Annotated in this window: 219 protein-coding genes, 1 other RNA gene, 1 riboswitch and 1 other annotated feature (1 of these 222 cut by a window edge); of the genes, 111 read left to right on the plus strand and 109 right to left on the minus strand. The window is 67.7% G+C overall.

Annotated elements, in window-relative coordinates; genetic code table 11:
* Window positions 1–440: 440 nt before the first annotated feature.
* A complete protein-coding gene (locus RNZ50_16580) occupies window positions 441–1,454 on the plus strand; it encodes a diguanylate cyclase (GenBank protein MDT8856608.1) in 1,014 nt (337 codons plus the stop codon).
* Between the two features lie 264 nt (window positions 1,455–1,718).
* Here RNZ50_16580 and RNZ50_16585 read toward each other — a convergent pair whose 3' ends face one another.
* A complete protein-coding gene (locus RNZ50_16585; GenBank protein ID MDT8856609.1) occupies window positions 1,719–2,762 on the minus strand; it encodes an IS5 family transposase in 1,044 nt (347 codons plus the stop codon).
* A gap of 230 nt (window positions 2,763–2,992) precedes the next feature.
* Between RNZ50_16585 and RNZ50_16590 the strand changes: the two genes are divergently transcribed.
* From RNZ50_16590 to RNZ50_16660, 15 genes are all read left to right on the plus strand, one after another.
* Entirely contained in the window at window positions 2,993–3,307 is a 315-nt protein-coding gene (locus RNZ50_16590) for a hypothetical protein (protein ID MDT8856610.1), read from the plus strand.
* A gap of 129 nt (window positions 3,308–3,436) precedes the next feature.
* Window positions 3,437–3,733, plus strand: a complete 297-nt coding sequence (locus RNZ50_16595) for a hypothetical protein (protein MDT8856611.1) — start codon at window positions 3,437–3,439, stop codon at window positions 3,731–3,733.
* A gap of 256 nt (window positions 3,734–3,989) precedes the next feature.
* On the plus strand, window positions 3,990–4,337 hold the full coding sequence (locus RNZ50_16600) for an ATP-binding cassette domain-containing protein (GenBank protein ID MDT8856612.1): 348 nt from the start codon (window positions 3,990–3,992) through the stop codon (window positions 4,335–4,337).
* 9 nt (window positions 4,338–4,346) lie between these two features.
* Window positions 4,347–5,126, plus strand: coding sequence for a 23S rRNA (adenine(2030)-N(6))-methyltransferase RlmJ (rlmJ, locus tag RNZ50_16605; protein ID MDT8856613.1), 780 nt, complete (start codon window positions 4,347–4,349; stop codon window positions 5,124–5,126).
* 123 nt (window positions 5,127–5,249) lie between these two features.
* Window positions 5,250–5,690, plus strand: coding sequence for a TerB family tellurite resistance protein (locus tag RNZ50_16610; protein ID MDT8856614.1), 441 nt, complete (start codon window positions 5,250–5,252; stop codon window positions 5,688–5,690).
* Window positions 5,687–6,460 (plus strand): PhnD/SsuA/transferrin family substrate-binding protein, encoded by a 774-nt coding sequence (locus RNZ50_16615; protein MDT8856615.1) that lies wholly within the window; start codon window positions 5,687–5,689, stop codon window positions 6,458–6,460. The genes RNZ50_16610 and RNZ50_16615 overlap by 4 nt, the downstream gene beginning before the upstream one ends.
* Before the next feature lie 114 nt (window positions 6,461–6,574).
* Window positions 6,575–7,381, plus strand: coding sequence for an amino acid ABC transporter ATP-binding protein (locus RNZ50_16620; GenBank protein ID MDT8856616.1), 807 nt, complete (start codon window positions 6,575–6,577; stop codon window positions 7,379–7,381).
* A 33-nt stretch (window positions 7,382–7,414) separates the two neighbouring features.
* Complete coding sequence (locus RNZ50_16625) at window positions 7,415–8,137, plus strand: transporter substrate-binding domain-containing protein (GenBank protein ID MDT8856617.1); 723 nt, start codon at window positions 7,415–7,417, stop codon at window positions 8,135–8,137.
* A gap of 43 nt (window positions 8,138–8,180) precedes the next feature.
* A complete protein-coding gene (locus tag RNZ50_16630) occupies window positions 8,181–9,062 on the plus strand; it encodes an ABC transporter permease subunit (protein MDT8856618.1) in 882 nt (293 codons plus the stop codon).
* Window positions 9,059–9,886, plus strand: a complete 828-nt coding sequence (locus tag RNZ50_16635) for an ABC transporter permease subunit (GenBank protein ID MDT8856619.1) — start codon at window positions 9,059–9,061, stop codon at window positions 9,884–9,886. The genes RNZ50_16630 and RNZ50_16635 overlap by 4 nt, the downstream gene beginning before the upstream one ends.
* A 4-nt stretch (window positions 9,887–9,890) precedes the next feature.
* Window positions 9,891–11,228: a glutamine synthetase family protein gene (locus RNZ50_16640; protein ID MDT8856620.1), complete on the plus strand. Its 1,338-nt coding sequence runs from the start codon at window positions 9,891–9,893 to the stop codon at window positions 11,226–11,228.
* Between the two features lie 71 nt (window positions 11,229–11,299).
* Entirely contained in the window at window positions 11,300–12,007 is a 708-nt protein-coding gene (locus tag RNZ50_16645; GenBank protein ID MDT8856621.1) for a type 1 glutamine amidotransferase, read from the plus strand.
* A gap of 4 nt (window positions 12,008–12,011) precedes the next feature.
* Window positions 12,012–13,367, plus strand: coding sequence for a glutamine synthetase family protein (locus tag RNZ50_16650; protein MDT8856622.1), 1,356 nt, complete (start codon window positions 12,012–12,014; stop codon window positions 13,365–13,367).
* The gene (locus RNZ50_16655) at window positions 13,364–14,665 is read left to right on the plus strand and encodes an FAD-binding oxidoreductase (GenBank protein MDT8856623.1); all 1,302 of its coding nucleotides are present in this window, start codon (window positions 13,364–13,366) and stop codon (window positions 14,663–14,665) included. The genes RNZ50_16650 and RNZ50_16655 overlap by 4 nt, the downstream gene beginning before the upstream one ends.
* Before the next feature lie 158 nt (window positions 14,666–14,823).
* Window positions 14,824–16,014 (plus strand): aminotransferase class I/II-fold pyridoxal phosphate-dependent enzyme, encoded by a 1,191-nt coding sequence (locus tag RNZ50_16660; protein MDT8856624.1) that lies wholly within the window; start codon window positions 14,824–14,826, stop codon window positions 16,012–16,014.
* A 67-nt stretch (window positions 16,015–16,081) separates the two neighbouring features.
* On the opposite strand, the gene RNZ50_16665 is transcribed toward RNZ50_16660, so the two are convergent.
* The gene (locus RNZ50_16665; GenBank protein ID MDT8856625.1) at window positions 16,082–17,065 is read right to left on the minus strand and encodes a LysR family transcriptional regulator; all 984 of its coding nucleotides are present in this window, start codon (window positions 17,063–17,065) and stop codon (window positions 16,082–16,084) included.
* Between the two features lie 217 nt (window positions 17,066–17,282).
* On the opposite strand from RNZ50_16665, the gene RNZ50_16670 reads away from it, so the two are divergent.
* Window positions 17,283–18,656 carry an aminotransferase gene (locus tag RNZ50_16670; GenBank protein MDT8856626.1) on the plus strand — a complete coding sequence of 458 codons (1,374 nt, stop codon included), beginning with the start codon at window positions 17,283–17,285 and terminating at the stop codon, window positions 18,654–18,656.
* Window positions 18,657–18,695: 39 nt separating this feature from the next.
* Here the strand turns inward: RNZ50_16670 and phaR are convergent, their stop codons facing one another.
* From phaR to phaC, 3 genes are all read right to left on the minus strand, one after another.
* Window positions 18,696–19,271, minus strand: coding sequence for a polyhydroxyalkanoate synthesis repressor PhaR (gene phaR / locus RNZ50_16675; protein MDT8856627.1), 576 nt, complete (start codon window positions 19,269–19,271; stop codon window positions 18,696–18,698).
* 130 nt (window positions 19,272–19,401) lie between these two features.
* Complete coding sequence (locus RNZ50_16680) at window positions 19,402–19,854, minus strand: Phasin (protein MDT8856628.1); 453 nt, start codon at window positions 19,852–19,854, stop codon at window positions 19,402–19,404.
* A gap of 140 nt (window positions 19,855–19,994) precedes the next feature.
* The gene (gene phaC / locus RNZ50_16685) at window positions 19,995–21,797 is read right to left on the minus strand and encodes a class I poly(R)-hydroxyalkanoic acid synthase (protein MDT8856629.1); all 1,803 of its coding nucleotides are present in this window, start codon (window positions 21,795–21,797) and stop codon (window positions 19,995–19,997) included.
* 101 nt (window positions 21,798–21,898) lie between these two features.
* Here phaC and phaZ point away from each other — a divergent pair, with 101 nt between their 5' ends.
* Window positions 21,899–23,176 carry a polyhydroxyalkanoate depolymerase gene (gene phaZ / locus RNZ50_16690; protein ID MDT8856630.1) on the plus strand — a complete coding sequence of 426 codons (1,278 nt, stop codon included), beginning with the start codon at window positions 21,899–21,901 and terminating at the stop codon, window positions 23,174–23,176.
* Here the strand turns inward: phaZ and RNZ50_16695 are convergent.
* From RNZ50_16695 to RNZ50_16710, 4 genes are read right to left on the minus strand one after another with little or no spacing between them, the layout of a single operon-like run.
* A complete protein-coding gene (locus RNZ50_16695; GenBank protein ID MDT8856631.1) occupies window positions 23,165–23,875 on the minus strand; it encodes an alpha/beta hydrolase in 711 nt (236 codons plus the stop codon). The two genes, phaZ and RNZ50_16695, sit on opposite strands and share 12 nt — an antisense overlap.
* Window positions 23,872–24,171 (minus strand): hypothetical protein, encoded by a 300-nt coding sequence (locus RNZ50_16700; GenBank protein ID MDT8856632.1) that lies wholly within the window; start codon window positions 24,169–24,171, stop codon window positions 23,872–23,874. The genes RNZ50_16695 and RNZ50_16700 overlap by 4 nt, the downstream gene beginning before the upstream one ends.
* A 6-nt stretch (window positions 24,172–24,177) precedes the next feature.
* Entirely contained in the window at window positions 24,178–24,852 is a 675-nt protein-coding gene (locus RNZ50_16705) for an alpha/beta fold hydrolase (GenBank protein MDT8856633.1), read from the minus strand.
* Entirely contained in the window at window positions 24,836–25,603 is a 768-nt protein-coding gene (locus RNZ50_16710) for an alpha/beta hydrolase (GenBank protein ID MDT8856634.1), read from the minus strand. Before RNZ50_16710 ends, RNZ50_16705 begins: the two co-directional genes overlap by 17 nt.
* A 162-nt stretch (window positions 25,604–25,765) precedes the next feature.
* Here RNZ50_16710 and thrS point away from each other — a divergent pair, with 162 nt between their 5' ends.
* Window positions 25,766–27,712, plus strand: a complete 1,947-nt coding sequence (thrS, locus tag RNZ50_16715; GenBank protein MDT8856635.1) for a threonine--tRNA ligase — start codon at window positions 25,766–25,768, stop codon at window positions 27,710–27,712.
* A 41-nt stretch (window positions 27,713–27,753) separates the two neighbouring features.
* Here thrS and RNZ50_16720 read toward each other — a convergent pair whose 3' ends face one another.
* Window positions 27,754–28,110: a hypothetical protein gene (locus tag RNZ50_16720; GenBank protein MDT8856636.1), complete on the minus strand. Its 357-nt coding sequence runs from the start codon at window positions 28,108–28,110 to the stop codon at window positions 27,754–27,756.
* Window positions 28,111–28,315: 205 nt separating this feature from the next.
* Here RNZ50_16720 and RNZ50_16725 point away from each other — a divergent pair, with 205 nt between their 5' ends.
* Complete coding sequence (locus tag RNZ50_16725; protein MDT8856637.1) at window positions 28,316–28,522, plus strand: cold-shock protein; 207 nt, start codon at window positions 28,316–28,318, stop codon at window positions 28,520–28,522.
* A gap of 45 nt (window positions 28,523–28,567) precedes the next feature.
* On the opposite strand, the gene RNZ50_16730 is transcribed toward RNZ50_16725, so the two are convergent.
* From RNZ50_16730 to RNZ50_16750, 5 genes are all read right to left on the minus strand, one after another.
* Window positions 28,568–28,894 carry an ArsC/Spx/MgsR family protein gene (locus tag RNZ50_16730; GenBank protein MDT8856638.1) on the minus strand — a complete coding sequence of 109 codons (327 nt, stop codon included), beginning with the start codon at window positions 28,892–28,894 and terminating at the stop codon, window positions 28,568–28,570.
* Window positions 28,895–28,972: 78 nt separating this feature from the next.
* On the minus strand, window positions 28,973–29,374 hold the full coding sequence (locus tag RNZ50_16735) for a DUF2177 family protein (GenBank protein ID MDT8856639.1): 402 nt from the start codon (window positions 29,372–29,374) through the stop codon (window positions 28,973–28,975).
* A gap of 66 nt (window positions 29,375–29,440) precedes the next feature.
* Window positions 29,441–30,568 (minus strand): aminotransferase class V-fold PLP-dependent enzyme, encoded by a 1,128-nt coding sequence (locus RNZ50_16740; GenBank protein MDT8856640.1) that lies wholly within the window; start codon window positions 30,566–30,568, stop codon window positions 29,441–29,443.
* Between the two features lie 164 nt (window positions 30,569–30,732).
* Window positions 30,733–31,191 carry an Lrp/AsnC family transcriptional regulator gene (locus tag RNZ50_16745; protein MDT8856641.1) on the minus strand — a complete coding sequence of 153 codons (459 nt, stop codon included), beginning with the start codon at window positions 31,189–31,191 and terminating at the stop codon, window positions 30,733–30,735.
* Window positions 31,188–31,643 carry an Lrp/AsnC family transcriptional regulator gene (locus RNZ50_16750; protein MDT8856642.1) on the minus strand — a complete coding sequence of 152 codons (456 nt, stop codon included), beginning with the start codon at window positions 31,641–31,643 and terminating at the stop codon, window positions 31,188–31,190. Before RNZ50_16750 ends, RNZ50_16745 begins: the two co-directional genes overlap by 4 nt.
* Window positions 31,644–31,775: 132 nt before the next feature.
* Between RNZ50_16750 and ilvC the strand changes: the two genes are divergently transcribed.
* The 7 genes from ilvC to glmM all read left to right on the plus strand — a co-directional run bounded on the left by ilvC (window position 31,776) and on the right by glmM (window position 40,170).
* The gene (gene ilvC, locus RNZ50_16755) at window positions 31,776–32,798 is read left to right on the plus strand and encodes a ketol-acid reductoisomerase (protein ID MDT8856643.1); all 1,023 of its coding nucleotides are present in this window, start codon (window positions 31,776–31,778) and stop codon (window positions 32,796–32,798) included.
* Window positions 32,799–32,985: 187 nt separating this feature from the next.
* Complete coding sequence (locus RNZ50_16760) at window positions 32,986–33,132, plus strand: hypothetical protein (GenBank protein ID MDT8856644.1); 147 nt, start codon at window positions 32,986–32,988, stop codon at window positions 33,130–33,132.
* Window positions 33,133–33,237: 105 nt separating this feature from the next.
* Complete coding sequence (locus tag RNZ50_16765; GenBank protein ID MDT8856645.1) at window positions 33,238–35,787, plus strand: putative PEP-binding protein; 2,550 nt, start codon at window positions 33,238–33,240, stop codon at window positions 35,785–35,787.
* A gap of 210 nt (window positions 35,788–35,997) precedes the next feature.
* On the plus strand, window positions 35,998–36,693 hold the full coding sequence (locus RNZ50_16770; GenBank protein ID MDT8856646.1) for a cell wall hydrolase: 696 nt from the start codon (window positions 35,998–36,000) through the stop codon (window positions 36,691–36,693).
* A 171-nt stretch (window positions 36,694–36,864) separates the two neighbouring features.
* The gene (locus RNZ50_16775; protein ID MDT8856647.1) at window positions 36,865–37,773 is read left to right on the plus strand and encodes a dihydroneopterin aldolase; all 909 of its coding nucleotides are present in this window, start codon (window positions 36,865–36,867) and stop codon (window positions 37,771–37,773) included.
* Between the two features lie 46 nt (window positions 37,774–37,819).
* Window positions 37,820–38,830 (plus strand): dihydropteroate synthase, encoded by a 1,011-nt coding sequence (folP, locus tag RNZ50_16780; protein MDT8856648.1) that lies wholly within the window; start codon window positions 37,820–37,822, stop codon window positions 38,828–38,830.
* Window positions 38,827–40,170 carry a phosphoglucosamine mutase gene (gene glmM, locus RNZ50_16785; GenBank protein MDT8856649.1) on the plus strand — a complete coding sequence of 448 codons (1,344 nt, stop codon included), beginning with the start codon at window positions 38,827–38,829 and terminating at the stop codon, window positions 40,168–40,170. The genes folP and glmM overlap by 4 nt, the downstream gene beginning before the upstream one ends.
* 81 nt (window positions 40,171–40,251) lie before the next feature.
* Here the strand turns inward: glmM and glyS are convergent, their stop codons facing one another.
* From glyS to RNZ50_16800, 3 genes are read right to left on the minus strand one after another with little or no spacing between them, the layout of a single operon-like run.
* Window positions 40,252–42,534, minus strand: coding sequence for a glycine--tRNA ligase subunit beta (gene glyS / locus RNZ50_16790; GenBank protein ID MDT8856650.1), 2,283 nt, complete (start codon window positions 42,532–42,534; stop codon window positions 40,252–40,254).
* A gap of 4 nt (window positions 42,535–42,538) precedes the next feature.
* Window positions 42,539–43,012, minus strand: coding sequence for a DUF6446 family protein (locus RNZ50_16795; GenBank protein ID MDT8856651.1), 474 nt, complete (start codon window positions 43,010–43,012; stop codon window positions 42,539–42,541).
* Window positions 43,009–43,932 carry a glycine--tRNA ligase subunit alpha gene (locus tag RNZ50_16800; GenBank protein MDT8856652.1) on the minus strand — a complete coding sequence of 308 codons (924 nt, stop codon included), beginning with the start codon at window positions 43,930–43,932 and terminating at the stop codon, window positions 43,009–43,011. Before RNZ50_16800 ends, RNZ50_16795 begins: the two co-directional genes overlap by 4 nt.
* A 162-nt stretch (window positions 43,933–44,094) precedes the next feature.
* On the opposite strand from RNZ50_16800, the gene RNZ50_16805 reads away from it, so the two are divergent.
* Window positions 44,095–45,891: a peptidoglycan-binding protein gene (locus RNZ50_16805; protein MDT8856653.1), complete on the plus strand. Its 1,797-nt coding sequence runs from the start codon at window positions 44,095–44,097 to the stop codon at window positions 45,889–45,891.
* Window positions 45,892–45,938: 47 nt separating this feature from the next.
* Here RNZ50_16805 and RNZ50_16810 read toward each other — a convergent pair whose 3' ends face one another.
* The 3 genes from RNZ50_16810 to metZ all read right to left on the minus strand — a co-directional run bounded on the left by RNZ50_16810 (window position 45,939) and on the right by metZ (window position 49,817).
* Window positions 45,939–47,387, minus strand: coding sequence for a TrkH family potassium uptake protein (locus tag RNZ50_16810; protein MDT8856654.1), 1,449 nt, complete (start codon window positions 47,385–47,387; stop codon window positions 45,939–45,941).
* Window positions 47,388–47,453: 66 nt separating this feature from the next.
* The gene (folE2, locus tag RNZ50_16815; protein MDT8856655.1) at window positions 47,454–48,539 is read right to left on the minus strand and encodes a GTP cyclohydrolase FolE2; all 1,086 of its coding nucleotides are present in this window, start codon (window positions 48,537–48,539) and stop codon (window positions 47,454–47,456) included.
* A 96-nt stretch (window positions 48,540–48,635) separates the two neighbouring features.
* The gene (gene metZ, locus RNZ50_16820; GenBank protein MDT8856656.1) at window positions 48,636–49,817 is read right to left on the minus strand and encodes an O-succinylhomoserine sulfhydrylase; all 1,182 of its coding nucleotides are present in this window, start codon (window positions 49,815–49,817) and stop codon (window positions 48,636–48,638) included.
* 66 nt (window positions 49,818–49,883) lie between these two features.
* Window positions 49,884–49,962, minus strand: a riboswitch (SAM riboswitch).
* A gap of 149 nt (window positions 49,963–50,111) precedes the next feature.
* On the opposite strand from metZ, the gene RNZ50_16825 reads away from it, so the two are divergent.
* From RNZ50_16825 to RNZ50_16835, 3 genes are all read left to right on the plus strand, one after another.
* A complete protein-coding gene (locus RNZ50_16825; GenBank protein MDT8856657.1) occupies window positions 50,112–50,819 on the plus strand; it encodes a glutathione S-transferase N-terminal domain-containing protein in 708 nt (235 codons plus the stop codon).
* Window positions 50,820–50,931: 112 nt separating this feature from the next.
* Window positions 50,932–51,183, plus strand: a complete 252-nt coding sequence (locus tag RNZ50_16830) for a hypothetical protein (GenBank protein ID MDT8856658.1) — start codon at window positions 50,932–50,934, stop codon at window positions 51,181–51,183.
* 75 nt (window positions 51,184–51,258) lie between these two features.
* Window positions 51,259–52,545 carry an O-acetylhomoserine aminocarboxypropyltransferase/cysteine synthase family protein gene (locus RNZ50_16835; protein MDT8856659.1) on the plus strand — a complete coding sequence of 429 codons (1,287 nt, stop codon included), beginning with the start codon at window positions 51,259–51,261 and terminating at the stop codon, window positions 52,543–52,545.
* Window positions 52,546–52,583: 38 nt separating this feature from the next.
* Here RNZ50_16835 and RNZ50_16840 read toward each other — a convergent pair whose 3' ends face one another.
* Entirely contained in the window at window positions 52,584–53,276 is a 693-nt protein-coding gene (locus RNZ50_16840; GenBank protein ID MDT8856660.1) for an SIMPL domain-containing protein, read from the minus strand.
* Between the two features lie 162 nt (window positions 53,277–53,438).
* On the opposite strand from RNZ50_16840, the gene RNZ50_16845 reads away from it, so the two are divergent.
* The 10 genes from RNZ50_16845 to RNZ50_16890 all read left to right on the plus strand — a co-directional run bounded on the left by RNZ50_16845 (window position 53,439) and on the right by RNZ50_16890 (window position 65,558).
* The gene (locus RNZ50_16845) at window positions 53,439–54,605 is read left to right on the plus strand and encodes a hypothetical protein (GenBank protein ID MDT8856661.1); all 1,167 of its coding nucleotides are present in this window, start codon (window positions 53,439–53,441) and stop codon (window positions 54,603–54,605) included.
* Between the two features lie 759 nt (window positions 54,606–55,364).
* Window positions 55,365–56,678, plus strand: coding sequence for a hypothetical protein (locus RNZ50_16850; GenBank protein ID MDT8856662.1), 1,314 nt, complete (start codon window positions 55,365–55,367; stop codon window positions 56,676–56,678).
* A gap of 439 nt (window positions 56,679–57,117) precedes the next feature.
* Window positions 57,118–59,019, plus strand: coding sequence for a cation:proton antiporter (locus tag RNZ50_16855; GenBank protein MDT8856663.1), 1,902 nt, complete (start codon window positions 57,118–57,120; stop codon window positions 59,017–59,019).
* 179 nt (window positions 59,020–59,198) lie between these two features.
* A complete protein-coding gene (locus tag RNZ50_16860; protein MDT8856664.1) occupies window positions 59,199–60,050 on the plus strand; it encodes an SPOR domain-containing protein in 852 nt (283 codons plus the stop codon).
* Window positions 60,051–60,064: 14 nt separating this feature from the next.
* Complete coding sequence (locus tag RNZ50_16865; GenBank protein MDT8856665.1) at window positions 60,065–61,225, plus strand: D-alanyl-D-alanine carboxypeptidase family protein; 1,161 nt, start codon at window positions 60,065–60,067, stop codon at window positions 61,223–61,225.
* Between the two features lies 1 nt (window position 61,226).
* Window positions 61,227–61,865, plus strand: coding sequence for a dTMP kinase (tmk, locus tag RNZ50_16870; protein ID MDT8856666.1), 639 nt, complete (start codon window positions 61,227–61,229; stop codon window positions 61,863–61,865).
* Window positions 61,866–62,993 carry a DNA polymerase III subunit delta' gene (locus RNZ50_16875; GenBank protein ID MDT8856667.1) on the plus strand — a complete coding sequence of 376 codons (1,128 nt, stop codon included), beginning with the start codon at window positions 61,866–61,868 and terminating at the stop codon, window positions 62,991–62,993. It abuts the gene before it with no gap.
* A gap of 5 nt (window positions 62,994–62,998) precedes the next feature.
* On the plus strand, window positions 62,999–63,820 hold the full coding sequence (locus RNZ50_16880) for a TatD family hydrolase (protein MDT8856668.1): 822 nt from the start codon (window positions 62,999–63,001) through the stop codon (window positions 63,818–63,820).
* The gene (locus RNZ50_16885) at window positions 63,817–64,623 is read left to right on the plus strand and encodes an MBL fold metallo-hydrolase (GenBank protein ID MDT8856669.1); all 807 of its coding nucleotides are present in this window, start codon (window positions 63,817–63,819) and stop codon (window positions 64,621–64,623) included. The genes RNZ50_16880 and RNZ50_16885 overlap by 4 nt, the downstream gene beginning before the upstream one ends.
* A complete protein-coding gene (locus RNZ50_16890) occupies window positions 64,620–65,558 on the plus strand; it encodes an AEC family transporter (protein MDT8856670.1) in 939 nt (312 codons plus the stop codon). The genes RNZ50_16885 and RNZ50_16890 overlap by 4 nt, the downstream gene beginning before the upstream one ends.
* Window positions 65,559–65,562: 4 nt before the next feature.
* On the opposite strand, the gene hisN is transcribed toward RNZ50_16890, so the two are convergent.
* Together hisN and RNZ50_16900 are read right to left on the minus strand one after the other, a co-directional pair.
* Window positions 65,563–66,366, minus strand: coding sequence for a histidinol-phosphatase (hisN, locus tag RNZ50_16895; protein ID MDT8856671.1), 804 nt, complete (start codon window positions 66,364–66,366; stop codon window positions 65,563–65,565).
* A gap of 70 nt (window positions 66,367–66,436) precedes the next feature.
* Complete coding sequence (locus RNZ50_16900) at window positions 66,437–66,799, minus strand: helix-turn-helix transcriptional regulator (GenBank protein ID MDT8856672.1); 363 nt, start codon at window positions 66,797–66,799, stop codon at window positions 66,437–66,439.
* A gap of 339 nt (window positions 66,800–67,138) precedes the next feature.
* On the opposite strand from RNZ50_16900, the gene RNZ50_16905 reads away from it, so the two are divergent.
* Window positions 67,139–68,101 carry an NADPH:quinone oxidoreductase family protein gene (locus RNZ50_16905; protein ID MDT8856673.1) on the plus strand — a complete coding sequence of 321 codons (963 nt, stop codon included), beginning with the start codon at window positions 67,139–67,141 and terminating at the stop codon, window positions 68,099–68,101.
* Between the two features lie 60 nt (window positions 68,102–68,161).
* Here the strand turns inward: RNZ50_16905 and RNZ50_16910 are convergent, their stop codons facing one another.
* On the minus strand, window positions 68,162–69,046 hold the full coding sequence (locus RNZ50_16910) for a LysR family transcriptional regulator (GenBank protein ID MDT8856674.1): 885 nt from the start codon (window positions 69,044–69,046) through the stop codon (window positions 68,162–68,164).
* Between the two features lie 133 nt (window positions 69,047–69,179).
* On the opposite strand from RNZ50_16910, the gene RNZ50_16915 reads away from it, so the two are divergent.
* Both RNZ50_16915 and RNZ50_16920 read left to right on the plus strand, forming a co-directional pair.
* Window positions 69,180–69,428: a DUF1127 domain-containing protein gene (locus RNZ50_16915; GenBank protein ID MDT8856675.1), complete on the plus strand. Its 249-nt coding sequence runs from the start codon at window positions 69,180–69,182 to the stop codon at window positions 69,426–69,428.
* Window positions 69,429–69,569: 141 nt separating this feature from the next.
* The gene (locus RNZ50_16920; GenBank protein MDT8856676.1) at window positions 69,570–70,292 is read left to right on the plus strand and encodes a Bax inhibitor-1/YccA family protein; all 723 of its coding nucleotides are present in this window, start codon (window positions 69,570–69,572) and stop codon (window positions 70,290–70,292) included.
* Window positions 70,293–70,389: 97 nt separating this feature from the next.
* Here RNZ50_16920 and RNZ50_16925 read toward each other — a convergent pair whose 3' ends face one another.
* The 8 genes from RNZ50_16925 to RNZ50_16960 form a co-directional block, all read right to left on the minus strand.
* Window positions 70,390–71,079: a VIT family protein gene (locus RNZ50_16925; protein ID MDT8856677.1), complete on the minus strand. Its 690-nt coding sequence runs from the start codon at window positions 71,077–71,079 to the stop codon at window positions 70,390–70,392.
* A gap of 127 nt (window positions 71,080–71,206) precedes the next feature.
* The gene (gene rpmG / locus RNZ50_16930; GenBank protein ID MDT8856678.1) at window positions 71,207–71,374 is read right to left on the minus strand and encodes a 50S ribosomal protein L33; all 168 of its coding nucleotides are present in this window, start codon (window positions 71,372–71,374) and stop codon (window positions 71,207–71,209) included.
* A 276-nt stretch (window positions 71,375–71,650) separates the two neighbouring features.
* Window positions 71,651–72,071: RNase P RNA component class A (gene rnpB, locus RNZ50_16935), an RNA gene on the minus strand.
* A gap of 12 nt (window positions 72,072–72,083) precedes the next feature.
* Window positions 72,084–72,755 carry an N-acetylmuramoyl-L-alanine amidase gene (locus tag RNZ50_16940; protein MDT8856679.1) on the minus strand — a complete coding sequence of 224 codons (672 nt, stop codon included), beginning with the start codon at window positions 72,753–72,755 and terminating at the stop codon, window positions 72,084–72,086.
* A gap of 9 nt (window positions 72,756–72,764) precedes the next feature.
* Entirely contained in the window at window positions 72,765–73,526 is a 762-nt protein-coding gene (locus tag RNZ50_16945; protein ID MDT8856680.1) for a hypothetical protein, read from the minus strand.
* 32 nt (window positions 73,527–73,558) lie between these two features.
* Window positions 73,559–75,040: an Asp-tRNA(Asn)/Glu-tRNA(Gln) amidotransferase subunit GatA gene (gene gatA, locus RNZ50_16950; protein ID MDT8856681.1), complete on the minus strand. Its 1,482-nt coding sequence runs from the start codon at window positions 75,038–75,040 to the stop codon at window positions 73,559–73,561.
* Window positions 75,037–75,324 (minus strand): Asp-tRNA(Asn)/Glu-tRNA(Gln) amidotransferase subunit GatC, encoded by a 288-nt coding sequence (gatC, locus tag RNZ50_16955; GenBank protein MDT8856682.1) that lies wholly within the window; start codon window positions 75,322–75,324, stop codon window positions 75,037–75,039. Before gatC ends, gatA begins: the two co-directional genes overlap by 4 nt.
* Before the next feature lie 33 nt (window positions 75,325–75,357).
* Window positions 75,358–76,029: a ceramidase domain-containing protein gene (locus tag RNZ50_16960; protein MDT8856683.1), complete on the minus strand. Its 672-nt coding sequence runs from the start codon at window positions 76,027–76,029 to the stop codon at window positions 75,358–75,360.
* Window positions 76,030–76,085: 56 nt separating this feature from the next.
* On the opposite strand from RNZ50_16960, the gene RNZ50_16965 reads away from it, so the two are divergent.
* On the plus strand, window positions 76,086–76,784 hold the full coding sequence (locus tag RNZ50_16965; GenBank protein ID MDT8856684.1) for a metal-dependent hydrolase: 699 nt from the start codon (window positions 76,086–76,088) through the stop codon (window positions 76,782–76,784).
* Between the two features lie 27 nt (window positions 76,785–76,811).
* Here RNZ50_16965 and RNZ50_16970 read toward each other — a convergent pair whose 3' ends face one another.
* Window positions 76,812–77,282 carry a nucleoside deaminase gene (locus RNZ50_16970; GenBank protein MDT8856685.1) on the minus strand — a complete coding sequence of 157 codons (471 nt, stop codon included), beginning with the start codon at window positions 77,280–77,282 and terminating at the stop codon, window positions 76,812–76,814.
* A 145-nt stretch (window positions 77,283–77,427) separates the two neighbouring features.
* On the opposite strand from RNZ50_16970, the gene RNZ50_16975 reads away from it, so the two are divergent.
* The 6 genes from RNZ50_16975 to RNZ50_17000 all read left to right on the plus strand — a co-directional run bounded on the left by RNZ50_16975 (window position 77,428) and on the right by RNZ50_17000 (window position 84,257).
* The gene (locus tag RNZ50_16975; GenBank protein MDT8856686.1) at window positions 77,428–78,540 is read left to right on the plus strand and encodes a pseudouridine synthase; all 1,113 of its coding nucleotides are present in this window, start codon (window positions 77,428–77,430) and stop codon (window positions 78,538–78,540) included.
* Between the two features lie 154 nt (window positions 78,541–78,694).
* Window positions 78,695–79,570, plus strand: a complete 876-nt coding sequence (locus tag RNZ50_16980; protein MDT8856687.1) for a 5-bromo-4-chloroindolyl phosphate hydrolysis family protein — start codon at window positions 78,695–78,697, stop codon at window positions 79,568–79,570.
* Window positions 79,571–79,766: 196 nt separating this feature from the next.
* Complete coding sequence (locus RNZ50_16985; protein ID MDT8856688.1) at window positions 79,767–80,960, plus strand: toxic anion resistance protein; 1,194 nt, start codon at window positions 79,767–79,769, stop codon at window positions 80,958–80,960.
* Between the two features lie 15 nt (window positions 80,961–80,975).
* Window positions 80,976–81,950, plus strand: coding sequence for a DUF2927 domain-containing protein (locus tag RNZ50_16990; GenBank protein MDT8856689.1), 975 nt, complete (start codon window positions 80,976–80,978; stop codon window positions 81,948–81,950).
* 105 nt (window positions 81,951–82,055) lie between these two features.
* Window positions 82,056–83,138 carry an SPFH domain-containing protein gene (locus tag RNZ50_16995; GenBank protein ID MDT8856690.1) on the plus strand — a complete coding sequence of 361 codons (1,083 nt, stop codon included), beginning with the start codon at window positions 82,056–82,058 and terminating at the stop codon, window positions 83,136–83,138.
* Window positions 83,139–83,141: 3 nt separating this feature from the next.
* On the plus strand, window positions 83,142–84,257 hold the full coding sequence (locus RNZ50_17000) for a primosomal protein N' (replication factor Y) - superfamily II helicase (protein ID MDT8856691.1): 1,116 nt from the start codon (window positions 83,142–83,144) through the stop codon (window positions 84,255–84,257).
* Here RNZ50_17000 and RNZ50_17005 read toward each other — a convergent pair.
* A complete protein-coding gene (locus RNZ50_17005; GenBank protein MDT8856692.1) occupies window positions 84,254–84,712 on the minus strand; it encodes a hypothetical protein in 459 nt (152 codons plus the stop codon). The two genes, RNZ50_17000 and RNZ50_17005, sit on opposite strands and share 4 nt — an antisense overlap.
* Before the next feature lie 67 nt (window positions 84,713–84,779).
* Window positions 84,780–85,649, minus strand: a complete 870-nt coding sequence (locus RNZ50_17010) for a DUF2189 domain-containing protein (GenBank protein ID MDT8856693.1) — start codon at window positions 85,647–85,649, stop codon at window positions 84,780–84,782.
* A gap of 401 nt (window positions 85,650–86,050) precedes the next feature.
* On the opposite strand from RNZ50_17010, the gene RNZ50_17015 reads away from it, so the two are divergent.
* Together RNZ50_17015 and RNZ50_17020 are read left to right on the plus strand one after the other, a co-directional pair.
* A complete protein-coding gene (locus RNZ50_17015) occupies window positions 86,051–87,013 on the plus strand; it encodes a phosphoribosylaminoimidazolesuccinocarboxamide synthase (protein ID MDT8856694.1) in 963 nt (320 codons plus the stop codon).
* A gap of 52 nt (window positions 87,014–87,065) precedes the next feature.
* Window positions 87,066–87,986 (plus strand): carbohydrate kinase, encoded by a 921-nt coding sequence (locus RNZ50_17020; GenBank protein MDT8856695.1) that lies wholly within the window; start codon window positions 87,066–87,068, stop codon window positions 87,984–87,986.
* Window positions 87,987–88,025: 39 nt separating this feature from the next.
* Here the strand turns inward: RNZ50_17020 and cobT are convergent, their stop codons facing one another.
* On the minus strand, window positions 88,026–89,042 hold the full coding sequence (cobT, locus tag RNZ50_17025; GenBank protein ID MDT8856696.1) for a nicotinate-nucleotide--dimethylbenzimidazole phosphoribosyltransferase: 1,017 nt from the start codon (window positions 89,040–89,042) through the stop codon (window positions 88,026–88,028).
* An 81-nt stretch (window positions 89,043–89,123) separates the two neighbouring features.
* Here cobT and RNZ50_17030 point away from each other — a divergent pair, with 81 nt between their 5' ends.
* On the plus strand, window positions 89,124–89,882 hold the full coding sequence (locus RNZ50_17030) for an adenosylcobinamide-GDP ribazoletransferase (protein ID MDT8856697.1): 759 nt from the start codon (window positions 89,124–89,126) through the stop codon (window positions 89,880–89,882).
* 123 nt (window positions 89,883–90,005) lie between these two features.
* On the opposite strand, the gene RNZ50_17035 is transcribed toward RNZ50_17030, so the two are convergent.
* The 5 genes from RNZ50_17035 to RNZ50_17055 all read right to left on the minus strand — a co-directional run bounded on the left by RNZ50_17035 (window position 90,006) and on the right by RNZ50_17055 (window position 95,213).
* Window positions 90,006–90,515: a CarD family transcriptional regulator gene (locus RNZ50_17035; protein ID MDT8856698.1), complete on the minus strand. Its 510-nt coding sequence runs from the start codon at window positions 90,513–90,515 to the stop codon at window positions 90,006–90,008.
* Between the two features lie 288 nt (window positions 90,516–90,803).
* Window positions 90,804–91,142, minus strand: a complete 339-nt coding sequence (locus tag RNZ50_17040) for a ferredoxin family protein (GenBank protein MDT8856699.1) — start codon at window positions 91,140–91,142, stop codon at window positions 90,804–90,806.
* Between the two features lie 50 nt (window positions 91,143–91,192).
* Window positions 91,193–91,483 carry an RNA-binding S4 domain-containing protein gene (locus RNZ50_17045; protein MDT8856700.1) on the minus strand — a complete coding sequence of 97 codons (291 nt, stop codon included), beginning with the start codon at window positions 91,481–91,483 and terminating at the stop codon, window positions 91,193–91,195.
* 48 nt (window positions 91,484–91,531) lie between these two features.
* On the minus strand, window positions 91,532–94,636 hold the full coding sequence (locus RNZ50_17050; GenBank protein MDT8856701.1) for a helicase-related protein: 3,105 nt from the start codon (window positions 94,634–94,636) through the stop codon (window positions 91,532–91,534).
* Between the two features lie 16 nt (window positions 94,637–94,652).
* Window positions 94,653–95,213, minus strand: a complete 561-nt coding sequence (locus RNZ50_17055; protein ID MDT8856702.1) for a tetratricopeptide repeat protein — start codon at window positions 95,211–95,213, stop codon at window positions 94,653–94,655.
* A 92-nt stretch (window positions 95,214–95,305) separates the two neighbouring features.
* On the opposite strand from RNZ50_17055, the gene RNZ50_17060 reads away from it, so the two are divergent.
* Window positions 95,306–95,590 (plus strand): SCP2 sterol-binding domain-containing protein, encoded by a 285-nt coding sequence (locus RNZ50_17060; GenBank protein MDT8856703.1) that lies wholly within the window; start codon window positions 95,306–95,308, stop codon window positions 95,588–95,590.
* The gene (locus RNZ50_17065; protein MDT8856704.1) at window positions 95,587–96,519 is read left to right on the plus strand and encodes an alpha/beta hydrolase; all 933 of its coding nucleotides are present in this window, start codon (window positions 95,587–95,589) and stop codon (window positions 96,517–96,519) included. Before RNZ50_17060 ends, RNZ50_17065 begins: the two co-directional genes overlap by 4 nt.
* Here RNZ50_17065 and RNZ50_17070 read toward each other — a convergent pair.
* From RNZ50_17070 to RNZ50_17085, 4 genes are read right to left on the minus strand one after another with little or no spacing between them, the layout of a single operon-like run.
* On the minus strand, window positions 96,516–97,241 hold the full coding sequence (locus tag RNZ50_17070; GenBank protein ID MDT8856705.1) for a proteasome-type protease: 726 nt from the start codon (window positions 97,239–97,241) through the stop codon (window positions 96,516–96,518). The genes RNZ50_17065 and RNZ50_17070 overlap by 4 nt on opposite strands.
* 32 nt (window positions 97,242–97,273) lie before the next feature.
* Entirely contained in the window at window positions 97,274–98,083 is an 810-nt protein-coding gene (locus tag RNZ50_17075) for a transglutaminase family protein (protein ID MDT8856706.1), read from the minus strand.
* Window positions 98,083–99,033 carry an alpha-E domain-containing protein gene (locus tag RNZ50_17080; GenBank protein MDT8856707.1) on the minus strand — a complete coding sequence of 317 codons (951 nt, stop codon included), beginning with the start codon at window positions 99,031–99,033 and terminating at the stop codon, window positions 98,083–98,085. Before RNZ50_17080 ends, RNZ50_17075 begins: the two co-directional genes overlap by 1 nt.
* Window positions 99,034–99,037: 4 nt before the next feature.
* Window positions 99,038–100,429 (minus strand): circularly permuted type 2 ATP-grasp protein, encoded by a 1,392-nt coding sequence (locus tag RNZ50_17085; GenBank protein MDT8856708.1) that lies wholly within the window; start codon window positions 100,427–100,429, stop codon window positions 99,038–99,040.
* Window positions 100,430–100,611: 182 nt separating this feature from the next.
* Between RNZ50_17085 and RNZ50_17090 the strand changes: the two genes are divergently transcribed.
* From RNZ50_17090 to RNZ50_17100, 3 genes are all read left to right on the plus strand, one after another.
* Entirely contained in the window at window positions 100,612–101,625 is a 1,014-nt protein-coding gene (locus RNZ50_17090; protein ID MDT8856709.1) for a ligase-associated DNA damage response exonuclease, read from the plus strand.
* Window positions 101,626–101,692: 67 nt separating this feature from the next.
* On the plus strand, window positions 101,693–103,318 hold the full coding sequence (locus RNZ50_17095; GenBank protein MDT8856710.1) for an ATP-dependent DNA ligase: 1,626 nt from the start codon (window positions 101,693–101,695) through the stop codon (window positions 103,316–103,318).
* 87 nt (window positions 103,319–103,405) lie between these two features.
* Window positions 103,406–105,235, plus strand: coding sequence for a M3 family oligoendopeptidase (locus RNZ50_17100; GenBank protein ID MDT8856711.1), 1,830 nt, complete (start codon window positions 103,406–103,408; stop codon window positions 105,233–105,235).
* 104 nt (window positions 105,236–105,339) lie between these two features.
* On the opposite strand, the gene RNZ50_17105 is transcribed toward RNZ50_17100, so the two are convergent.
* The 4 genes from RNZ50_17105 to RNZ50_17120 all read right to left on the minus strand — a co-directional run bounded on the left by RNZ50_17105 (window position 105,340) and on the right by RNZ50_17120 (window position 109,694).
* Window positions 105,340–106,179 (minus strand): cobalamin-dependent protein, encoded by an 840-nt coding sequence (locus tag RNZ50_17105; GenBank protein MDT8856712.1) that lies wholly within the window; start codon window positions 106,177–106,179, stop codon window positions 105,340–105,342.
* 210 nt (window positions 106,180–106,389) lie between these two features.
* Entirely contained in the window at window positions 106,390–107,385 is a 996-nt protein-coding gene (locus RNZ50_17110; GenBank protein MDT8856713.1) for a Gfo/Idh/MocA family oxidoreductase, read from the minus strand.
* A 155-nt stretch (window positions 107,386–107,540) separates the two neighbouring features.
* Window positions 107,541–108,437: an RNA polymerase sigma factor RpoH gene (gene rpoH, locus RNZ50_17115; GenBank protein MDT8856714.1), complete on the minus strand. Its 897-nt coding sequence runs from the start codon at window positions 108,435–108,437 to the stop codon at window positions 107,541–107,543.
* 186 nt (window positions 108,438–108,623) lie between these two features.
* The gene (locus RNZ50_17120; GenBank protein MDT8856715.1) at window positions 108,624–109,694 is read right to left on the minus strand and encodes an RluA family pseudouridine synthase; all 1,071 of its coding nucleotides are present in this window, start codon (window positions 109,692–109,694) and stop codon (window positions 108,624–108,626) included.
* Here RNZ50_17120 and RNZ50_17125 point away from each other — a divergent pair.
* From RNZ50_17125 to RNZ50_17155, 7 genes are all read left to right on the plus strand, one after another.
* The gene (locus RNZ50_17125; GenBank protein ID MDT8856716.1) at window positions 109,693–110,022 is read left to right on the plus strand and encodes a DUF6476 family protein; all 330 of its coding nucleotides are present in this window, start codon (window positions 109,693–109,695) and stop codon (window positions 110,020–110,022) included. The genes RNZ50_17120 and RNZ50_17125 overlap by 2 nt on opposite strands.
* A gap of 143 nt (window positions 110,023–110,165) precedes the next feature.
* The gene (locus RNZ50_17130) at window positions 110,166–111,605 is read left to right on the plus strand and encodes an amidase family protein (protein ID MDT8856717.1); all 1,440 of its coding nucleotides are present in this window, start codon (window positions 110,166–110,168) and stop codon (window positions 111,603–111,605) included.
* Window positions 111,606–111,692: 87 nt separating this feature from the next.
* On the plus strand, window positions 111,693–112,763 hold the full coding sequence (locus RNZ50_17135) for an ABC transporter ATP-binding protein (GenBank protein ID MDT8856718.1): 1,071 nt from the start codon (window positions 111,693–111,695) through the stop codon (window positions 112,761–112,763).
* A 4-nt stretch (window positions 112,764–112,767) separates the two neighbouring features.
* Window positions 112,768–113,679 (plus strand): ABC transporter permease, encoded by a 912-nt coding sequence (locus RNZ50_17140; GenBank protein ID MDT8856719.1) that lies wholly within the window; start codon window positions 112,768–112,770, stop codon window positions 113,677–113,679.
* Window positions 113,672–114,475 carry an ABC transporter permease gene (locus RNZ50_17145; GenBank protein MDT8856720.1) on the plus strand — a complete coding sequence of 268 codons (804 nt, stop codon included), beginning with the start codon at window positions 113,672–113,674 and terminating at the stop codon, window positions 114,473–114,475. The genes RNZ50_17140 and RNZ50_17145 overlap by 8 nt, the downstream gene beginning before the upstream one ends.
* Window positions 114,476–114,510: 35 nt before the next feature.
* On the plus strand, window positions 114,511–115,536 hold the full coding sequence (locus RNZ50_17150; protein MDT8856721.1) for an extracellular solute-binding protein: 1,026 nt from the start codon (window positions 114,511–114,513) through the stop codon (window positions 115,534–115,536).
* A 97-nt stretch (window positions 115,537–115,633) separates the two neighbouring features.
* Window positions 115,634–117,043: an amidase gene (locus RNZ50_17155; protein MDT8856722.1), complete on the plus strand. Its 1,410-nt coding sequence runs from the start codon at window positions 115,634–115,636 to the stop codon at window positions 117,041–117,043.
* Between the two features lie 98 nt (window positions 117,044–117,141).
* Here the strand turns inward: RNZ50_17155 and RNZ50_17160 are convergent, their stop codons facing one another.
* Window positions 117,142–118,179, minus strand: coding sequence for a cytochrome-c peroxidase (locus RNZ50_17160; GenBank protein ID MDT8856723.1), 1,038 nt, complete (start codon window positions 118,177–118,179; stop codon window positions 117,142–117,144).
* A gap of 191 nt (window positions 118,180–118,370) precedes the next feature.
* Here RNZ50_17160 and RNZ50_17165 point away from each other — a divergent pair, with 191 nt between their 5' ends.
* Window positions 118,371–119,615 (plus strand): glycosyltransferase N-terminal domain-containing protein, encoded by a 1,245-nt coding sequence (locus RNZ50_17165; GenBank protein ID MDT8856724.1) that lies wholly within the window; start codon window positions 118,371–118,373, stop codon window positions 119,613–119,615.
* On the opposite strand, the gene thpR is transcribed toward RNZ50_17165, so the two are convergent.
* From thpR to RNZ50_17180, 3 genes are all read right to left on the minus strand, one after another.
* Window positions 119,616–120,167, minus strand: coding sequence for an RNA 2',3'-cyclic phosphodiesterase (thpR, locus tag RNZ50_17170; GenBank protein MDT8856725.1), 552 nt, complete (start codon window positions 120,165–120,167; stop codon window positions 119,616–119,618). It lies immediately after the preceding gene.
* Complete coding sequence (locus RNZ50_17175; GenBank protein MDT8856726.1) at window positions 120,164–121,282, minus strand: acetoin utilization protein AcuC; 1,119 nt, start codon at window positions 121,280–121,282, stop codon at window positions 120,164–120,166. Before RNZ50_17175 ends, thpR begins: the two co-directional genes overlap by 4 nt.
* Window positions 121,283–121,365: 83 nt before the next feature.
* The gene (locus RNZ50_17180; GenBank protein MDT8856727.1) at window positions 121,366–121,914 is read right to left on the minus strand and encodes a glutathione peroxidase; all 549 of its coding nucleotides are present in this window, start codon (window positions 121,912–121,914) and stop codon (window positions 121,366–121,368) included.
* 278 nt (window positions 121,915–122,192) lie between these two features.
* Here RNZ50_17180 and RNZ50_17185 point away from each other — a divergent pair, with 278 nt between their 5' ends.
* From RNZ50_17185 to RNZ50_17195, 3 genes are all read left to right on the plus strand, one after another.
* Complete coding sequence (locus tag RNZ50_17185) at window positions 122,193–122,684, plus strand: NUDIX hydrolase (GenBank protein ID MDT8856728.1); 492 nt, start codon at window positions 122,193–122,195, stop codon at window positions 122,682–122,684.
* A gap of 78 nt (window positions 122,685–122,762) precedes the next feature.
* The gene (locus tag RNZ50_17190; protein MDT8856729.1) at window positions 122,763–123,218 is read left to right on the plus strand and encodes a DUF1178 family protein; all 456 of its coding nucleotides are present in this window, start codon (window positions 122,763–122,765) and stop codon (window positions 123,216–123,218) included.
* Between the two features lie 12 nt (window positions 123,219–123,230).
* Entirely contained in the window at window positions 123,231–123,890 is a 660-nt protein-coding gene (locus RNZ50_17195) for an SDR family NAD(P)-dependent oxidoreductase (GenBank protein ID MDT8856730.1), read from the plus strand.
* A gap of 283 nt (window positions 123,891–124,173) precedes the next feature.
* Here RNZ50_17195 and RNZ50_17200 read toward each other — a convergent pair whose 3' ends face one another.
* Window positions 124,174–124,497 (minus strand): 2Fe-2S iron-sulfur cluster-binding protein, encoded by a 324-nt coding sequence (locus tag RNZ50_17200; protein MDT8856731.1) that lies wholly within the window; start codon window positions 124,495–124,497, stop codon window positions 124,174–124,176.
* Window positions 124,498–124,624: 127 nt separating this feature from the next.
* Here RNZ50_17200 and RNZ50_17205 point away from each other — a divergent pair, with 127 nt between their 5' ends.
* Complete coding sequence (locus RNZ50_17205) at window positions 124,625–125,026, plus strand: OB-fold nucleic acid binding domain-containing protein (GenBank protein ID MDT8856732.1); 402 nt, start codon at window positions 124,625–124,627, stop codon at window positions 125,024–125,026.
* Between the two features lie 127 nt (window positions 125,027–125,153).
* Complete coding sequence (locus tag RNZ50_17210; GenBank protein ID MDT8856733.1) at window positions 125,154–125,684, plus strand: peptidoglycan-binding domain-containing protein; 531 nt, start codon at window positions 125,154–125,156, stop codon at window positions 125,682–125,684.
* A gap of 65 nt (window positions 125,685–125,749) precedes the next feature.
* Here the strand turns inward: RNZ50_17210 and RNZ50_17215 are convergent, their stop codons facing one another.
* The 6 genes from RNZ50_17215 to RNZ50_17240 all read right to left on the minus strand — a co-directional run bounded on the left by RNZ50_17215 (window position 125,750) and on the right by RNZ50_17240 (window position 132,553).
* Window positions 125,750–127,237: a DegQ family serine endoprotease gene (locus RNZ50_17215; GenBank protein ID MDT8856734.1), complete on the minus strand. Its 1,488-nt coding sequence runs from the start codon at window positions 127,235–127,237 to the stop codon at window positions 125,750–125,752.
* Window positions 127,238–127,550: 313 nt separating this feature from the next.
* Window positions 127,551–128,423 (minus strand): protease modulator HflC, encoded by an 873-nt coding sequence (locus RNZ50_17220; GenBank protein ID MDT8856735.1) that lies wholly within the window; start codon window positions 128,421–128,423, stop codon window positions 127,551–127,553.
* Window positions 128,423–129,625, minus strand: coding sequence for an FtsH protease activity modulator HflK (gene hflK, locus RNZ50_17225; GenBank protein ID MDT8856736.1), 1,203 nt, complete (start codon window positions 129,623–129,625; stop codon window positions 128,423–128,425). Before hflK ends, RNZ50_17220 begins: the two co-directional genes overlap by 1 nt.
* 56 nt (window positions 129,626–129,681) lie before the next feature.
* Window positions 129,682–131,040 carry a glutathione-disulfide reductase gene (gene gor, locus RNZ50_17230; GenBank protein ID MDT8856737.1) on the minus strand — a complete coding sequence of 453 codons (1,359 nt, stop codon included), beginning with the start codon at window positions 131,038–131,040 and terminating at the stop codon, window positions 129,682–129,684.
* 4 nt (window positions 131,041–131,044) lie between these two features.
* Entirely contained in the window at window positions 131,045–131,833 is a 789-nt protein-coding gene (rpiA, locus tag RNZ50_17235; protein MDT8856738.1) for a ribose-5-phosphate isomerase RpiA, read from the minus strand.
* Between the two features lie 102 nt (window positions 131,834–131,935).
* Complete coding sequence (locus RNZ50_17240; protein MDT8856739.1) at window positions 131,936–132,553, minus strand: hypothetical protein; 618 nt, start codon at window positions 132,551–132,553, stop codon at window positions 131,936–131,938.
* 171 nt (window positions 132,554–132,724) lie between these two features.
* Here RNZ50_17240 and RNZ50_17245 point away from each other — a divergent pair, with 171 nt between their 5' ends.
* Complete coding sequence (locus RNZ50_17245) at window positions 132,725–134,104, plus strand: L-serine ammonia-lyase (protein ID MDT8856740.1); 1,380 nt, start codon at window positions 132,725–132,727, stop codon at window positions 134,102–134,104.
* Between the two features lie 3 nt (window positions 134,105–134,107).
* Here RNZ50_17245 and RNZ50_17250 read toward each other — a convergent pair whose 3' ends face one another.
* Window positions 134,108–134,764, minus strand: a complete 657-nt coding sequence (locus RNZ50_17250) for a hypothetical protein (protein MDT8856741.1) — start codon at window positions 134,762–134,764, stop codon at window positions 134,108–134,110.
* Between the two features lie 138 nt (window positions 134,765–134,902).
* Between RNZ50_17250 and RNZ50_17255 the strand changes: the two genes are divergently transcribed.
* Window positions 134,903–135,829, plus strand: coding sequence for a DMT family transporter (locus RNZ50_17255; GenBank protein MDT8856742.1), 927 nt, complete (start codon window positions 134,903–134,905; stop codon window positions 135,827–135,829).
* Here RNZ50_17255 and RNZ50_17260 read toward each other — a convergent pair.
* Window positions 135,768–136,472, minus strand: a complete 705-nt coding sequence (locus RNZ50_17260) for a thiamine diphosphokinase (protein MDT8856743.1) — start codon at window positions 136,470–136,472, stop codon at window positions 135,768–135,770. The two genes, RNZ50_17255 and RNZ50_17260, sit on opposite strands and share 62 nt — an antisense overlap.
* Before the next feature lie 139 nt (window positions 136,473–136,611).
* Between RNZ50_17260 and RNZ50_17265 the strand changes: the two genes are divergently transcribed.
* Window positions 136,612–137,076 carry a hypothetical protein gene (locus tag RNZ50_17265; GenBank protein MDT8856744.1) on the plus strand — a complete coding sequence of 155 codons (465 nt, stop codon included), beginning with the start codon at window positions 136,612–136,614 and terminating at the stop codon, window positions 137,074–137,076.
* The gene (locus RNZ50_17270; GenBank protein ID MDT8856745.1) at window positions 136,968–139,046 is read left to right on the plus strand and encodes a hypothetical protein; all 2,079 of its coding nucleotides are present in this window, start codon (window positions 136,968–136,970) and stop codon (window positions 139,044–139,046) included. The genes RNZ50_17265 and RNZ50_17270 overlap by 109 nt, the downstream gene beginning before the upstream one ends.
* Before the next feature lie 20 nt (window positions 139,047–139,066).
* Here the strand turns inward: RNZ50_17270 and RNZ50_17275 are convergent, their stop codons facing one another.
* Both RNZ50_17275 and RNZ50_17280 read right to left on the minus strand, forming a co-directional pair.
* On the minus strand, window positions 139,067–139,312 hold the full coding sequence (locus RNZ50_17275) for a DUF2842 domain-containing protein (GenBank protein ID MDT8856746.1): 246 nt from the start codon (window positions 139,310–139,312) through the stop codon (window positions 139,067–139,069).
* A 12-nt stretch (window positions 139,313–139,324) separates the two neighbouring features.
* Window positions 139,325–140,617 carry an adenylosuccinate synthase gene (locus RNZ50_17280; GenBank protein ID MDT8856747.1) on the minus strand — a complete coding sequence of 431 codons (1,293 nt, stop codon included), beginning with the start codon at window positions 140,615–140,617 and terminating at the stop codon, window positions 139,325–139,327.
* A 145-nt stretch (window positions 140,618–140,762) separates the two neighbouring features.
* On the opposite strand from RNZ50_17280, the gene RNZ50_17285 reads away from it, so the two are divergent.
* The 3 genes from RNZ50_17285 (at window position 140,763) to RNZ50_17295 (ending at window position 143,883) form a co-directional block, all read left to right on the plus strand.
* A complete protein-coding gene (locus RNZ50_17285; GenBank protein ID MDT8856748.1) occupies window positions 140,763–141,158 on the plus strand; it encodes a DUF6524 family protein in 396 nt (131 codons plus the stop codon).
* 88 nt (window positions 141,159–141,246) lie between these two features.
* Complete coding sequence (gene secG / locus RNZ50_17290) at window positions 141,247–142,083, plus strand: preprotein translocase subunit SecG (protein MDT8856749.1); 837 nt, start codon at window positions 141,247–141,249, stop codon at window positions 142,081–142,083.
* 156 nt (window positions 142,084–142,239) lie between these two features.
* Complete coding sequence (locus RNZ50_17295; protein ID MDT8856750.1) at window positions 142,240–143,883, plus strand: CTP synthase; 1,644 nt, start codon at window positions 142,240–142,242, stop codon at window positions 143,881–143,883.
* A gap of 33 nt (window positions 143,884–143,916) precedes the next feature.
* Here RNZ50_17295 and RNZ50_17300 read toward each other — a convergent pair whose 3' ends face one another.
* On the minus strand, window positions 143,917–144,144 hold the full coding sequence (locus tag RNZ50_17300) for a DUF1150 family protein (GenBank protein ID MDT8856751.1): 228 nt from the start codon (window positions 144,142–144,144) through the stop codon (window positions 143,917–143,919).
* Window positions 144,145–144,156: 12 nt separating this feature from the next.
* Window positions 144,157–144,576 (minus strand): Hsp20 family protein, encoded by a 420-nt coding sequence (locus tag RNZ50_17305; protein ID MDT8856752.1) that lies wholly within the window; start codon window positions 144,574–144,576, stop codon window positions 144,157–144,159.
* Window positions 144,577–144,787: 211 nt separating this feature from the next.
* On the opposite strand from RNZ50_17305, the gene RNZ50_17310 reads away from it, so the two are divergent.
* The 3 genes from RNZ50_17310 (at window position 144,788) to RNZ50_17320 (ending at window position 146,627) form a co-directional block, all read left to right on the plus strand.
* Window positions 144,788–145,006, plus strand: coding sequence for a DUF465 domain-containing protein (locus RNZ50_17310; GenBank protein ID MDT8856753.1), 219 nt, complete (start codon window positions 144,788–144,790; stop codon window positions 145,004–145,006).
* 66 nt (window positions 145,007–145,072) lie between these two features.
* Complete coding sequence (gene purE, locus RNZ50_17315; protein MDT8856754.1) at window positions 145,073–145,558, plus strand: 5-(carboxyamino)imidazole ribonucleotide mutase; 486 nt, start codon at window positions 145,073–145,075, stop codon at window positions 145,556–145,558.
* Complete coding sequence (locus RNZ50_17320; GenBank protein ID MDT8856755.1) at window positions 145,551–146,627, plus strand: 5-(carboxyamino)imidazole ribonucleotide synthase; 1,077 nt, start codon at window positions 145,551–145,553, stop codon at window positions 146,625–146,627. Before purE ends, RNZ50_17320 begins: the two co-directional genes overlap by 8 nt.
* A 5-nt stretch (window positions 146,628–146,632) precedes the next feature.
* On the opposite strand, the gene RNZ50_17325 is transcribed toward RNZ50_17320, so the two are convergent.
* On the minus strand, window positions 146,633–146,839 hold the full coding sequence (locus RNZ50_17325; GenBank protein ID MDT8856756.1) for a low affinity iron permease family protein: 207 nt from the start codon (window positions 146,837–146,839) through the stop codon (window positions 146,633–146,635).
* Between the two features lie 164 nt (window positions 146,840–147,003).
* On the opposite strand from RNZ50_17325, the gene RNZ50_17330 reads away from it, so the two are divergent.
* Window positions 147,004–147,729 carry a hypothetical protein gene (locus RNZ50_17330; protein ID MDT8856757.1) on the plus strand — a complete coding sequence of 242 codons (726 nt, stop codon included), beginning with the start codon at window positions 147,004–147,006 and terminating at the stop codon, window positions 147,727–147,729.
* On the opposite strand, the gene istB (RNZ50_17335) is transcribed toward RNZ50_17330, so the two are convergent.
* Together istB (RNZ50_17335) and istA are read right to left on the minus strand one after the other, a co-directional pair.
* A complete protein-coding gene (gene istB, locus RNZ50_17335) occupies window positions 147,664–148,425 on the minus strand; it encodes an IS21-like element helper ATPase IstB (GenBank protein ID MDT8856758.1) in 762 nt (253 codons plus the stop codon). The genes RNZ50_17330 and istB (RNZ50_17335) overlap by 66 nt on opposite strands.
* Before the next feature lie 12 nt (window positions 148,426–148,437).
* On the minus strand, window positions 148,438–149,976 hold the full coding sequence (gene istA, locus RNZ50_17340; protein ID MDT8856759.1) for an IS21 family transposase: 1,539 nt from the start codon (window positions 149,974–149,976) through the stop codon (window positions 148,438–148,440).
* 96 nt (window positions 149,977–150,072) lie between these two features.
* Between istA and RNZ50_17345 the strand changes: the two genes are divergently transcribed.
* On the plus strand, window positions 150,073–151,098 hold the full coding sequence (locus RNZ50_17345) for a hypothetical protein (protein MDT8856760.1): 1,026 nt from the start codon (window positions 150,073–150,075) through the stop codon (window positions 151,096–151,098).
* Window positions 151,095–151,910 (plus strand): IS21-like element helper ATPase IstB, encoded by an 816-nt coding sequence (istB, locus tag RNZ50_17350; GenBank protein MDT8856761.1) that lies wholly within the window; start codon window positions 151,095–151,097, stop codon window positions 151,908–151,910. Before RNZ50_17345 ends, istB (RNZ50_17350) begins: the two co-directional genes overlap by 4 nt.
* Before the next feature lie 84 nt (window positions 151,911–151,994).
* On the opposite strand, the gene RNZ50_17355 is transcribed toward istB (RNZ50_17350), so the two are convergent.
* A complete protein-coding gene (locus RNZ50_17355) occupies window positions 151,995–152,222 on the minus strand; it encodes a low affinity iron permease family protein (GenBank protein MDT8856762.1) in 228 nt (75 codons plus the stop codon).
* A gap of 258 nt (window positions 152,223–152,480) precedes the next feature.
* On the opposite strand from RNZ50_17355, the gene RNZ50_17360 reads away from it, so the two are divergent.
* The 3 genes from RNZ50_17360 to RNZ50_17370 are packed head-to-tail and all read left to right on the plus strand — an operon-like array spanning window position 152,481 to window position 153,924.
* Window positions 152,481–152,942 (plus strand): NUDIX domain-containing protein, encoded by a 462-nt coding sequence (locus tag RNZ50_17360; GenBank protein ID MDT8856763.1) that lies wholly within the window; start codon window positions 152,481–152,483, stop codon window positions 152,940–152,942.
* Window positions 152,939–153,424 (plus strand): GreA/GreB family elongation factor, encoded by a 486-nt coding sequence (locus RNZ50_17365; protein MDT8856764.1) that lies wholly within the window; start codon window positions 152,939–152,941, stop codon window positions 153,422–153,424. Before RNZ50_17360 ends, RNZ50_17365 begins: the two co-directional genes overlap by 4 nt.
* A gap of 2 nt (window positions 153,425–153,426) precedes the next feature.
* Window positions 153,427–153,924, plus strand: coding sequence for a GNAT family N-acetyltransferase (locus RNZ50_17370; GenBank protein MDT8856765.1), 498 nt, complete (start codon window positions 153,427–153,429; stop codon window positions 153,922–153,924).
* 128 nt (window positions 153,925–154,052) lie between these two features.
* On the opposite strand, the gene groL is transcribed toward RNZ50_17370, so the two are convergent.
* Both groL and RNZ50_17380 read right to left on the minus strand, forming a co-directional pair.
* A complete protein-coding gene (groL, locus tag RNZ50_17375) occupies window positions 154,053–155,702 on the minus strand; it encodes a chaperonin GroEL (GenBank protein MDT8856766.1) in 1,650 nt (549 codons plus the stop codon).
* 87 nt (window positions 155,703–155,789) lie between these two features.
* The gene (locus tag RNZ50_17380; GenBank protein MDT8856767.1) at window positions 155,790–156,077 is read right to left on the minus strand and encodes a co-chaperone GroES; all 288 of its coding nucleotides are present in this window, start codon (window positions 156,075–156,077) and stop codon (window positions 155,790–155,792) included.
* A 183-nt stretch (window positions 156,078–156,260) separates the two neighbouring features.
* On the opposite strand from RNZ50_17380, the gene RNZ50_17385 reads away from it, so the two are divergent.
* From RNZ50_17385 to RNZ50_17415, 7 genes are all read left to right on the plus strand, one after another.
* Window positions 156,261–157,253 carry a TraB/GumN family protein gene (locus RNZ50_17385; GenBank protein MDT8856768.1) on the plus strand — a complete coding sequence of 331 codons (993 nt, stop codon included), beginning with the start codon at window positions 156,261–156,263 and terminating at the stop codon, window positions 157,251–157,253.
* A 106-nt stretch (window positions 157,254–157,359) separates the two neighbouring features.
* Complete coding sequence (locus RNZ50_17390) at window positions 157,360–158,277, plus strand: manganese-dependent inorganic pyrophosphatase (GenBank protein MDT8856769.1); 918 nt, start codon at window positions 157,360–157,362, stop codon at window positions 158,275–158,277.
* A gap of 81 nt (window positions 158,278–158,358) precedes the next feature.
* Entirely contained in the window at window positions 158,359–159,249 is an 891-nt protein-coding gene (locus RNZ50_17395) for a TIGR01459 family HAD-type hydrolase (protein ID MDT8856770.1), read from the plus strand.
* A 120-nt stretch (window positions 159,250–159,369) separates the two neighbouring features.
* The gene (locus tag RNZ50_17400; GenBank protein ID MDT8856771.1) at window positions 159,370–159,813 is read left to right on the plus strand and encodes a MaoC family dehydratase; all 444 of its coding nucleotides are present in this window, start codon (window positions 159,370–159,372) and stop codon (window positions 159,811–159,813) included.
* Window positions 159,814–159,843: 30 nt separating this feature from the next.
* Window positions 159,844–160,767 (plus strand): bifunctional riboflavin kinase/FAD synthetase, encoded by a 924-nt coding sequence (locus tag RNZ50_17405; protein MDT8856772.1) that lies wholly within the window; start codon window positions 159,844–159,846, stop codon window positions 160,765–160,767.
* A gap of 71 nt (window positions 160,768–160,838) precedes the next feature.
* Window positions 160,839–161,291: a YcgN family cysteine cluster protein gene (locus RNZ50_17410; GenBank protein MDT8856773.1), complete on the plus strand. Its 453-nt coding sequence runs from the start codon at window positions 160,839–160,841 to the stop codon at window positions 161,289–161,291.
* Complete coding sequence (locus RNZ50_17415; GenBank protein ID MDT8856774.1) at window positions 161,291–162,304, plus strand: beta-eliminating lyase-related protein; 1,014 nt, start codon at window positions 161,291–161,293, stop codon at window positions 162,302–162,304. The genes RNZ50_17410 and RNZ50_17415 overlap by 1 nt, the downstream gene beginning before the upstream one ends.
* On the opposite strand, the gene RNZ50_17420 is transcribed toward RNZ50_17415, so the two are convergent.
* Complete coding sequence (locus tag RNZ50_17420; protein MDT8856775.1) at window positions 162,301–163,116, minus strand: alpha/beta hydrolase; 816 nt, start codon at window positions 163,114–163,116, stop codon at window positions 162,301–162,303. The genes RNZ50_17415 and RNZ50_17420 overlap by 4 nt on opposite strands.
* Window positions 163,116–163,712 (minus strand): 2-hydroxychromene-2-carboxylate isomerase, encoded by a 597-nt coding sequence (locus tag RNZ50_17425; protein ID MDT8856776.1) that lies wholly within the window; start codon window positions 163,710–163,712, stop codon window positions 163,116–163,118. The genes RNZ50_17420 and RNZ50_17425 overlap by 1 nt, the downstream gene beginning before the upstream one ends.
* Window positions 163,713–163,817: 105 nt before the next feature.
* Between RNZ50_17425 and RNZ50_17430 the strand changes: the two genes are divergently transcribed.
* The gene (locus RNZ50_17430; protein ID MDT8856777.1) at window positions 163,818–164,837 is read left to right on the plus strand and encodes a ribose-phosphate pyrophosphokinase; all 1,020 of its coding nucleotides are present in this window, start codon (window positions 163,818–163,820) and stop codon (window positions 164,835–164,837) included.
* A gap of 8 nt (window positions 164,838–164,845) precedes the next feature.
* On the opposite strand, the gene RNZ50_17435 is transcribed toward RNZ50_17430, so the two are convergent.
* The 7 genes from RNZ50_17435 to RNZ50_17465 all read right to left on the minus strand — a co-directional run bounded on the left by RNZ50_17435 (window position 164,846) and on the right by RNZ50_17465 (window position 171,387).
* On the minus strand, window positions 164,846–165,196 hold the full coding sequence (locus tag RNZ50_17435) for an H-type lectin domain-containing protein (protein ID MDT8856778.1): 351 nt from the start codon (window positions 165,194–165,196) through the stop codon (window positions 164,846–164,848).
* A 113-nt stretch (window positions 165,197–165,309) separates the two neighbouring features.
* Window positions 165,310–165,708 carry a F0F1 ATP synthase subunit epsilon gene (locus tag RNZ50_17440; GenBank protein MDT8856779.1) on the minus strand — a complete coding sequence of 133 codons (399 nt, stop codon included), beginning with the start codon at window positions 165,706–165,708 and terminating at the stop codon, window positions 165,310–165,312.
* A 9-nt stretch (window positions 165,709–165,717) separates the two neighbouring features.
* Window positions 165,718–167,148: a F0F1 ATP synthase subunit beta gene (atpD, locus tag RNZ50_17445; protein MDT8856780.1), complete on the minus strand. Its 1,431-nt coding sequence runs from the start codon at window positions 167,146–167,148 to the stop codon at window positions 165,718–165,720.
* Between the two features lie 20 nt (window positions 167,149–167,168).
* A complete protein-coding gene (locus RNZ50_17450; protein MDT8856781.1) occupies window positions 167,169–168,038 on the minus strand; it encodes a F0F1 ATP synthase subunit gamma in 870 nt (289 codons plus the stop codon).
* A 23-nt stretch (window positions 168,039–168,061) separates the two neighbouring features.
* The gene (gene atpA, locus RNZ50_17455; GenBank protein ID MDT8856782.1) at window positions 168,062–169,600 is read right to left on the minus strand and encodes a F0F1 ATP synthase subunit alpha; all 1,539 of its coding nucleotides are present in this window, start codon (window positions 169,598–169,600) and stop codon (window positions 168,062–168,064) included.
* The gene (locus RNZ50_17460; GenBank protein ID MDT8856783.1) at window positions 169,600–170,160 is read right to left on the minus strand and encodes a F0F1 ATP synthase subunit delta; all 561 of its coding nucleotides are present in this window, start codon (window positions 170,158–170,160) and stop codon (window positions 169,600–169,602) included. Before RNZ50_17460 ends, atpA begins: the two co-directional genes overlap by 1 nt.
* A 462-nt stretch (window positions 170,161–170,622) precedes the next feature.
* Entirely contained in the window at window positions 170,623–171,387 is a 765-nt protein-coding gene (locus tag RNZ50_17465) for a methyltransferase domain-containing protein (GenBank protein ID MDT8856784.1), read from the minus strand.
* Window positions 171,388–171,449: 62 nt separating this feature from the next.
* On the opposite strand from RNZ50_17465, the gene gloB reads away from it, so the two are divergent.
* The 3 genes from gloB (at window position 171,450) to RNZ50_17480 (ending at window position 175,647) form a co-directional block, all read left to right on the plus strand.
* Complete coding sequence (gene gloB, locus RNZ50_17470; protein MDT8856785.1) at window positions 171,450–172,211, plus strand: hydroxyacylglutathione hydrolase; 762 nt, start codon at window positions 171,450–171,452, stop codon at window positions 172,209–172,211.
* A 167-nt stretch (window positions 172,212–172,378) separates the two neighbouring features.
* Window positions 172,379–174,697 (plus strand): ATP-dependent Clp protease ATP-binding subunit ClpA, encoded by a 2,319-nt coding sequence (clpA, locus tag RNZ50_17475; GenBank protein ID MDT8856786.1) that lies wholly within the window; start codon window positions 172,379–172,381, stop codon window positions 174,695–174,697.
* Window positions 174,694–175,647, plus strand: a complete 954-nt coding sequence (locus tag RNZ50_17480) for a M23 family metallopeptidase (GenBank protein MDT8856787.1) — start codon at window positions 174,694–174,696, stop codon at window positions 175,645–175,647. The genes clpA and RNZ50_17480 overlap by 4 nt, the downstream gene beginning before the upstream one ends.
* Window positions 175,648–175,678: 31 nt before the next feature.
* Here RNZ50_17480 and RNZ50_17485 read toward each other — a convergent pair whose 3' ends face one another.
* The 3 genes from RNZ50_17485 to RNZ50_17495 all read right to left on the minus strand — a co-directional run bounded on the left by RNZ50_17485 (window position 175,679) and on the right by RNZ50_17495 (window position 179,224).
* Window positions 175,679–177,430, minus strand: coding sequence for a peptidoglycan -binding protein (locus RNZ50_17485; protein MDT8856788.1), 1,752 nt, complete (start codon window positions 177,428–177,430; stop codon window positions 175,679–175,681).
* Window positions 177,431–177,432: 2 nt separating this feature from the next.
* Window positions 177,433–178,605 carry a biopolymer transporter ExbB gene (locus tag RNZ50_17490; GenBank protein MDT8856789.1) on the minus strand — a complete coding sequence of 391 codons (1,173 nt, stop codon included), beginning with the start codon at window positions 178,603–178,605 and terminating at the stop codon, window positions 177,433–177,435.
* A gap of 82 nt (window positions 178,606–178,687) precedes the next feature.
* Entirely contained in the window at window positions 178,688–179,224 is a 537-nt protein-coding gene (locus RNZ50_17495; protein MDT8856790.1) for a gamma-glutamylcyclotransferase, read from the minus strand.
* 63 nt (window positions 179,225–179,287) lie between these two features.
* On the opposite strand from RNZ50_17495, the gene RNZ50_17500 reads away from it, so the two are divergent.
* On the plus strand, window positions 179,288–180,262 hold the full coding sequence (locus RNZ50_17500; GenBank protein MDT8856791.1) for a DUF2125 domain-containing protein: 975 nt from the start codon (window positions 179,288–179,290) through the stop codon (window positions 180,260–180,262).
* A gap of 3 nt (window positions 180,263–180,265) precedes the next feature.
* Here the strand turns inward: RNZ50_17500 and RNZ50_17505 are convergent, their stop codons facing one another.
* The 15 genes from RNZ50_17505 to RNZ50_17575 form a co-directional block, all read right to left on the minus strand.
* Window positions 180,266–181,129 (minus strand): extensin family protein, encoded by an 864-nt coding sequence (locus tag RNZ50_17505; GenBank protein ID MDT8856792.1) that lies wholly within the window; start codon window positions 181,127–181,129, stop codon window positions 180,266–180,268.
* Window positions 181,130–181,132: 3 nt separating this feature from the next.
* Window positions 181,133–182,062 carry a prephenate/arogenate dehydrogenase family protein gene (locus RNZ50_17510; GenBank protein MDT8856793.1) on the minus strand — a complete coding sequence of 310 codons (930 nt, stop codon included), beginning with the start codon at window positions 182,060–182,062 and terminating at the stop codon, window positions 181,133–181,135.
* Complete coding sequence (gene hisC / locus RNZ50_17515) at window positions 182,062–183,147, minus strand: histidinol-phosphate transaminase (protein MDT8856794.1); 1,086 nt, start codon at window positions 183,145–183,147, stop codon at window positions 182,062–182,064. Before hisC ends, RNZ50_17510 begins: the two co-directional genes overlap by 1 nt.
* A 96-nt stretch (window positions 183,148–183,243) precedes the next feature.
* Window positions 183,244–184,707, minus strand: a complete 1,464-nt coding sequence (locus RNZ50_17520; GenBank protein ID MDT8856795.1) for a saccharopine dehydrogenase NADP-binding domain-containing protein — start codon at window positions 184,705–184,707, stop codon at window positions 183,244–183,246.
* A gap of 37 nt (window positions 184,708–184,744) precedes the next feature.
* Window positions 184,745–185,278, minus strand: a complete 534-nt coding sequence (locus tag RNZ50_17525) for a TIGR00645 family protein (protein MDT8856796.1) — start codon at window positions 185,276–185,278, stop codon at window positions 184,745–184,747.
* Window positions 185,279–185,461: 183 nt separating this feature from the next.
* Complete coding sequence (rpsD, locus tag RNZ50_17530; GenBank protein ID MDT8856797.1) at window positions 185,462–186,082, minus strand: 30S ribosomal protein S4; 621 nt, start codon at window positions 186,080–186,082, stop codon at window positions 185,462–185,464.
* A 153-nt stretch (window positions 186,083–186,235) separates the two neighbouring features.
* Window positions 186,236–186,835, minus strand: a complete 600-nt coding sequence (locus RNZ50_17535; protein MDT8856798.1) for a Hint domain-containing protein — start codon at window positions 186,833–186,835, stop codon at window positions 186,236–186,238.
* Entirely contained in the window at window positions 186,832–187,317 is a 486-nt protein-coding gene (locus RNZ50_17540) for a hypothetical protein (protein ID MDT8856799.1), read from the minus strand. The genes RNZ50_17535 and RNZ50_17540 overlap by 4 nt, the downstream gene beginning before the upstream one ends.
* 113 nt (window positions 187,318–187,430) lie before the next feature.
* The gene (locus RNZ50_17545) at window positions 187,431–188,351 is read right to left on the minus strand and encodes a DUF2219 family protein (GenBank protein ID MDT8856800.1); all 921 of its coding nucleotides are present in this window, start codon (window positions 188,349–188,351) and stop codon (window positions 187,431–187,433) included.
* A 310-nt stretch (window positions 188,352–188,661) separates the two neighbouring features.
* Complete coding sequence (locus tag RNZ50_17550) at window positions 188,662–189,891, minus strand: DUF1501 domain-containing protein (GenBank protein ID MDT8856801.1); 1,230 nt, start codon at window positions 189,889–189,891, stop codon at window positions 188,662–188,664.
* A gap of 9 nt (window positions 189,892–189,900) precedes the next feature.
* Window positions 189,901–191,259 carry a DUF1800 domain-containing protein gene (locus RNZ50_17555; protein MDT8856802.1) on the minus strand — a complete coding sequence of 453 codons (1,359 nt, stop codon included), beginning with the start codon at window positions 191,257–191,259 and terminating at the stop codon, window positions 189,901–189,903.
* A gap of 107 nt (window positions 191,260–191,366) precedes the next feature.
* On the minus strand, window positions 191,367–191,873 hold the full coding sequence (locus tag RNZ50_17560) for a DUF1993 domain-containing protein (protein ID MDT8856803.1): 507 nt from the start codon (window positions 191,871–191,873) through the stop codon (window positions 191,367–191,369).
* Window positions 191,870–193,771 carry an aspartate--tRNA ligase gene (gene aspS / locus RNZ50_17565; GenBank protein ID MDT8856804.1) on the minus strand — a complete coding sequence of 634 codons (1,902 nt, stop codon included), beginning with the start codon at window positions 193,769–193,771 and terminating at the stop codon, window positions 191,870–191,872. Before aspS ends, RNZ50_17560 begins: the two co-directional genes overlap by 4 nt.
* A gap of 180 nt (window positions 193,772–193,951) precedes the next feature.
* The gene (locus RNZ50_17570; GenBank protein MDT8856805.1) at window positions 193,952–194,590 is read right to left on the minus strand and encodes an aminotransferase class IV; all 639 of its coding nucleotides are present in this window, start codon (window positions 194,588–194,590) and stop codon (window positions 193,952–193,954) included.
* Window positions 194,548–195,708 carry an aminodeoxychorismate synthase component I gene (locus RNZ50_17575; protein ID MDT8856806.1) on the minus strand — a complete coding sequence of 387 codons (1,161 nt, stop codon included), beginning with the start codon at window positions 195,706–195,708 and terminating at the stop codon, window positions 194,548–194,550. Before RNZ50_17575 ends, RNZ50_17570 begins: the two co-directional genes overlap by 43 nt.
* Window positions 195,709–195,875: 167 nt before the next feature.
* Between RNZ50_17575 and carB the strand changes: the two genes are divergently transcribed.
* On the plus strand, window positions 195,876–199,295 hold the full coding sequence (carB, locus tag RNZ50_17580) for a carbamoyl-phosphate synthase large subunit (protein MDT8856807.1): 3,420 nt from the start codon (window positions 195,876–195,878) through the stop codon (window positions 199,293–199,295).
* A gap of 241 nt (window positions 199,296–199,536) precedes the next feature.
* On the opposite strand, the gene RNZ50_17585 is transcribed toward carB, so the two are convergent.
* Entirely contained in the window at window positions 199,537–200,469 is a 933-nt protein-coding gene (locus RNZ50_17585) for an IS5 family transposase (GenBank protein ID MDT8856808.1), read from the minus strand.
* A 123-nt stretch (window positions 200,470–200,592) separates the two neighbouring features.
* Between RNZ50_17585 and pqqE the strand changes: the two genes are divergently transcribed.
* Together pqqE and RNZ50_17595 are read left to right on the plus strand one after the other, a co-directional pair.
* Entirely contained in the window at window positions 200,593–201,378 is a 786-nt protein-coding gene (gene pqqE, locus RNZ50_17590; GenBank protein MDT8856809.1) for a pyrroloquinoline quinone biosynthesis protein PqqE, read from the plus strand.
* Window positions 201,375–202,220, plus strand: coding sequence for an alpha/beta fold hydrolase (locus tag RNZ50_17595; protein ID MDT8856810.1), 846 nt, complete (start codon window positions 201,375–201,377; stop codon window positions 202,218–202,220). The genes pqqE and RNZ50_17595 overlap by 4 nt, the downstream gene beginning before the upstream one ends.
* Window positions 202,221–202,280: 60 nt before the next feature.
* Here RNZ50_17595 and RNZ50_17600 read toward each other — a convergent pair whose 3' ends face one another.
* Window positions 202,281–202,733 carry an RNA polymerase sigma factor gene (locus RNZ50_17600; protein MDT8856811.1) on the minus strand — a complete coding sequence of 151 codons (453 nt, stop codon included), beginning with the start codon at window positions 202,731–202,733 and terminating at the stop codon, window positions 202,281–202,283.
* Between the two features lie 65 nt (window positions 202,734–202,798).
* On the opposite strand from RNZ50_17600, the gene RNZ50_17605 reads away from it, so the two are divergent.
* The 3 genes from RNZ50_17605 to RNZ50_17615 all read left to right on the plus strand — a co-directional run bounded on the left by RNZ50_17605 (window position 202,799) and on the right by RNZ50_17615 (window position 205,560).
* Window positions 202,799–204,042 (plus strand): IS3 family transposase gene (locus tag RNZ50_17605; GenBank protein MDT8856812.1). Its coding sequence is split into 2 segments (ribosomal slippage): window positions 202,799–203,102 and window positions 203,102–204,042, totalling 1,245 coding nucleotides; the frame shifts between segments, so codons are not numbered across the junction.
* Window positions 203,095–203,211 (plus strand) — a sequence feature (AL1L pseudoknot). (Overlaps the previous gene by 117 nt.)
* A gap of 405 nt (window positions 204,043–204,447) precedes the next feature.
* Window positions 204,448–204,795, plus strand: coding sequence for a hypothetical protein (locus RNZ50_17610; protein ID MDT8856813.1), 348 nt, complete (start codon window positions 204,448–204,450; stop codon window positions 204,793–204,795).
* A gap of 132 nt (window positions 204,796–204,927) precedes the next feature.
* Window positions 204,928–205,560, plus strand: coding sequence for a hypothetical protein (locus tag RNZ50_17615; GenBank protein MDT8856814.1), 633 nt, complete (start codon window positions 204,928–204,930; stop codon window positions 205,558–205,560).
* A gap of 186 nt (window positions 205,561–205,746) precedes the next feature.
* Here the strand turns inward: RNZ50_17615 and RNZ50_17620 are convergent, their stop codons facing one another.
* The 3 genes from RNZ50_17620 to RNZ50_17630 all read right to left on the minus strand — a co-directional run bounded on the left by RNZ50_17620 (window position 205,747) and on the right by RNZ50_17630 (window position 210,798).
* Window positions 205,747–206,637: a calcium-binding protein gene (locus RNZ50_17620; protein MDT8856815.1), complete on the minus strand. Its 891-nt coding sequence runs from the start codon at window positions 206,635–206,637 to the stop codon at window positions 205,747–205,749.
* A 347-nt stretch (window positions 206,638–206,984) separates the two neighbouring features.
* Window positions 206,985–208,874 carry an acyl-CoA synthetase gene (locus tag RNZ50_17625; GenBank protein ID MDT8856816.1) on the minus strand — a complete coding sequence of 630 codons (1,890 nt, stop codon included), beginning with the start codon at window positions 208,872–208,874 and terminating at the stop codon, window positions 206,985–206,987.
* 139 nt (window positions 208,875–209,013) lie between these two features.
* On the minus strand, window positions 209,014–210,798 hold the full coding sequence (locus RNZ50_17630) for an ABC transporter transmembrane domain-containing protein (GenBank protein MDT8856817.1): 1,785 nt from the start codon (window positions 210,796–210,798) through the stop codon (window positions 209,014–209,016).
* A 158-nt stretch (window positions 210,799–210,956) separates the two neighbouring features.
* Here RNZ50_17630 and RNZ50_17635 point away from each other — a divergent pair, with 158 nt between their 5' ends.
* The 5 genes from RNZ50_17635 (at window position 210,957) to RNZ50_17655 (ending at window position 216,229) form a co-directional block, all read left to right on the plus strand.
* On the plus strand, window positions 210,957–211,778 hold the full coding sequence (locus RNZ50_17635) for an alpha/beta hydrolase (GenBank protein ID MDT8856818.1): 822 nt from the start codon (window positions 210,957–210,959) through the stop codon (window positions 211,776–211,778).
* Entirely contained in the window at window positions 211,775–212,749 is a 975-nt protein-coding gene (locus RNZ50_17640; GenBank protein MDT8856819.1) for a threonine/serine dehydratase, read from the plus strand. The genes RNZ50_17635 and RNZ50_17640 overlap by 4 nt, the downstream gene beginning before the upstream one ends.
* A gap of 211 nt (window positions 212,750–212,960) precedes the next feature.
* A complete protein-coding gene (locus RNZ50_17645; GenBank protein ID MDT8856820.1) occupies window positions 212,961–213,671 on the plus strand; it encodes an alpha/beta fold hydrolase in 711 nt (236 codons plus the stop codon).
* Window positions 213,668–214,891, plus strand: coding sequence for a TCR/Tet family MFS transporter (locus RNZ50_17650; protein ID MDT8856821.1), 1,224 nt, complete (start codon window positions 213,668–213,670; stop codon window positions 214,889–214,891). Before RNZ50_17645 ends, RNZ50_17650 begins: the two co-directional genes overlap by 4 nt.
* A 99-nt stretch (window positions 214,892–214,990) precedes the next feature.
* Window positions 214,991–216,229, plus strand: a complete 1,239-nt coding sequence (locus tag RNZ50_17655) for a mandelate racemase/muconate lactonizing enzyme family protein (GenBank protein MDT8856822.1) — start codon at window positions 214,991–214,993, stop codon at window positions 216,227–216,229.
* Window positions 216,230–216,233: 4 nt separating this feature from the next.
* Here the strand turns inward: RNZ50_17655 and RNZ50_17660 are convergent, their stop codons facing one another.
* From RNZ50_17660 to RNZ50_17675, 4 genes are all read right to left on the minus strand, one after another.
* Window positions 216,234–217,121, minus strand: a complete 888-nt coding sequence (locus RNZ50_17660) for a transglutaminase family protein (protein MDT8856823.1) — start codon at window positions 217,119–217,121, stop codon at window positions 216,234–216,236.
* 3 nt (window positions 217,122–217,124) lie between these two features.
* Window positions 217,125–219,527: a circularly permuted type 2 ATP-grasp protein gene (locus RNZ50_17665; protein MDT8856824.1), complete on the minus strand. Its 2,403-nt coding sequence runs from the start codon at window positions 219,525–219,527 to the stop codon at window positions 217,125–217,127.
* Between the two features lie 3 nt (window positions 219,528–219,530).
* Complete coding sequence (locus tag RNZ50_17670) at window positions 219,531–222,857, minus strand: transglutaminase family protein (protein ID MDT8856825.1); 3,327 nt, start codon at window positions 222,855–222,857, stop codon at window positions 219,531–219,533.
* Between the two features lie 175 nt (window positions 222,858–223,032).
* Window positions 223,033–223,958, minus strand: partial view of a molybdopterin-dependent oxidoreductase gene (locus RNZ50_17675; protein ID MDT8856826.1) — the 3' portion only. It continues 532 nt past the right edge of the window; 926 of the gene's 1,458 nt are visible here — the last part of the coding sequence; its start codon lies off the right edge, out of view; the stop codon is at window positions 223,033–223,035.

Raw genomic sequence — 223,958 nt, forward strand, 5'->3', positions numbered from 1 at the left:
CCGGAAAAGGCTGCGACCCTGTGCGCGGCCTGAAGAATCGGGGGGTGTCACGGGGCGTTTCGTCGGCTTCCGACTGATTCGCTGCGGCCACGAAACCCGGCTTTGCCGCATGACGCCCGAAAGGCGGCCCCCGTGGCTGTCTCAGGGCGGGCATGACGGGGAGGCCGCCGAATAATTCCGCCGTCACCGGAACTTCGTCGGGGCAGCAACGTTGGTACCGATGACATGACTTACACGGCTGATGCCGTCCCTTTCCGGCAGGGCCCGGGCAGCCGACGCACACCAATCAGAAACATGCCTCCTGGAACGGGCTCCGGCCCGTCAGAGGCAAAGGCCTGCAGGTAGAAGATGAAGCGATCCCTTACCCCCGCCGCTGCCGTGGCATCCCCCCAGCGCGACCGTGGCGTGACGATGGCCGTCTTGCTTCTGCAGGTGACCCGATGAACCGGACGGATGACGAACAGGGCAGGCTTGCCGCGCTGCTGCGCTACGAGGTGCTGGATACCGGGCCGGAGGAGGAGTTCGACATCGCCAGCGAACTGGCGCGGTCGATCTTTGCCGTGCCGATGGCCGCCATCGTGCTGATCGACCGCACAAGGCTGTGGTTCAAGTCGCGCCCCGGATTGCTGATCGCCCATACCCCGCGCGAAACCTCGTTCTGCGCCCAGACGATCCGCCAGATGGGCGTGATGGTGATCGAGGATGCGGCGAACGATCCGCGGTTCCGCAACAATCCCTTTGTGACCGGTTCGCCCGGCATCCGCTGCTACATGGGCGCGCCCCTGACGACCCCCGACGGCTACAACGTCGGCACCTTCTGCATCCTGGACACCATCCCGAGGGATTTCAGCGACATCGACCGCGAAGTGATGGCCGGTCTGGCCCGGCTGACGGTGTCGCATCTGGAACTGCGCATGATCTCGAACGAGGATGTGCAGACCGGGGCGACCTCGCGCCGGGGGTTCCTGAAGGTGCTTGACGACGAGCTTGAAAAGTGCAGGCGCTACCGGCTTGCGGCGTCGCTCGTGGTGTTCGACATCGACCGGCTGGGCGAACTGAACGCGGCCCACGGGCAGGCGGCGGCCAACGCGGTGATCGCGGCCGCCGCAAAGGCGGTGCGCGACGTGCTGCGCAAGGGCGACACGCTGGGCCGGACCGGCGGCGGCAAGTTCGCCGTGCTGCTGACCGGCGCGCATGGCGAGGAAGCCCTGCAGGCCGCCGAACGCTTCCGCAGCGAGATTGCGACTGCCAGGGTTGCCGAAGACCCGTCGCTGTCCTTTACCGCAAGCTTCGGCGTTCTGCCGATGTCGGAGGCCTTCAACTCGGCGCAGGACTGGCTGGCGGCGGCGCAGAGTCTGGTGGAGCGCGCCAAGGATGCCGGCCGCAACCGCAGCGTGATGGACACCAGGGTGTCGGCCGGGCCCGCGACGACCAACCGGAACCGGATGAACTGACGCACGGGCGGCCACCCTCCCCGAAGCCGGCCGGGTGCCGCGACGAAACCGGAAGACAAAAGGTCTCACTTTAGGGCACCTCGATTTTTGACTGTTTTCGCGGCAACGGCATAGCAGGTTCTGCCCGAAGCGCGGCAGCGACCTTCAGCTGACCGATTGTTGCCTTGGTTTTTATGATCTGCCGCCCATTTCGCCTCGCGGACCTTCGGTTCAGGGCCGTTTTTAGCGATGCGCGGGGCGATCTGCGTCCTTGGCCGACCGTTTTCAGGCTGGGTGCGGGTTGATGCGACCCAGTTGGCCGAGGCGGCGCATGTTGTAGGCGAGATTCTTCATGCCGACTTTGGCCTTCGCCCGCACCAAGCCGATGGTGCGCACCAGGGTGCCGCCCATGTCGTTGGCCTGCGCGCCGAAGATGTGCTCAACCCGGACCCGCACGGTGGATTTGGTGCGGTTGCTGCCCTTGGCCTGGTCGGTCAGCGGCTTGCCCCGATTGCCCTTGCGGTGGATGTGGCTTTTCAGTTTTAAGGCGCGGAGTTTGGCCTCCATCTCCTCGGACCGATAAGCAGCATCCGCCCACACGCCAGACCCGGTGTTGCCCTGCATCAGCAGATGATCCACTGCCTGGCTGTCATGCACAGCGGCGTCGGTGACGTGGTAGCGCCGGACCAGCTTATGCGTGCGGTCCACATTCACATGGTTCTTGTAGCCGTAGTGGCTCTTGCCGTGCTTTTTCGTCCAACGTGCGTCCACATCCTTTTGCACCCGTTTCGCTGGCTTATCAGCCCAATCCTCGGGGACCTCGCCCTTCTTGATCGTTGCGTTTTCATCGCGCGTGTTGTGATTGCGCGGCACCGGCACGATGGAGGCGTCCAGGATCTGACCGCCGCGCGCAATGTAGCCCCGCCGCGCCAAATGACCGTCAAACAACCCGAACAACTCCTCCACCTTGCCGGCCTGCGCCAGCGCATCGCGATACAGCCACACCGTCTTGGCGTCGGGCACCCGGTCACCAAGGCCCAACCCCAGGAAGCGCATAAAGGAAAGCCGGTCGCGGACCTGATATTCGATCTGATCATCCGACAGGTTGTAAAGCGCGCTCAGAACCAGCGTCTTGAACATCAGCACCGCATCTATCGGCTTGCGCCCCGCGCGGGACTTGCGATCCGCAACAGGCTTGCGCCAGACCCGCTCAAGAGCCGGACGAAACTCCTCCCACGGCACGACGGCATCAATTTCGACCAGCGGATCCCTTTTGGCATCGAGGCTCGCGTAACGGTCCGAAAGATCGAAAAAACCCATCTGCGCCATCGTTGCATCCCCAATGCCAGTTCACTGTCTCACCATACCGAAGTGCGGGGGATGGGGCAATTTATAGAGGTGCCCTTTAGCAGAACTGTTGTTTTTGGCTGCGACCTCGGCTACTCAGGGAACAGCGTGCGGCGAGAGGGATCGAGCGCGCAGGATCGCGACATCGGCAGGCCAGTCGGGCCTGGACCGAATGCGGTTTTCATCCCGTTCTGTCGCTGAGGGCACACGCAATGTCGCAGATATTCGAGTATGTTGTCGAAGTTCGCCGGATGCTTACGACAATGGAGGCGGAGATCGGTCTTGACCGGCTCTCCGACAAGGAACGCGACGTGCTCTATGCCATTTCGCGGCTGAGCGTCGGCGGTTTGCCGGTGCGGTCGGAGGCGATCCGGGTTCACCCGCTGGTGGCAGGCATGACCCATCCGACCTACCACCGCGCCCTGCGCGCCCTGGTGGAAAAGGGCTGCATCTCCCATGCGCCGAATACCAAGGCGGGGTCATACATCATTGATGACAGCAGGTTGTCCAGCCTTGATCAGGGCTGAAACCGCACCCGGGAGCCCCGGCCACGCCGGTGCCGCCCGGGCAGACAGGACGTGGCAGGCAGAACCGGACGGCCACCGCGGCCCGAGAGGCTGGCGATGAAGGGGGAGGGGGCGGTTCTCGACTGAAAGATGATCAAGAAAGTGGAGAGAATCGCCCAGCTTCGAGAGCTCCTGCTGCGCATGGAAAGTGAACTCGGCCTTCTGGGGCTGACCCGTTTCGAGCGCGATCTGCTTTATGCCGTGCGCTCGCTGGCCCCCGACGGCGGGGAAGTGCGGTCCAGCGCGCTGCGCCGGCACAAGCTGGTCGAGACGATGACACAGCCCACCTTCCACCGTGCGCTGCGCGAACTGGTGGATCAGGGCTATCTGCGCCGTGCCGAAGGCAGCCACGCCGCCTATTGCCTGGTTGCCCGCGACCCCCAGTAAGACGGCCCAACAGTTTCAAAACCGGAATGCCGGTGCGGTAGCCCTGCCCCTTCGTGCGGCTGGAAGGGCTCCGTTCGCGGCGCGGGCCTGTGCTGGGGATGCCGAAGCGCCGGGCCGAAGCACCGGGCCGCGTGGCACGGATGCCGCGGCGCGGGCCGCCCCGGTCACAGGTCTGGACGGCCATTCCCCAGCTTTCCCTTTCCGGACGGGTCAAGACCTGTGGCGCGGCCCGGGCGCCAGACGGCGCGGCGGCGAGGTGCTTGGGCTGACGGGCGAGAATGGCGCGGGCAAGAGCACCCTGATCCGGAGTCTGGCCCGGATCGGGACGGCGACCGCGGCGACAGTCGGCTGGATGGCGCGGCCCTGCGGCCGAGGCGAGGGGGTTGCGGCCGAGGCGGCGGGCCTGCGCTTCCTGCGTCGGCGAATTGCGGCTGCTGCCCGGCCTGTCGGTGGCGGGAACATGCTCCTCGCCCGCCCCTGCCCGACCCGGCTGGGTCTGGTGGCCTGGCGCAAGCTGCGGTCGCCTGCGGCGGGCTGGTGCGGGGACGCACGCTGGGCCCGGGGCGACAGCGCGCGGCTTGAACCGGGCGTCGATCCCGGCTAGGGCTGGGCCATGCTGTCCTATCAACACATCTATCACGCGGGCAATCTGGCCGATGTCCACAAGCACGCGCTCTTGTGCTGGATGCTGGATTACCTGACGCAGAAGGACAAGCCGCTGACTTATCTGGAAACCCACGCCGGGCGCGGGCTTTACCGGCTGGACGCGGAAGAGGCGGCCAAGACCGGCGAGGCGGCGATGGGCATCGGGCGGCTGTGGTCGGCCTTTGCCCCCGGCCACCCCTATGCGCGCAGGCTGGCCGAGATCCGCGCCCGCTACGGCGAGGCGGCCTATCCCGGCTCGCCGCTGCTGGCCGCGATGTGCCTGCGCGACGGCGACCGGATGCATCTGGCCGAACTCCACCCGCAGGAACACGCCGGGCTGGTGGCGACGCTGGGGCCATGGGGCGCGCATGTCCGGGCCGAGGACGGGCTGGCGATGGCGCTGGCGCTTTGCCCGCCGACCCCGCGGCGCGGGCTCATGCTGATCGACCCGTCCTACGAGGTGAAGGACGATTATGCCAACATTCCCAAGGTAATGGCCGCGATTCACCGCAAATGGAACGTGGGCGTTCTGGCGCTGTGGTATCCTATCCTGACCGGCGGCGCGCATGGTCCGATGCTGGATGCGCTGGAACGGGCCTTCCCCGAAGGCTTCCGCCACGAGTTGCGCTTTCCCCCGGTGCGCGACGGTCACCGCATGACCGGCTCGGGGGTCTTCATCGTCAATGCGCCCTACGGGGTGGACCTTGAGGCGGCACGGCTGGCCGCAATGTTCGCCGCGCTGAAATGAACCGCTGACCGGGTGGCTGCGCGATTTTTCTACGAAAAATCCGCCGCCTTCGGAATTTTCGTTGAAAATTCGGGTTCGCTGCGGCGATTGGCAAGGCCGCTGCAGTGCCCTATACCTTTCCCCATGTTCGAAGCCCTGCTGCGCCGCCTGACGGCCCCCGCCCCCGACCGCCTGCCCGAACGCGAGGCCCGCCTTGCGCTGGCCGCGCTGCTGGTGCGGCTTGCCCGCAGCGATGGCGCCTATTCCGGCGTAGAGGCCGCCCGGATCGACCGGGTGCTGGCAGAGCGCCACGGCCTGACCGCCGCCGACGCCCGCAGCTTGCGCGCCGACGCCGAGGCGCTGGAGGCCGAGGCGCCCGACACCGTCCGCTTCACCAAGGCGCTGAAGGATGCGGTGGCGCTGGAAGACCGCACGGGATTGCTGGAGGCGCTGTGGTCGGTTGCCTTGGCCGACGGCGAACGGGATGACCATGAAGACCAGCTGGTGCGGCTGGTGGCCAAGCTTCTGGGGCTGACCGATCAGGACTCGGCACTCGCCCGGCAGCGGGTGGAACGCCGGTCGTGATCGCATCCCTGCCGATGTATGATTTCGGCACGACCGTTGCCGCGAACGACAGGCTGTGGGCGGCGATCCGCGACGGGTTGCGCGCGGCGGGGAATGCAGCACCCGAGGCGCTGAGCCGCGGTGCGGATGACCTTTTCGCGCATTGGCTGGCGCCCGATCTGGTGCTGTCGCAGACCTGCGGCCTGCCCTATCGGGCGCGGCTGCATGGGCATGTAACGCTGATCGGCACGCCGGATTTCGCGGTCGAAGGCTGCCCGCCGGGCCATTACCGCAGCCTGTTCATCGCCCGCGCCGCCGACCCGCGTGCGGCGCTGGCGGATTTCGACGGGGCGGCCTTTGCCTACAACGATGCCGGGTCGCAATCGGGCTGGGCCGCGCCGCAGGCCCATGCCGCCGGGCTGGGGCTGCATCTGCGCCCGGCGCTGCGGACCGGCGGGCACCGGCTATCGGCGCAGGCGGTGGCGGCGGGCAAGGCCGATCTCGCCGCGATCGACGCCGTGACGTGGCGGCTGCTGACCCGCGACGACCCGGCGCTGTGTGCCGCGCTGCGGGTGGTCGGGATGACCGCGCCTTCGCCCGGGCTGCCCTATGTCAGCGCCAGGGGTGCCGACACCGCGCTGATCTTCGATATCATCGCCACCGCCATCGCGGGCCTTGCCCCGGGGGATCGCGAAACGCTGGGGTTGCGCGGCCTTGTCGCCATTCCGGCCGCCGAATATCTTTCCGTGCCCACGCCGCCCGCACCCGAGGCGATAGTGGCGCAGGATTGACCGTTTGGTGAAAACGCCACCCGCCGCCCGGCAGAAAGGCCGTTGCAAAGGGCCGAAATATCGGCCCTACTTGGCGACCAGAACGGTCCGCCGGGCCGCAAGACAAGCGAGACCATGCGAGACAACGTGACCGCCCCGCACCCCCCGCCCGACGCTGCCCGCCCCGTGATCGACATCCGCGACCTGCACAAGAGCTATGGCAATCTCGAGGTGTTGAAGGGGGTCGATCTGGTGGCGCCGCGCGGCCATGTCGTGTCGCTGATCGGGTCGTCCGGGTCGGGCAAATCCACCCTGCTGCGCTGCTGCAACCTGCTGGAAGACAGCCAGCAGGGGGATATCCTGTTCGAGGGCGAGGCGGTGCGCTGGAAGGGCACCGGCCTTGGCCGCCACCCCGCCGACCGCGCGCAGGTCACCCGCATCCGCACCAACCTGTCGATGGTGTTCCAGCAGTTCAACCTGTGGTCGCACCTGACCATCCTGCAGAACGTGATGGAAGCTCCGGTGACGGTGCTGGGCCGCGACCCGGCCGAGGTCGAGGCTTCGGCACGCAAGTATCTCGACAAGGTCGGCATCGCCGACAAGGCCGACGCCTGGCCCGCGATGCTGTCGGGCGGCCAGCAGCAGCGCGCCGCCATCGCGCGGGCGCTGTGCATGGAACCCCGCGCCCTGCTGTTCGACGAGCCGACCTCGGCGCTGGACCCGGAACTGGAACAGGAGGTTGTCAAGGTCATCAAGGCGCTGGCGGAAGAGGGGCGCACGATGATCCTTGTCACGCATGACATGCGGCTGGCCGCCGACGTGTCGGACCACGTGATTTTCCTGCATCAGGGAAAGATCGAGGAAGAAGGCCCGCCCGCGGCGCTGTTCGGCAACCCGCAGACCGACCGTCTGCGCGGCTTCCTGTCCGCGACCTCGGGCTGACACAAGAAACGAAACCTGCTTGGGAGAGCACGAATGAAGAAACTGATCCTTGCCACCGCGCTGCTGGCGCTTTCGACCGGCCTTGCCGCCGCGCAGACCGTGCGCATGGGCACCGAAGGCGCCTACCCCCCCTACAACTTCATCAATGACAAGGGCGAGGTTGACGGTTTCGAACGCGAACTGGGCGACGAGCTGTGCAAGCGGGCTGAACTGACCTGCGAATGGGTCACCACCGACTGGGACAGCATCATCCCGAACCTGCAGTCGGGCAACTATGACACGATCATCGCGGGCATGAGCATCACCGACGAACGCGACAAGGTGATCGACTTCACCCAGAACTACATCCCGCCGGCCGAGTCTGCCTACATGGCGCTGACGGCCGATGCCGACATCAAGGGCGGTGTGGTGGCGGCGCAGGTCGGCACCATCCAGGCGGGTCATGTCGCGGAATCGGGAGCCACCCTGCTGGAATTCGCCACCCCCGACGAAAGCGTGGCCGCCGTGCGCAACGGCGAGGCCGATGCGGTCTTTGCCGACAAGGACTATCTGGTGCCGATCGCGGCGGAATCGGGCGGCGCACTGGTCATGCTGGATGCCGACGTGCAGCTTGGCGGCGGCGTCGGCATGGGCCTGCGCGAAAGCGACGCCGAGCTGAAGGAGAAGATGAACGCCGCCATCACCGCGATGAAGGCCGACGGCACGCTGAACACCATGATCACCAAGTGGTTCGGCGCGGAAGCCACAACCTTCTGACCGGAAAGGAGAGCCCCCCGGCTCATCACCGGGGGGCCACCCCATGTTCGCATCCTGCGCCGATCCCGCGACCCTTGAAGGCCTTGGCTGGCTGGCGTGCTACCTGACCACGGGCAAGCATCTCGACTTCTATTGGTCGTTCCTGACGGTGCTGGCCCTGCTGGCGATCACGGCGCCGGTGGCACTTGCCTTCGGCTTTGGCGGGGCAATGGCGGCGCGCAGCCAATTCCTGCCGGTGCGGTTGTTCGGCAAGACCTACACCGCAATGGTGCGCGGCGTGCCCGACATCGTGTTCTTCCTGTTCTTCGTGATCGCGCTGGATCAGGGGATCGAGTGGATGATGCATCAGATCCGCTGCCCCGACTGGACCGAGCCGATCCGGCAGGGGCTGGAGTTCCGGGTCTGCCCGACGGCCAAGGTGCCTTCGGGCAATGCGGCGCAGGTCTGGCACAGCCTTTACGGCTTCGCGCTGGCCGTCACCACCTTTGCCATCGTGTTCGGCGCCTTTGCCGCCAACGTGCTTTATGGCGCGATGCAGGCGGTGCCGCGCGCCCAGCTTGAAACGGCCGAAAGCTACGGCATGAACCATGGCCAGGTGTTCCGCCGCATCCTGGTGCCGCAGATGTGGGTCTATGCGCTGCCGGGCCTGTCGAACCTGTGGATGATCCTGATCAAGGCGACGCCGCTCCTGTTCCTGCTGGGGGTCAAGGACATCGTCTATTGGGCGCGCGAGTTGGGCGGGTCGAAGACCAGCGCCTATGAATACCCGCACCCCGACTGGCGGCTGTATTACTTCCTGTTCCTGCTGGTGTTCTACCTCTGCATGACGCGCGTGTCGGAAATCGTGCTGGCGCGGCTGTCGGCGCGGCTGTCGCGCGGGCAGGCCACGGCGGCGGGCGAAGCCCAGCGAAAGGCCGCCGCATGACCTGCTGGGAAACCATCGGCGCCTATGGGCTGCGCTCGCTGGGCATTGGCGAACGACTGCTGCCGCGCAGCGATTTCACCCTTTGCCAGCAGTTCACCCTGATCGGGTCGGGGCTGATCTGGAACATTTACTTCGGGTTTCTGGCGCTGGTGGTCGGGTTCTTCGCCGCGAATGCGCTGGCGCTGGCCAAATCGGCGCGCAACCCCTGGGCGCGCAAACCGGCCGAATGGTTCATCTTTGTCTTTCGCGGCTCGCCGCTGTTCATCCAGTTCTTCCTTGCCTACGAGGCGCTGGTGCTGCTGCCGCGCACGGGAGTCGAGATCTTCGGGCTGACGATGGAAACCTCATGGCTTTCAAAGGCCTGGGCCGGGGCGCTGATCGTGCTGTTCCTCAACACCGCCGCCTATTCGGCCGAGATCTTCCACGGTGCGCTGAAGTCCATACCGAAGGGCGATCTGGAGGCGGCGGATGCCTACGGCATCTCGGGCTGGTCGAAATTCCGGCGCATCCAGTGGCCTACCATGTTGCGGCTGGCATGGCCCGCCTATACCAACGAGGCGATTTTCCTGTTCCATGCGACGACTTTGGTATACTTCTCGGGGTTTCCGGCGTTCCAGCAACGGGGCGACGCGCTGTACTATGCGAGCTATTTCGCAGACAAGACCTTCAACCCCTTCATCCCGTACCCGATCGTGGCCTTCTACTTCATACTTCTGACCTTCATCGTGATCGGGGTCTTCGGGTTCATCAACGGGCGGTTGAACCGGCATCTGCCGGCAAATACCCGCGCGCGGATCAGGATCCGCCCGCAGATCATCAGGTGAGGATATGAAAGACTGGCTGAGAAAGCACCCCGAGGTGCGAACCATCCGCGTGGCCGCCGCCGACCTGAACGGTCAGGCGCGGGGCAAGCGCATTCCGGCGCGTTTCGCCGACAAGGTGGTAAAGGACGGGACGCGCTTTCCGTTTTCGGTGCTGAACCTCGACATCTGGGGCGAGGACATCGACGACAGCCCGCTGGTGTTCGAACAGGGCGATGCCGACGGCATCCTGAAACCGACCGACCGGGGCTTCATGCCGATGCCCTGGCTGGAGGCGCCGACCGCGCTGCTGCCGATCTGGATGTTCCGCGAGAACGGCCAGCCCTACGAGGGCGACCCACGCCATGCGCTGCGCGCGGTGGTGGAGAAGTTCAAGGCCCGCGGCCTGACGCCGGTGGTGGCGGTGGAACTGGAGTTCTTTCTGATCGACGATTCCGGCAAGACCCTGCAAGTGCCGCCCAGCCCCCGGTCGGGCAAGCGGCGCAAGGCGGCGGAAACCCTGTCGATCCGGGCACTGGATGCGTTCGACACCTTCTTCACCGACCTTTACGACGCCTGCGAGGCGATGGACATTCCGGCTGACACCTCGACCTCGGAAACCGGGCTGGGGCAGTTCGAGGTCAACCTGATGCATTGCGACGACGCGCTGCGCGCCGCCGATGATGCCTGGCTGTTCAAGATGCTGGTCAAGGGTCTGGCGCGGCGGCACGGCTTCGCCGCCAGCTTCATGGCGAAACCCTACCCGGAGTATTCGGGCTCGGGGCTGCACACCCATTTCTCGGTGCTGGACGCGCGCGGCGACAACATCTTCGACAGCGGCGGGCCGAAGGGCACGGCGGTGATGCGCCATGCGGTGGCGGGCTGTCTGACCGCGATGCACGATTCCACGCTGATCTTCGCGCCCCATGCCAACAGCTATCAGCGGCTGGTGCCGGGCAAGCACGCCCCCACCGCGATTTCCTGGGGCTACGAGAACCGCACCTCGGCGGTGCGCATCCCGGCGGGAAACCCGGCCGCGCGGCGGATCGAACATCGCGTGGCAGGCGGCGACGTGAACCCCTACCTGATGCTGGCCACCATCCTTGGCGCGGCGCTGGTGGGGATCGAGGACGCGGACGAGCCGCCGCAGCCGATCACCGGCAACGCCTATGCCGTCGACGGCCTGCCGCAGATCCCGGAAAACTGGGATGCCGCGATCGACGCCTTCGAGAAAAGCCAGATCATGCCGCGCATCCTGCCGCGCGAACTGATCCGCAATCTGGTGCTGACCAAGCGCCAGGAGGCGCATTATCTGGCCGAACTCAGCCCCGAAGAACAGGTCGAACTGTATCTCGATACGGTCTGACCCTCCCGGCCCCCCTTGCGGCGCAGGGGGGCACGGGCGTAGGCTTCCGGCCACCCAACCACGGACATTTCATGCTGATCGGCATCCTGCAAACCGGCCTCGCGCCCGAGACGCTCTCGGGCGAGATGGGCGACTACCCCGACATGTTCGCGCGCCTGCTGGAAGGCCACGGCTTCACCTTCCGCACCTGGCGCGTGGTGGACATGGAGTTTCCGGCCTCGGTGACGGAGGCCGACGGCTGGCTGATCACCGGGTCCAAACACGGCGCCTACGAGGATCATCCCTTCATCAAGCCGCTGGAGGCGTTCATCCGCGACGCCTATGCGCAGGCCGTGCCGATGGTCGGCATCTGCTTCGGGCACCAGATCATCGCGCAGGCTTTGGGCGGACGGGTCGAGCAATATGACAAGGGCTGGGCCGTGGGCGCCACCGACTACGATTTCGGCGGCGAGACGCTGACGCTGAACGCCTGGCACCGCGACCAGGTGGTGCAAGCACCGCAAGGCGCGCGGGTTATCGCCTCGAACGACTTTTGCAGCAACGCGGCGCTGATCTACGACGACCGGGCGCTGACGGTGCAGGCCCACCCCGAGTTCCGCCCCGAATTCATCGACGGCCTGATGCAAAGCCGGGGCAAGGGGCTGGTGCCCGACGACCTGATGGCAGAGGCCACGGCGCGGCTCGACACCCCGCTCGATGACCGCACCCTTGCCGCCCGCATCGCCGCGTTCTTCAAACAGCCGCGCCGGGCAGCCGCCCCTGCGGCCAACACAGTGTGAACCCATGTCCGACTGGACCCAGAAACTGCCCGAAGCCACCCGCGACTACATCGCCGGCCGCCGCGTCGACGAGGTGGAATGCATCATCGGCGATGTGGCGGGCGTGGCGCGGGGCAAGGCGATGCCGGCCTCGAAATTCGCCACCCAGAAAAGCTATTTCCTGCCGAACTCGATCTTTCTGCAAACCATCACCGGCGAATGGGCGGACAACCCGTTCGACGCCTTCACCGAACCCGACATGATCCTGGTGCCCGATTTCAGCACCGCCACCGCGGCGCCATGGACGGCCGACGTGACGCTGCAGGTGATCCACGACGCGCAGGATCAGCTTGGCGTGCCGGTGCCGTTCTCGCCGCGCAACGTGCTGCGCCGCATCGTGCACCTGTTCAACGCCGAAGGCTGGACCCCGGTGATCGCGCCCGAGATGGAATTCTTCCTGACCGCGCGCAACATCGACCCCAACATGCCGATCCTGCCGCCGATGGGCCGGTCGGGCCGCCGGGCGGCGGGCAAGCAGGCCTATTCGATGTCGGCGGTCGACGAATACGGCAAGGTGATCGACGACATCTACGATTTCGCCGAAGCCCAGGGGCTGGAAATCGACGGCATCCTGCAGGAGGGCGGCGCCGGGCAGATCGAGCTGAACCTTGCCCACGGCGACCCGGTCAAGCTTGCCGACGACGTGTTCTTCTTCAAGCGGCTGATCCGCGAGGCCGCGCTGCGCCACGACTGTTTCGCCACCTTCATGGCCAAGCCGATCGAGGGCGAGCCGGGCTCGGCGATGCACATCCACCATTCGGTGGTGGATACCAAGACCGGCCGCAACATCTTTTCCGACAAGAAGGGCGGCGAGACGCCGGAGTTCCTGCACTTCATCGCCGGGATGCAGGCCCACCTGCCCGCCGCCGTGGCGCTGCTGGCACCCTATGTCAACAGCTACCGCCGCTATGTGCCGGACTTCGCCGCCCCGATCAACCTCGACTGGGGCCGCGACAACCGCACCACCGGCCTGCGGGTGCCGATTTCGGACCCCGCGGCGCGGCGGGTGGAAAACCGGCTGCCGGGGATGGATTGCAACCCCTACCTCGGCATCGCGGCCAGCCTGGCCTGCGGTTACCTTGGCCTGAAAGAGGGCAAGCTGCCGCGCGCCGAATGCACCGGCAACGCCTATTCCAGTTCCGACGAGCTGCCCTACAACCTGGGCGACGCGCTCGACCTGCTGGAAGAGGACCGCGCGCTGCGCGACGTGCTGGGCGAGGTGTTCTGCGGCGTCTACGATTCCGTCAAGCGCAACGAATACAAGGAGTTCCTGCAGGTCATCAGCCCCTGGGAACGCGAGCATCTGCTGCTGAACGTATGAACCTGCTGTTCGCCAATGACCGGGCCGGGGAATACCCGGCGTCCTGGTATGCCGCCACTGCCGCCCCGCTGGCGCGATTTGCGCCCCTGCAGGGCGATACCCGCGCCGATGTCTGCGTCGTCGGCGGCGGCTACACCGGCCTGTCGGCGGCCCTGCATCTGGCAGAGGCCGGCCTGTCGGTGGTGCTGCTGGAGGCGCATCGCGTGGGCTTCGGCGCCTCGGGGCGCAACGGCGGGCAGGTCGGGTCGGGCCAGCGGCTGGATCAGGACGAGCTTGAGGCGATGGTGGGCATGGAACAGGCCCGCCGGTTGTGGGACATGGCCGAAGAGGCCAAGGCGCTGCTGCGCGGCCTCATCACCCGCCACGCCATGCCCTGCACCTTCCACCCCGGCGTGGCGCACGCCTGCTGGCACGACCGCGAGGTGACCCACGCCCGTTCCCATGCCGACCGCCTCGCCCGCGACTACGGCTATGACCGGCTTGAACCGCTGGACCGCGCAGGCATCCGCGCGCTGATCGGCTCGGAGGTCTACAAGGGCGGCGAGATCGACCATGGCGCAGGCCATGTGCATCCGCTGAACTATGCCATCGGGCTGGCACAGGCAGCGGCGGCGGCCGGGGCCACGATCCACGAAGGCAGTCTGGTGACCGGCATCCAGCACGGCGCAAAAGCGGTGGTGCAGACCGATCAGAGCCGCGTGGTGGCCGATCATGTCATCCTCGCCTGCAACGGCTATCTCGGCGCGCTGGAGCCGAAGGTCGCGGCCAAGGTGATGCCGATCAACAATTTCATCATCGCGACCGAACCGCTGGGTCACCGGGCGGCCGAGATCCTGTCGCAGCCCGTCGCGGTGGCCGACACCAGGTTCGTCGTGAACTACTGGCGGCTGTCGGAAGACAACCGCCTGCTGTTCGGCGGCGGCGAAAGCTACGGCTACCGCTTCCCCGACATCATCCGCACCGTCGCCCGGCCGATGCTGCAGGTCTATCCGCAACTCAAGGGCACCCGCATCACCCATGCCTGGGGCGGCACCCTGGCCATCACGATGAACCGCCTGCCCTGCTTCACCCGGCCCGCGCCGAACGTGCTGTCGGCCTCGGGCTACTCCGGCCACGGCGTGGCGCTGGCGACGCTGGCAGGCAAGGTGATGGCCGAGGCGGTGGCGGGCCAGGCGTCGCGCTTCGACCTCATGGCCAGCCTGCCGCAACCGCGCTTCCCCGGTGGTGCCGCGCTACGCTGGCCGCTGCTGGTGCTGGCGATGACCTGGTATTCGCTCCGCGACCGGCTGGGGCGCTGACGAAAGCCTGCAGTTTCTTCTTGGCCCAAATACCCCCTTTCCGCTGCGTCACCCGCAAGGCGGCGCCGACCGGGTGGCATGCCGCCAACTTCGCGCTGGCAAAATCGGCCGCCAGCCCTTACAGGTTTCCCGAACAAGAGTTTCAGGAAAGTCGCAGCATGGCACCCGACGGACAGATTCTCGCCCCCAATACCCACGACGCCGAACCCATCCCCGAGGCCGCCCGGGCCGAGATCGACCGGCTGCTGCAATCGGGCGACCTGTTCCGCTACACCGCCCCCGATGGCGCGCCGGTCGCGCTGCTGGAAGCCGAATTCGCCGAACTGATGGGCGCGCGCTACGCGCTGGCGGTTTCAAGCTGCTCGGCGGCGCTGTTCCTGTCGCTCAAGGCGCTGGACCTGCCGCGCGGTGCCAGGGTGCTGATTCCGGCCTTCACCTTCGCCGCCGTGCCCTCGGCGGTGGTCCATGCCGATTGCGTGCCGGTGCTTGTCGAGGTCGGCGCCAACTACCGGGTCGACATGGACGATTTCGCCGCCAAGCTCGATGACAGCATCGCGGCGGTGCTGATCAGCCACATGCGCGGCCACACCTCGGACATGGACGCGATCATGGCGCTCTGCGATGCGCGCCAGATTCCGGTGATCGAGGATGCGGCGCATTCGCTGGGCACGCTGTGGCATGGCCGCAAGATCGGCACCATCGGCAAGATCGGCTGCTTCAGTTTCCAGAGCTACAAGATGGTGAATGCGGGCGAGGGCGGCATGATGATCACCGACGACCCCGAACTGGCGGCGCGGGCGGTGATCATGTCGGGCGCCTACGAGCACAACTGGAAAAAGCACCCAGGCCTGCAGAACAGCTTCCCGCTGTGGCAGAACCGCCTGCCGCTCTACAACATGCGCTTGCAGAACCTGTCAGCGGCGGTGATCCGCCCGCAACTGCCCGAACTGGCAGGCCGGGTCGCGAAGGGCCGCAGCGGGCATGACCATGTCGCGGATCTGCTGAACACCTGTGACTGGCTCGACGTGCCGCCGCCGCTGGCGCCGGAGACCCGGGCGCCGGATTCGATCCAGTTCAACCTGGCGGGAGAGTGGACGGATGCCGAGGCCCGCGCCTTCCAGTCCGCCGCCAAGGCCCGCGGCGTGGTGGTGCAGGTGTTCGGCCTCAGCGAAGACAACGCCCGCGCCTTCTGGAACTGGCAGTTCCTCGGCGACATGCCGGACCTGCCGCTGACCCGTGCCATGCTGACGCGGGCCTGCGACGTGCGCCTGCCGGTGCGGCTGACCAGTGCTGAACTGGACTTCATCGCGCAGGCGGTGATCGGGGCGGCGCAGGATGTGAAAGGCTGATCCGGCGGAACCGGCGGCCAAGAGTTTTACCTAAAACTCTTGCAAAATCCTTCAAAGGATTTTGGGCTCACAACACCCGCAGCCGGTCCTTCAGCCAGGGCAGCGCCAGAACCGAGGGCGCCACCACCCGCTCTTGCAGCAGCCCGCGCAGGCGGGTTGCCACTTGCCCCGGCATGTCGCGCAGCATCCCCGCCCGCGCGGTCAGCGAGATCGTGCGGTCCAGCGGCGCGAAGGGCAGCGGCAGCACGTCAGCAGCCCCCTCGAAGCGTTGCGCCGCCTGGATGCCCAGCGGCGTCAGGATTGTCCAGCCTTCGCCCCCCGCAACCATCGCCATGATGGCGTGATAGCTGTCGAGTTCGAAGCGGTGATCCAGCCGCAGGTTCTGCCGCGCCAGATGCGCCGCGATCTGGCGGCCCATGTGATGCCGCGCGGAATAGAGGATCAGCGGCAGGCGTTGCAAGGCCTGCGCCGGATCGCCCTGCACCGCACCGCGCGGGGCCGCCACCACGAAGGGTTCGCACAAGAGCGGATGCACCTCCATCCATTCGCCATTGCCGCCGGGGTCGGCCGCGACATCCGCCCCCAGGTCGGCCGCCACCACCATGTCGAGCGCGCGGGCGTCGAGTTGGTCGAGCAGGCGGTGACTGGCGCCGGTTTCCAGCAGGAAGCGGCAGCCGCGCAGGTCGCCCGCCAGCGCCGACAGCAGGCGCGGCGTCACGTCGGCGTCGAAATCCTCGATCATGCCCAGCCGCAGCGTGGTCAGCGACGACATGTCGGCCATCGCCAGTTCGGCCCGCGCCTCGGTGGCGGAGTTGAGGATGGTCTGGGCGTGGCGGCGGAACATCGTGCCCGCCGGGGTCATCCGCATCGGGCGGGCGCCGCGGTCCAGCAGAGTCACACCCAGCGCCGCCTCCAGCCCCGAAAGCTGCTGGCTTACCGCCGAAGGGCTGGCCCCCAGCCGCCGGGCAGCGGCCGAAATGGCACCCTCTTCGGCTGTGGCCAGGAACACCTCGATGCCCCAGAGCGTCACCCGGCCCTGTGTGTCGCCCATGCCCTGCCCCCTGCCCCGTCGCGTCAAAGGCTAGGGCCTTGGCCCGGCCCATGCAACCGCCCATCCGGCCCCGGCGAAACGCCCGTCCGCTGCGTCGGGGCCCTGCACTATGCCCGCCCCGCCCGCCATTCCGCCCGCGCCCCGCATCGCGGTGATTGTGAAGCGCGGCGCGGACGGATAGCCTGTCGCGGAAATTGCCCCAACAAGGATGACCGCCATGCGTGACGACGCACCAAACAGCTGGGAATCGCGCGCCGATACCTATTCGCTTTACGGCTTCACCGACCTGCCTTCGGTCCACAAGCGCGGCGCGGTCGTGCTGACCCATGGCAAGGGGCCCTATGTCTTCGACGTGCATGGCAACAGCTATCTCGATGCCAATTCCGGCCTGTGGAACATGGTGGCGGGGTTCGACCACCCCGGCCTGATCGCCGCCGCCAAGGCGCAGTATGACACCTTCCCCGGCTATCACGCCTTCTTCGGCCGGATGTCGGACCAGACGGTGATGCTGTCGCAGAAGCTGGTCGAGGTTTCGCCGTTCGAGCGTGGCCGGGTGTTCTATACCAACTCGGGGTCCGAGGCGAACGACACCATGGTCAAGATGCTGTGGTTCCTTGCCGGGGCCGAAGGCCAGCCGCAGCGCCGCAAGATCATCACGCGGGTCAACAGCTATCACGGTGTCACCGCGGTTTCGGCCTCGATGACCGGCAAGCCCTACAATGCGGTGTTCGGCCTGCCGCTGCCCGGCTTCATCCATGTCGGCTGCCCGCATTTCTGGCGCTTCGGCAAGCCGGGTGAAACCGAAAGCCAGTTCACCGCCCGCATGGCGCACGAGCTTGAGGCGCGGATCATCATGGAAGGCCCCGACACCATCGCGGGCTTCTTCGCCGAGCCGGTGATGGGTGCCGGCGGGGTCATCCCGCCCTCGGCCGGGTATTTCCAGGCCATCCAGCCGGTGCTGAAGAAATACGGCATTCCGCTGATCGCGGACGAGGTCATCACCGGCTTCGGGCGCACCGGCAACACCTGGGGCTGCGAGACCTACGACTTCGTGCCCGACGCGATCATCAGTTCCAAGAACATCACCGCCGGGTTCTTCCCGATGGGCGCGGTGATCCTCGGGCCGGAACTGGCCGACCGGGTTCAGGCGGCGGCGGAGCAGATCGAGGAGTTTCCGCATGGCTTCACCGCCTCGGGCCACCCGGTCGGCTGCGCCATCGCGCTGAAGGCGATCGACGTGGTGATGAACGAGGGGCTGGCCGAAAACGTCCGCAGCCTTACGCCGCAGTTCGAGGCGGGCATGGCCCGGCTGGCCGAGAACCCCAACATCGGGGAATGGCGCGGCAAGGGGCTGATGGGCGCGCTGGAAGCGGTGCGCGACAAGGCGACGAAAACGCCGTTCGACGGGTCGCTGTCAGTGTCGGAACGCATCGCCAACGCCTGCACCGACCAGGGGCTGATCTGCCGCCCGCTGGGGCAGGCGATCGTGCTGTGCCCGCCGTTCATCATCACGCCCGCGCAGATGGACGAGATGTTCGACAAGCTTGACGTGGCCATCCGCAAGGTGTTCGCGGAAGTCGCCCGAACTTGAACATCCCATGAGAAAGGGGCGCCCGCGGGCGCCCCTTTTTCACATCTTCGACAGTTTCTTCTGCAATTCCGCCAACTGTTTCTTGATCTGCGCCAGTTCGGCGGCCGAGGTGCCCTCAGGTGCCTCATCCTCGCGGGCGGGGCCGGTGGGGGTGCCCGGCCAGCCCGGAATGCCCGGCACACCGCCCAGCATCGAGCGCAGGAACACCTCCTGCTGCTTGCGCATCGCCTCGAACCCGGGCAGGGCGGCCATCGGATTGGGGATCGCGGTCAGGTTCTCGACCATCTTGGCCTGGCTGTCGCGCAACATCTCGAACGACGCGGCGAGGAACTGCGGCACGATGCTTTGCACCTCGGTGGTGTAGCTGCGCACCAGATCGGTCAGCACACCCAGCGGCAGCACGTTCTGGCCCTTGCTTTCATGCTCGGCCACGATTTGCAGCAGGTATTGCCGGGTAAGGTCGTCGCCGGATTTCAGATCGACGATCTGAACCTCGCGCCCGGCGCGGATGAAGCCCGCGATGTCTTCCAGCGTGACGTAGTCGCTCGTCTCGGTGTTGTAGAGACGGCGGCTGGCATAACGCTTGATCAGCAGTGGCTTGTCGGTTTCGGCCATGAGCCACCCTCCCCTATGTTGCGGTGCAGAGAAGCTTAGGGCAGCGCAGAATAAAAAGAAAGGGCGGGCACAAGGCCCGCCCCCGACGCGTCAGCCGACAGGGAGGAAGGTCGGACGCGTTTTCAATGGCTCACTTCACCGAAGCGGCAACTTTCTTGGCAGCAGTGGTGGCTTCGGTGGTGGCTTTCTTCACGGCGGCGGTGGCATCTTCAGAGATGTCCTTGCCCGCGGCCAGCATCAGCTCGACGGTTTCCATCTGCACTTTTTTCGCAACTTCGGCGAAGGCGGCCAAGTTTTCGGCAGCCATCTCGGCGGCGGCGGACGCGAAGTCGGTCGCGGCCTTGGTGTATTCGGTCGGCTCGGATTTGGCCTTGGCGGCATCGGCCAGCTTGGCGATGGTGTCCTTGGCCCATTTCGAGGTGATCTCGGTCGACTTTTCAGCCGCTTCCAGCGCGACCTTGGTGAACTTCTCGCCCATCGCGGCCTGGGTCTTGAACGCGTTCTGCATCGCGGAGGCGTCAACCGGGAAGGACGCCATCATGTCTTGCATGACTTTGGTGAGGTCGGGGGTCGGGTTGGCCATGGTGTTCGCTCCTAGCGTGTGGTGTCGCTCGTTTCCTGATGATCCGGTTATAAATGCTGCACCGCAGAAAAGCAAGCACTTTCTGCGGTGCAGCATGAAATTTTCCCAATGAAACAAGGTCTCAAAATGCCCTTGCAGGATCAGGCACTTGGCACGGCGGTGACATAGGTGCCGGGGGCCGGGCACAGTACGGGGTTGGTCGAATCACCCGGAATCCGCGCCGCCACCTGCTTGCCCGAGCGCGCCGCCAGCCACTTGCCCCAGAGCGGCCACCACGACCCGGGATGATAGGTCGCGCCCTCGCGGAACGCCTCGGGCGTGTCGAGCGGGGCATCGTTGGTGTAATGGCCATACTTGCCCTTGGACGGCGGGTTGACGATGCCCGCGATATGGCCGGATTCCGACAGGATGAAGGTCTTGTCCTTCGACCCGAACTGCCGGATGCCGTTGAAAGACCCCTTCCACGCGGCGATATGGTCGGTTTCGCAGGCAATCGCGCAGATCGGCGTCCGGATGTCGCCCAGCCGCACCGGCTCGCCGAACACCGGGAATTCGCCGCGCGCCAGCTTGTCGTCCTGGCAGAGCATCCGCAGGTATTCGACCGCCATCTTCGCGGGCAGGTTGGTGCCGTCGCCGTTCCAGAACAGCAAGTCGAACGCGGGAGGCTGCTCGCCCAGCATGTAGCTGCGGATCGCGGGCTGATAGATCAGGTCGTTGGATCTCAGATAGCTGAAGGTGCGCGACATGAAGGCCTTGTCGAGGATGCCGTCAACCTTGACCTGACGTTCGATGCCATCGACGAAATCGTCGTTCAGGAACACCCCGACCTCACCCTGGTCGGAAAAGTCGGTCAGCGTGGTGAAGAAGGTGGCGGCGTTCACCGTCTTGTCGCCCATGCGCTGCAGGTGCGCCAGCGTTGCCGTCAGCGTGGTGCCCGCGATGCAGTAGCCGACCGCGTTCAGCTTGGGCTGGTCGGTGATGCGGCGCACCTCGGCCATGGCGCGCAGATAGCCGTCGCGGATGTAGTCATCCATCCCGACCTCGGCGTAGGACGCATCGGGGTTGACCCAGCTGACCACGAACAGGGTGAAGCCCTGATCGACGATCCACTTGATCAGGCTGTTCTGCGGCTTCATGTCGAGGATGTAGAACTTGTTGATCCAGGGCGGAAAGATCAGCAGCGGCGTGGCATGAACGGTTTCGGTGGTCGGGGAATACTGGATAAGCTCCAGCATCCGGTTGCGATACACCACCGCGCCGGGGGTGGTGCCGATGTTCACCCCGACCTCGAACGCCTCGGGGTCGGCCAGCGTCACCATCAACTCGCCATTGTGTGACTCGATGTCGCGCACCAGGTTTTCCATGCCCGCCACCAGCGAATCACCGTCGGTCTGCACCGCGCGCTCCAGTGCATCGGGGTTCGTGGCCAGGAAATTGGTCGGCGACATCATGTCGACGATCTGGCGGGTGAAGTATTCGATCCGCTTCTTCTCGTGCGGCTCGAGGTTTTCCAGCCCCGAGATCGCTGTGCTGATCGCCTCGGCGTTCATCAGATACTGCTGCTTGATGAAATTGAAATAGGGGTGCGTTTCCCACAGCGGGTTGGCGAATCGGCGGTCCTTGGGCGTCGGGTCTGACGGGGCCTTCAGTTCACCCTTCACAAGCACCTGCTGCGCCTCGACGTAGTGTTTCAGGCTCTTGCCCCAGTAGGTGAACTGATTTTCCAGGATTTTCGACGGATTCTGCATCATTTCGGCAACATATGCCGTCGCGGCCTTCATATAAACGTCATGTCCGGGGCCGCTGAGCGCCGGATCCGCCAGTTTGCGCCGGGCAATCGCCGCCGTCAGGCGCTTTGACAACGCATCGACCAGCGCAAGATTGGCGTTAAGGCGGTCGAGCCGTTCCAACCGCATGCCTGCGTCGTTGTCTTCGGTTGTCATGTTAGTGTTTCCCCCCTATCGTGCTGCTATGCAGCATTACACCCCCAGTCCGGGGGCAGCCGCGACGCAGGGGCCGGGCCGCTCCCGGACAAGGAGACGCAATGAAGTATATGGCGACCTATGACCTTATGGAAAGCGCCCGCAACACGAATGCGTGGCTGGGTGCAACCGCGAAGGCGATGGCGTCCTATCCGGCGTTCGCGCTTTCCATGAACCCGATGCTGCAACTGACCGCGGCCTGGGGTCAGGTGACCGAACGGACCTTCGCCCGGATGATCGCCAAGCCCGACTGGGGCATCCGCTCGATCGTTGGCCCCGATGGCACCGACCATCTTGTCGACGTGCTTCCGGTGGTGAAGAAGGCGTTCGGGGATCTGGTGCATTTCTCGGTTCGCCGCCGGGCGCCGATGGCCCGCCGCATCCTGCTGGTAGCACCGATGTCGGGCCATTACGCGACCCTGCTGCGCTCGACCGTGGCAAGCCTGCTGCCCGATGCAGATGTCTATGTGACCGACTGGCACAACGCCCGCGACATCCCGGTGTCGGAAGGCAAGTTCGATGTCGAGGATTACACGCTGTATCTGGTTGATTTCCTGCGGTTCCTCGGGCCGGACACCCATGTGATCGCGGTGTGTCAGCCGGTGCCGCTGGCGCTGGCCGCCACCGCCTATCTGGCCGGCGAAGACCCGGACGCGCAGCCGCGCAGCCTGACGCTGATCGGCGGCCCGGTCGATCCCGATGCCGCCGCCACCGAAGTGACCGACTTCGGCCGCCGCGTGACGATGGGGCAGCTGGAACAAATGGCGATCCAGCGCGTCGGCTTTACCTGCAAGGGGGCCGGGCGGCTGGTCTATCCGGGGCTGTTGCAGCTGCAAAGCTTCATCTCGATGAACGCCGAACGCCATTCCAAGGCGTTCTCCGAACAGATCATGCGCGTGGCCCGGGGCGAGGCGTCGGACCACGACGCCCACAACCGCTTCTATGACGAATATCTGGCGGTGATGGACATGACGGCGGAATTCTACCTGTCCACCGTCGAGCGCATCTTCAAGAACCGCGAGATCGCCACGAACGATTTCTCCGTGGCGGGCAAGCGCGTAGATATCGGCGCCATCACCCAGGTGGCGGTGAAGACGGTCGAGGGTGCCAATGACGACATCTCGGCCCCCGGCCAATGCATCGCCGCGCTGAAACTGCTGACCGGCCTGCCTGATTCGAAGAAGGCCAGCCACGTCGAACCCGGTGCCGGGCATTACGGCATCTTCGCGGGCAAGTCCTGGCGGCTGAACATCCGCCCGCTGGTGCTGAACTTCATCGACGCCAACTCGGGCAGGGACGAGGCCGAAAAGCCGCGAATCTCGCTGGCCTCATCGCAGTAGCAGCGGCCTGTTCAGAAAGGTCTCCAGCGCCTCTGAAACAGCTTCGGGCTGTTCCAGGGGCGCCATCATGTCGGCGCCCTCGATCAGCAGCAGCCTGGCATAGGGCATCAGCCCCACGACGAAATCCTGCCTGCGCTGCATCTGGGGCGTATCCTGCGCCCCGGCGATCACCAGCGCGGGCAGCAGGGCGCGGCGCAGGGTCTTCTGCTGATCGGGGCGGCGCTGCATGGCGCGCGATTGCACGACAAACACCCCGGGGTCGAAGCCCGCCGCCATGTCGGCCACCAGCGCCAGCACCCGGGCCCGCCCCGGCCCCGGCGCAAGTGCTGCCAGCGGCACCTCCTCGGCCATCGCCTGTGACAACCGCCCCGACCGTGCCGCAACCATCCGCGATTCGCGCGCCGCGGCGGTTTGCGGGGTTTCCGACAGCGGGTCGGTCGAGATCAGCGCCACCCGCGTCACCCGGTCAGGGGCCCGGCGGATCATCTCCAGCGCCACGTCGCCACCAAGGCCAAGCCCGGCCAGTGCAAACCGCGGCGGGGCGGCGGCAAGGATCGCCTGCGCCATGTCCTCGACCGTTGCGCCACAGGTCGGCAAGGCCAGCATCACCGGCCGGCGCGGCGACAGGGCAAGGATCTGGGGCAGGAACTGACGTGCGTCGGCCATCAGACCGGGGATCATCAGCAGCGGTTCCGTCACAGCCCCGCCGCCCAGTCGAGGATCAGCGCCACCGTTTCCGCCGTCTGTCCGGGGCTGAGGATGTCGCCCGCAATGACATGCGACCACCCGTCATCACCCGGCCCCATCGTCCGCCACTCGATCCACAGCGGCCCGCCCCAACGTGCCATCACGGCCGTGGTGCGCGACGGGTCCACCACCCGGTCATCCTCCGACATCAGCACCAGCGCCGGGGTGGTGACGCCCGAAAGGTCGAGCCTGCGCACATGGCGCACCAGCGCCGCCATCGGGAACAGCGCGGCGGTGGGGTAGGCCATCGTCCATTAACGCGCCTGATCCGGGCTGCGCGGGGTGAAGGTCTGGCTGGCCCCGGCCAGCAGCGGCCCCCAGTGGCGCACCAGCGGCAGGTCGAGCAGGAAGCCCGCCGCCCCCGCCACCCCGAAGTTCGGCGACACCAGCACCACCCCCGCCAACCCCTGCGACAACGCGGGGTCGCTGGCGGCCAGCACCGCCAGCGTGCCGCCGGTCGAGGTGCCGATCACCAGCACCCGCTCGCCCAGCCGCCGCCCGATCGCCATGGCTTCTGCCATGTCCTCGATCCAGTCGCCCGCCACGGGTTCGGCCATCGGCGCCGCCCCGCGCCCGTGCCCGGCCAGCCGCGTCAGGAACAGGTTTGCCCCCAGCCCCGCCGCCACCTGCTGCGGCACCGGGGCGATTTCATGCCAGGTGGCGGAAAAGCCGTGAACGTAGATCACTGCGAGCGGCGTCCTGACCCCCGGCGACCCGGCCCAGACGAGCCGCTTCCCGGTTTCCGGCATGATGTCTGAAAACTGCAATTCCTGCTCTGCAAGCCACGCGTCAAGATCATCCCCGAGAGTACTGGATTCAAACCCGATCACCCGGTCGACGGGCTCATCGGGTGCCAACAGCCAGATCGCCAAAAATGCCAGAAGAAGGAAAACCAGTATACGGCCCAGCAGCCTACCGAAGCGCCGCATCGGTTCCCCCCGGCAGGTCGTCCAGCGTCGCGGTCAGCAGCGCGAGACAGTCCGGGGTGGAAAAGCGGTGGTCCGCCCCCTTGACCAGCGTCAGGTGGGTATCCGGCCCGGTCGCGCGATCCAGCAGCCGCAGCGCCACGGCAGGCGGCACGTCCACATCCGCCGTGCCCTGCAACAGCCGAACCGGAAACGGCAGGTGCAGGGGCGCGCGCAGCACCAGCCGACGCTGGCCGTCCTCGATCAGGTGGCGGGTGATGATGTAGGGGCCGTCGGAATAATCGGACGGCAGCGCCACCTGTCCGTCACGCAGCAGCGCCGCCCGCTGATCGGGCGTGAACCCGGCCCACATGCTGTCTTCGGTGAAGTCGGGTGCTGCGGCGATGCCGACCAGACCGGCGATCCGCTCGGCCCTCTCCCGCGCCAGCAGCAGCGCGATCCACCCGCCCATCGACGACCCGACCAGCACCTGCGGCCCCGTGGTCAGCGCGTCAAAGATCGCCAGCGCATCCTCGAACCAGTCACCGATACAGCCATCGAGAAAGTCACCGCCCGACGCACCATGGCCGGAATAGTCGAACCGCAGGAACGCCCGCCCCCGCGCCTCGGCCCAGGCTTGCAACGCCTGCGCCTTGGTCCCGGTCATGTCCGACCGGAAGCCGCCCAGAAACACCACCCCCGGCCCGCGCCCCGGCGTGGCATGAAAGGCGATGCGGCGGCCCTGCGGCGTGATGTGTTGGGTCGGGTCTTGCATCGGCACCTCCGGGGGATGGCCCTAGCTATAAACCGGCGCGGGGCCGATTGTCACCCGCCGCCGGTCGCGCTTGACTTTGCGGTGGCAGCGGCGCATCAGACTGCCCGACATAACCCGCAACCGGGCGTTTCGTAGACGCCAAACCGACGAGGATCGCCAGACATGGCCCAGATTTCCCTCACCTTTCCCGATGGCAACCGACGCGACTATGCGGCGGGCGTGACCCCCGCCGAAGTGGCGGCGGGCATCTCGACCAGCCTCGGGAAGAAGGCCATTTCGGCGCAGGTCGATGGCGCGCACCACGATCTGCAATGGCCGATCCTGACGGATGCGACCATCGCCATCAACACCATGGCCGACGACGGCCCGGCGCTGGAACTGATCCGCCACGATTTCGCGCATGTCATGGCGCGCGCGGTGCAGGAGCTTTGGCCAGAGGTCAAGGTGACCATCGGCCCGGTGATCAAGGACGGCTGGTATTACGATTTCGACCGGGCGGAGCCCTTCACGCCCGAAGATCTGGGTGCCATCGAGGCCCGGATGAAGCAGATCGTCAACCTGCGCGACCCGGTCAAGACCGAGGTGTGGGACCGGGCCGACGCCATCGCCTTCTACGAGGCGCGGGGCGAGACCTACAAGGTCGAACTGGTGCAGGCGATTGCCGAAGACCAGAAGATCCGCATGTACTGGCACGGGCATTGGCAAGACCTGTGCCGCGGCCCGCATTTCCAGCACACCGGCCAACTGCCCGCCGACGCCTTCAAGCTGATGTCGGTGGCCGGGGCCTACTGGCGCGGCGACAGCAGCCGCCCGATGCTGCAACGCATCTACGGCGTGGCCTTCCGCAACCGGGACGACTTGAAAGCCCACCTGACCATGCTGGAGGAGGCCGCCAAGCGCGACCACCGACGCCTTGGCCGCGAGATGGACCTGTTCCACCTGCAGGAAGAGGCGCCGGGCATGGTGTTCTGGCACCCCAACGGCTGGCTGATCTACCGCACGCTGGAAGACTACATGCGCCGCCGCCAGATCGCCGCGGGCTACAAGGAAATCCGCACGCCGCAGGTGGTGGACCGCGTGCTCTGGGAACGTTCGGGCCACTGGGAGGCCTACCGCGAGAACATGTTCATCGTCGAGGTCGACGAAGAAGGCGCCAAGGAAAAGCGTATCAACGCGCTGAAGCCGATGAACTGCCCCTGCCATGTGCAGGTCTATAATCAGGGCCTGAAATCCTATCGCGACCTGCCGCTGCGGCTGGCCGAGTTCGGGTCATGCCACCGCTACGAATCCTCGGGCTCGATGCACGGGCTGATGCGGGTGCGCGGCTTCACACAAGACGATGCGCACATCTTCTGCACCGCCGAGCAGATCGAGGCGGAATGTGCCAGCTTCATCGGGCTGTTGTCTTCGGTCTACCACGACCTCGGGTTCGAGAGCTTCGACATCAAGCTGTCTACCCGCCCCGAGGTCCGCATCGGCTCCGACGAAGACTGGGACGCGGTCGAAACCGCGCTCGAAAACGCGATCAGGAAGGTCGGCCGCGACTACGTGATCGACCCCGGCGAGGGTGCCTTCTACGGCCCGAAGCTGGATTTCAAGCTGACCGACGCCATCGGGCGGCAATGGCAGTGCGGCACCTTCCAGGTCGACCCCAACCTGCCGTCGCGGCTGGGGGCGGAATACATCGGGGACGATGGCGCCAAGCACCGCCCCTACATGCTGCACCGCGCCATTCTGGGCTCTTTCGAGCGGTTCATCGGCATCCTGATCGAGAACTATGCGGGCAAGCTGCCCTTCTGGCTGGCGCCGCGTCAGGTGGTGGTGGCCTCGATCGTGTCGGATGCCGACCCCTTCGTGAACGAGATCGTGGCGTCCCTGCGCGCCGTGGGGGTGCGGGCCGAGGCCGACGTGCGCAACGAGAAGATCAACTACAAGGTGCGCGAACATTCGGTCGGCAAGGTGCCGGTGATCCTTGCCATCGGAATGAAAGAGGTCGAGGACCGCACGGTTTCGGTCCGCCGTCTGGGCGAAAACCAGACCAGCACGCAGACCCTGGCGCAGATTGTCGAATCGCTGCGGCTGGAGGCGCTGGCACCCGACCTGCGCTGAGCCTTGCAAGCCAGGCGCCGGACCCCGGCGCCTGGCACGCCTCAATACGCGTCGGGTTCGCGTGCCGACAGTGCCAGCACCCCGCCCAGCGCGCACATCGCGATCGGGAACATGGTGAAGACGCCAAAGCCGAAGCCCAGCCACAGCGCCCCGGCCGAGGCCAGCAGCAACCCGCCCGCGATCATGTTGCGCGACCGCGCCATCGCCCCGCCCGCAATTGCCAGAATCGGTGCCATGAAGGCCGAGAACCGCACGAGGGCCACGTTGTCGACCTGATGCGCAAGCTGGCCGATCTCGCCATGCCGGTCGATGAATTCGGTGTAGCCATAGCCGAAAAAGCCCACGATCATCGCCCAGACTCCGCCGATGATCCCCAGAACAAGTGCCGCGTTGCGCATGCTGCCTCCGATAGGCGCAACATGGGGGGCCGGATGCGGCCTTGCCATATCGCGCTTGATTTTTATCGCCGTTTTGGCATGATTTTCACCGTGACAACAGGCTTTCTGACCGCCTCCTGTCCCCAGGCAGCCGGAATGATTGGAAAAACTGGGTGCACGCCCGCGGCATGTCGCCCCGGGAAGGACGGATGTAAGGAGATGCGGCATGCCGACGGGCACCGTGAAATGGTTCAACAGCACCAAGGGCTATGGCTTCATTGCGCCCGATGACGGCGGCAAGGACGTTTTCGTGCATATTTCGGCGGTAGAGCGGGCAGGCCTCAGGGCGCTGAACGACAATCAGAAGATCGGCTACGAACTTCAGTCGGGCCGCGACGGCAAGCAGTCGGCCGGCGACCTTCGCATTCTCTGAGGTCGCGGCCAAGGCCAATGGCGGCCCGCCCGGGCGGGCCGTCGGTCAGGGCAGAAGGGCAGCCTGAACCGCCTCGTCCCACCCCAGCAGCAGCTTGTCGCCATCCCGGATCACCGGCCGCTTCATCAGGGTCGGCTGCTGCTTCAACTGCTCGTCCGCCTCGGAAGCCTTCAGCCAGTCGCTGAGGCCGCGCCAGGTGGTCGATGACTTGTTGATGATCCGGTCACCGAATTCCCCGACCAGTTCCTCGATCTCGGCGGCACTCAGCGGCTGGGCCCGGATGTCGCGGAAGGTCACGTCGCGCCCCGCCGCCTGAAGCGCCTTCAGCGCCTTCTTGCAGGTGTCGCAGGTGGAAATGCCGTATAGGATCATGGGACGACTCCGCTAACAGATGTTCGGGCCGCGCAAGGCTACACCGCCCCGCACGGCACCGCACCCGAAAAAGGCAGCTCAGGTTGTCAGCGCGCGGGTGACCATCACGCCAGCCCAGGCGGAAAACCCGGTCAGCACGGCACCCCAGGTCACATCCGCCGCCACCATGGTCGGATGCCAGTCCTTCATGATCGCATAGCTGGTGAACTCGTAAGTGCCGTAGGCCATCGCCCCCAGCACCGCCCCGCCGATCAACGCCTGAATGGGCAGGCCCGCCCGCAGTGCGGGCAGCGAGATCAGCCAGATCAGCCCCGCCACATAGGCCAGATAGAACAGCGCCGCCGCCGCCATGCGCGGGCTTTCCAGCATCGCGTCCCCAAGGTGGCTGGTGAACAGCGGCTTCATGAACAGCGTCAGCATCACCGCGTCCAGCGCAAGGAAGATCACGGCGGTGGCAAGGTACAGGATCAGAAGGGTCATGAGCGTCTCCGATGTTCGTTGTTCATCTAGCGCGCCCCGCCGCGAGGAACAGGGCGCGCCGCACCATTACAGCACCCGGTCCACCGCCGCCTGCAACCGCGCCACGGTGCCCGGCACGTCAACCAGCTTGTCCAGCCCGAACAGGCCCAGCCGGAAGGTGCGGAACGCCGCCCCCTCGCCCACCTGCAACGGCACGCCCGCCGCGATCTGCAGGCCCTCGGCCAGGAACTTCTTGCCGTTCTGCACCTCGGGGTCATCGGTGAACGACACCACCACCCCCGGCGCGCCGAACCCTTCCGCCGCGACAGAAACGACACCCTTTTCCGCCAGCATCGCCCGCACCGCGCGCCCCAGCGCCCACTGCGCCGCCTTCATCTCGGCAAGGCCCAGCGCGCGGGTCTCGGCCATCGCATCGCGCAAACCCAGCAGCGCATCGGTCGGCATCGTCGCGTGATAGGCGTGCCCCCCCGCCTCGTAGGCCGCCATGATGCTGCGCCACTTCTTCAGGTCCAGCGCGAAACTGTCCGACGCCGTTTCCGCCAGCCGCGCCTCGGCCCGCGCCGACAGCATCACCATCCCGGCGGAAGGCGACGCCGACCAGCCCTTCTGCGGCGCCGAGATCAGCACATCCACCCCCGTCGCCTGCATGTCGACCCAGACACAGCCCGACGCGATGCAATCCAGCACCAGCAGCGCCCCCACCTCGTGCGCCGCCGCCGCCATCGCCGCAATATAGTCGTCGGGCAGGATCAGCCCGGCCGAGGTTTCGACATGCGGGGCGAACACCACATCCGGGCGCACCTCCAGAATCTTCGCCACCACCTCGTCGATCGGCGGCGGGGCAAAGGCGGCTTGCGCCCCGTTGCCCGAAGCCCGCGCCATCACCACCGTGGTCCCGGCAACAAAGCCCCCCGCCTCGAAGATCTGGCTCCAGCGATTGGAAAACCAGCCGTTGCGCACGATCAGAACCTGCCGCCCGGCACCGAACTGCCGCGCCACCGCTTCCATGGCGTAAGACCCGCCGCCCGGCACCAGCGCCACCGCGGCGGCACCGTAAACCTCGCGCAGCATCTCCGAAATGTCACGCATCACCCCCTGGAACTTCGCGGACATGTGGTTCAGCGAGCGGTCGGTGAACACCACCGAAAATTCCTGCAAGCCATCGGGGTCGATATCGGGGCGCAAGCCGGGCATGGGTATCTCCTGTCAGAACTCCCCCTGAATACCCCCCACACCGCCCCGAAAACCAGAAGAAACCTGCCCGGCTTTCATCTTGGCCCAAATATCCTCGGGGGGGCCCGCAGGGCGGGGGGCAGACAGCCCCCCTCAGCCCCCCGGTCACTCTGCCCGCGCCCCCTCTACCCCAGCGGCCCGGGCCGCCGCTCTTCCGTCAGCAGCACATTGGCCTCCACCTGCCCCACGCCCGGCAGCGTCATGATCCTCCGCCGCAGCACGCGCTCGAAATCCGCGATGTCGCGGGCCACCACCCGCAGGCGATAGTCGAACAGTCCCAGCACATGCTGCACCACCTGCACCTCCGGGATTGCCGACACCGCGCGTTCGAAATCCTCGAGGCTGACCCGCCCCTTGGTCGCCAGTTTGACCCCCAGAAACACCGTCACGCCGAAACCCAGTGCCGCCCGGTCCACCACCAGCCGCCGCCCGGCCAGCACCCCGGCCTCCTCCAGCCGCCGCACCCGGCGCCAGGTGGCGGGCTGGCTCAGCCCGAAGCGGCGGCCCAGTGCCCCGGCCGACAGCGTGCCGTCCTGCGCCAGTGCGCGCAGCAGCGCACGGTCGGTGTCGTCCAGGTCGATCACAGCGGCAACCCCTCGCCGTCCTTGATGCTGGCGATCAGCATCAGCGCCTCGATGTCGGCGATGTGCGGCAGGGTCAGGATGCGGCGGCGGTAGACCTCCTGATACTGCTTCATGTCGCGGGCGATCACCGTCAGACGCACGTCGACCCGGCCCAGGAAAGTCTCGATCTGCGTCACCTCGGGCACTTCGCGGGCGGCGGCGAGGAACTCGTCGAAGGCGCGCGGGTCGGTCTTGTCGAGCGTGAAGCGCAAGGAGACCTCGACCTCGTAGCCCAGCTTGCGCCAGTCGATCACCGCCTGCCGCGCGCCGATCACCCCCTGCGCCGTCAGCCTCTCCAGCCGCCGCCAGGCGGTGGCACTGGTGACGCCTGCGCGTTCCGCCACCTCGGCGGTGGTCAGCATCGGGTCGGCCAGCATGTGCCGCAGCAGGCGGCGGTCGGTATCGTCGAGCATGATTTTTCCACGGTTTCAGCAATCGGCGCATGATTATTCGCACATACACCCGAAAACATCAAACTATGCATCCATCATCACGGCGCCCCGTCTATTCTGCGCCCAGAAAACACCCAACCAGAGGACCGCCCGATGCGCGTGTATTATGACCGTGACTGCGACATCAACCTGATCAAGGACAAGAAGGTTGCCATCCTCGGCTATGGCAGCCAGGGCCACGCCCACGCGCTGAACCTGCGCGATTCCGGCGCCAAGAACCTTGTCGTCGCGCTGCGCGAGGGCTCGGCCTCGGCCAAAAAAGCCGAAGGCGAGGGCCTGAAGGTGATGGGCATCGCCGAGGCCGCCGCCTGGGCCGATCTGATCATGTTCACCATGCCCGACGAACTTCAGGCCGAAACCTACAAGAAATACGTCCATGACAACATCCGCGAAGGTGCCGCCATCGCTTTTGCGCACGGGTTGAACATCCACTTCGGCCTGATCGAGCCGAAGGCCGGCGTCGATGTCATCATGATGGCCCCCAAGGGCCCCGGCCACACCGTGCGCGGCGAATATGTCAAGGGCGGCGGCGTGCCCTGCCTTGTGGCCGTTGACAAGGACGCCACGGGCCGCGCGATGGAAATCGGCCTGTCCTATTGCTCGGCCATCGGCGGTGGCCGTTCCGGGATCATCGAGACCAACTTCCGCCAGGAATGCGAAACCGACCTGTTCGGCGAACAGGCCGTGCTCTGCGGCGGTCTGGTCGAACTGATCCGCATGGGGTTCGAGACGCTGGTCGAGGCGGGTTACGAGCCGGAGATGGCCTATTTCGAATGCCTGCACGAGGTGAAGCTGATCGTCGACCTGATCTATGAAGGCGGCATCGCCAACATGAACTACTCGATCAGCAACACCGCCGAATACGGCGAATACGTCAGCGGCCCGCGCATCCTGCCCTATGCCGAAACCAAGGCGCGGATGAAAGCCGTGCTGACCGACATCCAGACCGGCAAGTTCGTCCGCGACTTCATGCAGGAAAACGCCGTGGGCCAGCCGTTCTTCAAGGCGACCCGCCGGATCAACGACGAACACCAGATCGAACAGGTCGGAGAAAAGCTGCGCGCCATGATGCCGTGGATCTCCAAGGGCAAGATGGTCGATCGTTCGCGCAACTGACGCAGGCATGGTCCGGGGCACCTTCGGGTGCCCCGCGCCCCTTGGCCCTTGGCGCTTCTGCACGTCGGCGCGGTGTTCCGGCACCTGCCGCCACGACTGCGCGAGGGCGAACAGCAGCAGCGCCGCCGGCACGTCCGACCCCAGATGCAGCAGGCTGAACTTCCCGTCTCGGTCCTCGCTGACCAGCGTGACTCTGACCCGACATCGACCGCCAGCACGCTGCGGCACCAACTGGATGGCCGACACCATCCGACAGGCCCGGCTGCCCGTCGCGGGCCGCGGCATCGCCTTCCCGACCGGCCGTGGCGACATCCTGCCGACCGCCTGTCCCTGAGAGGGGCCGAGGCCGGACCGCGCGCGCTGCCGTTCCGGGCGCCTGCCGGTGCTTGCGCGACCCGGGGATAAGCGTATCCTGCCCGCGAACCCGAAAGGCGCCGCAGTGCAGAAACTTGACCTTCTGACCGATTTCACCACCATCAACCTGACCGCAGCGATGACGGCGCAAACCCACGGCTGGCGGGCAAAATGCCTGCAGCGGCTGGTGCGGCTCGACCTGCCTGTGCCGCTGACGGTTGCGCTTCCGGCGGCAACCGTGCGCGCGATCGCGGCGGGCCATCCGGTCGATTGCCGCGCCATCCTGAACCATTTCGGGGCCGATCCGCTGGTGTCGGTGCGCCCCAGCCCGGAGAACCCCGACTGGGGCGGGCCCGCGACCATCCTCAACATCGGCTTCAACGCCGCCCGGCACGCAAGGCTGGCCGAGACCCACGGTCAGGCCGCCGCCGATGCGCTGTATCTGCGCTTCGTGCAGGGCTATGCGATCCATGTCGCGCGGCTTGACCCCGACATGTTCGAGGGGATGCACCCCTCGTCAGAGGCGCTGCACGACGCGCTGCGCACCTTCGCCGCCGAGATGGACGAGCCCTTTCCCGAAGACCCGGCGCGGCAGCTTTCCGACGTGCTGCGGTCGATGGCCCGCGCTTGGGAGGGCACCTCGGCCCGCCTGCTGCGCCAGGCCAAGGGCGCCCCGGCCGAAGCGCCGCTGGGGCTGGTGGTGCAGCAGATGGCCCAGGGCATCGGCCAGGGCATATCCGGGTCGGGCGTGATCCAGTTCGTCGATCCGGTGACCGGCCAGCGCCAGGTCACCGGGCGCTACCTCGGCCAGAGCCAGGGCCGCGACGCGCTGCGCCGCACCGAGGCGATCTTCCTGACCCGCGACCCGCGCGGCCCCTCGCTGGAGGAACTCGCGCCAGAGGTCTTTGCCGACCTGCTGCGCCACGGCAATGCCTGCCGCCTGCGTCTGCGCGAGGAAATGCAGATAGAGTTCACCATCGAGGACGGCCGCCTGTCGGTGCTGGATGCGGTCAAGGTCACGCGCTCGTCGCGCGCCGGGCTGCGCATCGCGGTGTCGCTGGCCGAGGATGGCATCATCAGCCGCGATGACGCGGTGCTGCGGGTCGAACCGCGGGCGCTGTCGGAACTGCTGCACCCGCAGGTCGATCCGCGCGGCCCGCGCGACGTGTTCGCGCAGGGCATCGCCGCCAGCCCCGGCGCTGCCACCGGGAGAATCGTGTTTTCCTCGGCGGCGGCGCAGGCGTCGGCGGCGCGGGGCGAGCCCTGCGTCCTGGTGCGCCGCGAAACCGCGCCCGAAGACATCCGCGGGATGCATTCTGCTGCGGCCGTGCTGACCGAACGCGGCGGCATGACCAGCCATGCGGCGGTGATCGGGCGCGGCCTGGGCCTGCCCTGCATCGTCGGCGCCTCGGACCTGCGGCTGGACATGCGCGACAAGACCCTGCGCGCGGGCGACGGCCGGGTATTCCGCGAGGGCGACATGATCACCGTCGACGGCACCGCCGGGCAGGCGCTGGCGGGGGCCGCCGACATGCTTCCGCCCGCGCTCGACGATGCCTTCCGCCGCCTGCTGTCCTGGGCCGATGCGGTGCGCGACATCGGCATCCGCGCCAATGCCGACACCCCCGCCGACGCCCTGACCGCCCGCCAGTTCGAGGCGCAGGGCATCGGTCTATGCCGCACCGAACACATGTTCTTCGACGAGGACCGGCTGGTAGTGATGCGCGAGATGATCTTCGCCGACACTTCGAAGGACCGGGCGGCGGCGCTGGCCCGCCTGCTGCCGATGCAGCGCGCCGATTTCGTGCAATTGTTCGATATCATGCAGGGATTGCCGGTCTGCATCCGGCTTTTCGACCCGCCTTTGCATGAATTCCTGCCCCACAGCCGCGAGGGACTGCGCGAACTGGCCGAGGCGCTGGACCGCCCGCTGTCCGAGGTGACCCGCCGCGCCGAGGCGCTGGCCGAGTTCAACCCGATGCTGGGGATGCGCGGCGTGCGGCTGGGCATCGTGCTGCCCGAGATCTACGACATGCAGGCACAGGCGATCTTCGAGGCCACGATCGAGATTGCCCGGCGCGGCGGATCGGTGGTGCCCGAGATCATGATCCCGCTGGTCTCGGCGCGGCGCGAGGTCGAACTGGTGCGCGCCCGCGTCGATGCGGTGGCGACCATGGTGCGCAACCGGGCCAAGGTGGCGTTCGACTACAAGCTGGGGGTCATGGTGGAAACCCCGCGCGCCGCGCTCCGGGCGGGCGAGATCACCCAGCACGCCGATTTCCTGTCGTTCGGGACCAACGATCTCACGCAGATGACCTACGGGCTGTCGCGCGACGATGCCGGGCGGTTCATGAACACCTATGTGCAGCAGGGCGTGTTTCCCGAAGACCCGTTCCACATTCTCGACGTGGATGGCGTGGGCGAACTGCTGCTGATCGGGGCCGCGCGCGGGCGTGCGACTCGCCCCGACCTGACGCTGTCGATCTGCGGCGAACATGGCGGAAATCCCGAATCGATTGCCTTCTGCCGCAAGGCCGGATTCGACTATGTGTCCTGTTCCCCCTACCGCGTTCCGCTGGCAAGGCTTGCGGCGGCCCATCTGGCGCTGCTGGATCTCGAATCAGAAATAATTTAGAAATTACAGATACTTGCCGGATTTTCCCATCGGTGCCACCCGCCCGGATCGGCGGGAAACCGCGCAAAATGCAAAGCTCACCTGTTGCAGTTTTGCAACATATGATGGACTCGTGAACTTTATTCGGCTAGTGCCTCCGCTCGTTGCCTGCGGAAAACGTCCTTCATGACCCCCGCAGACGGCGATGAACCATACCGGGAACACGAGACAATGCGCTTGCGACAGACCTGGACAGGCAGCCTTTCTGCGCTGCTGATCCTGAGCGGAGCGGCCTTCGCCGATGTGACGGTGAGCCAGTCCAACGACCCTTCAGCCTCGCTCGGGGGGCGGCTGTCGTCTCTGCTCGGGGTGGAACGAACCGTCCTGGGACAGGTGGCGCCGCAGCGCCTGGCGGCCTTGGCAGATGGGGTCGCGGCCCCGGTGAAGAAGCGTGTTCCGGCCGGCAATCAGCCCGGCCCGACGCTGATCCGCTATGACGAGGGTTTCCTGGCACAGCAGCCGGTCGCCAAGGGTGACGACCAGTGGCAATGCCTGGCCAAGGCCCTGTATTTCGAGGCGCGTGGCGAATCCGTCAAGGGCCAGTTCGCGGTGGCAGAGGTGATCCTGAACCGCGCCGACAGCCCCGCCTACCCGCGCACGATCTGCGGCGTGGTGCATCAGGGCGGCGGCGGCGGTTGCCAGTTCTCGTTCACCTGCGACAGCTATTCCGACCGCATCCGCGAAATGGCGGCCTATGTCGAGGCGGGCAAGATCGCGCGGCTGATGCTGGACGGCGCGCCGCGGGCGCTGACCATGGGGGCCACCCATTTCCACACCACGGCCGTACGTCCGCGCTGGGCACGGAGCTTCCCGCGCACCGCCGCCATCGGCGCGCACCTGTTCTACCGCCAGCCCTCCGGCTCCTGACATCGCGTCGGCACGCGCCCTGCGTCGCGGGCAAAGGCTTGCTCCTGACGTCGCGGGCCACGATTTGCTCCTGACGTCGCGGGGCTTGCGCAGCCTGCCGTCTTTGGGCATGGCAGGGCCGCGTGCCGGGGTAATCTGCACGCGCACCCCTGCCGCGCGCCGGAGACCGTGATGACCAGCGACATCTCTCTTGCCTTCGCCCACCCCGAAGAACGGGCCTCGGCCTCGGCCACGGCCGACCCGCGCGACCGCATCTCGCTGCGCGACCATGTGGTCGAGGTCGAGATCGGCGCCTTCCAGCAGGAACGCGGCACCCGCCAGCGCGTGCGCTTCAACGTGGTGCTCGAGGTCCGCCCCCACCCCGCGCCGCTGCTCGACGATGTCGACCGCATCCTGTCCTATGACCGCATCACCGAGGCGATTGCCGCCGAACTCGCGGCCGAACGGCTGAACCTGCTGGAAACGCTTGCCGAACGGGTGGCCGAACGGGTGCTGGCCGAACCGCAGGCGATGCGGGTCTTCGTGCGGATCGAGAAGCTCGACCGCGGGCCGGGCGCGCTGGGGGTCGAGATCGTGCGGTCGCGCGCCGAGGTGCCGCTGCGCGCGCTGGGGGCCGACGGCGCCGAACAGGTGCTGCACCCGCTGGTGGCGCATCTCGACAACGCCGCGATTGCGGCCCCCGATCTGGCGCAACAGATCGACGCGCTGCTGGGGCACGGGCTGCCGGTGGTGCTGACCGTGGGCCTGCCCGACCTGCCCCGCCCCGAAACCGGCCACCGCCCGACGCAGCGCCGCATCGACCTGCTGGCGATCGAGCAGAACGCCTGGGTTCTGGCCGCCCGCGACCCGCGCTGCGTGGTGGTCGCCACCCGGACCGAAATCGACTGGGCCATGCGCAACGGCAAGCTGATCGTCTGGGCGCCATCAAAACTGGTGCTCGATGCCGTCGATGGCCCGCATTCGCGCGAGCCGGTGGAGCTGGCACTCTGGCTGGCCGAACTTCTGGCGGCGACGCGGCTGGTGGTTCACGGTTCTGTAACACTGCCGGCGGGAAGCCGCGTGCCGGTCGAGCGCGCCTGAGGCCCGGCCCTTGCCAAACCCCCATGGCCCGGCCTAACGAGGCGGCATGATCTACCACCGCCCGATCCCGATGCTCGATGCCGCCCGTCCGCCGGGGGCGGTGCCCCTTGCCGGTGGCTGGTGCTGGTTCGACCGGGTCGAGGTGCTGGAGCGTGGCCAGCCGTCCGCCCTGATCGCCGCCGCCGACCTGCCCGCCGAGGTGCGCCAGCGCCTGTCCGCGCCGCGCCCCGCGCTTTGCGGCCTGCCGCTGGACCGCCCGCGCCTGATGGGCATCCTGAACGTCACCCCCGACAGCTTTTCCGATGGCGGCCGCTTTCTGGACGCCGCCGCCGCGCTGGCGCAGGGGCGTGCGATGGCCGGTGCCGCCGACCTGCTCGACATCGGCGGCGAAAGCACCCGCCCCGGCGCCGCCGACGTGGCCGTGCCCGACGAGATTGCCCGCACCGCCCCGGTGATCGCTGCCCTGCGCGACGGCGGGCTTGGCCTGCCGATCTCGGTCGACACCCGCAAGGCGGCGGTGGCCGAGGCGGCGCTGGCTGCCGGGGCCGACATGGTCAACGATGTCTCGGCCCTGCAATATGACGCCGCCATGGCGCCGCTCGCCGCCCGCAGCGGCGTGCCGATCTGCCTGATGCACGCGCAGGGCACCCCCGCCACCATGCAGCACGACCCGCGCTACGACGACGTGCTGCTGGATGTCTATGACGCGCTGGCCGCCCTCGTGGCGCGGGCCGAGGCGTCGGGCATCGCGCGGGACGCGATGGTTATCGACCCGGGCATAGGCTTCGGCAAGACGGCGGCGCACAACCTCGCCCTGATCCGCGGGCTGTCGCTGTTTCACGGACTGGGCCTGCCGCTGCTGGTGGGCGCCTCGCGCAAGCGGTTCATCGGCACCATCGGCGGGGCGGATCAGGCCGACCGGCGGATGCCCGGTTCCATCGCGGTGGCGCTGGCCTGCGTCGCGCAGGGTGCGCAGATCCTGCGGATTCACGATGTTCAAGACACAAGGCAGGCGCTTGCCCTCTGGCAGGCCGCAACGCTGGGAGACGACAGATGACCAGAAAGCTTTTCGGCACCGATGGCGTGCGCGGCCGGGCCAACACCTATCCGATGACCGCCGAGATGGCGCTGCGGCTGGGTGCGGCGGCGGGGCGCTTCTTTCGCCGCGACGGCGGCGGCGCGCACCGGGTGGTGATCGGCAAGGACACGCGGCTGTCGGGCTACATGCTGGAAAACGCGCTGACCGCCGGTTTCACCTCGACCGGCATGAACGTGCTGCTGCTGGGGCCCGTGCCGACCCCGGCGGTGGGCTTCCTGACCCGGTCGATGCGCGCCGATGTGGGCGTGATGATTTCCGCCAGCCACAACCCGCATCAGGACAACGGCATCAAGTTCTTCGGCCCCGACGGCTTCAAGCTGTCCGACGAGGCGGAGACCGAGATCGAGGCGATTCTGGCGGGCGAGGTCGCGCCCGCCACCGCTGACGACATCGGCCGCGCCCGGCGGATCGAGGATGGCCGCGGCCGCTATCAGGAATATGCCAAGACCACCTTCCCGGCGGGCCTGCGGCTCGACGGGCTGAAGGTGGTGATCGACTGTGCCAACGGCGCCGCCTATCGCGCCGCCCCCGAGGTGCTGTGGGAACTGGGCGCCGAGGTCATTCCGGTCGGCGTGTCGCCCAACGGCACCAACATCAACCACCGCTGCGGCTCGACCCACACCGACACGGCGGCCGAAACCGTGGTGTCGCACGGCGCCGATGTCGGCATCTGTCTGGACGGCGACGCCGACCGGGTGATGATCCTGGACGAACGCGGCCGGGTGGCCGATGGCGACCAGATCATGGCGCTGCTGGCCGCCCGCTGGGCCGCCGAGGGGCGGCTGCGCGGCAACACGCTGGTCGCCACCGTCATGTCCAATCTGGGGCTGGAGCGGTTTCTGACCGCGCAGGGCATCGCGCTGCTGCGCACGCCGGTCGGGGACCGCTACGTGGTCGAGGCGATGCGGCGCGGCGGCTTCAACCTTGGCGGCGAGCAGTCGGGCCATATCGTGATGACCGACTATGCCACCACCGGCGACGGGCTGATTGCCGGGTTGCAGTTTCTTTCGGAAATGGCGCGCACCGACCTGCCCGCCTCGTCACTGGTGCGCAGTTTCGAGGTGGTGCCGCAGATGCTGAAGAACGTGCGCTATGGTGCCGGGTCGCAGCCGCTGGCCGCCGCTTCGGTGCAGGCGGTGATTGCGGCGGCCGAGGTTCGGCTGAACGGGTCGGGGCGGCTTCTGATCCGCAAGTCGGGCACCGAGCCGCTGGTGCGGGTGATGGCCGAATGCGAGGACGAGGTGCTGCTGGCCGATGTGGTTGAGGGCATCGTGGCGGCGGTGCAGGCGGCGGTCTGACGGGCTGGCTTTTTCGCAGGGCCGGGGCAACGTGCCCGGCCCTGCCGCCGGATGGGTATTTTTACCAAGAAGAAACCGCGGTCAGCCTTCGATCTTCGTCAGGTCCGCGACACCCTGGCAGATGGTGCGGATGCGGTGCAGCAGGTTCAGCCGGTTGCGCCGGATGATCGGGCTGTCGGCATTGACCTGCACGGCGGTGAAGAAGGCGTCGATCGGCGCGCGCAGGGCGGCCATGGCGGCCATGGCGGCGACGAAATCCTCGGCCTTCATTGCGGGCAGGATGGCGGCCTCGGCGGCGTCGAGCGCGGCGAACAGGGCGCGTTCCTCGTCGGTCTCGGCGAACTTCGGGTCGGCGCCGAAGGAGTATTCGACGCCGTCCTTGGTTTGTTCGTCAGTCAGCAGCTTGTTGGCCCGCTTGAAGCCTTGCAGCAGGTTGGGGCCATCGTCGGTCTTGAGGAAAGCCGCGAGGCTTTCCGCGCGCTTGACCAGCAGGGTGAGGTCGTCATTGCCGGGCATGGCGAGGCAGGCGTCGATCACGTCGTGACGGATGCCCTGATCGCGCAGGTAGACTTTGAGGCGGTCGTGGGAGAATGCGAGGAGGCTTTGCCTCTCTTCCACATTTCCCGCCAAAACTCTTGCCGCAATAGTCTCTGCGGCAGCTCTACGCTCGTCGAGTGTCAGTTCATCAGAGCCGATTGACCTCGCAAGGTAATCAAGCACATCGGTCGATTTCCAATCTTCTGCGGAGTGGAGCAAAGGAAGTGTTGACCCAATGCGCGACAGCCCGGAGAGGAATGCGGGTTCGGTTCGAAAATTTAGCAAGCTGTCACCTGTGACGCGCCTAAACGCGGGAACTGTTGTATCAGTCAGGTTCACCCGCACCCCATTCCCCAGCACCAACCGTATCACCCCCAACGCCGCCCGCCGCAGCGCATAGGGGTCTTTAGACCCCGTGGGTTTCTCATCTATCGCCCAGAACCCCGTCAGCGTGTCGATCTTGTCGGCCAGTGCCACGGCGACGCTTACAGGGTCGGTGGGCACGTCGTCGGAGGCGCCGAGCGGTTTCCAGTGCATCTCGCAGGCCTCGGGCACGCCGGAGTCGTGGCCGGCGGCGGTGGCGTAGTAGCGGCCCATCAGGCCCTGCAACTCGGGGAATTCGCCGACCATGGCCGATTGCAGGTCGGCCTTGCAGATCCGGGCGGCTTCGGCGGCGAGGTCGGGGGCGGCGCCGACCAAAGGCGCGATCTCGCGCGCCAAAGCCTCGATCCGCAGCACGCGGTCGGCCTGTGACCCCAGCTTGTTGTGGAAGGTAACCGAGGCCAGCCCCCTGGCCATACCTTCCATCCCGACCGCGTGGACGGTGCGCAAGTCATTCTCCCAGAAGAACTTCGCGTCCGACAGGCGGGCCGACAGCACCTTCTGGTTGCCCGCAAGGATCGTCGCGCCATCGTCGGCGGTGACGGTGTTGGCGACGGTGACGAAGCCTTCGATGCGCCCGGTACGGGGGTTCTTCACCGAAAAGAACTTCTGGTGGGTCCGCATCGAGGTTTGCAGCACCTCGGGCGGCAGGTCGAGGAAACCCGCGTCAATCGCCCCCAGCAGCACCACCGGCCATTCCACCAGCCCCGCCACCTCGGCCAAGAGGGCGGCATCCGGCACCACCTCCAGCCCCTGCGCGAAGGCCTGGGTGGTGGCATCGTGCCAGATCTGCGCTTCGCGTTCGGCGGCATCAAGCATCACGAAGGCGCGTTTCAGCTTCGCCGCGTAGTCGTCGAAGTTTGAGACCGGGAAGCGCGCGGGCGCGAGGAAGCGGTGGCCTGCGGTGCTGTTGCCCGCCGTCAGGTGATCGACCGTCACCGGCACGACCTCGGGCCCATGGTCGTCGGTCAGAAGGCACAGGATCGAATGCAGCGGGCGCACCCAGCGCAAAGACCCGCTGCCCCAGCGCATCGACTTCGGCCAGGGAAAGGCGCGGATCGTCGCTTCCAGCACCTCGGCCACGATCTCGGCCGCCGGCCTGCCCGGCTTTTCGATCACCGCGAACCAGACCTGGCCCTTCTTGTCATCGCGCAGTTCAAGCTGCTCGCGCGAAAGGCCGGTGGAGCGCAAAAAGCCCTGCAAAGCCGCCTCCGGCGCGGTGGCGTTTGGCCCCTTGCGTTCTTCCCGCAGCGCCGGGCTGGCGGCGGTCAAGCCCTGAACGGTCAGCACCAGACGGCGCGGGGTCGAGAAGGCACCGGCCGAGGCATAGGTGAGGCCCGCCTCGACCAGACCGTCGGTCACCAGCTTCTTCAGGTCGTCGCGGGCGCGGGCCTGCATCCGTGCCGGGATTTCCTCGGAGAACAGTTCGATCAGCAGGTCGGGCATGGGATCACTCGGTCTCGCTCTGGTTCATCTGGTGCCAGGCGAAGGCCCGGCCATCGGGAAACACCGCCACGACACGGTCGATGCCGGGGACAATGTCGGGTTCCGACAGGAAGGCGATGGCCTCGCCGGTTTCCAGCGCCGCGCCGATGCGCGCCGCGTCGAAGCAGTCGAACCAGCCGGGGGCAATCAGCGGGGTGGCGGCATCATACACGCGGTAGGTCTCGGTCAGCATCGCCTGCGACAGGGGCGTGGTGAAGCAGGCGCGAAAGCGCAGCGGCGACGAGCTGGCGTCGATGCCGGTCACGTCATCGGCCACGATCACCTCGGGCACCGCGCCGATGATCGGGGTCAGCCGGATTTCGGCGCCGGGGGTGAAGGCCACCGGCTGATAGAACGCATAGACCTGCGTCCAGTAAAGCACGACCCCTGCGGCAAGCGCGCTCAGCACGATGAAGCCTCCGACCAGCTTGCCATTCACGCGGCCATCCCCGCTTCGGTGGTGACGAACGCATCGGCGCAGCGTTTGGCCAGGGCCCGCACCCGGCCGATATAGGCCTGCCGTTCGGTGACCGAGATCACGCCGCGCGCGTCGAGCAGGTTGAACAGGTGGCTGGCCTTGATGCACTGGTCATAGGCGGGATGCGCCATGACGATCAGCCGCCCGGCCTTGTCGTGCGGTTCGGCCGACAGGATGCGGTCGCATTCCGCCTCGGCATCCTCGAAATGGCGCAGAAGCATCGCGGTATCGGCCTGATCGAAGTTCCAGCGCGAGTATTCCTGTTCGGTCTGGCGGAACACGTCGCCATAGGTCAGCGGGATCGGGCTTTGCGGGTCGTTGAAGGGCATGTCCATCACGTGATCGACCCCCAGCACATACATCGCCAGCCGCTCCAGCCCGTAGGTCAGCTCGCCCGCCACGGGGCGGCAGTCGTGCCCGCCGACCTGCTGGAAGTAGGTGAACTGGCTGACCTCCATCCCGTCGCACCAGATTTCCCAGCCAAGGCCCCAGGCGCCCAGCGTCGGGCTTTCCCAGTCATCCTCGACAAAGCGGATGTCGTGCAGGGCGGCGTCGATGCCGATGGCGGCAAGGCTGCCCAGATAGAGCTCCTGCAGGTCGGGCGGCGACGGTTTGATCAGCACCTGATACTGGTAATAGTGCTGCAGGCGGTTCGGGTTCTCGCCATAGCGCCCGTCGGTCGGGCGGCGCGAGGGCTGCACATAGGCTGCCGCCCAGGGCTTGGCCCCCAGCGCGCGCAGCGTGGTTGCGGGGTGGAAGGTGCCGGCCCCCACCTCCATGTCATAGGGTTGCAGCACGGCGCAGCCCTGCCTGCCCCAATACGTCATCAACCGCAGGATGATCTCCTGAAAGCTGCGCGGGGTGTCGGTTTGGGCGGTCATGCGGAACCTCGTGAAAACCGCCTTCTCCATAGGCAACGGGGGCGGAAGGGTCAATGCGGGGTGGCCCGGCCTGCGGGCAGAATCGACGTGCATCTGCCGCCTGCTCTGTTAATTTCGCACGACATCTGGGTGTGACAGGCAAGTGACGGGATCAATCTGACAATGAGACACGCGGTTTTTCTTCTGTGCCTGTCGGTGGCGCTGGTGTTCGGGGCGGCGGCGCGGGCACAGGATCAGGTCTGGGTGCAGATCGAGGCTCAGCCGACCCTGCGGCAGGCCGAAGAACGCGCGCGCGCCTATACCGGCGTGTTTCCCGACGTGGCGGGGTTTCAGCTGACCTCGGGCTGGTATGCGATCGTGCTGGGGCCCTATGCGGCCGACATGGCGGCGGCGCGTCTGGGTGCGCTGCGCAACGAACGGCTGATCCCGGGCGACAGCTTTCTGGCCGATGGCCGCAATTTCCGGTCGCAGTTCTGGCCGGTGGGCCAGGGCGCGCTGCCGCCCGAGGTGGCGGCCCAACCGCTGCCCGACCCGGTGGCCGAGTCCGTGGCCGACCCGCTGATGCAGCCGCCCCCGGCGCCCGAAGTGCTGGCCGCCCCCGAACCCGAATCCGAGCCCGCCACCCTGCCCGAGGAAACCCCCGCCGAGGCGCGCCGTGTCGAAGCGGCGCTGAACCGCGACGACCGGCTGGCGTTGCAGACAGCCCTGCAATGGTTCGGGCATTACCGCTCGGCAATCGACGGCGCCTTCGGGCCGGGCACCCGCAACGCGATGGCCGCCTGGCAGGAGGCCAATGCGCTGCCCCCGACCGGAATCCTGACCACGGCGCAGCGCGCGCTCCTGCTGGATGCCTACGGGCAGGCGCAGGCCGAGCTTGGCCTTGCCACCGTCACCGAACCAGAGGCCGGGATCGAGATCACCCTGCCGCTGGCGCTGGTTGCCTTTGACCATTACGAGCCGCCCTTCGTGCATTTCGCCGAAAAGGGCGGGTCGGGGGTGCGGGTGATCCTGATCAGCCAGCCGGGCGACCAGGGCACGCTTTACGGGCTTTACGACATCCTGCAGACGCTGGAGGCGGTGCCGCTGGATGGTCCGCGCGAACGCGGCGAACGATCGTTCACCATTTCCGGGCGCAGCGCCACGCTGGAAAGCCACACCTACGCCGAACTGTCGCAAGGGCTGGTCAAGGGCTACATGCTGGTCTGGAACCCGGCCGACGGCGAACGCATGGCGCGGGTGCTGGCGGCGATGCAGGCGAGCTTCCGCCCGGTGGGCGAACGGGCGCTGGACCCCGGTCTGGTGCCGATGGCGGCCGAACAGCGCAAGGGCCTGCTGTCGGGGCTGGAGGTGCGCCGCCCGCTGCGGTCGCGCAGCGGCTTCTACGTCGATACCTCGGGCGCGGTGCTGACCACGACCGAGGCCACGACCGGCTGCGCCCGCATCACCATCGACCGCGATCAGGAGGCGGATCTGGTGCTTTCCGACCCGGCACTGGGCATCGCGCTCTTGCGCCCGCGCGTGGCGCTGGCCCCGGCCGCGGTGGCGCAGGTGCAGACCGGGGCGCTGCGGCTGGGCGCCGAGGTGGCGGTGTCGGGCTATTCCTACGAGGATCTGCTGCCGTCACCGACCCTGACCTTCGGCACGCTGGAGGATGACAAGGGCCTGAACGGCGAATCCGGTCTGGTCCGCCTGACGCTGGAGGCGCTGCCGGGCGACGCCGGCGGGCCGGTGATCGACGCGGCGGGCGGCGTGCTGGGCATGTTGCTGCCGCGCGCCGACGGCGGCACGAGGCAGTTGCCGGCCGAGGTGGCCTTTGCCGTCAGCGGCACCGGCCTTGCCGCGAAACTGGCCGGGGCGGGCATCATGGTGCCGGTTTCCACCCGGCAGGGGGCGCTGGCGCCCGAAGACCTCGGTCGCCTTGCGACCGGCATGACGGCGCTGGTATCCTGCTGGAACTGACGGCGCGTGGCCGTGCCTTCGGGTGCGGCCATGGCCTGCGGCGTGTCTCAGCGCCGCCAGAACTGCGGCAACACCAGCACGAAGATCGCCAGCAACCCCAGCCGCCCCATCAGCATCGCCAGGATCATCACCCATTTCGCCGGGGTGGGAAAGTCGATGAAGGTGCCGGTCGGCGCCACCAGCGGCCCGATGCCGTAGCCGATGTTGCCGACCGAGGTCCAGGCCGCGAACAGCGCCGACACCGTATCGACCTTCATCAGCGTCATTGCCACCGCAAAGACGCCGATCGTCACGATGAAGCCGGTGACATACAGGATCAGGGCGTTCATCACGTCCTGCTCGACCGTCCGCCCGGCGTATTTCACCGCGGTGATCCGGTTCGGCGCGTGGATCTGGCGGATCTGGCTGGCAATCGCCGCCAGCACGATCTGCACGCGGAACACGCTGAGGCCGGCCGAACTTGACCCCGAACAGCCGCCGATGAACCCGATCACGAAGGCCACCACCAGCGAAAAGCCGCCCCAGGCTGCGAAGGTGCCGGAAGCGAACCCGGTGCCCGTAAGGATCGAGGTCAGGTTGAACAGCGTTTCGCGGAACGCGGGCTCGAACCCCATGTTGGAGGTCAGCGCCCGCCACGCCGCGACCAGCACCGTCGCCATCAGCAACCAGCGCACGAAGGCCCGTATCTGCGGGTCGCGCAGCAGCGGTCGGCTGCTGCCCGAAACCAGCTGCACATAGCGGATGAAGGGCAGGGCGCCCAGCACCATGAACAGCGCCCCGGCATATTCGGCCGCGCCGGGGTATTTGGCAAAAGACTTGTCGGAGGGCGAAAAGCCCCCCGTGGCAATGGAGGCCATGCCGTTCACGACGGCATCCAGCGGCGTCATGCCGATCGCGGCATAGGTCAGGATGCAGATCACCGTCAGGGCGGCATAGATCCCCAGCAGCGAAATCGCGATGTCCGTGGCCCGTGGCAGCAGCTTGCCCAGCGTGTCGAAGCCTTCGGTGCGGAAGAACTGCATCCCGCCGACCCGCATGATCGGCAGGAAGATCATAGCGATGAAGGCGATGCCCAGCCCGCCGGTCCAGTTCAGCATCCCGCGCCACAGGTTCATCCCCGGCGGCAGGGTGTCAAGCCCGATGATCACCGTGGCCCCTGTGGTGGTGATGCCCGACACCGCCTCAAAATAGGCGTCGGTGAAGCGCAGGCCGGGTTCGCCGATGATGAAGGGCAATGCCCCGAACAAGGGCACGAACGCCCAGATGCCGACCGTCAGCAGATAGGCCTGCCTGCTCGACAGCCCGCCCCCCAGCGCGTTGCGGTTCGCCAGCGCCAGCGCCGCCCCGGTGGTGCCGGTGATGAACGAGCTTTCCAGAAAGGCCGCGCCGTTGGGCAGGCCAAGCCGATAGTCGATGATGGCAGGCGCCAGCATCATAATGGCGAAGACAACCAGTATCCTGCCAATGACATAGAAGACGGGGCGCAGATCAACCATGGGCCGAGGCATGACTCGGGGCCACAGGGCTGTCAAGCCGCCGTGCCGCCCCCGAAGTCATCGGCCCTAGCCGTGGTGGATCAGCGAGGCGAACAGCCGCGGGTCCAGGCTTTCCGCCGCGAAGGTCGGCCCGCGCGTCAGAAGGCTGACGGCATCATGGCTGTGCAGGCTTTCCTGATGGCTGGCCACGATGCGGAAATCCCCGATCCGCGGATCGCCCTCAAGGCTGGCGCAGAAGCTGCGCGCCGCATCCTCGACGAAGATCGGGTTGGCGGCGTTCAGTTCGGCAAAGGCCTGTTCATCCTCGCGCTTGACCATCACCTGAGTTTCGGTCGGCACGCCGCGGCGGGCAAGGTCGATCAGATCCTCGAACCACAGGCAGGGGCCATCGGCCACTTCCACGGAAATCCGCGCGACCGAGCGTTGCGAATGCGGCGTGGCCAGCTGGCCCCTTTCCCGGCGCGCATGTTCGGAAAGTTCAAGCGAACACGGGCAGGTGGAGCTGTAGACATAGTCCAGATGCATGATTTTCTTGCGCACCCCGGCCCTGTCCACCAGTTCTAGCGCGATGTCGTAATACTGCCAGCCGGTCAGCCCCGAGCGCAGCGACGCCACCTGCACCGGAAACGACAGCCGCATCTGGATGCGCGCGTCGAAGCTGTCGAGGTCGCGCTTGTAATCCTCCAGCGCCGCCTCGATCACCTCGAAGCTGAAGCGCCGGTCGGCATGGGCATAGAACGACCGCATGATGCGGCTCATGTTGATGCCCTTCTTTTCGGCATCGAGGCTGACGGTGCCCGTCACGCTGGTTTCCAGCATCAGATCGCCGTTGCCGCGCGTGTGATAGCGGATCGGCAGGCGGAAGTTGGAAATCCCGACATGCTGGATCAGCGCGCGCGCACCCACGATCAGGCTGGCGGGGCCGTTCTGCAGATCGGGCAGCGTGGCCTTGTAGCCGTCGTCTGCCCGGAAATCGGACGGATAGGCGCGGCTGAGTTCCGGATATTGCCCCACCAGCACCCGCGCATCGGGGTCGAGCGCGTCGATCTCGGCATCCGGCGACTTGCCCGCCCACTGCCGCAGCAGGGCCAGCGCGGCTTCGGCCTCGGCCCGGCTGGGTTTGCGGTCGATTTCGGGTGTGTGGATGTTCATCGCGTGCCCCTTCGTCTCGGTCATGGCATGGGTATCATGTGGCATTCGCGCCGCCATTTCCAACCCATGCCCGACAGATACGCACCTTGACCGGGTTCAGATCACCGCCAGCGCCGCTTTCAGATCGTCGATCAGGTCATCGGCATCCTCCAGCCCCACCGAAAGCCGCACCAGCCCCGGGGTGATGCCCAGCGCAACCTTCTGCGCGTCGGGCAGGCGCTGGTGCGTCGTGGTGGCGGGATGTGTGGCAATCGACTTGGCATCGCCAAGGTTGTTGGAGATCCTGATGATCTCCAGCGCGTTCAGCATCCGGAACGCGGCCTCCTTGCCGCCCGCCACCTCGAATGACAGCACGGTGCCGCCCGACCCCATCTGCGCCTCTGCCAGCGCAGATTGCGGGTGGCTGGCAAGGCCGGGGTAGATCACCCGCAGCAGTCCCGGCGCGCCTTCAAGGGCTGTCGCGATCTTCAGCGCGGCGTCGGCCATCGCCCGGCAGCGCAGGTCCAGCGTCGCCATGCCGTTCAGCATGATCCACGAGGTGAAGGGGCTCATCGCGCCGCCGGTGTGTTTCAGGTAGGGCTCGGCCACCTTGCGCACGAAGTCGCGCGTGCCGCAGATCACCCCGCCCAGTGCACGGCCCTGCCCGTCGATGTGCTTGGTGGCCGAATAGACCACCACATCCGCGCCTTGCTCCACCGCGCGCGAAAAGATCGGCGTGGCGAACACGTTGTCCACGATGACCAGCGCGCCCGCCGCGTGGGCGATGGCCGCCACGGCCACGATGTCGATCACCTCCAGCGTCGGGTTCGACACCGACTCGAAGAACACCGCCCTGGTGCCGGGCGTCACCGCCGCCTGCCATTGCGCCAGATCGGTGCCGTCGACGAACGCGACCTGCACGCCGAACCGGCCCAGCACATCCTCCAGCACGTAAAGGCACGACCCGAACAGCGCCCGCGCCGCCACCACGCGGTCGCCCGCCTTCAGGCAGCAGGTCAGCGCGCCGCTGACCGCCGCCATGCCCGAGGCGGTGGCAAAGGCGTCCTCGGTGCCCTCGATCGCGGCGATGCGCTCCTCGAACATCCGGGTGGTGGGGTTGCCGTAGCGGGCATAGATGAACTCGTCATCGCCCGCCTTCAGAAACCGCGCCTCGGCGGCCTCGGCGCTGTCATAGACGAAGCCCTGCGTCAGAAAGATCGCCTCGGCCATCTCGCCATACTGGCTGCGGCGGCTGCCCTCGTGCACCAGTTGCGTGCGGCGTTTCCAGTCCTTCGTCATGCGTCCATCCTCTGCGCCCGTTTCCGGCGCAACAAAAAACCCCGCCCGTCAACAAAGACGCCGGGGGTTTCGCAATCCCTGACCTCTTTAGCGGTTTGTTTAACGTGGCCCGCAATCGGGTGAACAAAGCGCCACGAAGGCCGGGATACGCCGCTTCCCGCGCCGCGTCAACCGGACCGATGGGCCTTGCGTCACGCGCCCGTCACACCCCCGCGCGCCAATGCACGGCAGCGCCGGATCGGCCCTTGCCTGGCCGGGAAAATGCGGCTCAATAGATGCATGGAGGATTCCGCTATGACTGCCGACATCGACCTCTACTACTGGCCCACGCCGAACGGCTGGAAGATCTCCATCGCGCTGGAGGAGCTGGCGCTGCCCTACAAGGTGCATCTGGTCAACATCGGCGCGGGCGAGCAGTTCGCGCCCGACTTCCTCGCCATTGCGCCCAACAACCGGATGCCCGCGATCACCGACCCCGACGGGCCGGACGGCAAGCCGGTGTCGATCTTCGAATCCGGCGCGATCCTGCAATATCTCGCGCGCAAGACCGGCCAGCTTTACGGCGAGACGGAACGCGACCGCATCGCCGTCGATCAATGGCTGATGTGGCAGATGGGCGGCGTCGGCCCGATGGCGGGGCAGGCGCACCACTTCCTGAAATACGCCCCCGCCCTGACCCCGCCGCAAGACCTGCCCTATGCCAAGGACCGTTACCGCAACGAGGTCGCGCGGCTTTACGGCGTGCTCGACCGGCAACTGGCAAAGTACGCCTTCGTCGCGGGCGACTTCCTGTCGATTGCCGACATCGCCATCTGGCCCTGGGCGATCCTGTGGGAAGGCCAGCAGCAGACCCTCGACGACAAGCCGAACCTCGCCCGCTGGCTCGACGCGCTGGCCGCCCGCCCCGCCTTCCAGCGCGGCAAGGCTGTGGCGGCGGACCGGCGGTCTGACGTGGCGGCCGACAGGAAGGCGCAGGACATCCTGTTCAAGCGGACGGTTTGAGAAGAAAAGCCTGAATCCCCAAAGCCTGCGCAACCCGGCCTTGCGCGGCTGCGTCTTGCGCCCCGCCCCGGATCGGGCGCATCATCGGTCAAACCCCTGCCCGAGGCTGAAAATGACCCGATCCGCCCTGCCCTTCGTCCTGCTCGCCGCGCTCGCCGCCTGTACCCCCACGCCCGCCCCCGCCCCGGTCGGCAGCGTCAGCCATGCGGGGCAAAGCTACCCGATCCGCGCCACCCCGAACGGCTGGGCGGTGCGCACGCCCGACACGCTGGTGCCCTGCCGCGCCGCGACCGAGCGCGACTGCTACTGGTCCCTGCGCGCACACCTGAATGCCATCGACCAGCTTGACAGCCTGCCGGGCTGAACCCCGCGCAAGCCGATTGTGCGCCGCGCTGTCCTCCCCTAACCTGTCGCCCGGAACTTGATACTGGAGGACAGAATGACCCGACCCCTCGGCTTCGACACGTTGCAGATCCACGCAGGCGCCAAGCCCGACCCGGCGACCGGCGCGCGGCAGGTGCCGATCTACCAGACCACGGCCTATGTCTTCCGCGATGCCGACCACGCCGCCAAGCTGTTCAACCTGCAAGAGGTCGGCTACATCTATTCCCGCCTGACCAACCCGACCGTCTCGGCGCTGGCCGAACGGGTCGCGGCGCTGGAAGGCGGGGCGGGGGCGGTGTGCTGCTCGTCGGGCCATGCCGCGCAGATCATGGCGCTGTTTCCGCTGATGCAGCCGGGCTGCAACGTGGTTGCCTCGACCCGGCTCTACGGCGGCACGATCCAGCAATTCTCCAACACGATCCGCAAGTTCGGCTGGTCGGCCAAGTTCGTCGATACCGACGATCTTGCCGCAGTCGAGGCGGCGGTGGATGACAACACCCGCGCGATCTTCTGCGAAACCATCGCCAACCCCGGCGGCTACATCACCGATCTGGATGCGCTGGCGGCGATTGCCGACCGGGTCGGCCTGCCGCTGATCGTCGACAATACGACCGCAACGCCGTGGCTCTGCCGCCCGATCGAGCATGGCGCGACGCTGGTGGTGCATTCGGCCACGAAATACCTGACCGGCAACGGCACCGTCACCGGCGGCGTGGTGGTTGACAGCGGCACGTTCGACTGGTCGGCCAGCGGCAAGTTCCCCAGCCTTGCCGAACCCGAACCCGCCTATCACGGGCTGAACTTCCACGCCGCACTGGGGGGCATGGCCTTCACCTTCCATTCCATCGCGGTCGGCCTGCGCGATCTGGGCATGACGATGAACCCGCAGGGGGCGCATTATACCCTGATGGGGATAGAGACGCTCAGCCTGCGGATGGAACGCCACGTCGCCAACGCGGTGAAGGTCGCCGAGTGGCTGGAGGCCGATCCGCGCGTGACGCAGGTCACCTACGCGGGGCTTGCGTCCTCGCCCTATCACGACCGCATCGCCCGCATCTGCCCCAAGGGGGCCGGCGCACTGTTCACCTTTTCCATCAAGGGCGGCTATGACGCCTGCGTGAAGCTGGTCGACAGTCTGGCGCTGTTCAGCCACGTCGCCAACCTTGGCGACACCCGGTCGCTGATCATCCATCCGGCCTCGACCACCCACCGCCAGCTCAGCGAGGAACGGCAGGTGGTTGCGGGTGCCGCCCCCGATCTGGTGCGCGTCTCGATCGGGATCGAGGATGTCGCCGACATCATCGCCGATCTCGATCAGGCGCTGGCCAAGGCCACCGCCTGACAGCGCGGCGCGGGGGTCACGGCCCCCGCGCCCTGCCGTTACTGTGTCAACCCGAACACGACAGTCACATTGGCGCTCATTGCCACCTCGCCCTCGGCCATCGGCACAGCGGCGACAGACTCGGCCATGCGGAACATAGGCGCCGGGCCGGAATAGCCGCCGCCTTCGGTGATCGACACCACCGGCCCCAGCCTGACCCCTGCCGCCCCGGCCAGCAGCCTGGCCCGCGCCAGCGCATCCGCCACCGCCAGCGTGCGCGCCTCGTCCATCGCCGGTGCCGGATCGGTCAGCCCGAAGGTCACCCCGTTCAGCGTGTTCGCCCCGTCCTTCACCGCCGCATCCAGCACGCCGCCCAGCGTTTCGAGCGCGCGCACCCGCACGGTCAGCATGTTCGACGCGACATAGCCCTTGATCACCGGGGCAGAGCCGTCGTTGGCAACCTGCACCCAGTTCGGGTTCAGCGACAGGCCCGAGGTCTGCACGTCGCGTTCCTCGATTCCGGTCCGGCGCAGGTTGGCCAGCACCCGGCCCAGCTCGTCGGAATTGGCGGCCATCGCCGCGGCGGCGGTCGCGCCCTGCGTCGTGACCCCCAGCGAAATCGTCGCCATGTCGGGGCGGGCATCGACCCGGCCTTCGCCGGTGACGGTCAGCCGGGGCTCCTCGGCAAGGGCGGGAAGGGCGACGGGCAACGTCAGGCTCGTGGCAAGCAACAGGGCATTCAGAACACGCATGAAAGATCCTCCTTGGACATTCGCGACAATTCGCTTCTGTAACGCACACCACAAGCCGATCCTTGGGGCTTTTTCTTTCATTCGGCAAAAACCTGCTGTAGGAAGAACTCGGCTTCGGCGGCGGACTCCCCGCATGGTCCGAACTTGTGCTAGACCCGTGGTATGAAACCAAGTTTTGCTCTGAACCTGACGCACGACAGTATCGGCCTGCTGCACCGCACCCCGCGGGGCTGGCTCGAGATCGGCGTGGCCGCCCTCGACACCCCCGATCTGGCCGAGGCGCTGGGCTACCTGCGCAGTTCCGCCCTGGGGCTTTCGCCGCGCGGCATCACCACCAAGCTGGTGATCCCGAACAGCCAGATCCTGTATCTGGAACTGGCGGCCCCCGGCCCCGACGGGCAGCGCCGCCGCAAGCAGATCCGCGCGGCCCTTGAAGGGCGCACCCCCTACGAGGTGACCGACCTGGTGTTCGACTGGTGGGGCAACGGGCCGACCGTGCAGGTCGCCGTCGTCGCCCGCGAAACCCTGGCCGAAGCCGAAGCCTTCGCCGCGCAGCACCGGTTCAACCCGCTGTCTTTCGTGGCGATTCCCGAACCCGGGCAGTTCGGCGGCGAGCCGTGGTTCGGCCCGTCCAGCCTCGCCCCCAGCCTGTTGCCGGTGGGCGAGAAGGTCGAGCGCGATCAGGACCCGGTGTCGATCGTTGCCCGCGACTCCCAGCGCCCCGAAAAAGCCGCCGACCCCGCGCCCTCCCCAGACCGGGACGGCGCCCCGTCGGCCGAACCCGGCCCGCCCGCAGCCGCCCTGCCCGCAGCCGCCCCGCCCGCAGCCGCCCCGCCCGCAGCCGCCCCGCCCGCAGCCGCCCCGCCCGCAGGCAAGCCCGACGCGGCACCCGCCGGGGCCGCGCCCTCCGACACGGCAGCCGAACCGGTCGTGGCCCCGCCTGAACCCGTGACGAACGGGCCCGGCGCCTTGGCGGACAAGCCCGACCCCGTGGCCCGCCCCGAGCCAGCGCCTGCCCAGCCCGTATCTGCGGTCACGCCCGCGCCCGACGCGGCCATGCCCGCACCCGCGGCCTCCCGGCCCGACCCCGTGCCCGACTCGGTGCCCGATACCGTGGCCGCCAAGCCCGGCCGCGCAGACCCCGAACCGGCGGCCCCGGGTTCGCAACGCCGTGCCGCCGGGCCCGAGCAGCCCCCTGCAGCCCGTGCAGACGCGGCTGCCGCCCGCCCCCCGGCCGAGCCCGCCTTCGAAGAGTTGCGCCACCCGGTGCCGCCGCCCCCGCGTCTGAACAGTTCCGACACCCCGCAGCGGGACGCCCCCCCCCGGTGATGCGCAGCCGTGCCGAGCGCATGGCCGAACGGGCGATGATCCAGCCCGCCGACCGCCCTGCCGACGCCGCCCCCGTGCGGGATCGCGCGGCCGAGGCGGCCACGATGCCGCCCGCAGACCCCGTGCCCGAACCGCGCCCAGACCCGATTGCCGAACGTCCGGCGGCACCGCTGGCCGAACCCCGGCCCGACCCGCTGGCCGCGATGACGACCAAACCCGATCTGCCGAAGCCCGATCTGCCTCAACCCGATCTGGCCAGATCAGAGCTTCCTGTCGGCAAGCCTCCGGCGTTTTCCACCCGCCGGGCGGATGTCACGGCACAGTCGGTGCCCGGCCCGGCGCTGGGTTCCGCCCCGCCGCGTCCGGCGCCCCCCCGGCCCGCCCAGCCCGGTGCCGATCCGGCGCGCCCGCGGGTCGAGCCGCCTTTGCCCCCGCGGCCCGGCGCTGGAACGGGAACGGGAACGCCGCCCGCCGCGGCCGGTCTGGCAGCGCCGGTGCGCAAGCCGGCGGCCCCGGTGCCCGGCAAGAAGGGCGCCACCAAGACTGCGGCCGGACCGGTCACCGCACCGGGCATTCAGGGCCTTCCCCTGCGCCGCGCCAAGGTCAACATCCCGCCCACCGCCCCCGGCAGCGCCGAGTTCGACCGGCACCCGCCGCGGTGCCCCCGGCGCCTTCGGCTCTCGTGGACAGCCGCAACGGGGCAAGCCGCGCCATCTGGGGCTGATCCTGACCGGCGCCCTGCTGCTGCTGCTGGCGATCGTGGCGGCGTGGTCATCCTTCTACATCGCGTCGGAGGACAAGGATCCGGCGGTGGTCGCCACCGCTCCCGCCTCGGATGCACCGCTGCCCGGCGTCGACGAAGAAATGCTGGCCGACCTGCAGGACCCTGCCGAATTCCCCGAAGCCGGCGCCGACCCGGCAGCGGCCGAAAGCGCAGGTCCGGTGGCCGCGCCGGAAACCCTTGATATCACGGCAGACCCGGCACCCCCGACCGATACCGTGGTCGAGGCCGCCCCCGGCGTCACCGCGCCCGCGGCAGGCGAGGCGACCGCCTTCGCCCCGGCCGAGGATGCGCAGGACGAGATTTTCCTGACCACCGTCGAGCCCGCGCCGCCGATCCTCGACCCCATCGCCCTGCCGCAGCCCGATACCCTTGCCGACGCCCTGCCGGGCCCGCAGCAGCCGCCGCCGCCGTTCGGCACGCTGTATCAGTTCGACGCCAACGGCTTCATCCAGCCGACCGAGGCCGGAGTGGTGACGCCTGAAGGTGTGACGCTGATCGCCGGTCGCCCATCCGTGGTGCCGCCGCCCCGACCGGCGGCGCTCGACGTGCCCGCCGCTGCCCCCGCCGCCACCCTGCCGGAGGCCGCCGCCGAACCGGCCGAATTCCCGTCCGACCCGGAGCTGGCCGGGGCGCGGCCGCGTGCCCGCCCGGCAGGGCTGGCCCCCCCGGCCCCGGTTCAGGCCGAAGACGACGCGGCGCTGACGCCCGAAACCGATGCGCGGGTGACCAGCCTGCGCCCGCGCCCGCGCCCGACCAGCATGATTGCCCGCGCCGAAGAGGCCCGCCGGGCGACCGAGGCCGCCACCCTCTCCGCGCTGGCCGAAGCGGTGCAGCCCGACCCCGCGACCGAAATCAGCGCCTCGTCCAGTTCGCTGGCCGTTGCCGTGTCGCGGACGCCTGCCGCGCGGCCCAAGGATTTCTCGAAGGCGGTCGAGGCGGCGGTTGCCGTCGCGGTGCGCCCCACCGCCAGGGTCGCCCCCCCGGCCGATCCCGAGGAAGAAGACGAACCCGAAGTCGCGGCCTCTGCCGCGCCGAAGATCCCGATCCGCGCCTCGCTTGCCAAGCAGGCCACGTTCGCCAATGCGATCAACCTGTCCAAGACCAACCTGATCGGCGTCTACGGCACCGCGTCCAGTCGCTATGCCCTGATCCGGCAATCCAACGGCCGCTACAAGAAGGTCAAGGTCGGTGACAGCGTTGACGGCGGCCGGGTCGCCGCCATCACAGCCAGCGAAGTGCGCTACCAGAAGAACGGCAAGATGATCACGCTGGCGATGCCGAAAGGCTGACCGCCCTTCGCGGGGGCAAACGCCCTCGGTCGATCCGGACCCTCTCGTTCGACGCGAACGCGGCGCGGCAGTTGCCTTCGCAGACCCCGTCACCGGCCTTGCACCGGATGAACCCGGAAAGGATCGGACCGATCGCGGCCTCGGGAAGATCCGCCACAGGCTGCGGGTTTCGCCGCCATCCCCATGCCCACGCCCCGGCTTCGGCAGCCGGCCGGAAGCGATCGCCGCATGGACATTGACCGGCGCGGCGGACTATGTTCCGCGCGTCCTTTGCGCCATCTGCCCCGCACTGAATCGCCTGATCCATCAGGCGATCCTGTTGCATCCCGCTCTCGCGCGGGTGCAAAGCCAGATCGCAATGGACCCACGTCCGATACCGCCCTGCCCGCTTGACCCGATTCCCCGTTCAGCAAAGCCCGATTCCGCAAAAAGGACCACGATGGAAGGTTTCCTCTATCTTGCCAGCATCTACCTCGGCACCGCCGTGCTGATCGTGCCGCTGGCGGTCCGGTTCGGGCTGGGGTCGGTGCTGGGCTATCTGGCGGCGGGCATCCTGATGGGGCCGGTGCTGGGCCTTGCGGGCACCGAAACCATCGACCTGCAGCACTTCGCAGAATTCGGCGTGGTGATGATGCTGTTCCTGATCGGCCTCGAACTCGACCCGCGCGCGCTGTGGGACATGCGGCACCGGCTGCTCGGCCTGGGGGGGCTGCAGGTGGTGCTGACGACCGGTGCCATTGCGGCGGTGCTGCTGGCACTGGGGGTTGGCTGGCAGATCGGGCTGACGGTCGGCATGGCGCTTTCGCTTTCGTCCACCGCCATCGTGCTGCAGACCCTGACGGAAAAGGACCTGATGCGGTCAAGCGGCGGACGCGGCAGCTTTTCGGTGCTGCTGACGCAGGACATCGCGGTGGTGCCGATGCTGGCGCTGATTCCGCTGCTGGCCGTCGGGGGCTCGATGGCCGGGCTGACCACCGAAAACCTCGGCGTCAGCAATCCGGGGCTGGCGGATGACCCCTCGCAGGCGGCCGAACCGCTGATCAGCCTGGTGCAATCGCTGCCGGGCTGGGGCGTCACGCTGCTGACGCTGGCCATCGTGGCCACCATCATCCTGGCCGGGCACTACCTGACGCGGCCGGTGTTCCGCTTCGTCCATGCCTCGCGCCTGCCGGAAATGTCGACCTTCATCTCGTTGCTGATGGTGCTGGGCATCGCCTTCCTGATGATGCTGGTCGGGCTGTCGCCGGCCCTTGGCACCTTCCTGGCCGGGGTGGTGCTGGCCAACTCGGAGTTCCGCCACCAGCTTGAAGCCGACATCAAGCCGTTCAAGGGCCTGCTGATGGGCCTGTTCTTCATGACCGTCGGGGTCAGCATCGACGTTGCGGTGCTGATGGCGCAGCCGCTGCTGATCCTGGCGCTGACGGTGGGGCTGATCGCGCTGAAGGCGGTGGTGCTGCTGGGGCTGACCTGGCCGTTCGACATCCGCGGCCGCGACCGTTTCCTGTTCAGCCTCGGGCTTGCGCAGGCGGGCGAGTTCGGCTTCCTGATCATCAGCTTTGCCCTGCAGCAATCGGTGCTGCCGGACGAAATCGCCAAGCTGGCGCTGCTGGTGATCAGCCTGTCGATGCTGCTGACGCCGCTGCTGTTCATCGCCTACGATGTGCTGGCCCGCCGCATGACCGCCCGCACCCCCAGCCCCGAACCCGACGAGATCGACAGGAAGGGCCGGGTGATCATCGCGGGCATCGGCCGCTTCGGGCAGGTGGTCAACCGCCTGGTGCGGATGAGCGGCATCGACACCGTGGTGCTTGACGCCGACATGACCACGATCGAGACCATGCGCCGCTTCGGCGTCAAGGGCTTCTTCGGCGACCCGACCCGCCCCGAACTGCTGGAGGCCGCGGGCCTTGCCGAGGCGTCGGCGCTGGTGGTGGCGGTCGACAGCCGCACCTCGGCGCTGAAGATCGTGACCTTCGCCCGCAAGTTCCGCCCCGACCTGCACATCGTCGCCCGCGCCCGCGACCGGGTGCATGTCTATGAACTATTCCAGGCCGGGGCCAACGACATCGTGCGCGAAACCTTCGACAGCTCGATCCGCGCCGGGCGCTATGTGCTGGAAAACATCGGCTTCACCGATTACGAGGCCGCCAGGCTGTCGCAGACCTACTACAAGGTTGACCGCGCCGCGATGCGCGATCTGGCAGAGCTTTGGGTGCCCGGCCAGCCCGTCCACCTCAACGATGCGTATGTCGCCCGCGCCCGCCAGCTTGACCGCGACATGGAAACCGCGCTGATCGACGATCTCGACGACTCCCGCCCGCAAACCGATGCGGCCGAGTGACCCTGCCGCCCTCGCTCCGACTGCCGAATTCCGCTCAAACCGGCCGGAACCCTTTCCAGCCGGTCAGCTTGGCGATATGATGCGCGCGAGCGCAAGGGCGCGTGATGGGCAGGCAGCCACCCCCGCAGGGGTGGAACGGGACAAGCGCGGCACAGAACACGCGCGGCAAGGGGCTTGGAATGACGAAGGCAGCGATCAGGAACCTGATCTTGGCGGCGATGGCGGCGGCGGGTCTTGCCGCCTGCGAAGACGGGGTCAACCCCTTTGCAGGCAAGGACAAACCGGCCGAAGACGGGGCAGAGGCGGTGCCTTCCACCTCGGTGCGGCTGGTGGATCGCGATGTCGAGGCGCCGCAGGTCTTTCAGGTGACCGATGATGCACTGTGGGACGGGCGGCCCTCGCTCGGCGGCGTCTGGGTCGCCTCGCCCGATGCGGTCGACCCCGAGCGGGTGATCCTGCGCAACCCGGCCAATGGCAAGTTCGTGATCGGCGCGCTGTTCCGGCGTGAACGCGAAAACCCGGGGCCGAAGCTGCAGATCTCGTCGGATGCGGCCTCGGCACTGGGCCTGCTGGCCGGGCAGCCGGGCAAGCTGAACGTCACCGCGCTGCGCCGCGAAGAAGTGCCGCAGGCCGCCCCCGACGCCCGCAAGCCGATTCTCGATGCCGCCGAGACGGTGGATACCGCCGTTCTGCCCCCGGTGGCCGCTGCCGCCGCCGCAATCGACCGGGCCGACGGCAAGCCGCCAGCGCCCGCCAAACCCGCCGCCACACCGGCCCCGACCGCCGCCGCGGCCCCGCCCGCGTCCGGCGGACCGAACGCCATCCAGATCGGCATCTTCAGCGTCGAGGCCAACGCCCGGCGCGCGGCCGCAACCCTGACCGGGGCAGGCATCGCCGCCGACACCCGCAAGGAAGAAAGTCAGGGCAAGGCGTTCTGGAGCGTCGTCGCCCGCGGCGCCGGCGACCGGGCCGCCCTGCTGGCCAAGGTCAAGGGCCTTGGCTTCACCGACGCCTATTTCCTCTCCCGCTGAGAAAGGACCGCCCGATGTTCCGGCACCTCGCCCTCGTCCTCGCCTTCGGCCTTGCCGCCCTGCCCGCACAGGCGTTCGACACCCGTGCCGGGGCGGCCTGGGTCTATGACGTGACCACCGGCACCGTGCTTTTGGACAAGAACGGAGACGAGTCGCTGCCCCCTGCCTCGATGTCCAAGCTGATGACCCTGAACATGCTGTTCGAGGCGCTGAAGGACGGCCGCGTGACGATGGACACGACGTTCAGCGTATCGACCCGTGCCCGCGAAATGGGCGGCTCGACCATGTTCCTGAACGAGATGGACAAGCCGACCGTCGAAGACCTGATACACGGCATCATCATCAATTCCGGCAACGACGCCTGCGTCGTGGTGGCCGAGGGCCTTTCGGGCAGCGAAGCCACCTTTTCCCAGCAGATGACCGAACGGGCCCGGGCGCTGGGGATGACGAAGTCGAACTTCACCAATGCCTCGGGCTGGCCCGACCCCGAACACCGCATGTCGATGCACGACCTTGGCGTGCTCGCCAACCGCCTGATCACCGAATTCCCCGAGTATTACCCGTTCTTCGCCATGACCGGCTTCAACTACAAGGACCGCGCGCCCGCCAACAGCGAGAACCGCAACCCGCTGCTCAAGCTGGGCTCGGGCGGCGACTGGACGGCAGACGGGCTGAAGACCGGGCACACCATGGAGGCGGGCTACGGGCTGGTCGGGTCGGCCAAGCGCGGCGACCGGCGGGTGATCTTTGCCATCACCGGCCTTGCGTCGGAGAAGGATCGGGCCGAGGAATCCGAAAGCCTGGCAAACTGGGCCTTCCGCCAGTTCGTGCTGAAAACCGTGGTGACCAAGGGCCAGCGGCTGGCCGAGGCCGATGTCTGGATGGGTGAAGCCACCAAGGTCGGCATGGTGGCAGAACGGGACGTGCAACTGCTGCTGCCCGCGCTGGTGCAGGGTCAGGTCACGGCCGAGGTCAGCTACACCGGCCCGCTGACCGCACCCGTGGCGCAGGGCGCCAAGGTGGCCGATCTGGTGATTCATGTGCCGGGCCTGCCCGATGCCCATGTGCCGCTGCTGGCCGAAACCGCCGTGCCGCGCGGCGGCTTCGCCACCCGGCTTGGCGTCGCCGTGCAGGTGCTGCGCACCCGCTTTGCGCCCGAGGCCCCCGCGTCCTGACATGGATTCCGCAGGAAGGACCACCGGCCGCTTTGTCAGCTTCGAGGGCATCGACGGCTCTGGAAAAAGCACGCAGGCCCGCCTGCTGGCCGATGCGCTGGTGGCGCGCGGCTGGCCGGTGTTGCTGACGCGCGAACCCGGCGGCAGCCCCGGCGCCGAGGAAATCCGCCGTCTGGTGCTGGAGGGCGACCCCGACCGCTGGTCGGCCGAAACCGAGATCCTGCTGTTCACCGCCGCCCGCCGCGACCATCTGGAAAAGACCATCCGCCCCGCGCTGGACCGCGGCGCCGTGGTGATCACCGACCGGTTCGCCGACAGCACCCGGATGTATCAGGGCATATCGCGGGGCGACCTTCGCCGCACGGTGGACGATCTGCACGCGCTGATGATCGGGGTCGAGCCTGACCTGACGCTGCTGATCGACATCGACCCCGATCTGGGCCTGTCGCGCGCCCGCGCCCGGCTGGGTGCCGAACAGCGGTTCGAGGACATGGGCGCCGACATGCAGACCCGGATGCGCGCCGGGTTTCTGGCGCTGGCCGCCTCCGCCCCGCGCTTTCGGGTGATCGACGGCAACCGCGACCCGCAGGCGGTGGCCGCCGACGTGCTGGCCGCCGCCTTTGCTCACTTCGGCACCTGAATGGCGCTCGCCCCCGAAGACATCCCCGAACCTGATCGCGTCGAAGGCGCGCCGCACCCGCGCGAAACCGGGCGGCTGATCGGCCACGGCGCGGCGCAGGCCGAGTTTCTGGCGGCCTTCAACGGCGGCCGCCTGCACCACGGCTGGCTGATCACCGGGCCGCGCGGCGTCGGCAAGGCGACGCTGGCGTGGAAGCTGGCGCGGTTCCTGCTGGCGACACCCGAAAATGACGGCGGCATGTTCGCCCCGCCGCCGCCCGTCACGCTCGACATTCCCGACAGCCACCCCGTTGCCCGCCGCATGGTGGCGCTGGCCGAGGGGCGGCTGTTCCTGCTGCGCCGCGGGCTGAACACCAGCGAAAAGGCACTGTCGGCCGATATCAGGGTCGAGGAAGTGCGCAAGCTGAAAAGCTTCTTCAACATGACCGCCGCCGATGGCGGCCGCCGCGTGGCGATCATCGACTGCGCCGATGAGCTCGCCACCGCCGGGGCCAATGCGCTGCTGAAACTGCTGGAAGAACCCCCGCCGCTTGTCACGCTGATCCTGATCAGCCACCAGCCGTTCCGCCTGCTTCCCACGATCCGCTCGCGCTGCCGCGAGCTGCGGCTGGGGCCGCTGCCTGCGCCCGAAATGGCTGAAGCCATGGCGCTGGCCGGGGCCGAGCCCACCAACCCCGAGGCGATGGCCGAACTGGCCGGCGGCTCGGTCGGCGAGGCGATCCGCATCGCCAACCTCGACGGCATGAAGCTCTATGATTCCCTGCTGGCCCTGATGACGACCCTGCCCCGCATGGACCGCCAACGCGCGCTGGCGCTGGCCGAACTCGGCGCCGGGCGCGGGCAGGAGGCGCGGTTCGACCTGATCCTGACCCTGCTCGACCTCTTTCTGGCGCGGCTGGCGCGGGCAGGCACGCTGGGCCATTGCCCGCCCGAAGCCGCCAGGGGCGAGGCCGCGCTGATCGCCCGCCTTGCCCCCGACCCACGCAGCGCCCGCGTCTGGGCCGAACTGGCGCAGACCCTTGGCCTCAGGGCGCGGCGCGGCCGGGCGGTCAACCTTGACCCTGCCGCACTTCTCATGGATATGGTGCTGAAGATCGACGAGACGGCGGGCACGCTCGCCCAAAGGTAGGCAGCATGATCCCCGAACCGCTTAACGCCGCCCCGCCGCCACAGATCGTCGACAGCCACTGCCACCTCGATTTCCCCGATTTCGAGGGCGAGTTGCCCGAGGTTGTCGCCCGCGCCCATGCCGCTGGCGTTACCCGCATGGTGACGATCTGCACCCGCCTGCGTCATGAACCCCGGGTCCGCGCGATTGCCGAGGCATTCCCCGGCGTGTTCTACACCGCAGGCACCCACCCGATGAGCGCCGCCGAAGAACCGATGGCGACGGTTGAAGACCTGGTGGCGCTGGCGCAGCACCCGAAATTCGTCGGCTTCGGTGAGTCCGGGCTCGACTACCACTATTCCGCCGACAGCATCGCGGCGCAGCAGCAAAGCCTTGCCGTGCATATTCAGGCGGCGCAGATCACCGGCCTGCCGCTGGTCATCCACGCCCGCGACGCCGACGACGACGTGGCGCGCCTTCTGTCCGAAGGCTATGCCCGCGCGCCGTTCGGCTGCGTGATGCACTGCTTTTCCTCCGGCCCGGCACTGGCGCAGACGGCGCTCGACCTCGGCTTCTACCTGTCGATGTCGGGCATCGCCGCCTTCCCCAAATCCGCCGACCTGCGCGCGATATTTGCCGCCGCCCCGCTCGACCGCATCCTGCTGGAAACCGACAGCCCCTACCTTGCGCCGCCGCCCCATCGCGGGCGCCGCAACGAGCCGGCCTACACCGCCCACACCGCCGCGATCGGCGCGCAGGTGTTCGGGCTGACCCCGGCCGCCTTCGCCGCCGCCACCAGCGCCAACTTCGACCGCCTGTTCGCCAAGGCCGCGATGGTGCCTGCGTGAGCGCCCGGCTGCGCTTCACCATCCTGGGCTGCGGCTCGTCCGGCGGCGTGCCGCGCCTTGGGGGCGACTGGGGCGCCTGCGATCCGTGCAATCCGAAGAACCGCCGCCGCCGCTGCTCGCTGCTGGTGGAACGCATCACCGATCAGGGCGTGACCCGCGTGCTGATCGACACCTCGCCCGACATGCGCGACCAGTTGCTCGACGCGGGCGTGGGGCTGCTGGATGCGGTGGTCTATACCCATGCCCATGCCGACCATGTCCACGGCATCGACGACCTGCGCCAGATCGTGTTCAACCGCCGCTCCCGCCTGCCGGTCTGGGCCGACGGCCCGACGCAGGATGCGCTGCTGTCGCGTTTCGGCTATGCTTTCGTGCAGCCCGGCGACAGCCCCTACCCGCCGATCCTCGACCTGCATTCGATCCATGACGACCCGTTCCAGATCACCGGCGCGGGCGGCACCGTGACGCTGCATCCGTTCCATGCCGACCATGGCGCGATGGACGCGCTGGGGCTCAGGATCGGCGGGCTGGCCTACCTGCCCGACGCCGTGGCGATCCCCGAGGCGGGCTGGGCGCTGCTGCAGGGGCTGGAGATCTGGGTGGTCGATGCCCTGCGCCGCACGCCGCACCCGACCCACGCGCATCTGGCGATGACGCTGGACTGGATCGCCCGCGCCGCCCCGCGCCGCGCGGTGCTGACCAACATGCACATCGACCTTGACCACGACACGCTGGCCGCCGAACTGCCCGACCATGTCGTGCCGGCCCATGACGGGATGGTGCTGGAACTGGACGCCGCGTGAGCGCGCTGCTCGACGTGATCCTGCCGGTGTTTCTGGTGATCGGTTTCGGCTACGCCATGGCCCGCGTCGGTCTGCTGGGTGACAGCGCGGTTGATGGCGTGATGCGCTTTGCCCAGAATTTCGCCGTGCCCTGCCTGCTGTTCCGCTCGATCGCGCAGCTTGACCTGTCGCAGGCGTTCGAGCTGCGCCTGCTGCTCAGCTTCTACATCGGCGCCTTCATCAGCTTCGGGCTGGGGTTCCTCGGCTCGCGCCTGATGTTCCACCGCCCCGTGCAGGACAGCGTGGCCATCGGCTTTGCCTGCCTGTTTTCCAATACCCTGCTCCTGGGCCTGCCGATCACCGAACGCGCCTATGGCCCCGACGCGCTGGCGGGCAACTATGCCATCATCGCGCTGCATTCGCCGCTGCTCTACGGCTTTGGCATCACCCTGATGGAAACGGTCCGCAGCCACGGTCAGGGGCTTTCCGCCCCGGCACTGGCCGGGCAGGTGCTGCGGGCGGTCTTCACCCAGCCGATGGTGCTTGGCATCTCGGCGGGCTTTGCCGTCAACCTGTCGGGGCTGGCGCTGCCGGGGTCGCTGGCCGCGGCGGTGGACATGATGGCGCGCGCGGCGATTCCCGCCGCCCTGTTCGGTCTTGGCGGCGTGCTGACCCGCTACCGCCCCGAGGGCGACAGCCGCACCATCCTGATGATCTGCGCCCTGGCCCTGCTGGTGCATCCGGCGATCACATGGGGGCTCGGGCGTTTCGCCTTCGGGCTCGACGCGGCGGGTCTGCGCTCGGCGGTGATCACGGCGGCGATGGCCCCCGGCGTCAACGCCTATCTCTTTGCCGACATGTATGGCGTCGGCCGGCGGGTGGTGGCCTCTTCGGTGCTGCTGGCTACGGCCGCGACCCTTGTCACCGCCTGGTGCTGGCTGCAGATCCTGCCCTGAGGCGTCAGCCGTTCAGCACGGCCAGCGCCGCCGCATGAACATCGGCGTTCGCCGCCGCCAGCACCCGGCCCCCCTGCGGGCAGGGCCGCCCCTGCCAGTCGGTGACGATGCCCCCCGCCGCCTCGATCACCGCAATCGGCGCCTGCACGTCATAGGCCTGCAAGCCCGCTTCTACCACAAGGTCGATATGCCCGGCCGCGATCAGCGCATAGGCATAACAATCCATGCCATAGCGCGTCAGGCGGCACTGCGGCACGAGGCGGCGGAAGGCCGCGCCCTCCTCTGCCGTGCCGACCTCGGGAAAGGTGGTCATCAGGATGGCCTGCGACAGCGGCCGCGCCGCCCGCGTCCGGAGAGGCCGCGACCAGTGCGGCCCGGTCATCGCGGCACGTCCGAAGCCGCCCTCGAACCGCTCGCCGATATAGGGCTGGTCGATCAGGCCGTAAATCGGCCCGGTCGCATCGGCAACCGAGATCAGCACCCCCCAGGTCGGCGCCCCGCACAGATAGGACCGCGTGCCGTCGATCGGGTCCAGCACCCAGGTCAGCCCGCTGCTGCCCGGGGTGGGCCCCATCTCCTCGCCCAATACGGCGTCCTGCGGGCGGCGCTGCGCCAGAATCTCGCGCATCCGCTGTTCCGACAGGCGGTCGGCCACGGTCACCGGGTCGAAGCGGTCGGTTTCCTTGGTGTCGGCCGCGAGGTCGGCGGTGCGAAAGTGCAGCAGGGTCGCCGCCCGCGCCGCATCCGCCAGTTCGGCCGCAACCGCGATCAGTTCCGCCTGCTCTGCCTTCGTCACCATGTCCGCCATCCGCCCTTGCCAACCCGCCGCCACCCTGAAGGGCGGCGCGGGCCAGCGCAAGGGCCTGCGCCGACGCGCGTCAGGCGGCGTCGCTCAGCACCCGGGCCAGATCGAACAGCCGACGGCGCTGCGCCTCGGGAATGGCATAGTAGGAGCGCACCAGCTCCAGCGCCTCCTTGTCGGCCAGGATGTCTCCTTCCACCGCGCGCGCGCCTTCGCGAGCCTCGTCGATGCCTTCGAAAAAGAAGGCGATGCCGACGCCCAGCGCCTCGGCCACGTCCCAAAGCCGCGAGGCGCTGACCCGGTTCATGCCGGTTTCATATTTCTGGATCTGCTGGAACTTGATTCCCACCTGATCGGCGAGTTGCTGCTGGGTAATCCCGACCATCCAGCGGCGGTGGCGAATGCGTTTTCCAACATGAGCGTCTACAGGGTGCTTCATCGAAATCTCCGGTTTGGTCGGCTTCGTATGCCCTTTATCAAGCAAGATCCGTGCCAAAATCGGGGCTGTCCGACCTTTTCCACAGGAAAGCGAAAATCGGTTGCAAACCTGTCTTTTTGGATATGTCCAATTATACAGGTGAAGAAGTATTCAGCGCCAAGTTTGCAGCTTCACCCCAGAGGCGCTTTGGTTAACACCCACTCGCGCTAAGCGGGTTTCGCATTACGCTATGCATTTTGCAACGATCGGCGTCACATTCTTGTGCATTCTGCAATATACCCGGGCTGGAAGGTCGGCAGCGCACCCGTTATGGTGGAAACGCCTGACAACGGAGAGATCATGCTTGCCTATCGGATCGACGCTTTCGGACAGCCGGCCCGGCTGCAGACCCTGCCCGACCCCGTCCCCGGACCGGGCGAGGTGCGCTTGCGCATCGCGGCCTGCGGGCTGAACTTCGCCGACCTGCTGATGCAGGAAGGCAAGTATCAGGAACGCCCCACCCCGCCCTTCACCCTCGGAATGGAAGTGGCAGGCACGGTCGAGGCGCTGGGCCCCGGCTCCGCGGGCCCGGCCCCTGGCACAAGGGTCGCGGCCTTCGCCAGCCAGGGTGGCCTCGCGACCAGCGGCTGCTTTGCCGCCGACCGCTGCCTGCCCCTGCCCGACGCTATGGATTTCACCACCGCCGCCGCCTTCCAGATCGCCTATGGCACCAGCCATGTCGCGCTGTCGCACAAGGCCGCCCTGCAACCGGGCGAAACGCTGCTGGTGCTGGGCGCGGCCGGCGGCGTCGGCCTGACGGCGGTCGAGATCGGCAAGCGCATGGGGGCGCGGGTGATCGCCAGCGCCCGCGGCGCGGACAAGCTGGCCGTCGCTGCGGCCGCCGGGGCCGACCACCTGATCGACAGCGACGCGCCCGACCTGCGCGGCACGCTCAAGGCGCTGGGCGGGGTGGACGTGGTCTATGACCCGGTCGGCGGCGACGCCTTCCTCGAGGCGCTGCGCGCCACCCGCCCCGAGGGGCGCCTTCTGACCATCGGCTTCGCCTCGGGCGCGGTGCCGCAGGTTCCCGCCAACCTGCTGCTGGTCAAGAACTTGTCGGTGATGGGCCTCTACTGGGGCGGATACCTGAGCTTCCGGCCCGAAGTGCTGACGCGCAGCATGGCCACGCTGTTCGGCTGGTTCGCCGACGGCGGCCTGCACCCCCATGTCAGCCACACCCTGCCGCTGGACCGGGTTGCCGAGGCGCTGACCCTGCTGCGCAGCCGCACGTCCACCGGCAAGGTCGTGGTGACGATGCCCTGACCCCAAATTTTCTACGAAAATTTCCCTGCCCTGCCGGGAAACGCCGCTGCCCCGGAGTGCCTAAATTTTCGTAGAAAATTTGCCCTCCGCCGCCCGCCCCGCGTAGGCGCGCCGAATCAGATTGGCCAGCGCGCCGACCGCCGGGCTGTGGACCGGGTCGGCCACATAGAGATTGACCTTGGTGCGCGCCAGATCGGGCAGCGCCCCGCCATGGGCGATCCGTTCCACATGCGGCGGCTCCGACCCCGCAAGGGCGGCATGGACGGCCAGATCGGCGCTGACCGAGGCTTCGATGGTGCGCGAGCTGTCGGATTCCACCGCCATCTCCCAGCCGATCCCGGCCCTGTCCAGCGCCGCCTGCACACCCTGGCGGAAGATGCAGTTGTGCTCGAACGCCAGCCGCAGCGGCCGGCTTTTCCACGCCGAGCCCCCCGGCGCGCCGATCCATACCAGCGGCAGTTCCGCCAGCGTCTCGCCGCCCTCGCCCACCCCGTCCTCGGTGGTCAGGATCACGTCGCACTCGCCGCGCCCGAACTGCGCCAGCAGCACGCGGGTAAAGGACGACAGCAGCGTGACCCGCATCCGGGGAAAGTCGCGGTTGAATTGCTGCAGCACCTGCGGAATCGCGGGATAGACAATGTCATGCGGCACGCCCAGCACCACCTCGCCCTCGTGCACGTCATGAGTCAGCCGCCCGAACACCTCGTCATTCAGCGCCAGCATCCGCCGCGCATAGCCCAGCAACTGCTCGCCCGGCGGCGTCAGCACAACCTTGCGCGCCGAACGGTCGAGCAGCGGCACCTGCAGCACATCCTCCAGCCGCTTGATCTGCATCGACACCGCCGACTGCGTCAGGTTCAGGAACCCCGCCGCGCGCGTCACCCCGCCCGCGTCGGCGATCGCCATGAAAGAGCGCAGGGCCGTCAGATCCAGATTGCGAGCCATATCACGTTTCCTGATGCGAGCCGTCAAAAGCATTCATTTTTCTAATGTCGCAAACTATGGCAAAAGGATCAAGTGATCGAAGCGGCAACCGCCCCATCCGGTCACCGATGCAGATGTCCTGAAAGGAAAGATCATGTTCGCCTCGCTCCACACCGCCCAACTGACCTGCTCGGGCCTTCAGTCCGGCCGCATGTTGCCGGTCGGCGGGTTTTTCCATCGCCTGCTGCGCACCGCCGAGTTGAGCCGGATCGCGCGTCGCCAGCGCGACGCCCTGGCCCGGCTGGACGATCACGCCCTTGAAGACATCGGCCTGACCCGCGACGAGGCTTTCGCAGAAGCCAACCGGCCGCTTTGGGACGTGCCGAACGCCTGGCGCCGCTGATCACCGTCGACACCGGGAAGGCGCGGCAAATCGGTATTTCGCAGGGAAACGCTTGAAATCAGGCGCGCACCTGCCAATATTACGAAGGCAGGGTGGGTCTGCACGTCAGGCCCGCCCCTTTCATTTCGACGGAGGCTTCACATGGCTGAATATCAAACGATCCGTTCGGTCGGCGCAGGCGCCCGCACCGCCCAGATCGACGTCGGGCTGCGTGCCCACATGAACAAGGTCTACGGGCTGATGTCCGTGGCGATGCTGCTGACCGGCGGCGTGGCCTGGGCTGTCGGCACCAATGAGGCGCTGCTTCAGGCGATCTTCGCCACGCCGCTGAAATGGCTCGTGATGTTCGCGCCGCTGATCATGGTCTTCGCCTTCAGTGCGATGATCAACCGCCTCTCGGTCGGTGCGGCACAGCTTTTCTTCTACGTCTTCGCCGCGGCGATGGGCCTGTCGATAAGCTACATCTTCGCCATCTATACCGGCGTGTCGATCGCGCAGACCTTCCTGATCACCGCAATCGCCTTCGCGGGCCTGTCGCTTTACGGTTACACCACCAAGAAGGACCTGTCCGGCATGGGTACCTTCCTGATGATGGGCCTGATCGGGCTGATCGTGGCAATGATCCTCAACATCTTCCTCGGCTCGCCTGCCCTGATGTTCGCCATCTCGGCGATCGGCGTGCTGATCTTCGCGGGTCTGACCGCCTACGACACGCAGAACATCAAGACCACCTATCTGGAGCACGCGCAGGCGGGCGATCAGGAATGGCTGGGCAAGGCCGCCATCATGGGCGCGCTGCGGCTCTACCTCGACTTCATCAACCTGTTCATGTTCCTGCTGAGCTTCCTCGGCAACCGCGAATAGTCCGCAAGTCCGGGCAGACAGTTGAAAGGGCCGGGGGAAACCCCGGCCCTTTTCGCATGGCAAGGCGCCGTCCACCGGGCGCGGGACCGAAGGCCGGTCACACCACGGCGCCGAACAGGCTGCCGACCAGCGCCGTGACGGCCATGGCAATGGCCCCCCAGAAGGTGACCCGCAGAACCCCCCGCCCGATCGGCGCGCCGCCCGCCCGCGCCCCAAGCGCACCCAGCACGGCCAGGGCCCCCAGCGACAGCGTCGTGACCCCGACCACCAACTGCGGCTCGGGGGCAAGCACTGCCGCCCCCAGCGGCAGGGCCGCACCCAGCGCAAAGGCCGCAGCCGAGGCCACCGCCGCCAGCAGCGGCCGTGCCGCCGTGGCTTCGCTGATCCCCAACTCGTCGCGGGCATGTGCGCCAAGCGCATCATGCGCGGTCAGCTGCGCCGCGACCTGACGCGCCAAGGCGGGGTCCACACCCCGGCTTTCGTAAATGGCGGTCAGTTCCGCCAGTTCGCCCGCAGGCAGGGTGGCAAGCTCGCCCCGCTCGCGCGCAAGGTCGCTGGCCTCGGTATCGGCCTGCGACGACACCGAGACATATTCCCCGGCGGCCATCGACAAGGCCCCCGCCGCCAGTCCGGCCGCCCCCGCCACCAGGATCTCCGACCGCCCGGTGGCCGCCGCGGCCACCCCGACGATCAGGCTTGCCGTCGACACGATGCCGTCATTGGCCCCCAGCACCGCCGCGCGCAACCAGGTGACGCGATCAATGAAATGAAGTTCGGGTCTCTGCATGGCCTGCCTCGCGGTTGTGAACGCCACAGGCAACCAGCCCGACCTGACACCAGGCTGAACGCGCGCCCGGAATGACAAAGGCCGCACCCATGGGCACGGCCTGTCGAGGTCGTATTTCCGGCAGATCCTACTTGATCTTGCCTTCCTTGTATTCGACATGCTCGCGCTTGACCGGGTCGTACTTCCGCACCACCATCTTTTCGGTCATCGTGCGGGCGTTCTTCTCGGTCACGTAGAAGTGCCCGGTCCCCGCCGTCGAGTTCAGACGGATCTTGATCGTCGCCGGTTTCGCCATGGTCGTCGTCTCCTGCAGCCGGGCAGAGCGCCGCCCGTGAAATCCTTGAAGCCTGCCTTTTACCGATGGGGCGGGCCGAGTCAACCGCGAAACGTCAGCATCAACCAGATTGCGCGCCTGCGGCGCAAGCCTTTCAGCGCTGCGCGCGATGTGCCTTCGGCGAGGGTATTTGGACCAAGAAGAATCCAGCAGGACTCTGCGCTTCCCGTTTCTTCTTGGTCCAAATACCCTCGCCGAAGGCGGAAACCGGCAGGGCCGGGTAATGCGGCAAAAGGCGTGCGCGGATGGCCTGTAAGCCGGGTTCTGTTCGGGGGCGTGGCGCCCCTTCGATGACCATTCCTCTGCCCCCGCCGTTACCGGCGGGATCTAGCTGCCAACCCGGGCCCCTGGGCTGAGCCGTCCCTGTGGCGGTATCCCCGGCCCTTCGGCCGCGGACCTTTCCACGCGGGGCCCCTATTCGGCATTGCTCCGGGTGGGGCTTGCCATGCCAGTCCTGTTGCCAGTCCTGCGGTGGGCTCTTGCCCCACCGTTTCACCATCACCCCGGACCCGTTGCCGGGCCGATAGGGCTGTCTCTTCTCTGTGGCGCTTTCCCTCGGGTTGCCCCGGCCGGGCGTTACCCGGCACCCCTGCCTCATGGAGCCCGGACTTTCCTCGCATGCCCGTTGCCGGGCACACGCGGTCATCCGGCCATCCGCGCGAAGGCGGGCTTACGCTGCGGCTCCGCTTCCGTCAACGGGAAAGCGCCGGGCGAGGTCGGCGGCCAGGCTTGCGTCGGTGGCATCCAGTGCCCCCCGCGCCCAGGGGCGGAAGCGCAGCCGGAAGGCGGCCAGCAGCAGGTCGGGGGCCACGTCGGGGTAGCCGAAGGCGCGGGCGGCGGCAGCGAAATCGCCGGGCGGGCCGGTGTCGGGCCAGACCGACAGCCCTGCCAGCGCCAGCCTGCGCCAGTCGAAGCGCGGCCCGGGGTCGGATTTGCGCCCCGGCGCCATGTCGGAATGGGCGATCACCCGTTCGGGCGCAATCACGCGGCGCGTCATGATGTCGGACAGCAGCGATTCCAGCGCGCGCATCTGCGGCTCGGGGAAAGGGTGGCTGCCGGTGTTGGCGAGTTCGATCCCGATCGAGCGCGAGTTCACCTCGGTCACCGCCCCCCAGGCCCCCACCCCGGCATGCCATGCGCGCAGGTCTTCGGGCACCAATTCCAGCACGGCGCCAGACTCGGCTATCAGGTAATGCGCCGAAACCTGGGCCTCGGGGTCGCACAGCCTGTCACAGGCGGCTGCGGCCGTTGCCATTGCGGTGTAATGCAGCACGATCAGGTCGGGCTTAACGCTCCCCCGCCGCGGACCGCAGTTGGGCGAGGGGTGCGGCGTGATCCGCATGGCGCCCGGTTACTTCAGGGCGGTGCGGAACGGGCGCGGGTCCCACGAACAGGCGAAGCCGTCGCCATCGGGGTCAAGGCCCTTGCGGTCCCTTTCCGGCCCGCCGTCCTCCAGGAACGCTTCCTGCGCGAGGTCGGGCGAATTGTAGCGCGCGCAAGCCGCGGCCGGGTTCGAGACCCGCAACGAAGACCGCTTGTAAACCGGCGTTCCCGGCGCATGGGTGGTCGACAGGGCAAACTGCACGATGTTCGGCCCGGCAGATCCGCTGCGTTCGGGCACGGCCGTCGGGGTCACCACCTGATACTGCGCCCGGTTGCGGGCGATCCGTTCGGCATCGCTTTCGATGGTTTCGCGCGCCGCGACCGCCGAGAAATCGTTCTCGTCGGAAATGCCACCAGAGCGGTTCAGCATCTCGCCCGATTCCACCTTGATGCCCGCAGGCGCATTGCCACGCGGCCGCGCGGAGCCATCAAGCGGGGGCTGCTGGGCGGGATAGGGTTGTGCAAGCGAAGGCTGGGCGGGGAAGGGCTGGGCCGCAGGCACGCCCGCCTCGGCCGCGTCGATCGCCGCCCCCAGCCGTTCGGTCGAGAACACCGGGGCGGGCGTCGCCATGGCCCCCGGCGCCGCGGGTGGCGGCGTGCCGTTGGTCAGCGCCGCCTCGCGGTCGCGCAGGTAGCTCGGGTAATCCTGAAAGCCGACGCCGCTGTCGGGCACGGCGGGGGCACAGGCGGCAAGGCCGAGAGCAACGAGGAGCAGGGCAGTTGGGCGCATGGGCAGGTATCCGGAAAACATCATGCCCGGGCCTACCACCATTTTTCGGGCTTTGCCACAAAGCCCGCCGCCGCTTCCAGCACATAGGCGTGATTGAGCAGGTCAGCCTCTTCCCACGGGCGCCCGATCAGTTGCAGCCCAAGCGGCAGACCTTTGGCATCCAGCCCGACCGGCACCGCGATGCCGGGCAGCCCAGCGAGGTTCACCGTGACGGTGAACACGTCGTTCAGATACATCTCGACCGGGTCGGCATTGGCCATCTCGCCCAGCCCGAAGGCGCTCGACGGCGTGGCGGGGGTAAGGATGGCATCGACCCCGGCGGCGAAGGCCAGCTCGAAGTCGCGCTTGATCAGGGCGCGCACCTTGCGGGCGCGGTTGTAATAGGCGTCGTAGAAGCCCGCCGACAGCACATAGGTGCCGATCATCACGCGGCGCTGCACTTCCTTGCCGAAGCCTTCGGCGCGGGTCTTCTCGTACATCTCGGTGATGCCGTCGCCCTGCGCCAGCTTCGCGCGGTGGCCATAGCGCACCCCGTCATAGCGCGCGAGGTTGCTCGACGCCTCGGCCGGCGCGATGACGTAATAGGCGGGCAGCGCGTATTTGGTGTGCGGCAGGCTGATGTCGACGATTTCGGCCCCGGCATCCTTCAGCATCGCCGTGCCGTCGGCCCAGAGCTTCTCGATCTCGGCGGGCATCCCGTCCATGCGGTATTCGCGCGGGATGCCGATCTTTTTGCCCCGGATGTCGCCGGTCAGCGCCGCCTCGAAGTCGGGCACCGCCAGATCGGCGCTGGTGCTGTCTTTCGGGTCATGCCCAGCCATCGCCCCCAGCAGGATCGCGGCGTCACGCACCGTCCGGGTCATCGGCCCCGCCTGATCAAGGCTCGATGCAAACGCCACGATGCCCCAACGGCTGACTCGCCCGTAGGTCGGCTTGATTCCCACGATCCCGGTAAACGCCGCAGGCTGGCGGATCGAGCCGCCCGTATCGGTGCCCAGCGCCGCCAGACAGAGGTCCGCCGCCACCGCCGCCGCCGACCCGCCCGACGATCCGCCGGGCGTCAGGTTGCGGTCATCGACCTTCCACGGGTTGACCACCGGGCCATAGCACGAGGTCTCGTTGCTCGACCCCATGGCAAACTCGTCCATGTTCAGCTTGCCCAGCATCACCGCCCCGGCATCGAACAGCTGCGCCGTCACGGTCGATTCGTATTCCGGCTTGAACCCCTTGAGGATGTTCGACCCGGCCTGCGAGGCAACGCCCCTGGTGCAGAACAGATCCTTGATCCCCAGCGGAATGCCGCAGATCCCCGGCGCATCGCCGACCTTCAGGCGCGCATCCGCCGCCCGCGCCTGATCCAGCGCCAGTTCCGGCGTCTTGTGGACAAAGGCCCCCAGCCCGTCGCCCGCATCCATCGCGGTCAGGCAGGCCATGGTCAGATCGACCGCGCTCAACTCGCCCTTGCGCAGCGCGTCGCGCGCGGCGGCGACGGTCAGTTCGTTCGGATGTGTCATTCCACCACCTTCGGCACCGCAAAGAAGCCTTCCCGCGCATCTGGGGCATTGGCGAGGATCTGGCTCTGGATGCCGCCATCCGTCACCACATCCGCCCGCCGTTTCAGCCGCATCGGGGTAACGCTGGTCATCGGCTCGATGCCGGTCACGTCAACCTCGTTCAACTGTTCCATGAAGGTCAGGATGCCCGACAGCTCACCCGCCAGCGCGGGCAGGTCGGCCTCCTCGACGCGGATGCGCGCCAGCTTGGCCACACGCCGCGCGGTTTCGATGTCGATGGACATGGCGCAATGCTCCGCTTACCCGTTTGGCGTGGTTTAGCCGGGCGTGCCCCCCGCTGCAAGACGGGTGGTGGCGTGGCGATGCCGCCGGTAGACCTCGATCATCCAGCCCAGCATCACCGCATTCAGCAGGTGCCACAGGAAATGCGTTCCCATCGGGATCACCCCGCACAGCGGCCCGTCCAGCGTGCGGAAGGTCAGCGAAGCCACCAGCACCAAGGCCCCTGCCGCCAGCCCCCGCGCCGTTTCGGGCGCCCGCCGCCGCAGCAGCCACGCATAGGCCAGAATCAGCACCGGCACCGGCGCATAGCCCGCCGACGACCCGAGGCCGGGCACCATCCCCCAAAGCGGCACCGTCAGCGCGGCATAGGGAAAGAACGCGAGCACCGCCAGCCCCGCCTGCCAGCCCTTCAACCCCAGCATGTCGCGGCTCGCGGCATAGACATAAAGCAGGATGAACCCCAGGATCGGCAGCACGTCCATCAGCCCGGTCAGCCGGTTGGCATGGGTGTGGAACAGCCACGACCCGACCCCGATCGCCCCCAGCACGATGGCCAGCGCCCGCGCCAGCGGCACCCCCCGCACCCGGGGCCAGACCACCAGCGCCGCCACGACAAAAGCCAGATTGGTCAGCGCATTCAGCGGCTCGGCCCAGTAGTCCGGCCCCAGCCGCTCGCAATAGGCATCCACCGGCTCGAACCAGCCCATTTCTTTCCCCCCCGATCACGCTAGACTGGATTTGGATCGCAACCAAGGAATTGCACATGAACATCACCTGGCTCGGCCATTCCGGCTTCCGCATCGAGATCGAATCCGCCGTGCTGCTGATCGACCCCTGGCTGACCGGCAACCCGATGTTCCCCGAAACCCGCCGCGCCGAAGCGACCGAAGGCGCGACCCACGTCCTGCTGACCCACGGCCACGGTGACCATTCCGCCGACGCACTGTCGATCTGCAAGGAGAAGGCGATCCCCCTGATCGGCACCTACGATCTGGTCAGCTGGTGGACCGGGCGCGAAGGCATCGCGGGCACCGGCTACAACAAGGGCGGCACGCTCGATCTCGGCGGGGCGAAGGTGACGCTGGTCAACGCCAGCCATTCCTCCTCGGTCGCGGGGCCGGATGGCGCGCCGGTCTATGCCGGGCACGAGGCGGGCTACATGATCGCGGGCGAAGGGCACACGGTCTATGTCTCGGGCGATACCGACATCATGGCCGACATGGGCTGGATGGGCGAGCTGCACGCCCCCGACATCGGCATCCTGTCGGCGGGCGGCCTCTACACGATGGACATGAAGCGCGCCGCCTTCGCATCGCGCAAGTATTTCAATTTCAAGACCGTGATCCCCTGCCACTACCGCACCTTCCCGGCGCTGGAACAGAACGCCGACGCCCTGCGCGCCGGCCTGCCGCCGGGCGTCGCGGTGATCGAGCCGCAGGTGCTGGAACCGATCACATTCTGACATCCGCCGGGGCGCCGCGCGATTTTTCTACGAAAAATCCCCCCCCGGCCGCCGCCCCGCGAAAAACCCGGTCAGCAGCGCCGCCGCCTCCGCCGCCGCGATGCCGTCATAGACCTCGGGCACATGGTGGCATTGCTGATGCGTGAACACCCGCGCCCCCTGCGCCACCCCGCCCGACTTGGGGTCGGCCGCGCCATAGTAGAGCCGCGCGATCCGTGCCGCCGAAATCGCCCCGGCGCACATCGGGCAGGGCTCCAGCGTGACGTAAAGATCATGGCCCGTCAGCCGCTCCTGCCCCAGCGCGGCACAGGCCGCCCTTATCGCCAGCATTTCGGCATGAGCCGAGGGGTCGCACAGCTCCCGCGTCCGGTTGCCCGCCCGCGCCACCACCGCACCGCCGGCCGAGACCACCACCGCCCCCACCGGCACCTCGCCGCGCGAGGCTGCCGCGCGGGCCTCCTGCAAGGCAATCTCCATATGGCTGCGAAACGGGCTCATGCCCCGTGATGCCGCGCCTGGCCCGGCAGTTCAAGCCGCCTTGCTCCTTCTTCTTGGGTCAAATACCCTGCGGGGGTCCGGGGGCGCAAAGCCCCCGGCGGCCTCCGCCGCTGCGGAACGCCAGTTCCAGCAAAGGGCCCCCCATATGACCGACCCCGCAAAACCCGCACCGCCCCCCGCACCGCCCAAAGCCCCGGCAGGCGAACGCATCGCCAAGGTGCTGTCGCGTGCGGGCATCGCCTCGCGCCGCGAGGCCGAACGGATGATCGAGCTGGGCCAGGTCGCGGTCAACGGGCGCGTCATCGACAGCCCGGCGCTGAACGTGACGCCGCAGGACCGCATCACCGTCGAGGGCAAGCCGGTCGCCGCCCCCGAACCCGCGCGCCTCTGGCTCTATTACAAGCCCGAGGGGCTGGTGACGTCGGCCTCCGACGAAAAGGGCCGCGCCACGGTGTTCGAGCGCCTGCCCGAGGACATGCCGCGTGTCATGTCGATCGGGCGGCTCGACCTCAACTCCGAAGGGCTGCTGCTCCTGACCAACGACGGCGAGCTGAAGCGGCGGCTGGAACTGCCCGCCACCGGCTGGCTGCGCAAGTACCGGGTGCGGATCAAGGGCAACCCGACCGATGCCGACCTCGAACCGCTGCGCACCGGCATCACGGTCGAAGGCGAGCGGTTCCAGCCGATGATCGCCATCATCGACCGCATACAGGGCGCAAACGCGTGGCTGACCATCGGCCTGCGCGAGGGCAAGAACCGCGAGATCCGCCGCGCCATGTTCGCGCTGAACCTGACGGTCAACCGGCTGATCCGGGTCAGCTACGGCCCGTTCCGTCTGGGCGACATGGAGCCCGGCGACGTGGCAGAGGTGCGCGGCAAGGTGCTGCGCGACCAGCTGGGCTACGACCCGACCGAAGATGACGCGCCAGAGATCAAGGGTGCCAAGCCGCGCCTGCGCCCCAAACCCGGCGGCGGCGACGCCGAAGCCAGGCCCGCCCGGCCCGGCGGCACCAAGCCGCGCCTGCTGCCCAAGGCCAAACCCACCGGCCGCCCCACGCGCGCCGCGGGCCCCGCCGAACGCGCCGCCGCCGCCACACCCAAGCCGCAAACCCGCACCCCGCGCGGCCCGGCCACCCCCCGCACGGCGCTTCCGGCCGAAGACCCGGCGAAACCGCAGCGCGGCCCCAAATCCCGCTCCGGGGCCGCCCCCCGCAAACCTGCCCCCAAGGGGCCCCCGCGCGGCCCGGCGAAACGCTGAGCCGCCACTGGCAACTGCCCCGCGCCTCGCCTATATTCGTTGCACAAAGCCTTGCCACCCAAGGGGGATGCATGTCCGGAACCGGCCTCCAGAAACTCGCCTACGCGCTGCTGATCGGCCTGATCCTGTATGTCGCCACCCTCGGGGGGGCGTGATGGCACAGCGTTTCGGCGGCAAATACAGCCGCGACGGCAAGTCCCCGCAACCCGGCGGCCCGGCGCCCGGCGCCTTCACCGGCAAGCGCCGCTCGGCGGCGGGCCTGCGCTCCAACCTGCTGTTCTTCGTGCCGTTCGTCTTCCTGTTCAGCGCCTTCCGGTCAGACCCGGCCGGGCTGGTGCTGGGCCTGGCCGCCGCCGGGCTGATGATCCTTGCCGCCTGGCTGACGCGCGAGGGCATCCTTGCGCAAGAGGCGTGGGAGGCCCGCCGCGTCGCCCGCCGCCCGGCCTTTCCGCGCAAGATCGCAGGCTCGGTGCTGATGGGCGCGGGGCTGGTCGCGGGTGGCCTGATGGCGGGGCAGGGCATCGTCTTTCCCCTGCTGTTCGGCCTGATCGGCGCCGCGCTGCATCTTTTCGCCTTTGGTCCCGACCCGCTGCGCGACAAGGGCATGGAGGGCATCGACACCTTCCAGACCGACCGCGTCGCCCGCGCGGTTGACGAGGCCGAAAAGCACCTGACAGCGATGAGGGCTGCGATCCTGCGCGCGGGCGACCGCCAGATGGAGGCGCGGGTCGACCGCTTCGCCGCCACCGCCCGCACCCTGTTCCGCAGCGTCGAGGGCGACCCCGGCGACCTGACGGCGGCGCGCAAGTATCTGGGCGTCTACCTGATGGGCGCGCGCGACGCGACGGTGAAGTTCGCCGACCTCTACCCCCGGCACCGCGACCCGCTGGTGCGCGCCAAATACGACGCGCTGCTGACCGACCTGGAAACCAACTTTGCCGCCCGTACCACCGCCCTGCTGTCGAACGACCGGACCAACCTCGATGTCGAAATCGAGGTTCTGCGCGAAAGGCTGCAACGGGGGTCGTGACCCGAACCCCAGCCCCCGGCGGAAACCAGCCTGTCGCCGCGCTGCAGCGCAACAAAACCAGCCGCAACGCAGCAACCTTCTCCTCCGCCCCCGCAACGCAGATTGAGAAACAGTCCCGGCCTGCGTATAGAGAACACGGAATTGCGCCGTCGCCCGGCCCCGCAAGGCCCGGCCCCAAAGTAATAAGCGAGGCATCATGACCAACTCCATCCGCAGCGAGGCCGCCCTGGCCCTGGCCGAAGTCGAAAAGGTAACCGCCGTCGTGCTGCCCGAACCGGGCCGCGAGATCGTGCCGCTGGCTGCCGCCCCCGCGCCGCAGGCCGAGGCGATCCGCAAGCGGATGGCCGAGCTTGACATGGGCAACACCCAGTCGATCATCAGCTTCGGATCCGCCGCGCAGGCCGAACTGCAGGTGATCAGCCAGGAAATGCTGGCCGACGTGAAGAACAAGGATGTGGGCCCCGCGGGCGACAGCCTGCGCGACATCGTGACCACGATCCGCGGCTTCTCGGTTTCCGAGCTTGACGTGCGCCGCAAGGCAAGCTGGTGGGAACGGCTGATGGGCCGCTCTGCCCCCTTCGCCAACTTTGTTGCCCGTTTCGAAACGGTGCAGGGCCAGATCGACAAGATCACCGAAAACCTGCTGACGCATGAACACAAGCTGTTGAAGGACATCAAGTCGCTCGACATCCTCTATGCCCGCACGCTCGACTTCTACAACGAGCTGGCGCTTTACATCGCGGCGGGCGAGGCGAAGCTGGCCGACATCGACGCGCATGACATTCCGGCCCGCGAGGCGGCGGTGGCCGCCGCCGCCGAATCCGATCAGGTGATGAAGGCGCAGGAACTGCGCGACCTGCGCGCCGCGCGCGACGACCTCGAACGCCGGGTGCATGACCTGAAACTGACCCGGCAGGTCACCATGCAGTCGCTGCCCTCGATCCGGCTGGTGCAGGAAAACGACAAGAGCCTTGTCACCAAGATCAACTCCACCCTGATGAACACCGTGCCGCTGTGGGAAACCCAGCTTGCGCAGTCGGTCACCATCCAGCGCTCGCGCGAGGCGGCCGAATCGATCCGCGCCGCCAATGACCTGACCAACGAACTGCTGACCGCCAACGCCGAAAACCTGCAACAGACCAACCGCGTCGTGCGGCAGGAAATGGAACGCGGCGTGTTCGACATCGAGGCGGTCAAGAAGGCCAACGCCACCCTGATCGCCACGATCAACGAAAGCCTGGCCATTGCCGACGAAGGCAAGGTCAAGCGCGCCGCCGCCGAAATCGACCTGAAGAAGATGGAATCCGAACTGCGCGACACGCTGGCTTCGGCCCGCTCGCGTGCGACGGGGCTGGGCGACACCGCCGGCACTTCCGTCCCGAGAGCCTGAGGAGCCTCGCCGAACATGCCCGCAAGACCGCGCCGGATCCCCGCCCTGACCGGGTTCACCAAAGGGGCGATAGCCGCGCTGGCCCTTGCGGGACTGGCGGCCTGCGATGCGGCGCTGCCGGTCGCGGCCCCCGGCATTTCCATGCCGCGGGCCCGCCCGGCCGAGCCGGTCGTGGCGCCGGTATCGCCGGAATCGGCAGCGATGCAGGTCTATTACGCCAAGGTGCAGGCCGATCTGCTGGCCCAGGGCCTGCTGCGCACCGACGGCGGCGGCCCCGACACCCCCTTCACCGACCGGATGCTGGCCGAAAACTTCATCCGCATCGCACTGTTCGATGAATATCAGCGTGGCGCCGGCGGTCTGGTGCAGCGCGAGACCGAAAGCCGCCTTCGCCGCTGGACCGTGCCGGTGCGCGTCCAGGTGGTGTTCGGCGACTCGGTCCCGCCCGACCGCCGCGCGACCGACCGGGCGCGGATCGGCTCCTACCTCGACCGTCTGGCGGCGATCACCGGCCACCGCATCGGGCTTGCCGATTCGGCGCCGAACTTCTTTGTCCATATCGTGAACGAGGATGAACGCCGCGCGCTCGGCCCGGTGGTCGATGCCACGCTGCCCGGCCTGAACCCAAGCGACATCGCGGGCATCACCCAGATGCCGCGCTCGACCTACTGCCTCGTCTATGCCATGTCGAACCACAGCGGCAGCGAATACACGCGCGCCTTCGCGCTGATCCGGGCCGAACATTCCGACCTGATGCGCCTGTCGTGCATCCACGAGGAAATCGCCCAAGGCCTCGGCCTCGCCAACGACAGCCCCGCCGCCCGCCCCTCGATCTTCAACGACGACGAGGAGTTCGCCCTGCTGACCGGCCAGGACGAACTGATGCTGCGGATGCTCTACGACCGCCGCCTGCGCCCCGGCATGACGGTGTCAGAGGCCCGCCCGATCATCGCCGCGATGGCAGCCGGACTGGTCGGCGGCGGCAGCTGACCGCCATCAAGGGGGCTGCAATCGACCCGCGGCGGCGATATGCTGGCGCGGCAACCCCCTTCCCCGCGCCCCCGCAGCGGACCCTTGAAGAAAGCAGGCAGCACCATGGTTTTCGATTTCCTCAAAGGTGAATTCGTCGATGTCATCGCCTGGCTCGACGACACGCGCGACACGATGGTGTGGCGGTTCGAACGCCACGGCAACGCGATCAAGTATGGCGCCAAGCTGACGGTCCGCGAAGGCCAGTCGGCGGTGTTCATCCATGAAGGCCAGCTTGCCGACGTGTTCGGCCCCGGCCTCTACATGCTGGAAACCAACAACCTGCCGATCATGACGACCCTGCAGCACTGGGACCACGGCTTCCGGTCGCCCTTCAAGTCCGAGGTGTATTTCGTCAACACCACCCGCTTCAACGACCTGAAATGGGGCACCAAGAATCCGATCATGTGCCGCGACCCCGAATTCGGCCCGGTGCGCCTGCGCGCCTTCGGCAGCTATTCGATGCGCGTCACCGATCCCGGAAAGTTCATGACCGAAATCGTCGGCACCGACGGCGAATTCACCGCCGACGAGATCAGCTTCCAGATCCGCAACATCGTGATGCAGGAAATGAGCCGGGTGCTGGCAAGCTCGGGCATCCCGGTGCTCGACATGGCGGCCAACACCGCCGATCTGGGCAAGCTGGTGGCAACCGCCATCGCGCCGAAGATAGCGGAATACGGCCTGGCCCTGCCCGAGCTTTACATCGAGAACATCTCGCTGCCCGCCGAGGTTGAAAAGGCGCTCGACAAGCGCACCTCGGTCGGCATCGCGGGCGACCTGAACAAGTACATGCAGTATTCCGCCGCCGAGGCGATGGGCAACCCGGCCTCGGGCGCCGGGGCGGCGATGACGGCCGGCATGGGGGCTGCCATGGGCATGAACATGGCCAACCAGATGCAGCCCGGCCCCTGGGGCGCAGCCCCGCCGCCGCCGCCCCCCGCCGCCCGCGCCTGGCACATCGCCGAAAACGGCGCGACCAAAGGCCCGCTGGCCGAATCCGATCTGGCGCAGATGGTGACGGCCGGCACGCTGACCCGTGCCACCCAGGTCTGGACCGCCGGGCAGGACGGCTGGAAACCCGCCGCAGACACCGACCTTGCGCGCCTCCTCGCCATGGTGCCGCCCCCGCCCCCGCCGGGAGTCTGACCCTTGCCGCTCGACGAACACCACTGGCCCTGCGAAAGCTGCGGGGCCGACCTGCGCTTTGCCCCGGGCCAGACTGAACTGCGCTGCGACCATTGCGGCCATGTCCAGGCGATCCCCGACGCCCCCGATGCCCGCCCCAAGGCGCTGGGAGAGCTTGACCTGAACCGCGCGCTGGCCGACGACCTGCCCCCCCGCGAGATGGAGGAGGTCCGCACCACCCCCTGCCTGTCCTGCGGCGCGCTGGTCGAGTTTCGCGGCGCCACCCACGCCACGCAATGCCCGTTCTGCGCCACCCCGGTCGTGGTCGGCACCGGCACCAACCGGCAGATCAAGCCGCAGGCGCTGGTGCCGTTCCAGCTTGATGAACCCTCGGCCCGGCGCGCCATGGTGCAATGGCTGGGCCGGTTGTGGTTCGCGCCCAACGGGTTGCAGGAATATGCCCGCAAGGGCCGCGCGCTGAATGGCCTCTACGTCCCCTACTGGACCTTCGACGCCGCCACCCGCAGCCGCTACAAGGGCCAGCGCGGCACCTACTACTACGAAACCCGCACCGTCACGGTCAGGGTCAACGGCAAGAACGAACGGCGGCAGGAACGGGTGCGCCACACCCGATGGTCCTCGGCCTCGGGCTGGGTCAGCCGCGCCTTCGACGACGTGCTGGTGCTGGCCAGCCAGTCCCTGCCCCGCGCCTACACCGAGGCGCTGGAGCCGTGGGATCTGCGCCAACTGACCGCCTACCGCCCCGACTACCTTGCCGGGTTCACCGCCGAAGGCTACACCATCGGCCTTGCCGAAGGGCGCGACCTCGGGCGGCAGATCATGGCGGGGGTGATCCAGGGCGACGTGCGGCGCGACATCGGCGGCGACGAACAGCGCGTCGATCACGTCGATACCGACTATTCGGCCGAAACCTTCAAGCACATCCTGCTGCCGATCTGGATGGCGGCGTACAAATACAACGGCAAGACCTTCCGCTTCGTGGTCAACGGCCAGACCGGCAAGGTGCAGGGCGAACGCCCGTGGTCGGCCTGGAAGATCGCCTTCGCGGTGGTTCTGGCGCTTGTTCTGGCCGGTGCGGCCGCCGCGATCTACCAGATGGGTCAGGGGGCCGGCGGTTAGTCGGTCGTGCTCAGGCCGATGTAATCCTTGATTTCCGCGATTCCCGTGCCGATCCCGGCTGGCACCAGCGCGGACAGCAGGCTTTGCAGCAGCACGTCCAGGGCGTCGATCAGCTTACGGAACAGCGTCACGCCCCCGATGGCGCGAAACCGGTCGTTGTGATGCCCGATCACCGAGAACTTGAACCGCAACTGTTCGCCGGAAAGCCCGTGCGCCGCGATGGCAGCCGCTTCAAGCCCGGCGACAGCCCGCGCAGCACGTTCGAACTCGGGGTAGATCTCGAAAAACGGCCTTTCCATCTCGTCGTGCAGATCGCGGTCGAACAGCTGGCCGCCGAAATAGTCGGTGCCGCTTCTGACGATCTCCTCCAGAAAATCGCGCACCGTCAGCACGAAGGTCGCCAGCACCGAGCGGCTGTCGCCGTCGCCGGAAAAGCTTGGAAACTGCACAGGCATCAATCTCCTCCCGTTTGCGGGTTAACCCTTGCCGTGCAGGCACGGCCGCCCTTGCGCCATTCCCCCGTCACACCACCGCCGCGCGATACAGGTGCCAGGTCGCGTGCCCCAGCACCGGCATCACCAGCACCAGCCCCAGCAGCGCGGGCAACGACCCCACCGCCAGCGCCAGCGCCACGATCAGCCCCCAGACCGCCACCGGCACCGGGTTCAGCAGCGTCACGCGCACCGAGGTCTGCACCGCCTGCACCACGCCCACGTCGCGGTCCAGCAGCAGCGGAAACGACACGATGCTGATCGCCAGCACGCCCAGCGCAAAGCAGAAGCCCACCGCCATGCCGACCCCGGTCATCACCCAGCCGGTCGGCGTCGTCAGCACGTCCTGAAAAAAGCCACCCTGCCACAGCCCGGCCGAGGCATCGGGTGCCCCGCTGCCCAGCGTCGCCTTGAAGATCAGGTTGGCCGCCATGATCCACGCCGCAAAGATCGCCAGATGGAACAGCGCCAGCACCACGATCGCCCCGAACCGGGGCGCGCCGAACACGTCGGCAAAGGCCAGCCAGCTCGCCTCCAGCCCCAGCTCGCGCCTGCGGCTCAGCTCGTAAAGCCCCACCGCCGCCACCGGCCCGACCAGCGCAAAGCCCGACAGGATCGGAAACACCAGCTGCGCGTGGCCCTGCACCGCCACCACCGCCAGACAGATGCCGATCAGCGGGTAAAGCAGGCAGGCAAACACCACATCGGTGCGGAACGCCGCCAGATCGTCCACCCCGGCCCGCAGCGCCGCGCGCAGGTCGTCCAGCGTGATCCGCCGGACCTGCGGCCGCCCGGCGCCGCGCCCGGACGCCACCGTTTCGCCTGCCGCGGCCAGATGGCCCAACGCCGCCCCGACGGCCCCGGCCGACCACGACAGCGGATTTCCGATGGGTCTGGGCATTGTCGAACCTCCTTCGGGTCAGGGATGGCCGCAACGATCCTTGTCGCGCGACCGCATCTTCCGCAGGCACGCCCCTGCGGTGCAGGTCATGGCGCATATCCCGGCGCAATCCCGCGGTGCCGGGCCGGGCCTCAAGCGGCTAGGATAGCAGGAAATGCCGAGTCTTTCATGAGGATTTTCAACTCCCGGCTGATCCGCCGCTCACGCCCCCGCCGCTGCCCGAACCGGGCGCCCCCGTCCGCCGACCCGAACCCTTTCCAGAACCTTTACAGAATCTGCAATATCTATTCAAAACAGCATCTTGCCGGGATTTTCACGCGTGAAACCGCGGCCGACCCCAAACCTCGCGGTTGACTCCTCTCCCCCCCCGCCCGACAAAGCGGGAAATCGCCGGAGTCCCAATGACCGACCTGACCCGAGTCCTCGATCACGCCCGTATCCCCGAACTTCCGAACCCCTACTTCGGCAAGGTCCGCGACTGCTACGACCTGCCCGACGGGCGGCGGATCCTGATCTCCTCCGACCGGATCTCGGCCTTCGACCGCATCCTCGCCGCGATCCCGTTCAAGGGACAGGTGCTGACCCAGACCGCCCGCTTCTGGTTCGACCACACCGCCGACATCTGCCCGAACCACGTCCTGTCCTACCCCGACCCGAACGTGGTGATCGGCCGCCGCCTGACGATCCTGCCGGTGGAAATCGTGGTGCGCGGCTATCTTGCGGGCACGACCGGCACCTCGATCCTGACCCTCTACAAGCAGGGGCAGCGCCAGATGTATGGCCACACCCTGCCCGACGGGCTGGCCGACAACGCCCCCCTGCCGCAGCCGATCATCACCCCGACCTCGAAAGCCTTCGACGGCGGCCACGACGAGCCGTTGACCGCCGCCGAAATCGTTGGTCAGGGCCTGCTCACCGCCGCGCAATGGGACGAGGTTTCGGCAAAGGCCCTCGCCCTCTTCGCCCGCGGCCGGCAGATGGCGGCGGACCGCGGGCTGATCCTCGTCGACACCAAATACGAATTCGGCACCGACGCCGCGGGCAACATCCTGCTGGCCGACGAGATTCACACCCCCGATTCCAGCCGCTACTGGCTCGCCTCGGGCTACGATCAGGCGTTCCGCGAGGGCACCCGCCCGCCCAGCTTCGACAAGGACGTGATCCGCTCCTGGGTCGCCGCCCGCTGCGACCCCTACCACGACCCGATCCCCGAGATTCCGCCCGATATGATCGAGGCCACGTCGCAGGTCTATATCGACGCCTTCGAGGCCATCACCGGCCAGCCCTTCATGCCCGACACCGCGGGCGCGACCCCGCTCGACCGTATCCGCGCCAATCTGGCACCCTTCTTCACCGCGGGATGAATGCGCGGCCCCGCCCGCACCCGAACCCGGCCCACCCTGACAGGATGCCCCGATGATCCTCTGCTGCGGCGAAGCCCTGATCGACATGCTGCCACGGGAAAGCGCCCAAGGCGAACCCGCCTTTGCCCCCTACCCGGGCGGCGCGGTGTTCAACACGGCCATCGCGCTTGGCCGTCTTGGCGCGCCTTCGGGCTTCTTCACCGGGCTGTCGAACGACCTGTTCGGCGAGATGCTGGAACAGACGCTGGCGGCCTCGAACGTCGATACCGCGCTTTGTGCCCGCTCGGCCCGCCCGACCACGCTGGCCTTCGTCACGCTGGTGAACGGTCAGGCCACCTATGCCTTCTATGACGAGAACACCGCCGGGCGGCTGCTGTCAGAGGCAGAGCTTCCCGCCCTGCCGGGCAGCATCGGCACCCTGTTCTTCGGCGGCATCAGCCTTGTCAACGACCCCGCCGCCGCCAGCTACGAGGCGCTGCAGGCGCGCGCGGCGCCGACCCGCGTCACCATGATCGACCCCAACATCCGCCCCGGCTTCATCACCGACGCGCCCGCCTACCGCGCCCGGATCGGCCGGATGATCGCCCGCGCCGACATCGTGAAGCTTTCCGACGAAGACCTGCGCTGGCTGGAAGGCGAGGGCGACGTGGCCGACCTTGCCCGCGGCATCCTTTCGCGCGGCCCGAAGGTCGTGTTCATCACCGAAGGCGCCGCCGGTGCCCGCGCCGTCACCGCCACGCAGAACCGCTTTGTCGCCGCGACGAAAGTCACCGTTGCCGATACCGTCGGCGCGGGCGACACCTTCAACGCGGGCGCGTTGGCCGCGCTGCACGCCGCCGGGGCCCTGTCGAAAGCCGCGCTGGCGGCCCTGCCCGACGCCACGCTCGACGCCGCGCTGAGCCTTGGCGCCCGTGCCGCCGGCATCACCGTCAGCCGCGCCGGGGCCAACCCGCCCTGGGCTTCCGAGCTTTGAGTTGCGCGGCGGCCGGGAAGGCGGCCGCCGCGCCGGGGTTCAGCCGGTCGCCACGCCGGCCTCGGCAAAGGTCGACATGCCGGAATGGCAGGCCACCGCGCCGATCATCACCCCGATCGCCAGCGCCGCACCCGAGCCTTCGCCCAGCCGCAGGCCAAGGCTCAGCAGCGGCTGCTTGCCAAGCCGGGCCAGCATCGTGGCATGGGCGCCCTCGGCGCTGACGTGGCCCGCCACCGCGTGATCGAGCACGCCCGGCGCCGCCTGTTCGAGCACCGCCGCCGCCGCACAGCAGATGAACCCGTCGAGGATCACGGGAATCCGCTCGGCCCGCGCCCGCGCCATCGCCCCGGCCATCGCGGCAATCTCGCGCCCGCCAAGGCAGCGCAGCACCTCCAGCGGGTCGCCCAGCACCGCCTTGTGCTGCGCCAGCCCCTCGGTCACCACCTGCGCCTTCAGCGCCACACCCGCGTCATCGACGCCCGAGCCGCGCCCGACCCAATCAGTCGCCGGGCCGCCGAACAGTGCGGCCGCCAGCGCCGCGGCGACGGTGGTGTTGCCGATGCCCATCTCGCCGGTCACCAGCAGGTCGGCGGACGGATCGACCGCCGCCCAGCCGCAGGCAAGGGCTGCCACCACCTCGGCCTCGGTCATCGCCGGGCCGGTGGTGAAATCGGCGGTCGGGCGGTCGAGGTCGAGTTCGTGCACGTCCATCCGCGCGCCGAACGCCTTGGAAAGCTGATTGATCGCCGCCCCGCCGGCCCGGAAGTTCGCCACCATCTGCACCGTGACCTCGGCCGGAAAGGCCGAAATGCCGCGCGCGGTGACGCCGTGATTGCCCGCGAACACCAGCACCTGCGGGTGTTCCAGCCGGGGCCGGGCCTCGCCGCGCCAGCCCGCATACCAGATCGCCAGATCCTCCAGCCGCCCCAGCGCCCCCGGCGGCTTGGTCAGTTGGCCATTGCGCGCCCGCGCCGCTTCGGTTGCCGCGGCATCCGTGCAGGGCATGTCGCGCAGCAGCGCCCGGAAACCGGCCAGATCTGAGAATGGCACCGTCATCGCATCTTCCTTCATTGAACCTGTGGTCCGCCTTGGGTAATGCCAAAGGCCACGGGGGACCAGCGCCGAAAGGACACCATGATGCGCCAAAATGACCGGCTTGCGACGCTGCTGGGCGACATGCTGTCAGCCCTTGGCCTGCTGACCCGCCTGCCGCTGCCCGGCACCCTGCCCGCCCCGCGCGGCCCCGCCGCCGCCTGGGCCTGGCCGCTGGCGGGGCTGGCGGTCGGGTCGCTCGCGGCGGGGGTTGCGGTGCTGGCACTGGCCGCCGGGCTGCCCGCGGGGCTGGCGGCCGCCTTCGCGCTGGCCACGCAGGTGATGGTGACGGGGGCGATGCACGAGGACGGGCTTGCCGACACCGCCGACGGGCTGTGGGGCGGCTGGGACAAGGAGCGGCGGCTGGCGATCATGAAGGGCAGCACGGTCGGCAGCTACGCCGTGATGGCGCTGGTGCTGGGCGGTCTGGCGCGCTGGGTGGCGGTGGCCGCGCTGCTGGAGGCCGGGGCCTGGCCGGTGCTGATCGCGGCGGGGGTGCTGTCACGGGCGCCGATGGCGGTGATGCAGGCGGTGATGCCCAATGCAAGGGGGGCGGGGCTGTCACATGCGATGGGTCGGCCGGACATGCGGACTGCGGCGCTGGGGGTTGGCCTCGCGCTGGGTCTGGCGCTGGCGCTGGCGGGGACGCCCGCCTTCGGGATGGCGCTCGGCATTGCCGCCGTCTGCCTCGGGCTGGGGCTGGTGGCCCGCGCCAAGATCGGCGGCCAGACCGGGGACATTCTGGGGGCGGCGCAGCAGGTGTCGGAACTGGCTGCCCTGACGGTTGCGGTGGCGCTGCTGTGACGGAAGGCGATTTTTCTACGAAAAATCGGCGGCACGGCGAAGCGGATCTTTCGTAGAAAGATCGGGCCAGAAGAAAACCGCAGCCTTGCAGCCGCGGTTTTCAGTCCGGCGTGTCGGATCGGTTCAGGCTGCGCGCGACAGCAGCACGGAATCCACCGTCTTCTGCGCCCCGGCCTCGTCGACGCCGCTGACGGCCGCGACTTCGCGGGTCAGGCGTTCCAGGGCCGCTTCGTAAAGCTGCCGTTCGGAATAGCTCTGTTCGCGCTGGTCGTCGGTGCGGTAGAGGTCGCGCACCACTTCCGCGATCGACAGCAGGTCGCCGGAGTTGATCTTCTGTTCGTATTCCTGCGCGCGGCGCGACCACATGGCGCGCTTTACCCGGGCCTTGCCCTTCAGCGTGTCGAGCGCCTTGGTCACCACATCGGGCGAGGACAGCGAGCGCATGCCGATCTCGGTCGCCTTGTTGGTCGGAACGCGCAGCGTCATCTTGTCCTTTTCGAACGAGATGACGAACAGTTCCAGATGCAGGCCGGCAATCTCCTGCTCCTCGATGGAAATGATCTTGCCGACGCCGTGCGCCGGATACACGACGAACTCGTTGGGACGAAACTCGGGCTTCCTGGTCTTGGTCATTCAGTCGTTTCCTCGAAGGGTCACCCTATTGCCGACAGCAAACCACCGTCGGCGGCGCAATGCCCCGGCGATGCGAATGGTTTGTCATCAGAAATACCCCCTCAGGCGAGCAGCGCCGAGCAGGGAGTCAGGCGTCCATGCTTGTTTGTGAAGAAACGATAGCACAAAAACGGCCCGATTCCAACTGCGCCAACGGCTGGAAGCGGCTCTGAAGCGACACAATGGGATGATATTCCGTCGCAGCCGGTCAGGTCGTCACGAAAATGCGACGAATCGATCCGGAAGGGCTCAGCCGCCCTCGCCGGGGGTTTCGGAGAAGTATTTCGCCAGTTTGCCGGTTTCGCCGTCGCGGGCCTCGGCTTCGGCCAGCGGATCCTTGCGGGTGACGATGACCGGCCACATTTCGGAATATTTCCGGTTGAAGGTCACCCAGTCGTCCATGTCGGGTTCGGTGTCGGGGCGAATCGCGTCGGCCGGGCATTCCGGTTCGCAGACCCCGCAATCGATGCATTCATCCGGGTGGATGACCAGCATGTTCTCGCCTTCGTAGAAGCAGTCCACAGGACAGACCTCGACGCAGTCGGTGTATTTGCAGGCGATGCAGTTGTCGGTCACCACATAGGTCATGGCTATCCCCGTCTCCTCGGCGTTTCCGCGGTCTTGCTAGACCACATGGATCAATCATTCAAGCGGACAAGGGGGTTCCCCGCGTCCTCGGTTGCGTCAAGATCGACATAGAGCCGGATCGCCTCGGCGGCCGGACCCCGGCGCTGGCTGCACGCCCGAACCCGGATCAGGCGGACGCGCCCGCCCTGCGGGAAGGTCAGCACATCGCCGGAATGCAGCGGATGGGCGGGTTTGGCGGCCTTGACGCCGTTGACCCGGACATGGCCCGCTGCCACCTCGGCCGTTGCCAGCCCGCGGGTGCGGAAGAACCGCGCCTGCCACAGCCATTTGTCGAGCCGCATCGCGTCTGGCAACCCCGGAACGGTCTTTGCCCCGGGGCCTGCCAAATGTCACGTCCGGTTGCGCAGGGCGGCCAGAACAGCGAACGGGCTGTCGGGGTCGATCTTGTCGACGCGCGGCGGCCGGGCCTCGTGGGTCTTGTTCTGCGGGCTGCGGTCGGGGCGGTCCTTGCCGCCACGGTCGCCGCCGCGGTCGCCCTGGTCGCCCTTGCCCTCGAAGGGCTTGCCGCCCTTGGCGCCGGGCCTGCCACCGCCGCCGGGCTTGCCGCCACCGCCATGGCCCTTGTAGCCACCCTCGGCACCGCGGTCGCGGCGTTCGGGGCGGGGGGCTTCGGTCGCGGGCTGTGCAGGCGCGGCGGCATCGGATGCCGACGCGGCAGCATCCGCGGCCGGGCGGTCGCCGCGCGGGCGCGGCGGGCGGTCGCCGCGCCGTTCGCCGCTCGGCTGGCCTTCGCGCGGGGCACGCTGGGGCTGGTCGCCCCGGGCGCGCGGCCCGCGACCCTCGCCACCACGGGGACGCGGCGCCCAGGTGAAGGTGCAGAAGGCTTCCATCTCCACTGCGACCGGCTCGGGTGCCGGGGTGTCTGCGGCAGGTTCGATGGCTGGTTCAACCGCGACGGCAACCGGCTCGATTGCCGCTTCCGCCGGGATGGGGGCGTCGTCGGCTGGCGCAGTCGCGTCCACGGCTTCGGCCGCCGGGGCCGCGTCGACGGCTTCCGCCAGAGGGGCCGCATCAACGGCTTCGGCCGCCGGGGTTGCAACCGCCAACGCAGCCTCGGGCCGGACCTTCGGGCGTTCGCCCTTTTCGGCCTTGTATCCCAGCCCCGTCATCAGCCCGGCGAACTGGTCCAGCGTCATGCCGGTGATCGACAGCATGTCGGGCGTCGCCTCGAAGCCGGCGCGGCTGTCCTTGGCACGCAGAAGGTCGGCCAGACGTTCCAGCATGTCGATCCGGATCGCCCGCACCCCGGCCGGGTGATAGCCCGCCAGAGTGTAATGGTTGCGCGGCACTTCAGGCAGGTAGGGAATCGTCACCAGGCCCGGCGGCGGGCTTTCGGGAAATTCCTGCAAGCCCTGCATAAGCGACCACAGCACCAGCCGCAGACGGGTCGGCGCGGGCTTCAGCAGCAGAGGCAGGAAGATGGTGAACTGACCGAAGCGCACGCCATGCTTGCGCAGCACCGAGCGGGCTTCCTGATCCAGCGCCTTGACCTCTTCGCCCACGCCGTCGCGCGGCAGAAGGCCCAGCCCCTCGACCAGCCGGAAGGCGAAGCCGCGCGCAAGGCCGGTCAGCGTCTCGTCACGGCTCATCGCCATCAGCGGCTCGAACTGGGCGGCAACCTTGCGGTCGATGAAGTGCTGCAGGCGGCGGCGCACCTTTTCGGCGACCTCGTGGCCGGCATCCTCGTCGACGAAAGCCTCGACCTGCGGACGCAGCGCCTCGGACCCGGCCACCAGCTTGCCCACCGCCGAGGTGCCCCACATCAGGCCCCCCTGCTCGGTGAAATCCATCTCGGTATCGGGGGCGTTGTAGAACTTGTCCGCCCGCAGATGGAACTCGGGCCGCAAGGCCTGCACTGCGGCAAGCCGCAGCGTCTTCGCCTCGTCGGGCGAGGAGGACGCGTCCTGGCGGAAGCGGAATCCTTCCAGACGGCCGACGAACTCGCCCTCTACCGTCACTTCACCCTTGTCATTCACCTCGGCCACAAGGCTCTCCTTCTGTTTCAACCGCCGCAGCAGAACGCTGGTGCGCCGGTCAACAAATCTTTGCGTCAGCCGCGCATGAAGCGCATCCGACAAGCGGTCTTCTACAGCGCGCGTCTCGTCGCGCCAATGGCTTTCGTCTTCCACCCAGCCCCGGCGCTGCGCGACATATGTCCACGTCCTGATATAGGCCAGCCGTTTTGAGATTGCATCGATATCGCCGTCGCTGCGGTCGATCCGGGCAATGGCCGCAGCAAGCCACGCCGAGGGCACCCGGCCATCCTGCAGGAACTCGAAGATCCGCGCCAGCAGCGTGGTGTGTTCGCTGCCCGAGGCGCTGCGGAAATCGGGGATGCGGCAGACATCCCACAGCAGGCGCACCGCCTGCGGGGTGCGCAGCCGGTCGCGCAGTTCGGGCAGTTCGGACAGGATCTTCACCGACACGAGGTCGTCGGCCTCGCGCGCGCGCGACAGCCATTCGTTCGAGGTCGGCGCCTCAAGGCTGCCGATCAGCCGCGCGACGGTGCCGAACTCCAGCGCCTCGTTGCGCCAGCTGAGCTTGCGCAGGGGCTCGAAGCGGTGGTTCTCGATGGCGTTCACCACCTCGTCGTCCAGCGGCCGGGCCTCGCCGGTGACGCCGAATGTGCCGGGGTCGAGGTGCCGCCCGGCGCGGCCGGCGATCTGCCCCAGCTCCTGCGGATAAAGCGAGCGCATCCGCCGCCCGTCGAACTTGGCGGTGGCGGCGAAGGCGACGTGATGGATATCGAGGTTCAGCCCCATGCCGATGGCATCGGTCGCCACCAGATAGTCAACGTCGCCATTCTGATAGAGGGCGACCTGCGCATTGCGCGTGCGGGGGCTGAGCGCGCCCATCACCACCGCGCAGCCGCCCTTCTGGCGGCGGATCAGTTCGGCAATCGCATAGACATTTTCAACCGAAAACCCGACGATGGCGCTGCGCGGGGGCATCCGGCTTATCTTTTTCGAACCTGCCCAGGTCAGGGTGGAAAACCGGTCGCGCTTCATGAAGGTGACGCCGGGCACCAGCGCCGCAATCGCGCCCTTCATGGTGTCAGAGCCCATGAACAGCGTTTCCAGCAGCCCGCGCGCCCGCAGCAGGCGGTCGGTGAAGACGTGGCCGCGCTCGGGGTCGGCGCAAAGCTGGATCTCGTCGATGGCGACGAAGTCGGCGCCGATCTCCTGCGGCATCGCCTCGACGGTGCAGACCCAGTAGGCGGTGCGTTCGGGAACGATGCGCTCCTCGCCCGTCACCAGTGCCACCACGGAAGGCCCGCGCGCCGCCACGATCCGGTCGTAGACCTCGCGCGCCAAGAGGCGCAGCGGCAGGCCGATCACCCCGGTGCGATGCGCCAGCATCCGGTCGATGGCGTAATGGGTCTTTCCGGTGTTGGTCGGCCCGAGGACCGCCACCACCCTGGCATTCGCGCGCATCAAGGCTGGCCTGTTGTCAGAGTTCCTGGCCGGCTGCCTTGCCTTCCAGCCGTTTCACTGCCTCCAATACCCCCTCGAGGTGGGGATGTATAGCAAGGGCGGCACGGTAGACCTCGACCGCCTGGGCATCGCGGCCCAGTTCTTCCAGGATCATGCCGAATCCGGCCAGCGCGCCGAAGTGGCGCGGGTTCAGCGCCAGCACATGCCGGATATCCTGCACCGAGGGGCCGAAGTCGCCTGCCTGAAAATAGGCGGTCGCGCGGGCATTCCAGCCTTCGGCGAAATCGGGGGCGTGGTCGGTCAGGGCGGTCAGATGCTCGATCGCGGCGGGCAGGTCGCCCGACTCCATCGCGTCGCGGCCGCGTTGCAGCAAAAGGTCCATCGCCGCCGAGCCGGACCTTGACCAGACCCGCCCGATATCCGACGCGATCCGCCCGGCGGCACGTTCGTCGGCGGTGGCCAGCCTGTCGAACAAGGCATCAAGTTCGGGCGTTTGCGCGGCAACCGGCGCGCAGGCCAGAAAAATCGGCAGGACTGCCGCAACGATACGATTGTGTAACCAGCCCTGCGCTTTCATAGTCCTGATGTTAGCAGGGCGGTGCGGAAAAGCCATATCCCGCCGCTCACGAAATCGGGACGGCCAGGCTCTGGCCGCAAGGGAGAACAGGCATGAGTGACGTGATCGGATATGCGGTCGATGCGCTGGCGAAAAAGGTGCCCAGCTTTGACGGCGTGGTGAAGTTCGTGATTCCCGGCGAAGGGTCGATCATGATGGATCAGGACGGGGTTCGCCCCGGCGACCTTGACGCCGAGGTGACGATGACCGCCAGCGCGGACGTGTTCCGCGCGATTCTCGCGGGCGAGATGAACCCGACGATGGCCTTCATGACGGGCAAGCTGTCGGTTGACGGTTCGATGGGGCTGGCGATGAAGGTCGGCGCGGTTCTGAGTTGAGCGATACCGCCCCCCTTTACGCCGGGATAGCAGAAGGTCCGGCCGACGGCCGGGCATTCTGGCTGACGGCGGCCGACGGCGTGCGGCTGCGGGCGGCGCACTGGCCTGCGCCACAGGCGAAAGGCACCGTGCTGCTGTTCCCCGGCCGCAGCGAATATGCCGAGAAATACGGCATCGCGGCGGGCGATCTGGCGGCGCGCGGCTATCATACGCTGGTGATCGACTGGCGCGGTCAGGGCCTTTCGGACCGCGCGCTGGCCGACCCGATGACCGGGCATGTCGGCGATTTCAGCGAGTTCCAGCTGGATGTCGAGGCGCTGGCCGATCTGGCCGACACGCTGTACCTGCCGGGGCCGCGGCACCTGATGTCGCATTCGATGGGCGGGTGCATCGCGTTGCGCTCGGTGATGATGGGGCTGCCCGTGCGCTCGGCGGTGTTTTCGGCACCGATGTGGGGCATCCGCATCACGCCCGCGCTGCGCCCGGTGGCGACAACGCTGGGCTGGGCCGCGCAATGGGCGGGCCAGAGCCACCGCTACGCGCCCGGCACCTCGGCCGCGACCTATGTTGCCGACGCGCCGTTCGAGGACAACGTGCTGACCACAGACCCGGAGATGTATGCGCTGATGCAGCGACAGGTCGCGGAGCATCCGGAACTGGGCCTGGGGGGCCCGAGCCTTGGCTGGCTGCGCGCCGCGCTGATCGAATGCCGCGCGCTGGCCGCCCTGCCCGCGCCCGACCTGCCCGCGCTGACGATGATCGGCAGCCGGGAACGGGTGGTGGACCCGGCCCCGGTGCAGGCCCGCATGGCAAATTGGCCCAAGGGACGGCTGGAGGTCGTGCCGGGGGCGGAACATGAGGTCATCATGGAAACCGCCGCGATCCGGGCGCGGTTCTTCGATGCCGCCTGCGCGCTGTTCGACGGCTAGAGCGAGATCTGGGTAAAACCGTCGCGCAGCGCCTTGGACCACGCATCGCTCATGGCGCGGAAGGCCACGTCGTCACGCTCGATCCTGCGGCGCAGGCCGACGCGGCAGGCATCGCGTTCGATCACCAGCAGATCAAGCGGCATTCCGACCGACAGGTTCGAGCGCAGCGTCGAATCCATCGACAGGAGCACCGCCTTCTGCGCATCGGCCAGACTGGTCGTGGGCTTTACCACCCGGTCGAGAATCGGCTTGCCATACTTGTGTTCTCCGATCTGGAGGAACGGCGTGTCTTCGGTCGCCTCGATGAAATTGCCTTCGGGGTAGATCAGGAACATCCGCATCGTGCCGCCCCGGCGCTGACCCGAAACGATCATGCTGGCCGTGGCCCCCTGGTTCATCGCCGCCAGCTTCTCGTCGATCTCGCTGCGCACCCTGGCCAGCATGTTGCCGACGATCTCGGCCACCTTCAGCAGCGTCGGCGCCTTCATGATCGAGGTTTCGTGATCGGCATCAACATCTTCCATCGCGTCGCGCAACCGCGCCAGCGTGGTCTGCGTCACCGACAGGCTGCCCGCGGTCATGATGGTGATGATCCGCTCGCCCGGTTCCTCGAACACGAACATCTTGCGATAGGTCGAGATGTTGTCGAGCCCCGCATTGGTGCGGGTGTCGGACAGGCACACGATGCCGTCGTTCAGCAAAAGCCCCACGCAATAGGTCATTGTCGCCCCAGTTCATCCCACAAGCGGCAACCCTATTGCTGCTGGAACTGAACCGCAACAGTGACATCAAGACTTTCTGCCCCAGGTGTGCGGGTTGTGCCGCGAATTGGCGCAGCATCTTGGGCATCCAGCCCCGATCCCAGCCGGATATAGCGGTCATCCGGGCAGCAGCGGTTCGCCGGATCGAATCCGACCCAGCCCAGCGACGGCATCCATATCTCGGCCCAGGCGTGCGCCGCCTCTTGCGCCGCGATGTCCTCGTCCAGCATCAGATAGCCCGAGACATAGCGGCCCGGCAGCCCGTGCCAGCGCGCCACCGCCAGCAGGGCGTGCGCGTGATCCTGGCAGACGCCCTCGCCCAGCGCCAGCGCCTCGGCCGCGGTGGTGTGGGCCTGCGTCGCGCCCGGCCGATAGGCGATGGCATCGGCCACCGCGCCGGACAGGCGGTGCGCGGCCTCCAGCGGGCCATCGGAGCCCTGCGCCACCAGCGCCAGTTCGCACAGCGCCGCGTCGGCGCGGGTGGGCAGGCTGTCGCGCAGGTAGCATTCGGGCGGCACCATCTCGCGGTGCCCGCGCAGCACCCCCGCCAGATCATGGGTTTCCACCGTGCCGCGCACCGCAACCTCGACCTCGGTCACCGGCCCCAGCACCGACCAGGCCTGCACCCAGTCGCCCGCCCCGTCACGAAAGCCGCCGCCCTTGCAGCCGTCGCTGACCGTCACCTGCCAGTTGATCACCCGCTGCCCGTCGAACAGCGAGGGTTGCAGGCGGTGGCTTTGCACGATGCCGCGCACCGGGCGGTCGTAGCGGTAGCGCGTCACGTGATCGACCGTCAGCAGCATCAACGCAAATCCCCGCTAAGATAGGTGTCATGCACCACGGCCCCGAGGCTCGCGGTTTCGCGGATGAAGCGCGACAGGAATTCGTGCAGCCCTTCCTCGAAGATGTCGTCCACCCGCAATTCCGCCAGCCCCGCCATCAGGTTGCGCGCCTTTTCCTGCGCGGGCGTGGTCTTGCTGTAATTGCGCGCCAGCCGGTCGAGATGCAGGTTGACCCCCTGCATGCAGGTGATCAGCGACCGCGGACATTGCGGGTTCAGAATCAGGAAATGCGCGATCTTGCCCGCCGTCACCTCGCCGCCATAGGCCCAGTGGAAGGCCCGGTGCGCCGACATGGCGCGCAGCAGCGTCGTCCATTGGTAGGTATCGACCCCGGTCCCGACGTAATCGACCTTGGGCAGCAGGACGTAATACTTCACGTCCATCAGGCGGGCGGTGTTGTCCGACCGTTCCAGAAAGCAGCCGAGGTTCAGGAAATCCCAGCCATCGTTGCGCAACAGCGTGGCGTCGATCGTGCCGCGCAGCATGGCGGCATGGCGCATAGTCCATTCGGTCAGCACCGAAAGTTCAAGCTGGCTGCGCGGCGTGCGCTCCAGCTCGCGCAGTTCCTGGAACGCGGTGTTCAGCGCGTCCCACACCTGCGTCGTCAGTGCGGTTCGCACGATCCGGGCGTTCTCGCGCGCCGTGGTGATGCAGCTTGCCACCGACGACGGGTTGTCGCGGTCGAAGAACAGGAAGCTTTCGATGTTGCGCTGCACCGGGTCGCCGTATTTCTTGCCGAAGGCCACGGCGGTGCCCGATGCCTGCAACAGGCTGTCCCATTCGCTGCGATAGCCGTGGATCGAGGGCAGCAGCGAGATGCGCGACCCCACTTCCAGCAGGCGTGCGGCGGTTTCCGCGCGTTCGATGGAACGGGCGATCCAGAAAAGATTGTCAGCCGTCCGGCTCAGCATGCTGTCACTCCGCCAGAACCCAGGTATCCTTGACGCCCCCGCCTTGCGACGAGTTCACCACAAGGCTGCCGTCCTTCAAAGCCACGCGGGTCAATCCGCCCGGCACCAGTTCCACCCCTTCGCCGACAAGGCAATAGGGTCTCAGATCGACATGGCGGGGTGCGATGCCTTCGGCCACGAAGGTCGGCGTGGTCGAAAGCGCCAAAGTCGGCTGCGCGATGTAGTTGTGCGGGTCGGCCAGAACCCGCTCGCGGAACGCCGCCACCTGATCCTTGGTCGAGGCCGGCCCTACCAGCATCCCGTATCCGCCAGAGCCGTGCACCTCTTTCACCACCAGTTCGGCCATGTGTTCCTGCACATATTTCAGATCGTCCTCCTTGGCGCATTGCCAGGTCGGAACGTTCTTCAGGATCGGCTCTTCCCCCAGATAGAAGCGGATCATTTCCGGAACATAGGTGTAGACCGCCTTGTCGTCGGCCACCCCCGCCCCCGGGGCCGAACAGATCGACACGCCACCCGAGCGATAGACATCCATCAGCCCCGGCACCCCCAGCATGCTGTCGGGCCGGAAGCACAGCGGGTCGATGAAGGCGTCATCGACCCGGCGGTAGATCACGTCCACCCGGCGCGGCCCTTCGGTCGTTCGCATGAAGACGAATTCGCCCTCGACGAACAGGTCCTGCCCCTCGACCAGTTCGACCCCCATCAGGTCGGCCAGGAAGCTGTGCTCGTAATAGGCCGAGTTGAAATGCCCCGGCGTCAGAATCACCACGGTCGGTTCGTGGTTGCATTTGGCCGGCGCCACGCTGGCCAGGGTGCGGCGCAGCTTTTCGGGATAGCTGTCGACCGGCTCGATCCGGTTCTCGCGGAAGAGGTCCGGGAACATCCGCATCATGATCTCGCGGTTTTCCAGCATGTAGCTGACACCCGAGGGCGTGCGGCAATTGTCTTCCAGCACGAAGAAATCATCCGGCCCGGTGCGGACCAGGTCGATCCCCACGATATGCGAATAGACCCCCTTCGGCGGCACGAAGCCGACCACGGTCTTCTCGTATGCCTCGTTCAGATAGACCAGCCGCCCCGGAATCCGCCCCGCCCGCACGATCTCGCCCCGCCCATAGACATCGACCAGAAAGGCGTTCAGCGCCCGTGCCCGCTGCTTGATGCCGCGTTCCAGCCGCGCCCATTCCGTCGCGGTGAACACGCGCGGAAACATGTCGAACGGGATCAGCCGGTCGGGGTCGCCGCCCTCGCCATAGACGGCGAAGGTGATGCCGATCCGGCGAAACAGCGCCTCGGCCTCGGCCTGCTTCATCTGGCGCAGCTCCGCCGGCATGGCGCGCATCCAGTCTTCCAGCCGGGCATAGGGCGGGCGGACGGCATCCTTGTGATACATCTCGTTGAAAAAGGTCTTCACCGTTCGGTCATCCCTGTCCCTGCATTGATGTCAGTTAATCAGCCGCTTCGGCGGGGGGGAAGGGCTGGATCGCATTTTCGGGGGCATGTCTGGGGAAGGTGCCGTTTATTTGGGCGCAACTGCGGCTGGCGCAAGGCGTGCCCCGCGCTAAACTGGCATCCATGACGCGCGACCCGGTTCTGAGTTTCACCGACCGGGGCATTTTCTGCCCCGATGGCGGTTTTTTCATCGACCCATGGCGCCCGGTGGACCGCGCGCTGATCACGCACGGCCATTCCGACCACGCCCGCCCCGGCCATGGCGCCTACCTTGCCACCCATGCCGCAGGCCCGGTGATCCGCCACCGGCTGGGCGCGATTGCGCTCGATGGCATCGGCTGGGCCGAGCCGCGCCGGATCGGCGGGGTGACGGTGTCGTTCCACCCGGCCGGGCATGTGCCAGGATCGGCGCAGATCCGGGTGGAACGGGCGGGCGAGGTCTGGGTGGTTTCGGGCGACTACAAGGTGGAACCCGACGGGTTGTCGGAACCCTTCGCGCCGCTGCCCTGCCACGCCTTCATCACGGAATGCACCTTTGGCCTGCCGGTCTTCCGCTGGCAGCCGCAGGCGGCGGTGATGGCCGATCTGCGGCGCTGGTGGGCGGCCAATGCGGCGGCAGGTCGGGTGTCGATCCTCGGGGCATACGGGCTTGGCAAGGCACAGCGCATCATGGCGGCACTGGGAGACTGCGGCCCGATCCTGACCCATGGCGCGGTCGAGGCAACCACCGAAGTGCTGCGCGCCCAGGGCTATGCCCTGCCCGCGACCGTGCCGGTCCGCGCCGGGGTCGATGGCAAGAGCCACCCCGGCGCGCTGGTCATCGCGCCGCCCTCGGCGCTGGGCAGCGCCTGGGCCGCGCGCCTCGGCCCGTCGGCGGAGGCCTTCGCCTCGGGTTGGATGGCGCTGCGCGGCGTGCGGCGCAGGCGGAGCCTGACCGGGTTCATCCTTTCCGATCACGCCGACTGGCCGGGGCTGAACGCCGCCATCCGCGCCACCGGGGCAGAACGGGTCTTCGTGACCCACGGCTACACATCGGTCTTTCGCCGCTGGCTTGAAAGCGAAGGCTACGACGCGGGCATCGTGCAGACCGAATACACCGGCGACGATACCGACACCGCCGGGGCAGCAGAGCCATGATCCATGTTTCTTCTTGGCCCAAATACCCCCCTGCGCCCGGTCCGGGTGCCACGCCGGGCCTTGCGCGATGATCCGCTTCGCCGCCCTGTTCGAGGCGCTGGACAATACGACGAAAACCACCGCCAAGGTCGCGGCCCTTGCCTCCTATCTGCGCGACGCGCCCGAGCCTGACCGGCTGTGGACCGTGGCGCTGCTGTCGGGCCGCCGCCCGAAACGCGCGGCCACCGCCACCGAACTGCGGCTCTGGGCGGCCGAGGCGGCGGGCCTGCCGCTGTGGCTGATCGAGGAAGCCTATCCGGTGGTCGGCGACCTGGCCGAAACCATCGCGCTGATCCTGCCCGCGCCGGGCCACCCCGACCCGCGCAGCCTGTCCGACTGGATGGCCGCGCTGATTGCCATCACCGGCCAGCCGGCCGAGGCGCGCCGGGCCGCGATCCTGGCGGCCTGGGACGGGCTCGGGCCGCAAGAGCGGTTTCTGTTCAACAAGCTGATCACCGGCGGCTTTCGCATGGGGGTCAGCCAGGGGCTGATGACGCGGGCCCTGTCGCAGGCCACCGGAATCGACGAGCCGACGCTGGCGCACCGCCTGATGGGCGACTGGACGCCCGCAACCACGCGCTTTGCCGACCTGATCGCCGAGGCGGGCGATGGCGGGCAGGGGCGCAGGCCCTACCCCTTCGCGCTGGCCTCGCCGCTGGAGGGCGCGCCCGAAGACCTCGGTCCGCCGCAGGACTGGCTTGCCGAATGGAAATGGGACGGCATCCGCGGCCAGCTGATCGTGCGGCCCGATGCCTTCGCGCTGTGGTCGCGCGGCGAGGAACTGATGACCGGCCGCTTCCCCGAACTGGCTGTTCTGGCTGACTTTCTGCCGCCCGGCACGGTGATCGACGCCGAGGTGCTGACGTGGCGCGACGGTGCGGCGCTGCCCTTCGCCGCGCTGCAAAGGCGGCTGGGCCGGGTGACGGTGCCGAAGAAGCTGCTGGCCGAGGCGCCGGTGCAACTGCTGGCCTATGACCTTCTGGAGGATGCCGGGACCGACCTGCGTGCCGCCCCGCTGTCGCACCGCCGCGCCCGGCTGGAGGCGGTGCTGGCCGCCCTGCCCCCGGGCCTGCCGATCGCCGCCTCGCCCCGGCTGGAGGTGACAGGTTGGGCCGCCCTTGCCGCCGCCCGCGCCACCGCCCGCGACCGGCAGGCCGAGGGGCTGATGCTGAAGCGTCTTTCGTCGCCCTACCATGTCGGGCGCAAGCGGGGCGACTGGTGGAAATGGAAGCTCGACCCCTACAGCGTCGATGCGGTGATGATCTACGCCCAGTCCGGCCACGGTCGGCGCGCGACACTGTTCACCGACTTCACCTTTGCGGTGCGCGACGGCAATGACCTCGTGCCCTTCACCAAGGCCTATTCCGGCCTGACCGACGCCGAGTTTGGCGAAATCACCCGCTGGGTCCGGGCCAACACGCTGGAACGCTTTGGCCCGGTGCGCCGGGTGCCGCCGGACCTGGTGTTCGAGATCGGGTTCGAGGGCATCCAGGCCAGCCCGCGCCACAAGTCGGGCATCGCGCTGCGGTTTCCGCGGATGTTGCGCTGGCGGCACGACAAGACGGCCGACGAGATCGATACGCTGGACAGCCTGCGGGCGCTGCTTGGGGCACAGACCGGGGGGCCAGCCCCCCGGACCCCCGGGGATATTTGAGAACAGAAGAAGGGAAAGACCGGGACTTTTCCTTGCGGAACCGTGGAACGTGACCCTATGTGTGGCGAAACCAGAGTGAGGTCCGAAATGACGCTGCCCCTGCCCAGCCCCGTGTTCGATGCCAATGCCTCTGCCGGGGGCGGGTTGGGCAAGCTGCCCGACTGGGATCTGCGCGATCTTTATGCCAGCCCCGACGCGCCCGAATTTGGCCGCGACATGGGTTGGCTCGAGTCGACCTGCGCGGCCTTTGCGGCCCGCTATCAGGGCAAGCTCTCGGCGCTGGATGCGGCGGGGCTGCTGGCCTGCGTGCGGGAATACGAGGCTATCGACGTGACAGCCGGGCGCGTGATGTCCTATGCCGGGTTGCGCTATTACCAGAACACGATGGACAGCGAGCGCGCCAAGTTCATGGCCGACGCCCAGGACCGCATCACCGCATTCACCACGCCGCTGGTGTTCTTCAGCCTGGAGTTCAACCGGCTGGACGAGGCGCATCTGGCGGGGCTGCTGGCGGAAAATGCCGACCTTGCGCGCTACAGGCCGGTGTTCGACCGGATGCGCGCCATGCGGCCCTACCAGTTGTCGGACGAGCTTGAGAGGTTCCTGCACGACCAGTCGACGGTCGGCGCCTCGGCATGGAACCGGCTGTTCGACGAGACCATGGCGGGGCTGATGTTCGAGGTGGCGGGCGAGGCGGAACCGCTGAACCTGGAGGCGACGCTGAACCTGCTGACCGATCCCGACCGCACCAAGCGCGAGGCGGCGGCGCGGGCGCTGGCGGCGGTGTTCGACACCCACATCAAGCTGTTCTCGCGGGTGCACAACACCCTGGCCAAGGAAAAGGAAATCCACGACCGCTGGCGCGGAATGCCCACGCCGCAGACCGGGCGGCACCTGTCGAACCACGTCGAGCCCGAGGTGGTCGAGGCGCTGCGCAATGCGGTGGTCGCGGCCTACCCCAAGCTGAGCCACCGCTATTACCGGCTGAAGGCGAAGTGGATGGGGCTGGAGCGGATGCAGGTCTGGGATCGCAACGCGCCGCTGCCGATCGACACGCCGAAGGTCGTCGACTGGGACGCCGCGCGCCGCACGGTGACTGAGGCTTACGCCGCCTTCTCGCCCCGGATGGCAGAATTGGCCGAGCCGTTCTTCACCAAAGGCTGGATCGACGCCGGGGTGAAGCCGGGCAAGGCGCCGGGCGCCTTCGCGCACCCGACGGTCAGCACGGTGCATCCCTACATCATGTTGAATTACCTTGGCAAACCGCGCGACGTGATGACGCTGGCGCATGAGTTGGGCCACGGCGTGCATCAGGTGCTGGCGGCGGCGCAGGGCGAACTGCTGTCATCGACTCCACTGACCCTGGCTGAAACCGCCAGCGTCTTTGGCGAGATGCTGACCTTCCGCCGCCTGCTGGAGGTCGCGCAGACACCCGCCGAGCGCAAGACCCTGCTGGCGGGCAAGGTCGAGGACATGATCAACACCGTGGTGCGCCAGATCGCCTTCTATGATTTCGAATGCAAGCTCCATGCGGCGCGGGCGGAGGGCGAGCTGACCCCCGACGACATCAACGCGCTTTGGATGAGCGTGCAGGCGCAAAGCCTGGGCGACGCGTTCGAGTTCATGGACGGCTACGAGACCTTCTGGGCCTATGTGCCGCATTTCGTGCATTCGCCGTTCTACGTCTATGCCTATGCCTTCGGCGACGGGTTGGTGAACGCGCTCTATGCCGCCTACGCCGACGGGATGCCGGGGTTCGAGGAGAAATACTTCGACATGCTGAAGGCGGGCGGGTCAAAGCACCACAAGGAATTGTTGGCGCCCTTCGGGCTGGACGCCAGCGACCCGAAGTTCTGGGACAAGGGGCTGAGCATGATCGCGGGCTTCATCGACGAACTGGAAGCGATGGAGGACTGATCTCCGGTCGCCGGGGCGGATTGGCCGCCCCATGAGGGGGGGGCTGCAACTCTGCCGGGGTTGCAGATTGCCCCCCGCGCCACCGCCGGGCGACGGCAGTTGCCTCAGGGCTGCTGATCTGCCTGTCTGCGGGTCACGTGCGCTTCCATCTGCGCCTCGGCGGATGCCAGATCGGCCGCGACGGCATCGGCATCGACCAGCCGCAGCAGGTCGGGTTCAAGCGTGGTGATCGGGCCGCTGACGATGATCCACGCCCCAGGATTCCTGACCCGCAGCGCCACGATCAGCCGCGAAAGCGCGAAGACCCGGCTGGAGCAACTGGCCGACAAACCGATGATCGGATAGGAGGCGAGCCCGACCTCGTCTATTACCTCGTCATGCGTCAGGCCGACCTTCAGGTCGATGTTCCAGCCGCGGCGCCGCAGGTAATCGGCCGCCATTGTCACGCCGAGCGTGTGCGTCTCGCCGGGTGTGGCGGCGAAGGCGGCGCGATAGGCATCGGGGCGTATGACATCCCACGGGATGAACAGGCGCCGCAGGCCGCGCAGCAGGGCGTAGATGCGCCCGGCCGCGATGATGACCTCGGTCGCGCTGACGCGATCCTCGTCCCAGCGGACGCCGAGGTTGCGCGCGGCATCCCCCAGATAGGCAAGCGTCAGCACGTCGACCGACATGCCGTCTGCCTGGGCGCGCATCACCATCTCGGTCGCCAGCGCGTCGTCGGGCGACAACAGCGCATCGCAGAGCGCCTCGATATCCGCGGTGCTGGGCTGCGCCCCGTCGCTCGGGGTCGAGGAATGGCGTTCAAGACGGGCGATCACTTCAAGGGCAAGGGCCTGGACGGCTTGTTCGTGGCTGGCCTTCGGGGGAGGCTGAAAGACCTGTCTTGCCCTCTGATAGGCCCGCTGGTCCATTTCACCCGACCGTTCCGACCGTTCGCGCATGACGCCCCCCGCCCGAACGGGCAAACCTGAAGATCCCGAAGGTTCTGGCCGCAGCGCACCCACAACCGGTGGATGAACCCTGATCACAACGGCGCGATTCTTCCACCCATCATCGGGCAACCTTAGCATGTATCAACTGTCAAGCAACCCTGACACAAGCCTGAAAGTTGCGACAGATCGAAGCTGGCGGGCGGCCGGCAATACGGGGCGTCAGCAGGTCGCGACCGGCTGTGCCACCGCGAAGATGCGGTCGATCATCGCCTGGGTGCCCCGGCTGAATTCAAGCGGGCAGGAAAATGCCGCACCGGTGCGGACCGACCGGCAGAAGGCCTCGACCTGCAAAGCATAGTGCCGGGCAGCGGGAAAACGTTCGACGGTCACCTTCAGGCCGGGCTGGTGCAGCTCCACCCGCGCCTCGCCGAACACGCCTGCGTTGAACGGGGCTGTCAGGCGGATCAGGCCCTTGTCGCCCTGGAACACCACCTCCTGCCGCGGGAACAGCCGCATCGAGGTCATGGAAGAAAAGGTGAATCGGCCCAGCGGCCCGACCATCGTGCCGCTGGCCTGCGCCCAGGTGTCAACGTCATTTTCGCGGATGATCCGCGCCTCCAGCACCTCGGGTTCGGCGCAGGTGACAAAGCGGACCGAGCCGCAGGTATAGACCCCGATATCCCGCAGGCTGCCGCCGCCGGTTTCGGGGCGGTTGCGGATATTGCCGGGATCGGCGCCGTTGTCATAGCTGAAGGCTGCGTCCACATGCCGCACGGCGCCGATCGCCCCTTCGGCCACCAGCGCCCGGACACGCTGCCATTGCGGATGATGCACGATCATGAAAGCCTCCGCCGCCAGCAGACCGGCAGCATCGCGGGCGGCGATGATCGCGTCGATCTCGTCGGCCCGCATGGCGATCGGCTTCTCGGTCAGAACGTGTTTTCCCGCGGCCAGCGCCTTCAGCGTCCATTCCACATGCAGATGGTTCGGCAGGGGAATGTAGACCGCGTCTATCATGGGGTCGGCCAGCAGCGCGTCGTAGCTGCCATGCACCCGCAAGCCGGGGCAGAAGGCGGCAAAGGGAGCGGCGCGGGCCGGATCCGACGTGGCAAGCGCCAACAGAGACGCGCCGCAGGCCGCGTTGATCGCGGGGGCCATGTGGTCACGGGCAAAGGCCGCAGCCCCCAGAATGCCCCATCTCACCGTCTCGGCCATGCTGTCCTCCGCCCCTGTGCGGCTTCAGGCTACGCGTGAAGGGCGCAAAGGGAAAGGCCGTGGCGTCGCGCCTCGCGCCCGACCCCGGCCGTTTGGCGCGGACGGCGGGCGCGGGCCGGAATTTTCGTAGAAAATTCGCGCTCGCTCGCGCAGGGTCAGGCGGGAATCAACATGCCCTTGCCGCGCGCCAGTTCGCGCATCTTGTCCTGCAGCTTCTCGAAGGCCCGCACCTCGATCTGCCGGATGCGTTCGCGGCTGACGGAATAGGCTTCCGACAACTCCTCCAGCGTGACCGGCTGATCGGTCAGGCGGCGCTGCACCAGGATGTCGCGCTCGCGGTCGTTCAGCACGCCCATCGCCTGCACCAGCAGTTCGCGCCGGGTTTCCAGCTCGTCCCGCTCGGCATAGGCGCCGGCCTGATCGCTGTCTTCGTCTTCAAGCCAGTCCTGCCATTGCGTCGTGCTGTCGCCATCCGACCCGACGGTTGCGTTCAGCGAGGCATCGCCGCCCGACAGGCGGCGGTTCATGTCGATGACTTCGGTTTCGGTCACGTTCAGGTCGGTGGCGATCCGGGTCACGTTTTCGGGGCGCAGATCGCCGTCTTCCAGCGCGCCGACCTTGGCCTTGGCCTTGCGCAGGTTGAAGAACAGCTTCTTCTGGGCCGAGGTGGTGCCCAGCTTCACCAGGCTCCACGACCGAAGGATGTATTCCTGGATCGAGGCGCGGATCCACCACATCGCGTAGGTCGCAAGCCGGAAGCCCTTTTCCGGGTCGAACCGTTTCACCGCCTGCATCAGCCCGACGTTGGCTTCCGAGATCACCTCGGCCTGCGGCAGGCCGTAGCCGCGATACCCCATGGCGATCTTGGCGGCCAGCCGCAGGTGCGAGGTCACCATGCGGTGCGCGGCTTCGGTATCCTGATGGTCGACCCAGCGCTTGGCCAGCATGTACTCTTCTTCCGGTTCCAGCAGGGGAAACTTGCGGATCTCCTGCATGTAGCGGTTCAGCCCCTGTTCGGGGCTGGGTGCCGGAAGGTTGGTGTAGGTGCTCATCATCTGCCCCTTCTGCCCTGCAGAAACCGCAAGGCGATCAACGTATGTAACCATGTCGGCGCCATCAAGGTTCCCGCGCCTTTGAAGTTTGCGCTAACACAGAACATATAACGACAAATGAACGGGTATCCGTCGCGGCGCCAGATCTGTGTCGGCGAATTCACGGGATTGTCAGGCGGGCGCGGGTCAGCCCTTCTTCGGCACGGCGGCTTCCAGGGCGGCAATCATCCCGGCCATGTCGGGGGGCAGCGGCGAGGTGAACTCCAGCGCCTCGCCAGTCACCGGATGCAGGAACCCAAGGCTCGCGGCGTGCAGCGCCTGGCGCGGAAAGGCATTCGCCATCTCGGCCACGGCATCGCCCACCGACTTGCCCGCCACCCGGCGGCGGCCGCCATAGGTCTGGTCGCCCAGCAGGGCGTGGCCCGCATAGGCCATGTGCACCCGGATCTGATGCGTGCGCCCGGTTTCAAGCCAGCATTCCACCAGCGTCACCGCAGGCGGCAGGCCGTAGCTTTCCAGCACGCGTGCCCGCGTCACCGCATGGCGGCCGCCGTGGAACATCACCGCCTGGCGCTGGCGGTCGGTCTTGTGCCTTGCCAGTTGCGTCGCGATCCTGACAATCCCACCATGCTCGAAAGTCACCCCCTGCATCCCGCGCAGTCGGGGGTCGGCGGCATCCGGGCGGCCGTGGACCAGCGCGATGTAATGACGCGTGACCGAGTGGTCCTCGAACTGCGCCGCCAGCCCGTGATGCGCGCGGTCCGATTTCGCCACCACCAGCAGGCCAGAGGTGTCCTTGTCGATGCGGTGCACGATGCCCGGGCGCCTTTCGCCGCCGACCCCCGACAGCGTGTCGCCGCAATGGTGCAGCAGCGCGTTGACCAGCGTGCCGGTCCACGACCCCGGCGCGGGGTGCACCACCATGCCCACCGGCTTGTCGATCACGATCAGGTCGTCGTCTTCCCACACCACCGACAGCGCGATGTCTTCGGGCAGGGTATCGACCTCCACCGCCTCGCCCGGGGTGATCTGCCAGACCTGGCCTTCGGTGACGCGGGTCTTGGGGTCGGTCACGGCCACGCCGTCCAGCGTCACCGCCCCGTCGGCGATCAGGCGCATCAGGCGGGTGCGCGACAGCGCCGCTTCCTCTGGCACCTCGCGGGCAAGTGCCTTATCAAGCCGATCAGGGGGCGAAAGCCCTATCACGACGGACAGGATGCCCGCAACATCGGCATCGGGGGCAAGGGGATTGGCCATGGATACGGCTCCGGCAACTGACGGGCTGGCGCCCACCATCAGGTTTCTGAAATGGCTCGTGATCCTTCTGGCGGTCACGATGATCGTCGGTGTCATAATGATCGTTTCGCTGATTGTCACCCGAATGCCGCAGACCCTGCGCCCCGAACCGGCCCCGGCGGCAGAAATCACGCTGCCCGCCAGTGTCGCCCTGCCCGCAGGCACAGAGGCCCGCGCCATCACCCAGAGCGCGGACTGGATCGCCGTCGTGACCACCGACGACCGCATCCTGATCTTCACACCCGATGGCGGCACCCTGCGGCAAGAGATCGCCATCACCCGCCCCTGACGGATGGGTGCGTCACACGCAGGCGGCCGTCGCCTGCCCCCCTTGCTGCACTCGATCAGTCCATTTGCGACAAAATTGCGGCGGAACCGGGTGGACCGCGTTGCCCTTCCCACCGCAGCATGTCGCAAAATGGGAGATGCGACATGCCGGACATGGCCGATGCAACAGAAACGGCGGCCCTTGTCGCAAGTGGCGCGGTCAGCCCGGGCGAATTGCTCGATGCGGCGCTTTCGGCGGTGGCACGGCTGAACCCGGCGCTGAATGCCGTGGTGCTGGTGCAGGAAGAGGCCGCCCGCGCCGCCATCGCGCGCGGCCTGCCGGCCGGGCCGTTTCGCGGCGTGCCATTCCTTCTGAAAGATCTGGGCTGCGAGGCGGTCGATTTTCCCTCGCACAACGGCTCGCGCCTGCTGGCCAATACCCGCTACCGCCGCAACAGCGCGATCTTCGAGCGCATCCGCGCCACCGGCGTCGTGACCTTCGGGCGCACCACCTCGCCTGAGGGCGGCATAGGCCCCGCCACCGAATCGGCGGTCTATGGCGGGCCGACGCGGAACCCGTGGAACCTTGGCCACACCTCGGGCGGGTCATCGGGCGGGGCGGCGGCGGCGGTGGCGGTCGGCATCGTGCCTTTCGCGCACGGCTCGGACGGCGGCGGGTCGGTGCGGATACCGGCCTCCAGCTGCGGGCTGTTCGGGTTCAAGCCGACCCGGGCGCGGCTGCCCGACGGCCCCTATTCCGGCGAGGGCTGGGCCGGGATGGCGATCGACGGCTTCCTGACACGGTCGGTGCGCGATACGGCTGTGATGCTCGATGCCTGCGAAGGCGCCGACCCCGGCGCGCCCTACTGGGCGCCGCCGCTGATCCGCAGCCATGCCGACGCGATCAGCCGGCCCCCGCGCCGCCTGCGGGTGGCGCTGTGCGACACCACCTTCACCGGCGAGGCGATCCACCCCGAGGTGCGCGCCGCCGTGCTCGACGCCGCGCGCCTGCTCGAAAGCCTCGGCCACCACGTGGAACCCTCGCGGCCCGCCGCCGACATCGCGGGAATGATGCGCGCCTGGACCGACATCGTCGCCATCGGCACGGCGCTGGGCATCAGCAAGGCGCTGAAGGGTGCTGACCTGACCGATGATCTGGTCGAAGGCGTCGGGCGCGGCGCGTGGCGCCATGCGCAAACCCTGCCCGCCACGCGGTATCTGGAGGCGGTGGGAGAGATTCACGCCTTCGGCCGCCAGATGGCCGGGTTTTTCGCACCCGAAACCGGCACCGGCCCCGACATCCTGCTGTCGGCCACCCTGGCCGAGCCGCCCGCCGCCGTCGGCCGCTTTTCCCACGCGACCGAGGATTACGTCGCCTTCCGCACTGGCCCGGAAGGGGTCTTTGCCTATTCGCCGTTCTGCGCGGTGTTCAACGCCTCGGGGCAGCCTGCGGCCTCGGTGCCGCTGGGCATGTCGTCGGGCGGGTTGCCGGTCGGCGTCCATCTCGCCGCCCGCTTCGGTGCCGACGAGACGCTGATCAGCCTTTGTGCCGAACTGGAACGCGCCGCGCCCTGGGGGCATCGTCGGCCGAGGTCGGCGCATTGAGGGTTGCGCTGCGGCAAAGCGCGCGCCTAACATGCCGCAAGCAAGGCGCACCCGGACGCCACTGACCAATGCGATGGAGATGCCAAGTTGACTGCACCCACAGCCGTCGAAGCCCGCAACGCCGTGAAGGCTTTCGGTCAGGGTGACCTTGCGGTGCGGGCGCTGGACGACGTGTCGGTTCAGATCCGCAAGGGCGAGTTCTTCACCCTGCTGGGGCCTTCGGGCTGCGGCAAGACCACATTGCTGCGCCTGATCGCCGGGTTCGAGACGCCGACCTCGGGGCAGATATTGCTGGATGGGGTCGACATCACCGACCTGCCGCCGAACAAGCGCCCGGTGAACACGGTGTTTCAGAGCTATGCGCTGTTTCCGCACCTGACGGTGGCGCAGAACATCGGCTTCGGGCTGGAAATGCTGAACCGGCCGCGTGCCGAGGTTGCGGCGGCCACCGAAAAGATGCTGGCGCTGGTGCGGATGGAGGCGTTCGCCGGGCGCAAGACCAGCCAGCTTTCGGGCGGCCAGCAGCAGCGCGTGGCATTGGCCCGCGCACTGGCACCGCAGCCCAAGGTGCTGCTGCTGGACGAGCCGCTTTCGGCACTCGACCTCAAGCTGCGCAAGGAAATGCAGATGGAGCTGAAGCGGCTTCAGCTTGAAACCGGCATCACCTTCATCTTCGTGACGCATGACCAGGAAGAGGCCCTGACCATGTCGGACCGCATCGGCGTGATGTCGGCGGGCAAGATTCTGCAGATCGGCGACCCGCGCGAGATCTACACCCGGCCCGCCAACCGTTTCGTTGCGTCCTTCATCGGAGAGTCGAACTTCCTGCCCGGCACCACCGCCCCCGGCGGGGTGCGGCTGGATGGCGGCGGGTTGGTCGAGGTGATGGGCAGCGCCCAGCGTCCCGGCAAGGTGACCGTGGCGGTCCGGCCCGAACAGGTGCGCCTGGTCGATGCTGCCGAGCCGGGCGCGCTGGCCGCGACCGTTACCGACTGGGTCTATTTCGGCACCGACACCCATTGCCACCTGCACCTTGCCGACGGCACCGAGGTGGTGGCCCGCCTGCAAAGCCCCGCCACCGGCGACACGGCCCTGCAACGTGGCGCGCAGGTCGGCCTGCGCTTCGCGCCGGGCGCCGCGCAACTGCTGGGGGACTGACGCAATGTCGGCCAACGAGGACCGCGCCCGCCGCGAAAACGCCCGCCACGCCTGGATCCTCTCCACCCCGGCACTGCTGCTGCTGGCCTTTGCGGCATCGGGCCCGCTGCTGATCGTGCTGGTCTATTCGTTCCTGACGCCGGGGCAATATGGCAACGTGGTGTGGGACTTCTCGCTGAAGGGCTGGATCGGCATCCTGTGGACGGAAGACATCTTCGCGCCCGGCACCTACACGCTGGCCGACGCGCATCTGTCGATCTTCTGGCGGTCGGTGAAGCTGTCGCTGCTGACCACCGCCATCACCTTTGCGGTGGGCTTCCCCACCGCCTGGTTCATCGCCACCCGGCCGCCGAAGGCGCGGGCGATGTGGCTGTTCCTGATCACCATCCCGTTCTGGACCAACCTGCTGATCCGCACCTTCGCCATCAACGAGGTGATCCGCAACGAGGGCCTTCTGAACACAGCACTGATCTGGCTGGGGGTGATCGAGACGCCGATCCGCATCATCTACACCGATACCGCCGTGCTGATCGGCATGGCCTACGTCTACCTGCCGCTGATGGTTCTGCCGCTGTTCGCCTCGATCGACCGTTTCGACATGCGGCTGCTGGAGGCGGGCTATGACCTTTACGCCAGCCGTCTGGCGGTGCTGCGCCGGGTCATCCTGCCGATCGTCAAGCCGGGCATCGTGGCGGGGTCGATCCTGGTGTTCGTGCCCTCGCTCGGGGCCTATGTCACGCCGCGCGTGCTGGGCGGCGGCAAGAACATGATGATCGGCAACTTCATCGAGCTGCAGTTCGGGCAGGGCCGCAACTGGCCGCTGGGGGCGGCGATTTCGATGACGCTGCTGCTGATCGTCATGGTGGCGCTGCTGATCTATGTGCGCGCCGCCAACAGGGGCAACCCGCATGGCTGAGCGCGCCTTCTCCGCCTCGCGGCTGCCGGGATTTGCCGCCGTCGCGATCACGGCCTTCGTGCTGCTGTATCTGCCGATTGTCACGCTGGTGGTCTTTTCCTTCAACTCGGGCAGTTCGGTCGCGGTGTGGGAAGGGCTGTCGCTGGACTGGTATGCCAAGGCCTGGCAGAACCAGACGGTCAAGGATGCCACGCTGCGGTCGCTGTTCATCGCGGCCAGCGCATCCGCCATCGCCACCACGGTGGCGACGCTGGCCGCCCTTGGCACCACGCGGCGCGCGCAGTTCAAGGGGCAGACCTTCATCTATGTGATGATCAACCAGCCGATCATGGTGCCCGAGATCGTGACGGCGGTGGCGCTGCTGATCTTCTTCGCCTCGATCAAGGTGGCGACCGGCTATCAGGGGCTGGGCTATCTGATCATCGCGCATTCGGCCTTCTGCATCCCCTTCGCCTATCTGCCGATCCGCGCCCGACTGGAAGGGATGGACCTGAGCCTGGAGGTTGCCGCCGCCGACCTTTACGCCGACCGCTGGCGCACCTTCCGCCGGATCACGCTGCCGCTCTTGCTGCCCGGCATCATCGCCGGTGCGATGCTGGCCTTCGTGATCTCGCTCGACGACGTGGTCATAACCGAATTCGTCAAGTCGGGCGGGCAGGACACGCTGCCCACCTACATGCTGGGCCAGATGCGCCGCGCCATCACGCCCGAGGTCAACGCGATCTCGACCGTGCTGCTGGGCCTGACCGTGGCGCTGCTGACCGCCTTTTTCATACTGACCCGCAAGCGGGACTGAACCCGCACAACCAACGATCCAACCCGGAGAGACCCATGAAAAGACTTCTGAGCGCAACCGCCCTGCTGCTGGCAGGCACCTCGCTGGCATCCGCCGAAGGCGTGCTGAACCTGTTCAACTGGGGCAACTACACCAGCCCCGAACTGCTGGCGAAGTTCGAGGCCGAAACCGGCATCAAGGTCACCGTCACCGATTACGACGCCAACGACACCGCGCTGGCCAAGATCGAGGCCGGCGGGCATGGCTACGACCTGGTGGTGCCCTCGGCCAACTACATTCCGATCTACCGCGAAAAGGGCCTGATCGTTCCGCTGGACCTGAGCAAGTTGCCGAACCATGCCAACATCGCGCCGGAGTGGAAGGACGTGCCGTGGGACCCGATGCGCGCCCATTCGATCCCGTGGCAGTGGGGCTCGACCGGCGTCGCGGTGAACACCGCCGTCTACAAGGGCGACATCAACACCTCGGCGATCTTCCTCGATGTGCCGGAAGAGCTGAAGGGCAAGATCAACGTCGTGCCGGAAATGACGGATGTGGTGAACCTGGCGATCATGTATGTCGGCGGCGAGCCCTGCACCGAGGACACCGAGGTGCTGAAGAAGGCCCGCGACGTACTGGTTGCCGCCAAGCCCGACTGGCTGAGCATGGACTACGGCGCGACGGAAAAGCTGAGCAACAACGACTGGGCGGCCTCGGTGAACTGGAACGGGTCGACCATGCGGGCGCGACTGGCCAACCCGGACGTGGCCTACGGCTACCCCAAGGAAGGCTATCCGCTGTTCATGGATTCGGTGACGCTGCTGGCGGATGCGAAGAACGTCGACAACGCCTATGCCTTCATGAACTTCGTCATGGTGCCCGAGAATGCCGCGATGATCTCGGCTTTCGCGCGCTATGCCAACGGCATCGCCGGGTCCGAGGCCTTCATGCCGGAAGACATGAAGACCGCGCCGGAAGTGGTGACGCCGGAGGAGCACAAGGCGGCGGGGCGGTTCCTGCCGACCTGTTCGGCAAAGGCGACCGAATACAACACGGCGATCTGGACCGAACTGCAGAAGTGACGGGTTGCGGCCGGGCTTGCCCCGGCCGCCGCAAGCGGGGGGCCAGCCCCCCGCGCCCCCCGGGATATTTCCAAACAGAAGAAAAGGGGAAGGCAGGGTGGATCTGAACAATCTGTCAGCTTCGGTGCTGTCGGCATTGATCGCGCGGCGCGAGGTGTCTTGCGCCGAGGTGATGGCGGCGTATCTGGCGCGGATTGCGGCGGTGAACCCTGTGATCAATGCGGTGGTGGCGCTGCGTGACGAAGGCGAACTGATGGCCGAGGCGCGGGCGGCGGATGCGGCGCCGCGCGCAGGCTGGCTGCACGGGATGCCCTTCGCGGTGAAGGATCTGCAGGCGGTGCGCGGGGTGCGCTCGACCTCCGGCTCGCCGATCTTTGCCGGGCTGGTGCCGGAGGTGGACGACATGCTGCCTGCGCGGCTGCGGGCGGCGGGGGCCATTCTGATCGGCAAGACCAACACGCCGGAATTCGGGCTGGGGTCGCACAGTTTCAACCCGGTGCACGGGGTGACCGGCAACCCCTATGCGCCGGGGCTTTCGGCGGGCGGGTCATCCGGCGGGGCGGCGGCGGCGCTGGCGGCGGGGCTGGTGCCGCTGGCGGACGGGTCCGACATGATGGGCAGCCTGCGCAACCCGGCGGCATTCTGCAACGTCTACGGCTTTCGCCCGGGCTATGGCCGCGTGTCCTCGGACCCGGTGGGCGACACCTTCCTGCACCAGTTGGCGACCGACGGGCCGATGGCGCGCAATGTGGAGGATCTGGCGCGGCTGCTGGAGGTGCTGGCGGTGCCCGACGCCCGCGACCCGCACGGAATGGCGTGGGAGCCGTTTGCCGAAGGGCTGGACACTGACCCGAAAGGGCTGCGGATCGGCTGGCTGGGCGACTGGGGCGGCGCCTATGCGATGGAGCCGGGGGTTCTGGAGACCTGCGAAGGGGCGCTGCGGGGGTTCGAGGCGCTGGGCTGGCATGTCGAGCCGGTGGTGCCGCCCTTTGCAGCGGAGCGGCTGTGGGACAGCTGGACCACGCTGCGCAGCTGGGCGGTGCCGGCGAACCTCGGCCCGCATCATGCCGACCCGGCGCGGCGGGCGTTGCTGAAGCCGGAGGCGGTGTGGGAGATCGAGCGCGGGCTGGCGCTTTCGGCGATGGATGTGCATCGCGCCAGCGTCGTGCGGTCGGAATGGTTCAGCGTGCTGGCCGGGCTGTTCACCCGCTTTGATGCGCTGGTGCTGCCTTCGGCGCAGGTCTGGCCGTTTCCGAAGGAATGGCGCTACCCGGAGGCGATCGGCGGGCGCGCGATGGACACCTATCACCGCTGGATGGAGGTAGTGGTGCCGGTGTCGCTGGCGGGCCTGCCTGCGCTGGCAGCACCTGCGGGGTTCGGGGCGAACGGGCTGCCGATGGGAATGCAGATCTTCGGCCCGCGCGGGGCGGACCGGCGTCTTTTGCAGATGGGGCAGGCGTGGCACCGGGCCACCGACTGGCCCGGCGCACGCCCGCCGCAGCTTTAGCCGGGGTTACTGCACCTCGGCCGTCGCTGCAGATGGGGCAGGCGTGGCACCGGGCCACAGATTGGCCCGGCGCACGCCCGCCGCAGCTTTAGCCGGGGTTACTGCACCTCGGCCGTCGGGCGCGGCGTAGCGGCAGTTTCCGCGGGCAGCGACGGCAGGGTGACCAACGGCATCGTGCCAGTCAGGCTTTGCAGGAAGGCCACCACCTCGTTGACCTCGGGTTCCGACAGGTCTTCGCCAAGCTGCGATTCCGCCATGACCTGCACCGCCACCTTCAGATCCCAGACCTTGCCGGAATGGAAATAGGGCGCGGTCACGGCGATGTTGCGCAGCGGGGAGGCGCGGAACACGTATTCGTCGTCCGCCGTTTCGGTCACGGCAAAGCGGCCCTTGTCGCCCACGGGCAGGATGTCGGCACCCGGTTTCTCGATCAGGCCGAACGGGTAATAGCCATGCCCGCCGACGTTCACGCCAGAATGGCAGGACGAACAGCCCTTGTCGATGAACAGTTCCAGCCCTGCCTTGGCCTCGGCCGACAGCGCCGCGTCATCGCCGTTCAGCCAGGCGTCGAACGGGGCGGGGGTGATCAGCGTGGCTTCGAAGGCTTCGATCGCCTTGGCCATGTTGTCGAAGTTGGTCGGCTGGGCCTCGCCCGGGAAGGCCGCCTTGAACCAGTCGACATAGGCGGGCATCGAGGCCAGCGTCGCCTCGACCTGCGCCGGGGTGTTGGCCATCTCGACCCCGGCCTGGATCGGGCCCTTGGCCTGCGCCTTGAGGTCGGCGGCCCGGCCATCCCAGAACTGCGCCTCGTTCAGCACGGCGTTCAGCACGGTGGGCGCGTTGCGGGGCCCCCTTTGCCAGCCGTGGCCGACCGAGGTTTCCATGTTGTCGTCGCCGCCGGTGGTCAGGTTGTGGCAGCTGTAGCAGCTGAACACGCCCGAGGCCGACAGGCGGGGATCGAAGAACAGCGCCTTGCCGAGCGAGATCTTTTCGGGGGTGATCGCGTTGTCCTTGACCGCGGGCACGGTGGACGGCAGCGGCTTGAAATAGGTGGCTGCCTTGTCGCGCAGCGGGTCGGCATGAGCCACCCCTGCCAGCGCGGTTGTCGCCACGATAAGGGTCAGCAGGCGGCGCATGTCGGTTCTCCCTGATCAATCTCATGATGCCGGGCAGACCGTAGCCCCGTAGCGGCGTGGGCCATTTGACTTGGATCAATTCTAAGTCGCAAGATGGGGACAGCTTGTCGCACCTCGGGAAGGCACGCCGCGTGTCTTGTCACGGCACCGGCCCCGGCCTATGGATCGGCAATGGGCGCGAAGGGAACGGAATGCGGCTTTACCGGCTTCTGATCTGGGTGTTGCAGCCCGTGCTGGTGGCCCGGGTGCTGTGGCAGCGGTTGCGCGGTCAGGTTGGCCCAGGCGCGCTGGCCGAACGGCTGGGGCGGGGGTCCGTGGGCGGGCCGGGGCCGGTGATCTGGCTGCACGGGGCCTCGAATGGCGAACTGGCCTCGGCGCGCTGGCTGCTGGAGCGGTTGATGGCGGCGGTGCCGGGGGTGGCGGTGATCGTGACCTGCAACACCGCCTCGGCGCGGCGCATGGTGCAGGGATGGGCCCTGCCGGGGGTCAGCGCCGCGCTCGCGCCGATCGACACGCCGGGCGCGCTGCGGCGCTTTGTCGGGCGCTGGCAGCCGCGGCTGCTGCTGATCATCGAGAACGAGCTTTGGCCGGAGCGCATCGTGCAGGCGGCGGCGCGGATGCCGGTCGTGCTGCTGGGGGCGCGGATGTCGGAAGGCTCGGCGCGCAACTGGGGGCGGCTGGCGCCGGGCCTGATGCGCGGGCTGCTGGGGCGGCTGGCGCATGTCTCGGCGCAGGATGCGGGGTCGGAGGCGCGGCTGCGGGCGCTGGGGTTGCCCGGCGACCGGCTGGGGCCGCCGCTGGTGCTGAAGGCGCGCGCCGGGGTGTCGGCGGCCGGGGCTCCGCCGTTTGCCTGCCCGGTGCCGCGCGCGCGCTGTCTGCTGGCGGCCTCGACCCACGCGGGCGAAGATGCGGTGCTGCTGGCAGGTTTTGCGCAGGCCCGAAGCGCGGGGGCGGTCGATCTGCTGATCCTCGCACCGCGCCACCCGCAGCGCGGGGCCGCCATTTCCGGGCTGATCGCGGCGCAGGGGCTGGGCTTCGCCACACGGTCGGCGGGGCAGGTGCCGGGGCCGGGCACGGCGGTTTATCTGGCCGACACGCTGGGCGAGATGGCGCATTGGTATGGCATGGCCGGGGCCTGTTTCATCGGCGGGTCACTGGTGGACAGGGGCGGCCACACGCCGTTCGAACCTGCGGCCTGCGGCATGGCGCTGCTGCATGGCCCCTTCACCGCCAATTTCCGCGAGGCCTTTGCCCGGCTCGACGCCGCAGGGGCGGCGCTGGCGGTCAGCGATGCCGACAGCCTCGGGGCGGCGCTGACCGGGTTGACCCCGGCGCGGCAGGCCGATCTTGCCGCCCGCGCCCGCGCCCTGCTGGCCCCCGAGGGCGACCCCGAGGCGCTGATTGCCACCCTGCTGCGGCTGGGCCGACTGGGCTGATCAGGCGGGCTCGGCGTCCAGCGCATAGCGGGCGAGTTCGCGATACCAGACTCGCTTGCCCTGCACCGTCTCGAACAGCACGAAATCGCGCACGGGCAGAGGCCCGGCGCGAAAGCCCGCCCGTTCCGCCACCGCCCGTTCCAGCGCCATCGCCTCGGGCGGGGGCGGTGGGGCAAAGCGGCCAAGGGTGACGTGCGGGATGAAGCGCCGCGCCGGAACCTCGGCTCCGGCACGGCGCGCCGCCTGTTCCACCTTGGCCTGCAGGCGGTCAAGCGGCGGGCAGGGTGCCACCCCGGCAAAGGCCACCCGGGGCCTGTCGCCGCCAAAGAGGCCCGCGCCGGTCAGGTTCAGGTCGAACCCCGGCAGGCGGAGGGCGGCGAAAGCCTCGTGCGCCGCCTCCAGCACCGCGTCGGGCACCTCGCCCAGAAAGGCCAGCGTCAGATGCAGGTTGTCAGCGTCCACCCGGCGCGGCAGCGGCAGCAGGTATTGCAGCACCGACAGCCGGTCGCGCGCCTCACCCGGCAGGTCGAGCGCCAGAAATACCCGGATCATCGCCGCGCCAGCGTCGCCAGACGCTGCCTGACCTCGGCACGCACCGGGCCTTCGCGCGGCGGATCGCGCAAGGTGGTCAGCAGATGCGGTGCCGGGGCCGCCCGCCCGCCGCCGCCCCAGCCCAAGGCGGCCAGCACCGCCGCCGCCCCGTCCGGCAACCGCTCGGGAATCTCGTATCCCGCCAGCGTGGCCCAGACCCCGGTCCAGGCCCGCCCCACCGACCACGGGTTGTAGCCCCCGCCGCCCAGCACCAGATAGCGCGGCGCCATGCCCCGCAGCGCCGCCACCACCGACCACAGCGCCGAATTGGACAGAGACAGCCGCGCCAGCGGGTCTTCCTCCAGCGCGTCGGCACCGCATTGCAGCACCACGGCGTCAGGGCGGTGTGCGGCGACGCGCGGCAGGATAAGCTGCTCCAGCACCGCGCGCATCTCGGTATCGTTGAAGCCGCGCGGCACCGGCAGGTTGAAGCAGTTTCCGCCGCCATCGTCGCCCAGCAGGCCGGTGAAGGGCCAGCGCCCCTCCTCGTGGACAGAGATCAGCAGCGTGTCGGGGTCGCCCGCGAAGCCGTGCTGCACCCCGTCGCAATGGTGCGCGTCGATGTCGACATAGGCGATCCGCCGGGCTCCGTGGCGCTTCAGCACCAGCATTCCCAGCACGGGGTCGTTCAGATAGCAAAAGCCGTTGGCCCGCCCGGGCATCCCGTGATGCGTGCCGCCGCCCGGCACATGCACCACCCCGCCCTGCGCCAGCAGATCGGCCGCCAGCATCACCCCCCCGGCGCCGGTGGCCGGGCGGCGGTAAACTTGGGCAAAGACCGGGTTCGACAGCGTGCCAAGGTGAAACCGCGCCCGCATTCCGGGCGTGGCCTCGCCCAGCGCCTCGGCCTGCTGGAGGGCCGCGATGTAGGCCGCGTCATGCCACAGCGCCAGCGCGGCAGGCCGGGCGCGCGGGCTGGTGCGATACTGCGCGGCGGGCAGCCAGCCCAGCGCGCGCGCCAGATCCATCACGGTCGAGACGCGCGGCACCCTGAGCGGGTGCTGCGCGCCATAGCTTGACCCGCGATAGATCTCTGACCCGATGAACAGCGGGCCGACCGGGGCGGCGGTCCTGATGGCGTCGGGCCTGGAGGCGTCTGGCCGGGTGGCGTCGGGGGTGGCGACCAGGGCGACGGCCGCCCGGTCCGCGACTGCCCCGGTCACGGCAGCAACGCGTCGATCCGGTCGGTGATCGCGCGCGAGCCGGGCTTGGTCAAGGAGCCCCAGGTGCCGACCAGCGCCCCGTCGGGCCCGATCAGCACCTTGTTGAAGTTCCAGCTCGGCACGAAGCCGTGCGCCTGCTGCAACCAGCCGTAGAAGGGATGCGCCCCCGCCCCCTTGACCGGCGTGATGTCGGTCATCGGGATCGTCAGGTTGAAATTCGTTTCGCAGAACTCCTTGACCTCGGCGGCATCCGCAAGCTCCTGACGGAAATCGTCCGACGGCACCGCCAGCACCTTCAGCCCGCGCGCCTGATAACGGACGTGCAGCGCCTGCAGATCGTCATATTGCGAGGTGAAGCCGCAGAGCGAGGCCGTGTTGACCACCAGCACCGGGCTGCCACGCCACTCGGCCAGGTCGATCACCCCGCCGTCGATCGAGGCAAAGCGGAAAACGGGTTCTGCCGCGCTTGCGGGACCCGCCAGACCCGACGCCAGAGACACGGCCGCCAATGCCGCCAGAGCGCCCGAAACAATCCTGCTTGCCATCCCGCACCCCCTGTTGACAGGAAAATGAAGATAATCCGACAGGCTCCGCCGTCAATTGCCAACGGGCACTATGGGCTTTTGTGCTGCATCATGCCATGGTGGTCGATGATCCGTCGTCTGCGACAGAGCCGGGCCGCACCCTGACAGTGCGACCTGGGTCATTCCGCACACCGCCCCGCGACCGGGCGGCAATGACAGCGCGGACATGAGGCAGACCGGAACCAGGAACGAACCGCAGACGCATTACATCGGGCAAGGGCCCACGGGCAAGGCAAAACGTGCATAGTGACCAGTTCAATCTTTCCCCATTGCAAGGGGACGATCTTCGCACCCAATACGGCGCCGTCTGCTGGCGCGTGATGAACCGCAAGGTAGAGGTTCTTCTGGTCACCAGCCGCGAAACCGGGCGCTGGGTCATCCCGAAAGGCTGGCCGATCCCCGGCCTTTCGCCCGAGGATTCCGCCGCGCGCGAAGCCTTCGAGGAGGCCGGCGTCGAAGGCCGGGTCGACTCGGACTGCATCGGGGTGTTTTCCTATGACAAGGCGCTGGGCAAACCCAGCGGCCCGAGGCAGATCGTGCCCTGCGTCGTGGCGGTCTATGCCCTGCGGGTGGAGCGTCTGCGGATGACCTTCCCCGAACGCGACCAGCGGCGGCGCAAGTGGTTCAGCCCGGAAAAGGCCGCCCGAAAGGTTGCCGAGCCCGAGTTGCAGCACCTGCTGGCCCATGCCGTGCTGCATGTCGGTGCCGCGGGGGCCGGGCCGAAGGCTTGATTTCCCCGACCAGGTGGTTAAGTCTGGTCCGATCTTGCCCGGAGTTGCAAACCGCGCCCCGGCCGTCCGGTGAAACCGATGATCCGCTATGACCTTCGATGTGCTGCGGGCCATGCTTTCGACAGCTGGTTTCAGTCGGCCACGGCCTATGACAGCCTCGCCGGGCGGGCGCTGATCGCCTGCCCGCTGTGCGGGTCGACCGGGGTCACCAAGTCGCTGATGGCCCCTGCCGTGCGCCCTGCGCGCAATGCCGATGCCGCCCGGCCCGGCAACGGCGACGCCCCGGCGGATCGCCCGCTGTCCACCCCGGGGACCGACCTTGAACTGGCGCTGGCGGCCCTGCGGCGGCAGGTCGAGGAAAACTCGGACTATGTCGGGATGAACTTCGCCGCCGAGGCGCGGCGCATCCACGACGGCGAGGTGCCGGAACGCGCGATCCATGGCGAGGCCAGACCCGACGAGGCCCGCCGCCTGATCGAGGACGGCATTCCGGTGGCGCCGCTGCCCTTCCTGCCTGCACGCAAGACCAACTGAAAGGGCCGCACCATGACACTGCTGATCACCGGCGCAAACCGTGGGGTCGGACGCGCGCTGGCCACGCTGGCCGCCCGTTCGGGCCCGGTGCTTGGCACCTACCGCGGCGGAGCACCGGCACCCGCGCCCGGCATCGAGTGGCTGCCGCTCGAGGTGACCGACCCGGAGCAGCACCGCGCGCTGGCCCTGCGGCTGGCGGGGCGGCCTCTGTCGCTCCTGGTCTGCAATGCCGGGGTCTTCCTTGATCGCGGCCAGCGGCTGGACAGCGGCTTTGCCGCGCCGCTGTGGGCCGACACTTTCGCGGTGAACGTGACCGGCGTGTTTCTGACGGTGCAGGCGCTGCTGCCCAACCTGCGCGTGGGGCGGGGCAAGATTGCCATCCTGTCGTCGCAGATGGGGTCCGACACGCGCGCGCCGGGCGGCAGCTACATCTATCGCGCCTCCAAGGCCGCGGCGCTGAACCTGGGCCGCAATCTGGCCGCCGATCTGCGCGCCGAGGGCATCGCGGTCGGCATCTATCACCCCGGCTGGGTGCAGACCGAAATGGGCGGGGCCGGAGCAGACATCACGGCCGAGGCGGCGGCGGCCGGCCTGATGGCGCGCTTTGCGGCACTGTCGCCGGAAACGACCGGCTGTTTCGAGACCTGGGACGGGCGCGCGCATCCGTTCTGAAGGCGGTCTGGCGGCAAGGCCGGGGGTTTCACACCCCCCAGCCCGGCCACGGGCGGTGGTCTGGCGGCAAAGCCGGGGGTTTCACACCCCCGGACCCCCGTGGGATATTTGGGCCAAGATGAAGGCGGAAGAATGGTGCTCGCGGGGGGTGCGATGGAGGCTGCCGATATTTGTGCCGGGCGGCCCCGACAGCGTCAGGCGGGATGGAACTGCCGGATCGGGCGTGACGCGGGCGGCTGGGGGGGGCGGCCCGGGGGGCCGCGGTGCCGGTCCGCCCCGCGGATCAGATCTGCTTTTCGGGCATGGTCACCACCAGCCCGTCGAGTGCCGGGCTGACCTTCAGCTGGCAGGTGAGGCGCGAGCGGACCGGGTCGGGCTTCCAGGCGAAATCGAGCATGTCCTCTTCCATCGCGTCTTTCTTCGGCAGCTTGCCAACCCATTCGGGGGCGACGTAGACGTGGCAGGTCGAGCAGGCGCAGGCCCCGCCGCAGTCGGCCTCGATGCCCGGGATGCCGTTGTCGCGCGCGCCTTCCATCACGGTGAGGCCGTTCGCGACCTCGACCACATGTTCCTTGCCGCCAAATTCCACGTAGGTGATCTTCGCCATCATTGCCCTCTTGTCCGGCTTTTCGTCGCTGCCCCGTGAGATAAGCGAAATCGCCGTGCTTTGCCAGAGGCCCCGCGCCGCGGCCTTTCCGCTTGTCGTGGTCATGATTTGTTCTATTCTGCGCTTCATGAGCACCTGGATCACCCCCACCCCCTGCCCGGGAAACTGGCCGCGCCCGCCCGCCGCCCTGCCACATGTCCGGCTGGACGAGCCGCCGGCGGGGGCGCGGGTCTGCGTCGCGGGGCTGGTGCTGGTGCGCCAGCGGCCCGGCACCGCCAAGGGGGTGATCTTCGTCACGCTGGAGGACGAGACCGGCGTGTGCAACGTGGTGGTCTGGGCGCAGGTCTATGAACGCTTTCGCCGCGCCGTGATCTCGGGGCGGCTGCTGCGCGTGACCGGCCGGTTGCAGCGCGAGGCTGGGGTGGTGCATGTGGTGGCCGAGGGCATCGAGGACCTGTCGCCGATGCTCGACCGGCTGCTGGACCCCGCCTTCCGGCATGATGGCAGCCGGGCGGGCGACCAGCCCTGAGCCGACGGCTTCCGCCGCGGGGCGATTGCCGCTATGCTTTGCCGCAACGCAGGGCCGGGGGCAACCCGGTGCCGGCCCCGGGACCGGGCGGGCCGACGGGCGGCAGACAGACAGGCATGACGGCAGTATGATCAGACCCCTTTTCCTTTGCAGCGTGCTGGCGCTGACGGCCTGCCAGGGCGTGCCGCTGCCCGAGGCCCCCGGCCGCGCCAACCTTGCGGCCGAACTGGTGCGCCGCACCGAGCCCGGGCCGCCGCCCGCGCCGGACGGCATCTGCTGGGCCAGCGACGTGACCCCGGCGGTGATAGAGACCGTGACCGAGCAGGTGGTCGTCACCCCCGAGACGCGCGGCCCCGACGGGCGCGTGCTGATCCCGGCCAGCTACCGCACGGTGACGCAGCAGCGCATCCTGCAGGACCGGGAAACCGTGTGGTTCCATACCCCCTGCCCCGCCGCGCTTACGGTCGATTTCATCGCCACGCTGCAGCGGGCGCTGAAGGCGCGGGGCTACTATCTGCTGCCGCTGACCGGCATGATGGATGCCGCGACGCGCGAAGCGGTCCGGCGCTTTCAGCAACCGCTGGGCCTGGACAGTCCGCAGCTGTCGCTGGCGGCGGCGCGCGATCTGGGTATCGTGGCGGCCGATCTCGGCGGCTGATCCGGATGCATGGACAAAGGGCGCCCGGTTGCCCGGACGCCCTCGTTTCGGCCCGCCCGGGGGGCCTATTCCTCGATCGACAGTGCCAGGAACCGCGGGTCGCCGCCCCGGCGGATCAGCAGCAGCAGCGACTTGCGGCCCGCGTCGCGCGCCTCGGTGATGCGGTCCTGCAGATCCTTGATCTTCAGCACCTTCTGCTGACCGGCCTCGGTGATCAGGTCGCCTTCGCGCAGGCCCTTGGCATAGGCTTCGGACACCGCGTCCACGCGCGTCACAACCAGCCCCTCGATGCCCGAGGGCAGGCCGAGCCGCTCCACCTGTTCCGGGGTGACCGGGGTGACGGTCAGGCCCAGGATCTGGGCTTCGGACGGTTCGGACGGAACCGCCGACGCGGCCGGAACCGCCTCTTCGCCCTCGGCGGTTTCGCGGCGGCCAAGGGTCACGGACAGCGTCTGGGTCTTGCCTTCGCGCAGCACCACGACCCGCACCGCCTGCCCGACCGGCGCATCCGCCACACGGCCGACCAGATCGCGGGTGTCGGACACGTCGGCACCGTCGAACGACAGGATCACGTCGCCCGCCAGCATCCCCGAATCCGCCGCAGGCCCCTGCGGCACATCGGTGATCAGCGCGCCCCGCGCTTCGGGCAGCCCCATCGCCTCGGCCACGTCGGGGGTCACGTCCTGGATGCGAACGCCCAGCCAGCCGCGCCGCGTCTCGCCGAATTCCTTCAGCTGAAGCACGACCTTGTTGACCACGTTCGACGCCATCGAGAAGCCGATGCCGATCGACCCGCCATTGGGCGACAGGATCGCGGTGTTCACCCCGATCACCTGACCGTCCATGTTGAACAGCGGCCCGCCGGAGTTGCCCCGGTTGATCGCCGCATCGGTCTGGATGTAGTCGTCATAGGTGCCCGACAGCGCCCGCTTGCGCGCCGAGACGATGCCCGCCGAAACCGAGAACCCCTGCCCCAGCGGGTTGCCCATCGCCACGACCCAGTCGCCGACCCGCATCAGGTCGCTGTCGCCGAACGCGACGAACGGCAGCGGCTGGTCGCTGACCACTTTCAGCAGGGCGATGTCGGTCTTGGGGTCGGTTCCGACCAGCTTGGCATCCAGCCGCTTGCCGGAAAAGAACTCGATCTCGATATCGTCGGCACCTTCGATCACATGGTTGTTCGTGACAATGTAGCCATCTTCCGAAATCACGAAACCCGACCCCAGCGCCTCGGACCGGCGGGGTTCGCTGTTGCCGCCCGGGCCGTTGCGATCCATGAAATCGCGGAAGAAATCCTCGAACGGCGAACCGTCGGGCAGCATCGGCCCGGGGCCCGAGGGGGCGGCGACCACCGAGGATGTGGTGATGTTCACCACCGACGGGCTGATGCTGGAGGCCAGATCGGCAAAGCTTTCCGGGGCGCCGCGCGCGCCGGCCTGCAACGTCTGGCTCATGGCCAGCGCGATGCCGAGCATCAGCGCAAGGAACAGCCGCGACGCGCCCTGCGGCGCTTCCCCGGTTCTGCGGGCGGTTGAGACAGCATGGGACTGCACTCCGATCTCCTTTCATTTCTTCCTTCGCGAGCCGGACCTGCGGGCGGCACGGCGTGGCGATCAGCGGGATCATGTTCAGACAAGACCGGCGGAATGCAATGCAATCCCCGTCTCGGAGTGTCAAATGGATGTGAACCGACCAAGGGCATTGTCACAGGCACGGCGATTCCAGGCAAGGTCTCCCGGCGCCGTGGCAGCGTATTCCGCCCCCTCTGCCAAAGCAGGGGGCGGGGTCGTCGCTTGGTCGCGTTCGGCACCGGGGCCGGGTCTCAGGATCTCCGGCCGGAAAACCCGCCCCGGCGCCGCGACAAGGTCACTCGGGGGCCTTTTCGCTGCGCAGATAGTCGAAGAACACCGAGTCGGGCTGCATCACGATCGACGAATTGCCGCCCTTCAGCGCCCGTTCGTAAGAGGTCAGCGACCGGGTGAAGGCAAAGAATTCCGGGTCGCGCCCGAACGCCTCGGCATAGATCGCGTTGCGCTGGCCGTCGGCCTCGCCCCGGATCACCTCGGCTTCCTTGCGCGCCTGCGATGTCAGTTCGACCACCGTCCGGTCGGCAGATGCCCGCACCCTCTGGGCGGCCTCGCCACCGCGGGCAATCTCGTCGGCGGCCTCGCGTTCGCGTTCGGCCCGCATCCGGCTGTAGGTCGCCGAAAGGTTCTGTTCGGGCAGGTCGGTCCGGGTCAGACGCACGTCGATCACGTCGACGCCCAGCGAAAGCGCCTCGCGCCGCGCCTGATCGCGGATCAGGTTCATCAGGCTGGTGCGGTCTTCCGACAGCACGCGCTGCGACGGCACACCGCCCAGCACTTCGCGGATCGCGGCGTTCAGGATCCGCTCCAGCCGGACCTGCGCGGCGCGAACCCCGTCGGCCCCTACCGATTCGCGGAAGTTGACCAGATCGACGATCCGCCAGCGCGCGAAGGCGTCGACCACCAGACGGCGGTCATCCAGCGGCGTCACTTCCAGCGGTTGCGTCGGCAGGCCCAGGATGCGGCCGTCATAGCGCACCACGTCCTGGATCAGCGGGATCTTGAAGCCCAGACCGGGCTCCTCCTTCACCGCCTTCACCTGGCCGAATTGCAGGACCAGCACCTTTTCGCGTTCATCGACGATGAACACCGATGACAGCGCAAGGGCGCCGACGATGAACAGCGCGGGCAGCGCAATGGATACGGCTTTCATCAATTGTTCCCCTGCGTTGTCGCCGCTGCGGCCGGTGCGGCGGGGGCCATGCGGCCCAGTTCGTTCAGCGGCAGGAAGGGCACGACACCCTGACCACCGGCCTCGCCACCCGACACGCCGTCGAGGATGACCTTGTTCATGCCGCCAAGGACGGTTTCCATGGTTTCCAGATACATGCGCCGCCGGGTCACTTCGGGGGCCTTCACATATTCCTCGTAGACGGACAGGAAGCGGCTCGCCTCGCCCTCGGCGTTGTTGACCACCTGGGCGCGGTAGGCCTCGGCGTCTTCGGCCAGACGGGCGGCTTCACCGCGCGCGCCCGCCGTCACGCGGTTGGCATAGGCGTCGGCCTCTTTTTCCAGCCGGTCGCGCTGCTGCTGCGCCGCCTGCACTTCGCGGAAGCTGTCGATGACCTCGCGCGGCGGATCGGCCTTGTCGAAGTTCACCCGCACGACCGCGATGCCCGCCTGATAGCTGTCGAGCGTGCCCTGAACCGCCGCCCGCAGATCCGAGGCAATCACCCCCCGGTCACGGTTCAGCACCGGCGCCAGCTCTGACCGGGCGATGATGTCGCGCATCGCACTTTCGGCCACGGCGCGGATGGTGTCGGTCGGGTCGGCCAGGTTGAACAGGAAGGCCGCCGGGTCCGACACGTTCCACACCACCTGGAATTCGATATCCACGATGTTCTGGTCGCGCGTCAGCATCAGGCCGGTGTCGGTGTCGCCGCCGCGCCCGGTGCCGATGTCGGTCTGCCGCTCGCCGGTGACCTGCACGATTTCCGCCCTGACCAGCGGCCAGGGCGCGAAGTTCAGGCCCGGATTGCCGATTGCCGAAAACTCGCCGAGGAACAGCTCGACCGAGCGTTCTTCGGGCTTCACCGTGTAGAAGGACATGAAGCCCCACAGGGCGGCAAGCCCAAGCACGCCCAGTGCCAGCCCCTGCTTGGTGAACAGCGGCGCCATCGGGTTGCCCCCGCCGCCACCCCCGCCGCCGCCGCCGCCATTGCCGGACCTGCCGCGGCCGCCCATCAGGACGCGCAGCTGTTCCTGGCCCTTCTTCATGATCTCGTCGATTTCGGGGATCTGCGGGCCTTCGCCCCCCGGCTTGCGCCCGCCGCGCCCGTCTTTCGGATCCCGCCCCTCGCGGTTGTCTCCTCCGCCCGAGCCGCCACCGCCCCAGGGCCCACCGTTTCCTGACATCCTGTCTTTTCCCTTTTGCTTCTTTGTATGGGTAACTGGTCATTCCCGCGCGAAAATCAAGCTTTCCGCAGCGGTGACCGCAAGGTTACCAGTTCCTCCGACATGGTCGGATGCACCGCAACCGTCCGGTCGAAATCGTCTTTTGTCGCCCCCATGCGGATCGCGATCGCCGCAAGCTGGATCATCTCGCCCGCGCCGGGTGCGACGATATGACAGCCCAGCACCCTGCGCGTCGTCTGGCTGACAATCAGCTTCATCAGCACCCGGTCGGGCCGCCCGGCGAAAAGCGACTGCATCGGGCGGAAGGCGGTGGCATAGACCTCGATCGGTTCCTGCGCCCGCGCGGCCTCTTCCGTCAGGCCGACCGAGCCGAGTTCGGGCTGGGTGAACACCGCGCTGGCAACGAGATCGTGGTCGGCCTTGCGCGGCTGGCCCTTGAATACGGTGTCAGCGAAAGCGTGCCCCTCCCGGATCGCGACGGGCGTCAGGTTGATCCGGTCGGTCACGTCGCCCACGGCATGGATCGAGGGCACCGCGGTCTGGCTGTAGTCATCGACCACGATCTGCCCGTTGCGCCCCAGTTCGACGCCCAGGGCCTCCAGCCCCAGCCCGGCCGAATTGGGTTTTCGGCCCGTGGCATAGAGCACAAGGTCGAACTCCCGCTCGCCGCCGTCGGTGGAAACGGCGCGGATGCCGCCGCTCGCCTGTTCCAGCCGGATCACGTCGGTGCCGCAATGGATGGCGATGCCGCGCGCCTGCATGGCGTTGGCGACGTGCCCCCGCGCCTCGTCGTCGAAGCCGCGCAGGATCTGCGCGCCGCGATAGTATTGCGTGACCTCGACCCCCAGCCCGTGCAGGATGCAGGCAAATTCGGACGCGATGTAGCCGCCGCCCACCACCAGCGCGCGTTTCGGCAGATCGGGCAGATGAAAGATCTCGTTCGAGGTCACCGCCAGATCCGCCCCCGGGATGTCGGGCACGAAGGGGCGCCCGCCGGTGGCGATCAGGATGTGCCGGGCGCGGACCGTCTGGCCGGTGGATAGCCGCACGGTATGGGCATCCTCCATCACGGCGCGGGCATCGTGGACCGTGACCCCCGCGGTTTGCAGCGTGCTGCGATAGGCGGCCTCCAGCCGGGAAAGTTCGGTTTCCAGACGGGTGCGGAACCGCGGCCAGTCGAAGCTGCCGTCGGTCACATCCCAGCCATAGGCCCGGGCATCCGCCATCGCCTGCGGATACTCCGACGCAAAGACCATCAGCTTTTTCGGCACGCAGCCCCGGATGACGCAGGTGCCGCCCATCCGGTCTTCCTCGGCCAGCGCGACGCTTGCGCCGGCTTCGCCCGCGGCGATCCGCGCGGCGCGCACACCGCCCGATCCGCCGCCGATCACGAACAGGTCATGGTCGAACGCCAACAGATCAATCCTCCAGGTCGGCGAAGATGTTGTCGGTCGCGGCGAATTCGACGCGGTCCTCCTCGACCGACCCCGCGTTGATGTCGCGCACCGTCACCCGCCCGTCGCCATGACCGATGATCACGATGTCGCAGATGTCGATGAACAGCCCGTTTTCCACCACGCCCGGAATCTGGTTCAGCACCAGCGCCAGTTGCCGCGGGTTGCCGATCCGGCGCAGATGCAGGTCGACGATGTAGTTCGCCTCGTCGGTGATCAGCGGCCGGTCGCCGTTCATGCGCAGCGTGCAGTCGCGGTTCAGCACATCGAGCGAGACCAGGGTTTCCTCGATCAGCGCCTTTGTGGTCTGCCAGCCGAACGGGATCACCTCGACCGGGAGGGGGAAGGCGCCAAGCTGCGCCACTTCCTTGGCGGCGTCGGCGATCACGATCATCTGGTCGGAGGCCGTCGCCACGATCTTTTCCTGCAGCAGCGCCGCCCCGCCGCCCTTGATCAGGTTCAGGTTGCCGTCGAATTCATCCGCCCCGTCGATCGTCAGATCCAGCCATTTCGCCTCGTCCAGGCTCATGATCGGCACGCCGACCTGCCGGGCCAGTTCGGCCGTGCGGCTGGAGGTCGGAACCCCGGTCACCCGCAGGCCCTCCTCGCGGATCCGCTCGCCCAGGCAGCGCACCATCCAGGCGGCGGTGGACCCGGTGCCCAGGCCGACGCGCATCCCTGTTTCGACGAAATCGGCCGCGCGCTTTGCTGCGACGAACTTGGCCTTGTCGATGGGGGAAAGGTCGGCGGGCATGGCGGTCTCCTGTCTGGCGTGCCCTGTTTATACGGAGAATGCCCCGAACGTGCGAGTGGCAATTGCGCGCCGCGCCAGCCGGAGGTCGGATGCCGCGCGCGGTCAGGCGTCCTTTTCGCTTTCCTCCCCGGCCTTTCCGGCCTCGCTCGCCGCCAGCACGGCGGCAACACCCGCCGTCACCTCGGCCAGCGTCAGCAGGCCGTCGCCGTCCAGATCGAAGCGCATCAGCGCTGCCAGATCGGCGGCCCGCGCATCTGACAGGGTTTTCAGTGCCCGCAGGGCGGCGTGGCCGCGCAGTTCGCCCATGTCGACCTGGCCGTTGCCGTCGGCATCCGCCGCCAGAAACGCGAGTTGCAGACACCCGCCCGCGCGCGGGCTTTCCACCGCGATGCGCTGGGCCAGTTCGGCGGCGGCCACCGCGCCGTCATTGTCCAGATCGGCGGCCAGCATCTGACGCATTTCATAGGTCCGGGCTTCGGCCCGTTCCAGCGCGACGAAGGCCGCAATGCCGCCGGGATCAAGCCCGCCCGGCCCGCCAAGGCCCGCGATCATCGTCGCCGCATCCTCGACGATCCGTCCGGGCGCGCGCTGCAGGCGGGTGACCACCGATTTAGGCAGCGCGGCCAGCAGCGCCTGCCCCTGCGCCGGGGCCAATGCGTCCTGCGCCGCGACGGGTCCGTAGATCAGCAGCACAAACCCGAGCATCAGACGGAACAGCATGATGTGTTCTCCTTGTGTTCGCTTCATCTGTGGCCGATTCCGGTTAACATGCGGTTAACGCGGTTGCGCCGAAGGCCGGGGAGATGTCGGTTTCAGACAGGCACCGCGCCCCGCGGCGGGCGAAACACCATGAAGGCCGCCATCCGGGCAGGCAGCACGAAGGGCCACGCGATGTTTCTGTCAGTTTTCGACATGTTCAAGGTGGGGGTTGGCCCGTCGTCGTCGCACACCATGGGCCCGATGGTCGCGGGTGCGCGGTTCCTTGATCTGCTGCGCGCCAGCCCGTTTCATGCCCATGGCCTGCGGGCCTCGCTGCATGGCAGCCTTGCGTTCACCGGGGTCGGCCATGCCACCGACCGTGCCACGATCCTTGGCCTCGCCGGATTCGAACCCGCAACCTATGACGCTGAAAAGGCAGAGGAAACGCTTGCAGCGATCAGGGCCGACAAGACCATCCGCGCGCCCGGCCTGCGCCCGCTGCACTTCGACCCCGAGCGCGACCTGCTGTTCGACTATGGCCCGTCGCTGCCCGGCCATGCCAACGGCATGATCCTGCGCGCCACCGATGCGCAGGGCGACGTGATCCTGCAGGAAACCTACTATTCCATCGGCGGCGGCTTCGTGCTGACCGATGCCGAACAGCGCGCGGCGGCAGATGACCGCGCCAGGGGCCCCGCCGCGGTGCCCTTCCCGTTCGAGACGGCCGAACAGATGCTGGCGATGGCCGCGGCCTCGGGCAAGACCATCGCGCAGATGAAGCGCATCAACGAACTGACCTTCCGCACCGCGGCCGAGCTTGATCAGGGCATGGCGCGGATCTGGCAGGTGATGACCGACTGCATTTCGCGGGGAATGCTGGGCACCGGCATCCTGCCCGGCGGGCTGAAGGTGCGCCGCCGCGCCAAAGGCATCCATGACGCGCTGCTGGCCGAACGCGGGCTGAACCTTGTGGCGCCCCACACCATCAACGACTGGATGAGCCTTTACGCCATGGCGGTGAACGAGGAAAACGCGGCCGGCGGGCAGGTGGTCACGGCGCCGACCAATGGTGCGGCGGGGGTGGTGCCCGCGGTGATCCGCTACTGGCTGGACCATGTGCCGGGGGCCTCGGCCGCCCGGGTGGGAGAGTTCCTGCTGACGGCGGCGGCGGTTGGCGGGCTGGTCAAGCACAATGCCTCGATTTCCGGGGCTGAGTGCGGCTGTCAGGCCGAGGTGGGGGCAGCGGCAGCGATGGGGGCGGCGGGCCTTGCCGCCGTGCTGGGCGGCACGCCGGAACAGGTTGAAAACGCCGCTGAAATCGCGCTGGAGCATCACCTCGGCATGACCTGCGACCCGGTGCGCGGGCTGGTGCAGGTGCCCTGCATCGAACGCAACGGGCTGGGGGCGATCAAGGCGGTCTCGGCGGCCAGCCTTGCAATGCGCGGCGACGGGCAGCATCTGGTCAGCTTGGATGTCTGCATCGAGACCATGCGCCAGACCGGCCGCGACATGCACGAGAAATACAAGGAAACCTCGCTGGGCGGGCTGGCGGTCAACGTGCCGAACTGCTGAGCGTTACAGCACGCGGTGGAGCACGCCCCGAAGTCGCAGCAGGCTGTAAAGTTCGAACTCGGCCGCCAGATGGGCGCGCACCTGCGCCCGCACCGCGTCGCTCAGGGTGTAATCGACCGGCGCAGGCGGCGCGGGAGAGACGTTGCGCAGCGGCAGCACCAGCCTTTGCCCCAGCCGTTCGGACACGAAATCGACCAGCACCCCGATCCGGCGATAGTCGAACACATGATCGACCCCCAGCCGCGCCCCCTCCAGCCCCGGCCCGGCCCCCGGCCTGAGCCCCAGAAACCGGTCCTGCCGTCCGATCCGGGCAAAACCCGGCGGCGCATCGACGATGCAGGCCGCCACGAAGGCGTTGAAATCGACCCCGCGCGTGCTGGTGTCGCCACCCGCGATCTTGGCGCGCATCCGGTAGCGATACCAGCTTTGCAGCCGCTCCAGCGGTTCGCGCATCACGCAGAAGGTCTCGACCGGGCCGCCGAGATCGCGTTCCAGCCTGCGCTGCCAGCGGTGCGAAAACCCGCGGTGGCCAATGTGCGCCTCGGTGGCGCGGTGGCCGGGGTCTTGCGACACATGCGGCTTCAGCATGGCAACCACGGCCTTCGACGCGGTTTTCGGCATTTCCAGAAACACCAGCCGCTGCCCTGCAATCACCTGCATTCGATGCCCCCACCGCCCGGTTTGTCTCCCCGGGTCCGGGCGCGACCCTAAAGCCATGCGCGTGGCAAGGGCAAGTGCGGGCCGGGGTGGTCGCTTTCAGGATGGACGCCCCCTGCGGCAAAAGCTACGCCTTGCGCCATGAAACACTCCCCCGACCGCATCCTGCCCGGCGTGGCGCTCATGCTGGCCTTCTGCGTGCTGGCGCCGATGCTCGACGTGTCGTCCAAGCTGGCGGCGGCGACGGTTCCGGTGGGCCAGATCACCGCCGCGCGCTTTGTCGTGCAGGGCGCGCTGATGCTGCCGGTGGTGCTGGTGATGCGGCTGGGCTGGCACATGACGCCGGGCGTGCTGGGGCTGGTGCTGCTGCGGGCGGTGTTCCTGATCCTGTCGACCTATTGCTTCGTGGCGGCGCTGACGGTGATGCCTGTGGCCGACGCGCTGGCCATCGCCTTTGTCGAGCCGTTCATCCTGCTGATCCTCGGGCGCATCCTGTTCGGAGACGAGGTCGGCCCACGCCGGATCGCGGCAAGTCTGGTAGGGTTCGGCGGGGCGCTGCTGGTGATTCAGCCGAGCCTTGCGGCCTTCGGACTGATCGCGCTGTTCCCGCTGGGCACCGCGTTTTCCTTTGCGTTCTACATGCTGGTGACGCGGCAGATGGCGCGGTTCATGCACCCGGTGACCATGCAGCTGCACACTTCGCTGGCCGGAATCGCGCTGTGTGTGCCGGTGCTGTGGCTGGCCGATGGCCGCGGCATCCCCTCGCTGGAAACGGTGATGCCTGCGGGGCTTGAATGGCTGTGGCTGTTCGGGGTCGGCTTCTGGGCGGCGCTCAGCCACATCTGCATGACCTATGCGCTCAAGTTCGCGCCCTCGGCAACGCTGGCACCGCTGCATTATCTGGAGATCGTGGCCGCCGTGGCGCTGGGCTATCTGGTGTTCGGCGATTTTCCCAACGCGATGACCTGGGCGGGGATTGCGGTCATCGTCGCCTCGGGGCTCTACATCATCTACCGCGAGCGGGTCGTGGCCCGGGCACGCCGCGCCAGCCGGGCAGCAGCGCACTGAGCGCCGCATCCAGCCGGGCGCGCGGCAGGATCACCAGCATCCCCGGCCCGGCCATCGTCAGGGCGACTTCGGGCGCCGTCACAAGGTTCGAGGTGCCCACCATGCCATCTGCGGCAAATCCGATGCCGTCGATCGGCCAGCGCAGGCCGGCAGAGGTGCCGCGCACCGGCGCCAACGGGAACAGCGACAGCCGGTCGCCGGTGCGCAACCGCAACCGCAGCGCAGGCGGCGCGTGAAACACCACATCCTGTGCGCCGACCAGCAGGCAGACTTGCCCCGGTTGCCGCACCAGCGCGTTCAGCACCGCCAGTTCATGATCGACCCGCCCGCCCAGCACGCCCAGCGCCAGCACGAACGGGGCGCGCACGCTGCGCAGCGCCTTGTCGAAATCGGTGGTCTCCTGCTCCTCGATCGGGTGGAGCCGGGCCGGCCCCAGCCGGTCCCTCCCCGCCGCACTCAGCGAATCAAGGTCTCCGAACACCGCCTCGGGCATCATTCCTGCCGCCAGCGCCTTGTCCGCGCCACCATCGGCTGCCACCAGACGGGGGGCGCGCCGCAGCGCCGCCACCAGATCGCGCCGCCGGACCGGCCCGCCCGCCACCAGCGTGACCCCATCGCAGGATTCGACAATTGGATGATTCATGCCGATACTTGCACTCGAATAAGGCAGCCCCACTGGCCACGGGCCACAATCAATCCTTCAAATGACCCCACTCTGTCCATGGTTTCGCACATGAGTTGGGCGAGTTTGACGAAAGAGTTTGGCAGAAAGCGAGCATCCGATGATCGGAGCGAGTAAGATCCTCACGGTTTCCTACGGAACCTTCTCCTGCACGCTGGAGGGGTTCGACGAACCGTTCAACACCATGAAGGCGATTGCGGAGTATTTCCGCGATCTGGCTGCCGAGGACAGGTATTTCGGGGCTGAACCGCCGACCCCCGACGCCGCCATGCTGCACAGGATCGCCGAACGCGAAATCCATCGCCGCGTCGAGGCCAAGATCCAGGAAAACGGCGTGATCCTGCGTGCCGCCGATGCCCCCGCGGCCGAGGTGCCGCTTGCGCCGCCACCCGCCGCGCCCCCCCCTTCCCCGCAGCATCCGCTGTGGTGGAGCCTGAAGCCGCGGCCGCCCCTGCCGTGGCCGCCCCTGTCGCCGCGACGCTGCCAGTCGTGGCGACAGAGGCCGAGGCTCCGGTTGCCGAATCCCCCGGCACGCCGATTCCCGAAGGCATCGCCGCCAAGCTGATGCGGATCCGCAACGCCGTCGCCAATGCCCAGACCGAGCCGCGCCCCGCACCGACGACCCGGCCCGAGACCGGGTATTCCGAAGACCAGCACGCCGAGTCCGACGACAGCATCGAGGATGCCGAGATCCTCGGCTTCGATCCGCTCGGCATCGTCGCCCTGCCGCCGGACACGGTTGATGCCGGCACCGGGCCGGGCGTCGCCTGTCCCGGCGCCGCCTTTGCTGACCCAGCCTGTCCCGACACAGCCTATCCCGACGCCGCCTTTGCCGACGACGACACCGCCTTGCTGGCGGCTCTGGCCACCGCCGAGGCGCCCCTGCCGGACGATCCGGCCGAAGGCCCGCCCGCCGGAAATGCCGACGCCCTGCCCGAAAGCCTGCTGGCGGCGCTGGCGGCCGATGCCGAAGCGGCACCCGCCGGCGAGGCCCGCGCCGCACCGCAAGCCGCGCCGCTGGGCGATTTCATCGAAGACCTGCCCGAGGCGCAGCCCGAACGCTTCGCCGCCGCACCGGCCGCCGACCTGGCCGACCTGCTGCCGGAAACGGTGCAGGCCGACGATGAAGACAGCCGTGCCGCCGATGACGCGGCGCTGATGGCCACCCTTGGCCAGTTGATCGACCCGGAAGACCGCGACGACCCTGCTGTGGCCCAGCCCGCCGCCGACCTGCCCTCCGTGGCCTCGGTCGAGCCCGATGGAGAGTCCGCCGACCTGCCTGACGGGGCCCAACCCGAACCGGCCCAACCCGAACCGGCCTTGCCCGTGACCGCGCCGGTCGAGCCTGACGACACGTTCGGCGCGCTGATGGCGGCAATGGACCTGCCCTCTGCCGCGCCTGCGCCTGCGCCTGCGGAAGGGCCGGCAGCCGCCGCCGCCGAAACAACGGCCACCCCCCCGGCACAAGCCGTCGCTCCGCAGTCGGCAGCCGAGACCGTCGACGACAAACCCGCCCTGTCGGAAAAGGCCCTGCGCGCCCGCGCCCGGGTGATCAAGATCCGCCGGTCCGATGCAGCGCCCGCAGCTGGTCCCGGGGCTGGCCAGGTGGCTGGCCCGGCGGGTGACCAGCCGCCCGCCGCCGAAAGTGCCGCCGATCTGTCGCCCGAGGCCGAGGCCGACCTGCTGCGCGAACTGGCAGAACTGGAACAGGAAGCGGGCATCACCGCCCCCGAGCCGACCGGCGCGCGCCGCCCGGTCACTCCGGTCCATCCGACCAGCGCCCGCGCGCTGGCCGAAGGCCGCGGTCGGCTGGACCCGGCCACCGGCGACGCCGCCGTCAGCCGCCTGATCGAGCAGACCAACACCGAAATGGCCGGCCCCGAAAACCGCCGCCGCCTTTCGGCCATCGCCCACCTGAAAGCCGCCGTCGCCGCCACGGTGGCCGAGCGCCGCATCGGCCGCAGGCCCGAGCCGTCGGAAACCGACCGCATCGACCCCTATCGCAATGATCTGGCCCGCGCCGTCCGCCCGCACCGCAGCGATGTCGAACGCCCGGCACCGCTGGTTCTGGTGTCCGAACAGCGCATCGACCGGGTGGCCCCGCAGGCCGCCCCGGCGGCCGAGCAGATCGCCCCGGTGCGCCCGCGCCGCGTGACCGCCGCAGGCAGCCTGGCCGTGCAGGACATGATCGACGAGGAAGACCCGGTCGCCGACGAAGACACCGACAACATCTTCGAGGATTCGCGCGGTTTCGTCGAGTTCGCGGAACGGCTTGGCGCCAGCGGCCTGCCCGATCTGCTGGAAGCCGCCGCCGCCTATTCGGCCTGTGTCGAGGGGCGGCCCCATTTCTCGCGCCCGCAGCTGATGCGCCACGTCAACGCCATGGCCCCCGAAGGAGGCTTTGCCCGCGAAACCGGGCTGCGCAGCTTCGGCACGCTGCTGCGCAACGGCAAGATCGAAAAGGTCAAGCGCGGCCAGTTCGCGCTGTCGGAAAGCTCGCGCTTCATGGCCGAGGCGCGCAAGATCACCCGCTGAGCCGGACTGGCGTCAGCGGATCAGACCGGGGGCTTCGGCTTCCCGGCCTTTTGGGCATCCGGGTCGGCCTGCCCGATTCCGGTGAACACAAAGCGGAACGGCACCATCCACAGGAACCCCAGCCCGACATAGATTGCCAGTTCCACCCAGAACGGCGGGCGGTCCAGCAGGTTCACCAGCGTCACCGCCAGCACGATATAGGCGGGCAGCCCCACCAGCAGGATTAACAGCGACCAGCGTCTGCGGGCACGATAGCTCAGGGCCATGTCAGCCTCCTGTCAATCCGCGAAGGGATCGGTCACCAGAATGGTGTCGTCGCGTTCCGGCGAGGTGGAGAGTAGCGCGACCGGGCACTGGATCAACTCCTCGATCCGGCGCACATACTTGACCGCCGCCCCCGGAAGCTGCGCCCAGGACCGCGCGCCGGCCGTGCTGTCCGACCAGCCCTCCAGTTCCTCGTAGATCGGGGTGACGCGGGCCTGAAGGTTGGCCGCGGTCGGCAGATGGTCCAGCCGAACGCCGTCCAGATCGTAGCCGACGCAGATCTTCAGCGTCTTGAAGCCGTCGAGCACGTCGAGCTTGGTCAGCGCGATGCCCGACACGCCGCTGGTGGCGCAGGTCTGGCGCACCAGCACCGCGTCGAACCAGCCGCAACGCCGCTTGCGTCCGGTGACGGTGCCGAATTCATGGCCGCGCTCGCCCAGCCGCTCGCCGTCGGCGTCCTTCAGTTCCGCCGGGAACGGGCCTTCGCCAACCCGCGTGGTATAGGCCTTCACGATGCCCAGCACGAAATCGATCGCCCCCGGCCCGAGGCCGGTGCCGGTCGCCGCCTGCCCCGCGATCACGTTGGACGAGGTCACGAACGGGTAGGTGCCGAAGTCGATGTCCAGCAAAGCGCCCTGCGCCCCTTCGAACAGGATGCGCTTGCCCGCACGGCGCGCCTCGTTCAGCACCTTCCAGACCGGCGCGGCATAGAGCAGCACCTGCGGCGCAATGGCGCGCAGCTGGTCCATCAGGCCCTCGCGGTCGATCGGCTCCATCTCCAGCCCGCGGCGCAGGGCGTCGTGGTGCGTCAAGAGCCGGTCCACCCGCAGCTCCAGCGTCGCCTCGTCGGCCAGATCGGCGACGCGGATCGCCCGGCGGCCGACCTTGTCCTCGTAGGCCGGGCCGATGCCCCGCCCGGTGGTCCCGATCTTGGCGGTGGCGGTGTGGCTTTCGCGCGCCCGGTCCAGTTCGCCATGCAGCGGCAGGATCAGCGGCGCGTTTTCCGCGACCATCAGGTTTTCCGGCGATATTTCAACGCCCTGCCCGCGCAGTTTTTCGATCTCGACGATCAGGTGCCAGGGGTCCAGCACCACGCCGTTGCCGATCACCGACAGCTTGCCGCCGCGCACGATGCCGCTGGGCAGGAGCGACAGCTTGTAGACCACCCCGTCGATGACCAGGGTATGGCCCGCGTTGTGCCCGCCCTGAAAGCGCGCGATGACATCCGCACGTTCGGAAAGCCAGTCAACGATCTTGCCCTTCCCCTCGTCGCCCCATTGGGCGCCCACGACGACGACATTGGCCATGGCTGATCCTTCGGCTGTGAAAACCCGCGCCCATATAGACGCCACGGCGCGGCTGTGAAACAGCTAATTCGCCGCAAGTGCCCGGCACGGGACTGGACAGCGCCCCCCGCCTGAGGCACCAGAAGAAAAACGACCGGAGCCGACCATGGGGATCTTTCTGCGCTGGCTGGGGGCCTTCGTGCTGCTGGCCCTGACCTTCAACCCGACCCAGTTGAATTTCGTCCGCTGGGCCGAGGCCAACTATGCCACGCAACTGCCGCTGACCGTGCTGCTGGGCCTGTTGCTGGCGGTCGGCTACATCATATACCTCAACGCCACGATCAACTCGATCGGCGGCTTCGGGATGCTGCTGATCGCGGCGATCTTCGGCTACACCATCTGGGTGCTGATCGACTGGGGCGTGCTCAATCTGGCCAATACCGACCTGAACCTGTGGCTCGGCATCCTTGCGCTGTCGGTGGTGCTGGGGATCGGCCTGTCGTGGAGCATCGTGCGCCAGCGCCTTTCCGGCCAGGCTTCGGTCGACGAGATCGAGGACTGAGCGCCGCAGCCTTCCCCGCCCCCGACTGAAACCCTTGCGGGCAGACGCGCATCCGCCTAGATAGGCGCGTCAGCTTTGGAAAGACCCCATGGAAAACGTTGTTCTCACCACCCATCTTATCCTCGCGCTGCTGCTTATCGGCGTCGTGCTGTTGCAGCGGTCGGAAGGCGGCGGGCTGGGCATGGGTGGTGGCGGCGGCGGCGGCGCCATGTCGGGCCGCAGCGTCGCCACCGCGCTGACCAAGCTGACATGGGTGTTCGCCATCTGCTTCATCGGCACCTCGATCACGCTGACAATCTTCGCCGCGCAGAAATCGGCCGGATCCTCGGTGGTCGAACAGTTCGGCGGCACGCCACGGGCGCCCGAGACCCCGGCCCCCGCGCCGCTGGGCGAAGACCTGCTGCCCCCGGCCCCGACCAATGCCCCGGCCACGCCGCCGCGCATCGATGACGTGGCCGTGCCTGCGGAACCCGCCGCCCCTGTCGTGGCCGAAGAACCCGCCGCACCCGAGGCCGTGACCGTAGAGCCCGCAGCCCCCGCGGTGGTCGAAGAACCCGCCGCACCCGAGGCCGCCAGTGCCACGGAGGTTGCGCCGTCGCCCGGCATTGCGCCGGTCGTGACCTACCCCCCCGCCCTCGGCTCGCCGCTGTTCAACCAGTCGGTCACCCCTGACGAACCGGAAGCCATGGCCCCCCTGCCCGAAGCCGCAGCACCCGAAGCCGCCTCGCCGGTCGGCGCGCCGATGCTCAGCTTCCCCGACTCGCTCGGTGCGCCGCTGTTCGGAAACCCGGTCGACACGATGCCGACCGATCCGGCCGGCGAACGTGCCCCGGAAGGCGGCGCCGCAGCGACCGTCCCGTCGCCCGGCATCGCCCCCGTCATCACCTATCCGCCCGTTCTTGGTTCCGGTGCTGCCGGGAACTGACCCCGAACACAACCTTTTGACCTCTCGATCAGCCGGACGACAGCATCTTGCGGTCCGGTTGCCTAAAGCCATGCAATCGGTTATATCACGACTCCCGTGATACCTCGATTCTGCATGGCCGAATCGACGCTTGAAATTCTCACGGGAGACCTCCGCATGGCACGCTACGTTTTCATCACCGGCGGGGTGGTTTCCTCCTTGGGCAAGGGTCTGGCGTCGGCGGCGCTGGGGGCCCTGCTGCAGGCGCGGGGCTTTTCGGTGCGGCTGCGCAAGCTTGACCCCTACCTGAACGTCGATCCCGGCACGATGTCGCCCTTCGAGCATGGCGAGGTCTTCGTGACCGACGACGGTGCCGAAACCGACCTCGACCTGGGCCATTACGAACGCTTCACCGGCGTCTCGGCCCGCCAGACCGACTCGGTTTCCTCGGGCCGCATCTATTCCACCGTGCTTGAGAAGGAGCGCCGTGGCGACTACCTCGGCAAGACCATTCAGGTGATTCCGCACGTCACCAACGAGATCAAGGACTTCCTGAGGATCGGCGAGGATGAGGTCGATTTCATGCTGTGCGAGATCGGCGGCACCGTCGGCGACATCGAGGGCCTGCCGTTCTTCGAGGCGATCCGCCAGTTCGGCCAGGACAAGCCGCGCGGTCAGTGCGTCTTCATGCATCTGACGCTGCTGCCCTACCTTGCCGCCTCGGGCGAGCTGAAGACAAAGCCCACCCAGCATTCGGTCAAGGAGCTGCGCTCGATCGGCCTGCAACCCGATGTGCTGGTCTGCCGTTCCGAACACCCGATCCCGGAAAAGGAACTGGCCAAGATCGCGCTGTTCTGCAACGTGCGGCAGGATGCGGTGATCCCGGCCTATGACCTCAAGTCGATCTACGAGGCGCCGCTGGCCTATCACCGCGCGGGGCTGGACCAGGCGGTGCTGGATGCGTTCGGCATCTCGCCCGCGCCCAAGCCGAACCTTTCGCGCTGGACCGACGTGATGGACCGTCTGACCCATGCCGAAGGCGAGGTACGCGTGGCCATCGTCGGCAAATACACCCAGCTTGAAGACGCCTACAAATCCATTGCAGAGGCGCTGACCCATGGCGGCATGGCGAACCGCGTCCGCGTCCGCGCCGAATGGATCGACGCCGAGATCTTCGAACGCGAAGACCCGGCCCCCTCGCTCGAAGGCTTCCATGCCATCCTGGTGCCCGGCGGCTTTGGCGAACGCGGCACCGAAGGCATGATCAAGGCCGCTACCTTCGCGCGCACCCGCAAGGTGCCCTACCTCGGCATCTGCCTGGGGATGCAGCTTGCGGTGACCGAGGCCGCCCGCAACCTTGCGGGCTTCCCCGATGCCGGGTCAGAGGAATTCGATGTCGAGGCCGGCGTGAAACGCTTTACCCCGGTGGTCTATCATCTGAAGGAATGGGTGCAGGGCAACCACGTCATCGCGCGCAAGCAGACCGATGCCAAGGGCGGCACCATGCGGCTGGGGGCCTATACCGCGGCGCTGCAACCCGGCTCGCGCGTGGCTGAAATCTACGGCAGCACCGAGATCGAGGAACGCCACCGCCACCGCTACGAGGTCGACATCCGGTATCGCGAGCGGCTGGAGGCGTGCGGGCTGACCTTCTCGGGCATGTCGCCCGATGGCCGCCTGCCGGAAATCGTCGAGATCGGGGATCACCCGTGGTTCATCGGCGTGCAGTTCCACCCGGAACTGAAATCGAAACCCTTTGCCCCGCACCCGCTGTTCGCAGATTTCGTGCGCGCGGCCGTCGAGGTGTCGCGGCTGGTCTGACCGGCCTGCCCCCGATGCGGGGGCAGCGTTGCGTCAGTGCACCGCGACCGGCGCCATGTCGTTCTGCCGGGCCAGCGCGAAAGCCAGTTGCCGGTTGGCAACCAGCGCGAGGCGCGCGCCATCGGGGCGGTGCAGGGCGTAAAGCACCTCGTGGCCCTCAGCCTGGGCCTGCAATTCCTCCGGCAGGTCGGCAACCGCCACCGCGCGGACATAGACGATCCGCTGACCGGCTTCGGGAAGCCACGGAAAACTGGCATTCATGCTGCAACTCCTTCAATCAAGGGCTGACCGGATCCGGATGGTCTGCACCATCGGCTCCGGCACGGCCCGGCTCAGATCTATATGCAAAAGCCCGTGGTCAAGGCTCGCCCCGGCAACTTCCACCCCGTCGGCCAGCACGAAACTGCGCTGGAAGGCGCGCCCCGCGATGCCGCGATGCAGGAACACCCGGCCGCAGTCGTCCTCGGCCTGACGGCCCCGGATCATCAGCTGCCGGTCCTCGACCGTGATCGCAAGGTCAGCCTCGCGGAACCCCGCGACCGCGAGCGTGATCCGGTAGGCGTTTTCCGCCACCGCCTCGATGTTGAATGGCGGATACCCGTCGCCCGCGGATTTTGCGGTGCGTTCGACCAGCCGCTCCAGCTGTTCGAACCCCAGAAGATGGGGGTGTGCCCCAAAGCTCAGTTTCGTCATCGGACGTGTCCTTGCATCAAGCGACCGCGCGACAGGCCCCGCATCCGGGCACCCGCATCATCGGATATGGGGCGCGCCGACACCGACCGCAAGCCCCCCGCGACCTGCGGCACAAAGCGCCGCCCCGGTCGGGAATTTCTTCCCGAAAGCGCCGAAAGGCGGTATATTTTCACTCCAGCCCGGCAACGACTCAAGCAACTGAGCGGTCCCCATGAACGCGCCTACCGAACTGACCCACGAAGACATGATCCGCATCCGCCTTGACGTGCTGCGCCGGGAGCATCGCGATCTCGACGATGCGATCCACGCGCTGCAACATGCCGGGCGCGCCGATCCGCTGACGCTGCGGCGGCTGAAAAAGCAGAAGCTGGCGCTGAAGGATCACATCGTGAAGATGGAAGACAATCTGATCCCCGACATCATCGCCTGACACTTGGTCAACTTGCCCCTGCCCCCGCCGTCGCTATAGTGCGCCGCTCAATCAAGGGGGCACGGCATGGGCATAGAGGTGGGAATCATCATGGGCAGCCAGTCCGACTGGCCCACGATGAAGGAGGCGTCGCTGATCCTCGACGACCTCGGCGTGGCCTGGGAGGCGAAGATCGTCTCGGCCCACCGCACCCCCGACCGGCTGTGGGACTATGGCAAGACGGCAGTGACACGCGGCCTGCGGGTCATCATCGCGGGGGCTGGCGGCGCGGCACACCTGCCCGGCATGATGGCCTCCAAGACCCGCTTGCCGGTGATCGGCGTGCCGGTGCAGACCAAGGCCCTTTCCGGCGTGGACAGCCTCTATTCCATCGTGCAGATGCCCAAGGGCTATCCGGTCGCGACCATGGCGATCGGCGCGGCGGGTGCGGCCAATGCGGGCCTGCTGGCCGCGGGGATTCTCGCGCTGAACGATGCCGCCCTTGCCGCGCGGCTCGACGCCTGGCGGGCCGCCCTGTCGGCGTCGATTCCCGAGGAACCGCAGGATGTCTGAACCCCTTCCCCCCGGCAGCACCATCGGCATTCTTGGCGGCGGCCAGCTTGGCCGGATGCTGGCGGTCGCCGCCAGCCGCCTCGGCCTGCGCTGCCACATCTTCGAGCCGGGCGCCAACCCGCCCGCAGCCGACGTGGCCCATGCCGTGACCTGCGCCCCCTTCGACGACCGGACGGCGCTGACCGAATTTGCCGCCTCGGTCGATGTCGTCACCTACGAATTCGAAAACATCCCGACTGATGCGCTCGATCTGATCGAGGCGCTGCGCCCGATCCGCCCCAACCGCCACGCCCTTGCCACCAGCCAGGACCGCATTGCGGAAAAGGACTTCCTGACCCGCCTCGGCCTGACCACCGCCCCCTACCGCGCCGTCTCAAGCCTGGCGGACCTGCACGCCGCCATTGCCGCCATCGGCACGCCGGCGATCCTCAAGACCACCCGCATGGGCTATGACGGCAAGGGGCAGGCGCGCATCCTCACCGCCGCCGATGCCGATGGCGCCTGGGCCGCCATGCAGGGCGCTGCCTGTGTGCTGGAAGGCTTCATCGACTTCAGCCGCGAGGTTTCGGTCATTGCCGCCCGCGGCCTAGATGGCTCGGTCGCCTGCTACGACCCCGGCGAAAACGTCCACCGCGACGGCATCCTGCACACCACCTCCATCCCCGCCCGCCTGTCCCCCGCCCTGCGCAGCGACGCGATTCTCGCCGCCGCCCGCATCCTGAACGCGCTCGACTATGTCGGCGTGCTGGGGGTGGAGCTGTTCGTGACCCGCACCGGCCTGATCGTCAACGAGATCGCGCCGCGCGTCCACAACTCCGGTCACTGGACGCAGAACGGCTGCGCGGTCGATCAGTTCGAACAGCACATCCGCGCCGTGGCGGGCTGGCCCCTGGGCGACGGGTCGCGCCACAGCGATGTCGTCATGGAAAACCTGATCGGCAGCGACATGGCGCGGGTGCCAGACCTCGCGCGCGAACCCGACACCGCCCTGCACCTTTATGGCAAGCCCGAGGTGCGTCCGGGCCGCAAGATGGGCCACGTCAACCGCATCACCCGCGGCTCTGCCTGAACCGCTCAGGCTTCCGGCGTGTTGGTGTCGTCGCCGCCCTGGCCGATCCGCTCGCGCCCGGCGGCGGCCAGGGCCTCGTAGCGCGCCCGGAACACGTCAAGACTGGCCGCATCCAGTTCCTCCAGGTCCAGCAGCGCATTGTGCGCCCCGCTGGTCGCCCGGATCAGTTCGTCCAGCTTCAACTGGATCGCCTGGGTGTTGTTGCGCGACAACCATCTTGGCCGGTGCCGACAACCACCTTGGCCGGTGGGGCTGAACGGAAGACGGGCATGCCCGTCTGGAGGGCAGCCCCACCGGCCTGATTGATTTCGGGGAAGGTGCTGGTCGCTGCGGGTTGGTAAGCCGGGTTCCTCTGCCGTCAAACGGAGGATCCGGGTTGGCCTACAAACCCATCAACGACCAGCAATTGAGATTATACATGTCCGACCTCCGATATCACAGTCAGCGCACGTCGGCCGCCCGCGCCGGGTTCAGCGAGCGCACGGCCCGACGGTTCGATGCCAACCCGACGCTGCCCTCGAACCGCAAGATCGTTCACGGGCGCACGGTGGCCGATCCCCTCGAGGGTTATTGGGAGGGCGACATCCTTCCCTTGCTGGAGAGGGACAGCGCCTTGCAGGCCGTCACCCTGCTGCGCCACCTTCAGGGCCTGCACCCGCTGGCCTTCCCCGATGACCGGATCCGGCGCACCCTGGAACGGCGGGTGCGGCAGTGGCGGGCGCTGAACGGACCCGAGCGCGACATCATCTTCCGCCAGACGCCGGAGCCGGGCCGCATGGCCCAGTCCGACTTCACTCATGCCGAGGAGCTGGAGGTGACGATCGCGGGCCAGCTATTCCCGCATCTGCTCTACCACTTCGTCATGGTCTACAGCCGGTGGGAGCATGTCGGGGTGGTCCTGGGCGGGGAGAGCTTCACGGTGCGGATTTCGCGGAGAATGGGCGCTGATTTCGCGCGATCGTGGGCACGCGTTTCGCGCCATTCTGGGCAGTCATTTCACGGGATCGTGGGCAGGCTGGCCGACGCTTTCATGGAGTCAGGCTTGAACGATTTGGTCAAGCTTTTTTGTGACGGCGGAGCGCCTGCGCAGGCTTTCACCTGAGAGGGTGAGGCGGTGTGCGTTGTGAACGAGGCGGTCGAGGATGGCATCTGCGAGCGTTGGGTCGCCGATGGCTTCGTGCCACTGGTCAACGGGGAGTTGGCTTGTGACGATGGTGGAAGCGCGGCCGTGGCGGTCTTCGAGGATTTCCAGCAGGTCACGGCGCTCCGGGGCGGTGAGGACGGCGAGGCCCCAATCGTCAATGATCAGCACATCCATGCGGGCGATGGTTTTGAGGATGCGTTCATGGCGGCCATCGCCACGGGCCAGAGCAAGGGCCTCGAACATGCGCGGCGCACGTTGATAGAGGACGGGCCGCCCATCCCGGCACGCCTTGTGGCCAAGGGCGCAGGCGATCCAGCTTTTGCCCAAACCGGTCGGCCCGGTTATCAGCAGGTTCTCGTGCCGGGCGATCCAGCCGCCATCGGCAAGATGCGCCATGACACTGCGGTCAAGACCACGTGGGCTGCGCAGGTCCAGATCCTCGACGCTGGCATCTTGGCGCAGAGCCGCAAACTTGAGCCGGGAGGCCAGTTTCTTGGTGTCGCGCTCTGCAGCCTCGCGGTCGACCAGCAGGCCGAGACGCTCTTCGAACGAGAGGGCGTCGAAGGCGGTTGACCTGCGTTGTTCTTCGAGCGCCGATGCAATGCCGGTCAGGCCGAGCGCCAACAGTCGGTCGTGGGTGGGATGGGTCAGCATTTTAGTCCTTTCTCAATGGTAATAGCTGCCGCCACGAATGTTGGCGTGCTGGAGGGGGGCGACCTCTTCGGAGCCTTCCAGGAAGGCGCGATCGAGGCCGGTCTTGAGGATCGAACGAATGGAGGTGACGGTGCGGGCCCGGATGGTCACACCCCGCTGGCAGGCCGCATCAACGCGCTCCGGCCCATAGGTTTTGACCAAGGCCAGCACACCCAGGCAGGTGCGGAACCCCTGTTCAGGATGGGGGCGGTCAGCCATCACCATCTCGCAAAAGGCGGCGACGGCGGGGCCGGTCTTGGTTGCCTGCGCCAGCATTCTGGCCGGGGTCCATTCGGCAAAGCGACGATGGGCCGATGGCATATGGTCGGCCACGGTGACATGGCTGCGCCGCCCCGGGGTGCGCACGTGGCTCGCAACCCTCTGACCACGATGGAATATCTCGACCGTCTGGCCGCTTGTGCGAACATCGACCTCTTGTTTGATCAGCGCGAAGGGCACGGAATACCATGAGCTGTCGACCTCAACGTGATAGTCGGGTGCCACGCGGGCGCGCTTCCAGCGGGCGAAGACATAAGGTTCGGGCGGTAGGGGCTGAAGATTGGGCCGATCCAAAGTGGCAAACAGATCGGCGCGGCTGGCGCCATAGCCGCGCATCACGCGCATGTTCAACTCGTCCAGCAGCCGCCGGATCGCCACGTTCAACTCGGCCAATGAGAAGAACCGGTGGTTCCGCAGCCGCGCCAGAATCCAGCGTTGTGCCACTTGGACAGCCACTTCCACCTTCGCCTTGTCCCGGGGTTTGCGCGGCCGGGCGGGCAGAACGGCGGTGCCATAATGCGCCGCCATCTCGGCATAGGTCCGGTTCAGCCCCGGATCAAACCGGTCTGCCTTGATCACGGCGGACTTCAGATTGTCCGGAACCACCGCCTTTGGCACGCCGCCCAGAAAGGCGAACATCCGGATATGCGCGAGGATCCAATCTTCCAACCCCTCCGATGCCACCGCCTCGGCATAGGTGTGATTCGATGCCCCCATTGCCGCCACGAACAGCTTCATGGCCCGCGCTTCGCCGGTCGTGGGGTCGATCACGTCGATGGTGTCGCCGGCAAAGTCAACGAACACCTTCTCGCCGCCCACATGTGTCTGGCGCATCGTCGGGCGCACCCGACCCTTCCAAGCCTCGTAATGCGTGCAAAACCAAGTATAGGCAAAACCCCCGGGGTGCGCGGCACGGTATTCTTCCCAGAGCAGCATCCGCGTCACCCCAGGGCGGCGCAACTCGCGGTCAATCTCCGCCCAGTCGGGCACAAGCCGCTCCGCGTCCGGCACCGTGGGCGGGGCTGGAAACAAAAGAAGTTCAAGGCTGTCGTCATCGATCCCCTCCGGCAAGGGCCACGTGAGCCCGGCATGACGCGCCCGTTGGGTGTAGCTTCCGACGCTCCCCTTGCTCAGACCGAGGGAAGCGGCAATGGACCGCTCGCTCAGGCCTTGCCCAAGCTTCAATCGCAAAACATCTCGTATCCGGCGCATGTTCAATCGTCCTGTCGGCATCAAGCCACCCCTTCATTCCTGAAGGCGCAACTATCCTCAATTTGCCGACCAGACCTGCCCGCGATCCCGCGAAATCAGTGCCCAGCTTCACGCGAAATGACTGCCCATGATCCCGTGAAATCGATGCCCACCATCAAGCGAAACACGCACTTCACGGCCTTGGCCGAGAACCTGCAGCAGGCGCTCTGGTCGCTCGGCGGGGCACCACAGGAGCATCGCACCGACAGCCTCTCGGCCGCTTTCCGCAACCTGACGGCTGACCAGCGCCAGGATATCACCACGCGCTACAATGCCTTCGTCGGCCATTACGGCATGGAGGCCAGTCGCAACAACCGCGGGGAAGCTCATGAGAACGGCGCGGTGGAATCCCAGAACCGGCACCTGAAGAAGGCCATCGAACAGGCGCTGATCCTGCGCGGCAGCCGCGACTTCGCCAGCATTGAGGACTACCGCCGCTTCATCGACATTCTGGTGGCACGGCGCAACCGGCAGCGGGCGATCGCGGTTCAGGCGGAACAGGCGCATCTGAAGCCCCTGCCGTCCCGGCGCACCACCGACTTTACAGAGACCGTGGTTCCGGTCACCCGCACCAGCGGCTTTCTGGTCAAGAGCATCTTCTACAGCGCCCCGTCGCAGCTGATCGGGCAGCGCTTGCGGGTCCACCTTTACGACGATCGCCTTGAGGCCTTTCTCGGCAGCACCCTGGTCGTCAGCCATACAAGGGCGCGTGGTCGCGGCGACGGCCATCGCGTGCATGTCATCAACTACCATCACGTCATCCACGCGCTGCGGCGCAAACCGCAAGCCCTGTGGAGTTCGATCTACCGCGACAGCCTGTTCCCGCGAACCGAATACGCTGCAGCCTGGCAGGTGCTGCAGCGTGATCTGCCCCGCCGCGACGCCTGCCGCCGCATGGTCGACCTGCTGTTCATCGCCCACGACCGGGCCTGCGAGGCGGAACTGGCACATCTGCTGGCAGCAGAATTGGACGCGGGCCGGGTGCCCGATCCCGGACCTCTGGCATCCTGCCTGAACCCGCGGCAAACGGCGCTGCCGAGAGATGTTGCCGTCGCCCATCCCTCGCTCGACAGCTTCGATGCCCTTCTGGGAGCCTGCGCATGACCTCCCGCGAGATCGACATCCACACGCTGCCAGGCATGCTGACCGCGCTGCGCCTGCCCAGCTTCCACAAGCTTTGGGCCGACATCGCCACCCGTGCCGACACCGAAGGCTGGCCCGCTGCCCGCTTTCTGGCTGTCCTCGCGGAATACGAACTGGCCGAGCGCGACATGCGCCGCATTCAGCGCCACATGAACGAGGCACAGCTACCGGCTGGCAAGACGCTGGCGACCTTCGACTTCAAGGCGCTGCCAACCCTGCCGCGCGCCCGGATCGAGGCCTTGGCGGCCGGCGACTGGCTGGAGGGTGGCGGCAATCTGATCGCCATCGGCAATTCCGGCACGGGCAAAACGCACATTCTCTGCGCGATAGGCCATGCCCTGATCGAGCGGGGACACCGCGTGTTCTATACCCGCACCAGCGATCTGGTGCAGCGACTTCAGGCCGCCCGCCGCGATCTGGTGCTCGAAGCCGCGCTCGCCAAGCTCGACAAGTTCGACCTGATCATCCTCGACGACATCACCTACGCCCACAAGGATCAGGCCGAGACAGGCGTGCTCTTCGAGCTGATCGCCCGGCGCTACGAATGCCGCAGCATCGCCATCGCCGCCAACCAGCCCTTCAGCGGCTGGGACCAGATCTTCCCGGACAAGGCGATGACCGTCGCCGCCATCGACCGGCTGGTTCATCACGCAGCGATCCTGGAGATGAATGCCGAAAGCTTCCGCCAGCGCGCGGCCGCCTCCAACAAAGAGGCGCTGAGCAGACCGCCAACGACAACCATCGCCGACAACAAGGACAAAGGAGAAGGCTGAGCGAAAAACAATTCCAGATACGCCAACCCAGCGGCCTAAAACCGGCCAACGTGGTTGACGGTCACGGACATGCTGGTTGACGCGCTACAGGGTGTCGCGGTTCTGGGTGTTCTGGATCAGGAATACCATCAGAAAGGTGATGATCGTGGTGCCGGTGTTGATCACCAGTTGCCACGTGTCGCTGAAGCCAAACAGCGGCCCGGTGACCAGCCAGGCCACGATCACCGTCAGGGCCAGCACGAAGACCCCCGCCCGCCCGCAGAACCTCGACGTGGCCTTCGCGAATGCCGCGTAGTGTAACCTTGCACCCATCTCGTCTCTCCTGACCCCGGCGATCCGGACGCATGGCCCCGCGGGCCTGCATATGACCAGTCATCGTCTCGCGTCAAAGCGGAAACGCCGCCGGGGCGCCAGACCTGGATGAGCCCCCGGCGATGGGACGCACCGCCCGGGCGGAATCCTCCGGCGGGGCGGCCCGAGAAGGGCAGCGCAATGCCCGCCCGGGCCGCAGGGTGCCGACCGCGCCGCCTGGGCATGGACAAATGCCGCACGCAGGGCCAGCCTGCGGTCATGAAACATCGTGGCCCCCGTCTTGCAGCCCGTGCCCTGATCCTGCAGCAGGACCGGCTCCTGCTGGTCAACGCCTATGGCGGCGGCCGGTCCGACCTGTGGTGCGCGCCGGGGGGCGGGGCCGAGCCCGGCACCTCCCTGCCCGAAAACCTGATCCGCGAGGTGCAAGAGGAAACCGGCCTGACCGTCGCGGTCGGCCCGCCCGCGCTGATCAACGAATTCCACGACCCGGCCACCGGGTTCCACCAGGTCGACATCTACTTCCGCTGCACCATCACGGCAGGCGGCCTCGACCCGCGCTGGCGCGACCCCGAAGGCGTGGTCACCGACCGGCAGTTCTTCAGCCGCGCGGCTCTGGCCGGCATCCGCTTCAAGCCCGACAGCCTGCCCGACGCCGCATGGGGCACTCCGGCCGGGCCCGGCGGCCTGCTCTACGACCCGCTGGAGATCATCGTGCGATGAGCCGTGCCTTCGTGCGCGAACACGGCACCGGGCTCGACCCGTGGCCCGACCTGCCGCTCAGCCCGCATCCGAATGTCGTGACACCGCGCGGTCTGGCCGCCCTGCAGGCGCGGCTGGCCGAAACGCAGGCACGGCTTGTCGCCCTGCGCGCCCGGCCCGACCGGCTCGACCGCCTGCCCGAGGCCGCCGCCGAGCGGGACATCCGCTACCTGGAGGCCCGGCTGCGCAGCGCCATCCCCAGCGATCCGCTGGACAGGCCGCTGACCGAGGTCGCCTTCGGGCTGCGGGTCACCGTCTCGGATCCGGCAGGCCGACCGACCACCTACGAGATCACCGGCGAGGACGAGGCCGACGCGTCCCGCCACCGCATCGCCCCCCAGGCGCCGCTGGCCCGCGCGCTGCTGGGGGCAGAGGTCGGTGACCGCATCGACTGGCGCGGCACGACGCTGGTGATCTGCGCCATCCGCCACCCCGAAGAGTGAACATGCCGCGCATCCGCCCGCTGCGCCCCGCCACCGACCGCGACGCCGTGCGCAGCCTTCACGACCGCGCCGCCGACTACATCATGCTGGAATCCGGTCTCGCCCCCGACGACGCGCTGACCGATGCCTTCTTCAGCGATGCCCCGCCCGGCGCCGATCCGGCGGCCTCGCTGCGGCTTGGCCTGTTTTCGGACGACGGCTCGCTGGCGGCGATTGCGGAAATGTCGTTCGGCTACCCCGAACCCGGCGACGCCTACATCGGCCTGATGCTGATCGACGCGGCGCGGCGCGGCCGGGGCCTTGGCCCGGTCCTGCTCGACCACCTGATGCAGGAGGCCCGCGCCCGCGGCGCCCCGCGCCTGCTGCTGGCGGTGCTGGAGGCCAACCCGCGCGGCCGGGCCTTCTGGGAGCGCCACGGGTTCCGCGAAACCCTGCGCACGCCGCCGACGCTCATGGGCATCCGCACCCATGTCCGCATCCGCATGGAACGCGATCTCTGACCCGCCCATTCACCTTTGCTCAAATATCCCCGCCGGAGGCTCCGCCGCCACCGCCAGGGCCAACGGCAGCAAAGCAAAAGGGGCCCCTCGCGGGGCCCCTTCCGGTTTTCAACCCTTTGGGGGGTTGATCACATCATGCCGTCCATGCCGCCCATGCCGCCCATGCCGCCGCCCATGCCGCCGCCAGCACCTTTCGGCTCCGGACGATCGGCAATCATGGCTTCGGTGGTGATCAGGAGCGACGCGACCGAAGCCGCATCTTCCAGCGCGATCCGCACGACTTTCGCCGGGTCGATCACGCCGAACTTGAACATGTCGCCATATTCTTCGGTCTGCGCGTTGAAGCCGAAGGTCTTGTCGGTCGACTCGCGGACCTTGCCCGCAACCACGGCCCCGTCGACACCGGCGTTCTGCGCGATCTGGCGCAGCGGTGCTTCCAGCGCGCGGCGCACGATGGCGATGCCGGCGTTCTGGTCGGGATTGACGCCGGTCAGGCCGTCAAGCGCCGAGGCCGCCTGCATCAGCGCCACGCCGCCGCCGACCACGATGCCTTCCTGCACGGCGGCGCGGGTCGCGTTCAGCGCGTCATCGACGCGGTCCTTGCGCTCTTTCACTTCGATCTCGGTCATGCCGCCAACGCGGATCACCGCAACGCCGCCAGCCAGCTTGGCCACGCGCTCTTGCAGCTTTTCCTTGTCGTAGTCGCTGGTGGTGTCTTCGATCTGCTGACGGATCTGGGCGACGCGCGCCTGGATCTCCGCCTTGTCACCGGCACCGTCGACGATGGTGGTGTTGTCCTTGGTGATCGTGACCTTCTTGGCGCGGCCGAGCATGTCGATGCCGACATTCTCCAGCTTCATGCCCAGATCGTCGGAGATCACCTGACCGCCGGTCAGGATCGCCAGATCCTGCAGCATCGCCTTGCGACGATCACCGAAGCCCGGCGCCTTGACGGCAGCGATCTTCAGGCCGCCGCGCAGCTTGTTCACGACCAGCGTGGCAAGGGCTTCGCCTTCAACGTCTTCCGAGATGATCAGCAGCGGCTTTTGCGACTGGATCACGGCTTCCAGCAGCGGAACCATCGGCTGCAGCGACGACAGCTTCTTCTCGTGCAGCAGGATCAGGACGTCTTCCAGATCGGCAATCATCTTGTCCGGATTGGTGACGAAGTAGGGCGACAGGTAGCCGCGGTCGAACTGCATCCCTTCGACGACTTCGGTTTCCGTTTCCAGACCCTTGTTTTCCTCGACGGTGATCACACCCTCGTTGCCGACCTTCTGCATCGCTTCCGCGATCTGACGGCCGATTTCGGATTCGCCGTTGGCCGAGATGGTGCCGACCTGCGCCACTTCGGCGGTGTCGGAAACCGGACGGGCAGCGGCCTTGATCGCAGCCACGACCTTGGAGGTGGCCAGGTCGATGCCGCGCTTGAGGTCCATCGGGTTCATGCCGGCGGCCACGGCCTTCAGGCCGTCCTTGATGATGGCCTGCGCCAGCACGGTCGCGGTGGTGGTGCCGTCGCCGGCCTCGTCATTGGTGCGGGAAGCGACTTCCTTCACCATCTGCGCGCCCATGTTCTCGAACTTGTCGGCGAGTTCGATTTCCTTGGCTACCGTCACACCGTCCTTGGTGATGCGCGGGGCGCCGAAGGATTTGTCGATCACCACGTTGCGGCCTTTGGGGCCCAGCGTGACCTTCACGGCGTCGGCGAGAATGTTCACGCCGCGCAGCATGCGGTCGCGGGCATCGGATTCGAATTTGACGTCCTTAGCAGCCATTTTGTCAGCTCCAGTCTTCTTGGATTTCAGTTGTCGGCGATATTCGGCATGGGGCGATCAGCGTTGCGGCGAACGCCCCGGTCCACCTCAGTGGATGATGCCCAGAATGTCGCTTTCCTTCATGATCAGCAGCTCTTTGCCGTCGATCGTCACTTCGGTGCCCGACCATTTGCCGAACAGCACGCGGTCACCGGCCTTCACGCCAACGGGGATCAGTTCGCCCGAATCCTTGCGCGCGCCTTCGCCGGTCGAGATCACTTCGCCCTCGGCGGGCTTTTCCTTGGCGGTATCGGGGATGATCAGCCCGCCCTTGGTCTTTTCTTCGCCTTCGATGCGACGGACCAGCACACGGTCATGAAGCGGTTTGAATGCCATCTGAGAACACTCCCTAGGTTCCAGGTTGAATATGATTGGCACTCAGCAGTGGTGAGTGCCAACAACCCCTAACTAGGCATCCCGGCGGCGCCTGTCAACGCTCCATCGGGTAAAAATCGCGATGCACCCTTGGCCCGGGGGCGCACGCGTGCCACCTATCGGGCGACACCCGAAGGAGCCGCCATGCCCCGCCTGCTTGCCAGCCTTGCCGCCCTGCTGCTGATTGCCGCCGCCCCGCTGCGCGCCGAATGCGTCGGGCGCAACCTGATCGAAACCGCCCCGCCCGCGATGCAGGCCCAGCTTGACGCGGCGCTGGCAGGCCAGCCCTTTGCCGAGGGCAACCTGTGGCAGGCCCGGCGCGGCGACCAGATCGTGACGCTTGTCGGCACCTACCACTTCCCCGACCCGCGGCACGACGCGCTGCTGAACCGCGTCTCCCCCCTGCTGGCAGAGGCGAAGACCCTGCTGGTCGAGGCGGGCCCGGACGAGGAGGCGGCGCTGAAGGCCGCGATGGGCCGCGACCCCGGCCTGATGCTGATCACCGAAGGCCCCTCGCTGCTGGAACAGATGGGCCCCGACGACTGGAAGGCGCTTGCCGCCGCGATGCAGGCGCGCGGCGTGCCCTCGGTCATGGCGGCAAGGTTCAAGCCCTGGTATGTCTCGGTGATGCTGGCGATTCCGCCCTGCGCGATGGAGCAGGCGAAGAGCGGGCAGGGCCTCGACAAGCGGATCACCGATCTGGCGGTGAGCCGGGGCCTGCCGGTCCGGGCGCTGGAACCGTGGAACACCGTGCTGACCCTGTTCGACGCGATGCCCGCCGCCGAACAGCTTTCGATGATCCACGCCACCCTGCCGCTGGAAGGCATGGTCACCGACATGTCGGTGACCCTTGGCGACGCCTATTTCGCGCAGGACAGCCGCCGGGTCTGGGAATACATGCGCCTTGTGTCCTACGACATGCAGGGGGCAACCCGGGCCGAGGTCGATGCCGAATTCTCGCGGATGGAGGACACGCTGATGATCGCCCGCAACCGCGCCTGGCTTCCGGTGATCGAGGCGGCGCTGGCCGATGGGCCTGTGGTCGCAGCCTTCGGCGCGCTGCACATGTCGGGCCCCGAGGGCGTGGCGGCCCTGCTGGAACGCGCGGGCTTTACCCTGACGCGCCTGCCGATCTGACCTGTTGCTGCAACGCAGCATTGCGCCGCAGGCGCACCGCGGCGGCGTGACATCCCGAATGGGCGGGCCTATAAGGCGCCAAATTCACGCAGCAAGGCGCACCCCCATGATCAAGGTTTTCGGCCACAAATCCCCCGACACCGATTCGACCGGCTCTCCCATCATCTGGGCCTGGTATCTGACCGAGGTGAAGGGCACCCCCGCGATCCCGGTGCTGCTGGGCGAACCCAACACCGAAGCCCTGTTCGTGCTGAAACGCTGGAACCTCGACAAGCCGGCCATCATCCACAACGTCGACGCCGCCGACACCTGCGTGATCGTCGACACCAACAACCCGGCCGAGCTGCCCTCGGGCATCAACGACGCCAAGGTGATCGGCATCATCGACCATCACCTTCTGGTCGGCGGCATCAAGACCAAGACCCCGATCGACATCACCATCCGCCCGCTGGCCTGCACCGCCACCATCCTGCACGACCTGATCGGCGCCGATCTGGCGCAGGCCCCCGCCGCGATCAAGGGCGCGATGCTGTCGTGCATCCTGTCCGACACGCTGGAGTTCCGCAGCCCCACCACCACCCCGCATGACCGCGCGGTGGCCGAGGCGCTGGCCGCCGAACTGGGCGTCTCGATCCCCGAGTTCGCCGCCGAACTGTTCGCCGCCAAATCCGACGTGTCGCATTTCTCCGATGCCGAACTGCTGCGGATGGATTCCAAGGAATACGAGGTCGCGGGCAAGCAACTCCGCGTCTCGGTGCTGGAAACCACCGCGCCCAAGGTGCTGCTTGACCGCAAGACCGCGCTGATGGCGGCGATGCCGAAAGTGGCTGCCGAGGACGAAGCCGATCAGGTGCTGCTGTTCATCATCGACATCCTGCGCGAGGAGGCCACGCTGCTGGTGCCGAACGATCTGGTAAAGCAGATGGCCGAAGCCTCGTTCCCCTGCACCGTCACCGGCGACACCGTGGTGCTGCCCGGCGTGATGAGCCGCAAGAAACAGATCATCCCGGCACTGAAACTCTGATACTGCTGGCCGGGCGGCACTGCTGCCCGGCCCCTGCCCTGCTGCGGGCCTCCCCTTCGCTTCCCCGAAAGGCTGCTCCGAATGACCCGCATCATCGCCACGCTGTCCGAGATCTCCGCCGACTACCCGGCGGTTTACTGCGACCTCTGGGGCTGTTTGCACAATGGCCGCACCGCCTTTCCGGCTGCGGTGGCGGCGCTGGAAGCCTACCGCGCGCAGGGCGGCATCGTGGTGCTTCTGACCAACTCGCCGCGCCCGAAACCCGCGGTGATCACCCAGCTGGACAGCATCGGCGTTCCGCGCGACTGCTATGACGAGGTGGCCTCCTCGGGCGATGCCGCACAATACGGCCTGCTGGCGGGTGCGGTCGGCCGCCGCGTGCATCACATCGGCCCCGACCGCGACAGCAGTTTCTTCACCGATTTCGCGCCCGACCTGCAGGACATGGCGCGTTCGGCACCACAGATCACCCGCGTGCCGCTGGATCAGGCGGAAGGGCTGGTCTGCACCGGCCTGTTCGATGATCAGACCGAAACCCCCGAAGACTATCGCGCCACGCTGCTGATGGCCAAGACCAGGGGGCTGAAACTGCTGTGTGCCAACCCGGACCTTGTGGTGGATTTCGGTGACAAGCGCATCTATTGTGCCGGGGCCATCGCACAGGCCTATGATGCGATGGGCGGCACCAGCCTCTATTTCGGCAAGCCGCACCCCCCGATCTACGACCTCGCCCGCCGCCGCCTTGCCGCCCTGGCCCCGGGCCTGGAAGACCGCGTGCTGTGCATCGGCGACGGCATCGGCACCGATGTGCAGGGCGGCGTGGCCGAAGGGCTCGACGTGCTGTTCGTCACCGGCGGGATCGACGCCGAAAGCTTCGGGGCCGACCCCGCCCACCCCGACGCGGGCCTGCTGGCGGCCTGGCTCGCAGGTCGCCAGATTGACCCGGGCTATGCCATCGGCCACCTGCGCTGATAGCAAAGCAACAATATTGCGCCACTCGCCCCGCCGTTGAAGATATGTTTCCCAACCCGATTGCGCTGCAGCGCAGCATAAGCTATGCTGCAAGGCAGTAATTGGAACGGGATTCGCAGGATGCTCGACAATATGCCCCGAGGCACGATCTGCATCGAAGACATCGAAATCGGCATGACCCGGTCGCTGCAAAAGCTGGTCACCGACCGCGACATCGAATTGTTCGCCGAGGTGTCGACCGACCGCAATCCCGTGCACCTGGATGACGACTATGCCCGCGACACGATCTTTCAGGGCCGCATCGCTCACGGAATGCTGACCGCTGGGCTGATTTCGGCGGTGATCGGCGAACAGCTTCCCGGCCATGGCACCGTCTATCTTGGCCAGTCGCTGAAGTTCATGGCCCCTGTTCGCCCCGGCGACATGGTTCTGGCGGTGGTCAAGGTTACCGCGATCGACCACGCCCGCCGCCGGGTGACCCTTGAAACCCATTGCGCGGTGGGTAATACCGTTGTCCTGAAGGGCGAGGCGCTGGTTCTGGCGCCCAGCCGGAAATTCGACTGACGGCGGGCGCCCCCCGCCACCCGGGGGACGATGCGGATTCATCAGCACTGGCAAGGGCTTGGGCCAAGCGACCAAGGCGCATCCGTCGCCATGGGAAATTTTGACGGCGTGCATCTCGGCCATCGCGCGGTGATCGACCTTGCGCGCAACGCCGCCCCGCTGGGCATCGTGACCTTCGAGCCCCACCCGCGCGAGGTCTTTGCCCCCGAAGCCCCGCCCTTCCGCCTGATGAACGCCGAGGCGCGGGCCAACCGGCTTGCCAAGCTGGGTGTGGCACAGCTATACCAGCTGCCGTTCGACGCCACCCTTGCCGCCTTTACGCCCGAGGCGTTCGCGCGCGAAGTTCTGGCCCGCGGGCTTGGCGTCAGCCATGTCGTGGTCGGCGCCGATTTCTGCTTTGGCCGTGGCCGCAGTGGCAAGGCCGCCGATCTGCAGGCACTTGGCGCGCAGCTTGGCTTTCGCGTGACCATTGCCGACCTGGTGCAGACGGGCGGGCGCGAAATCTCCTCGACCGCGGTCCGCGAGGCGCTGACTGCGGGGCGACCGCGCGATGCGGTGGCGATGCTGGGCCACTGGCACCGCATCGAAGGCGAGGTGCTGCATGGCGCAAAGCGCGGCCGCGAACTTGGCTATCCGACCGCGAACATGAGCGTCGCGGGGCTGCATCTGCCCCGGCTCGGGGTCTATGCCGTCAAGGTCGACGTGCTGACCGGCCCGCAGGCGGGCAGCTACATGGGGGCAGCCAGCCTGGGCGTGCGCCCGATGTTCGGCCAGAACCAGCCGAATCTGGAAACCCATCTGCTGGATTTCACCGGCGATCTTTACGGGCAGCACCTGTCGGTCGCCTTCGTCGACTACCTGCGCCCCGAGCTGAAGTTCGACGGCCTGCCCGCGCTGATCCGCCAGATGCGGGCCGATTGCGACGAGGCCCGCGCGATTCTGTCCGCCGCCTGACCCCCCGCGATTTTTCTACGAAAAATCAACCCGGCCTTTCCTTTTCCCTACGCGCAAAGCACCCTGACCGCATGACGAAACTCCGCCCCAGATTCTGGGAAACCGTGCCCCTGAAGAAGATGACCCCCGCCGAATGGGAGGCATTGTGCGACGGCTGCGGCAAGTGCTGCCTGAACAAGATCGAATACGAGGATACCGGCGAGATCGCCTTCACCCGCGTGGCCTGCAAGTTGCTGGATGGCGAATCCTGCCGCTGCACCCACTACGAGGTCCGCCGCCAGTTCGTGCCCGACTGCGTGCAGCTTTCGCCCGCGACGCTGCCGAAAATCGCCTACTGGATGCCGCGAACCTGCGCCTACCGGCTGCTCTACGAAGGCAAGAAGCTTTACCCTTGGCACCCCCTGATCAGCGGTGACCCCAATTCGGTGCATGACGCCGGCGCCTCGGTGCGCGGCTGGACCGTGCCGGAGTTCGAGGTGCTGGAGGAAGACTGGGAAGACCATATCATCGAGGAGACGCCGTGATGTTCTTTGCCTCGGACAACGGCTCGGGCGCGCCTGATGCGGTGATGGCGGCGCTGGCACGCGCCAATGCGGGCTTTGCCATGCCCTACGGCCGCGACCCGATGATGGACGAGGTGCGCGACCGCATCCGCACCACCTTCGAGGCTCCCGAGGCGGCGGTCTATCTGGTGGCCACAGGCACCGCCGCCAATGCGCTGGCGCTGGCGGTGTGCTGCCCGCCGTGGGGCGCGGTGTTCTGCCACCGTCACGCCCACATTGCCGAGGACGAATGCGGCGCGCCGGAGTTCTTTACCAACGGCGCCAAGCTGGTGCTGATCCAAGGTGAGCATGGCCGCATGACGCCGGATGCGCTGGCACGGGCCATCGCTTCCACCGGCGGGTCGGTGCATGGCGTTCAGCCCGGCATGGTCAGCATCACCAACACGACCGAGGCGGGCACGATCTACACCGCCTCCGAGGTGGCGGCGCTGACGGCGGCCGCGAAGGGCCTGCCCTGCCACATGGACGGCGCGCGCTTTGCCAATGCGCTGGTCGCCAGCGGGGCCACCCCGGCAGAGCTGACGTGGCGCGCGGGCATCGACATCCTGTCTTTCGGCGGCACCAAGAACGGCTTGCTGGGGGTCGAGGCGGTGGTGATCTTCGATGCCGCCAAAGCCTGGGAGTTCGAACTGCGGCGCAAGCGGGCCGGGCATCTGTTTTCCAAGCACCGCTATCTGTCTGCACAGATGCTGGCCTATCTGACCGACGATCTGTGGCTGACCCTCGCGTGCCATGCCAACGCGATGGCTGCCCGGCTGGCGGCGGGTATCGCCGCCATGCCGGGGGCGGGGCTGATCCATCCGGTCGAGGCCAACATCGTCTTTGCCCATTGGCCGGCCGAAGGTCATGGCAGGGCGCAGGCCGCAGGGGCGGTCTATTACCCGATGCCGGGGCCGCCCGGCGCCGCGCGGCTGGTCTGCTCGTGGTCCACAACCGAGGCCGATGTCGACGGGTTTCTGGCGCTGATCGGCTAGCTCGCCGCCAGATGCGCGTTCACGGCCACGGCCACGGCCTGCGCGTGGGTGATCGGAACCATGTGCCCGGCCCCCGGCACCACATGGCGCCTGACCATCGGCAGGCGACGGCAAAGTTCGCCCTGAATCGCCGCGATGACCGGCGGGCTGTCGCCGCCTTCCAGCAGCAGCACCGGAACGCCGAGGCTTTCCAGCCGCATCTGCGCCGGCATCCCCGCCGCATCCTTCAGCAGCACCGGGCTCTGCGCCACCACCAGCGGGATGCGGTGCAGGATGTAGCGCCGCTGCGCATCTGGCAGGTCGGCATAGGCGCCGGTGCCCCAGATGCCGTGGAACATCGCTGCCGCATCCTCGGGCCGACCTTCGGCCTGCGCCCGCGCAAATGCCTGATGCTCGGCCATGAACGGACCAAACGCCGGATCGTCGGCGCTGCGGGCGGCGGCGAACAGCACCGGCTCGATCAGCACGAGCGAGCGCACCCGCTCCGGCCGCTCCAGCGCCAGCCGCAGGGCGACCGTGGCGCCGAAGCTGTGGCCGATCAGGTCGATGGGGGCACCCGCGCCGAGCCGTGCGGCCAACTCGTCCGCGATGCGGGTGGAAAGGCCGTGCAGATCCTGCCTCCCGTCCCAGTCGGCGCTGCGGCCATGGCCGGGCAGGTCGGGCGCGGTGACGCTGACGCCCTCCAGCCGCTCGGCCAAGGCACCCCAGGCCCCGGCATGGGCAAGGCTGCAATGCAGCGCCAGCACCGGGCGCGGGCCGTGAGCCCAAGCGCGCCACGCCGTGCGGTGGCCCGCGATCATGTCTTCGGGCATCAGAGCATCCCGGCCAGATGCGCGTCCAGATCATCAAGCCGGTCCTGCCCCCAGAACATCTCGTCGCCCACGATGTAGAACGGCACGCCGAACACGCCGTGCGCCACCGCCGCTTCAAGGTTGGCACCATAGGTTTCGGCCGCCGCCAGCATCCCCCGGTCGGCGGTGCGCGGGTCGAAGCCGTGCGCCACCAGCAGGTCGCGCACCACGTCGTCATCAGCGATGTTGCGCTCCTCGGCCCAGACGGCGCGGGCGAAGGCATGGATCAGCGCCGAAAGATCGCCGCCCCCCGCCCGCCCGGCGGCAATGATGGCATAGGCCGAAGGCGCGGGATTTACCGGCCAGAACATCGGCCTGAGGTTGATCGGCAGCCCGGCCTTCTTTGCCTGACGCCGCAGCTCCTGCAGACGGTAGGCCCTGCGGCTCTCGTGCCGCTCGGCCAGCGGCAGGCCGCCGGTCCGCGCAAACAGCGCCGCGGGGTCCAGCGGCTTCCAGTCGATCGCAGCGCCGTGGCGGGCGGCAATCGCCTCCAGCCGCTGCCCGGCGAGATAGACATAGGGCGAGACGACGGAGAAATAGCATTCGATCTGCTGCATGGCGGCAATGGCGTCCTTTGGGCGGTTTGCAAGACCCTAGCCGGGTGGTAAGCGGTGTCAACGCCCCGAATCCTGCCCCGGGGCCGCTGCTCAAGGATCACCGAAATGCCCGCCATCACAGAGCCGAAACTGATTTCCGGCAATGCCAACCTGTCGCTTGCCAAGGCCATTGCCCGCCGGATGTCGATGCATCGCGGCGTGTCAGTCAAACTGGTCGATGCCAGGGTGGAACGCTTCAACGATCAGGAGATCTTCGTCGAGGTGTTCGAGAACGTGCGCGGCGAGGACATGTATGTGATCCAGCCGACCTCCAACCCGGCCAACGACAACCTGATGGAGCTGCTGATCATCGCGGACACCCTGCGCCGGTCGAGCGCCGGGCGGATCACCGCAGTGATCCCCTACTTCGGCTATGCAAGGCAGGACCGCCGCACCAAGGCGCGCACCCCGATCTCGGCCAAGCTGGTGGCGAACCTGATCACCGAGGCGGGGTTCGACCGGGTTCTGACGCTCGACCTGCACGCGGCACAGATTCAGGGCTTCTTCGACATTCCGGTGGACAACCTCTATTCCTCGCCGATCTTCGCGCTGGACATCGAGCATCACTTCCGTGGCCGCATGGGCGACCTGATGGTGGTGTCGCCCGATGTCGGCGGCGTGGCGCGGGCGCGAGAACTGGCCAAGCGGATCACCGCGCCGCTCGCCATCGTTGACAAGCGCCGCGAGAAGGCGGGCGAAGTGGCCGGCATGACGGTGATCGGCAGCGTCGAAGGCAAGACCTGCCTGATCGTCGATGACATGTGCGACACCGCCGGCACGCTCTGCAAGGCCGCCGAGGTGCTGATGGAGGCCGGCGCGGTCGAGGTGCACAGCTACATCACCCACGGCGTGATGTCGGGGCCTGCGGTGGAACGCATCCAGAATTCCGTGATGAAAAGCCTGGTGATCACCGATTCCATCGAACCTTCGGAAGCGGTGCGCGCGGCCTCCAACATCCGCATCGTGTCCACCGCGCCGATGTTCGCGCAAGCCATCCTGAATACCTGGAACGGCACTTCGGTGTCGTCGCTGTTCGAGACCGAAACGCTGGTGCCGATCTACGAGGGCATGTACGCCCGAGGCTGACCCCCCGCTCAGTCGACCTGCCAGCTGTCCTCGTCGCGCAGCGGCCCAAGCGCCGTCCATTCGGCCCGCACCCGCGCGATGCGGGTATCGCCCCAGGTCTTGAAAACCAGATGAAAGCCGGTTGCCGTGATGGTCTCGGCCGTCAGGTCGGCACGCGAATTCTGTTTGTGGTCCATGTCCCACATCGACAGCCCGACGATGACCGAGGGCGGGGCCAGAAACGGCTCCTTGAAGGTCACGATCAGGCGGCTTTCGCGCGGCCCCTGCCCGGTCCACATGACGCCGCCATCCGCGAAATCGGAAAACAGCACGCGCGAGCCTTGCAGGATGCCCAGTGAATTTGCCGAAATGCGTTTCATGCCATAACCCTGCGCCCGATCCGACCGTGACGCCGGACCGCGGCGAAATCAATCCGCCATGTAAAAAAGGCCCCGGCAACGCGCGGGGCCTTCCGGTAGTCCGGGCGTCAGGCTCAGTGCCCGACGGCCGTGCGCAGGGCCTGCCAGTCGGCCACCAGCTTGTCGGCCGCATCGCGTTCCTGCGCCGTGGCGGCGGCAGCGGCGGTGCGGGCATCTTCCAGCATGGTTTCCAGCAGTCCGGTGGTCACTTCGTCCAGCGGCACGGCATGTTCGGCCAGAACCGACACGCTGGCCGCAGTGATCTCGGCAAAGCCGCCGGTGACGACATAAGCCTGCGTACCGGTGGCACCGGTAGCCCGCAGGATGCCGGGCCGCAGGGTGGTGATGGTGGGGCCGTGCCCCTCCATCGCCGTCATGTCGCCTTCGGCCCCCGGAATCTGCACCTCGGTCGCCTCGATCGAGGCGAGCCTGCGTTCAGGCGACACGAGGTCGAATTGCAGCGTGTTGGCCATGATGCCTCCTCAGGCCGCAGCCGCAGCAAGACGCTGCGCCTTGGCGATCACTTCCTCGATGCCGCCGACCATGTAGAAGGCCGCCTCGGGAAGGTGGTCGTATTCGCCGGCCACAACCGCCTTGAACGACTTGATGGTTTCTTCCAGCGGCACCTGCTTGCCGTCGGACCCGGTGAACACCTTCGCCACGTCGAACGGCTGGCTGAGGAAACGCTGGATCTTGCGGGCGCGCGACACCGTCAGCTTGTCGTCTTCCGACAGTTCGTCCATCCCGAGGATGGCGATGATGTCCTGCAGCGACTTGTAGCGTTGCAGCACACCCTGCACCGCACGGGCAGTCTCGTAATGCTCGACGCCGACCACGGTCGGGTCAAGGATCCGCGAGGTCGAGTCGAGCGGGTCCACGGCCGGGTAGATGCCAAGCTCCGAGATGGCGCGCGACAGAACGGTCGTGGCATCAAGGTGGGCAAACGAGGTGGCCGGCGCCGGGTCGGTAAGGTCGTCGGCCGGCACGTAGATGGCCTGCACGCTGGTGATCGAACCGGCCTTGGTCGAAGTGATGCGTTCCTGCAGCGCGCCCATATCGGTCGCCAGTGTCGGCTGGTAACCCACGGCGGACGGGATGCGGCCCAGCAGAGCCGACACTTCCGAACCGGCCTGCGTGAAGCGGAAGATGTTGTCCACGAAGAACAGCACGTCGGTGCCCGACTGGTCGCGGAACTGCTCGGCCAGGGTCAGGCCCGACAGGGCGACGCGCAGACGCGCGCCCGGCGGCTCGTTCATCTGGCCATAGACCAGCGCCACCTTGGAATCGGCCAGGTTGTCGACCTTGATAACGCCGGAATCCATCATCTCGTGGTAAAGGTCGTTGCCCTCGCGCGTCCGTTCGCCCACGCCGGCGAACACCGAATAGCCCGAGTGCACCTTGGCGATGTTGTTGATCAGTTCCATGATCAGAACGGTCTTGCCCACGCCGGCACCGCCGAACAGGCCGATCTTGCCGCCCTTGGAATAGGGGGCCAGCAGGTCGATCACCTTGATCCCGGTGACGAGGATCTCGGAGCTGGTCGATTGCTCCGCGAACGACGGGGCCGAGCGGTGGATCGGGCGGTATTCGGTCGCGTTGATCGGGCCCTTTTCGTCGATCGGCTCGCCGATCACGTTCAGGATGCGGCCAAGGGTGGCGTCGCCCACCGGAACCGAGATAGGCGCGCCGGTATCGGACACGGGCTCGCCACGCACCAGACCTTCGGTCGCGTCCATCGCGATGGTCCGCACGGTGCTTTCGCCCAGGTGCTGCGCCACTTCCAGAACCAGTTTCTTGCCGTTGTTGCTGGTGATCAGCGCGTTGAGAATGGCCGGAAGCTCACCCTCGAACTGCACGTCCACCACGGCGCCGATCACCTGGGTGATCTTGCCATGTGCTGTATCTGTTGCCATGTCGTTACTCTCCGTGCGGGTCAGAGCGCCTCGGCGCCCGAGATGATTTCGATAAGCTCTTTGGTGATCGCGGCCTGACGCGAGCGGTTGTAGAGGGTGGTCAGGCGGTTGATCATGTCACCCGCGTTGCGTGTCGCGTTGTCCATGGCGCTCATCCGGGCGCCCTGTTCGGACGCGCCGTTTTCCAGCAGGGCGGTAAAGACCTGCGTGGCCACGGCCCGGGGCAGCAGGTCGGCCAGGATGGCCGCCTCGTCCGGCTCGTAATCATAGACCGGCGCGTTCTGTTCCGCCCCCTCGAACACCGCAGGGATGATCTGCTTGGCCGTCGGCACCTGGCTGATCACCGACTGGAAGCGGTTGAAGAACAGCGTCGCCACGTCGAATTCGCCGGCGTCGTAGCGGGCCATCACGTCGCGTGCGATGCCCAGCGCGTTGCCGTAGCCGACCCGCTTGACCTCGGTCAGATCGGCATGGCCGACGAAATGCGCCGACAGGTCACGCCGCAACTGTTCGCGGCCCTTCTTGCCGACGGTAAAGATCTTCACCGTCTTGCCTTCCAGCAGCAGCCGGTTGGCATGGGCGCGCGCCAGGCGCACGATGGTCGAGTTGAAGCCGCCGCAAAGCCCGCGTTCGGCGGTCATCACGACCAGCAGATGCACCTTGTCCGACCCGGTCCCGGCCAGAAGCTTGGGGGCCGAGGCCGAGGTGCCGACCGAAGACGCCAGCCCCGCCATCACGGCATTCATCCGTTCGGCATAGGGGCGGGCGGCCACGGCGGCCTCCTGCGCGCGGCGCAGCTTCGCCGCGGCGACCATCTGCATCGCCTTGGTGATCTTCCGCGTGTTCTTCACGCTTCCGATCCGGTTTTTCAGATCCTTAAGGCTGGGCATACGCTATCTCCCCTGCCCCGCCCTCAGGCGAAGTCTTTCGCGAAGGCATCGAGTGCCGCCTTGATCTTGGTTTCCAGCTCGCCCTTGACCTTGCGGTCGTTGGTGGTGATGTCGGCCAGCAACTCCTTGGCGTTGGTGCGCAGGTGCTTGAGCAGACCGGCTTCGAACCGGCTGACGTCCTTCACCGCGATCTTGTCGAGGTAGCCCTTGGTGCCCGCGAAGATCACGCATACGATTTCCGCGTTGGTCAGCGGGGCGTACTGCGGTTGCTTCATCAGTTCCGTCAGGCGCGCGCCACGGTTCAGCAGGGCCTGCGTCGAGGCGTCGAGGTCGGAGCCGAACTGCGCGAAGGCAGCCATTTCGCGGTATTGCGCCAGTTCCAGCTTCACCGGGCCGGCCACCGACTTCATCGCGTCGGTCTGGGCCGAGGAGCCCACGCGCGACACGGAAAGGCCGGTGTTCACGGCCGGGCGGATGCCCTGGTAGAACAGTTCGGTTTCCAGGAAGATCTGGCCGTCGGTGATCGAGATCACGTTGGTCGGGATGAAGGCCGACACGTCGCCGCCCTGCGTCTCGATGATCGGAAGCGCGGTCAGCGACCCCGAACCGTGGTCCTTGTTCAGCTTCGACGAACGCTCCAGCAGGCGGGAGTGGAGGTAGAACACGTCGCCCGGATAGGCTTCGCGGCCCGGCGGGCGGCGCAGCAGCAGCGACATCTGACGGTAAGCCACGGCCTGCTTGGAAAGATCGTCATAGATGATCAGTGCATGGCGGCCGTTGTCGCGGAAGAATTCCGCCATGGCGGTCGCGGCATAGGGGGCCAGGAATTGCATCGGCGCCGGGTCGGACGCGGTGGCGGCGACCACGATGGTGTAGGCAATCGCGCCGGTTTCTTCCAGCTTCTTCACCAGCTGCGCCACGGTCGAGCGTTTCTGCCCGATGGCGACATAGATGCAGTAAAGCTTCTTGCCCTCGTCGGAACCGGCCGCCTCGTTGTAGGACTTCTGGTTCAGGATGGTGTCGAGCGCGATGGCGGTCTTGCCGGTCTGGCGGTCACCGATGATCAGTTCGCGCTGGCCGCGGCCGACCGGGATCATGGCGTCGACCGACTTCAGGCCGGTCGCCATCGGTTCATGCACCGACTGGCGCGGAATGATGCCCGGGGCCTTCACGTCGGCCACACGGCGCTCGGTCGAGGCGATCGGGCCCTTGCCGTCGATCGGGTTGCCAAGGCCATCGACCACGCGGCCAAGCAGCGCGTCACCGGCGGGCACGTCCACGATGGACTTGGTGCGCTTGACGGTATCGCCTTCCTTGATCGAACGGTCGTCGCCGAAGATCACGACGCCGACGTTGTCGACTTCAAGGTTCAGCGCCATCCCGCGGATGCCGCCGGGAAATTCGACCATCTCGCCGGCCTGGACGTTGTCCAGCCCGTGGACACGGGCAATGCCGTCCCCGACCGAGAGCACGCGCCCCACTTCGGCGACTTCGGCGTCCTGACCGAAGTTCTTGATCTGCTCCTTGAGGATCGCAGAGATCTCAGCAGCTTGGATACCCATTATCCGACCTCTTTCATTGCATTCTGGAGTGCCGCGAGCTTTGCCTTGATCGAGGTGTCGATCATGGTCGAGCCCAGCTTGACAACAAGACCGCCGATGAGGGATTCATCGACGGCGGTTTTCAGTATCACGTCCTTGCCGACACGCGCCTTCAGCGTGGCTGCGAGTTTCTCGGTCTGGGCCCGGCTGAGCGCGGTGGCAGAGGTGACCTCGGCGGTCATCTCGCCCTTCTCGGCGGCGATGCGGGCGCGGATGTCGGCAATCACCTGCGGCAGCACGAACAGGCGGCGGTTCTCGGCCATCAGGGCAAGCGCGTTGGCGGTCATCTTGCCAAGCCGCATCTTCGCGGCAACGGCGGCAATGGCGCGGCCCTGTTCGTCGCGCGACAGGATCGGCGAGGCGATCAGGCCCCGCAGGTCGGTGCTGGTGGCAAGGGCCGCATCCAGCGCGTCGATGTCGCCTTCCAGCGATGTCAACGCGTTGTCATCTTTTGCCAGCCCGAAAATGGCGGTGGCGTAGCGCGCGGCAATGCCGGAGGAAATCGAAGCTGGTTCGGACACGTCATCCCTTCCGTTGTCTTGGGCCCGTTCCCCACCCGACGAGGTCAGAGGCCGTCAATGGCGCACACTACGGGTATGCGTCTTGATTTTTGGCTTCTCTAGCAGAGCCTTCGCGACCCCGCAACCGTATACGTCGCCAATTCTTGAACTGTTCATACAGGGTTCCAAGGTGTTAGCGCTGCCTGCACAGCCCGCGGGCACCGGATCGCCACGCAGGCCGAAAGTGGCCCGGAAATGACGCCGTCCGCGCTCCGGCGGAGGGCGGGCGCCGGGCAAGGGGAATCGGGGCACGGCGGCCCGGCCGCGAATCCGGCGTGAAAAATGCGTCCGGCCGGGGCTGCGGCGCTTCCCTGCCACGGGGGATTGAGCCCGTCCTGCGTGGCTGCGTTTGCGATGGTGGAATTGCTTCCCGAGCCCCTGCTGCTGACAGGGCTGTTCGTCACTTCCGGGCTGCTCTGGAGGTCAGTCGAGGGTGCCCCTGCCGCACGGCGTCGGGACCGGTCGGCCCATCCCCTCCAGCACCTGCAACGGGCGGCGCACCACGGCGCCAAGGCCGCCGCGCGTCGGGGCCGGCACCTGCTTGGTCGCCTCGACCATCAGCACGCCGCCCGCCAGCCAGGGCGCCACCTTCTGCCCGGTGCCCTCCCAGAAGGCCGAGGTCCGCAGCCAGAACCGCTTGTCCGACGGCGGCGCGAACAGCGCGGCCATCGCCCGTTCGGGGGTGAAGCCGTGCAGTTTCAGTTGCGCTTCAAGCTGGCTGACCGAATAGGGGCGCCCAAAGCCGAAGGGCGTGCCGTCGCGCCGCGCCCAGAGCCCGGTGCGGTTCGGCACGATGAACAGCGCCTTGCCGCCCGGCCCCAGCACGCGGTGGGTTTCCGCCAGCACCGCCGACGGATGTTCCGAGGTTTCCAGCCCGTGCAGCAGGATCAGCCGGTCGACAAACCCGGTCTGCAACGGCCAGTGCGTCTCGTCGCACAGCACCGACACGTTCTCCATACCGGCGGGCCAGGGCATGACACCCTGCGGCCCCGGCATCAGCCCGATCACCCGGCGCGCCTCGGCCAGATAGGGGCGCAGCAGCGGCACGGCAAAGCCGAATCCGGCCACGGTCTGGCCCTGCACGTTCGGCCAGGTGGCCTGCACCTGATCGCGGATCGCCCGCTGCGCCACCCGGCCAAGCTGCGTCCGGTAGTAAAAATTGCGTAGATCCAGCACGTCAAGATGCATTGCGGCCAAGCCTGTTCCGGGCGACTGTCGGATTCATCATAGCGAAGACGGGGCAAAACACCATGGCGCTTGAACTCGTGACGATCCCGTGCCGGACCGACAATTACGCCTTCGTGATCCACGATCCGGCGACCGGCGACACCGCCGTGGTCGACGTGCCCGAGGCCGATGCGGTGCTGGCGGCGCTGGCGGCGCGCGGCTGGCGGCTGACCGACATCCTGCTGACGCATCACCACGGCGACCATGTCGACGGCGTGCCCGCACTGGTCGCGGCCACCGGCGCCCGGGTGCTGGGGGCTGCCGCCGATGCCCACCGCCTGCCGCCGCTTGACCGCGCGCTGGCGCCCGGCGATGCCGTGACTGTCGGCAGCGAGACCGGCGTGGTGATCGACGTGTCGGGCCACACCATCGGCCACATCGCCTGGCATTTCCCCGGCGCGGGCCTGGTGTTCACCGGCGACAGCCTGATGGCGCTTGGCTGCGGGCGGCTGTTCGAGGGCAGCCCGGCCACCATGTGGCAATCCCTGTGCAGGCTTGCCGCCCTGCCCCCCGGAACGCTGGTCTGTTCCGGCCACGAATACACCGCCGCCAACGGCCGTTTCGCGCTGACCCTTGATGCCGCCAATCCGGACCTTATATCCCGTGTTGCCGATGTGGCGCAGCGCCGGGCCGCGGGCCTGCCCACCGTGCCCTCGACGCTTGCCGAAGAACTGGCAACCAACCCTTTCCTGCGCGCCCCGGAACTGAAGTCCGCCCTGGGGATGCCAGCCGCAACCGACGCCGAAATCTTTGCCGAAATCCGCGCCCGCAAGGACCGTTTCTGACCCCGCCGCCCGCCGCCGATCACAAATTGTGCGATCGTGGAGGGAAACGGCAGATCCGCAGAAATAACACTTGAAGCGCGGCAAATAAAACCGAAGTTTAAACTTGTGAGGCCATGGTCCGGGAGCAACCTCCAAGCCCCCCGGCCAGCAGGACAGGAGCACCCAACGTGCCGTCATTTTCAAACACCCTCGAGCAGGCCATTCATGGCGCCCTGGCGCTTGCGAATGGTCGCCGTCACGAACTCGCCACGCTTGAACACCTCTTGCTGGCGCTGATCGACGAACCCGACGCGGCCCGCGTGATGAAGGCGTGCTCGGTCAACCTCGATGACCTGCGCAAGACGCTGGTCGATTTCATCGACGATGACCTTTCCACCCTCGTAACCGATGTCGAAGGCTCCGAAGCCGTGCCGACCGCCGCCTTCCAGCGCGTGATCCAGCGCGCGGCGATCCATGTGCAGTCCTCGGGGCGCACCGAAGTGACCGGCGCGAACGTGCTGGTCGCGATCTTTGCCGAACGCGAAAGCAATGCCGCCTACTTCCTGCAAGAACAGGACATGACCCGCTACGATGCCGTGAATTTCATTGCCCATGGCGTGGCCAAAGACCCGTCCTACGGCGAAGCCCGCCCCGTGACCGGGGCCGAGGAGCACATGGAAACGCCGAAAGCAGAAGCCGGGGAGGCCAGGGAATCCGCGCTGTCGAAATACTGCGTGGATCTGAACGTGAAAGCCCGCAAGGGCGATGTCGATCCGCTGATCGGGCGGGAGGCAGAGGTGGAGCGCTGCATCCAGGTGCTGTGCCGGAGGCGGAAGAACAACCCGCTGCTGGTGGGCGACCCCGGCGTGGGCAAGACCGCGATTGCCGAGGGGTTGGCGTGGAAGATCATCCACGGCGAAACGCCCGAGATCCTCGCCCATGCCACGATCTATTCGCTCGACATGGGCGCGCTTCTGGCCGGCACCCGCTATCGCGGCGATTTCGAGGAACGCCTGAAGGCCGTGGTCAAGGAAATGGAGGATCACCCCGACGCGATCCTGTTCATTGACGAGATCCACACCGTGATCGGCGCCGGTGCCACCTCGGGCGGCGCGATGGATGCCTCCAACCTGCTGAAGCCCGCGCTGCAGGGCGGCAAGCTGCGCTGCATGGGAAGCACGACCTACAAGGAGTTCCGCCAGCACTTCGAGAAAGACCGCGCCCTGTCGCGCCGCTTCCAGAAGATCGACGTGAACGAGCCTTCGGTCGAAGATACCGTCAAGATCCTGATGGGCCTCAAGCCCTATTTCGAGGAACACCACGACCTGCGCTACACCCATGACGCGATCCGCTCCGCCGTGGAACTCGCAGCGCGCTACATCCACGACCGCAAGCTGCCCGACAAGGCCATCGACGTGATCGACGAGGCCGGCGCCGCTCAGCACCTGCTAAGCGATTCCAAGCGTCGCAAGACCATCACGCCGAAGGAAATCGAGGCCGTGGTGGCCAAGATCGCCCGCATCCCGCCCAAATCGGTCAGCAAGGACGATGCCGAGGTGCTGCGCGATCTGGAAAAGACGCTCAAGCGCGTGGTGTTCGGCCAGGACAAGGCGATCGAGGCGCTGTCGTCCGCGATCAAGCTGGCCCGTGCCGGCCTGCGCGAACCCGAAAAGCCGATCGGCAACTACCTGTTCGCAGGCCCGACCGGTGTCGGCAAGACCGAGGTTGCCAAGCAGCTTGCCTCGATCCTCGGTGTGGAACTGCTGCGCTTCGACATGTCTGAATACATGGAGAAGCACGCGGTCTCCCGCCTGATCGGCGCGCCTCCGGGCTATGTCGGCTTCGACCAGGGAGGGATGCTGACCGATGGCGTCGACCAGCACCCGCATTGCGTGCTGCTGCTCGACGAAATGGAAAAGGCCCACCCCGATGTCTACAACATCCTGCTGCAGGTGATGGACCACGGCAAGCTGACCGACCACAACGGTCGCCAGATCGACTTCCGCAACGTGATCCTGATCATGACCTCGAACGCCGGCGCGTCGGAAATGTCGAAATCCGCCATCGGCTTCGGCCGCGACCGCCGCACCGGCGAAGACACCGCCGCCATCGAGCGCACCTTCACGCCCGAATTCCGCAACCGTCTGGATGCGGTGATCAGCTTCGCGCCCCTTGGCCGCGAGATCATCCTGCAGGTGGTCGAGAAGTTCGTGCTGCAGCTCGAAGCGCAGCTGATGGATCGCCACGTCCACATCGAGCTTTCGCCCGAGGCGGCGCTTTGGCTGGGTGAAAAGGGCTATGACGACAAGATGGGCGCCCGCCCGCTGGGTCGCGTGATCCAGGAATACATCAAGAAGCCGCTGGCGGAAGAACTGCTGTTCGGCAAGCTGATGAAGGGCGGCGTGGTCAAGGTCGTGCTGAAGGACGACGTGATCGTGCTGAACATCGAAGAGCCGCAGAAGCCGGCGATCACCAAATCCAAGCCGCCTCTGCTGACGGCCGAATGATCCGCAGCCTTATTGCGCTGCTTCTGGCCTCCGCTCCGGCGGGGGCCTTTGACCTTGGGTTGCCGCTTGATTGCACACTGGGGGAAACCTGCTTCATCCAGCAATATGTCGACCGCGACCCCGGCCCGCAGGCAACAGATTTCACCTGTGGCCCTCTCAGCTATGACGGCCACGAAGGCACCGACTTCGCCCTGCCCTCGCTGGCTGCCATGCAGACGGGGGTTACGGTGCGCGCCGCGGCGGCAGGTGTCGTCAAGGGCGGCCGCGACGGCATGCCCGACATCGCCGCCAACGACCCCGCCGCCCCGCCGCTGGAGGGGCGCGATTGCGGTAACGGTCTGGTGATCGACCACGCCGACGGCTGGCAGACCCAGTATTGCCACCTCAAGAACGGCAGCGTCACCCGCAAGGCGGGCGATGCGGTGGAAAAGGGCGCAGCACTTGGTCAGGTCGGCCTGTCGGGCCGCACCGAGTTTCCCCATGTCCACATCACCCTGCGCCACAACGGCCGCACCATCGACCCCTTCGACCCCGACGAGGCGCTGACCTGCGGCGAGGCCGCGCCCGCGCTCTGGTCCGACCCGCTGCCCTACCGGCCCGGCGGGCTGGTCAACGCGGGCTTCAGCAGCACGGTCCCCGCGTTCGAGGCGATCAAGGCCGGCCTGTCCGAAGCGCCCCTGCCCGCCGATGCCCCGGCGCTGGTGCTCTGGGTGCATGTCTTCGGTGGCAGGGCGGGCGACGACGTGTCGCTGCGCATCACCGGCCCGGAAGGCGAGGTCATCACCCAGACCGGCAAGCTGGAAAAGACACAAGCCCGCCTGTTCCGCGCCGCGGGCAAGAAGCTTCGCGCCGCGCGCTGGCCCGCCGGTCCCTATCTTGGCGAGGCGATCCTGATCCGCGACGGGCTGGAGATCGACCGCCTGACCACCACGCTGACGATCGGCGATTGAGCCCCCGATTTTTCGTAGAAAAATCGACCCGTTACCGCTCGGTCAGTTTCAGCTCGATCCGCCGGTTCTGTGCCCGCGAAGCCGGGTTGTCGCCCTCCGCCACCGGCTGATACTCGCCAAACCCGGTCGCGGCCAACCGTCGCGGCGGAAAGCCCAAGCCATCCTGCATGAAGCGCACCACCGAAAGCGCCCGCGCCTGACTCAGCTCCCAGTTGTCGGCAAACTCGCCCAGACCCGACAGCGGCACGTTGTCGGTGTGCCCGTCCACCCGGATGATCCAGTCGATTCCCGGCGGAATCTGCGCTGCCACCTCGTTCAGCGTCGCCACCACGCCCGCGATCTGCGCCCGCCCCTCGGGCGCCAGATCGGCAGCCCCGGGGTTGAACAGCACTTCCGACGAGAACACGAAGCGGTCCCCGACGATCCGCACGCCCTCGCGCCCCGCCAGCACCTCGCGGAGTTGCCCGAAGAACTCGGACCGGAACTTTTCCAGATCCTGAGCCTCGGCCTCCAACCGCCGACGCTCGGCCTCTTCCAGGTCGGCCCTGCGGCGCTGTTCGGCCGCCACCTGTGCCAGCGCCGAGTTCAGCTGCGACCCCAGCGATTCAAGCTGCACCCGCGCCGACGCATCCTTGTCGGCCGCCGCGTCCAGCAGCCCCTGCAGCGACCCGAGTTGCGCGGTCAACGCCGCGATCTGTTCGCTCAGCAGCGCCACCCGTCGCTGCGCCTCGGCCGATTTCTCGCCCTCCGCCGCCAGCGCCGCCCGCGCGGTTTCCAGGAGCGCCTCGCGTCCGGTCACGGTCTCGGCCGCCTGCGCCGCCTTGGTCTCGGCCGCCGCCAGCAGGGTCAGGGTTTCCTCGGCCCGCTTGCGCTGTTCCTCCAGCGCCAGTGTCATCGCCGTCAGTTCGGCATCCGAGGCGGCCAGCCGGTTGCGCAGCGCCTCGGCCGCCGCCAGATCGACCAGCCGCGACGCCTCCTCCGCGCTCAGCAGTTCCTGCGTCCGGTCCAGTTCGGCCTGCGTCGTCGCCAGTTGCCCGCCGGTCTGGGCCAGATCGGCCCGCGCCGCCTCCAGTTCGGCCTGTGTCGCCGCCAGTTGCCCGCCGGTCTGGGCCAACGCCCCTTGTGCCGTCGCCAGTGCCGCCGCCCCTTCCGCCGCGCGGGCGTTCAGATCGGCGATCAGCGCCTCCAGCGCCTCGCGCCGCGCCGCCGCCAGCCGGGCGGTTTCGCTTGCCGCGTCGATCTCGGTCCGGGCCGCGGCCAGCGCCAGTTGCATCGCCTCCGCCTCGGTGATCAGCCGCGCCCGCGCCGCCTCCAGATCGGCCACCGAGGCCGAAAGCTGCGACGCCTCGCCCCGCGCCGCATCCCGTTCCGCCAGCAGCGAAGCGACCTGCGCCTCGAACGACGCGATCTGCCCCGATGCCGCTGCCAGTTCGCCCTCGCGCGCCGCAAGCTGCCCGGTCAGCGAGGTGATCAGCGCCGCCTGCTCGGCCCCCTGCGCCTGCGCCGCCGAAAGGGCGGGCGCCAGCCGTCCGATCTCGGCCTGCAAGCCTTCCGCCCGCTGCTGTTCCAGCCCCAGCGCATCGGCCAGAGAGGCGACCTGCGCCGTCAGCGAGTCCAGCTCGCCATCCTGCGAGGTGATCGTGTCGCGCAGCACCGACTGCACCACGGTGAAAATGGTCAGCAGGAACAGCATCACCAGCAAGAGCGCCGTCATCGCATCCAGAAACCCGGGCCAGATGGTCGAGCCGCGGTTGCGTCCGCCGCCCCGGCGCGCAGCACCCATGGTCAGCCCCGCCCCTGCGTGCCGCGCGACAACTGGCGCACCGCCCCGGTCAGCGTGGCGATGTCGCCGCGCAGGTCGGTGGTGCTTTCCTGCCGCCCGGCCGCAATCTCCTCCAGGATGCGCAGCAGTTGCACGTCGATCGAGCGCAGCCGCATCCGGCTTTCGGCATCGGCATGGGCGCCGCCCTCGGCCACGCCCAGCGCCGCGATCAGCCGTTCCTGCCCCTCGGCAATCCGCTCCAGCACCGAGGCTTGCGTCACGTCGGCCTCCAGCCGCGTGGCAAGCCGCGCCACCGCCGCGGCCAGTTCTCCGATGCGTTCATCGACCATCGACTGGCTGATGTCGGTCTGGGTGTAGAAGGTCTGCAGCGCCTCGATCTGCCCCGACATCTGCTCCAGCACCGCCGTCATCGCGGGCGTGCCGCCGCCCTCGCCCTCGCCGGCCGCATAGCCCAGCTTGGTGATCGACGACAGCCATTCCTCCAGCTCGCGGTAAAAGCGGTTCTGGCCATGCCCGGCGAAAAGCTCCAGCAGCCCCACCACAAGCGACCCGGCCAGCCCCAGCAGCGAGGATGAGAACGCCGTCCCCATGCCGCCCAGCTGTTTCTGCAAGCCGCTCATCAGCTTGTCGAACACATCCACCACGGATTCGCCGGGTTGCGGCGTCAGGGCGCGAATGGTCTCGACCAGCGCCGGCACCGTGGTCGCCAACCCGTAGAACGTGCCCAGCAGGCCAAGGAAGATCAGCAGCGTCGCCAGATAGTTGGTGATGTCGCGCGCCTCGTCGATCCGGGTGTCGACCGAATCCAGAATGGACCGCGAACTGGTTGACGAGATCTGCATCCGCGCCCCCCGCGTCCGCAAGAGCGACGCCAGCGGCGCCAGAAGGCGCGGCGCCGTGCTGAAATCATGCCCCGAGCGCTGGCGCACGAAATCCTCGATCCAGCTTACCGACTGGAAAAGCTGCGCGATCTGCCAGAAACAGGTCAGGACCCCCAGCAGGAACACCAACGCGATGACCCCGTTCAGCCAGGGGTTCGACATGAAGACGCCCCGCAGGATGGGAAACCCGATCCAGACGCCGATGCCCACCAGCACCAGCACCACGAGCATCTGCACGATCTGGCGGACAGGATGGGTGAAGAACGGCAGTCCTTCGGTTTTGTTCTTTTCCATCAGGCCAGGGCGCCCCTTCCATTGTTGCGCCGACAATAGGGGCTGCACCGGGGTCTGCCAAGGTGATAGCACAGGTGCGGCATCACCCTTGCAACGCACGCACCCGCGCCACCAGCCAGTCAAGGTCGGCATCGGCCATGCCCAGCGCCGCCAGATGCGCCGCCGTGCTGAACAGATAGTCGCGGTTCGGCCCGCGCTGGCCATGGCAGCGGGCGATGATGGCCGCCTGATCCTCCAGCGCCAGCCGCCCGGCGTATTGCGCATGGTCGCGGTCGATGACATAGGCCAGCGCCGTCACCTCTGCCCCCGAGGCCAGCGTCACGGGAAGTTCGCGCTCGCGGTAGGCATAAGAGATCAATTCCCGCGCCCGCAGCGCCGCCAGCGTCGCCGCCGCCTCTGCCCCGGCAATGCGGAAGGCCAGCCCGTCGCATTGCGCATCCTCGGCCGCATCCAGCGCCAGCACCAGCCCCGGGTCGGCCTGCGTGCCGCGATAGACCACCGACCACATGCAGAAGCTGCGGTGCCAGCCCGACAGCCGCGCAACCTCGGTCGCGGCCGGCACGAAGCCGGGGTCCCAGATCAGCGATCCGTAGCCAAACACCCACACCCCATCATCCATCGGCTGGCCCTCCTGCGCGCCAGACTGTAGACAGAAACCGATGGCAAAAGAAAAGGGGCCGCGATGCGGGGGTTGCTGACGTTCGTGCTGATCGCGGCGCTGGCCTGGGGCGGCTACTGGTTTGTCGGGGCGCGCGGGCTGGAGCAGGCGGCGAACAAGTGGTTCGACGCAGCCCCGGCGCAGGGGCTGGTGGCCGAGCGGGAAAGCCTGGTGGTGCGCGGCTTTCCCAGCCGGTTCGACCTGACGGTGACCGGCCTGCGCCTGGAAGACCGGGCGCGCGGCCTTGGCTGGCAGGCGCCCTTCGTGCAGGTGTTCAGCCTTTCCTACAAGCCGTGGCACCTCATCGTCGCCCTGCCGCCGGAACAGACCTTCACCCTGCCCGGACAGACCGTCACCCTGACGAGCGAAAGCCTGAAGGGCAGCCTGATCCTGACGCCGAACGCCGACCTCGGCCTTGACCGCATCGCCATCACCACCGACAGCCCGGCCGCAAGCTCCACCCTTGGCTGGGCGCACGCGGCACGTTCGGCCCGGCTGGCAACCCGCGTGGTGCAGGACCGGCCCGACACCCACGACATCGCGCTGGAAATCCTGGGCCTCGCTCCCGACCCCGCGTTGATGGCAGATTTGCCGGGCCTGCCCGCCGTGATCGACACCCTGTCGGTGCAGGTTCAGGCCAGCTTCAGCGCACCGCTCGACCGTCACGCCGCCGAAACCCGGCCCCGGCTGACCGGCCTGATCGTCGATGAAAGCCGGGTCACCTGGGGCAGCCTCGGCTTGTTCGCCAAGGGCGAGATTGCCGCCGACGCGCAGGGCCGCGCCGAGGGCCGGATCATGCTGCGGCTGGAAAACTGGCGCACCGCCTTCGAGGCGGCACGGACGCTGGGGCTGCTTACCCCCGAGGTCGCCCCCACCATCGAACAGGCGCTGACCCTGCTGGCCGGGTCGTCCGACGTGCTGGACCTGCCGCTGTCGTTCCAGTCGGGGCGGATGAGCCTCGGCCCGATTCCGCTTGGCCCGGCGCCGATGCTGAACTGACGATCAACGGCAGTAGGCGCTTCGCCGCGCCACGGTGTCGAAATGCAGGTGGTCCTCGTGATGGCCATCCGACCCCGGCCCCAGCGTGGTCCCGAAGATCCCGCAGGCCGCCTTGTGGGCCGCCTGCATCGGCTTGCCCTCACGCTTGCGCCAGTCTTTCGCCACGGACACGGTCTTGCCGTTGGCCAGCGTGATGCCCGAAATGTCGATCGCCTTGCCGCGCCCGTGTTCGCTGACCGGCGCGCCCGGCACGTTGTTGCGCGACCGGCAGGTGTAAGACCCGGCAATTTGCAACCCGGCCACCTCGGTCTTGCCGAAGGCCGGGCGCAGGCCCTTCTGGATCCAGGTCTTCAGCGCCTTGGCGGTGGTGCAGTCCATCGTCGCCGCCATGCTCAGCCGCACGCCGTCGATCGCGGTCACCTGCACCGGCTCGTCAAGGCCGCAGCCCTTCAGGCGGGCCTTGATCGGCGGCAGCGTCGCCCCCCGGATCGCCGGGTCGCCGCAGACCGAGCCCTTCCTGCCCTGCACGATGGCAGCCCCCGGCGCGGTGCGAACCGCCGCCTTGATCACCACTTCCGGGGCGGCGGCGCGGCGCACCGGGGCTTCGGGGCGCGGTCGCGGGCGAAAGGCGGCAAGCGCCGTGGCGGGCTGCGCGATGGGTGGCAGCAGCATCGGCTGGGCCGTCGGCAGCACGGCCTGCCCCGGGCGCGCCCGGGGCCGCACCGCCGCGGCCACATGGTTCGCGGTCGAGGCCACCAGCACCGGCCCCACCTCGACCAGCGGGCGCTTCATCGGCAAGGGCGAGGTCGCGGGCGCATCGGCCAGCGCGATCCCAGGCAGCAGCAGCAGCACCAGAACGCGCCACACCGCTCAGCCCGCCTTCGCGGCATCGGAGACACGGCCGAAATCGGGCGCGGCGGTATCCTGCCCGGCCTCGATGATGCCCCGGCGAATCTCGCGCGTGCGGGTGAAATAGGCGTGCAGATGCGCGCCGTCGCCCAGCCGGATCGCCCGTTGCAGCGCGAACAGCTCTTCCGTGAAGCGGCCCAGAATGTCCAATGTCGCCTCCTTGTTGGTCAGAAACACATCCCGCCACATCGTCGGGTCCGACGCCGCGATCCGGGTGAAGTCGCGGAACCCGGCGGCCGAATACTGGATAACCTCGCTGTCGGTCACCCGCCGCAGATCATCCGCCACGCCCACCATGGTATAGGCGATCAGATGCGGCGTGTGGCTGGTCACCGCCAGCACCAGATCATGGTGCGCGGGCTCCATCAGGTCAACCTTCGCGCCCATCGCCTCGCAAAGTTGGCGGAGTTTCGCCACCGCCGCGGGGTCTGCGCTGTCGGATGGCGTCAGCAGCCACCAGCGGTTGTGAAACAGCGTGGCAAAACCCGACCTCGGCCCGGAATGCTCGGTCCCGGCAATCGGGTGGCCCGCGATGAACTCCACCCCCGGCGGGATATGCGGCGCCACGGCGGCAATCACCGCCTGCTTGACCGAGCCGACATCGGTGACCGTCGCCCCCGGCGCCAGATGCGGCCCGATCTCCTCGGCCAGCGCGCCCATCGCACAGACCGGCACCGCCAGCACCACGAGGTCCGCGCCAAGCACCGCCTCTGCCGCGCTGTCACACACCCGGTCGCAAAGCCCGATCTCCAGCGCCACGGCGCGCGTCTCGGCCGTGCGGGCATAGCCCACGATCTCGCCCGCCAGCCCGCCTGCCCGCATCGCATGGGCCATCGACGAGGCGATCAGCCCCAGCCCGATCAGGGCCACCCGGTCATAGATCACGGCCATCAGCGCACGCCCTTGAACTGCGCCACCGCATGGGCCACCCGGCGGCACGACGCCTCGTCGCCCACCGTGATCCGCAGGCAATGCGGCAGGTTGTAACCCGCCACCCGCCGCACGATCAGCCCCTGCGATTGCAGGTAGGCGTCGCAGGCTTCCGCCTCGGCGGCATCGGCAAAGCGGGCCAGCACGAAGTTCGCCATCGAGGTGTCGGAAGGCACTCCAAGCTCGGCCAGCGCCTCGGCCAGCCAGACCCGCATCCGCGCATTGTCGGCCCGGCAGCGGTTGACGTAATCCTGATCGCGCACCGCGGCCTCGGCCGTCTCAAGCTGGGTCGAGGACAGGTTGAACGGCCCCCTGATCCGGTTCAGCACGTCGATCACGCCCTTCGGCCCGTAGCCCCAGCCGATCCTGAGCCCGCCCAGCCCGTAGATCTTGGAAAACGTCCGCGTCATCACCACGTTGCTGCGCCCGTCGACCAGCGCCGCACCACCGTCATGGCCCGGCACATATTCGGCGTAGGCCCCGTCCAGCACCAGCAGCGCCTGCTTCGGCAGCCCCTCGGCCAGCCGCGCCACGTCGGCGGCGGAAATCATCGTGCCGGTCGGGTTGTTCGGGTTGGCGATGAACACCAGTTTCGTGCGGTGCGAACAGGCGGCCAGCAGGGCATCGACATCGGTGGTGCGCTCGCGTTCGGAAACCTCGACCGGCGTCGCCCCGACCGCCATCGCCGAAATGCGATACATCAGAAAGCCGTGTTCGGTGAACAGCACCTCGTCGCCCGGCCCGGCATAGGCCTGACAGAGGAAGGTGATGATCTCGTCCGACCCCACGCCGCAGATGATCCGCGCCGCGTCCAGCCCGTGCACATCGGCAATCGCCTGCCGCAGTTGCGCATGGTCGGTGTTGGGGTAGCGGTGCAACTGGTGGACGGTGCGCTGGAACGCCTCTTTCGCCCGGTCAGAGGGGCCGAAGGGGTTTTCGTTCGACGACAGCTTCACCGCATTGGACACCCCGGCAACATTGGCCTTGCCGCCCTCGTAGAGCGCAATGTCCAGAATGCCGGGCTGCGGGCGGATGGCGTCGTTCATGGCGGTCTCCAGACTGTCGCGATGGTTCTAGCGACCGGCAGGGGGCTTTGCCAGCGCGATGTTCAGCAAGCCCCGGCAGGCCGGGCAACCATCGTCTCAGACCGCCAGAAAGTTCACGAACTGCCACGGATCGGCGTCGTCGCGGGTTTCGGCAAAGCGGTTGATGCGGTGGGCCAGCGGCGTCCAGTCGGTGTAATGCGCCTCGATCCGGCCGAGGTAGGGGCGCTGCACGTCCAGGCAGCGGGCATGATCCATCTCGTCGGCCTCGACGATGCCCGCGCGCGGGTTCTCCGCCGCCCAGACAATTCCCGCCAGAACGGCCGAGGTGACCTGCATCCCTGTCGCATTCTGCCACGGTGCCAGGCTGCGCGCCTCGGCGATGCTCAGGCGCGAGCCATACCACAGCGCCTTTTCCGGCCCATACAGGAACACCCCCAGGTCGTCGCCGCCCGACACGATCTCCTCGGCCGTCAGGATGTGCTTTTCCTCCGGCAGGCAGCCCGCGCCGTTGACCTCGTAAAGGCTCAGGATGGCATCGTTGCAGGGGTGATAGGCGTAATGGCAGGTCGGGCGGAACGCAGGCTCCGCCCCCTCGCCCACCGTGTAGTAGTCGGCGATCGAGATCGACTCGTTGTGCGTCACCAGCAGGCCGAACTGCGGCCCCACGTCCGGGCACCAGCTCCGCACCCTTGTATCGGCCCCGGCGCGGTCGATCCAGATCGCGCAGCGGCTGCCGGTGTCGAAGGCATACCCGTTCACCGGCAGGCGCTTCTCGTGGCTGCCCCAGCCAAGCTCGGCCGGCTGATAGCCTTCCGACAAGAGCCCGTCCACCGACCAGGTGTTGACGAACACCCCCGCCGGTTTCGGGCGCGCCGACACCTGAGTGTCGCGTTCGGCGATATGCACGCCCTTGACGCCCAGCCCCTGCATCAGCGCCGCCCAGCCCTCGCGGCATTCGGGCACCTCAGCCGGGCGGCCCGTGTCGGACGCCAGCCGCAGCAGCGCCTCTTTCAGCAGCCACGACACCATGCCGGGGTTGGCCCCGCAGCACGACACCGCCGTGGCCCCCCCGGCATGGGTCCGCGCCAGCGCCCGCACGGTTTCGCGCAGCGGATAGTTGGTGCGCTCGGCATTGGGCACGGTTGACCCGAAGTAGAACCCCGGCCACGGCTCGATCACCGTGTCGAGATACAGCACACCCAGTTCCTGACACAGCAGCATCAGGTCGATCGACCCGACATCGACCGACAGGTTGACCACGAACCCCCGCCCGTGGGGGAACAGCCCGCGCAGCACCTGCGCGTAATTGTCAGGCGTCAGCGCCACCTGCAAATGGGCGATGCCGCGCTCGGCCAGCAGGGCGGCATGTTCGCCGCTGGGCTCGATCACCGTAAAGGTGTCGCGGTCATAGCTCAGATGCCGCTCGATCAGCGGCAGGGTGCCGCGCCCGATGCTGCCGAAGCCGATCATCACCAGCGGCCCGTCGATCCTGGCGTGGACGGTATGTTCCGCAACCGGCTGGCCCTTGATCGGGCGGCCAAGGGTGGGTTGGCTCGTCATGGCAAGTCTCCTGTTCCGTGGCTGCCGGGCGGCGCCTTCAATGCTTGTCGGTCTGGGCCGCCATCCAGTCCATCAGGGCCAGCAGCACACCCGACAGCACGAATGTCAGGTGGATGATCACCATCCACATCAACTGGCTTTCCGGCGGCTGGTGCGTGCCGGTCTTGCCGATCTCCATGAACACCTTCAGCAGGTGAATCCCCGAAATCGCCACGATCGAGGCGATCAGCTTCATCTTCAGCCCAGAGAAATCGACCTTGCCCATCCAGTCGGGCCGGTCCTCGCTGTCGACGATGTCAAGCTTCGAGACGAAGTTCTCGTAGCCGGAGAACAGCACGATCAGCATCAGGTTCGCGGCCAGCGTCAGGTCGATCAGCGTCAGGATCGCGAGGATGCCCTGATCGGCCCCCATCGTGAAGGTCTTCGGCGCGTAGTAGAGCAATTCGCGCACGAAGATGACCGTCAGCATGGCAAGTGCGATCACCAGCCCCAGATACATCGGCGCCATAAGCCAGCGCGAGGCGAACAGGCCCTTTTCAAACCGTGTCTCGATACCGGGTTTGTCGCTCATCATCAACTCCGCAAGGATTGTGCGTTGCATCTAGGGGTTCCCACCCCGCTGTGCAATCGCGTGCTGCGCTGCGGCAGGGCCGGTGCGGCGCGCAGGCCACATTCCCTGCGGGGCCGACACGAAAAGGCCCGCCTCGCGCCTTGGCGCGGGCGGGCCTTTCGCCACGCAACCGATCCGGCGGGATCAGTTCTTGGCGTAGTATTCGACGACCAGGTTCGGCTCCATCACCACCGGATAGGGCACATCGCCCAGGCCCGGGGTGCGGACGAACTTCACGATCAGCTTGGAATTGTCGACTTCCAGGTAATCGGGCACGTCGCGCTCGGTCAGCTGGGTCGCTTCCAGGATCAGCGCCATCTGCTTGGATTTCTGGCGGACCTCGATCAGGTCGCCTTCCTTCACGCGGTAGGAGGCGATGTTGACGCGGATGCCGTTGACCATGACATGGCCGTGGTTGACGAACTGGCGCGCGGCAAAGATCGTCGGCACCAGCTTGGCGCGGTAGACCACCGCATCCAGACGACGCTCCAGCAGACCAATCAGCATCTCGCCGGTATCGCCCTTGACGCGCTCGGCTTCGGTGAAGATCTTGCGGAACTGCTTTTCGGTCAGGTCACCATAGTAACCCTTCAGCTTCTGCTTGGCGCGCAGCTGCGTGCCGAAGTCGGAAAGCTTGTTCTTGCGGCGCTGGCCGTGCTGGCCGGGGCCGTATTCGCGCTTGTTCACCGGGGACTTGGCGCGCCCCCAGATGTTTTCGCCCATGCGGCGGTCGATCTTGTGCTTGGCAGACGTGCGTTTGGTCACGGCTGATCTCCTTCGGTCATGTGAAGGGCGTTGTCCTTTGGCCCGAAGGCCCGACAGGCACCCCCTTGCGGGGACCACCAACACCAATGAAAAACCCCGGGCCTGAACCCGGGATTGGGGGCTTATACAGTCCGTTCGCGCGGTGTCAACCGCTCACGCCGCCAGGTCGTGCCGCAGGATCGCGGCCTCAGACGCCGACAGGTTGCGCCGGGCATAATCGCCGTAGGCCTGCGGATCGGCCTCGATGCCGGGCAGCAGTTCCACCAGCCCGCGCCGCTGCGCCGGATCGACCGTTTCCAGCGCGGTGTTCGACGGATGGAAGCTTTCCGTCTCCAGCCCATTGGCAAACACGATCTGGTGCCGCTCCAGCAGGATGTGAACATAGGTCACCTCGCGCAGGGCATGATCGACGACGATGGTGGACTCATTCAGCAGATCCTCGGCCGCCACCAGCACCTCGGGCGTGTTGAACAGGGCCTGCGCCGCCGCCCCGCGCACCAGCATCCGGTGCTGCGGCGACACCAGCAGGTCTTCATCCGGCTGCCCCTGCCCAAGCGCCCCCGCCCGGAAGCGGATGGGGCGCAGATGCGGCATGGCGTAAAGCCGCGCGCCGGTCATGCGGCGGTGGCCCGACCAAAGCACCTGCTGCGGGCCGTTGTCGCGCGTCAGGATGCGGTCGCCAACGCGCAGCGACTGGATCAGCCGCGCGCCATCGGGTGTGGCGATCCGCGTGCCCGGCGTGAAGCAGATCACCCCCCCGCCGCCCGCGCCCCCGCCCCTTGCGCCGTGCGGTCGATCGCGGTGCGCACCACCCAGAGGTCGCGGTCGGCCGGCGGCGCATCTCCGACAAACAGCACCAGCCGCGCACCCGTATCGGGCACGTCGATCAGCGTCACCGAATAGCTGTGATGCCCATCCGTCACGATGAACCCCTGTTCGGGGGGGGCCTCGCCGCAGGCTTCCGGCACGTCGGGCGCATCCGGCCCCGTGCCCCCGCCGCCCACTGCCGCCCCGATCAGCCGGCGCACCATGCGCGCCGCCCGTCTCCTCATGTCCGCCGCCCCTTCGGCCCCCTCAAGCACCAGGAGGCCCTGCGGCCCGTCAACCCTGACCGGCTTGCCCGTCCAGCGCCACGAAGCGCCAACGGCCAACACGTCAAGACTGGCGGCCCGAAGGCCATCTGTTTCCGTCTGGGACCAGGAAATGACGAACGTGCCGCGAAAGCCCGTTCCCATGCCTGTCTGCCTGCTCGTCTTTTATATGCCCCGGGCTTGGTGCCCAAGTGCCTGTAACGCAAAGGTTAACAAACCCTTTGCAGCTTGGCTATGCCCTTTTGGCAACACCCGTGTCAGAAACGCAACCGAAGGCTCAGCGAGCCGACCAGTTGCGGGTCCGGCTGTTCCTCGAACTCCTTGCCCAGCAGGGTCACGCCGTAAAAGGCTTCCGAAGTCTCGCCCTGCCAGTGCACCCCGGCCCGCAGCCGCGTCCGCGTGTCATTCAGCGTGGCCAACCCGCCATCGGGCAGGTATCCGCTGTCGAACACATGCGCCACGTCGCCGCCCAGCGTGAAGCTGAGGCCCGGCACATCCGCGCCCTCGATGCCCTCGACCCGCTGGCCGGTGATCACGTCGCGGATCATCAGGCCGCCCGCGCCGAACTGGCCCACCACCATGTCGCCGCCGACCCGCACCAGGCTTTCCACCCCGGCCTGCGCCTGCGCAAAGGGGCGCAGCGTGACGCGGTCGTTCAGCCGGACCGACCGTCCGATCTCGGCCGACACGGTCGGAAACACCTGATCGGGGATCTGGTCGCCCAGCACGCGCGGCTTCGGCAGCCCCAGCAGATTGTGGATGTTGCGCTGAAACGCCCCGATGCCGGTCTGCGGCCCGGTGAACACCAGGTCGCCCCCGGCGCTGACCTCGGCCGCGCCCAGCGCGAAATGGGTATGCACCCCCAGCGACAGCGCCCCGACATAGCGGCGGTCATCCGGGTCGGGGTTCACCAGATCCTCCGGGGCGATGACCTCGCTGCGCAGCCGGAACTCCAGGATCTCGCCCGCCCTGCCCGGCAACTGCCCGTCCCAGCCCGGGCCGCGCATCAGGCTCAGCGCATAGCCGCCTGACCGCCAGCGGTCACGCCCGTCACCGATGGCATCGTTGGCGAAGATCCGGCCCAAGCCCAGCGTCACCCGGTCCTGCGCCGCGACCGGCGCGACCAGAGACAGACCCAGAATCGCCGCCAGCGAACATAGCAAGAGAGCCGTCTTCATCACATTTCCCGAAACCAGAGGCCCCCCAACCGTGCGCGAACCTTAACCCGACCCGCGCGCCCGGTTCCACCCCGCCCCGCGCATTTTCCACAAAGCGGCCAGAGTGTTGCATCCCGGCACTTCCCCGCCCGCCAGCAGATGCGCGGCAGGTGCCCGCCCTCCAGCCATGTCAAGGTTGCGGCTGCCGCCGAACAGGATGCACATCTCGGCCCGGCCGGGAAAGGCCGGGGGCGCTGCCCCCGGGATACTTGAGAAAAGAAGAGGGGAAAGAAAGTGGGGGCGGCGCAGGGCAGGGCAGACCGGCCCCGGATCAGAGGATCAGCTTCGGGTCATCCCCCATCGCAAGACCGGGGAACACCTTGGTTTCCAGCAGATTGCGGTCAAAGCCGTAAAGGTCGCGCATCGCCCAGGCAGCCCAGGCGCGCACGTCGCTGGTGGGCATCAGGTCGCGGCGGTCGTAAAGGTCGGCCTCGGCGAGGCCAGGCCAGCGCCCCAGCACCCGCCCGCCGCGGATCGCCCCGCCCGCCATCAGCATCACTCCGCCGGTGCCGTGATCGGTTCCGCGCGAGCCGTTCTCGCGCACGGTGCGGCCGAACTCGGTCATCGCCAGCACGGTCGTCTTGCCCCAGTCGGGGCCAAGCTGGTCGCGCAGCCGAAGGATCGTGCGCTCCAGCCGCAGCAGCGGGCGCGGGATGGCGCCGCGCTGGCCCTTGTGCGTATCCCATCCGGTCTGCGAGAATGCCGCGATCCGGGTCTCGCCGCGCAGCCGCTCGGCCGCGAAATCGACCAGCCGGTCGACATCGGCCATCTTGATCGCGCCTTCGGCCGGTCTGGTGGCGGCAGGCTCGACCATCGCGGCAACAGGGCGCGGCCGGTCGGCCTCGGCGGCCAGTTCCATCGCCTCCTGCGCGGAATCGCGGAACAGCGCATCCTCGTGATAGACATGGTCCAGCAGAAGCTGGCTTTGCGACGACAGCGAAAGCTTCAGGTCCGGCGTCCAGTTGCGCACCGGCGCCGGACCATCGAGCAGCGGCATCGCATCGCGCCCGACGGCAAAGGCGGTTTCGGCCACCAGCCCCGGCACCGCCTGCAGCATCCTGTTCAGCCAGCCGTCATGCCCGGCCCGCAGCCCGACATCGGTGCCGGTGCCGGCCTCCAGCAGGTCCTGCCCGTCGAAATGGCTGCGCTTGTCGCGGTAGGGGGTCGAGACTGCATGGGCAAAGCCCAGCTCGCCCTTGGCCCACAGCGCCATCAGCCCCTTCAGTGACGGGTTCAGCGCGAAATAGCCATCAAGATCAAGCGCCCCGGTATCGACGCCCAGCGTCGGGCGTGCCTGGGCGAACAGCGGGTCGGCCAGCGGTTGCACCACGTCGAGCCCGTCCATCGCGCCGCGCAGGATGATCACCACCAGCCGGTGATCGCCCAGCGGCGCGCCTCCCCCGGCGGCCGCCAGCGTCACCGTCGTCAGGAACGGATGCGCTGCCGCCGAACAGCCCAGCGCCGTCAGGCCGCGCAGGAAGAACCGTCTGTCGATCGTCATGATGACCCCCTAGCGCCGGTTGAAATCGGGCGAGGCCAGCACCAGCCCCACCCCTTCGCGGATATTCTCGGACCGCTCGACCGCCCAGAGCAGCCGCTCGCCCGCCAGCGGCCCCAGCGCGGTCAGCGCAAACTCGCGCGGGTCCGGCAGGTCGGGCACCAGCCGCGACGGCATCTCCATCGCCCAGGAGATGCGCGCGGCCATGCCCTGCGGCGTGATCCAGGCCTCGGCACGTTCTGGCCACCCGTCCGGGCCGCGCGGGGCCTGCCAGGGCTGGCCCATCCCGCCCATCGGCTGCACGATCAGCCGACGGAACGGCCCTTCGGCCAGCCCCGTGATCTCGTCGGCCCCGAGCCCAAGCGCGCGGAGCGACGCAATCAGGAAATCATACGGCTGCCGCGCCTTGCCCCCCGGTGGCACCCAGGCTGCCGGGCTTTCCAGCAGCGCGCCATAGACCTGCAGCAGGTCGCCCCCCGTCGCCGAAAACACCTCGGCCAGCCGGCCCACCAAAGCCGGGTCGGGCTCGTCCGAGACGAAATGCACCACCAGCTTGCGCGCGATATGCGAGGCGGTTTCGGGCCGCACCGCCAGATCATCCAATGCCGTCAGGATCGGCGCGACCCCCTCGCCGTCATAGCTGCGCCCCAGCACGGTTTCCGCACCCGGTTCCACGATATTGGGCCGGAACACGAAGCCTTCCGACACATCGAACCCCAGCCCGGTCAGCAGTTCGGCCATCTGGCGCACGTCGTCCTGGCTGTAGGGCGCACCCACCCCCAGCGTGTGCAGCTCGATCAGCTCGCGGGCGAGGTTCTCGTTCAGCCCGCGCTTGCGGCGGACGCCCTGCCTTGAGGTCGGCCCGACCGACAGCACCTGATCCAGATAGGTCAGCATCGCCGGATGCAGCGTCACCGCGCGCAGCATGTCGGCAAAGCGCCCGGCCAGATGCGGGCGGATGGCATCGTTGACCATCGCCGAGGGCAGCGCCCGTTCGCGCTTGGACCGTGGCGCGGCGGTGAAATGGTCGGTCCAGAATTGCGCCAGCCGTTCGCGAAACCCGTCGGGCGAGGCCAGCGCCCGCGCCAGCGTGACCCGCATCGCGCCTTGCGCCAGCCCCTCGACCGCCTGCTGGGCATCGCGGTAGGCCTGCATCTGCGGCTCGCCCTCCTGGGCCAGCTTGCGCGTCGCCTCGGCTTTGGCCATCAGCGGCAGCACATCGGCCAGGGCGATGCCGGGGTGGGCGGCGGCGGCGCGGTCGGACCCCGCCAGCGCCGCCAGCATCGCCGCAGGCGTTGCCGCCGCGCCCGGAGGCAGTGGCAGCCCGTAACCGAAGCGGATCGCGGCGATCACGGACGGGTCAATGGTCATCGCGGTCCCCCGGGGGTTGCAGTAGGCACTGACTGGCAATGTAGGGACAGGGATGCGCCGGGCCTAGAGACAAGGCCGCAACATTCGCCAAACTCCGCCGATGCCGGTCACAACCGGAAGCCCGGCGGATAGTCGTGCAGCCCGTCGAAATCATGCTTGCCGATCTCGACGCCGGCGGCGCGCAGGATGGCAAAGGCCATGGCGACGTGAAACACGAAGTTCGGCATCCCGAACAGGTGCAGGAACGCCGCCCCGTCCTGGTCCAGCTCGGCAAAGCCCGCGCGGTGGCGGATGCGCCGGGCCTCTGCCCCGTCGAACGCCGCCGGGTCCAGTGCCAGCAGCGCGCCCCGTGTCGCCGCGATCCGGCGCCCCAGCCCGATCCGGTCCAGCGCCGGGTCGGGCAGCACCGGCACCGCCTGCCCGGCCAGCGGATACGCAACCCGCAGCGCGAACCCCGCCGCCGTGGCGATCTGCTGCCCGGCGGTGAACATGTCGGGCACCAGCCGCGAGGCCAGCAACTGCTCGCGCCCCCGCACCTTGTCCAGCAACCCCTCCATCCGGTCGAGGTAGTGCAGGAACACCGGCACAGAGGCGGCGAACAGCGGTGGTGTCATTCCTTCGGCACCACCCGCAGACCCAGTTCGCGCAACTGCGCGTTCAGCGGTTCGGACGGCGCGCCCATCAGCAGGTCTTCGGCGCGCTGGTTCATCGGGAACATGATGACCTCGCGGATGTTCGCCTCGTCGGCCAGCAGCATCACGATCCGGTCGATCCCCGCTGCACAACCGCCGTGCGGCGGCGCGCCGTAGCGGAACGCCTTGACCATGCCGCCAAACCGCTTTTCCACCTCCGACGCGGGGTAGCCCGCCAGTTCGAACGCCTTGAACATGATCTCGGGCTTGTGGTTGCGGATGCCGCCACTGATCAACTCATAGCCGTTGCAGGCCAGATCATACTGATAGGCATAGACTTTCAGCGGGTCGCCGTTGAGCGCCTCAAGCCCCCCCTGCGGCATCGAGAACGGGTTGTGGCTGAAGTCGATCTTGCCCTCGTCGGTCTTCTCGTACATCGGGAAATCGACGATCCAGGCGAAGCGGAAGCAGTTCTCCTCGGTCAGCTTCAACTCACGCCCGATCTCGTTGCGCGCCCGCCCCGCCACCGCCTCGAACTGCTCCGGCTTGCCGCCAAGGAAGAAGGCCGCGTCGCCCACGCCAAGGCCGAGTTGCTGGCGGATGGCTTCGGTCCGCTCGGGTCCGATGTTCTTGGCCAATGGGCCTGCGGCTTCCATCCATGTCTGCGCGCGGTCATCATAGAAAAGCCCGACTTCGAGGGCAGCCTGCCTCTGCGTCGGATCAGTGGGATCGACAGGCCCCATTCCCCAACCGTTACCAATATCTTCGCGCGATGGACCGGAAGGGTTGTCGCCTCGATCCCGCCAGAAGATATACCCCATCCCCGGCAGCCCTTCCTTCTGGGCAAAGGCGTTCATCCGGTCGCAGAACTTGCGGCTGCCCCCCCCGGGCGCCGGAATCGCGCGCACCTCGGTGCCCTCGTTTTCCAGCAGTTTCGCGAAAATCGCGAAGCCAGACCCCCGGAAATGCTCGGAAACCTCCTGCATCCGGATCGGGTTGCGCAGGTCGGGCTTGTCGCTGCCATACCATTTCAGGCTGTCGCGATAGGCGATCAGCGGCCAGTCGGCATAGACCTTCTTTTCCGGCGCGAATTCCTCGAAGATGCCCTGCACCACCGGCTGCACGGCGGCAAACACGTCCGCCTGTTCGACAAAACTCATCTCGATATCAAGCTGGTAGAAATCGGTGGGGCTGCGGTCGGCGCGCGGGTCTTCGTCGCGGAAACAGGGCGCGATCTGGAAATAGCGGTCAAACCCGGCCACCATGATCAACTGCTTGAACTGCTGCGGCGCCTGCGGCAGGGCATAGAACTTGCCCGGATGCAGACGGGAAGGCACCAGGAAATCGCGCGCCCCTTCGGGGGAAGATGCGGTGATGATCGGCGTCTGGAACTCGGTGAACCCCTGATCCCACATCCGCTGCCGCATGGAACGCACCACGTTGGACCGCAGCATCATGTTGCCATGCAGCTTGTCGCGCCGCAGGTCCAGAAACCGATAGGTCAGCCGGGTTTCCTCGGGGTAATCGACCTCGCCGAACACCGGCATCGGCAATTCGTCCGCCGCCCCAAGCACGGTGAAGCCCTTCGCATAAACCTCGATCTCGCCGGTCGGCAGCTTGGGGTTCACCAACCCGGCATCCCGCCCCTTCACCACGCCGTCGATCCGGATCACCCATTCCGCCCGCACCGCCTCCAGCCCGGCAAAGGCGGCGCTGTCGGCGTCGGCGATCACCTGCGTGATGCCATAGTGGTCGCGCAGGTCGATGAACAGCACCCCGCCATGGTCGCGCACCCGGTGAACCCAGCCCGAAAGCCGGACATCCTGTCCGACATGGCTCCGGTTCAGACCGGCACAAGTATGGCTGCGATAGGCGTGCATCACGCTCCCCTTCCCGAGGCTTGAATTCGTCCGCGCCGATACACCCCGCCCAAGCGGCGAAGTCAAGTCCGCCCCCTTTGCTGCGGATTTCATCTTTGCCCAAATATCCCCGCCGGAGGCACCCGGCCGCACCGCCAGAGCCTCCGGCGGGGATATTTGGGCAAAGATGAATGGAAAGGATCAGCCCACCCAGACCGCAGGCATCAGCCCGCGCAGCGAATTGCCGACCCAGAGCTTCACGCGCGGCAGGTCGGCGGCGGCAAGCACCGCCTCGCGGGCCTTGCCTTCCAGCAGCAACTGCGCCCGCAGCACGCCGGGCAGCAGGCCGCAGGTCACGGGCGGGGTGCAGAGCCCGGCACCGGCGTCGAAGAACAGCGTGGTGATGGAGCCGTCGCACACCTCGTCGCGTTCGTTGCTGAAGATTGCCTCGTCCGACCAGGGGGGCAGGGCGGCGCGGGCGGCGTCATAGGCGGCGCGTCGTGTGGACTTGAGCCTCAGCCAGGGGTCGGCAGAGGCCAGCGGCGCCAGCGCGGGCGTCAACCGCCACAGCGGCGGCGAGGGGGGCAGCGGGGCGGCGGTGACTTCCAGCCGCCCCGCGCCGTCCAGCGTCAGCCGGACCCGCGATGGCTCCGACCCGACCGCCGCACGCAGGGCACGGGCGGCCGCCTGCGGGTCGCAGGCAAGGCCGAGGCACGCCACCCCCGCCGCCAGACGCGCCAGATGCAGCGGCAACCGGGCGAAGGCCGTGCCATCCCACCCCAGCGTCTCGATCAGCTTCACGTCCGGCAGATCGCCGCCGCCACGAACCGGGCTTTCCACAGTGCCTCCTCCCATTCCCCCTCTGCGGTCGAGCCATGCGTGACGCCGCCGCCGACATTCAGCGTCACCGCCGGCCCCGCCACCGACAGCGTCCGGATCGCCACCGAGAAATCGGCCCGCCCGTCCGGCGCCATCCAGCCGACAGCACCGCAATAGACACCGCGCGGCCAGGGCTCGACCTCGCGGATGATCTGCATCGCCCGGATCTTCGGCGCGCCGGTCACCGACCCGCAGGGGAACAAAGCCGCCATCAGCCCCGCCAGCGTCGGCGGCGCGGCCAGATCGCCGACCACGGTCGAGGTCATCTGATGCACCGTCGCATAGCGTTCCATCGCGAACAGCGCGGGCACCCGGACCGAGCCCACCCGCGCCAGCCGCGCGATGTCGTTGCGCAACAGATCGACGATCATCAGGTTCTCGGCCCGGTCCTTTTCCGACACCTGCAGGGCCGCCGCAATCGCCGCGTCGCGCGCCGGGTCGGGGTCGCGGGGTGCGGTGCCCTTCATCGGGCGCGCCATGATCCGCCCGGCCGCATCGACCGCAAAGAACAGCTCGGGCGAGCGTGACACCACCACCGCCCCGCCCAGATCGACGTAGGCGCCATGCCCCACCGCCCCGGTGCGCCGCAGCGCGCCGTAAAGGCCAAGCGGGCTGCCCGACACCAGGTCCGCCCGCATCGGGAAGGTCAGGTTCACCTGATAGCAGTCGCCCGCCGCGATATAGTCGCGCACCCGCGCCATCGCCGCGTCATAATCCGCGCGCGTGACCAGCGGTTCGGGCGCCGTCATGCAGGTGCCCAACCCCGCCTGATGCGCCAGCGCCAGCGTCGCGGCGGCATCCTGCGGGGCGTCGAACACGCCCATCCGCAGCAGCGGCGCGGGCCGCGCCCCGGGCATCAGGGGCACCAGCCGCGGTTCCAGCGCATAGCCCGCCTCGAACGCCACGAACCCCGCGATCCACGCGCCCCGCGCCCGCGCGGCATCCAGCGCCGCCATCGCCGGGCCAAGCTGGCAGGCTTCGACCGCCTCGACCACCGTTGCCGGGTTCTGAAACTGCACCGGCACGCCGTCCGGCCCGAATTCGCACAGGATCACGCGCTGTTCTTCCGTTGCCGCCATCGCCCGGCATCTAGCATGGGCGCTCCCCCCCTGCCAGCGCGGCGGCGACACTTCGGATCAGGGTTGCGCCCCCCCGCCCCGTCCCTTAAACCCGCGCCAATTTGCCTGTCACTGTCGAATCCAGCCGGGGTCCATGGCCGCCGGAAACACTCATGCCGGGGGCCTCCATGCCGAAAAGAACCGATATCAAATCCATCATGATCATCGGCGCGGGCCCCATCATCATCGGTCAGGCCTGCGAGTTCGACTATTCCGGCGCGCAAGCCTGCAAGGCGCTGCGCGAGGAAGGCTACCGGGTGATCCTGGTCAACTCCAACCCCGCCACGATCATGACCGACCCGGGGCTGGCCGACGCCACCTACATCGAGCCGATCACCCCGGAAATCGTCGCCAAGATCATCGAGAAGGAACGCCCCGACGCATTGCTGCCCACCATGGGCGGGCAGACCGGGCTGAACACCAGCCTCGCGCTGGCCGACATGGGCGTGCTGGAAAAGTTCAACGTCGAACTGATCGGGGCCAACCGGCAGGCCATCGAAATGGCTGAAGACCGCAAGCTTTTCCGCGAGGCGATGGACCGGATCGGGCTGGAAAACCCGAAGGCGACCATCGTCGCCGCCCCCAAACTGCCCAGCGGCAAGTATGACATCAGCGCCGGCGTGGCCGAGGCCATCGCCGCCATCGAATACGTGGGCCTGCCCGCGATCATCCGCCCCGCCTTCACCCTTGGCGGCACCGGCGGCGGCGTGGCCTACAACCGCGACGATTACGAACGCATCTGCCGCTCGGGGCTGGAGGCCTCACCGATGGCGCAGATCCTCGTCGATGAAAGCCTGCTCGGCTGGAAGGAGTTCGAGATGGAGGTGGTGCGCGACACCGCCGACAACGCCATCATCATCTGCGCCATCGAGAACGTCGATCCGATGGGGGTGCACACCGGCGACTCCATCACCGTGGCCCCGGCCCTGACCCTGACCGACAAGGAATACCAGATCATGCGCAACGGCTCCATCGCCGTGCTGCGCGAGATCGGCGTCGAAACCGGCGGGTCCAACGTGCAATGGGCGATCAACCCGGCAGATGGCCGCATGGTGGTGATCGAGATGAACCCGCGCGTGTCGCGGAGTTCCGCGCTGGCATCCAAGGCCACCGGCTTTCCCATCGCCAAGGTCGCGGCGAAACTGGCGGTCGGCTACACGCTCGACGAGCTTGACAACGACATCACCAAGGTCACCCCCGCCAGCTTCGAGCCTGCCATCGACTATGTCGTGACCAAGATCCCGCGCTTTGCCTTCGAGAAGTTCCCCGGCTCCGAGCCCAACCTCACCACCGCGATGAAATCGGTGGGCGAGGTTATGGCGATCGGCCGCACCATCCACGAGTCGATGCAAAAGGCGCTGGCAAGCCTCGAAACCGGTCTGACCGGCTTCGATGAAATCGCCATTCCGGGCGTGGTCGATCTGCCGCCACTCGGGTTCAAGTATGCGGACTACGCCGATCCCGAAAAGCGGGCGAAGCTGTTTGACGGGAACCGGCAGATTGCCGAAAACACGCGCGCCATCACGCAGGCCCTGTCGAAACAGACGCCAGACCGCATCCGCGTGATTGCGCAAGCGATGCGTCATGGCCTGAGCGATGACGAGATCAACCAGATCACCGCATTCGATCCGTGGTTTCTGGCGCGCATCCGCGAGATCATCGTGATGGAGGCGGAAATCCGGGAACGCGGCCTTCCAGTCGAAGCCGCCGCCCTGCGCCGACTGAAAATGATGGGCTTCACCGATGCCCGCCTCGCCAAGCTGACCGGGCGGGAGGAATCGCAGGTCCGCCGCGCCCGGCGCAACCTCGGCGTCCATGCCGTGTTCAAGCGCATCGACACATGCGCCGCCGAATTCGAGGCGCAGACCCCCTACATGTATTCCACCTACGAATCCCCGGTGATGGGCGACGTGGAATGCGAGGCCCGGCCCACGGCGGCGAAAAAGGTCGTCATCCTCGGCGGCGGCCCCAACCGCATCGGCCAGGGCATCGAGTTCGACTACTGCTGCTGCCACGCCTGCTATGCCCTGACCGCAGCGGGATATGAAACCATCATGGTCAACTGCAACCCCGAGACGGTCAGCACCGACTACGACACCTCGGACCGGCTGTATTTCGAACCCCTGACGCTGGAGCACGTGCTGGAAATCCTGCGGGTCGAACAGGAAAACGGCACCCTGCACGGCGTGATCGTGCAGTTCGGCGGCCAGACCCCGCTGAAACTGGCGCAGGCGCTGCAATCCGAAGGCATCCCGATCCTTGGCACCACCCCCGACGCCATCGACCTGGCCGAGGACCGCGAGCGGTTCCAGCAACTGCTGCACCGCCTTGGCCTGAAACAGCCGGTCAACGGCACCGCCCGGTCGCGTGACGAGGCTTTTGCCGTGGCCGGAAAGGTCGGCTACCCGCTGGTGATCCGCCCCTCCTTCGTGCTGGGCGGCCGCGCGATGGAAATCATCCGCGACGACGACCAGCTTGAACGCTACATCCGCGAGGCGGTGCAGGTCTCGGGCACCTCGCCCGTGCTGCTCGACAGCTACCTGACCAACGCCATCGAGGTCGATGTCGATGCCCTGTGCGACGGGCAGGACGTGCATGTCGCGGGCATCATGGAACATATCGAGGAGGCCGGCGTCCATTCCGGCGATTCCGCCTGCTGCCTGCCGCCGCATTCGCTCAGCCCCGAAACCATCGCCGAGCTGAAGGCGCAGACCGTCGCCATGGCCCGCGCCCTGCATGTCGTCGGCCTGATGAACGTGCAGTTCGCCATCAAGGACGGCACGATCTACGTGCTCGAGGTCAACCCCCGCGCCAGCCGCACCGTGCCCTTTGTCGCCAAGGCCACCGACAGCGCCATCGCCGCCATCGCCGCCCGCCTGATGGCTGGCGAGCCCCTGTCCGGCTTCCGCCTCCGCGACGCCTACCCGGCCGGGGTCGGCCCCGACACCGTGCTGCCGCTGGCCGACCCGCTGACGCTGGCCGACCCGATCACGCCATGGTTCTCGGTCAAGGAATCCGTGCTGCCCTTCGCCCGCTTCCCCGGCGTCGACACCCTGCTCGGCCCCGAGATGCGCTCCACCGGCGAGGTGATGGGCTGGGACCGCACCTTTGCGCTGGCCTTCCTCAAGGCCCAGATGGGCGCGGGCACCATCCTGCCCGAATCCGGCCGGGTCTTCCTGTCGGTGAAGGACGCCGACAAGACCGCCGCCCTCGCCACCGCCACCCGCGACCTGACCGCGATGGGCTTCGAGATCATCGCGACCCGCGGCACCGCCACCTGGCTCGACAGCCTGGGGATCGCCGCCACCCGCGTCAACAAGGTCTACGAGGGCCGCCCGAACATCGTCGACATGCTGAAGAATGACGAGATCGCCCTGGTGCTGAACACCACCGAAGGCTCGCAAGCCGTCAGCGACTCGCGCGACATCCGCGCCGTGGCACTCTACGACAAGATCCCGTATTTCACGACGGCTGCCGCCAGCATCGCCGCCGTCGAGGCGATGAAGGCGCGGGGCGAGGGGATCGGAGTGAGGACGTTGCAGGGGTGAGCGGTGCCAGATTTGTAACATCTATTCAATACGCGTTACATTAAATTTGACTTGCTGTCGTCGCACAGCTTTAAGTTGGCTGGGAACGAACACTGCGGATGGCGGTCGACGCACTATTCGGGAGATTTATTCTGATCATCGCCAGTATCATCGGATTTATCGTTATTATTGCCGTTCTGGTTCTAGCGGCTCTGTTGCACAAATCGGGTGACAGACAGATCTCCCCTTTCCCTGGACAGACTCATCCCACGGCTTCAGTGACGGGTATACCGAGCGCCGTGAAGCCGTTCAGCACGGCTACACGGACCTGAAACTCGGCGACCTGACGGTCAAAGTCCCGCGCCATGAGGCGCTGACCCAGCAATTTGACGCAGTGCATCTTCGTCTCGACGCGGCTTCGGCGGTGATAACCGCTCCATCGTCGCCAGATGGTTCGGCCGAAGCGTTTCGACGCGCGTAGGGCTTCGTTGCGGGCGATTGCCCCGGGGGTGTCGGGCTTCCATGGCTTGGCGTTCTTGCGGGGCGGAATGATGGCGGCCGCACCGCGGGCGGCGATGGCGTCGTGACACTTGCGTGTGTCGAAGGCGCCATCAGCGGTGACGCTGGCGATCTCCTGATCGGGCGGGATCTGGTCGAGCAGTTCGGGCAGCATCGGCGCGTCACCGACATCGCAGGTGGTGAACTCGGCTGCGCGGATTTCCAGTGTTTTCTCGTCTATCCCGATGTGAATCTTGCGCCAGACCCGACGTTTGGTGCCGCCGTGCTTGCGCGCATTCCATTCACCTTCGCCTTCAACCTTGATCCCGGTGCTATCGATCAGAAGATGCAGCGGGCCTTGCGAGCCGCGGTGGGGGATGTTGACCTTCAGGGTCTTCTGGCGACGGCTCAGCGTGCTGAAATTGGGCACAGCCCAATCCAAATCGATGAGCCCCAGCAGGCTTTCGACGAAGCCAGTCGTCTGTCTGAGCGCCATGCCAAACAACACCTTGATGGTCAGGCAGGTCTGGATCGCGGCATCGCTATAGTCAGGCTGTCGGCCGCGCTTACCTGTCGGCGCAGCCTCCCAGATCATGGCGGTATCAAACCAGATCGTCAGCGAGCCGCGGCGCTTCAGCGCTTCGTTATAGGCGGGCCAGTTCCTGGTCTTGTAGGCGGGGGGTATGGGTCTGCTCATGCCGTCCAGCTACCACGCTGGATTCACAAGATGAATCCCTCACGGGATTTGTGCAACAGAGCCCCTCTGCGGTGATGCTCAAGCGCGACAAGCTTGCCGAACTGGCCGACGCCGGGCTGAACCATGTCCAGATCAGCTTCCAGGGGCTCCGAACCCGGCGTGGCCGACCGCGTCGGCGGCTACCGCAACGGCCATGCCCGAAAGCTGGAGGTGGCGGGCTGGACCCGCGCGCTCGACCTGCCGCTGACGGTCAACGCCGTGATGCACCGCCAGAACCTGCACCAGCTGCCCGACATGATCGAGATGGCGCTGGACCTTGGCGCCGCGCGGATCGAGGTTGCCAATGTCCAGTATTACGGCTGGGCGCTGAAGAACCGCCACGCCCTGATCCCGACCCGCGAACAGGTCGAAGACTGCAACCGCATCGTCGAGGAGGCCCGCGCCCGCCTGCACGGCGTGCTGGAAATCGACTATGTGATCCCCGACTACTACGCCCTGCGCCCCAAGCAGTGCATGGGCGGCTGGGGGCGGCAGTTCTTCAACATCTCGCCCGCGGGCAAGGTGCTGCCCTGCCACGCCGCCGAAAGCATCACCGGGATGGAATTCGAGTCCGTCCGCAGCAACCGCTCGATCCGCTGGATCTGGGACCACTCGGCCGCCTTCAACGCCTATCGCGGCACCGGCTGGATGCCCGAACCGTGCCGCAGTTGCGACTACCGCGAGGTCGATTTCGGCGGCTGCCGCTGCCAGGCCTTCGCGCTGACCGGCAACGCGGGCAACACCGACCCGGCCTGCGCCCTGTCACCGCACCATGCCACGATCTTCGATCTGGGCGAAACCGAGGCGACGGGCGACCGCAACGCCTTTCTCTACCGCAACTTTTCCGGCGGGTCGGCAGAGCAGGCGTGAACGACGGCCTCCATCTGGATGTGGGTGACGGCCATGCCATCCGGGTCTTGCCCTTTGGCAACCCGGCGGGCGTGCCGGTCGTCTGCCTGCACGGCGGGCCGGGCAGCGGCTGTTCGCCCGAAATGCAGAGCCTGTTCGATGCGGCGCGGCACCGGGTGGTATTCATCGACCAGCGCGGCGCGGGGCAAAGCCTGCCCGCCCGGTCGCGCCATGCCAACACCACGGCGCATCTGATCGCCGACATGGAACGGGTGCGCGCGCATCTTGGCATCGACCGCTGGCTGGTGGTCGGCGGGTCATGGGGGGTGACGCTGGCGCTGGCCTATGCCCAGACCCACCCTTCGCGCGTCACCGGCCTTGCCCTGCGCGCCACCTTCCTCGGCACCCGCGCCGAGCTTGACTGGGCCTTCCGCGCAGCACTTGCCGCCTTTCAGCCCGCGCTGCACGACGCGCTGTTCGCCCTTGTGGCCCCCGCCGACCGGCACGACCCGCTGCGCGCGGTCTGGCGCCTGATCCTGCACCCCGACCCGGCCGTGCACGCCCCGGCGGTGCGCGCCTTCTACCGGGCCGAACGCGCCCTGTCGCAGCTTGGCACCCCTGCCCCCTTGCCCGACGAAGCCCCGCTGCCCGCCACACCCTTCATGGAGGCGCATTATTTCCTGAACGACTGCTTTCTGCCCCCCGACTCCCTGCTGGCCGGGGCCGACCGTCTGGCGGGCGTTCCGGGCATCATGGTGCAGGCCCGGCTTGACCTGCTCTGCCCGCCGCGGATGTCGCACCGCCTTGCGCCCATTGGCCGCAATCGCAGGTCCGGCTCGTCGAGGCGGCGGGCCATGCCCTGAGCCACCCGCCGGTGTTCGCCGCCCTGCGGCATGCGGTGGCCGATCTGACGGCCTGATCCCTCACTCCTGCAGGAACTGCCGGGTGCGCGACAGGCGGCTCTTGATCGTGCCGACCGCCACGCCCATCCGTTCCGCGATCTCTTTCTGGCTCAGTCCGTCGATCACGCTCAGCCGCAGCACCGCCCGGTCGCAGGGCCGCACCTGGCCCAGCTTGCCGACAATCTCGATCAGTTCCATGTGATCGTCCTGCCGCGCCGCATGGCTGGCGGTCGCATGGGCCTCGGTCAGCGATTCATGCGGGCCGCGGCGCTGACGCTGGCGGTGGCTGTCGATCATGATGTTGCGCAGGATCGTGAACAGCCAGCGCCGCAACTGGGTGCCGCTTTCATACTGGCTGCGCCGCGTCAGGGCCCGCACCAGACAGTCCTGCACCAGATCGTCGGCATCATGCAGGCTCCCGGTCAGCGACAGCGCATAGCGACGCAGATGGGGCATCTCGGCCTCCAGAAGCACGCCGAATGGCAGGTTGAACCGCCCCGGGTTTACCGGAGGGCAAAACTCTCGGAGAATTGCCCGTTATGGAACAGACCTCAAAGAAGAAGACCTCGAAGCCGTATTCACCTGAGTTCCGCGAGCGTGCGGTGCGGCTGGCGATGGAACACCGCGATGATTATCAGAGCGAGGCTGCGGCGCTGACGGCGATTGCAGGTAAATTGGGCTGTTCGACGGACAGCCTTCGCGTCTGGATGCGACAGGTCCAGCGCGATGGTGGCGAACGGCCGGGACCTACCAGCGCTGAGATCGCGCGGATCAAAGAGCTTGAGCGCGAGAACCGGGAACTGCGGCAAGCGAACGAGATTCTGCGCAAAGCTTCAGCGTATTTTGCCCAGGCGGAGCTCGACCGCCCGTTTCGCAAATGACTGCTTTCATTGAGGAAAGCCGAGAGGCATTCGGGGTCGAGCCGATCTGCAGGGCACTGCAGTTTGCCCCTTCCACCTTTTATGACCGGCGGGCGATCATGCGTGATCCTGACCGGGCCTCGGCCCGGGCCAAATCGGATGCCGCCCTGAGCCTCAAGATCGACGCGGCCTGGGATGCCAACCGCAAGCTCTATGGCGCGCGGAAGATCTGGCATGTTTTGCGACGGCAGGGTGAAGACGCCGCCCGCTGCACCGTGGAACGATTGATGCGCCATCTGGGCATCAGGGGCGTGGTCCGTGGCAAGAAGGTCATCACGACCAATCCTGACACGTCTCTGCCTTGCCCGGACGACAAGGTGAACCGGCTGTTCATGGCGGATCGGCCGAACAAGCTGTGGGTTTCAGATTTCACCTATGTGCCCACATGGTCCGGCACCGTCTACGTGGCCTTCGTCATCGACGTCTTTGCACGTCGTATTGTCGGTTGGCGCGTCTCGACATCGATGAAGACCCAGTTTGTGCTCGACGCGCTGGAGCAAGCGATCTGGCAAAGAAAGACGCCGGATAACAAGAGCTTGGTCCACCATTCGGACCGCGGATCACAATACCTGTCGATCAAATACACCGAACGCCTGGCCAAGGCCGAGATCGACCTTTCCGTTGGAACAGTTGGCGATGCCTATGACAACGCCTTGGCTGAATGCGTCATCGGCCTGTTCAAGACAGAGGTCATCAACCAGATCGGCCCCTGGAAATCAATGCGCGAGGTCGAATGGGAAACGCTGAAATGGATCGATTGGTATAACAACCGCCGCCTGCTTGGCCCAATCGGATACATCCCACCCGCAGAAGCAGAGGAGGCGTTCTATGCAAACCTGAACTCACTCGATATGGTCGCGTAGTCATTGAACAAACCACCCTCCGGTAAACCCGGGGCGGTTCAGGTCGCCGGGGCCCGCAAGGTCGGTGGCGCAGGCCGCCGGAGGGGATGTGGATGTGTTCTGCATACCCACACAGATAGCAGACCAACGATGCAGAAATCAGAAATAATCATTTGTTCTCAATAAGTTGATCTTGCTAATTCCGATATTCCCGGCAATGCGCGCAGATGCTGCATTATAGTATAATTGGTCATGGCTGCCGGTCTGCCGCGCGATCCCACATCATTTCGGATGCCACTCGGAACCCTCGTGCGCAGGCGACGTTGCTGTGACATGACATCAGGAAATGGCGGACCAGCAGATTTCCCCAAGCCGGCAGCGCATCGATTGACGCGCGGGGCAGAGCGACGGACGGCGAAACAGATCATGCGGCCGCAGTGCATCGCGGTCGATGCCGCCGAGGAGGCCGGCGACGCCGTGCAACTGGCCGAGGCGGGCGGCAACGATGGCACCGCGCACCTGATCGTGATGGTCGAAAGCCATCAGGTCATGGGCTACATCGAAAGCGCGACCCTGACCGGATTTTTCGCCCAGGCGCCTTTTCTGCGGCACGAACTGATCGGCAATCTTGCCAGAACCGACTGGGTGGTCTCGACCCCGAACCAGCGCGTCGAAATCCTGCGGCGCAGGCTCGACGACCGCAAGGCGAAGGTTGCGCTGGTGGAGGACAGGTCGGGGCGGGTCTGCGGCTTCATCCGGCGCGAAGACCTCTGACGGCCGGGCCGCGGCGGGCGCGCCGCGTGCATCCACCGGTTGCTACGCCCGTGGAAGAATGCCAATAAGATTGCTGAAAGATCCCGGCCGCGCCGCAAGGCGGCTTCCCATGCCGGGCAGAGAATACCAGAGATGTCCGATGAACGTCCGAAACGGGCTGAACGGCTGCAACTCATGCTGACGCTTGCCGAGATCGAAAAGGTGGACACCTGGCGATTTGAACGCCACATGCCCAGCCGGTCGGCGGCCGTGCGTGCGCTTATGAAGCTTGGCTTCGGGGCCGACACGTCCGAACAATCGGCGCCGGTCGGCACGGTGATCGGCGTCAACTCACGCGATGTCGGCGTGATCGTCACCGACGCGCGGGTGGACGAGGTGCTGGAAGGGCGTCGCTGTGGCCGCAAGATCATCATCGCTTCGGTCGACCCGATCCTCGGGCACGCGCTGAAAAGCCTGGTGCGCGACGCGGGGTTCGAGCCGGGCGGCCCGTTTGCCGATGCCGAAAAGCTCCGCGCCGCGCTGAACCATGCCGAAGCGGCGGCGGTGGTGTTTCATGTCGATCCGGCGGACCCCGGTTCGGTCGCGCTGTGCCGGGCGGTGCCGGGCGGATTCGTGACGGTGTTGTGCATGGACGAGGCGCAGACGGCGGACCAGATCGGGGATCTGCGCGCCTCTGTCCGGCTGGTCGGGATTCTTGGCGCCCCTGCGGCGCTTCAGGCGGCGCTGCTGGAAGCGGGCAGCGGCACGCCGGACACCCCCGGCTGAACCGCAGCCCGAACTGAGGGACCGCCCCGGCCCGGGCGGAAAACCGTGGCTGCGGGCATTTTCACGCGTGAAAATCGGCACATGCCACTGATAAATAACGATATTTCTCAAAGCGTCAAGGATCTGTTCACGCTTTTTCCCACCGCTGCCGGAACGGAGACGACCCGCCCCGGCAGCGGCCCTGGATCACAGGATGAAGTCGCCCGCCACCAGTTGATCGACGCCCAGAACCCGGATTTCCAGATCGGCCACCCCGTCGCCCGTGGTGTCGGCGCGCACCAGACGGTCCGCGCCGGTGTCGATGCTCCACACCTTGAAGCTGCCCGCCTTCGTGCCGAAGCTGAGATCGGCGTCGATGCGGGAAAGGTCGAGCAGGTCGATGCCGCTGATGAAATTGACCACGGTATCGCGCTGGCCGACCGGGCTGTCCGACACGGCGGTGAACACGAAAGTGTCGCGCTGACGGTCCGCGCCGCCGTCAAGCCGGCCGGCGCCGCTGCCGCCCACAAGGCGGTCGCGGCCGGTGCCGCCGTCAAGGACATCGTTGCCGCTACCGCCCAGCAGCGTGTCGTTGCCGGCATCGCCTTGCAGGGTATCGCGGCCCTGATCGCCCGACAGCCAGTCGTCGCCGCCCCGGCCGCTGAGCCGGTCGTTCCCGGCAAAGCCCTGCATCTGGTCGGCCTGTTCCGACAGCACGAAGGTGTCGGCCCCGCTGAAGGCCGACCGGAGCAGCGCCAGATCGTCGGCCGCCGAGGCGCTGGCGACGGCGGAAATCACTGCGGTCGCGGACAGGGCGATGCCGTCGATCGCGATCACATCCTTGTAGATGCGGTTTGCGTCGTCGATCAACTGGATGGCGTTGACCGTCCCGCCGGTGACGACACCACGCGAAAAGCCGATGTCGTCGCCGGCGAAGGTGATGAACGTGTCGAAATCGACACCATAGCCGAACTGGTCGGGATAGGAGGTCCACTGGGTCTGCTGGTTGTTGGCCGGATAATAGTCGAGGCTTTCAACCAGCTGGTTCCAGTTGACTGAATCAAGGCGGAAGGCTCTGGTGGCGGTAATGGTGGCCATGGCATCTCTCTGCTGCGCGGAAGGATTTTCCGGATAGCAGGATACGGGGAAATTGCAACATCAGGTAAAGATGGCAATTATTTTCCGCCGGACGGGTTTGTTCTGCAACAGGGGGCCTGCAACGGGCCTGCAACGGGGGGCCTGCAACGGGGGGCCTGCAACGGGGGGCCTGCAACGGGGGGCCTGCAACGGGGGGCCTGCAACGGGGGGCCTGCCAATGGGCGCGGCCGCCCGCAGGCCGGGGCGAACGGCGGCGGACCGGCCCCGCCGCGCCCCGAGGGGTGCGGGAGAGGCCGGGCCGTCGTTTCAGATCACGGGCACATGCAAGACCGGCGGTCCGCCCGGTCTTACAGCCATTCCCAGGGCCGGGTGAATTCGCCCAGCAGGCGCTCGACCGCGGCCTCGTCCACCCCCGGCGTGCGGTTCAGGCGGGCGACCAGACCGCGCTTCTTGTCCTCGACCACTTCGGCCACCGTGACGCCGAACCCGGCGTCGGCCAGTGCGGCGTCATAGACGCGCTTGATGGCGCGCCGCCGCAGGTCGGGCTTGAACACCTTGCCGACGGCGGTTTTCGGCAACTCGTCGAGTATCTCGACATGCTTGGGCACCGCCGCGCGTTCCGAGATATGGGCCCGGGCATATTCCATCAGTTCGGCCGGGGTGACGGTGGCGCCCTTGACCAGTTCGACATAGGCGCAGGGCAGTTCGCCCGCGAAGGCGTCGGGCTGGCCGATGGCGCCGACGAAGGCCACCGCCTCGTGGCCCATCAGCGCCTCCTCGATCTCGGCGGGGTCGATGTTGTGGCCGCCGCGGATGATCAGATCCTTGGCGCGCCCGGTGATGTAAAGGTAGCCGTCGGCGTCGATCCGGCCCAGATCGCCGGTGCGAAGAAAGCGGTCCTCGGCAAACAGGCCGTGGTTCTTGTCAACCTCGGTATAGGTCGAGCCTTCGAACACCCCCGGGTTGGCAACGCAGATCTCGCCCACCTCATCGACCGCACATTCCTTCACCGCGCCGTCGCCGTTGGAATGCAGGATGCGGACATGGGTATGGGGGAAGGGAATGCCGACCGAGCCGATCTTCTTGACCCCCTCGGGCGGGTTGCACGACACGAGGCAGGTGCATTCGGTCAGCCCGTAGCCTTCGATGATCGAGACGCCGGTTGCCTTCTGGAAGCGGTTGAACAACTCGATCGGCAGCGGGGCCGAGCCGGAAAACGCGCCGCGCAGCGTGCTGACATCGGCATTGACCGGGCGCTGCATCAGGGCGGCAAGGGCGGTCGGCACCGTGATCACATAGGTCGCCTTCCAGCGTTCGATCAGCTTCCAGAAATTGTCGAACACGCCTTCGCCGCGATAGCCCGCCGGGGTTGGAAAGACCACATGCGCGCCCGAGGCGATCATCGACATCAGCGCGGGATAGGCGGCGAAGACATGGAACAGCGGCAAGGGGCACAGCACCACGTCGTTCTCGCGGAACAGCAGCCGGTGGCCAAGCCAGCCGTTGTAGATCATTCCCGACGCCTTGTGCTGCGCCACCTTGGGCATCCCGGTGGTGCCGCCGGTGTGGAAGAAGGCCGCGACCCGGTCTTTCCGCGTGTCGACGAAGCTGAGCCGGTCGCCGGAATGGCCGGCGCATTCGGCGTTGAAATTGCGGACGTTGGCGGTGTGTTCGACCGGGTTCTTCGGGCGGACCAGCGGCACGATCCAGCTTTTCGGCGGGGAAAGGTAGCGGTTGAGGTCAACCTCCAGCACGGTCTTGACGGTGGGCGCAAAGCGCACCGCCTCGGCCACCTTCTGCGCCACCTCGGTCTTGGGGAAGGACCGCAGGGTGACCACGACGCGGGCCTTGGTCTCGCGCAGGATCGCCGCGATCTGTTCGGGTTCCAGCAGCGGGTTGATCGGGTTCACGATGCCCGCCACCGCGCCGCCCAGCAGCGTGACCGCGGTTTCAAGGCAGTTCGGCAGCACATAGGCCACCACGTCGCCCTCGCCGATGCCGAGGCTGCGGAACAGGTTCGCGGCCTGGGTCACGCGGTGGTGCAGTTCGCCCCAGGTCAGCGTCTCGGCCTTGTCCTGCGGGCCGGAGGTGAGCTGGAAACTGATCGCCGGGCGCGCGCCGTGGGCGTCGCGGGTGCGGCTGAGGAATTCATACATCGTCCGGGGGTTATCCCGGTCTTCCCATGCGCTTTCGGCCTCGATGGCGCGCACGTCCGCGATGGACGCGAAACTTCCCATGGTCTCTCCTCCCCTGGCCTTCCCCCTTTGGCGGGGGTTCGTCATTCTTGAGTTTAGGATGGGGGGTTTTCGCCCGTGTCGCAAGGCAAACCGTGGAAGAAAAACGCAACGTCAGGCGGGTTTGCCGGAAAGGCCGGGGTCAGATCTGCCCGTCGGTGAACTGCAGCCGCGCCAGACGGGCGTAAAGCCCGTTCTCGGCCACCAGCCCGTCATGCGTGCCCTGCGCCACGATGCGGCCCTGGTCGAACACCACGATGCGGTCGGCCTTCTTGACCGTGGCGAGCCGGTGCGCCACCACAAGCGTTGTGCGGCCAGCCGACAGCCGTTCGACGGCCAATTGCACCGCGCGTTCGCTTTCGGCATCGAGCGCGGATGTCGCCTCATCGAGCAACAGCACCCGGGCATCGCGCAGGATGGCGCGGGCAATGGCGATGCGCTGTTTCTGGCCGCCCGACAGCATCACGCCGCGTTCGCCCACGAAGGTGTCATAGCCCTGCGGCAGCGCCATCAGGAAATCATGCGCCGCAGCGGCGGCCGCAGCCGCCTCGACCTCGGCATCCGAGGCTTCGGGGCGGCCGAAGCGGATGTTCTCGCGTGCCGAGGTGGCGAAGATCACGGGGTCTTGCGGCACCAGCGCCATGGCGCGGCGGAAGTCGTGGCGGGCCATGTCGCGCAGGTCGATGCCGTCAAGCTTTACCGAGCCCTGCTGCGGGTCGTAGAAGCGTTGCAGCAGTTGCAGGATGGTGGTCTTGCCCGCGCCGGAGGGGCCGACCAGCGCCACGGTTTCGCCCGGCGTCACGCGCAGATCGACGCCTGCCAGCGCCGAAACCTCGGGCCGGGCGGGGTAGCGGAAGCGCACGTCCTCGAACACGATCTCGCCGCGCACCGGGCGGGGCAGCGGTTTCGGCTTGGCCGGGTCCTGCACCGGATCGACCGCCTGCAAGAGTTCGACCAGCCGTTCGGTCGCCCCCGCCGCGCGCTGCAACTCGCCCCAGATTTCCGACAGCGCGCCGACCGCGCCCGCCACCATCACGGCATAGATCAGGAACTGCACCAGCTCGCCCGGGGTCATGACCCCGGCCCGCACGTCGCGCGCACCGATCCACAGCACGCCGACGATGCCGGTGAAGACAAGGAAGATCACGATCACCGTCATCACCGCCCGCGTCCCGACGCGGGTCTTGGCCGAGCGGTAGGATTTCTCGGTCAGATCGCCGAAGGTGCCGCGGGTCTTTATCTCGTGGGTGAAGGATTGCACCGCCTGCACCGAGAGCAATGCCTCGGAGGCGTTGCCCGACGAGGCGGCGATCCAGTCCTGGTTCTCGCGGCTGAGCGTGCGCAGCCGCCGCCCCAGCACGATGATCGGCACCACCACCGAGGGCACGATCAGCAGCACCAGCCCGGTCAGCTTGCCGCTGGTCAGGAACAGGAACACCAGCCCGCCCACCAGAATCAGCGCGTTGCGCAGCGCGATCGACACCGACGAGCCGATCACCGACAGGATCAGCGTGGTGTCGGTGGTCAGGCGGCTGAGCACCTCGCCGGTCATGATGCGCTCGAAGAAGGCGGGGCTCATGCCCATCACCCGGTCGAACAGCGCGCGGCGGATGTCGGCCACCACCCGTTCGCCCAGAATGGTTACAAGGTAGTAGCGCAGCCCGGTGCCCAGCGCCAAGGCGGCGGCGATCACCAGGGCTGCGGCGAAATACTGGTCAAGCAGCGCAGCATTGTCGTCGACAAAGCCGTCGACCACCCGGCGCACCGCCAGCGGCAGGATCAGGCTGACCCCCGCCGTCAGGATCAGCGCGGCGATGGCCGCCAGCGTGTTGATGCGGTAGGGGGCCAGAAACGGCGCCAATCCGCGCAAGGACCCGACGCGCTTCGATACCGCGCGTTCCTCCTGCATATCCTTGCCTCTGGCCATCAAACCCGTCCGTTCTGTTGCCGGTCGGGTTTAGGCCCTGATCCTGCGCCCGGCAAGCGCCGCTTTGGGGCCAGCCTGCCGGTTTGACCTGAAAATCGCGTGAAGCGCCCCTTTTCCCGGCCCACGCCCTGTGCCACCTTCGCCGCGCAGGAGGACCGATGACCCGTTTCACCACCCCCGATGGCGCAAGCCTTGCCTACAGCGACGAAGGCGCGGGCCTGCCGGTGCTGTGCCTTGCCGGGCTGACCCGGACGATGGCCGATTTCGACTATCTGGTGCCGCATCTGCCGCCCTGCCGACTGATCCGGATGGACTATCGCGGGCGCGGCGCGTCGGACTGGACGGGCGCCGCCACCTATACCGTGCCGCAGGAGGCGCGCGACGCGCTGGCGCTGCTGGATCATCTGGGGGTGGAAAGGGCGGCCGTCATCGGCACCTCGCGCGGCGGGCTGGTCGGGATGCTGCTGGCGGCGGTGGCGAAACCCCGGCTGGCTGGGCTGTGCCTGAACGATGTCGGCCCGGTGATCCACCCGCCGGGGCTGGCGCGGATCTTCGACTATGTCGGGCGCAACCCGGCTGCCCGCACGCATCAGGCGCTGGCCGCCACCCTGCCCGACAAGATGCCGGGCTTTGCCCGCGTGCCCGAAAGCCGCTGGCTGGAGGAGGCGCGCAGGCATTACGCCCAGACCGGCGCGGGCCTGCGCATCACCTATGACCCGGAATTGCGGCAGGCGTTCCATGCCGCCTTCGACGGCCCGACACCCGACCTGTGGCCGCTGTTCGACGCCTGCGCCGGGCTGCCGCTGGCGCTGATACGGGGCGCGAACTCCGACCTGCTGTCGGCCGAGGTGGCCGGGGAAATGCGCCGCCGCCGCCCCGACATGATCTTTGCCGATGTGCCCGACCGCGCGCACATTCCGTTTCTGGACGAACCCGAAAGCGTCGCGGTGATCCGCGCCTTCCTGAAAGCCTGCACATGACCGATATCGCGATGATCGACGCCGCCGCCGCCAGGATCGGCGGCAACGCCCGGCGCACGCCCCTGCTGTCCTCGCCGTTTCTCGACGAGATTGCGGGGCGGCGGCTGCTGGTGAAGGCCGAGTGCCTGCAGCATACCGGGTCGTTCAAGCTGCGCGGCGGCTGGTCGGCGGTATCGGCACTGCCGCCCGGGGTGCGGGCGCGCGGGGTGCTGGCCTATTCGTCGGGCAACCATGCGCAGGGCGTGGCGCTGGCCGCCGCCCGTCATGGCGCGCCCTGCGTGATCCTGATGCCCGCCGACGCGCCGCGCCTGAAGATCACGAACACCCGCGCCCTGGGGGCCGAGGTCGTGCTTTACGACCGCGCGACCGAGGACCGCGACGCCATCGGGGCCGCGCTGGCCACATCGCGCGGCCTGCACCTGATCAAGCCGTTCGACGATCCGCAGGTGATCGCCGGGCAGGGCACATGCGGGCTGGAGATTGCCGCGCAGGCCGCCGAAGAGGGCGTCACGCAAGCCGACGTGCTGGTGTGCTGCGGCGGCGGCGGGCTGACCTCGGGCATTGCGCTGGCGCTGGAGGCCCGCGCGCCCGGCCTGCGCGCCCGCCCGGCCGAACCTGCCGGTTTCGACGACACCGCCCGCAGCCTTGCCGCGGGGCATGTGCTGCGCAACGCCGCGCTGTCGGGGTCGGTCTGCGATGCCATCGTGACGCCGGAACCGGGGCAGATCGCCTTTCCGATCCTGAAGCGGCTTTGCGGCCCCGGTCTGGTGGTAAGCGACGACGAGGCGCTGCAGGCGATGGTGCTGGCCTTCCTGCGGCTGAAGCTGGTGCTGGAACCGGGCGGTGCGGTGGCGCTGGCCGCCGCCCTGTTCCGCCCCGGCCTGATCGCGGGCGATGCGGTGATTGCGGTGGCAACCGGGGGGAACGTCGATGCGGCGGTGTTCGCCGATGCGCTGCGGCGGTTCGGGTGATGTCATTCTTCAACATCAGTGGTACTTTCCGGAAGCGTGAACCTTCTGAAGAGTCCCTCGCAAGACTTTGCACAAAAGCCGTTTATACCGGATTCCAGCCTCATTGCCCCATGCACTGAACGAGCATACTGCCGCGATGCCTGCCCATTCTTAGCTTCCCCAACCAATGCCGTCAGTCTGGATCTGACCAGCCCCCTCTGAAAGTCCGCGCATGGCCGATTTCCTGCTGATCCACGGGTCTTGCCACGGTGCCTGGTGCTGGCGCGACGTGCTGCCGCTGCTGGCCGCCGCAGGTCACACCGCCCGCGCCATCGACCTGCCCGCGCATGGTGACGACCGCACGCCGGTGGCCGGGGCCACGCTTGACAGCTACGCCGCGGCGATTTTGGCGGCCATTGCCAATCCGGTGATCCTCGTCGGCCATTCGATGGCGGGCTTTCCGATCTCGGCCGCAGCCGAGGCGGCGCCCGAGCGCATCGCCAAGCTGGTCCATGTCTGCGCCTACGCCCCGGTCAGCGGCCTGTCGCTGGCGCAGATGCGCCGGGCCGGGCCGCGCCAGCCGCTGGCCGATGCCTTCCATGTCAGCCCCGACCGGCAGAGCTTCGGCTTCGACCCGGCATTGGTCAACGACCGCTTCTACCACGACTGCCCGCCCGAGGCGCAAGCTTACGCCGCGGCCAACCTCTGCCCCGAGCCGATCCTGCCGCAGGAAACCGCCATCCACCTGACGGGGCGCCATGCTTCTGTCGAAAAGCACTACATCCGCTGCACCGAAGACCGGGCCATCCCGCCCGAATACCAGGCCAACATGACCGCAGCCTGGCCCGCCGACCGCATCTCCACCCTGCCCACCTCGCATTCGCCGTTCTTCGCCGCCCCCGACGCCCTCGCCCGCCGCCTGATCCGGATTGCCGAAGCATGAAACAGCGCCTTGCCCTGACCTTCATCCTGCTGACCGTGACGCTTGACGCCATCGGCATCGGCCTGATCTTCCCGGTGATGCCCGACCTGCTGGCCGAGCTGACCAGCGGGTCGCTGTCGGAGACGGCGGTGTGGGGCGGCATCCTTGCGACCTCGTTCGCGGTGATGCAGTTCCTGTTCGGCCCGATGATGGGGTCGCTGTCGGACCGCTTCGGCCGCCGCCCGGTGCTGCTGATCTCGCTGGCGGTGATGGCGGTGGATTATCTGGTGCTGGCGTTTGCGTCGTCGATCTGGCTGCTGCTGGCGGCGCGGATCGTGGCGGGCATCGCCGCCGCCACCTTTTCCACCGCCGCCGCCTTCATCGCAGACATCACCCCGGCCGAGGATCGCGGCCGCCGCTTCGGGCTGATCGGCGCGGGCTTCGGGGTGGGCTTCGTGCTGGGGCCGCTGATCGGCGGGGTGCTGGCGGGTTACGACGTGCGCGCGCCGTTCGTCGCCGCCGCCGCCCTTGCCGCCGCCAACCTTGCCTTCGGCGCGCTGGTGCTGCCCGAAACCGTGACCGACGCCACCCGCCGCTGCTTCGACCTCCGCCGCGCCAACCCGCTGGGGGCACTGCGCGCCGTCGGGCGCCTTCCGGGCCTGCGCCGCCCGCTGATGGTGTTCCTGATGCTGTCGATCGCGATGAACGTCTATCCGGCGATCTGGGCCTTCTACGGCAAAGCCAATTTCGCCTGGGACAGCCGGATGATCGGCATCTCGCTGGCGCTTTACGGCGTCAGCTTCGCGGTGGGCCAGGCAGTGCTGGTCGGCCCGCTGATCCGACGGCTGGGCGAACACCGCGCCGTGCTGTTCGGCATGTGGGTCGATGTCGTCAGCCTCGCGGCCCTTGGCGTCATCACCTCGGGCACGGCGGCCCTGATCATCACGCCGATCACCGCGCTCAGCGGCGTGGTGACGCCCGCACTTCAGGCCATCCTGTCGCGCAACACGCCCGAGAATGCGCAGGGCGAGTTGCAGGGTGTGCTGGCCAGCCTCGGCGCCATCGCAATGATCGCGGCGCCGATCGTGATGACCACGATCTTCAGCCTGTTCACCGCCCCCTCCACCCCGGTCTACGCCCCCGGCGCGCCCTTCCTGCTGGCGGCGGCGCTGGTGGTCGCTGCCATCCTTCTGCATGTCGCAGGCCCGCGCGCAAAGGCCCCCGTCCCGCCGCTAGCCTGACCCCCATCTTCTTCTGTTTTCAAGTATCCCACGGGGGTCCGGGGGTGTGAAACCCCCGGTGCCGGCCCCAAGGGCAAGCCCATCAGGAAAGCCCGACACATGCGCCTGACAGACCTCGAGATCTTCACCGTCGCCCCCCCGGCCCCCGGCTGGGGCGGGCGCTACTGGACATTCGTCAAGCTCACTACCGCCTGCGGCATCAGCGGCTATGGCGAATGCTACGCCTCGACGGTCGGGCCCAAGGCGATGAACGCGGTGATCGAGGACGTGTTCGGGCGCCACATGCAGGGCACCAGCCCCGAGGACATCGAGCTGATGTTCCGCCGCGCCTATTCCGCGGGCTTCACCCAGCGCCCCGACCCGACGGTGATGGGCGCCTTTTCCGGGCTGGAGATCGCCTGCTGGGACATTCTGGGCAAGGCGCGCAACCGGCCGGTCTGGGCGCTGCTGGGCGGCCGGATGAACGACCGCATCCGCAGCTACACCTACCTTTACCCCGAGCCGGGCAAGGAAAGCGCCGAATTCTGGCTGTCGCCCGACATGGCGGCCGAGGCGGCGCTGCGCTTTGTCGATATGGGCTTCACGGCGGTGAAGTTCGACCCGGCCGGCCCCTACACCATCCGCGGCGGCCATGATCCGGCGATGTCCGACATCAGCCGTTCGGTCGCGTTCTGCGCCGCGATCCGCGCGGCGGTGGGCGACCGGGCCGACCTCTTGTTCGGCACCCACGGCCAGTTCAACACCGCGGGCGCGATCCGGCTGGGGCAGGCGCTGGAGCCCTACGGGCCGCTCTGGTACGAAGAACCGATCCCGCCCGACAACCTGCACGAGTTTGCCGAGGTGGCGCGGCATGTCCGCATTCCGCTGGCCACCGGCGAGCGGATGACGACCAAGGCCGAGTTCGGCGCGCTGTTGCGGCTGGGCGGGGTGAAGATTCTGCAACCGGCGCTGGGGCGGGTCGGTGGCATCTGGGAGGCGAAGAAGATCGCGGCCATTGCCGAGGTGTTCAACGCCACGCTCGCGCCACACCTGTATGCCGGGCCGGTGGAATGGGCGGCGAACATCCATCTGGCGACCTCGATTCCCAACCTGCTGATGGCCGAAACCATCGAGACCGGCGGCGCCTTCCACCAGACGCTGATCAAGCAAAGCATCCGCTGGGAAGACGGCTACATCCTGCCGCCCGAAGGCCCCGGCCTTGGCATCGACTTCGACGAGGACGTTGCGCGCGCGCACCCCTATACCGGCACCCGGCTGCATCTGGAAATGCAGGAAGCCCCCTGCGACCATCGCCACGGCAACCGCTTCGAGGGCGGCGCGCCGAGCAGCATCCTCTAGCGCGTCAGGTCTGGTCGGGCAGCGGGATCACGTCGACCGACTGCCGGCTGGTGTGCGAGCCGGTGGTGCGCAGCGCGCCCTTGACCGGGGCGACATCGCTGTAGTCGCGCCCCAGCGCCACCACCACATGATCCTGCCCCACGGCCATCGCGTTGGTCGGGTCGAACTCGACCCAGCCCATCTGCGGGCCGCACCATGCCTGCACCCAGGCGTGCATCGCGTCCGCGCCTTCCAGCCGCTCCTTTCCGGGGGGCGGCACGGTGCGCAGAAAGCCGCTGACATAGCCCGCCGGAATGCCGAGGCCGCGCAGGCAGGCGATCATCACATGGCTGAAGTCCTGGCAGACGCCACGGCGCTTGCGGAAGGCTTCGGCGGTTTCGGTGTCCACGTCGGTGGCCTTGGAGTCGAAGGTCATGTCACGGTGCAGCGCCATGCCCACGGCCTGCACCGCCTGCCAGACCGAACCCGCCCCCGGCACCGCCTCCCGGGCGTAGGCCGTGGTTTCGGCCATCGCGCGCACCCGGTCCGAGGGGCCGAGGAAGTGGTGCGGCGCCTCGGCACCGATCGACAGCACCCCCGCCACCGCCCGGGCCACCCCCGAAAGCGGCGGCGACAGGTCGGGGCCCGGCACCACACCGAGGCGGCGCACCCGGGCGCGCAGGCGGAAGGTCACCTTCTTCAGCGGCCGGTCATAGGCCACCACGGTCAGCGGATTGCCGAAGAAGTCGCGCACGTCCTGCCGGTAGTCGGGGTCGGGGTCGATGGTCACCAGACCCGACACCAGATCCTGCCGCCCGGTCACGGTCTGCGGCATCAGCCGCAGCAGGTGGCGGCTGGAATTCGCCGTGCTGCGGTAGGCGTAACTGAAACCAAGGGAAACATCATAAAGCATCGCCTACCCCAGATATGTGTGGGTCAAGGATTCCGACAGGCCGGCCAGCGCGTCGCGCATCGCCCGCAATTGCCGGGCGTCAAGGGTTTCCGGCGTGCTGACCGCAAGGCCGGTGTGGATCGTCAGAACCGCGCGCCCCAGATCGGACATCTTGCCCGAGACGCCGACCAGCGGCAGCATTGAGACCTGATTGCGGATCTCCTCCATCTGGAAAAGGATGGAGCGGGGGTTCTGCGGGTCAAGGGCCAGCAGGTCGATCACCGTGTTGCGGCTGGTATCGACGCTGAACTGGCGCTTGTGGGCCATGCGGCTGTCTCCGACCTCGACCGCGATGTCGAAGCTGCCCTCGGGGGCGGCGTCCTCGGCGAAATGGGCCAGAACGGCGCACATCCGGCTGGCCCGCTCCAGCGCGCGGCCAAGGCTGAGGAAACGCCAGCCGGCGAAGCGGTACATGTTCTCATGCACGAGGCCGGTGAACCCGGCCGTCTTGCGCAGCAGCACGCTCATCGCGCGGGCGGCATCGTCGCCGGGCACGGCGGTAGAGGCCATGCGGCGCGCGGTGCTTGCCAGATCGCGCAGCGCCAGCAGGCCGTCGATCGAGAACCGGTCGCGGACCTTGCCCGCGCAGGTGTTCGCGGCGTCGATCACCCACAGCAGTTCGGGCGGCACGGCGGCGGTTTCGGGGTCGATGCCGAAACGGTCCAGATGCGCCGCGATGTGGAGGGGCAGCGGCAGGTCCGTGTCGCCCGCCTCCGCCAGCCGCAGGTGATAGGCGCGCAGGTCGCGCAGCGTGCCCTCGGCCCGTTCGACATAGCGGCCCATCCAGAACAGGTTGTCGGCGGCACGCGACGGCAGCACGCCCGGACGCTTGCGCTCGAACGGGGCGCCGGGCGCGGCGCCCAGCGTTTCGGGCGCAACCGGCTGGTCGCCCACCACCCAGACATCGGCCACCGTGCCGCCCGCCTGCATCGCCAGCGCGGTGGCATCGTTTGACCGCCCGATGCGGGCATAGCCGCCGGGCATCACCACCCAGCCCTGCGCGGTGCGCGCGGCGAAGACCCGCACCGTCATCGGGCGCGGCAGCAGGCGGCCATCGACCATCGCGGGCGTGGTGGACAGGGTCACCGCCTCTTGCCCGACAAGGTTCGGGCCTTCGGCGGCCAGCAGTTCCGCGACCGAGGCATGGTCGGTGCCCATCATGGTGCCCGCCAGCGCCGCCCCGTCCTCGACCTGGAACGGCAGGCGCATCGACAGGGCGGGCCCGATCAGCATCCGCCCGGCATTGGCGGTCACATGCGCCAGTTCGCGGGGCTGGCCGCACCACCAGGTCGCGATATTGGGCATCAGCAGCGGCGCGCCGGTCAGCACCCGGCAGATCCGCGGCAGGAAGGCCAGGAAGGCCCGGGTTTCCAGCACGCCCGACCCCAGCGCATTCGCCATGGTCAGCCCGCCCGCCCGCAGCGCCGACACCATGCCCGGCGTGCCCAGCGCCGAGCTTTCCATCAGTTCCAGCGGGTCGGCCCAGGCGGCATCGAGCCTGCGCCACAGCACGCCCACCGGCTCTGGCCCGGTGATGGTGCGGACCATCACCTGCCCGTCCTGCACCCGCAGATCCTCGGATTCCAGCAGCATGAAGCCAAGGTAGCGTGCGATGTAGGCGTGTTCGTAATAGGTGTCGGTGTGCGGCCCCGGCGTCAGGATGCCGACGCGGGCATCGGGGCTGCCGCGCAGGTCGTTCAGCGCCTCGCGGAAGGCGCGGAAGAACCCGGCCAGCCGCTTCACATTGGCCAGCGGGTAAAGGTCGGCCAGCACGCGCGATGTCGCCACCCGGTTTTCCAGCGCGAAGCCTGCACCCGAGGGCACCTGCGTGCGGTCGCCCAGCACGAACCACGACCCGTCGGGCGACCGGCCGATCTCGAAAGCGAGGAAATGCAGGAAGTGCCCCGAGCGGGGCTGAACGCCCACCAGCGGGCGCAGCCATTCGGGGTTGCCCGCCACCAGTTGCGGCGGCAGAAGCCCGTCGCTGACCAGCCTGCCGGGGCCGTAAAGGTCGGCCATCACCCGTTCCAGCAGGTCGGCGCGTTGCACGATGGCGGCCTCGACCCCCGCCCATTCGCGCTCGTGGATCAGCACCGGCACATGGCTGAGCGGCCAGTCGCGTTCGGTCGAGCCGAGGCCGGTCTGCTGGCGGAAGAACACGCCGGTGTCGCGCAGATACTGGTCGCCGCGGGCGAAGTGCCGGGCGGTATCGGCCCGTGACAGGCGCGACAGGTGGTCGATCAGCGGCGCCCAGCCGGGGCGCAGCGTGCCCGTGGGGGTCATCAGCTCATCGGCCACTCCCGGCGCGGGGTGGTAATCGGCCAGCAGATCCTGGCCGCGCCGGCTGGGGCGTGCGCGACCGGTCACGGATCAGAGCCCTGCCCGGCGGCGCAGATCAAGCGTCATCGGAAACTCGGGGTGCGGCGTCTCGGGCGGCAGGGGGTAGCTGCCCGCGGTGTGGCCCATCGGCTCGAACCGGGCCAGGCGGCGCGCCTCGGCCTCGTTGCCGTTGACGGGGAAGGTATCGTAGCTGCGCCCGCCGGGGTGGGCGACGTGATAGGTGCAGCCGCCCAGCGCCCGGCCGGTCCAGGTGTCGTAGATGTCGAAGGTCAGCGGCGCGTTGACCGGCAGCACCGGATGCAGCGCGTTGGCGGGTTGCCACGCCTTGAAGCGCACGCCGCCCACCGCGACGCCGTTGGTTGCGGTCTGCACCAGCGGCACGGGGCGGCGGTTGCAGGCCACGGCATAGCGGCCCGGCGTGGCCGAGGTCAGCCTGACCTGCATCCGTTCCACCGAGCTGTCGGTATAGCGCACCGTGCCGCCGATCGCGCCGGTTTCGCCCAGCACATGCCACGGCTCCAGTGCCTGTTTCAGCTCCAGTTCCACGCCTTCGTAAGTCACCGCGCCGCAGAACGGGAAGCGGAACTCGGCCTGCGCCTCGAACCACTCCGGGCGCAGGGTGAAGCCATGGTCGGAAAGGTCGCGCAGCACGTCGAGGAAATCGGCCCAGACATGATGCGGCAGCATGAAGCGGTCGTGCAGCGTGGTGCCCCAGCGCGTCAGCGGCCCCTGCGCCGGTTCCGCCCAGAAACGGGCGATCAGCGCGCGGATTAGCAGTTGCTGGGCAAGCGACATCCGGGCATCGGGCGGCATCTCGAAGCCGCGGAATTCCACCAGCCCCAGCCGACCCGTCGGGCCATCGGGGGAAAACAGCTTGTCGATGCAGATCTCGGCCCGGTGGGTGTTGCCGGTGACATCGGTCATGATGTTGCGCAAGAGCCGGTCCACCAGCCACGGCGTCGGCGCGCCCATGCCGGGGTGCGGAATCTGGTCGAGCGCCATTTCAAGCTCGTAAAGCGCGTCGTGCCGCGCCTCGTCGATCCGCGGGGCCTGGCTGGTCGGGCCGATGAACAGGCCCGAGAACAGGTAGGACAGCGACGGGTGGCGGTTCCAGTGCAGGATCAGGCTGCGCAACAGGTCGGGGCGGCGCAGGAAGGGGCTGTCGTTCGGGGTGTTGCCGCCGACCACCACATGGTTGCCGCCGCCGGTGCCCGCGTGCTTGCCGTCGATCATGAACTTGTCGGCGCCGAGCCGGGTCTGGCGCGCTTCTTCATAGACGGCCGTGGTGATCGCCACGCAGTCGCCCCAGTTGTGCGCCGGATGCACGTTGACCTCGATCACCCCCGGATCGGGGGCGACGCGGATCACGTTCAGGCGCGGGTCGTGCGGCGGGGCGTAGCCTTCGATATGGACCTTGAGGCCCAGCCGCTTGGCCGAAGCCTCGGCCGCGCGCAGAAGGTCGAGGTAATCCTCGATCGACACCACCGGCGGCATGAAGACGCACAGCCGCCCGTCGCGCGGTTCCACCGAAAGTGCGGTGCGGATGTGGCCGTCCACCTCGGCCAGCGGCGAGCCCTGCGCGATCATCGCGCCCTGTTCGGTGGCTGCCACGAAGCTGGCCCGCGCCTGCGCCTTGGGTTCGGGGTCGATGGGCACCACGTCGGGCAGCGGGCCGCGCGGCACGGTCGGGTCGGTCGGGTTGATGTAGGGGTATTGCGAGGCGGGCACCCAGGGCAGCGATTCCAGCGGCAGGCGGTAGCCCACCGGGCTGTCGCCGGGCACAAGGAACATGTGGCCGCGCCGCAGCCGCCACTTCTCGGTGCGCCAGCGCCGCCCTGTGGCCTGCGCCTGCCAGCTTTGCACCGGCAGGATGAAGCCCGAAGGCTCGGTCAGGCCTCGGTTGAAGACGGTGGCGAGACGGTGGCGTTCCTCGGGGTCTTTCAGTTTCGAATTGGCGGGGGTGACGTTTTCGGGCAGGTTCGCCTCTTTCACCAGCCATTCGGCGGGGTCTTCATAGGCGGGCAGGATGCAGTCTTCCTCAAGCTGCAATTCGGCGGCGATCTCGCGCAGCAATTCCTGCGCATCGTCCTTGGTCACGCCGGTGTCGGCCCCTTCCTCGGCAATGAGGTCGGGTTCGGCCCAGATCGGCTGGCCGTCGGCGCGCCAGTAAAGGCTGAAGGTCCAGCGCGGCAGGGTTTCGCCGGGATACCACTTGCCTTGCCCGTAATGCAGGAAGCCGCCCGGCGCGAAGCGCGACCGCAGGCGGCGGATCAGCCTGTCGGCCAGCACGCGCTTGGTGGGGCCGACGGCCTCGGTGTTCCACTCCTCGGCCTCGAAATCGTCGATGGAAACGAAGGTCGGCTCGCCGCCCATGGTCAGGCGCACGTCGCCCGCCGCCAATGCGGCATCGACCTTGTGGCCCAGCGCGTCCAGCGCCTGCCAGCTTTCGTCGGAAAACGGCTTGGTGATGCGCGGATGCTCCTGCGTGCGCCGCACCTGCATGTCGAAGCGGAAATCGACCTCGGCAAAGCTTGCCATGCCGGCAATCGGGGCGGCGTTGCGGTAGTGGGGCGTGGCGGCCAGCGGGATGTGGCTTTCGCCCGCCAGGAGGCCGCTGGTCGGGTCGAGCCCGATCCAGCCCGCGCCGGGCAGGTAAACCTCGACCCAGGCGTGCAAGTCGGTGAAATCGACCGCGGTGCCCGAGGGGCCGTCAAGCGCCTTGAGGTCGGGTTTCAGCTGGATCAGGTAACCCGACACGAAGCGCGCGGCAAAGCCCAGATGGCGCAGCACCTGCACCAGCAGCCAGCTTGAATCGCGGCACGACCCGGTGCCGCGCGTCAGGGTTTCGGCCGGGGTCTGCACGCCGGGTTCCAGCCGGATCACGTAGCCGACATGGTTGGCGACATGGGCGTTCAGCGCCACGAGGAAGTTGACGCTGCCCGGAATGCCACGCGGCAGGGTTTCCATGAAGACGCGCAGGTCGGGGCTGTCATCCTCGGGGGTGCGGTAGATCACCAGATCGTCGTGCAGATCCTCGGGGTAGGCGAAGGGATATTGCTCGGCCGAGGCATCGACGAAGAAGTCGAACGGGTTGTAGACGGTCATGTCGGCAACCAGATCGACCTCGATGCGGAACTCGCGCACCGGCTCGGGAAAGACAAAGCGCGACAGCCAGTTGCCGTAGGGATCCTGCTGGTGGTTGACGAAGTGTCCGCCCGGGCTGACCTTCAGCGAATGCGAGATCACGCGGGTGCGGCTGTGCGGCGCGGGGCGCAGCCGGATGATCTGGGGGCCCAGGATCACGGGGCGGTCGTAGATGTAATGCGTCAAATGGTGAATGCTCGCCGTGATCGACATGTACCGCCCCTTTATTGCGTGCCGAAAAGGTTTCACGGAAAAAGCGGCAGCACCAGCGGTTTCTGGCCGCAGGCGGCGCGAGGCGGCCCGCCCCGGCATCTGCGGGGCGGGCCTGCCCGATTGGCGTGCGCCGGGGAAAGCCGGTTCGCGTTCAGCCTGCGGCGGGGGGGGCGGTTCACACCATCGGCGGGACGGCAGGGCTGCGGTTGCCGCGCGCGGGCTGCAGGGTGCCGATGCCCGCCGTGGGCCCGTCGGCTGCGCCGCAGCGGCCCCGCGACCCGGGCGCTGCCGGGCCATGCCTGCCGGTTCCGGGCCGCTTCGGAAGCGGGCCGCTGCCGTTGCGACCCGCCGTCCCGACGCTGCGCGCGCAGATTGCGGTCAGGCCGGCGGGGGTTTCAGGAGTTTCCGGCAGAGGGTCTTTGCGAAACCCGGCATACCGCACGAAGCTTTCCCCCGTTGTGAGAGGAAACTCCACCACGCCGTCGCCGTTCCAGAACGTGTCGAAGTCGGGCATCGCCATGCCGCGCGCCGTGGCCTGGCGCAGGGCGTCGCCGTAGAACCGGGCGATCCAGTCCATTTCGCTGAGGCCCTGGGTGAATTCGGCGCCCCTGCCCAGACGGCCGGCGATGGCCGCGAAGATGTCGTAGTCGGACCGGCTTTCGAACAGCGGGGCGATGACCTGCTTCATGGCGAGGATGGCGCGGCCGGAAGCATCGCCCACCGATTCGATGTCGTTGCGTTCATAGCTGGTGGCGGCGGGCAGCACGATGTCGGCATGGCGCGCCGCCGCCGTCCATTGCGAATCCTGCACGATGAGGGTGTCGGGCCTCTTCCACGCCTCGACCATGCGGGTGCGGTCCTGATGGTGGCCGAAGGGGTTGCCGCCCGCCCAGTATGCCAGCCTGATGTCGGGAAAGGTGGCCCTCGTGCCGTTGTGGTCGAACTCGGCGCCGGGGTTCAGCAGCATGTCGATCACCGGCGCCACGGCCACCGCCACCGGCCAGGCGGTCGGCTGTTCGACCTCTGGCGTGCCCGTCACATGCGGCATCGCCTGCGCCGCCCCGGTGGAATGGTCGCCGGCCGGACCGGCGAAGCCGCCCT

The organism is Paracoccaceae bacterium Fryx2, assembly GCA_032334235.1.
GTDB lineage: Bacteria > Pseudomonadota > Alphaproteobacteria > Rhodobacterales > Rhodobacteraceae > JAVSGI01.

Excerpts from the sequence above, each read along its gene's own strand:
- RNZ50_16580 (MDT8856608.1), top strand. The coding sequence starts at position 441 with ATGAACCGGACGGATGACGAACAGGGCAGGCTTGCCGCGCTGCTGCGC.
- RNZ50_16585 (MDT8856609.1), bottom strand. The coding sequence starts at position 2,762 with ATGGCGCAGATGGGTTTTTTCGATCTTTCGGACCGTTACGCGAGCCTC.
- RNZ50_16590 (MDT8856610.1), top strand. The coding sequence starts at position 2,993 with ATGTCGCAGATATTCGAGTATGTTGTCGAAGTTCGCCGGATGCTTACG.
- RNZ50_16595 (MDT8856611.1), top strand. The coding sequence starts at position 3,437 with ATGATCAAGAAAGTGGAGAGAATCGCCCAGCTTCGAGAGCTCCTGCTG.
- rlmJ (MDT8856613.1), top strand. The coding sequence starts at position 4,347 with ATGCTGTCCTATCAACACATCTATCACGCGGGCAATCTGGCCGATGTC.
- RNZ50_16610 (MDT8856614.1), top strand. The coding sequence starts at position 5,250 with ATGTTCGAAGCCCTGCTGCGCCGCCTGACGGCCCCCGCCCCCGACCGC.
- RNZ50_16620 (MDT8856616.1), top strand. The coding sequence starts at position 6,575 with ATGCGAGACAACGTGACCGCCCCGCACCCCCCGCCCGACGCTGCCCGC.
- RNZ50_16625 (MDT8856617.1), top strand. The coding sequence starts at position 7,415 with ATGAAGAAACTGATCCTTGCCACCGCGCTGCTGGCGCTTTCGACCGGC.
- RNZ50_16630 (MDT8856618.1), top strand. The coding sequence starts at position 8,181 with ATGTTCGCATCCTGCGCCGATCCCGCGACCCTTGAAGGCCTTGGCTGG.
- RNZ50_16635 (MDT8856619.1), top strand. The coding sequence starts at position 9,059 with ATGACCTGCTGGGAAACCATCGGCGCCTATGGGCTGCGCTCGCTGGGC.
- RNZ50_16640 (MDT8856620.1), top strand. The coding sequence starts at position 9,891 with ATGAAAGACTGGCTGAGAAAGCACCCCGAGGTGCGAACCATCCGCGTG.
- RNZ50_16645 (MDT8856621.1), top strand. The coding sequence starts at position 11,300 with ATGCTGATCGGCATCCTGCAAACCGGCCTCGCGCCCGAGACGCTCTCG.
- RNZ50_16650 (MDT8856622.1), top strand. The coding sequence starts at position 12,012 with ATGTCCGACTGGACCCAGAAACTGCCCGAAGCCACCCGCGACTACATC.
- RNZ50_16655 (MDT8856623.1), top strand. The coding sequence starts at position 13,364 with ATGAACCTGCTGTTCGCCAATGACCGGGCCGGGGAATACCCGGCGTCC.
- RNZ50_16660 (MDT8856624.1), top strand. The coding sequence starts at position 14,824 with ATGGCACCCGACGGACAGATTCTCGCCCCCAATACCCACGACGCCGAA.
- RNZ50_16665 (MDT8856625.1), bottom strand. The coding sequence starts at position 17,065 with ATGGGCGACACACAGGGCCGGGTGACGCTCTGGGGCATCGAGGTGTTC.
- RNZ50_16670 (MDT8856626.1), top strand. The coding sequence starts at position 17,283 with ATGCGTGACGACGCACCAAACAGCTGGGAATCGCGCGCCGATACCTAT.
- phaR (MDT8856627.1), bottom strand. The coding sequence starts at position 19,271 with ATGGCCGAAACCGACAAGCCACTGCTGATCAAGCGTTATGCCAGCCGC.
- RNZ50_16680 (MDT8856628.1), bottom strand. The coding sequence starts at position 19,854 with ATGGCCAACCCGACCCCCGACCTCACCAAAGTCATGCAAGACATGATG.
- phaC (MDT8856629.1), bottom strand. The coding sequence starts at position 21,797 with ATGACAACCGAAGACAACGACGCAGGCATGCGGTTGGAACGGCTCGAC.
- phaZ (MDT8856630.1), top strand. The coding sequence starts at position 21,899 with ATGAAGTATATGGCGACCTATGACCTTATGGAAAGCGCCCGCAACACG.
- RNZ50_16700 (MDT8856632.1), bottom strand. The coding sequence starts at position 24,171 with ATGGCCTACCCCACCGCCGCGCTGTTCCCGATGGCGGCGCTGGTGCGC.
- RNZ50_16705 (MDT8856633.1), bottom strand. The coding sequence starts at position 24,852 with ATGCGGCGCTTCGGTAGGCTGCTGGGCCGTATACTGGTTTTCCTTCTT.
- RNZ50_16710 (MDT8856634.1), bottom strand. The coding sequence starts at position 25,603 with ATGCAAGACCCGACCCAACACATCACGCCGCAGGGCCGCCGCATCGCC.
- thrS (MDT8856635.1), top strand. The coding sequence starts at position 25,766 with ATGGCCCAGATTTCCCTCACCTTTCCCGATGGCAACCGACGCGACTAT.
- RNZ50_16720 (MDT8856636.1), bottom strand. The coding sequence starts at position 28,110 with ATGCGCAACGCGGCACTTGTTCTGGGGATCATCGGCGGAGTCTGGGCG.
- RNZ50_16725 (MDT8856637.1), top strand. The coding sequence starts at position 28,316 with ATGCCGACGGGCACCGTGAAATGGTTCAACAGCACCAAGGGCTATGGC.
- RNZ50_16730 (MDT8856638.1), bottom strand. The coding sequence starts at position 28,894 with ATGATCCTATACGGCATTTCCACCTGCGACACCTGCAAGAAGGCGCTG.
- RNZ50_16735 (MDT8856639.1), bottom strand. The coding sequence starts at position 29,374 with ATGACCCTTCTGATCCTGTACCTTGCCACCGCCGTGATCTTCCTTGCG.
- RNZ50_16740 (MDT8856640.1), bottom strand. The coding sequence starts at position 30,568 with ATGCCCGGCTTGCGCCCCGATATCGACCCCGATGGCTTGCAGGAATTT.
- RNZ50_16750 (MDT8856642.1), bottom strand. The coding sequence starts at position 31,643 with ATGCTCGACGATACCGACCGCCGCCTGCTGCGGCACATGCTGGCCGAC.
- ilvC (MDT8856643.1), top strand. The coding sequence starts at position 31,776 with ATGCGCGTGTATTATGACCGTGACTGCGACATCAACCTGATCAAGGAC.
- RNZ50_16770 (MDT8856646.1), top strand. The coding sequence starts at position 35,998 with ATGCGCTTGCGACAGACCTGGACAGGCAGCCTTTCTGCGCTGCTGATC.
- RNZ50_16775 (MDT8856647.1), top strand. The coding sequence starts at position 36,865 with ATGACCAGCGACATCTCTCTTGCCTTCGCCCACCCCGAAGAACGGGCC.
- folP (MDT8856648.1), top strand. The coding sequence starts at position 37,820 with ATGATCTACCACCGCCCGATCCCGATGCTCGATGCCGCCCGTCCGCCG.
- glmM (MDT8856649.1), top strand. The coding sequence starts at position 38,827 with ATGACCAGAAAGCTTTTCGGCACCGATGGCGTGCGCGGCCGGGCCAAC.
- glyS (MDT8856650.1), bottom strand. The coding sequence starts at position 42,534 with ATGCCCGACCTGCTGATCGAACTGTTCTCCGAGGAAATCCCGGCACGG.
- RNZ50_16800 (MDT8856652.1), bottom strand. The coding sequence starts at position 43,932 with ATGACCGCCCAAACCGACACCCCGCGCAGCTTTCAGGAGATCATCCTG.
- RNZ50_16805 (MDT8856653.1), top strand. The coding sequence starts at position 44,095 with ATGAGACACGCGGTTTTTCTTCTGTGCCTGTCGGTGGCGCTGGTGTTC.
- RNZ50_16810 (MDT8856654.1), bottom strand. The coding sequence starts at position 47,387 with ATGGTTGATCTGCGCCCCGTCTTCTATGTCATTGGCAGGATACTGGTT.
- folE2 (MDT8856655.1), bottom strand. The coding sequence starts at position 48,539 with ATGAACATCCACACACCCGAAATCGACCGCAAACCCAGCCGGGCCGAG.
- metZ (MDT8856656.1), bottom strand. The coding sequence starts at position 49,817 with ATGACGAAGGACTGGAAACGCCGCACGCAACTGGTGCACGAGGGCAGC.
- RNZ50_16825 (MDT8856657.1), top strand. The coding sequence starts at position 50,112 with ATGACTGCCGACATCGACCTCTACTACTGGCCCACGCCGAACGGCTGG.
- RNZ50_16830 (MDT8856658.1), top strand. The coding sequence starts at position 50,932 with ATGACCCGATCCGCCCTGCCCTTCGTCCTGCTCGCCGCGCTCGCCGCC.
- RNZ50_16835 (MDT8856659.1), top strand. The coding sequence starts at position 51,259 with ATGACCCGACCCCTCGGCTTCGACACGTTGCAGATCCACGCAGGCGCC.
- RNZ50_16840 (MDT8856660.1), bottom strand. The coding sequence starts at position 53,276 with ATGCGTGTTCTGAATGCCCTGTTGCTTGCCACGAGCCTGACGTTGCCC.
- RNZ50_16845 (MDT8856661.1), top strand. The coding sequence starts at position 53,439 with ATGAAACCAAGTTTTGCTCTGAACCTGACGCACGACAGTATCGGCCTG.
- RNZ50_16855 (MDT8856663.1), top strand. The coding sequence starts at position 57,118 with ATGGAAGGTTTCCTCTATCTTGCCAGCATCTACCTCGGCACCGCCGTG.
- RNZ50_16860 (MDT8856664.1), top strand. The coding sequence starts at position 59,199 with ATGACGAAGGCAGCGATCAGGAACCTGATCTTGGCGGCGATGGCGGCG.
- RNZ50_16865 (MDT8856665.1), top strand. The coding sequence starts at position 60,065 with ATGTTCCGGCACCTCGCCCTCGTCCTCGCCTTCGGCCTTGCCGCCCTG.
- tmk (MDT8856666.1), top strand. The coding sequence starts at position 61,227 with ATGGATTCCGCAGGAAGGACCACCGGCCGCTTTGTCAGCTTCGAGGGC.
- RNZ50_16875 (MDT8856667.1), top strand. The coding sequence starts at position 61,866 with ATGGCGCTCGCCCCCGAAGACATCCCCGAACCTGATCGCGTCGAAGGC.
- RNZ50_16880 (MDT8856668.1), top strand. The coding sequence starts at position 62,999 with ATGATCCCCGAACCGCTTAACGCCGCCCCGCCGCCACAGATCGTCGAC.
- hisN (MDT8856671.1), bottom strand. The coding sequence starts at position 66,366 with ATGGCGGACATGGTGACGAAGGCAGAGCAGGCGGAACTGATCGCGGTT.
- RNZ50_16900 (MDT8856672.1), bottom strand. The coding sequence starts at position 66,799 with ATGAAGCACCCTGTAGACGCTCATGTTGGAAAACGCATTCGCCACCGC.
- RNZ50_16905 (MDT8856673.1), top strand. The coding sequence starts at position 67,139 with ATGCTTGCCTATCGGATCGACGCTTTCGGACAGCCGGCCCGGCTGCAG.
- RNZ50_16910 (MDT8856674.1), bottom strand. The coding sequence starts at position 69,046 with ATGGCTCGCAATCTGGATCTGACGGCCCTGCGCTCTTTCATGGCGATC.
- RNZ50_16915 (MDT8856675.1), top strand. The coding sequence starts at position 69,180 with ATGTTCGCCTCGCTCCACACCGCCCAACTGACCTGCTCGGGCCTTCAG.
- RNZ50_16920 (MDT8856676.1), top strand. The coding sequence starts at position 69,570 with ATGGCTGAATATCAAACGATCCGTTCGGTCGGCGCAGGCGCCCGCACC.
- RNZ50_16925 (MDT8856677.1), bottom strand. The coding sequence starts at position 71,079 with ATGCAGAGACCCGAACTTCATTTCATTGATCGCGTCACCTGGTTGCGC.
- rpmG (MDT8856678.1), bottom strand. The coding sequence starts at position 71,374 with ATGGCGAAACCGGCGACGATCAAGATCCGTCTGAACTCGACGGCGGGG.
- RNZ50_16940 (MDT8856679.1), bottom strand. The coding sequence starts at position 72,755 with ATGCGGATCACGCCGCACCCCTCGCCCAACTGCGGTCCGCGGCGGGGG.
- RNZ50_16945 (MDT8856680.1), bottom strand. The coding sequence starts at position 73,526 with ATGCGCCCAACTGCCCTGCTCCTCGTTGCTCTCGGCCTTGCCGCCTGT.
- gatA (MDT8856681.1), bottom strand. The coding sequence starts at position 75,040 with ATGACACATCCGAACGAACTGACCGTCGCCGCCGCGCGCGACGCGCTG.
- gatC (MDT8856682.1), bottom strand. The coding sequence starts at position 75,324 with ATGTCCATCGACATCGAAACCGCGCGGCGTGTGGCCAAGCTGGCGCGC.
- RNZ50_16960 (MDT8856683.1), bottom strand. The coding sequence starts at position 76,029 with ATGGGCTGGTTCGAGCCGGTGGATGCCTATTGCGAGCGGCTGGGGCCG.
- RNZ50_16965 (MDT8856684.1), top strand. The coding sequence starts at position 76,086 with ATGAACATCACCTGGCTCGGCCATTCCGGCTTCCGCATCGAGATCGAA.
- RNZ50_16970 (MDT8856685.1), bottom strand. The coding sequence starts at position 77,282 with ATGAGCCCGTTTCGCAGCCATATGGAGATTGCCTTGCAGGAGGCCCGC.
- RNZ50_16975 (MDT8856686.1), top strand. The coding sequence starts at position 77,428 with ATGACCGACCCCGCAAAACCCGCACCGCCCCCCGCACCGCCCAAAGCC.
- RNZ50_16980 (MDT8856687.1), top strand. The coding sequence starts at position 78,695 with ATGGCACAGCGTTTCGGCGGCAAATACAGCCGCGACGGCAAGTCCCCG.
- RNZ50_16985 (MDT8856688.1), top strand. The coding sequence starts at position 79,767 with ATGACCAACTCCATCCGCAGCGAGGCCGCCCTGGCCCTGGCCGAAGTC.
- RNZ50_16990 (MDT8856689.1), top strand. The coding sequence starts at position 80,976 with ATGCCCGCAAGACCGCGCCGGATCCCCGCCCTGACCGGGTTCACCAAA.
- RNZ50_16995 (MDT8856690.1), top strand. The coding sequence starts at position 82,056 with ATGGTTTTCGATTTCCTCAAAGGTGAATTCGTCGATGTCATCGCCTGG.
- RNZ50_17005 (MDT8856692.1), bottom strand. The coding sequence starts at position 84,712 with ATGCCTGTGCAGTTTCCAAGCTTTTCCGGCGACGGCGACAGCCGCTCG.
- RNZ50_17010 (MDT8856693.1), bottom strand. The coding sequence starts at position 85,649 with ATGCCCAGACCCATCGGAAATCCGCTGTCGTGGTCGGCCGGGGCCGTC.
- RNZ50_17015 (MDT8856694.1), top strand. The coding sequence starts at position 86,051 with ATGACCGACCTGACCCGAGTCCTCGATCACGCCCGTATCCCCGAACTT.
- RNZ50_17020 (MDT8856695.1), top strand. The coding sequence starts at position 87,066 with ATGATCCTCTGCTGCGGCGAAGCCCTGATCGACATGCTGCCACGGGAA.
- cobT (MDT8856696.1), bottom strand. The coding sequence starts at position 89,042 with ATGACGGTGCCATTCTCAGATCTGGCCGGTTTCCGGGCGCTGCTGCGC.
- RNZ50_17030 (MDT8856697.1), top strand. The coding sequence starts at position 89,124 with ATGCGCCAAAATGACCGGCTTGCGACGCTGCTGGGCGACATGCTGTCA.
- RNZ50_17035 (MDT8856698.1), bottom strand. The coding sequence starts at position 90,515 with ATGACCAAGACCAGGAAGCCCGAGTTTCGTCCCAACGAGTTCGTCGTG.
- RNZ50_17040 (MDT8856699.1), bottom strand. The coding sequence starts at position 91,142 with ATGACCTATGTGGTGACCGACAACTGCATCGCCTGCAAATACACCGAC.
- RNZ50_17045 (MDT8856700.1), bottom strand. The coding sequence starts at position 91,483 with ATGCGGCTCGACAAATGGCTGTGGCAGGCGCGGTTCTTCCGCACCCGC.
- RNZ50_17050 (MDT8856701.1), bottom strand. The coding sequence starts at position 94,636 with ATGCGCGCGAATGCCAGGGTGGTGGCGGTCCTCGGGCCGACCAACACC.
- RNZ50_17055 (MDT8856702.1), bottom strand. The coding sequence starts at position 95,213 with ATGAAAGCGCAGGGCTGGTTACACAATCGTATCGTTGCGGCAGTCCTG.
- RNZ50_17060 (MDT8856703.1), top strand. The coding sequence starts at position 95,306 with ATGAGTGACGTGATCGGATATGCGGTCGATGCGCTGGCGAAAAAGGTG.
- RNZ50_17070 (MDT8856705.1), bottom strand. The coding sequence starts at position 97,241 with ATGACCTATTGCGTGGGGCTTTTGCTGAACGACGGCATCGTGTGCCTG.
- RNZ50_17075 (MDT8856706.1), bottom strand. The coding sequence starts at position 98,083 with ATGCTGCTGACGGTCGATCACGTGACGCGCTACCGCTACGACCGCCCG.
- RNZ50_17080 (MDT8856707.1), bottom strand. The coding sequence starts at position 99,033 with ATGCTGAGCCGGACGGCTGACAATCTTTTCTGGATCGCCCGTTCCATC.
- RNZ50_17085 (MDT8856708.1), bottom strand. The coding sequence starts at position 100,429 with ATGTATCACAAGGATGCCGTCCGCCCGCCCTATGCCCGGCTGGAAGAC.
- RNZ50_17090 (MDT8856709.1), top strand. The coding sequence starts at position 100,612 with ATGACGCGCGACCCGGTTCTGAGTTTCACCGACCGGGGCATTTTCTGC.
- RNZ50_17095 (MDT8856710.1), top strand. The coding sequence starts at position 101,693 with ATGATCCGCTTCGCCGCCCTGTTCGAGGCGCTGGACAATACGACGAAA.
- RNZ50_17100 (MDT8856711.1), top strand. The coding sequence starts at position 103,406 with ATGACGCTGCCCCTGCCCAGCCCCGTGTTCGATGCCAATGCCTCTGCC.
- RNZ50_17105 (MDT8856712.1), bottom strand. The coding sequence starts at position 106,179 with ATGCGCGAACGGTCGGAACGGTCGGGTGAAATGGACCAGCGGGCCTAT.
- RNZ50_17110 (MDT8856713.1), bottom strand. The coding sequence starts at position 107,385 with ATGGCCGAGACGGTGAGATGGGGCATTCTGGGGGCTGCGGCCTTTGCC.
- rpoH (MDT8856714.1), bottom strand. The coding sequence starts at position 108,437 with ATGAGCACCTACACCAACCTTCCGGCACCCAGCCCCGAACAGGGGCTG.
- RNZ50_17125 (MDT8856716.1), top strand. The coding sequence starts at position 109,693 with ATGGATACGGCTCCGGCAACTGACGGGCTGGCGCCCACCATCAGGTTT.
- RNZ50_17120 (MDT8856715.1), bottom strand. The coding sequence starts at position 109,694 with ATGGCCAATCCCCTTGCCCCCGATGCCGATGTTGCGGGCATCCTGTCC.
- RNZ50_17130 (MDT8856717.1), top strand. The coding sequence starts at position 110,166 with ATGCCGGACATGGCCGATGCAACAGAAACGGCGGCCCTTGTCGCAAGT.
- RNZ50_17140 (MDT8856719.1), top strand. The coding sequence starts at position 112,768 with ATGTCGGCCAACGAGGACCGCGCCCGCCGCGAAAACGCCCGCCACGCC.
- RNZ50_17145 (MDT8856720.1), top strand. The coding sequence starts at position 113,672 with ATGGCTGAGCGCGCCTTCTCCGCCTCGCGGCTGCCGGGATTTGCCGCC.
- RNZ50_17150 (MDT8856721.1), top strand. The coding sequence starts at position 114,511 with ATGAAAAGACTTCTGAGCGCAACCGCCCTGCTGCTGGCAGGCACCTCG.
- RNZ50_17160 (MDT8856723.1), bottom strand. The coding sequence starts at position 118,179 with ATGCGCCGCCTGCTGACCCTTATCGTGGCGACAACCGCGCTGGCAGGG.
- RNZ50_17165 (MDT8856724.1), top strand. The coding sequence starts at position 118,371 with ATGCGGCTTTACCGGCTTCTGATCTGGGTGTTGCAGCCCGTGCTGGTG.
- thpR (MDT8856725.1), bottom strand. The coding sequence starts at position 120,167 with ATGATCCGGGTATTTCTGGCGCTCGACCTGCCGGGTGAGGCGCGCGAC.
- RNZ50_17180 (MDT8856727.1), bottom strand. The coding sequence starts at position 121,914 with ATGGCAAGCAGGATTGTTTCGGGCGCTCTGGCGGCATTGGCGGCCGTG.
- RNZ50_17190 (MDT8856729.1), top strand. The coding sequence starts at position 122,763 with ATGATCCGCTATGACCTTCGATGTGCTGCGGGCCATGCTTTCGACAGC.
- RNZ50_17195 (MDT8856730.1), top strand. The coding sequence starts at position 123,231 with ATGACACTGCTGATCACCGGCGCAAACCGTGGGGTCGGACGCGCGCTG.
- RNZ50_17200 (MDT8856731.1), bottom strand. The coding sequence starts at position 124,497 with ATGGCGAAGATCACCTACGTGGAATTTGGCGGCAAGGAACATGTGGTC.
- RNZ50_17205 (MDT8856732.1), top strand. The coding sequence starts at position 124,625 with ATGAGCACCTGGATCACCCCCACCCCCTGCCCGGGAAACTGGCCGCGC.
- RNZ50_17210 (MDT8856733.1), top strand. The coding sequence starts at position 125,154 with ATGATCAGACCCCTTTTCCTTTGCAGCGTGCTGGCGCTGACGGCCTGC.
- RNZ50_17220 (MDT8856735.1), bottom strand. The coding sequence starts at position 128,423 with ATGAAAGCCGTATCCATTGCGCTGCCCGCGCTGTTCATCGTCGGCGCC.
- hflK (MDT8856736.1), bottom strand. The coding sequence starts at position 129,625 with ATGTCAGGAAACGGTGGGCCCTGGGGCGGTGGCGGCTCGGGCGGAGGA.
- rpiA (MDT8856738.1), bottom strand. The coding sequence starts at position 131,833 with ATGCCCGCCGACCTTTCCCCCATCGACAAGGCCAAGTTCGTCGCAGCA.
- RNZ50_17240 (MDT8856739.1), bottom strand. The coding sequence starts at position 132,553 with ATGCTGTTCCGTCTGATGCTCGGGTTTGTGCTGCTGATCTACGGACCC.
- RNZ50_17245 (MDT8856740.1), top strand. The coding sequence starts at position 132,725 with ATGTTTCTGTCAGTTTTCGACATGTTCAAGGTGGGGGTTGGCCCGTCG.
- RNZ50_17250 (MDT8856741.1), bottom strand. The coding sequence starts at position 134,764 with ATGCAGGTGATTGCAGGGCAGCGGCTGGTGTTTCTGGAAATGCCGAAA.
- RNZ50_17255 (MDT8856742.1), top strand. The coding sequence starts at position 134,903 with ATGAAACACTCCCCCGACCGCATCCTGCCCGGCGTGGCGCTCATGCTG.
- RNZ50_17260 (MDT8856743.1), bottom strand. The coding sequence starts at position 136,472 with ATGAATCATCCAATTGTCGAATCCTGCGATGGGGTCACGCTGGTGGCG.
- RNZ50_17265 (MDT8856744.1), top strand. The coding sequence starts at position 136,612 with ATGATCGGAGCGAGTAAGATCCTCACGGTTTCCTACGGAACCTTCTCC.
- RNZ50_17275 (MDT8856746.1), bottom strand. The coding sequence starts at position 139,312 with ATGGCCCTGAGCTATCGTGCCCGCAGACGCTGGTCGCTGTTAATCCTG.
- RNZ50_17280 (MDT8856747.1), bottom strand. The coding sequence starts at position 140,617 with ATGGCCAATGTCGTCGTCGTGGGCGCCCAATGGGGCGACGAGGGGAAG.
- RNZ50_17285 (MDT8856748.1), top strand. The coding sequence starts at position 140,763 with ATGGGGATCTTTCTGCGCTGGCTGGGGGCCTTCGTGCTGCTGGCCCTG.
- secG (MDT8856749.1), top strand. The coding sequence starts at position 141,247 with ATGGAAAACGTTGTTCTCACCACCCATCTTATCCTCGCGCTGCTGCTT.
- RNZ50_17295 (MDT8856750.1), top strand. The coding sequence starts at position 142,240 with ATGGCACGCTACGTTTTCATCACCGGCGGGGTGGTTTCCTCCTTGGGC.
- RNZ50_17300 (MDT8856751.1), bottom strand. The coding sequence starts at position 144,144 with ATGAATGCCAGTTTTCCGTGGCTTCCCGAAGCCGGTCAGCGGATCGTC.
- RNZ50_17305 (MDT8856752.1), bottom strand. The coding sequence starts at position 144,576 with ATGACGAAACTGAGCTTTGGGGCACACCCCCATCTTCTGGGGTTCGAA.
- RNZ50_17310 (MDT8856753.1), top strand. The coding sequence starts at position 144,788 with ATGAACGCGCCTACCGAACTGACCCACGAAGACATGATCCGCATCCGC.
- purE (MDT8856754.1), top strand. The coding sequence starts at position 145,073 with ATGGGCATAGAGGTGGGAATCATCATGGGCAGCCAGTCCGACTGGCCC.
- RNZ50_17320 (MDT8856755.1), top strand. The coding sequence starts at position 145,551 with ATGTCTGAACCCCTTCCCCCCGGCAGCACCATCGGCATTCTTGGCGGC.
- istB (MDT8856758.1), bottom strand. The coding sequence starts at position 148,425 with ATGCTGACCCATCCCACCCACGACCGACTGTTGGCGCTCGGCCTGACC.
- istA (MDT8856759.1), bottom strand. The coding sequence starts at position 149,976 with ATGCCGACAGGACGATTGAACATGCGCCGGATACGAGATGTTTTGCGA.
- RNZ50_17345 (MDT8856760.1), top strand. The coding sequence starts at position 150,073 with ATGACTGCCCATGATCCCGTGAAATCGATGCCCACCATCAAGCGAAAC.
- istB (MDT8856761.1), top strand. The coding sequence starts at position 151,095 with ATGACCTCCCGCGAGATCGACATCCACACGCTGCCAGGCATGCTGACC.
- RNZ50_17355 (MDT8856762.1), bottom strand. The coding sequence starts at position 152,222 with ATGGGTGCAAGGTTACACTACGCGGCATTCGCGAAGGCCACGTCGAGG.
- RNZ50_17360 (MDT8856763.1), top strand. The coding sequence starts at position 152,481 with ATGAAACATCGTGGCCCCCGTCTTGCAGCCCGTGCCCTGATCCTGCAG.
- RNZ50_17365 (MDT8856764.1), top strand. The coding sequence starts at position 152,939 with ATGAGCCGTGCCTTCGTGCGCGAACACGGCACCGGGCTCGACCCGTGG.
- RNZ50_17370 (MDT8856765.1), top strand. The coding sequence starts at position 153,427 with ATGCCGCGCATCCGCCCGCTGCGCCCCGCCACCGACCGCGACGCCGTG.
- groL (MDT8856766.1), bottom strand. The coding sequence starts at position 155,702 with ATGGCTGCTAAGGACGTCAAATTCGAATCCGATGCCCGCGACCGCATG.
- RNZ50_17380 (MDT8856767.1), bottom strand. The coding sequence starts at position 156,077 with ATGGCATTCAAACCGCTTCATGACCGTGTGCTGGTCCGTCGCATCGAA.
- RNZ50_17385 (MDT8856768.1), top strand. The coding sequence starts at position 156,261 with ATGCCCCGCCTGCTTGCCAGCCTTGCCGCCCTGCTGCTGATTGCCGCC.
- RNZ50_17390 (MDT8856769.1), top strand. The coding sequence starts at position 157,360 with ATGATCAAGGTTTTCGGCCACAAATCCCCCGACACCGATTCGACCGGC.
- RNZ50_17395 (MDT8856770.1), top strand. The coding sequence starts at position 158,359 with ATGACCCGCATCATCGCCACGCTGTCCGAGATCTCCGCCGACTACCCG.
- RNZ50_17400 (MDT8856771.1), top strand. The coding sequence starts at position 159,370 with ATGCTCGACAATATGCCCCGAGGCACGATCTGCATCGAAGACATCGAA.
- RNZ50_17405 (MDT8856772.1), top strand. The coding sequence starts at position 159,844 with ATGCGGATTCATCAGCACTGGCAAGGGCTTGGGCCAAGCGACCAAGGC.
- RNZ50_17410 (MDT8856773.1), top strand. The coding sequence starts at position 160,839 with ATGACGAAACTCCGCCCCAGATTCTGGGAAACCGTGCCCCTGAAGAAG.
- RNZ50_17415 (MDT8856774.1), top strand. The coding sequence starts at position 161,291 with ATGTTCTTTGCCTCGGACAACGGCTCGGGCGCGCCTGATGCGGTGATG.
- RNZ50_17420 (MDT8856775.1), bottom strand. The coding sequence starts at position 163,116 with ATGCCCGAAGACATGATCGCGGGCCACCGCACGGCGTGGCGCGCTTGG.
- RNZ50_17425 (MDT8856776.1), bottom strand. The coding sequence starts at position 163,712 with ATGCAGCAGATCGAATGCTATTTCTCCGTCGTCTCGCCCTATGTCTAT.
- RNZ50_17430 (MDT8856777.1), top strand. The coding sequence starts at position 163,818 with ATGCCCGCCATCACAGAGCCGAAACTGATTTCCGGCAATGCCAACCTG.
- RNZ50_17435 (MDT8856778.1), bottom strand. The coding sequence starts at position 165,196 with ATGAAACGCATTTCGGCAAATTCACTGGGCATCCTGCAAGGCTCGCGC.
- RNZ50_17440 (MDT8856779.1), bottom strand. The coding sequence starts at position 165,708 with ATGGCCAACACGCTGCAATTCGACCTCGTGTCGCCTGAACGCAGGCTC.
- atpD (MDT8856780.1), bottom strand. The coding sequence starts at position 167,148 with ATGGCAACAGATACAGCACATGGCAAGATCACCCAGGTGATCGGCGCC.
- RNZ50_17450 (MDT8856781.1), bottom strand. The coding sequence starts at position 168,038 with ATGCCCAGCCTTAAGGATCTGAAAAACCGGATCGGAAGCGTGAAGAAC.
- atpA (MDT8856782.1), bottom strand. The coding sequence starts at position 169,600 with ATGGGTATCCAAGCTGCTGAGATCTCTGCGATCCTCAAGGAGCAGATC.
- RNZ50_17465 (MDT8856784.1), bottom strand. The coding sequence starts at position 171,387 with ATGCATCTTGACGTGCTGGATCTACGCAATTTTTACTACCGGACGCAG.
- gloB (MDT8856785.1), top strand. The coding sequence starts at position 171,450 with ATGGCGCTTGAACTCGTGACGATCCCGTGCCGGACCGACAATTACGCC.
- RNZ50_17480 (MDT8856787.1), top strand. The coding sequence starts at position 174,694 with ATGATCCGCAGCCTTATTGCGCTGCTTCTGGCCTCCGCTCCGGCGGGG.
- RNZ50_17485 (MDT8856788.1), bottom strand. The coding sequence starts at position 177,430 with ATGGGTGCTGCGCGCCGGGGCGGCGGACGCAACCGCGGCTCGACCATC.
- RNZ50_17490 (MDT8856789.1), bottom strand. The coding sequence starts at position 178,605 with ATGGAAAAGAACAAAACCGAAGGACTGCCGTTCTTCACCCATCCTGTC.
- RNZ50_17495 (MDT8856790.1), bottom strand. The coding sequence starts at position 179,224 with ATGGATGATGGGGTGTGGGTGTTTGGCTACGGATCGCTGATCTGGGAC.
- RNZ50_17500 (MDT8856791.1), top strand. The coding sequence starts at position 179,288 with ATGCGGGGGTTGCTGACGTTCGTGCTGATCGCGGCGCTGGCCTGGGGC.
- RNZ50_17510 (MDT8856793.1), bottom strand. The coding sequence starts at position 182,062 with ATGGCCGTGATCTATGACCGGGTGGCCCTGATCGGGCTGGGGCTGATC.
- hisC (MDT8856794.1), bottom strand. The coding sequence starts at position 183,147 with ATGAACGACGCCATCCGCCCGCAGCCCGGCATTCTGGACATTGCGCTC.
- RNZ50_17520 (MDT8856795.1), bottom strand. The coding sequence starts at position 184,707 with ATGACGAGCCAACCCACCCTTGGCCGCCCGATCAAGGGCCAGCCGGTT.
- RNZ50_17525 (MDT8856796.1), bottom strand. The coding sequence starts at position 185,278 with ATGAGCGACAAACCCGGTATCGAGACACGGTTTGAAAAGGGCCTGTTC.
- RNZ50_17540 (MDT8856799.1), bottom strand. The coding sequence starts at position 187,317 with ATGGGAACGGGCTTTCGCGGCACGTTCGTCATTTCCTGGTCCCAGACG.
- RNZ50_17545 (MDT8856800.1), bottom strand. The coding sequence starts at position 188,351 with ATGAAGACGGCTCTCTTGCTATGTTCGCTGGCGGCGATTCTGGGTCTG.
- RNZ50_17550 (MDT8856801.1), bottom strand. The coding sequence starts at position 189,891 with ATGACGATCGACAGACGGTTCTTCCTGCGCGGCCTGACGGCGCTGGGC.
- RNZ50_17555 (MDT8856802.1), bottom strand. The coding sequence starts at position 191,259 with ATGACCATTGACCCGTCCGTGATCGCCGCGATCCGCTTCGGTTACGGG.
- RNZ50_17560 (MDT8856803.1), bottom strand. The coding sequence starts at position 191,873 with ATGACACCACCGCTGTTCGCCGCCTCTGTGCCGGTGTTCCTGCACTAC.
- aspS (MDT8856804.1), bottom strand. The coding sequence starts at position 193,771 with ATGCACGCCTATCGCAGCCATACTTGTGCCGGTCTGAACCGGAGCCAT.
- RNZ50_17575 (MDT8856806.1), bottom strand. The coding sequence starts at position 195,708 with ATGGCGGCAACGGAAGAACAGCGCGTGATCCTGTGCGAATTCGGGCCG.
- carB (MDT8856807.1), top strand. The coding sequence starts at position 195,876 with ATGCCGAAAAGAACCGATATCAAATCCATCATGATCATCGGCGCGGGC.
- RNZ50_17585 (MDT8856808.1), bottom strand. The coding sequence starts at position 200,469 with ATGAGCAGACCCATACCCCCCGCCTACAAGACCAGGAACTGGCCCGCC.
- pqqE (MDT8856809.1), top strand. The coding sequence starts at position 200,593 with ATGTCCAGATCAGCTTCCAGGGGCTCCGAACCCGGCGTGGCCGACCGC.
- RNZ50_17610 (MDT8856813.1), top strand. The coding sequence starts at position 204,448 with ATGCGGCCGCAGTGCATCGCGGTCGATGCCGCCGAGGAGGCCGGCGAC.
- RNZ50_17615 (MDT8856814.1), top strand. The coding sequence starts at position 204,928 with ATGTCCGATGAACGTCCGAAACGGGCTGAACGGCTGCAACTCATGCTG.
- RNZ50_17620 (MDT8856815.1), bottom strand. The coding sequence starts at position 206,637 with ATGGCCACCATTACCGCCACCAGAGCCTTCCGCCTTGATTCAGTCAAC.
- RNZ50_17625 (MDT8856816.1), bottom strand. The coding sequence starts at position 208,874 with ATGGGAAGTTTCGCGTCCATCGCGGACGTGCGCGCCATCGAGGCCGAA.
- RNZ50_17630 (MDT8856817.1), bottom strand. The coding sequence starts at position 210,798 with ATGGCCAGAGGCAAGGATATGCAGGAGGAACGCGCGGTATCGAAGCGC.
- RNZ50_17635 (MDT8856818.1), top strand. The coding sequence starts at position 210,957 with ATGACCCGTTTCACCACCCCCGATGGCGCAAGCCTTGCCTACAGCGAC.
- RNZ50_17640 (MDT8856819.1), top strand. The coding sequence starts at position 211,775 with ATGACCGATATCGCGATGATCGACGCCGCCGCCGCCAGGATCGGCGGC.
- RNZ50_17645 (MDT8856820.1), top strand. The coding sequence starts at position 212,961 with ATGGCCGATTTCCTGCTGATCCACGGGTCTTGCCACGGTGCCTGGTGC.
- RNZ50_17650 (MDT8856821.1), top strand. The coding sequence starts at position 213,668 with ATGAAACAGCGCCTTGCCCTGACCTTCATCCTGCTGACCGTGACGCTT.
- RNZ50_17655 (MDT8856822.1), top strand. The coding sequence starts at position 214,991 with ATGCGCCTGACAGACCTCGAGATCTTCACCGTCGCCCCCCCGGCCCCC.
- RNZ50_17660 (MDT8856823.1), bottom strand. The coding sequence starts at position 217,121 with ATGCTTTATGATGTTTCCCTTGGTTTCAGTTACGCCTACCGCAGCACG.
- RNZ50_17670 (MDT8856825.1), bottom strand. The coding sequence starts at position 222,857 with ATGTCGATCACGGCGAGCATTCACCATTTGACGCATTACATCTACGAC.